216 protein-coding genes, 2 tRNA genes, 1 pseudogene, 2 riboswitches and 3 other annotated features (2 of these 224 only partly in view) are annotated in these 230,686 nt (G+C 36.9%); of the genes and pseudogenes, 48 read left to right on the top strand and 171 right to left on the bottom strand.

Annotation, left to right across the window (positions count from 1 at the left end):
• From BN1243_RS01690 to BN1243_RS01675, 4 genes are all read right to left on the bottom strand, one after another.
• On the bottom strand, window positions 1-339 hold the 5' end (the start) of the coding sequence (locus BN1243_RS01690) for a hypothetical protein (protein ID WP_062104553.1). Its footprint begins 693 nt before the window's first position; only the first 339 of its 1,032 coding nucleotides appear in the window; its start codon is at window positions 337-339; its stop codon lies off the left edge, out of view.
• A gap of 116 nt (window positions 340-455) precedes the next feature.
• Complete coding sequence (locus tag BN1243_RS01685; RefSeq protein WP_062104552.1) at window positions 456-1,199, bottom strand: prepilin peptidase; 744 nt, start codon at window positions 1,197-1,199, stop codon at window positions 456-458.
• A gap of 35 nt (window positions 1,200-1,234) precedes the next feature.
• Window positions 1,235-2,572 carry a bifunctional folylpolyglutamate synthase/dihydrofolate synthase gene (locus BN1243_RS01680; RefSeq protein ID WP_154669785.1) on the bottom strand — a complete coding sequence of 446 codons (1,338 nt, stop codon included), beginning with the start codon at window positions 2,570-2,572 and terminating at the stop codon, window positions 1,235-1,237.
• A 72-nt stretch (window positions 2,573-2,644) separates the two neighbouring features.
• Window positions 2,645-5,290: a valine--tRNA ligase gene (locus BN1243_RS01675; protein ID WP_062104550.1), complete on the bottom strand. Its 2,646-nt coding sequence runs from the start codon at window positions 5,288-5,290 to the stop codon at window positions 2,645-2,647.
• 42 nt (window positions 5,291-5,332) lie between these two features.
• Window positions 5,333-5,573: a binding site (T-box leader), on the bottom strand.
• 139 nt (window positions 5,574-5,712) lie between these two features.
• Between BN1243_RS01675 and BN1243_RS01670 the strand changes: the two genes are divergently transcribed.
• Window positions 5,713-5,904: a hypothetical protein gene (locus BN1243_RS01670; protein WP_062104549.1), complete on the top strand. Its 192-nt coding sequence runs from the start codon at window positions 5,713-5,715 to the stop codon at window positions 5,902-5,904.
• 370 nt (window positions 5,905-6,274) lie between these two features.
• Here the strand turns inward: BN1243_RS01670 and ysxE are convergent, their stop codons facing one another.
• From ysxE to hemA, 8 genes are all read right to left on the bottom strand, one after another.
• A complete protein-coding gene (gene ysxE, locus BN1243_RS01665) occupies window positions 6,275-7,309 on the bottom strand; it encodes a spore coat protein YsxE (RefSeq protein WP_062104548.1) in 1,035 nt (344 codons plus the stop codon).
• Window positions 7,310-7,354: 45 nt separating this feature from the next.
• Window positions 7,355-8,533 carry a stage VI sporulation protein D gene (spoVID, locus tag BN1243_RS01660; RefSeq protein ID WP_062104547.1) on the bottom strand — a complete coding sequence of 393 codons (1,179 nt, stop codon included), beginning with the start codon at window positions 8,531-8,533 and terminating at the stop codon, window positions 7,355-7,357.
• Between the two features lie 130 nt (window positions 8,534-8,663).
• Entirely contained in the window at window positions 8,664-9,953 is a 1,290-nt protein-coding gene (gene hemL, locus BN1243_RS01655) for a glutamate-1-semialdehyde 2,1-aminomutase (protein ID WP_062104546.1), read from the bottom strand.
• A gap of 17 nt (window positions 9,954-9,970) precedes the next feature.
• A complete protein-coding gene (gene hemB / locus BN1243_RS01650) occupies window positions 9,971-10,957 on the bottom strand; it encodes a porphobilinogen synthase (protein ID WP_062104545.1) in 987 nt (328 codons plus the stop codon).
• Window positions 10,954-11,760: a uroporphyrinogen-III synthase gene (locus BN1243_RS01645; RefSeq protein WP_062104544.1), complete on the bottom strand. Its 807-nt coding sequence runs from the start codon at window positions 11,758-11,760 to the stop codon at window positions 10,954-10,956. Before BN1243_RS01645 ends, hemB begins: the two co-directional genes overlap by 4 nt.
• Window positions 11,757-12,689, bottom strand: a complete 933-nt coding sequence (gene hemC, locus BN1243_RS01640; RefSeq protein WP_062104543.1) for a hydroxymethylbilane synthase — start codon at window positions 12,687-12,689, stop codon at window positions 11,757-11,759. Before hemC ends, BN1243_RS01645 begins: the two co-directional genes overlap by 4 nt.
• A 22-nt stretch (window positions 12,690-12,711) precedes the next feature.
• Window positions 12,712-13,539 (bottom strand): cytochrome c biogenesis protein, encoded by an 828-nt coding sequence (gene ccsA / locus BN1243_RS01635; RefSeq protein ID WP_062104542.1) that lies wholly within the window; start codon window positions 13,537-13,539, stop codon window positions 12,712-12,714.
• Window positions 13,540-13,551: 12 nt separating this feature from the next.
• The gene (gene hemA / locus BN1243_RS01630) at window positions 13,552-14,892 is read right to left on the bottom strand and encodes a glutamyl-tRNA reductase (protein WP_062104541.1); all 1,341 of its coding nucleotides are present in this window, start codon (window positions 14,890-14,892) and stop codon (window positions 13,552-13,554) included.
• A gap of 172 nt (window positions 14,893-15,064) precedes the next feature.
• Between hemA and BN1243_RS01625 the strand changes: the two genes are divergently transcribed.
• A complete protein-coding gene (locus tag BN1243_RS01625; protein ID WP_062104540.1) occupies window positions 15,065-15,550 on the top strand; it encodes a LiaI-LiaF-like domain-containing protein in 486 nt (161 codons plus the stop codon).
• Window positions 15,551-15,596: 46 nt separating this feature from the next.
• On the opposite strand, the gene yihA is transcribed toward BN1243_RS01625, so the two are convergent.
• The 3 genes from yihA to lonB form a co-directional block, all read right to left on the bottom strand.
• Window positions 15,597-16,178 carry a ribosome biogenesis GTP-binding protein YihA/YsxC gene (gene yihA, locus BN1243_RS01620; protein ID WP_062104539.1) on the bottom strand — a complete coding sequence of 194 codons (582 nt, stop codon included), beginning with the start codon at window positions 16,176-16,178 and terminating at the stop codon, window positions 15,597-15,599.
• Window positions 16,175-18,499, bottom strand: a complete 2,325-nt coding sequence (gene lon / locus BN1243_RS01615) for an endopeptidase La (RefSeq protein WP_062104538.1) — start codon at window positions 18,497-18,499, stop codon at window positions 16,175-16,177. The genes yihA and lon overlap by 4 nt, the downstream gene beginning before the upstream one ends.
• A 211-nt stretch (window positions 18,500-18,710) precedes the next feature.
• Window positions 18,711-20,372: an ATP-dependent protease LonB gene (lonB, locus tag BN1243_RS01610; protein WP_062104537.1), complete on the bottom strand. Its 1,662-nt coding sequence runs from the start codon at window positions 20,370-20,372 to the stop codon at window positions 18,711-18,713.
• A 186-nt stretch (window positions 20,373-20,558) separates the two neighbouring features.
• Between lonB and BN1243_RS22430 the strand changes: the two genes are divergently transcribed.
• Window positions 20,559-20,864, top strand: a complete 306-nt coding sequence (locus tag BN1243_RS22430) for a hypothetical protein (protein ID WP_230200076.1) — start codon at window positions 20,559-20,561, stop codon at window positions 20,862-20,864.
• Here the strand turns inward: BN1243_RS22430 and clpX are convergent.
• From clpX to BN1243_RS01595, 3 genes are all read right to left on the bottom strand, one after another.
• On the bottom strand, window positions 20,861-22,126 hold the full coding sequence (gene clpX / locus BN1243_RS01605) for an ATP-dependent protease ATP-binding subunit ClpX (RefSeq protein WP_062104536.1): 1,266 nt from the start codon (window positions 22,124-22,126) through the stop codon (window positions 20,861-20,863). The genes BN1243_RS22430 and clpX overlap by 4 nt on opposite strands.
• A gap of 204 nt (window positions 22,127-22,330) precedes the next feature.
• The gene (gene tig, locus BN1243_RS01600) at window positions 22,331-23,620 is read right to left on the bottom strand and encodes a trigger factor (RefSeq protein WP_062104535.1); all 1,290 of its coding nucleotides are present in this window, start codon (window positions 23,618-23,620) and stop codon (window positions 22,331-22,333) included.
• 148 nt (window positions 23,621-23,768) lie between these two features.
• A complete protein-coding gene (locus BN1243_RS01595) occupies window positions 23,769-24,773 on the bottom strand; it encodes a tetratricopeptide repeat protein (protein ID WP_062104534.1) in 1,005 nt (334 codons plus the stop codon).
• Between the two features lie 230 nt (window positions 24,774-25,003).
• Between BN1243_RS01595 and BN1243_RS01590 the strand changes: the two genes are divergently transcribed.
• Together BN1243_RS01590 and BN1243_RS21475 are read left to right on the top strand one after the other, a co-directional pair.
• Window positions 25,004-25,077 (top strand) — tRNA-Arg (locus BN1243_RS01590).
• 774 nt (window positions 25,078-25,851) lie between these two features.
• The gene (locus BN1243_RS21475; RefSeq protein ID WP_084781777.1) at window positions 25,852-25,983 is read left to right on the top strand and encodes a YjcZ family sporulation protein; all 132 of its coding nucleotides are present in this window, start codon (window positions 25,852-25,854) and stop codon (window positions 25,981-25,983) included.
• Between the two features lie 7 nt (window positions 25,984-25,990).
• Here BN1243_RS21475 and BN1243_RS01580 read toward each other — a convergent pair whose 3' ends face one another.
• The 24 genes from BN1243_RS01580 to BN1243_RS01465 all read right to left on the bottom strand — a co-directional run bounded on the left by BN1243_RS01580 (window position 25,991) and on the right by BN1243_RS01465 (window position 51,512).
• On the bottom strand, window positions 25,991-26,143 hold the full coding sequence (locus tag BN1243_RS01580; RefSeq protein ID WP_230200075.1) for a hypothetical protein: 153 nt from the start codon (window positions 26,141-26,143) through the stop codon (window positions 25,991-25,993).
• 77 nt (window positions 26,144-26,220) lie between these two features.
• The gene (locus BN1243_RS01575; protein WP_062104531.1) at window positions 26,221-27,177 is read right to left on the bottom strand and encodes a formylglycine-generating enzyme family protein; all 957 of its coding nucleotides are present in this window, start codon (window positions 27,175-27,177) and stop codon (window positions 26,221-26,223) included.
• Between the two features lie 119 nt (window positions 27,178-27,296).
• Entirely contained in the window at window positions 27,297-27,803 is a 507-nt protein-coding gene (locus BN1243_RS01570) for a metallophosphoesterase (RefSeq protein WP_062104530.1), read from the bottom strand.
• A gap of 123 nt (window positions 27,804-27,926) precedes the next feature.
• Window positions 27,927-29,324: a sulfatase family protein gene (locus BN1243_RS01565; RefSeq protein ID WP_230200074.1), complete on the bottom strand. Its 1,398-nt coding sequence runs from the start codon at window positions 29,322-29,324 to the stop codon at window positions 27,927-27,929.
• A 264-nt stretch (window positions 29,325-29,588) separates the two neighbouring features.
• Window positions 29,589-30,368: a sugar phosphate isomerase/epimerase family protein gene (locus BN1243_RS01560; RefSeq protein ID WP_062104529.1), complete on the bottom strand. Its 780-nt coding sequence runs from the start codon at window positions 30,366-30,368 to the stop codon at window positions 29,589-29,591.
• Between the two features lie 70 nt (window positions 30,369-30,438).
• Entirely contained in the window at window positions 30,439-31,992 is a 1,554-nt protein-coding gene (locus BN1243_RS01555) for an extracellular solute-binding protein (protein ID WP_069201822.1), read from the bottom strand.
• A 45-nt stretch (window positions 31,993-32,037) separates the two neighbouring features.
• Complete coding sequence (locus BN1243_RS01550) at window positions 32,038-32,901, bottom strand: carbohydrate ABC transporter permease (RefSeq protein ID WP_062104527.1); 864 nt, start codon at window positions 32,899-32,901, stop codon at window positions 32,038-32,040.
• A 7-nt stretch (window positions 32,902-32,908) separates the two neighbouring features.
• A complete protein-coding gene (locus tag BN1243_RS01545) occupies window positions 32,909-33,838 on the bottom strand; it encodes an ABC transporter permease (RefSeq protein WP_062110288.1) in 930 nt (309 codons plus the stop codon).
• A gap of 34 nt (window positions 33,839-33,872) precedes the next feature.
• Window positions 33,873-34,922: a mandelate racemase/muconate lactonizing enzyme family protein gene (locus BN1243_RS01540; protein ID WP_195892063.1), complete on the bottom strand. Its 1,050-nt coding sequence runs from the start codon at window positions 34,920-34,922 to the stop codon at window positions 33,873-33,875.
• A 206-nt stretch (window positions 34,923-35,128) separates the two neighbouring features.
• Window positions 35,129-36,295, bottom strand: a complete 1,167-nt coding sequence (locus tag BN1243_RS01535; RefSeq protein ID WP_230200073.1) for a Gfo/Idh/MocA family protein — start codon at window positions 36,293-36,295, stop codon at window positions 35,129-35,131.
• A gap of 531 nt (window positions 36,296-36,826) precedes the next feature.
• Window positions 36,827-38,338, bottom strand: a complete 1,512-nt coding sequence (locus tag BN1243_RS01530) for a sulfatase family protein (protein WP_062104524.1) — start codon at window positions 38,336-38,338, stop codon at window positions 36,827-36,829.
• Between the two features lie 121 nt (window positions 38,339-38,459).
• On the bottom strand, window positions 38,460-40,061 hold the full coding sequence (locus BN1243_RS01525) for an extracellular solute-binding protein (protein ID WP_062104523.1): 1,602 nt from the start codon (window positions 40,059-40,061) through the stop codon (window positions 38,460-38,462).
• Window positions 40,062-40,384: 323 nt separating this feature from the next.
• Entirely contained in the window at window positions 40,385-40,987 is a 603-nt protein-coding gene (locus tag BN1243_RS01520; protein WP_062104522.1) for an XTP/dITP diphosphatase, read from the bottom strand.
• Window positions 40,984-41,745: a ribonuclease PH gene (gene rph, locus BN1243_RS01515; protein WP_062104521.1), complete on the bottom strand. Its 762-nt coding sequence runs from the start codon at window positions 41,743-41,745 to the stop codon at window positions 40,984-40,986. The genes BN1243_RS01520 and rph overlap by 4 nt, the downstream gene beginning before the upstream one ends.
• A gap of 176 nt (window positions 41,746-41,921) precedes the next feature.
• A complete protein-coding gene (locus BN1243_RS01510; protein ID WP_062104520.1) occupies window positions 41,922-42,986 on the bottom strand; it encodes a GerMN domain-containing protein in 1,065 nt (354 codons plus the stop codon).
• Between the two features lie 406 nt (window positions 42,987-43,392).
• A complete protein-coding gene (racE, locus tag BN1243_RS01505; RefSeq protein WP_062104519.1) occupies window positions 43,393-44,211 on the bottom strand; it encodes a glutamate racemase in 819 nt (272 codons plus the stop codon).
• Window positions 44,212-44,294: 83 nt separating this feature from the next.
• Complete coding sequence (locus tag BN1243_RS01500) at window positions 44,295-44,753, bottom strand: MarR family winged helix-turn-helix transcriptional regulator (RefSeq protein ID WP_062104518.1); 459 nt, start codon at window positions 44,751-44,753, stop codon at window positions 44,295-44,297.
• 226 nt (window positions 44,754-44,979) lie between these two features.
• Entirely contained in the window at window positions 44,980-46,062 is a 1,083-nt protein-coding gene (locus BN1243_RS01495) for a sensor histidine kinase (protein WP_230200072.1), read from the bottom strand.
• Window positions 46,049-46,744, bottom strand: a complete 696-nt coding sequence (locus tag BN1243_RS01490; protein ID WP_062104516.1) for a response regulator transcription factor — start codon at window positions 46,742-46,744, stop codon at window positions 46,049-46,051. Before BN1243_RS01490 ends, BN1243_RS01495 begins: the two co-directional genes overlap by 14 nt.
• 13 nt (window positions 46,745-46,757) lie before the next feature.
• A complete protein-coding gene (locus tag BN1243_RS01485) occupies window positions 46,758-47,357 on the bottom strand; it encodes a TlpA family protein disulfide reductase (protein WP_062104515.1) in 600 nt (199 codons plus the stop codon).
• An 18-nt stretch (window positions 47,358-47,375) separates the two neighbouring features.
• Complete coding sequence (locus tag BN1243_RS01480) at window positions 47,376-48,089, bottom strand: cytochrome c biogenesis CcdA family protein (protein ID WP_195892061.1); 714 nt, start codon at window positions 48,087-48,089, stop codon at window positions 47,376-47,378.
• Between the two features lie 114 nt (window positions 48,090-48,203).
• A complete protein-coding gene (locus BN1243_RS01475) occupies window positions 48,204-48,746 on the bottom strand; it encodes a TlpA family protein disulfide reductase (protein WP_062104514.1) in 543 nt (180 codons plus the stop codon).
• On the bottom strand, window positions 48,747-49,382 hold the full coding sequence (locus tag BN1243_RS01470) for a hypothetical protein (protein WP_062104513.1): 636 nt from the start codon (window positions 49,380-49,382) through the stop codon (window positions 48,747-48,749).
• Between the two features lie 249 nt (window positions 49,383-49,631).
• The gene (locus BN1243_RS01465) at window positions 49,632-51,512 is read right to left on the bottom strand and encodes a beta-L-arabinofuranosidase domain-containing protein (RefSeq protein ID WP_062104512.1); all 1,881 of its coding nucleotides are present in this window, start codon (window positions 51,510-51,512) and stop codon (window positions 49,632-49,634) included.
• A gap of 135 nt (window positions 51,513-51,647) precedes the next feature.
• On the opposite strand from BN1243_RS01465, the gene BN1243_RS01460 reads away from it, so the two are divergent.
• Window positions 51,648-52,517 (top strand): helix-turn-helix transcriptional regulator, encoded by an 870-nt coding sequence (locus tag BN1243_RS01460; RefSeq protein ID WP_062104511.1) that lies wholly within the window; start codon window positions 51,648-51,650, stop codon window positions 52,515-52,517.
• Window positions 52,518-52,615: 98 nt separating this feature from the next.
• Here BN1243_RS01460 and BN1243_RS01455 read toward each other — a convergent pair whose 3' ends face one another.
• The 5 genes from BN1243_RS01455 to BN1243_RS01435 all read right to left on the bottom strand — a co-directional run bounded on the left by BN1243_RS01455 (window position 52,616) and on the right by BN1243_RS01435 (window position 57,992).
• A complete protein-coding gene (locus BN1243_RS01455) occupies window positions 52,616-53,764 on the bottom strand; it encodes a DUF2264 domain-containing protein (protein ID WP_062104510.1) in 1,149 nt (382 codons plus the stop codon).
• Between the two features lie 24 nt (window positions 53,765-53,788).
• Window positions 53,789-54,772 carry a hydroxyacid dehydrogenase gene (locus BN1243_RS01450; protein WP_062104509.1) on the bottom strand — a complete coding sequence of 328 codons (984 nt, stop codon included), beginning with the start codon at window positions 54,770-54,772 and terminating at the stop codon, window positions 53,789-53,791.
• Between the two features lie 63 nt (window positions 54,773-54,835).
• On the bottom strand, window positions 54,836-55,660 hold the full coding sequence (locus BN1243_RS01445) for a sugar phosphate isomerase/epimerase family protein (protein ID WP_062104508.1): 825 nt from the start codon (window positions 55,658-55,660) through the stop codon (window positions 54,836-54,838).
• Between the two features lie 9 nt (window positions 55,661-55,669).
• Window positions 55,670-56,830, bottom strand: a complete 1,161-nt coding sequence (locus BN1243_RS01440) for a dihydrodipicolinate synthase family protein (RefSeq protein ID WP_084781772.1) — start codon at window positions 56,828-56,830, stop codon at window positions 55,670-55,672.
• A 13-nt stretch (window positions 56,831-56,843) separates the two neighbouring features.
• Entirely contained in the window at window positions 56,844-57,992 is a 1,149-nt protein-coding gene (locus BN1243_RS01435) for a Gfo/Idh/MocA family protein (RefSeq protein WP_062104507.1), read from the bottom strand.
• 91 nt (window positions 57,993-58,083) lie between these two features.
• On the opposite strand from BN1243_RS01435, the gene BN1243_RS01430 reads away from it, so the two are divergent.
• Window positions 58,084-58,962 carry an AraC family transcriptional regulator gene (locus tag BN1243_RS01430; protein WP_230200071.1) on the top strand — a complete coding sequence of 293 codons (879 nt, stop codon included), beginning with the start codon at window positions 58,084-58,086 and terminating at the stop codon, window positions 58,960-58,962.
• 34 nt (window positions 58,963-58,996) lie between these two features.
• Here the strand turns inward: BN1243_RS01430 and BN1243_RS01425 are convergent, their stop codons facing one another.
• The 13 genes from BN1243_RS01425 to BN1243_RS01365 form a co-directional block, all read right to left on the bottom strand.
• Window positions 58,997-59,827 carry a sugar phosphate isomerase/epimerase family protein gene (locus BN1243_RS01425; RefSeq protein WP_062104505.1) on the bottom strand — a complete coding sequence of 277 codons (831 nt, stop codon included), beginning with the start codon at window positions 59,825-59,827 and terminating at the stop codon, window positions 58,997-58,999.
• A gap of 28 nt (window positions 59,828-59,855) precedes the next feature.
• Complete coding sequence (locus BN1243_RS01420) at window positions 59,856-60,737, bottom strand: carbohydrate ABC transporter permease (RefSeq protein ID WP_062104504.1); 882 nt, start codon at window positions 60,735-60,737, stop codon at window positions 59,856-59,858.
• A gap of 14 nt (window positions 60,738-60,751) precedes the next feature.
• The gene (locus BN1243_RS01415; RefSeq protein WP_062104503.1) at window positions 60,752-61,723 is read right to left on the bottom strand and encodes an ABC transporter permease; all 972 of its coding nucleotides are present in this window, start codon (window positions 61,721-61,723) and stop codon (window positions 60,752-60,754) included.
• A 110-nt stretch (window positions 61,724-61,833) separates the two neighbouring features.
• Window positions 61,834-63,441, bottom strand: coding sequence for an extracellular solute-binding protein (locus tag BN1243_RS01410; RefSeq protein ID WP_062104502.1), 1,608 nt, complete (start codon window positions 63,439-63,441; stop codon window positions 61,834-61,836).
• Window positions 63,442-63,686: 245 nt separating this feature from the next.
• Entirely contained in the window at window positions 63,687-66,005 is a 2,319-nt protein-coding gene (locus BN1243_RS01405) for a helix-turn-helix domain-containing protein (RefSeq protein WP_062104501.1), read from the bottom strand.
• 304 nt (window positions 66,006-66,309) lie between these two features.
• Complete coding sequence (locus BN1243_RS01400) at window positions 66,310-66,990, bottom strand: LrgB family protein (protein WP_195892145.1); 681 nt, start codon at window positions 66,988-66,990, stop codon at window positions 66,310-66,312.
• On the bottom strand, window positions 66,990-67,361 hold the full coding sequence (locus tag BN1243_RS01395; RefSeq protein ID WP_062104499.1) for a CidA/LrgA family protein: 372 nt from the start codon (window positions 67,359-67,361) through the stop codon (window positions 66,990-66,992). The genes BN1243_RS01400 and BN1243_RS01395 overlap by 1 nt, the downstream gene beginning before the upstream one ends.
• A gap of 92 nt (window positions 67,362-67,453) precedes the next feature.
• On the bottom strand, window positions 67,454-68,347 hold the full coding sequence (locus tag BN1243_RS01390; protein WP_062104498.1) for a LysR family transcriptional regulator: 894 nt from the start codon (window positions 68,345-68,347) through the stop codon (window positions 67,454-67,456).
• A 142-nt stretch (window positions 68,348-68,489) separates the two neighbouring features.
• On the bottom strand, window positions 68,490-69,329 hold the full coding sequence (locus BN1243_RS01385) for a sugar phosphate isomerase/epimerase family protein (RefSeq protein WP_062104497.1): 840 nt from the start codon (window positions 69,327-69,329) through the stop codon (window positions 68,490-68,492).
• Between the two features lie 127 nt (window positions 69,330-69,456).
• Window positions 69,457-70,224, bottom strand: a complete 768-nt coding sequence (locus BN1243_RS01380; RefSeq protein WP_062104496.1) for a sugar phosphate isomerase/epimerase family protein — start codon at window positions 70,222-70,224, stop codon at window positions 69,457-69,459.
• A 25-nt stretch (window positions 70,225-70,249) separates the two neighbouring features.
• Window positions 70,250-71,428: an N-acetylglucosamine-6-phosphate deacetylase gene (gene nagA, locus BN1243_RS01375; protein ID WP_062104495.1), complete on the bottom strand. Its 1,179-nt coding sequence runs from the start codon at window positions 71,426-71,428 to the stop codon at window positions 70,250-70,252.
• Window positions 71,429-71,447: 19 nt separating this feature from the next.
• Entirely contained in the window at window positions 71,448-72,404 is a 957-nt protein-coding gene (locus BN1243_RS01370; protein ID WP_062104494.1) for an ROK family protein, read from the bottom strand.
• A 165-nt stretch (window positions 72,405-72,569) separates the two neighbouring features.
• A complete protein-coding gene (locus tag BN1243_RS01365; RefSeq protein ID WP_062104493.1) occupies window positions 72,570-73,820 on the bottom strand; it encodes an MFS transporter in 1,251 nt (416 codons plus the stop codon).
• 359 nt (window positions 73,821-74,179) lie between these two features.
• Here BN1243_RS01365 and BN1243_RS01360 point away from each other — a divergent pair, with 359 nt between their 5' ends.
• The 3 genes from BN1243_RS01360 to BN1243_RS01350 all read left to right on the top strand — a co-directional run bounded on the left by BN1243_RS01360 (window position 74,180) and on the right by BN1243_RS01350 (window position 77,888).
• Window positions 74,180-76,117 carry a TRAP transporter permease gene (locus tag BN1243_RS01360; RefSeq protein WP_230200070.1) on the top strand — a complete coding sequence of 646 codons (1,938 nt, stop codon included), beginning with the start codon at window positions 74,180-74,182 and terminating at the stop codon, window positions 76,115-76,117.
• Between the two features lie 30 nt (window positions 76,118-76,147).
• Window positions 76,148-77,119 carry a TAXI family TRAP transporter solute-binding subunit gene (locus BN1243_RS01355; RefSeq protein WP_062104491.1) on the top strand — a complete coding sequence of 324 codons (972 nt, stop codon included), beginning with the start codon at window positions 76,148-76,150 and terminating at the stop codon, window positions 77,117-77,119.
• Between the two features lie 124 nt (window positions 77,120-77,243).
• Window positions 77,244-77,888: a pentapeptide repeat-containing protein gene (locus BN1243_RS01350; RefSeq protein ID WP_062104490.1), complete on the top strand. Its 645-nt coding sequence runs from the start codon at window positions 77,244-77,246 to the stop codon at window positions 77,886-77,888.
• A 424-nt stretch (window positions 77,889-78,312) separates the two neighbouring features.
• Here the strand turns inward: BN1243_RS01350 and BN1243_RS01340 are convergent, their stop codons facing one another.
• A complete protein-coding gene (locus BN1243_RS01340) occupies window positions 78,313-78,771 on the bottom strand; it encodes an NUDIX domain-containing protein (protein ID WP_062104488.1) in 459 nt (152 codons plus the stop codon).
• 238 nt (window positions 78,772-79,009) lie between these two features.
• Here BN1243_RS01340 and BN1243_RS01335 point away from each other — a divergent pair, with 238 nt between their 5' ends.
• Window positions 79,010-79,282 (top strand): YqhV family protein, encoded by a 273-nt coding sequence (locus BN1243_RS01335; protein ID WP_062104487.1) that lies wholly within the window; start codon window positions 79,010-79,012, stop codon window positions 79,280-79,282.
• Window positions 79,283-79,307: 25 nt separating this feature from the next.
• On the opposite strand, the gene BN1243_RS01330 is transcribed toward BN1243_RS01335, so the two are convergent.
• On the bottom strand, window positions 79,308-80,096 hold the full coding sequence (locus tag BN1243_RS01330) for an ATP-binding cassette domain-containing protein (RefSeq protein WP_062104486.1): 789 nt from the start codon (window positions 80,094-80,096) through the stop codon (window positions 79,308-79,310).
• A 166-nt stretch (window positions 80,097-80,262) separates the two neighbouring features.
• Between BN1243_RS01330 and BN1243_RS01325 the strand changes: the two genes are divergently transcribed.
• Entirely contained in the window at window positions 80,263-81,702 is a 1,440-nt protein-coding gene (locus tag BN1243_RS01325; protein WP_062104485.1) for a DDE-type integrase/transposase/recombinase, read from the top strand.
• 299 nt (window positions 81,703-82,001) lie between these two features.
• Here the strand turns inward: BN1243_RS01325 and BN1243_RS01320 are convergent, their stop codons facing one another.
• Window positions 82,002-82,877 carry a carbohydrate ABC transporter permease gene (locus BN1243_RS01320; RefSeq protein WP_062104484.1) on the bottom strand — a complete coding sequence of 292 codons (876 nt, stop codon included), beginning with the start codon at window positions 82,875-82,877 and terminating at the stop codon, window positions 82,002-82,004.
• 5 nt (window positions 82,878-82,882) lie between these two features.
• On the opposite strand from BN1243_RS01320, the pseudogene BN1243_RS01315 reads away from it, so the two are divergent.
• Window positions 82,883-84,070 (top strand): annotated as a pseudogene (locus BN1243_RS01315) (DDE-type integrase/transposase/recombinase); the annotation flags it as partial.
• A 267-nt stretch (window positions 84,071-84,337) separates the two neighbouring features.
• Here BN1243_RS01315 and ssuC read toward each other — a convergent pair.
• Both ssuC and BN1243_RS01305 read right to left on the bottom strand, forming a co-directional pair.
• The gene (gene ssuC / locus BN1243_RS01310) at window positions 84,338-85,102 is read right to left on the bottom strand and encodes an aliphatic sulfonate ABC transporter permease SsuC (protein ID WP_154669784.1); all 765 of its coding nucleotides are present in this window, start codon (window positions 85,100-85,102) and stop codon (window positions 84,338-84,340) included.
• A gap of 23 nt (window positions 85,103-85,125) precedes the next feature.
• Window positions 85,126-86,097, bottom strand: a complete 972-nt coding sequence (locus BN1243_RS01305; RefSeq protein ID WP_069201748.1) for a sulfonate ABC transporter substrate-binding protein — start codon at window positions 86,095-86,097, stop codon at window positions 85,126-85,128.
• Window positions 86,098-86,254: 157 nt separating this feature from the next.
• On the opposite strand from BN1243_RS01305, the gene BN1243_RS01300 reads away from it, so the two are divergent.
• Together BN1243_RS01300 and BN1243_RS01295 are read left to right on the top strand one after the other, a co-directional pair.
• Entirely contained in the window at window positions 86,255-86,746 is a 492-nt protein-coding gene (locus tag BN1243_RS01300) for a DUF3231 family protein (protein WP_062104482.1), read from the top strand.
• Between the two features lie 26 nt (window positions 86,747-86,772).
• On the top strand, window positions 86,773-88,008 hold the full coding sequence (locus tag BN1243_RS01295; protein WP_062104481.1) for an MFS transporter: 1,236 nt from the start codon (window positions 86,773-86,775) through the stop codon (window positions 88,006-88,008).
• On the opposite strand, the gene BN1243_RS01290 is transcribed toward BN1243_RS01295, so the two are convergent.
• The 6 genes from BN1243_RS01290 to BN1243_RS01265 all read right to left on the bottom strand — a co-directional run bounded on the left by BN1243_RS01290 (window position 88,005) and on the right by BN1243_RS01265 (window position 97,774).
• Window positions 88,005-88,619, bottom strand: coding sequence for a YitT family protein (locus BN1243_RS01290; RefSeq protein ID WP_062104480.1), 615 nt, complete (start codon window positions 88,617-88,619; stop codon window positions 88,005-88,007). The genes BN1243_RS01295 and BN1243_RS01290 overlap by 4 nt on opposite strands.
• A 176-nt stretch (window positions 88,620-88,795) precedes the next feature.
• Window positions 88,796-89,020: a helix-turn-helix domain-containing protein gene (locus BN1243_RS01285; RefSeq protein ID WP_062104479.1), complete on the bottom strand. Its 225-nt coding sequence runs from the start codon at window positions 89,018-89,020 to the stop codon at window positions 88,796-88,798.
• Window positions 89,021-89,247: 227 nt separating this feature from the next.
• Window positions 89,248-93,999 (bottom strand): LPXTG cell wall anchor domain-containing protein, encoded by a 4,752-nt coding sequence (locus BN1243_RS21940; RefSeq protein WP_062104478.1) that lies wholly within the window; start codon window positions 93,997-93,999, stop codon window positions 89,248-89,250.
• 357 nt (window positions 94,000-94,356) lie between these two features.
• Window positions 94,357-95,124 (bottom strand): succinate dehydrogenase iron-sulfur subunit, encoded by a 768-nt coding sequence (sdhB, locus tag BN1243_RS01275; protein WP_062104477.1) that lies wholly within the window; start codon window positions 95,122-95,124, stop codon window positions 94,357-94,359.
• Window positions 95,125-95,126: 2 nt separating this feature from the next.
• Window positions 95,127-96,887 (bottom strand): succinate dehydrogenase flavoprotein subunit, encoded by a 1,761-nt coding sequence (gene sdhA / locus BN1243_RS01270; RefSeq protein ID WP_062104476.1) that lies wholly within the window; start codon window positions 96,885-96,887, stop codon window positions 95,127-95,129.
• Window positions 96,888-97,141: 254 nt separating this feature from the next.
• Window positions 97,142-97,774: a succinate dehydrogenase cytochrome b558 subunit gene (locus BN1243_RS01265; protein WP_062104475.1), complete on the bottom strand. Its 633-nt coding sequence runs from the start codon at window positions 97,772-97,774 to the stop codon at window positions 97,142-97,144.
• Between the two features lie 323 nt (window positions 97,775-98,097).
• On the opposite strand from BN1243_RS01265, the gene BN1243_RS01260 reads away from it, so the two are divergent.
• Complete coding sequence (locus BN1243_RS01260) at window positions 98,098-98,556, top strand: YslB family protein (protein ID WP_062104474.1); 459 nt, start codon at window positions 98,098-98,100, stop codon at window positions 98,554-98,556.
• A gap of 155 nt (window positions 98,557-98,711) precedes the next feature.
• Here BN1243_RS01260 and BN1243_RS01255 read toward each other — a convergent pair whose 3' ends face one another.
• The 8 genes from BN1243_RS01255 to BN1243_RS01220 all read right to left on the bottom strand — a co-directional run bounded on the left by BN1243_RS01255 (window position 98,712) and on the right by BN1243_RS01220 (window position 107,260).
• Entirely contained in the window at window positions 98,712-99,941 is a 1,230-nt protein-coding gene (locus BN1243_RS01255; protein WP_062110280.1) for an aspartate kinase, read from the bottom strand.
• 111 nt (window positions 99,942-100,052) lie between these two features.
• Window positions 100,053-100,238, bottom strand: a riboswitch (Lysine riboswitch).
• Window positions 100,239-100,283: 45 nt separating this feature from the next.
• Complete coding sequence (gene uvrC / locus BN1243_RS01250; RefSeq protein ID WP_062110278.1) at window positions 100,284-102,056, bottom strand: excinuclease ABC subunit UvrC; 1,773 nt, start codon at window positions 102,054-102,056, stop codon at window positions 100,284-100,286.
• Between the two features lie 75 nt (window positions 102,057-102,131).
• Window positions 102,132-102,446, bottom strand: a complete 315-nt coding sequence (gene trxA, locus BN1243_RS01245) for a thioredoxin (protein ID WP_062104473.1) — start codon at window positions 102,444-102,446, stop codon at window positions 102,132-102,134.
• A 99-nt stretch (window positions 102,447-102,545) separates the two neighbouring features.
• Window positions 102,546-103,526 carry an electron transfer flavoprotein subunit alpha/FixB family protein gene (locus BN1243_RS01240; protein WP_062104472.1) on the bottom strand — a complete coding sequence of 327 codons (981 nt, stop codon included), beginning with the start codon at window positions 103,524-103,526 and terminating at the stop codon, window positions 102,546-102,548.
• A 60-nt stretch (window positions 103,527-103,586) separates the two neighbouring features.
• Window positions 103,587-104,351, bottom strand: coding sequence for an electron transfer flavoprotein subunit beta/FixA family protein (locus BN1243_RS01235; RefSeq protein WP_062104471.1), 765 nt, complete (start codon window positions 104,349-104,351; stop codon window positions 103,587-103,589).
• 205 nt (window positions 104,352-104,556) lie between these two features.
• Window positions 104,557-104,751 (bottom strand): Clp protease/crotonase-like domain-containing protein, encoded by a 195-nt coding sequence (locus BN1243_RS01230; protein ID WP_268258077.1) that lies wholly within the window; start codon window positions 104,749-104,751, stop codon window positions 104,557-104,559.
• Between the two features lie 78 nt (window positions 104,752-104,829).
• Window positions 104,830-105,426 carry a TetR/AcrR family transcriptional regulator gene (locus BN1243_RS01225; RefSeq protein ID WP_062104469.1) on the bottom strand — a complete coding sequence of 199 codons (597 nt, stop codon included), beginning with the start codon at window positions 105,424-105,426 and terminating at the stop codon, window positions 104,830-104,832.
• Window positions 105,427-105,562: 136 nt separating this feature from the next.
• The gene (locus tag BN1243_RS01220; RefSeq protein WP_062104468.1) at window positions 105,563-107,260 is read right to left on the bottom strand and encodes a long-chain-fatty-acid--CoA ligase; all 1,698 of its coding nucleotides are present in this window, start codon (window positions 107,258-107,260) and stop codon (window positions 105,563-105,565) included.
• Between the two features lie 276 nt (window positions 107,261-107,536).
• Here BN1243_RS01220 and BN1243_RS01215 point away from each other — a divergent pair, with 276 nt between their 5' ends.
• Window positions 107,537-109,057, top strand: a complete 1,521-nt coding sequence (locus BN1243_RS01215; protein ID WP_062104467.1) for a Na+/H+ antiporter NhaC family protein — start codon at window positions 107,537-107,539, stop codon at window positions 109,055-109,057.
• A gap of 167 nt (window positions 109,058-109,224) precedes the next feature.
• Here the strand turns inward: BN1243_RS01215 and BN1243_RS01210 are convergent, their stop codons facing one another.
• The 6 genes from BN1243_RS01210 to BN1243_RS01185 form a co-directional block, all read right to left on the bottom strand.
• Window positions 109,225-109,632, bottom strand: a complete 408-nt coding sequence (locus tag BN1243_RS01210) for a DUF350 domain-containing protein (protein WP_062104466.1) — start codon at window positions 109,630-109,632, stop codon at window positions 109,225-109,227.
• Window positions 109,633-109,671: 39 nt separating this feature from the next.
• Window positions 109,672-112,029: an endonuclease MutS2 gene (locus BN1243_RS01205; protein ID WP_062104465.1), complete on the bottom strand. Its 2,358-nt coding sequence runs from the start codon at window positions 112,027-112,029 to the stop codon at window positions 109,672-109,674.
• 33 nt (window positions 112,030-112,062) lie between these two features.
• Entirely contained in the window at window positions 112,063-113,781 is a 1,719-nt protein-coding gene (gene polX / locus BN1243_RS01200) for a DNA polymerase/3'-5' exonuclease PolX (protein ID WP_062104464.1), read from the bottom strand.
• A gap of 95 nt (window positions 113,782-113,876) precedes the next feature.
• Window positions 113,877-114,416 carry a CvpA family protein gene (locus BN1243_RS01195; RefSeq protein WP_062104463.1) on the bottom strand — a complete coding sequence of 180 codons (540 nt, stop codon included), beginning with the start codon at window positions 114,414-114,416 and terminating at the stop codon, window positions 113,877-113,879.
• 7 nt (window positions 114,417-114,423) lie between these two features.
• A complete protein-coding gene (gene zapA / locus BN1243_RS01190; RefSeq protein WP_062104462.1) occupies window positions 114,424-114,684 on the bottom strand; it encodes a cell division protein ZapA in 261 nt (86 codons plus the stop codon).
• 123 nt (window positions 114,685-114,807) lie between these two features.
• Window positions 114,808-116,337, bottom strand: coding sequence for a glycoside hydrolase family 31 protein (locus tag BN1243_RS01185; protein ID WP_062104461.1), 1,530 nt, complete (start codon window positions 116,335-116,337; stop codon window positions 114,808-114,810).
• 112 nt (window positions 116,338-116,449) lie between these two features.
• Here BN1243_RS01185 and rnhC point away from each other — a divergent pair, with 112 nt between their 5' ends.
• Window positions 116,450-117,385 (top strand): ribonuclease HIII, encoded by a 936-nt coding sequence (gene rnhC, locus BN1243_RS01180; RefSeq protein WP_084781767.1) that lies wholly within the window; start codon window positions 116,450-116,452, stop codon window positions 117,383-117,385.
• A gap of 3,687 nt (window positions 117,386-121,072) precedes the next feature.
• On the opposite strand, the gene pheT is transcribed toward rnhC, so the two are convergent.
• The 3 genes from pheT to BN1243_RS01165 form a co-directional block, all read right to left on the bottom strand.
• Entirely contained in the window at window positions 121,073-123,487 is a 2,415-nt protein-coding gene (gene pheT, locus BN1243_RS01175) for a phenylalanine--tRNA ligase subunit beta (protein ID WP_062104460.1), read from the bottom strand.
• 17 nt (window positions 123,488-123,504) lie between these two features.
• Window positions 123,505-124,542, bottom strand: a complete 1,038-nt coding sequence (gene pheS / locus BN1243_RS01170) for a phenylalanine--tRNA ligase subunit alpha (RefSeq protein WP_062104459.1) — start codon at window positions 124,540-124,542, stop codon at window positions 123,505-123,507.
• A gap of 49 nt (window positions 124,543-124,591) precedes the next feature.
• Window positions 124,592-124,815 (bottom strand) — a binding site (T-box leader).
• 48 nt (window positions 124,816-124,863) lie between these two features.
• A complete protein-coding gene (locus BN1243_RS01165; RefSeq protein WP_326569823.1) occupies window positions 124,864-125,643 on the bottom strand; it encodes a TrmH family RNA methyltransferase in 780 nt (259 codons plus the stop codon).
• A 66-nt stretch (window positions 125,644-125,709) separates the two neighbouring features.
• On the opposite strand from BN1243_RS01165, the gene sspI reads away from it, so the two are divergent.
• From sspI to BN1243_RS01150, 3 genes are all read left to right on the top strand, one after another.
• Window positions 125,710-125,916 (top strand): small acid-soluble spore protein SspI, encoded by a 207-nt coding sequence (gene sspI / locus BN1243_RS01160; protein WP_062104458.1) that lies wholly within the window; start codon window positions 125,710-125,712, stop codon window positions 125,914-125,916.
• A gap of 200 nt (window positions 125,917-126,116) precedes the next feature.
• Window positions 126,117-127,460, top strand: a complete 1,344-nt coding sequence (locus tag BN1243_RS01155; RefSeq protein ID WP_062104457.1) for a helix-turn-helix domain-containing protein — start codon at window positions 126,117-126,119, stop codon at window positions 127,458-127,460.
• A gap of 18 nt (window positions 127,461-127,478) precedes the next feature.
• The gene (locus BN1243_RS01150) at window positions 127,479-127,874 is read left to right on the top strand and encodes a GyrI-like domain-containing protein (protein ID WP_062104456.1); all 396 of its coding nucleotides are present in this window, start codon (window positions 127,479-127,481) and stop codon (window positions 127,872-127,874) included.
• Window positions 127,875-127,968: 94 nt separating this feature from the next.
• Here BN1243_RS01150 and BN1243_RS01145 read toward each other — a convergent pair whose 3' ends face one another.
• Window positions 127,969-128,961, bottom strand: a complete 993-nt coding sequence (locus BN1243_RS01145) for a hydroxyacid dehydrogenase (protein ID WP_062104455.1) — start codon at window positions 128,959-128,961, stop codon at window positions 127,969-127,971.
• A gap of 303 nt (window positions 128,962-129,264) precedes the next feature.
• Between BN1243_RS01145 and BN1243_RS01140 the strand changes: the two genes are divergently transcribed.
• Entirely contained in the window at window positions 129,265-130,863 is a 1,599-nt protein-coding gene (locus BN1243_RS01140) for a catalase (protein WP_062104454.1), read from the top strand.
• Window positions 130,864-130,990: 127 nt separating this feature from the next.
• Window positions 130,991-131,140: a manganese catalase family protein gene (locus BN1243_RS21930; protein WP_154669782.1), complete on the top strand. Its 150-nt coding sequence runs from the start codon at window positions 130,991-130,993 to the stop codon at window positions 131,138-131,140.
• A gap of 575 nt (window positions 131,141-131,715) precedes the next feature.
• Here the strand turns inward: BN1243_RS21930 and pglX are convergent.
• The 7 genes from pglX to BN1243_RS01105 all read right to left on the bottom strand — a co-directional run bounded on the left by pglX (window position 131,716) and on the right by BN1243_RS01105 (window position 143,630).
• Window positions 131,716-135,237, bottom strand: coding sequence for a BREX-1 system adenine-specific DNA-methyltransferase PglX (pglX, locus tag BN1243_RS01135; RefSeq protein ID WP_062104453.1), 3,522 nt, complete (start codon window positions 135,235-135,237; stop codon window positions 131,716-131,718).
• Window positions 135,238-135,411: 174 nt separating this feature from the next.
• On the bottom strand, window positions 135,412-137,859 hold the full coding sequence (locus tag BN1243_RS01130; RefSeq protein ID WP_062104452.1) for a hypothetical protein: 2,448 nt from the start codon (window positions 137,857-137,859) through the stop codon (window positions 135,412-135,414).
• A gap of 101 nt (window positions 137,860-137,960) precedes the next feature.
• The gene (locus BN1243_RS01125; RefSeq protein WP_062104451.1) at window positions 137,961-138,845 is read right to left on the bottom strand and encodes a carbohydrate ABC transporter permease; all 885 of its coding nucleotides are present in this window, start codon (window positions 138,843-138,845) and stop codon (window positions 137,961-137,963) included.
• Window positions 138,846-138,862: 17 nt separating this feature from the next.
• Window positions 138,863-139,720 carry an ABC transporter permease gene (locus BN1243_RS01120; protein WP_062110272.1) on the bottom strand — a complete coding sequence of 286 codons (858 nt, stop codon included), beginning with the start codon at window positions 139,718-139,720 and terminating at the stop codon, window positions 138,863-138,865.
• 170 nt (window positions 139,721-139,890) lie between these two features.
• Window positions 139,891-141,579: an extracellular solute-binding protein gene (locus BN1243_RS01115; RefSeq protein WP_062104450.1), complete on the bottom strand. Its 1,689-nt coding sequence runs from the start codon at window positions 141,577-141,579 to the stop codon at window positions 139,891-139,893.
• Between the two features lie 418 nt (window positions 141,580-141,997).
• Entirely contained in the window at window positions 141,998-143,083 is a 1,086-nt protein-coding gene (locus BN1243_RS01110; protein WP_062104449.1) for a M42 family metallopeptidase, read from the bottom strand.
• A gap of 61 nt (window positions 143,084-143,144) precedes the next feature.
• The gene (locus BN1243_RS01105; RefSeq protein ID WP_062110270.1) at window positions 143,145-143,630 is read right to left on the bottom strand and encodes a dUTP diphosphatase; all 486 of its coding nucleotides are present in this window, start codon (window positions 143,628-143,630) and stop codon (window positions 143,145-143,147) included.
• A 113-nt stretch (window positions 143,631-143,743) separates the two neighbouring features.
• Here BN1243_RS01105 and BN1243_RS01100 point away from each other — a divergent pair, with 113 nt between their 5' ends.
• Window positions 143,744-144,133, top strand: a complete 390-nt coding sequence (locus tag BN1243_RS01100; RefSeq protein ID WP_062104448.1) for a hypothetical protein — start codon at window positions 143,744-143,746, stop codon at window positions 144,131-144,133.
• A 422-nt stretch (window positions 144,134-144,555) separates the two neighbouring features.
• Here BN1243_RS01100 and BN1243_RS01095 read toward each other — a convergent pair whose 3' ends face one another.
• The 5 genes from BN1243_RS01095 to BN1243_RS01075 form a co-directional block, all read right to left on the bottom strand.
• Window positions 144,556-145,461 carry a chemotaxis protein gene (locus BN1243_RS01095; protein ID WP_062104447.1) on the bottom strand — a complete coding sequence of 302 codons (906 nt, stop codon included), beginning with the start codon at window positions 145,459-145,461 and terminating at the stop codon, window positions 144,556-144,558.
• 28 nt (window positions 145,462-145,489) lie between these two features.
• Window positions 145,490-146,362 (bottom strand): NAD(P)-dependent oxidoreductase, encoded by an 873-nt coding sequence (locus BN1243_RS01090; protein WP_084781766.1) that lies wholly within the window; start codon window positions 146,360-146,362, stop codon window positions 145,490-145,492.
• A gap of 29 nt (window positions 146,363-146,391) precedes the next feature.
• Window positions 146,392-147,177 carry an SDR family oxidoreductase gene (locus tag BN1243_RS01085; protein WP_062104446.1) on the bottom strand — a complete coding sequence of 262 codons (786 nt, stop codon included), beginning with the start codon at window positions 147,175-147,177 and terminating at the stop codon, window positions 146,392-146,394.
• A gap of 234 nt (window positions 147,178-147,411) precedes the next feature.
• Complete coding sequence (gene ptsP, locus BN1243_RS01080) at window positions 147,412-149,130, bottom strand: phosphoenolpyruvate--protein phosphotransferase (RefSeq protein ID WP_062104445.1); 1,719 nt, start codon at window positions 149,128-149,130, stop codon at window positions 147,412-147,414.
• Window positions 149,130-149,396: a phosphocarrier protein HPr gene (locus BN1243_RS01075; protein ID WP_062104444.1), complete on the bottom strand. Its 267-nt coding sequence runs from the start codon at window positions 149,394-149,396 to the stop codon at window positions 149,130-149,132. The genes ptsP and BN1243_RS01075 overlap by 1 nt, the downstream gene beginning before the upstream one ends.
• 420 nt (window positions 149,397-149,816) lie before the next feature.
• Between BN1243_RS01075 and BN1243_RS01070 the strand changes: the two genes are divergently transcribed.
• From BN1243_RS01070 to BN1243_RS01060, 3 genes are all read left to right on the top strand, one after another.
• Window positions 149,817-150,008: a YkvS family protein gene (locus BN1243_RS01070; protein ID WP_062104443.1), complete on the top strand. Its 192-nt coding sequence runs from the start codon at window positions 149,817-149,819 to the stop codon at window positions 150,006-150,008.
• An 84-nt stretch (window positions 150,009-150,092) separates the two neighbouring features.
• Window positions 150,093-150,707, top strand: coding sequence for a CPBP family intramembrane glutamic endopeptidase (locus tag BN1243_RS01065; protein ID WP_062104442.1), 615 nt, complete (start codon window positions 150,093-150,095; stop codon window positions 150,705-150,707).
• 80 nt (window positions 150,708-150,787) lie between these two features.
• The gene (locus BN1243_RS01060) at window positions 150,788-151,513 is read left to right on the top strand and encodes a membrane lipoprotein lipid attachment site-containing protein (protein WP_062104441.1); all 726 of its coding nucleotides are present in this window, start codon (window positions 150,788-150,790) and stop codon (window positions 151,511-151,513) included.
• Window positions 151,514-151,611: 98 nt separating this feature from the next.
• Here BN1243_RS01060 and BN1243_RS01055 read toward each other — a convergent pair whose 3' ends face one another.
• On the bottom strand, window positions 151,612-152,646 hold the full coding sequence (locus tag BN1243_RS01055; protein WP_230200069.1) for a YkvI family membrane protein: 1,035 nt from the start codon (window positions 152,644-152,646) through the stop codon (window positions 151,612-151,614).
• A gap of 264 nt (window positions 152,647-152,910) precedes the next feature.
• On the opposite strand from BN1243_RS01055, the gene BN1243_RS01050 reads away from it, so the two are divergent.
• Complete coding sequence (locus tag BN1243_RS01050) at window positions 152,911-155,049, top strand: ATP-dependent Clp protease ATP-binding subunit (RefSeq protein ID WP_062104440.1); 2,139 nt, start codon at window positions 152,911-152,913, stop codon at window positions 155,047-155,049.
• A 54-nt stretch (window positions 155,050-155,103) separates the two neighbouring features.
• Here the strand turns inward: BN1243_RS01050 and BN1243_RS01045 are convergent, their stop codons facing one another.
• The 3 genes from BN1243_RS01045 to BN1243_RS01035 form a co-directional block, all read right to left on the bottom strand.
• Window positions 155,104-155,883 carry an SDR family oxidoreductase gene (locus tag BN1243_RS01045; protein WP_062110263.1) on the bottom strand — a complete coding sequence of 260 codons (780 nt, stop codon included), beginning with the start codon at window positions 155,881-155,883 and terminating at the stop codon, window positions 155,104-155,106.
• A gap of 388 nt (window positions 155,884-156,271) precedes the next feature.
• Window positions 156,272-156,529, bottom strand: a complete 258-nt coding sequence (locus BN1243_RS01040; RefSeq protein ID WP_062104439.1) for an aspartyl-phosphate phosphatase Spo0E family protein — start codon at window positions 156,527-156,529, stop codon at window positions 156,272-156,274.
• A 142-nt stretch (window positions 156,530-156,671) separates the two neighbouring features.
• Entirely contained in the window at window positions 156,672-157,160 is a 489-nt protein-coding gene (locus tag BN1243_RS01035; RefSeq protein ID WP_062104438.1) for a methylated-DNA--[protein]-cysteine S-methyltransferase, read from the bottom strand.
• A gap of 128 nt (window positions 157,161-157,288) precedes the next feature.
• Between BN1243_RS01035 and BN1243_RS01030 the strand changes: the two genes are divergently transcribed.
• Window positions 157,289-158,320 carry an acyltransferase family protein gene (locus BN1243_RS01030; RefSeq protein WP_062104437.1) on the top strand — a complete coding sequence of 344 codons (1,032 nt, stop codon included), beginning with the start codon at window positions 157,289-157,291 and terminating at the stop codon, window positions 158,318-158,320.
• 143 nt (window positions 158,321-158,463) lie between these two features.
• Here BN1243_RS01030 and BN1243_RS01025 read toward each other — a convergent pair whose 3' ends face one another.
• Window positions 158,464-159,450 carry a diaminopimelate dehydrogenase gene (locus tag BN1243_RS01025; protein WP_062104436.1) on the bottom strand — a complete coding sequence of 329 codons (987 nt, stop codon included), beginning with the start codon at window positions 159,448-159,450 and terminating at the stop codon, window positions 158,464-158,466.
• Between the two features lie 27 nt (window positions 159,451-159,477).
• A complete protein-coding gene (locus BN1243_RS01020; RefSeq protein ID WP_062104435.1) occupies window positions 159,478-160,833 on the bottom strand; it encodes a TrkH family potassium uptake protein in 1,356 nt (451 codons plus the stop codon).
• Between the two features lie 251 nt (window positions 160,834-161,084).
• Between BN1243_RS01020 and BN1243_RS01015 the strand changes: the two genes are divergently transcribed.
• The gene (locus BN1243_RS01015; protein WP_062104434.1) at window positions 161,085-161,282 is read left to right on the top strand and encodes an alpha/beta-type small acid-soluble spore protein; all 198 of its coding nucleotides are present in this window, start codon (window positions 161,085-161,087) and stop codon (window positions 161,280-161,282) included.
• A gap of 114 nt (window positions 161,283-161,396) precedes the next feature.
• Here BN1243_RS01015 and BN1243_RS01010 read toward each other — a convergent pair whose 3' ends face one another.
• The 7 genes from BN1243_RS01010 to BN1243_RS22265 all read right to left on the bottom strand — a co-directional run bounded on the left by BN1243_RS01010 (window position 161,397) and on the right by BN1243_RS22265 (window position 170,287).
• The gene (locus tag BN1243_RS01010) at window positions 161,397-164,486 is read right to left on the bottom strand and encodes an efflux RND transporter permease subunit (RefSeq protein ID WP_062104433.1); all 3,090 of its coding nucleotides are present in this window, start codon (window positions 164,484-164,486) and stop codon (window positions 161,397-161,399) included.
• Between the two features lie 230 nt (window positions 164,487-164,716).
• The gene (locus BN1243_RS01005) at window positions 164,717-166,288 is read right to left on the bottom strand and encodes a peptide chain release factor 3 (protein ID WP_062104432.1); all 1,572 of its coding nucleotides are present in this window, start codon (window positions 166,286-166,288) and stop codon (window positions 164,717-164,719) included.
• Between the two features lie 104 nt (window positions 166,289-166,392).
• Complete coding sequence (locus BN1243_RS01000; protein WP_062104431.1) at window positions 166,393-167,439, bottom strand: M42 family metallopeptidase; 1,047 nt, start codon at window positions 167,437-167,439, stop codon at window positions 166,393-166,395.
• A 112-nt stretch (window positions 167,440-167,551) separates the two neighbouring features.
• Window positions 167,552-168,202 carry a hypothetical protein gene (locus BN1243_RS00995; RefSeq protein ID WP_062104430.1) on the bottom strand — a complete coding sequence of 217 codons (651 nt, stop codon included), beginning with the start codon at window positions 168,200-168,202 and terminating at the stop codon, window positions 167,552-167,554.
• A gap of 34 nt (window positions 168,203-168,236) precedes the next feature.
• Entirely contained in the window at window positions 168,237-169,160 is a 924-nt protein-coding gene (locus BN1243_RS00990) for an AEC family transporter (RefSeq protein WP_062104429.1), read from the bottom strand.
• Window positions 169,161-169,277: 117 nt separating this feature from the next.
• Window positions 169,278-170,030 carry a (S)-benzoin forming benzil reductase gene (locus BN1243_RS00985; protein WP_062104428.1) on the bottom strand — a complete coding sequence of 251 codons (753 nt, stop codon included), beginning with the start codon at window positions 170,028-170,030 and terminating at the stop codon, window positions 169,278-169,280.
• Window positions 170,031-170,137: 107 nt separating this feature from the next.
• Window positions 170,138-170,287: a hypothetical protein gene (locus BN1243_RS22265; protein WP_195892058.1), complete on the bottom strand. Its 150-nt coding sequence runs from the start codon at window positions 170,285-170,287 to the stop codon at window positions 170,138-170,140.
• A gap of 383 nt (window positions 170,288-170,670) precedes the next feature.
• Here BN1243_RS22265 and BN1243_RS00980 point away from each other — a divergent pair.
• Both BN1243_RS00980 and BN1243_RS00975 read left to right on the top strand, forming a co-directional pair.
• A tRNA-Val gene (locus BN1243_RS00980) sits at window positions 170,671-170,743 on the top strand.
• Window positions 170,744-171,000: 257 nt separating this feature from the next.
• Window positions 171,001-171,465 (top strand): alpha-helical endospore appendage domain-containing protein, encoded by a 465-nt coding sequence (locus BN1243_RS00975; RefSeq protein ID WP_062104427.1) that lies wholly within the window; start codon window positions 171,001-171,003, stop codon window positions 171,463-171,465.
• A 510-nt stretch (window positions 171,466-171,975) separates the two neighbouring features.
• Here BN1243_RS00975 and BN1243_RS00965 read toward each other — a convergent pair.
• Genes BN1243_RS00965 through BN1243_RS00955 form a run of 3 tightly spaced genes read right to left on the bottom strand, consistent with a single transcriptional unit; the run spans window position 171,976 to window position 175,559 of the window.
• Window positions 171,976-173,964 (bottom strand): TRAP transporter permease, encoded by a 1,989-nt coding sequence (locus BN1243_RS00965; RefSeq protein ID WP_062104425.1) that lies wholly within the window; start codon window positions 173,962-173,964, stop codon window positions 171,976-171,978.
• Window positions 173,948-174,466 carry a DUF1850 domain-containing protein gene (locus BN1243_RS00960; RefSeq protein WP_069201818.1) on the bottom strand — a complete coding sequence of 173 codons (519 nt, stop codon included), beginning with the start codon at window positions 174,464-174,466 and terminating at the stop codon, window positions 173,948-173,950. Before BN1243_RS00960 ends, BN1243_RS00965 begins: the two co-directional genes overlap by 17 nt.
• Window positions 174,467-174,524: 58 nt before the next feature.
• On the bottom strand, window positions 174,525-175,559 hold the full coding sequence (locus BN1243_RS00955) for a TAXI family TRAP transporter solute-binding subunit (RefSeq protein ID WP_062104423.1): 1,035 nt from the start codon (window positions 175,557-175,559) through the stop codon (window positions 174,525-174,527).
• Between the two features lie 225 nt (window positions 175,560-175,784).
• Between BN1243_RS00955 and BN1243_RS00950 the strand changes: the two genes are divergently transcribed.
• The 3 genes from BN1243_RS00950 (at window position 175,785) to BN1243_RS00940 (ending at window position 177,680) form a co-directional block, all read left to right on the top strand.
• Window positions 175,785-176,501, top strand: coding sequence for an alpha/beta hydrolase (locus tag BN1243_RS00950; RefSeq protein ID WP_062104422.1), 717 nt, complete (start codon window positions 175,785-175,787; stop codon window positions 176,499-176,501).
• A gap of 218 nt (window positions 176,502-176,719) precedes the next feature.
• A complete protein-coding gene (locus tag BN1243_RS00945; RefSeq protein WP_062104421.1) occupies window positions 176,720-177,229 on the top strand; it encodes a YjcG family protein in 510 nt (169 codons plus the stop codon).
• Window positions 177,230-177,236: 7 nt separating this feature from the next.
• The gene (locus BN1243_RS00940; protein WP_062104420.1) at window positions 177,237-177,680 is read left to right on the top strand and encodes a GNAT family N-acetyltransferase; all 444 of its coding nucleotides are present in this window, start codon (window positions 177,237-177,239) and stop codon (window positions 177,678-177,680) included.
• 67 nt (window positions 177,681-177,747) lie between these two features.
• Here the strand turns inward: BN1243_RS00940 and BN1243_RS00935 are convergent, their stop codons facing one another.
• From BN1243_RS00935 to BN1243_RS00905, 8 genes are all read right to left on the bottom strand, one after another.
• Complete coding sequence (locus tag BN1243_RS00935) at window positions 177,748-178,020, bottom strand: hypothetical protein (RefSeq protein ID WP_062104419.1); 273 nt, start codon at window positions 178,018-178,020, stop codon at window positions 177,748-177,750.
• 102 nt (window positions 178,021-178,122) lie between these two features.
• Complete coding sequence (locus tag BN1243_RS00930; protein ID WP_062104418.1) at window positions 178,123-178,377, bottom strand: sporulation-specific transcription regulator SpoVIF; 255 nt, start codon at window positions 178,375-178,377, stop codon at window positions 178,123-178,125.
• Window positions 178,378-178,490: 113 nt separating this feature from the next.
• Entirely contained in the window at window positions 178,491-178,622 is a 132-nt protein-coding gene (locus tag BN1243_RS21450) for a YjcZ family sporulation protein (RefSeq protein WP_154669780.1), read from the bottom strand.
• A gap of 112 nt (window positions 178,623-178,734) precedes the next feature.
• The gene (gene spoVAE / locus BN1243_RS00925) at window positions 178,735-179,091 is read right to left on the bottom strand and encodes a stage V sporulation protein AE (RefSeq protein WP_062104417.1); all 357 of its coding nucleotides are present in this window, start codon (window positions 179,089-179,091) and stop codon (window positions 178,735-178,737) included.
• A gap of 21 nt (window positions 179,092-179,112) precedes the next feature.
• Window positions 179,113-180,129, bottom strand: a complete 1,017-nt coding sequence (gene spoVAD / locus BN1243_RS00920) for a stage V sporulation protein AD (RefSeq protein WP_062104416.1) — start codon at window positions 180,127-180,129, stop codon at window positions 179,113-179,115.
• On the bottom strand, window positions 180,129-180,605 hold the full coding sequence (spoVAC, locus tag BN1243_RS00915; RefSeq protein ID WP_062104415.1) for a stage V sporulation protein AC: 477 nt from the start codon (window positions 180,603-180,605) through the stop codon (window positions 180,129-180,131). The genes spoVAD and spoVAC overlap by 1 nt, the downstream gene beginning before the upstream one ends.
• Before the next feature lies 1 nt (window position 180,606).
• Window positions 180,607-181,083: a YhcN/YlaJ family sporulation lipoprotein gene (locus tag BN1243_RS00910; protein ID WP_062104414.1), complete on the bottom strand. Its 477-nt coding sequence runs from the start codon at window positions 181,081-181,083 to the stop codon at window positions 180,607-180,609.
• A 357-nt stretch (window positions 181,084-181,440) separates the two neighbouring features.
• A complete protein-coding gene (locus tag BN1243_RS00905; RefSeq protein WP_062104413.1) occupies window positions 181,441-181,791 on the bottom strand; it encodes a DUF1360 domain-containing protein in 351 nt (116 codons plus the stop codon).
• A 124-nt stretch (window positions 181,792-181,915) separates the two neighbouring features.
• Here BN1243_RS00905 and BN1243_RS00900 point away from each other — a divergent pair, with 124 nt between their 5' ends.
• Window positions 181,916-182,452: a CotY/CotZ family spore coat protein gene (locus tag BN1243_RS00900; RefSeq protein WP_084781763.1), complete on the top strand. Its 537-nt coding sequence runs from the start codon at window positions 181,916-181,918 to the stop codon at window positions 182,450-182,452.
• 43 nt (window positions 182,453-182,495) lie between these two features.
• Here BN1243_RS00900 and BN1243_RS00895 read toward each other — a convergent pair whose 3' ends face one another.
• The 4 genes from BN1243_RS00895 to mgtE form a co-directional block, all read right to left on the bottom strand.
• Complete coding sequence (locus tag BN1243_RS00895; RefSeq protein ID WP_062104412.1) at window positions 182,496-183,047, bottom strand: CotO family spore coat protein; 552 nt, start codon at window positions 183,045-183,047, stop codon at window positions 182,496-182,498.
• Window positions 183,048-183,164: 117 nt separating this feature from the next.
• On the bottom strand, window positions 183,165-183,947 hold the full coding sequence (fabI, locus tag BN1243_RS00890; protein ID WP_062104411.1) for an enoyl-ACP reductase FabI: 783 nt from the start codon (window positions 183,945-183,947) through the stop codon (window positions 183,165-183,167).
• A gap of 183 nt (window positions 183,948-184,130) precedes the next feature.
• Entirely contained in the window at window positions 184,131-185,978 is a 1,848-nt protein-coding gene (locus BN1243_RS00885; protein ID WP_062104410.1) for a monovalent cation:proton antiporter family protein, read from the bottom strand.
• A gap of 19 nt (window positions 185,979-185,997) precedes the next feature.
• Window positions 185,998-187,314: a magnesium transporter gene (gene mgtE, locus BN1243_RS00880; RefSeq protein ID WP_407638876.1), complete on the bottom strand. Its 1,317-nt coding sequence runs from the start codon at window positions 187,312-187,314 to the stop codon at window positions 185,998-186,000.
• Between the two features lie 193 nt (window positions 187,315-187,507).
• Here mgtE and prpE point away from each other — a divergent pair, with 193 nt between their 5' ends.
• Entirely contained in the window at window positions 187,508-188,239 is a 732-nt protein-coding gene (gene prpE / locus BN1243_RS00875) for a bis(5'-nucleosyl)-tetraphosphatase PrpE (RefSeq protein WP_062104408.1), read from the top strand.
• A gap of 24 nt (window positions 188,240-188,263) precedes the next feature.
• Here the strand turns inward: prpE and BN1243_RS00870 are convergent, their stop codons facing one another.
• Genes BN1243_RS00870 through BN1243_RS00860 form a run of 3 tightly spaced genes read right to left on the bottom strand, consistent with a single transcriptional unit; the run spans window position 188,264 to window position 190,668 of the window.
• The gene (locus tag BN1243_RS00870) at window positions 188,264-189,190 is read right to left on the bottom strand and encodes an RluA family pseudouridine synthase (RefSeq protein WP_230200068.1); all 927 of its coding nucleotides are present in this window, start codon (window positions 189,188-189,190) and stop codon (window positions 188,264-188,266) included.
• Window positions 189,162-189,983, bottom strand: a complete 822-nt coding sequence (locus BN1243_RS00865; RefSeq protein WP_326569859.1) for an NAD kinase — start codon at window positions 189,981-189,983, stop codon at window positions 189,162-189,164. Before BN1243_RS00865 ends, BN1243_RS00870 begins: the two co-directional genes overlap by 29 nt.
• A gap of 40 nt (window positions 189,984-190,023) precedes the next feature.
• Window positions 190,024-190,668: a GTP diphosphokinase gene (locus tag BN1243_RS00860; protein ID WP_062104406.1), complete on the bottom strand. Its 645-nt coding sequence runs from the start codon at window positions 190,666-190,668 to the stop codon at window positions 190,024-190,026.
• 153 nt (window positions 190,669-190,821) lie between these two features.
• On the opposite strand from BN1243_RS00860, the gene BN1243_RS00855 reads away from it, so the two are divergent.
• The 3 genes from BN1243_RS00855 (at window position 190,822) to BN1243_RS00845 (ending at window position 193,248) form a co-directional block, all read left to right on the top strand.
• Complete coding sequence (locus tag BN1243_RS00855) at window positions 190,822-191,418, top strand: CYTH domain-containing protein (RefSeq protein WP_062104405.1); 597 nt, start codon at window positions 190,822-190,824, stop codon at window positions 191,416-191,418.
• A complete protein-coding gene (locus BN1243_RS00850) occupies window positions 191,415-192,065 on the top strand; it encodes a lytic transglycosylase domain-containing protein (protein ID WP_230200067.1) in 651 nt (216 codons plus the stop codon). The genes BN1243_RS00855 and BN1243_RS00850 overlap by 4 nt, the downstream gene beginning before the upstream one ends.
• A gap of 346 nt (window positions 192,066-192,411) precedes the next feature.
• Complete coding sequence (locus BN1243_RS00845; RefSeq protein ID WP_062104404.1) at window positions 192,412-193,248, top strand: ClpXP adapter SpxH family protein; 837 nt, start codon at window positions 192,412-192,414, stop codon at window positions 193,246-193,248.
• A 474-nt stretch (window positions 193,249-193,722) separates the two neighbouring features.
• Here the strand turns inward: BN1243_RS00845 and BN1243_RS00840 are convergent, their stop codons facing one another.
• The 5 genes from BN1243_RS00840 to infC all read right to left on the bottom strand — a co-directional run bounded on the left by BN1243_RS00840 (window position 193,723) and on the right by infC (window position 195,857).
• Window positions 193,723-194,313 (bottom strand): TVP38/TMEM64 family protein, encoded by a 591-nt coding sequence (locus tag BN1243_RS00840; protein ID WP_062110256.1) that lies wholly within the window; start codon window positions 194,311-194,313, stop codon window positions 193,723-193,725.
• Between the two features lie 47 nt (window positions 194,314-194,360).
• Complete coding sequence (locus tag BN1243_RS00835; RefSeq protein WP_062104403.1) at window positions 194,361-194,633, bottom strand: DUF1294 domain-containing protein; 273 nt, start codon at window positions 194,631-194,633, stop codon at window positions 194,361-194,363.
• A gap of 70 nt (window positions 194,634-194,703) precedes the next feature.
• On the bottom strand, window positions 194,704-195,057 hold the full coding sequence (gene rplT, locus BN1243_RS00830) for a 50S ribosomal protein L20 (RefSeq protein WP_062104402.1): 354 nt from the start codon (window positions 195,055-195,057) through the stop codon (window positions 194,704-194,706).
• Window positions 195,058-195,082: 25 nt separating this feature from the next.
• Window positions 195,083-195,283: a 50S ribosomal protein L35 gene (gene rpmI, locus BN1243_RS00825; protein WP_062104401.1), complete on the bottom strand. Its 201-nt coding sequence runs from the start codon at window positions 195,281-195,283 to the stop codon at window positions 195,083-195,085.
• A gap of 22 nt (window positions 195,284-195,305) precedes the next feature.
• Window positions 195,306-195,857 carry a translation initiation factor IF-3 gene (gene infC, locus BN1243_RS00820; RefSeq protein ID WP_084782227.1) on the bottom strand — a complete coding sequence of 184 codons (552 nt, stop codon included), beginning with the start codon at window positions 195,855-195,857 and terminating at the stop codon, window positions 195,306-195,308.
• Between the two features lie 52 nt (window positions 195,858-195,909).
• Window positions 195,910-196,042 (bottom strand) — a sequence feature (ribosomal protein L20 leader region).
• 184 nt (window positions 196,043-196,226) lie between these two features.
• Here infC and BN1243_RS00815 point away from each other — a divergent pair.
• Window positions 196,227-196,775 carry a YusW family protein gene (locus BN1243_RS00815; protein WP_062104399.1) on the top strand — a complete coding sequence of 183 codons (549 nt, stop codon included), beginning with the start codon at window positions 196,227-196,229 and terminating at the stop codon, window positions 196,773-196,775.
• Window positions 196,776-197,130: 355 nt separating this feature from the next.
• Here the strand turns inward: BN1243_RS00815 and BN1243_RS00810 are convergent, their stop codons facing one another.
• Together BN1243_RS00810 and BN1243_RS00805 are read right to left on the bottom strand one after the other, a co-directional pair.
• A complete protein-coding gene (locus tag BN1243_RS00810; protein ID WP_062104398.1) occupies window positions 197,131-198,942 on the bottom strand; it encodes an ABC transporter ATP-binding protein in 1,812 nt (603 codons plus the stop codon).
• Entirely contained in the window at window positions 198,939-200,810 is a 1,872-nt protein-coding gene (locus BN1243_RS00805; RefSeq protein WP_230200066.1) for an ABC transporter ATP-binding protein, read from the bottom strand. Before BN1243_RS00805 ends, BN1243_RS00810 begins: the two co-directional genes overlap by 4 nt.
• Window positions 200,811-200,900: 90 nt before the next feature.
• On the opposite strand from BN1243_RS00805, the gene BN1243_RS00800 reads away from it, so the two are divergent.
• Window positions 200,901-202,160: a helix-turn-helix domain-containing protein gene (locus BN1243_RS00800; RefSeq protein WP_062104397.1), complete on the top strand. Its 1,260-nt coding sequence runs from the start codon at window positions 200,901-200,903 to the stop codon at window positions 202,158-202,160.
• A gap of 224 nt (window positions 202,161-202,384) precedes the next feature.
• Here the strand turns inward: BN1243_RS00800 and BN1243_RS00795 are convergent, their stop codons facing one another.
• From BN1243_RS00795 to BN1243_RS00780, 4 genes are all read right to left on the bottom strand, one after another.
• On the bottom strand, window positions 202,385-202,768 hold the full coding sequence (locus tag BN1243_RS00795; RefSeq protein ID WP_062104396.1) for a VOC family protein: 384 nt from the start codon (window positions 202,766-202,768) through the stop codon (window positions 202,385-202,387).
• A 59-nt stretch (window positions 202,769-202,827) separates the two neighbouring features.
• Complete coding sequence (locus BN1243_RS00790; protein WP_062104395.1) at window positions 202,828-203,286, bottom strand: hypothetical protein; 459 nt, start codon at window positions 203,284-203,286, stop codon at window positions 202,828-202,830.
• Between the two features lie 80 nt (window positions 203,287-203,366).
• Complete coding sequence (locus BN1243_RS00785) at window positions 203,367-203,885, bottom strand: GrpB family protein (protein WP_062104394.1); 519 nt, start codon at window positions 203,883-203,885, stop codon at window positions 203,367-203,369.
• Between the two features lie 125 nt (window positions 203,886-204,010).
• A complete protein-coding gene (locus BN1243_RS00780) occupies window positions 204,011-204,352 on the bottom strand; it encodes a GNAT family N-acetyltransferase (protein WP_062110252.1) in 342 nt (113 codons plus the stop codon).
• Between the two features lie 186 nt (window positions 204,353-204,538).
• Window positions 204,539-204,622, top strand: a riboswitch (ZMP/ZTP riboswitch).
• Window positions 204,623-204,673: 51 nt separating this feature from the next.
• On the opposite strand from BN1243_RS00780, the gene BN1243_RS00775 reads away from it, so the two are divergent.
• Window positions 204,674-205,513: a bifunctional 5,10-methylenetetrahydrofolate dehydrogenase/5,10-methenyltetrahydrofolate cyclohydrolase gene (locus BN1243_RS00775; protein ID WP_062104393.1), complete on the top strand. Its 840-nt coding sequence runs from the start codon at window positions 204,674-204,676 to the stop codon at window positions 205,511-205,513.
• A 285-nt stretch (window positions 205,514-205,798) separates the two neighbouring features.
• Here BN1243_RS00775 and BN1243_RS00770 read toward each other — a convergent pair whose 3' ends face one another.
• The 12 genes from BN1243_RS00770 to BN1243_RS00715 all read right to left on the bottom strand — a co-directional run bounded on the left by BN1243_RS00770 (window position 205,799) and on the right by BN1243_RS00715 (window position 214,285).
• On the bottom strand, window positions 205,799-206,281 hold the full coding sequence (locus tag BN1243_RS00770) for a hypothetical protein (protein WP_062104392.1): 483 nt from the start codon (window positions 206,279-206,281) through the stop codon (window positions 205,799-205,801).
• A 38-nt stretch (window positions 206,282-206,319) separates the two neighbouring features.
• On the bottom strand, window positions 206,320-206,787 hold the full coding sequence (locus tag BN1243_RS00765) for a GNAT family N-acetyltransferase (protein WP_062104391.1): 468 nt from the start codon (window positions 206,785-206,787) through the stop codon (window positions 206,320-206,322).
• 27 nt (window positions 206,788-206,814) lie between these two features.
• A complete protein-coding gene (locus tag BN1243_RS00760) occupies window positions 206,815-207,753 on the bottom strand; it encodes a phosphotransferase enzyme family protein (protein ID WP_084781762.1) in 939 nt (312 codons plus the stop codon).
• 4 nt (window positions 207,754-207,757) lie between these two features.
• Window positions 207,758-208,240 carry an NUDIX domain-containing protein gene (locus tag BN1243_RS00755; protein ID WP_069201747.1) on the bottom strand — a complete coding sequence of 161 codons (483 nt, stop codon included), beginning with the start codon at window positions 208,238-208,240 and terminating at the stop codon, window positions 207,758-207,760.
• Window positions 208,241-208,331: 91 nt separating this feature from the next.
• A complete protein-coding gene (locus BN1243_RS00750) occupies window positions 208,332-208,964 on the bottom strand; it encodes a CPBP family intramembrane glutamic endopeptidase (RefSeq protein ID WP_069201746.1) in 633 nt (210 codons plus the stop codon).
• Between the two features lie 44 nt (window positions 208,965-209,008).
• Complete coding sequence (locus tag BN1243_RS00745) at window positions 209,009-209,629, bottom strand: histidine phosphatase family protein (RefSeq protein ID WP_062104388.1); 621 nt, start codon at window positions 209,627-209,629, stop codon at window positions 209,009-209,011.
• A gap of 29 nt (window positions 209,630-209,658) precedes the next feature.
• Window positions 209,659-210,357 (bottom strand): CPBP family intramembrane glutamic endopeptidase, encoded by a 699-nt coding sequence (locus tag BN1243_RS00740; protein WP_230200065.1) that lies wholly within the window; start codon window positions 210,355-210,357, stop codon window positions 209,659-209,661.
• Window positions 210,358-210,437: 80 nt separating this feature from the next.
• Entirely contained in the window at window positions 210,438-211,061 is a 624-nt protein-coding gene (locus tag BN1243_RS00735) for a zinc dependent phospholipase C family protein (protein ID WP_062104386.1), read from the bottom strand.
• Window positions 211,062-211,204: 143 nt separating this feature from the next.
• Window positions 211,205-212,152: a Gfo/Idh/MocA family protein gene (locus BN1243_RS00730; protein ID WP_069201745.1), complete on the bottom strand. Its 948-nt coding sequence runs from the start codon at window positions 212,150-212,152 to the stop codon at window positions 211,205-211,207.
• A gap of 139 nt (window positions 212,153-212,291) precedes the next feature.
• Window positions 212,292-213,179, bottom strand: a complete 888-nt coding sequence (locus tag BN1243_RS00725; protein WP_062104385.1) for a GNAT family N-acetyltransferase — start codon at window positions 213,177-213,179, stop codon at window positions 212,292-212,294.
• 28 nt (window positions 213,180-213,207) lie between these two features.
• Entirely contained in the window at window positions 213,208-213,696 is a 489-nt protein-coding gene (locus tag BN1243_RS00720) for an NUDIX hydrolase (protein WP_062104384.1), read from the bottom strand.
• Window positions 213,697-213,760: 64 nt separating this feature from the next.
• A complete protein-coding gene (locus BN1243_RS00715; RefSeq protein ID WP_062104383.1) occupies window positions 213,761-214,285 on the bottom strand; it encodes a GNAT family N-acetyltransferase in 525 nt (174 codons plus the stop codon).
• Window positions 214,286-214,446: 161 nt separating this feature from the next.
• Between BN1243_RS00715 and BN1243_RS00710 the strand changes: the two genes are divergently transcribed.
• A complete protein-coding gene (locus BN1243_RS00710; RefSeq protein ID WP_062104382.1) occupies window positions 214,447-214,947 on the top strand; it encodes a GNAT family N-acetyltransferase in 501 nt (166 codons plus the stop codon).
• Between the two features lie 99 nt (window positions 214,948-215,046).
• Here BN1243_RS00710 and BN1243_RS00705 read toward each other — a convergent pair whose 3' ends face one another.
• Both BN1243_RS00705 and BN1243_RS00700 read right to left on the bottom strand, forming a co-directional pair.
• Window positions 215,047-215,535, bottom strand: coding sequence for an NUDIX domain-containing protein (locus BN1243_RS00705; RefSeq protein ID WP_062104381.1), 489 nt, complete (start codon window positions 215,533-215,535; stop codon window positions 215,047-215,049).
• 155 nt (window positions 215,536-215,690) lie between these two features.
• Window positions 215,691-216,278, bottom strand: a complete 588-nt coding sequence (locus BN1243_RS00700; RefSeq protein WP_062104380.1) for an HAD family hydrolase — start codon at window positions 216,276-216,278, stop codon at window positions 215,691-215,693.
• A 287-nt stretch (window positions 216,279-216,565) separates the two neighbouring features.
• Between BN1243_RS00700 and BN1243_RS00695 the strand changes: the two genes are divergently transcribed.
• Complete coding sequence (locus BN1243_RS00695) at window positions 216,566-217,216, top strand: FusB/FusC family EF-G-binding protein (RefSeq protein WP_062104379.1); 651 nt, start codon at window positions 216,566-216,568, stop codon at window positions 217,214-217,216.
• A 54-nt stretch (window positions 217,217-217,270) separates the two neighbouring features.
• Here BN1243_RS00695 and BN1243_RS00690 read toward each other — a convergent pair whose 3' ends face one another.
• On the bottom strand, window positions 217,271-218,095 hold the full coding sequence (locus tag BN1243_RS00690) for an aldo/keto reductase (protein WP_062104378.1): 825 nt from the start codon (window positions 218,093-218,095) through the stop codon (window positions 217,271-217,273).
• Window positions 218,096-218,683: 588 nt separating this feature from the next.
• On the opposite strand from BN1243_RS00690, the gene BN1243_RS00685 reads away from it, so the two are divergent.
• Together BN1243_RS00685 and BN1243_RS00680 are read left to right on the top strand one after the other, a co-directional pair.
• Window positions 218,684-219,505 carry a squalene/phytoene synthase family protein gene (locus BN1243_RS00685; RefSeq protein WP_062104377.1) on the top strand — a complete coding sequence of 274 codons (822 nt, stop codon included), beginning with the start codon at window positions 218,684-218,686 and terminating at the stop codon, window positions 219,503-219,505.
• A gap of 585 nt (window positions 219,506-220,090) precedes the next feature.
• Entirely contained in the window at window positions 220,091-220,459 is a 369-nt protein-coding gene (locus BN1243_RS00680; protein ID WP_230200064.1) for a DoxX family protein, read from the top strand.
• Between the two features lie 36 nt (window positions 220,460-220,495).
• Here BN1243_RS00680 and BN1243_RS00675 read toward each other — a convergent pair whose 3' ends face one another.
• Window positions 220,496-221,401, bottom strand: a complete 906-nt coding sequence (locus BN1243_RS00675; RefSeq protein ID WP_062104376.1) for a hypothetical protein — start codon at window positions 221,399-221,401, stop codon at window positions 220,496-220,498.
• 86 nt (window positions 221,402-221,487) lie between these two features.
• Between BN1243_RS00675 and BN1243_RS00670 the strand changes: the two genes are divergently transcribed.
• Window positions 221,488-222,660, top strand: a complete 1,173-nt coding sequence (locus BN1243_RS00670) for an MFS transporter (protein ID WP_062104375.1) — start codon at window positions 221,488-221,490, stop codon at window positions 222,658-222,660.
• Window positions 222,661-222,694: 34 nt separating this feature from the next.
• Here BN1243_RS00670 and BN1243_RS00665 read toward each other — a convergent pair whose 3' ends face one another.
• From BN1243_RS00665 to BN1243_RS00610, 12 genes are all read right to left on the bottom strand, one after another.
• Complete coding sequence (locus BN1243_RS00665) at window positions 222,695-223,258, bottom strand: GNAT family N-acetyltransferase (protein ID WP_268258060.1); 564 nt, start codon at window positions 223,256-223,258, stop codon at window positions 222,695-222,697.
• Window positions 223,259-223,281: 23 nt separating this feature from the next.
• On the bottom strand, window positions 223,282-223,833 hold the full coding sequence (locus BN1243_RS00660; protein ID WP_062104373.1) for a class I SAM-dependent methyltransferase: 552 nt from the start codon (window positions 223,831-223,833) through the stop codon (window positions 223,282-223,284).
• A gap of 8 nt (window positions 223,834-223,841) precedes the next feature.
• On the bottom strand, window positions 223,842-224,729 hold the full coding sequence (locus BN1243_RS00655) for a phosphotransferase family protein (RefSeq protein ID WP_062104372.1): 888 nt from the start codon (window positions 224,727-224,729) through the stop codon (window positions 223,842-223,844).
• 220 nt (window positions 224,730-224,949) lie between these two features.
• Window positions 224,950-225,660 (bottom strand): class I SAM-dependent methyltransferase, encoded by a 711-nt coding sequence (locus BN1243_RS00650; protein ID WP_062104371.1) that lies wholly within the window; start codon window positions 225,658-225,660, stop codon window positions 224,950-224,952.
• Between the two features lie 78 nt (window positions 225,661-225,738).
• Window positions 225,739-226,185 (bottom strand): GNAT family N-acetyltransferase, encoded by a 447-nt coding sequence (locus tag BN1243_RS00645; RefSeq protein ID WP_062104370.1) that lies wholly within the window; start codon window positions 226,183-226,185, stop codon window positions 225,739-225,741.
• Between the two features lie 34 nt (window positions 226,186-226,219).
• Window positions 226,220-227,311 (bottom strand): hypothetical protein, encoded by a 1,092-nt coding sequence (locus BN1243_RS00640; protein ID WP_062104369.1) that lies wholly within the window; start codon window positions 227,309-227,311, stop codon window positions 226,220-226,222.
• Between the two features lie 36 nt (window positions 227,312-227,347).
• On the bottom strand, window positions 227,348-227,869 hold the full coding sequence (locus BN1243_RS00635) for an NUDIX hydrolase (RefSeq protein WP_230200063.1): 522 nt from the start codon (window positions 227,867-227,869) through the stop codon (window positions 227,348-227,350).
• Window positions 227,866-228,342 carry an NUDIX hydrolase gene (locus BN1243_RS00630; protein WP_062104368.1) on the bottom strand — a complete coding sequence of 159 codons (477 nt, stop codon included), beginning with the start codon at window positions 228,340-228,342 and terminating at the stop codon, window positions 227,866-227,868. The genes BN1243_RS00635 and BN1243_RS00630 overlap by 4 nt, the downstream gene beginning before the upstream one ends.
• Before the next feature lie 37 nt (window positions 228,343-228,379).
• On the bottom strand, window positions 228,380-228,568 hold the full coding sequence (locus BN1243_RS00625) for a hypothetical protein (RefSeq protein ID WP_062104367.1): 189 nt from the start codon (window positions 228,566-228,568) through the stop codon (window positions 228,380-228,382).
• Window positions 228,565-229,287, bottom strand: a complete 723-nt coding sequence (locus BN1243_RS00620; protein WP_062104366.1) for a nucleotidyltransferase domain-containing protein — start codon at window positions 229,285-229,287, stop codon at window positions 228,565-228,567. Before BN1243_RS00620 ends, BN1243_RS00625 begins: the two co-directional genes overlap by 4 nt.
• Window positions 229,288-229,350: 63 nt before the next feature.
• Window positions 229,351-229,794: a GNAT family protein gene (locus tag BN1243_RS00615; protein ID WP_062104365.1), complete on the bottom strand. Its 444-nt coding sequence runs from the start codon at window positions 229,792-229,794 to the stop codon at window positions 229,351-229,353.
• Between the two features lie 326 nt (window positions 229,795-230,120).
• On the bottom strand, window positions 230,121-230,686 hold the 3' portion of the coding sequence (locus BN1243_RS00610; protein ID WP_062104364.1) for a pentapeptide repeat-containing protein. Its footprint extends 154 nt past the window's final position; 566 of the gene's 720 nt are visible here — the last part of the coding sequence; its start codon lies beyond the right edge, outside the window — the gene reads right to left on this strand; the stop codon is at window positions 230,121-230,123.

Here is a 230,686-nt window from a genome sequence, read left to right as displayed (position 1 = left end):
CATTCCGACACCGATTACGACAGCCAAACAAAAGGAGATAATAAACCCTTTCATGTTTGGGTGTAACATACTAGATTTGAACTTCCAATTTCGATTTGGTCGTTTTTTCTTTGGAGCTTCAGTGTGAATTAGCTTAAACTCCGGAACTTCTCTATGTTCTTCTTTTGGTAAGATCCAATCAAAATCATCATCCTCTGTTTGATCCTCAGACGCTGTTGCAGAGGCTTGCTCAGATGCTGCTTTCCAATCTCGAATGACGGTTTCTTCCGTAAAAGGGCGTTCTTTTCCATTTAATGTGATTTTGATTGCTGGATTTTGGCTACTTTTTTGTTCTTCCAATCTAAAAATACCTCCCGCCCACTTGAGTTTGTTCTATGCTACCATACGAGAAAAAAAAAAAGACGAAACTTTTGTCGTCTAGCGCAAAAAGGTTTTCGTCAAATTTTTTATATAAATTATCTCAAGAAAGAGAGGTACCAAGAGAAAATAGATTCATGAAAGAAATAGGCTATAAGAGCTCCAATTGCAATAAAAGGTCCAAAAGGAATCGGTTTTTTTCTAGTAAAGATTCCTACAGCTATCCCAAGCAAACCGATGATTGCTCCAATCAAATTGGCTATAAAGAAAGAGAGCAGGACCAATTTCGTACCAAGGACAAATCCAAGAACTGCGTATAATTTAACATCTCCTCCTCCCATTCCACCTTTCGAAATAACAGCAATGGCCATCAGTAAGATAAACGCCACTAAAGAACCGACTAGCGAATCCCACCAAGGATTAAGTGGTTGGATGATACGTTCAATTAAAAAAAATGCAGTAAAAAAAAGCAGAATTTTGTTTGGTATTAACATATAGACGATATCAGATATTGAAATGATGACAAGAAGAGAAATCAGTGTCCAAGCAATAACTGTTTCAAAACTCCACCCTGAATAAGCATAGGCAAAAACAAATAAACAAGCTGTCAAAAGCTCCATAATCGGATATAACGGCGCTATGCTTTTTTTGCAGTTTTTACATTTACCTAACTGGAATAAATAAGAAAAAACGGGAATTAATTCAATTATGGTAAGAGTGCGACCGCAACTTGGACAGGATGAACGTGGTTTTACGATTGATTTTTTTTCTGGTACCCTAAGACCAACTACATTATAGAATGAACCGAATAAAAGCGCATAAAGGAAAATAATAATTTTCATCTTATAAAGAGTGACCGCCTTTTCCCCATCTTGTTTTAATCTGATCCATTTGTTGAATTCTCCTGTTGTTCGTCAATGAGTTTGATTAAATATGGTTTTACTTCAGATATAAAATAAAGTGACCCTGTTACGGCTAAAATTTCTTCTTTTAATTGAGAAACAATTAAGTGCTCCATTAATTTTTTCCAATTACTCTCGGCTACTACCGTTTTATTCCCACTTTTTTCTTTCAATTCAGTTGCTGTTGCAGCTCTAGGAAAATCAAATTCAGTTAAATATATATTAGCATTCATTTCGTTTAAGACCGTGAACATTTCAGTCAAATCTTTGTCTTTCAATGCAGCGAAGACAATAGTAATTTTCATATTCGGAAAATGTGTTTGCATTGCAGTTTTAAATGCCTGCATACCTTCAACATTATGAGCACCGTCAATAAATATAAATGGATTCTTGTTTAAACATTCAAATCTACCCGGCCAATAAGCAGCTTTTAAACCTGAATAGATTTGATCTTCTTCTAGTTGAATTAAACCCTTTTCTTGTAAATACAACAATACAGCCAGTGCACCAGCGGCATTTTCAGTTTGATGCTTTCCTAATAATGAAATTTGTAAATTCTTTAGAAATCTTGCATCGAATCTAAATGTGAATTGTTCCCCTGCTGTCAACGGTTGGTAGTCTGAAATAAAAAAGTCCTTTCCTAACCGGTATAAAGGGGCATTTTGCAAGTTCGCCTCAGCATGAAGAACAGTTAGAGCATCATCATTTTGCGATGTTGTAAAAATCGGAATTTCCTTTTTTATAATTCCGGCTTTTTGGTAGGCAATCTCTTTAATCGTAGATCCTAAAATTTGGACATGATCCATACCTACATTGGTAATTATGGAAGCGAGCGGTGTGATACAGTTAGTCGAATCAAATCTTCCGCCAAGACCAACTTCAAATATTGTAAAATCAACGTGACGAACAGCACCAAAATAATAAAAAGCCATTGCTGTAATGACTTCAAATTCTGTCGGTGCCCCTAACTCAGTCCCTTCTAATTCATCCGAAAGGGGTTTAATGACATTTACTAGAGAAAGAATCTCCTCGTTATCAATCGGCTTTCCATTAATGCTTATTCTCTCGTTAAACTCCTCAATATACGGAGAAGTAAACGTACCGACCTGATAACCAGCTGCATTAAGAACAGAACGCAGATAAGTAACAGTAGAACCTTTCCCATTCGTTCCACCGACATGAATAGATTTTAATCGTCGCTCAGGATTATCTAATTTCGATAGAAGCCACTCCATCCTTTTTAAACCTGGTTTTACTCCTAACCTGAGACGGGAATGGATCCAATCAATTGCCTCATCATATGTACGCAACAACGTTTGTCCCTCCATCCAATTAAAACATTACCTGCCTAATAAGTAATTGAACTTATTAGGCAGACATATGGATTAATATGATTTTAATTCTTTCATTCGCTCTTCGACAGTTTGTCTTTTTTCTAAATAATCCTGTTCTTTAGACCTTTCCTCATCAACAACAGCCTGAGGCGCTTTTTGAACAAAACGTTCATTAGATAATTTTTTCTGAACACGTTCTACTTCTTTATTCCACTTTTCCCATTCTTTTTCTAACCGAGCTATCTCTTCTTCTATATTGATAAGATCAGCAAGTGGCAGGAACAGTTCCACTCCGGTTACAACAGCTGACATAGCCTTTTCAGGGGTCTCAATCTCTGTTGCCATGTGCAATTCTTCAGGGTTACAGAAGCGTTCAATAAAGTGTTGATTATTATGCAAAATGGTTAGTACATGATCATCTTTTGCTTTTAAGATTAATTTTATCTTTTTACTCATAGGTGTATTTACTTCAGCTCTAATCGTACGTACCGAGCGAATAATTTCGGTCAGGAGCTTCATCTCATTCGCCGCCTCATTATCGGTCCATAGCTCATTTACATTTGGCCAAGATGCAATGGTAATGGATTCTCCTTCGTGAGGAAGATGCTGCCAAATTTCTTCTGTAATGAATGGCATAAATGGATGAAGTAATCGTAATGTCTGATCCAATACGTAAGCCAAAATCGAACGAGTTGTCTTTTTAGCTTTTTCATCATCACCATATAAAGGAAGTTTGGACATTTCGATATACCAGTCACAAAAATCATCCCAAATAAAGTTATATAGTGCCCTGCCCACTTCACCAAATTCATACTTTTCAGCAAGCTTTGTAACAGTCTCGATTGTCTCATTTAAACGAGTTAAAATCCATTTATCCGCAACAGACTTTTCACCGCTTAAATCAATTTCCTCATATGTGAGTCCATCCATATTCATTAAAGCAAAGCGAGATGCGTTCCAAATTTTATTGGCAAAATTCCAAACCGATTCGATTTTTTCCATACTAAAACGAAGGTCCTGCCCTGGAGAACTTCCAGTTGCTAAGAAGTAACGGAGTGTATCTGCACCATATTGGTCAATCACGTCCATTGGATCGATCCCATTTCCAAGCGATTTACTCATTTTCCGTCCATCTTCTGCTCTTATTAATCCGTGAATCAAAACATCTTTAAATGGTCTTTGATCGGTAAACTTTTTCGCTTGAAAAATCATTCTGGATACCCAGAAAGATATAATATCATACCCTGTTACTAAGCAATCAGTTGGGTAATAGCGTTTGAAATCTTCAGCTTCTACATCTGGCCACCCCATTGTCGAAAATGGCCATAAAGCAGAGCTAAACCAAGTATCAAGAACATCTTGATCTTGTTCCCAATTTTCAAGATCAGTTGGGGCATCGTGACCAACATACACCTCGCCTGTTTCTTTATGGTACCACGCTGGAATTCGATGGCCCCACCATAATTGCCGCGATATACACCAATCATGAATATTTTCCATCCAATGCATATACGTTTTTTCAAAACGCTCTGGGACAAAATGAACTTTCTCTTCACCTTTTTGCAGTTCAATTGCTTTTTCAGCAAGTGGTTTCATCTTTACAAACCACTGTGTTGATAAATAAGGTTCAACTACCGCGCCACTCCGCTCAGAATGTCCTACTGAGTGAAGGTGATCTTCGATTTCAAAGAGGATCCCCTCTGCTTGCAAATCTTTCACAATTTGTTTACGACAATCAAACCGATCCATACCTTTATATTTTCCTGCGTTTTCATTCATTGTTCCATCTTCATTCATAACAAGAACTCGTGCAAGATTATGGCGATTTCCAATTTCAAAGTCATTTGGATCATGAGCTGGTGTAATTTTCACAGCACCTGAGCCAAATTCCATATCAACGTAATCATCGGCTACAATTGGGATTTCCCGTCCAACGATAGGTAAAATAACTGTTTTTCCAATCAAATGTTGATAGCGTTCATCTTCAGGATGGACAGCAACAGCTGTATCGCCGAGCATAGTCTCAGGTCTTGTCGTAGCAATTTCTATAGATCCTGATCCATCTGAAAGTGGATAATTCATATGATAAAAGGCACCTTGAACATCTTTATGGATTACTTCGATATCTGATAAGGCTGTTTTAGTAGCAGGATCCCAGTTAATGATATACTCACCACGATAGATTAGCCCCTCATTATACAAAGTTACAAAAACCTCGCGAACCGCTTTCGACAAACCTTCATCTAAAGTAAATCGTTCTTTCGTGTAATCTAAACCAAGTCCCAATTTAGCCCATTGCTTGCGGATAAAAGTGGCATATTCCTCTTTCCATTTCCATGTCTCTTCAAGGAATTTATCACGACCTAGACTATAGCGGGTTTTTCCTTCTTCACGAAGTTTTTCTTCTACCTTCGCCTGTGTAGCAATCCCGGCATGGTCCATTCCAGGTAGCCACAGAACATCAAAGCCTTGCATTCTCTTCATTCTTGTTAAAATATCTTGTAATGTCGTATCCCAAGCATGACCTAAATGAAGCTTACCTGTAACATTTGGGGGCGGAATTACGATCGTATATGGTTCTTTATTAGGGCTACCTTCAGCTTCAAAAAACTTCCCAGAAAGCCACCATTCATATCTACCCTGTTCAATACTTTGAGGATCGTATTTGGTGGACATTGTTGTCTCATTGTGTTCCATTAAAAATCCCTCCGTTTTCTAAAAATAAAAAAATCCCTCCGTCAAAAGGACGAAGGGAGTTGATTCGCGGTACCACCTTTTTACACGAACCTACATTCAAATCAATAGTAGAGTTCGGCACTTAACTTCATAACGGCTTCAAACCGGCTTTTCGCTACTGAATATTTTCACGAAAGCTGCTCAAGGGTGACTTTCCATTAGCTCTGCTTAGGAAACCTCCCACCAATGATTTCCCTCTCTTTAAAGCAATTTTCTAATGTACTTTCCCTGTCAATGCATTTAAACATGTCTTTATTATTATTTATAGTAGCGAATAAACAACCTTAATGTCAATCATTTTAATTAAAGAATCAATATAGGCACAGATTAGCCCAATTTCACATATTTTATACGAGAGGACAATGACAAATGGAGGGTCGAACATGAAAAGAAAATTTAATCAACATACCTTTCAAAATTGGAAACGGAATTTTAAAGGCGTATGTAAACAACTAATCATCCCTTTTTGTATTTTCCAAGCAATTCGAACTTTTATTTTTCCTACTACAATCGATGTATTATTACTTGCCATTTTCATTGCAATTGCCCTTGGATTTCATTATGAGTGGATATAGAAAAGCTGAAGAGCCCGTTTAGCGACGTACAAACTTTCTAAGCTTCTGACGAGATAAAGGAAACACGGCGAGGGACGAGCCAATGTTGACTTATCGTAGGAAGAAGCTGAAAGTTTGATAGTCGCTGGGCGTTGAAGCTAGACAATGAAAAGCTGAAGAGCCCGTTTAGCGACGTACAAACTTTCTGGATTAAGGATGAACGGCTAAAGACGCGCCGTCCTGGCGCAACGCCGTTCTGACCAAAGTCCTGTTGGCCTGAGATAAAGGAAACACGGCGAGGGACGAGCCGATGTTGACTTAACGTAGGAAGAAGCTGAAAGTTCGCTAGTCGCTGCCGACTGTAGTTAGATAAATAATCCCCTTTCAGTAATTATTCTGAAGGGGATGAATTACTTTGCTCCTTCTTCAATCTCTCTCTTTCTTCAAGCTTCATCACGACATATTCTGTATTTTTCATCCTCCAATATTGACGTTGCAATTGACCAACCATTTGGATTTCGCTTTTGTCCGTACCAGCGGAGAAATAATTCTCCGCGATCCGATATATTGGCCCAGGATGAGCAAGATAACTTAAAAACAAGTGCATTTCTTCTTCCTTGAATGGAAAATGGCGAAAATAAGCATCAAGCCATTCAAGGGTTTGATCAAATTGCTTCGGATGTGTGAGAAATGTTCGGTCCAAAAAGGGAAGTAAATCATGGATTGGCGAAGCAAAACCAGTTCCTTCAAAATTTGTAAAATAACCAAAGCCTTTTTCGTCATATAGAAAATGTTCATTGGATAATTTCCCATGAATGATAACACTACGTGCTTTTGTATCCTCTTCCGTTACTTCATGCCAGTCTTTCAATTTATTTAAAGCGTACCGATGACTGCCTGATATTTCACTGTAAATCGTACAAAAAAAGAGTTGGAAAGGAGACATATATACCTGCCTCTCACATCTAGAGACAAATTCCTCTAATGTTTCTTGTTCAGTTTCCCAGCGAGAAGTTGTTTGATCATAATGCTCCTTTCTTTCTTCTTTATCTACAGGTACATCGCGGACAGTCAACGTATGCAGGCGTGCTAATTCGCGAAATAAATCAAGGTGCCTTTGAATATGGTCTTCTCTTTCTCTATTTTCCAGCCAAGGCATTAAATAATAAAGGTATTGCCCTTCTAAAATACCGTAACGGCCATCTATTGTCGGGAAAATAGGCACTATCCGATTATATCCTTGCTGGTATAACTGTTGAACGTACTGAAGAAAGTCTAAACCATTTTTAGCAGGCATTCTTTTTAGTGCATATTCTCCCTTATTTGTATACAGTTTATATACTCTTCCATGTTTTTCCAAATACTCTAAACTTAATCCATACAGTCCCGCCAACTGATCAACTTCTTTATGAAGCGAACCCTCCATTCCTAATCACCCGTTCATAAGAGACTCCTAGTTGAATAAAAACACTTATTCTTTCCTTAGGACTCTCACTGGTTTAGCAGGAATGTACAAAACCTGCCCTTCGTAGACTTCATGACTAGCATCTAATCGATTTGCGCGGAGAATTTGTTGTACGCTTAACTCATACTTATCTGCCAATGATTGAATTGAATCCCCTTGCTGGACTAAGCAAATTCGCATCTTGCTTGTTGTCTCTTCTTCCTTTCGAGCAAAGAAGTCAGCAAAAGAAATCGATTCATATTTGTCTTTCTTTTTCTTCTTTTTTGGTTCTTCCTCCATTTTCACCAGACTACTACTTGATTCATATTGAAGTGAGGAGGATTCATCATTATACATTTCCATATAGGAAGATGATTCAACACTTTTATAATTTGGTTCATCTTGTTCAAGTCTTTCTGGTTCCATCGTGACTTTCGGAAGTTGTGGGATAAATGCAAATGATTGTCCCTGTGTTTCATTCTCTTCTTTTTCCTCTTCTGGGAGAGCTCTTGCCTCCACATGAAACGGTTCAAATAAATCTTCCTCTACTGTTTCATCTTCAGATTCCTGTTCCACAATACTTAGATCCTTTTGTTCAAATAAAGCAATCTTCACTTCTTCTCTATCATCAGGATCTTCTTCCACATTTAGCTCTAACGCATCATCACGTACAATCGTTTCTTCTTCATACGATTCTTCATTATGCACGTTGTCCGTGCGGTCTACTTCTTCTTTACCGAGATCAATATCATTCTCCGGAATCTCCATTTCAGCATCTTCAAACTCTTCATAAATTCCGTGAATACTTACCTCTGCAAGTACTTGTAATCTGTTATTTTCGGTTAAAACATAATCAAATGAATGAATTTCTATTTCTATTTCATCCGTAGTCTCGATTCTCCTTTTCGGAATTGTAATATCAACGGGAAACCGATGAGAAAACTCGCTAATTCCATCAGCTCTCGGTTCCACACCTTGTACAGGCGTTCCGCTTAGAGCATCTTCAACCGTATCGCTCTCTGAAGATTGATAATATTCCCCGCGTAAATCAAGAGTTCCTTTTAAAACAACAAACTCATCTTCATCTAATATGGAAATCTCGGGATCCAAAGAAATAGAAACTAGATCCCCTACTTCCTGTCCGTTTTCAAACCAGATTGTCTCCTCCAAAGGGAATTTAAGCGATGTTTGTCGGCGTTCGGGCAAGATGATTTCCTCCTTTCGTTCCAATGAAAAAATGTCGGTCAATTACAGCGTATGAGCTTATTGTTATATTTATGAAAAAAAAAAGAGAAGTAGTTCTAATTAAACTACTTCTCGCATCGGACATTTTTTATTAACTTTTTATCATCTTAAATGTTTCGGTTGCAGCTTGAATAGTTCTTTCAATATCCTCTTCGGTATGAGCTGTGGACAAAAATAATCCTTCAAACTGAGAAGGAGGCAAAAATACACCGCGATTTGCCATCTCTTTATAATAAGAGCCAAACAATTTCAGATCAGAAGTTCTAGCTTTATCATAATTATAAACATCTTCATTCGTAAAGAAAATTCCAATCATCGAGCCAGCTCGATTAATCGTATGCGGAATATTATATTTTTTAGCAGCTTCCTCAAGTCCAACTTCTAGTAAATCAGCTTTCCTAATAAACTCGTCATAAGTCTCAGGTGTTAATTGACTTAATGTTTCATAACCAGCTGTCATGGCAAGAGGATTTCCAGATAGAGTACCCGCTTGATAAATAGGGCCACTAGGAGCAATTCGCTCCATAATTTCAGCCTTTCCGCCATAAGCGCCTACAGGTAAACCTCCACCAATGACTTTCCCAAGGCATGTTAAGTCGGGAGTAACACCGAAATACCCTTGCGCACAGTTATAGCCTACCCGAAAACCAGTCATTACTTCATCGAAAATAAGCAGAGCACCATACTCAGTTGTAATCTCTCTTAATCCTTCTAAGAATCCATTACGTGGAGGAACGACACCCATGTTTCCCGCAACAGGTTCAACAATCACGCCTGCGATATCCTCTCCAAACCTTTCAAAAGCATAGCGAACACCGTCCAAATCATTATATGGGACTGTAATCGTGTTTTTAGCTATCCCTTCTGGAACTCCAGGACTGTCTGGAAGACCAAGTGTAGCTACACCAGAACCTGCCTTAATTAACAGCGAATCGCCATGTCCATGGTAGCATCCTTCAAATTTTAAAATTTTATTACGCCCTGTATAGCCTCGAGCAAGTCTAAGTGCACTCATTGTCGCCTCTGTACCTGAAGATACCATTCTCACAATCTCAATGGAGGGAACACGGTCAATCACAAGTTCGGCTAGTTTATTTTCCATAAGCGTAGGAGCACCAAAACTTGTACCAGATTCGGTTGCCTCTTTTATAGCTTCCACTACTCGCTCATTAGCATGACCTAGAATTAACGGGCCCCATGACAAAACATAATCAATATATTCATTACCATCAATATCTTGAATTTTGGAGCCTTTCCCTTTAGCCATAAAAATAGGATCCATATCAACAGATTTAAAGGCACGAACTGGACTATTTACACCACCAGGCATTAATTGAACAGCTTTTTCAAATGCTTGCTTCGATTTTTCATAAGTACGCATTCAACTGACCACCCTTATTAAATATTCGACTCTTTTAACCATCGGGATACATCTTTAGCAAAATAGGTAATAATAATATCTGCACCTGCTCGCTTTATACTTGTTAACATTTCCATCGTAATAGCCCGTTCATCTACCCAGCCATTAAGAGCAGCCGCTTTTATTAAGGAATATTCACCACTTACATTGTAAGCCACAATGGGTACATTATATTGATTTTTCACGTCTCTAATAATATCCAAATAGGAGAGCGCGGGTTTAACTATTAGAAAGTCCGCACCTTCTTCCAAATCAGACTCAGCTTCACGGAGAGCCTCTAGACGATTCGCAGGATCCATCTGGTATGTCTTTCTATCCCCAAATTGGGGAGCGCTATTTGCCGCATCACGGAACGGTCCATAAAAAGCAGATGAATATTTAACTGCATACGACATGATTGGAATTTCTTCAAATCCAGCTTCATCAAGGCCTTTGCGAATCGCTGTTACGAATCCATCCATCATATTAGATGGTGCAATAATATCTGCACCTGCCTTAGCCTGACTCACCGCAGTTTTCACTAGCAATTCCAAACTCTCGTCATTTAATACTTTCTCATTTTCAACTAAGCCACAATGACCATGATCCGTATATTCACACAAACAAGTATCTGCAACAACTAGTAATTCAGGATAATGCTTTTTCACTTCACGGGTAGCTTCTTGAACAATTCCGTGATCATGGTATGCACCTGTTCCGCATGCATCCTTTTCATTTGGCACGCCAAAAAGAATGATGGATTTGATTCCAAGAGCTACAATTTCATCTAATTCTGCCTTTAAAAGATCCAATGAAAGATGAAATACCCCAGGCATTGATGCTACTTCATTTTTTTGTTTTTCGCCCTCTACAATGAATAAAGGATAAATAAAATCTTCGGGTCGAAGATGAGTTTCCCGCACCATCGCCCTTAAATTAGCAGAGCTTCGTAGTCGACGGTGGCGCTTAAAATGGATGGAATTCATATTTTTTCTTTCCTTTCCTTTTGCAGCTTTAGAAAATAATGACAGATCTCTTGAAAAAGGTCATCTAAAGTAAAATTCCGCGGGCAAATTTTTACATTGTAGCTTTCCTTTTCAATAGCCCTTTTTGTAACTGTACCGATTGACGCATACATCAGTTTCTGTGAATGCTCAGATAGTTGATACTCGTGTACAATTTGCATAAAGTGATGAAAAGTTGATGGACTAGTAAAAGCGACTACATCAAGTATGTCTTCCCTCAATAATTGGACAAGCCGATTCCTCTCATTTTCCGGATAAAAAGTCTCATACACAATCCACTCATCAGCAATTATACTTCTTTTACGAAAGCTATCAGCGACGGTTGTACTCGCTAAATTTCCTTTTGGGATTAACACTTTCTTTGGAGAGAAGTCATGTTCAAAAAACTCATTAGCAAATTCTTCTGCTGTATAAACATTGGGCATGAATTTAGAAGAAATTTGATATCCATTAAGAGCTTCCCTAGTTTTTTCCCCCACTACAGCATATTGCACATTTAATAAGTCATTTCGATCAATTCGATTGTTTATTTGTTCAAAAAAATAGTGAACACCATTTTTACTCGTAAAAACAATCCAATCATACTGGCTTATGTTGTGGATAAAATAATCAGCATTTGAATCAATATGTGCACGAAAATCAATTAAAGGAACGATATGAGGAATGCCTCCTCTTGATGCGACATCAAGGCAGAATTTGTTCCCCTGATCTCCTCCTCTAGTTATTAAAACATGACGGCCCTCTAATGGCCTTAACGGATTCATTGATTCAATTCTTCCCTTACTTGATCAATTAACGCTTTGGCCCCCATTGCACTTAATTTTTGAGAAGCCTCTTCACCTACTGCGGATGGTTCGCCCCCAGTTATTGTCTCTTTGTAGATTATTTTTCCATCAGGTGAAGCAACAAGTGCCGTTAATTGAATTTGATTACCATCCGTAATTTTAGCTAATCCTGCAATCGGAACTTGGCAACTGCCTTCCATTTTATTTAAAAAGACCCTCTCCGCCTCAACAGCTCGGGCTGATTTTTCTGATGTCAAATTAGCTAAATGCTCTAGTAACTCCAAATCATCTGTTCTACATTCGATCCCTAGCGCACCTTGACCAATCGCTGGCAAGCAGGCATCTGGCTCTAAATACTCTGTAACAATGGATTCTTCCCAGCCCATCCTTTTTATACCTGCTGCCGCTAAAATAATAGCATCGTACTCTTCATTTTTTAATTTGTTTAACCGCGTTTCAATATTGCCGCGTATCCACTTTATTTCAAGATCAGGTCTTTGTGCAAGAATTTGTGCACTTCTTCTTAGACTACTCGTTCCAATAATAGCGCCCGCTGGTAACTCTTTTAATGGAACATTATCTTTTGAAATTAAGACATCCCGGTAATCTTCTCTCTCTGGAATGCTTCCTATCATAAGTCCTTCTGGTAGTTCTGCAGGCATATCTTTCATACTATGAACAGCCATATCTATTTCCTTGTCCAGTAATGCCTGTTCGATTTCTTTTACAAACAACCCTTTTCCGCCTACTTTAGATAGTGTTACATCGAGAATACGATCGCCTTTCGTAACAATTTCTTTAATTTCAAATTCAAAAGGTGTGCCTAGTTTTTCAAGTTGTTCTTTCACCCAATTTGTTTGTGTTAATGCTAACTTACTTCTTCTTGAACCAATGATAATTTTCCTCAATTTCACGCCTCCTGAAAAAGTTTTATTCAAACCAAATGTGAAAAGTAGATAAACGGCTAGTCAAAAAGAAATTAATTAATAATATTAAAAATGCGGCTGAATTCCAGATAGCCAATTGTTTTCCATATAATCCCTTTTTGATTCGCATAAAAAGAATTAAGCTATAAATAATAATCAAAAGAAAAGATCCAATAATTTTGGGATCATTCCAGTGAAAGAATGGGAGTTTGATAAATGCCCATTGTAGACCAAGAATCAAACTTAACAATAACATCGGGACACCAATAGTGTTTAATATAAATGATAGCTTTTCAAGTTTCGCTAAATCACTTAAACGCCAAACATTTTTCTGCCATTTTTTTTCTTTTAATAGTCTATATTGTAATAAATATAGACTTGAAAAAACAAATGACAATGAAAATGCTCCATACGATAGGATTGCCATCGTAATATGAATAAATAGTAATTCCGAAATTAACTGATCGGCCATAGCAGGAACTTGTCCCGGTGCAAAGGCATGAATAGCCATTATGGTAAAACCTATCAAATTGGTAAAAAATATAGTGAAATCAACGTTTAAAATCTTATGGATCGCAAGGGATAGAGAGATTAACACCCAAGAATAAAAATATAAGCCCTCAAATAACGTTAAGATCGGAAACCTTCCTGTTTTATACATATAGAAAAACAAAAAAATTGTTTGAAGTACCCAAACAATTGAAAGTAGTCGGAAGGCAAGCCGATTAACCTTCCGATTTTCACCAATAAAATCAATAAAATAGCATAAGATCGAGATCGCATAAATGACAATAATTAATTCCGGCAATCTCACCATTAGCATATCCAACATATTTTTATCCTCTTAAGATTGAAAAAGCGGTGAGGATTGTTTGGGCATTTCTTTTTCAGCTATTGTAAATCCGCTTTTTTCAAAATCTCCTTCTTCCAAATCAAATATTTTTTTAAAAAGGGCGATCTTTTCTGCAGCATGCGGCTCACTAGCCATATCTTTCACTTGAAGAATGGGTTCTTTTAATAGTTGATTAATAATGCTCTTCGTATGCTTATTTAAAACCTTTTTCTCTCTATCAGACAGATTCGGTAACTTTCGTTCAATACTTTTCATTGTTTCCGCTTGTACCGTAAGAGCTTTTTCTCTTAAAGCTGTAATAACTGGGACAACTCCAAGAGTATTAAGCCACTCTCTAAAGGTTACGAGTTCCTCACCAATCATTTCCATAATCCGATCAGCAGCCAACTTTCGCTCAGCCATGTTAGCTTCAACAATACCTTCTAGATCATCAATATCATATAAAAAGGCATTGTCTAAATTTGCTATAGCAGGATCAAGGTCTCTTGGGACAGCAATATCTAATAGAAACAACGGTTTTCCCCTACGCATTTTCCCCATATCGCTTAACATATCTTTCTCAATCACGTAACCACGTGAACCTGTTGAACTAATCACAATATCTGAATCCATTATGGCACATTGGAGCTCTGCTAGCGATTTAGCAGATCCTTGAAATTGATTTGCAAGAGACTGTGCTTTTTCCAGAGTCCGATTAATAACCGTAACTTTGTTAGCTCCATTTGCATAAAGATTTTTAATGGCAAGCTCACCCATTTTTCCCGCACCGATAACGAGAATACGCTTGTCATTTAACTGCCCAAATATTTTCTTAGCTAATTCCACTGCCGCATAACTAACAGACACCGCATTTGCACCTATATCCGTTTCTGAATGAGCTCGTTTTGCCAATGTTATAGCTTGTTTCATCAAATAATTAAAAACAGTACCTGTTGTACCATTTTCTTGTGCAAGTAAAAAGCTAGTTCTTACTTGTCCCAAAATTTGCGTTTCTCCAAGAACCATGGAATTCAAACCACATGTCACTTGAAAAAGATGTTGAGTCGCAGCCTCTTTTTCGTGAATATACAAGTGGTTTGCAAACTCCGACGGATCCATTTGAAACCATTCAGATAAAAATTCCTTTATATAATAACGACCTGTATGCACTTGATCAACAACTGCATAAACTTCTGTTCGATTACATGTCGATACAATAACATTTTCAAGAATACTCTTTTTATGATTTAAGGTTACCATTGCAGAGGGTAAAGTATCTTCTGCAAAGGCCAAGCGTTCCCTAATCTCTACTGGAGCCGTCTTGTAATTTAATCCGACAACTATGATGTGCATTTTAAAAGGGCACCTCCAGAATTAATTGCTCTTATCCATTATACCACTCTAAATTAGAAGAATTCTAATAAGATGTGAACAGATGTTGAAACCTGTGCTATATTTAGTAAATAAGAATAAATTCCGATGATTTATATGTAGAACTTTAAAAACGTGGTAGGTGTATACTCTCTTGAATAAAACATCTTATTTTTCAGGAACTGTTGCTTTAGGATTTGGTGGCTATTTTCTTTTACAACAATATCAGCTTTCCCCATTTGACAACTTTTACACATGGCCGACCTTGCTAGTCATTATTGGATTGGGCTTTTTAATAAATGGATATTTAGGCAAAGAATATGAAATGATACTGCCAGGAGTTATTTTAACAGGAATAGGATTTCATTTCCACGTTGCTAATCGTTTAGAAGTGTGGCCGAATTATATTGGTATTTTTTTATTATTAATCGCTGTCGGCCTATTACTTAAAAATATCAAAACCGGAAATGGTCTATTTCAAGGAATCCTTTTCCTAGTGTCATCCATCCTATTGTTATTTTTAGATAAAATACAAAGTTGGTCTGCCCATTACATAAATAACCTTTCCATAATAGAAAAGGGATGGCCCTATTTGCTAATTGTCGCGGGGGTATACCTACTTATTGCAAAAAGAAAATAAGAGTCTAATTACGGAAGAGGCTTCCGAAGAATACGGAAGCCTCTTTTTACATCCAACTACTTAATATTTTCCACATTTTATCTTTTCCCTCACCAGTTTCCGATGAAAAGACAATTAAATCATCATTTTGTTCTAAGTCAAGTGTTTGAATCGCTATTTGTCGATGTCTTTCCCATTTTCCTTTAGGAATTTTATCAGCTTTTGTGGCGACGACAAGGCAACGTAATTGATAAGCTTTCAAAAAGTCATACATTAAGACATCGTCTTTAGTTGGGGGGTGGCGAAGATCGACAATTAACAGAACAGCACAGAGCTCTTTTCGAGTCGTAAAATAAGTTTCGATCATATTCCCCCATGCTTCACGTTCCTTTTTGGAAACTTTTGCAAACCCATATCCTGGGACATCAACAAAATATAATGATTCCTCAATTTTATAGAAGTTTAAAGTTTGAGTTTTTCCCGGCTTAGAAGAAGTTCTGGCTAAACTTTTTCTATTAATCATTTTATTAATAAATGATGATTTTCCAACATTGGATCTTCCTGCTAATGCAAACTCCGGGAGATTTTCACTCGGGTATTGCTCTGGTTTTACAGCACTAATAACTAGTTCAGCATTATTTACTTTCATTTTGATTCCTCCACAAGTGCAGTTGCAAGAACTTTGTCCATATGGGAAACCGGTACAAATGTTAGATCTTGACGAACACTTTCAGGGATATCTTCAATATCCTTTTCATTTTCTTTTGGTAAAATAATTGTCGTTAGTCCTGCGCGGTGAGCACTTAATGATTTTTCCTTTAAGCCCCCAATAGCTAAAACTCGACCTCGTAATGTAATTTCTCCAGTCATTCCGACCTCTTTTCGGATGGCACGTCCTGTTAATGCAGATACTAGAGCCGTTGCTATAGTAATCCCTGCTGATGGGCCATCCTTCGGTACAGCTCCTTCAGGAACATGAATATGAATGTCACATGATTCATGGAAGTTTTTATCTAGTTGAAGTTCCTCTGCTTTCGAGCGGACATAACTAAAAGCAGCCTGAGCCGATTCCTTCATCACATCTCCCAATTTACCTGTTAAAATGAGTTTTCCACTTCCAGGTGATAAAGAAACCTCTATTTGCAAAGTATCCCCGCCGACCGTTGTATAAGCTAATCCGGTTGCCACTCCGACTTGATCTTCTAATTCGGCCTGTCCATAGCTATACTTTTTCTTTCCAATTAGGTCTTCTAAGTAGCTTTCGGTTACAACGACCCTTTTTCTTTCACCAGAAACTATAATTTTTGCTGCCTTTCGACAAATTGACGCCAATTGTCTTTCCAACTCGCGCACACCCGCTTCACGAGTATAATAGCGAACAAGCATCTTAATGGCTTCATCTCTCATTTGTAATTGGCTTTTCGTCAAGCCATGTTCAATAATTTGCCTTGGTAGTAAATGATCCTTCGCAATATGAATTTTTTCTATTTCCGTATAGCCTGCAATCGTTATAATCTCCATACGATCCCGTAATGGCCCTGGAATAGATGCTAAATCATTTGCCGTCGCTAAAAACATAACCTTCGAAAGATCGTAAGTCTCTTCAATATAATGATCACTAAACGAACTGTTTTGTGCAGGATCTAATACTTCTAGCATTGCTGATGATGGGTCCCCACGGAAATCATTGGACATCTTATCGATCTCATCAAGTAAAAATACAGGATTAATCGTTCCTGCTTTTTTCATTCCTTGAATAATTCTCCCAGGCATTGCCCCTACGTAGGTCCTGCGGTGTCCTCGGATTTCTGACTCGTCTCTTACACCCCCAAGAGAAATACGAACAAAATTTCTTCCCATTGATGTTGCGATTGACCTAGCAAGGCTGGTCTTTCCAACTCCTGGTGGTCCAACAAGACATAGGATCGGGCTCCGTAATGATTTCGTAAGCTGCTGAACTGCTAAATACTCAAGCACGCGCTCTTTTACTTTATCAAGTGCATAATGATCCCGCTCTAATATTTTCTCTGCTTTATGAATGTTCAAATCATCTTTCGTTGACTTTTTCCAAGGTAGTGATATAAGCCAATCAATATAACTTCGGATAACCGAACTTTCTGCAGATGTAGAAGGTACTTTTTCATAACGATTTAATTCCTTAAATGCAGCTTTTTTAACATGATCTGGCATTTGCGCATCCTCAATTTTTTGCGCTAGGTCAGAAACTTCCCCTGTCTTGCCTTCACTGTCGCCCAATTCCTTTTGAATAGCCTTCATTTGTTCCCGTAAGAAATATTCTTTTTGAGTACGATCCATTGACTGTTTAACTCTTTGACCAATTTTACGCTCTAGATTAAGCACTTCTCTTTCGTTATGAATAATTTTAATGACCTTGCCAAGGCGTGCTTTAACATCTACCAATTCGAGAATGGCCTGTTTATCTTGTATTTTCATCGGCAAATGAGACACTATTAGATCAGCCATTCTGCCTGGCTCTTCAATATCGGCAACTGTAGCAAAAGTCTCAGCAGATATTTTCTTTGAGAGCTTAATATACTGCTCAAAGTATTCTAGCATCGTGCGCATTAACGCCTCAATTTCAACGTCTTGCTCGATATCGTCTTCAAATATTTCAAGGCTTGTGGCGAAATATAACCCCTGGTCAACAAAGCTTTTCATCTTTGCTCGACTTATTCCTTCAACAAGTACTCGAATTGTACCATTAGGAAGTTTCAGCATTTGATTAACCTTAGTTAAAGTCCCCATTTCATAGAGATCATTTTCACTAGGCATTTCAACGGAAACATCTTTTTGTGTTGTTAGAAATACTAAATGATCATTCATCATCGCCTGTTCCAATGCTTGTATGGAGCGCTCCCTACCGACATCTAAATGAAGCACCATTGTTGGGAAAACGAGCATCCCCCTAAGTGGTAATAATGGTACCAATGGCTCTGTTTTTTTCTTCATAAAATTCCTACCTCCATTTGACGTTAACTACGACATAGTTACATAAAGCGAATTTGGCCACTGCTTCTAATTACCGTAGTTAGACAATGAAAAGCGAAAGCGCCTTATTGGGGCGCTAACTAAATAAAACATGTTGCTTATTATTAACTTTTTTCATTTTATCTTACTTAATAGAGGCTGTCGAGAAACAGGACTTATCTTAAAAAATAGTCTAAACACTTTTTTTACTTTGTTCTGGAAATCCAGGGAGTATAATATCATGACTCTGACTTCTCACGAGGGCTACCTCTAGCGCCTCTTCTAAACGCTTAATTGGAATGACCTGTATATCTTCAATCTCTTTTAAATTCGATTGCATGTTCTCACTAGGTATAAGAACCGTTTTTGCTCCTGCATTTCTTGCAGCTTTTACTTTAGTGTATACACCTCCGACAGGCTTAACATCACCATGAATACCAATTTCTCCTGTCATTGCTACAGTATGATAAATAGGTATTTTATAAATAGCAGAATAAATCCCTACGGCCACTGCTACTCCAGCTGAAGGACCATCGGCTGGAATTCCACCTGGAAAATTGACATGAATATCATATTGGCTGGCTGGAACGCCCATTGTTTTTAATACTGTAATGACGTTCTCCGCAGACCCTTTCGCCATACTTTTCCTTTTCACCGATTTCCCTTGACCATTAATGCTTTCTTCCTCAATGATACCTGTGATTTGGATTGAGCCCTTGTCTGCTGGGAGAACTATCACTTCAATATCTAATAGCATCCCACTATTCGGTCCAGTTACTGCTAATCCATTTACAACTCCTGGCTTTGATTTATCATGAATCATTTTTTCGTGCCGTGGAACAAGTTGGCTTGACCTAATAACCCATTCAATATCATTATCTTCAACATAGCTTCTGTTTTCTGTAATAGCTAGACCAGCGGCAGTTTGAATCATATTAACCGCTTCACGGCCATTTCTTGCATAGGAAGATAAAATCGATAGACCGTTATCACTGATAGAAAACTGGATTTTATCAACTGCTTTTTTACCCACTATTTCAATTTCATCTTTCTCTAATTCCTTAAAAAATACTTCTAGACAGCGAGAACGGATCGCAGGCGGAATCTCATTCGGTGTCCTTGTTGTTGCACCAATCATTCGAAAATCCGCAGGTAAACCACGTTTGAAAATATCGTGAATATGAGCCGGAATTTGTGAGTTTTCCGAGCTATAATAAGCACTCTCAAAAAATACTTTACGATCTTCTAAAACTTTTAATAATTTATTCATTTGAATCGGGTGTAATTCCCCAATTTCATCAATGAAAAGTACACCACCGTGTGCATTAGAAACAGCACCTGGTTTTGGTTGAGGAATTCCAGCTTGCCCCATCGCACCAGCACCTTGATAAATAGGGTCATGAACAGATCCTATAAGCGGATCAGCAATTCCCCTTTCATCAAATCTTGCTGTCGTTGCATCTAATTCCACAAAAACAGAATCAGACTGGAATGGGGAGCGTTGATTTCTTTTCGCTTCTTCAAGAACTAACCTTGCTGCAGCTGTTTTTCCAACTCCCGGTGGTCCATATATGATCACATGCTGTGGATTAGGACCACAAAGCGCCGCCTTTAAAGCTTTAATTCCATCTTCCTGACCAACAATGTCGGAAAAGCTCGCAGGTCTTACCCTTTCAGCTAATGGCTCCGTTAAGCGAATCCCTCTCATTTTCCGAAGCTGTTCCATTTCTTTTTTTGATTCTTTGTCAATGGTTACTTTCTGAGAACGTTGATTCATTAATAGATTAAAAAAATAAAGTCCAATGACAATACCAAAAAATAGTTGAATCATTAATGCTATTACTGTCCAATTCATAATTAATTACCCCTCCCGAAGACCTTCGTTCGCTAATCATAGTATCTCCGTCACTGAAAGGTAATAAACCACCATTTTTGTGTCTCTTATATATTATTATTGAAACAAAAAAAGACTAGGATCCCCAAAAGGAAAACCTAGCCTTTTTATGCAAGCCGTGCGACTACTCACAAATTTCCTGTCAGAATGGCGTTGCGCCAGGACGGCGCGTCTTTAGCCATTCATCCTTACCTTAAAGTTTCTACGTCACTGAACGGGCGCTTTCGCTTTTCTTTGTCTAGCTACAGCGCCCAGCGACTAGGAAACTTCTACGCTCCTTCCTACGATAAGTCAACATCGATTCGTCCTGCCGGACTCTTCGTGTTTCCTTTATCTCAGGCCAACAGGACGTTGGTCAGAATGGCGTTGCGCCAGGACGGCGCGTCTTTAGCCATTCATCCTTCCCTTAAAGTTTCTACGTCGCTAAACGGGCGCTTTCGCTTTTCTTATTAAGCAGATGTTCTTTCTGTCCCCTTAATAATAGTACCGTCTTCTAGTACAAGTTTTGGTGGGTTATCGTAAAGAACAGCTTCTTTCGTAATGATACATTTTTTAATATCTTCACGGGACGGCAAATCAAACATAACATCAAGCATAATCGTTTCAATAATCGAACGGAGTCCGCGTGCACCTGTTTTTCTCTCGATCGCTTTCTTAGCAATTTCGTGAAGTGCATCTTCTTCAAATTCTAATTCGACATCATCGATTTCTAACATTTTTGTATATTGTTTGACTAAAGCATTTTTTGGTTTGGTCAAAATTTCAATCAAAGCATCTTCGTCAAGTTGCTCAAGACTTGCAATGACCGGCAATCGACCGATAAATTCTGGAATAAGACCAAAACGAAGCAAATCTTCAGGAAGAACTTTCGTTAGTAATCCCTTATCTTCAATTTCTTCTGGTTTTACATCAGAACCAAATCCGATTACTTTTTGACCCAATCGGCGCTTAATGATTTGCTCTACTCCATCAAAAGCACCGCCACAAATAAACAGGATGTTTGTTGTATCAATCTGAATAAATTCCTGATGTGGATGTTTACGTCCACCTTGAGGAGGGACACTTGCTACAGAGCCTTCTAAAATTTTAAGCAAGGCTTGTTGGACCCCTTCTCCTGATACATCTCTTGTAATGGAAGGGTTTTCCGACTTTCTGGCAATTTTATCTATTTCATCAATATAAATGATGCCACGTTCGGCTTTCTCCACATCATAATCAGCAGATTGAATCAGTTTAAGCAAAATATTTTCTACATCTTCCCCTACATAACCTGCCTCAGTTAAAGATGTTGCGTCAGCAATCGCAAATGGAACATTTAAAATTCTAGCTAACGTCTGTGCAAGTAGGGTTTTTCCACTTCCTGTAGGACCAATTAGACAAATGTTACTTTTTGCTAATTCTACATCGTCAATTTTACTGTTTGTATTAATTCGCTTGTAATGATTGTACACTGCTACAGCAAGTGACTTTTTCGCTTGGTCTTGACCAATAACGTACTCATCAAGAATTTCCCGTATTTCTTTTGGCTTTGGTACATCCTTAAATTCTACTTCTTCTTCAGTACCAAGTTCTTCTTCAACAATTTCTGTACAAAGCTCTATACATTCATCACATATATATACACCAGGACCAGCAACTAACTTACGAACTTGTTCTTGTGTTTTCCCACAAAAAGAACATTTGAGTTGCCCCTTTTCCTCGTTAAATTTAAACATTATGTTCACCCCTTTAATAAGCTAGAAGAGCATCAATAACAATGCGCAATAACTATGTATTGCATTGTAACATACTTGAGAAAGCAATAACCATTTTTTAATCTCGGTGTCACTATTATGTATTCATTTGGATAAAACAAGGCACGAAGTAACCGTGCCTTGTTTTAACTTGAGTCTTATATCTTATGTGAGTGTTGTTACTTATTATGCACCAGTTTTGCTGTTTTCAACAAGAAATTCAACTGCTTTTTGAAGTTTTAAATCAGCTTTTAATCCATCCATATTTGCTGCCATAATGTTTTTCACTTCTTCAACATCCATTTTATACATTTCAGCCATTTTTTTAATTTCTTCATCAACAGCTTCTTCATCTGCTTCTAAATTTTCAGCTTTTGCAATAGCTTCAAGAGTAAGGGATGTTCTAACGCGCTGTTCACCGTCAGTTTTCATTTGTTCACGAAGTGCAGCTTCATCTTGACCAGAGAATTGGAAGTATAGTTCTAAGTTCATTCCTTGCATTTGCAAGCGTTGCTCAAATTCTTGCATCATACGATCTATTTCATTGTCAACCATAATTTCTGGAAGATCGATTTCTGCATTTGCAGCTGCTTTTTCAACAAGGTCATTTCTTAGTTTTTGGTCTGCTTCATTCTTTTTACTCTCTGTTAAACGATCTTTAATAGATGTTTTTAATTCTTCAAGAGTTTCAACTTTATCATCAACATCTTTAGCAAATTCATCATCTAATTCTGGAAGTTCTTTTGCTTTAATTTCATGAATTTTCACTTTGAAAACAGCTGGTTTTCCTGCCAATTCCTCAGCATGATATTCATCTGGGAATGCAACTTCGATGTCTTTCTCTTCACCAGATTTCGCACCGATTAATTGTTCCTCAAATCCTGGAATGAAGGAATTCGATCCAATTTCAAGTGAATAGTTCTCCGATTTTCCACCTTCAAATGCTTCACCATCAACAAATCCTTCGAAATCAATGACAACAGTATCGCCATTTTCAACTTCGCCATCTTCTTTGACAACTAGTTCTGCTTGTCGTTCTTGAAGAGTTTTTATTTCTTCATTAACATCTTCGTCTGTAACAGTATCATCTAGCTTTTCAACTTCAAGACCTTTGTATTCACCAAGTTTCACTTCTGGCTTCACTGTAACAGTTGCTTTAAAGATCAATTCTTTCCCTTTTTCCATTTGCTCAATATCAATTTCAGGACGATCTACAGGAACGATTCCTGCTTCATCAACTGCTTTTGCATAGGCATCTGGCAGAATGAAATCAAGAGCCTCTTGGAATAAGCTTTCTACTCCAAAACGTTTTTCAAACAATGGACGAGGGATTTTCCCTTTACGGAAACCAGGAATATTCACTTGTTTTGAAACCTTTTGAAAGGCTTTATTTAATCCTTCATTAACAGTTTCAACATTTACTTCTACTGTCAGGACACCTTGATTTCCCTCTAGTTTTTCCCATTTTGCTGACATAACTAATACCTCCAACTATATATACTTCAGTTTCCCGCTATAGATTGAGCGGTTTTTTTGCTCAAGTATGTAATATACACTTCGGATACAAAATCCTTGCATAACCATTACATTATAACACAGGTTACTTACCTTTCAACTATTGAAACTATACAATAGTTGATGAAATTTGCTCCAATTGTACAATAAAAGCCAATGCTATTTCCAATTCATCCATAGTAATTCCATAATTTTCCGCAACAGCTTCTTTTTCCCAATCTTCTCCATACATTTCATATCCCATTCCCCGATATGCTGCTGCCCAAACATTGGGAATTTCCGGAGAAGCTTCGAATGGATATAAAATAAATGCATGCCGGTTCGTCATTTCACTAATTTGATTAAATAAAGTTGGATTATGATCTCCTAAATCCTTCTCCAATATATTCATCATATCTTTAAAAAGTGGCATGTCCTGTACTAATAAAAGATTGGCGGGCGTGAATGTTCCTTGTCTGTTTAACTTCTTTACTACTATTTGTTGCTCTATTTGATTTTCACGCATGACATTTAGAATAACAGTTTTTAATATTGGATGGAGATGATCGTCAGAAAGCAAGTCTATTAACGAATGTAAATATGGACGAATGTTTTTATCGGTAAGTGTACCAAGCTGCAACAATTGTTCATGAAGCCCTAGCTTTTTGTCAAACACGTAATCAATTTTTGACTCATCAATCGTCGTTCGATTAGCCGTAGCTTTTTTACTTAACTGCAGGAGAGTTAAAAAATGCTCTGCCTTTTCTGGTGGAACTTCATTTTCTTCAAATAATGGTTCCAACGTATTCACAACTTGATCAAATTCATTTAATTGAATCAAAATCATTAAATAAATATCAAGAATATCATAGTAATGCCCAGTTCCAGAATAAAGTAGTTCTTCAGCAACTTGTTTGGACTCATCATAATCTCCATTCTCATATAAGGCTGCCAAATAAGCAGCTACTATTTGCGGATCTTGTGGATCCAAGTCTCTAGCAGATTTTAATAACATAACTGCCTCTTTAAAATTATGTTCATCCATACAAGCTAAGCCCTTTTCAAAATACCTTTGTTTCAATTTTGGAAAAGGTATGATTTTACCGGTCACCCGCTCTCCATGCTCTCTTCCCATAATTAGAACCGCCCATCGTTCAAGTTTAAAAAATAGTGTACCAAAAGAGATTATAGATGACAAATAGAACTCACTAAAAAATCGATTTACTTGCAAAGTCCTATACACTCATATTAAATAAGAGTATAGATTAAATTTAATTGAATGGAATTTTTTTCAAGTTTTTTTAAAAAAGAGTGTTGACTTTTCTACAAACCGCATCTATAATTAAAAATGTCGTTCGATGACGTGTCCCAGTAGCTCAGCAGGATAGAGCAACAGCCTTCTAAGCTGTGGGTCGGGGGTTCGAATCCCTCCTGGGACGTTAATAAAGTAGCGCCAAACCTAGTGTTATACAAGGGTTTGGCGCTTTTTTTATACAAATTTCAATATATCGTAATAAAGCTTATCAGCATATGGTGTTGGATTCCTAAATCAGTTGATCCAAAACTCCTATTCGGATCAAGCTTTGCTATGCCTGGATTATGGGAAACTTGGAAACCCACTCATGTAAGGATAACCCAATGAGCTTGTAAAGGACATCCACGATCGCATACCTACTGTTTTAAAGCCAAAGTTGATCTGATTGTCTTATTGAACCTGAACACTCACAGATGAATAATATACCTTAGAATTCCTCATAATAAATTCTGAGGTGAATTAATATGGAGATTTTTAACAAAATAAATAACAGAATATCTGAATGGAGCGCTATTCAAACTAAAAAGAAAATAAATATCAACCGCCGCAAGGGTACGTGCCCCGACTGTTCCGGCAGAGGTTTTTTTGCCACGGAAGCATTTATCGATCCGACATGTCTTAGTTGCAACGGCACCGGCTCATTTTCGGACTGGGCTGAGACCACTCTGCAACAGATTGAGTAGTGTGACCACAAACCTCTCATTAAGTACATCACTTCGATGGGATGCACAACCCACTAACCACAACACTTTTTTCTACCATTTTATATCCACTCCTTTCAACGCTATTAATTCGTTCCTGTCGAGTAATCGCCTGTTTTCCATTAATTCCGCTTATCACTAGTTCAATCGAATACAACTGACATAGACTAAATTGAATTAGAAAGGTGGTGAACTAAGTGAGTTGTTTCGGTGGATACGGCGGAGGTTATGCTGGCGAAAGCTATGGTGGTCGTGGCTTTGGTAGTGGCTTCGCTTTAATTGTTGTTCTTTTCATTCTGCTAATTATCATAGGGGCTACGATTCTTTAATTATTTTTTATCCTCCGCCACTTATATAAGCTGTATCCGAAATGTCGATACTTTCATCACTCTTGCTAAGAGCGCTTCCGCTTGGCGCTCTTATTAACTTTATAATCGACTGTGCATTAACTGAATAATAAATCATGAACGAATCCATGTTGTGCACCATTAGGATTAATCCAAAGAACTTCTTCTCTAATTGCAAATAGCAAAGTCACCCTTTGATCATAGGGTGACTTTTTTGATCTAAATATCTGCTACACATCGAAATCCGATATTACCTGAAGAACTATCTAGAGTATTCGAACTCCGTGCTGCTACCCGATAGCGATTGCAATAAGACTCATGACAAAGATAGGATCCGCCTCGCATCACCTTTGCTTTTCCAGAGTCAGGACCTTTCGGATTTTCCCGGCCCCCTCGATTGTGAATACTTCTTGTAAACCAGTCGGAGCACCACTCCCACACATTTCCGGATACATTATATAACCCATATCCATTCGGCGGAAAGGACTTAGCAGGTGCTGTCCCTTCATATCCATCTTCCTTAGTATTATGTTTCGGGAAAACTCCTTGCCAAATATTACAATTATGCTGATCGTTCATCATTAGCTCATCGCCCCATGGATACCTCAATTGCTCCAAACCACCTCGGGCGGCGTATTCCCACTCTGCTTCCGTTGGTAATCTTTTTCCTGCCCATTGGCAATAGGCATTAGCATCATTCCAGGAAACATGAATAACAGGGTGATCCATTCGACTTTCTATATTAGAGTCCGGCCCCTCTGGTTGATACCAATACGCTCCCTCAACTGTGTACCACCACGGAGTTTCACGGACAACTTGTCTAACCTTTCTAATCATGTTTGGAGACAATAAACTGTAAAAAACAAAAGACCAGCCAAATTGTTCAGCTTCTGTTTTATACCCTGTCTCCTTAACAAACTCAGAAAATTGGGCATTCGTAACAGTTGTCGAATCCATTAAAAATGAGTCAACTTTAATTTTTCGTGCAGGCCCTTCTCCGTCTGCGGGAAACCCTTCTTTACTAGAAGTTCCCATAATAAATTCACCACCGGGGATTTCAATCATCCCAGTTTTCAAATCATCTTTGGCAAATATTAGTTGTTCCTTTGCTAAAGCAGATTTATTACCGTTAGGACGACTAGTTGTACAACATGATTTCCTCTGTGTTTCTTCCATTATATAAAACCCCATTATTATAAATAATCAAGAATCCCATTTATATCGAGATTCTTGTTGTTGATTTAAACGTATAGTAAAGAGATAATAAGCTTTCCAATTATATCTCTTTCCCTCTACTAGCTATATACAACTCCTAACTCCGTAAGTTCTTCATGTTTTTCATTATAAAAACGAACGGTGCAGACAAGTTTTTCTTTTTCGACAATAGCATAAGTTTTTTCATTCCCGCCTCTCGGAAGTAAAATACTTCCTGGGTTTAGAAACAAAGTGCCTTCTATCATTTCGGCCTTTAACAAATGGGAGTGACCAAAAAATACAAAGTCAGCCTCAAGCTCTTTAGCACGATATGACATCTTTAATAGAGATGATTTTATTTGGAATAAATGGCCATGCGTAACATATATTTTATTCCCTTTCACACCTAACAAAAGTTCATTTGAGAATTTTTCATCATAATCACAATTACCTTTAACAATGGAATATCCCTTTAGAGCCGGATCCACAGCGCGAAGTTCAGAATCGCCACAATGAATCATCAAATCTACATCGTATTGGTATTTTTCTCGTAGTTCTTTTAATATCACTCTATCTCCATGGCTATCACTGACAATAAGTAATTTCAAATCGTTGCACCCCCATACTAATAATTTGGAGAACTTTTTTTATTTTAACAAATTTGAAGGGATAAAAGAAAATCTATTGCTTAAGTGCAACGATCTTTTTTAATGACATTAAGATTGATCTACTTAATCAAAGTCTTTTACTTTTTCTTTTAAACCATATAATTGCTCTTTTAACTCCTTAACTGCATCTTGATAATTTGGATGATCATAAACATTTTTTAGTTCATGTGGATCTTGTTCAAGGTCAAAAAGTTCCCATACCGGTTCTAATTTCTTATCACTTGTACCGGGCAAGCCAAATCCTTCACCATAGTAGCAAATTAATTTATATCTATGTGTTCTAATTCCATAATGAGCCGCAACATTATGTTCTGGATCTAGATGTTCCCAATAACGATAATACATAGAACTTTGCCAATCATTAGGCGTTGCCCCTTCAAATATTGGTCTTAAGCTAGTCCCTTGCATATCTTCTGGAGACTGAATTCCCGCATAATCGAGGAAAGTTTGAGCAAAATCCACATTTAATGCAAATGCATCCGTTGCACTGCCTGCTTTAATTGAACGAGGATAGCGAATTAAAAATGGCATTCTTAAAGATTCCTCATACATAAAGCGCTTATCATACCACCCATGGTCACCGAGGAAAAAGCCTTGATCTGAAGTGTAAATAATCATTGTATCGTCAGTGAGTCCTTTTTCATCCAAGTAATCTAGCAATCTCCCCACATTATCATCGATAGAAGCTATACACCTTAAATAATCTTTAATATACCTCTGATAATACCAACTTTTCAATTCAGAGGCAGATAGGCCTTCTGGCGGTTCCCCTTTCACATCGCGCTTCCGTAAATCGCGGTCAATCCTCATTTCAGCTTCAAAAGCAGCATATGTACGAGTGTCGTAATCATCATTGAAAGTTTCTGGCTCGGGAATATCAATATCTTCATATAAATGCTGATGTTTTTCATCTGGATCCCACGGACGATGTGGTGCTTTATGGTGACACATTAGGAAGAATGGCTGTTCTTCATCTCTTTTTTCAAGCCAATCCAAGCATAAATCTATTGTTATATCTGTTGCGTACCCCGGGATTTTCTTCTTTTCCCCCATCTCAATCATTTCCGGATCATGATAGGCACCTTGTCCAGGGAAAATATTCCAATAATCAAAGCCAGTTGGATCACTGTTTCCTCCATGACCTAAATGCCATTTTCCAATCATGGCTGTTTGATAGCCATTCACTTGCAATATCTTACCTACATGCTGTTGACGGGCATCAAAATCTTGATAAAGTGTTTTAACACCGTTGATATGGTTATACTTACCAGTCAAAATAGAAGCACGACTTGGCGCACAAATAGAATTGGTACAGAAGCAATTATCCAATCTCATTCCCTCGTTAGCAATCCTATCAAGATTTGGTGTTTCATTAATGCGGCTTCCGTACGCACTAATAGCATGTGCCGCATGGTCATCACTCATAATAAAAATAATGTTCGGTTGTTTAATTTCGCCCAATTATATCACCTATCCTTTTTTATTGTGTCTGTCACCTGTAAACAGGCATAGACATTTCTTTAGTGATGGTAGAATATTTGAGAACGGTATCATTTGTAATTAATCTATTGGAAGTTTTAACCGCTTATATTAAGTAATTATATCAGAACGATTTCATTCGTAAACACACTGTTATTATATCAATCTGTAAAATTGCGACATTCATTTAAATAAAAAAACGCCATCTGATAATAATCAGCATTTGGCGTTTTTTTCGTTATTGATCTAATTAGATTGTGATGATTCCTTAAAATATTTCTTTGTAAATTTCAGAGCCTCATTAACTTGTTCATCAAAATCATCCCATATACATTCAATAGAAACCCTGCCATCATAACGAGTTTTTTGCAGATTATTTACAAATAACTCAAATGGGTAGTTTCCAGTTCCTGGTGGAGAATAATTATCCGAAATATGAATATGACGAATACAGTCGCTAAAATTTACAATATTCTCAAACGAATCGTTTTCTTCCATCATATGAAAAATATCTGCTAAAACTTTTATAGAACTCCTATTAACCTTCCTACAAATTTCTACAGCTTCTGGAATTGTATGAATTATATTTGATGCCTTTTTATATAAAGGCTCAATCACAATAGTTAAACCTTGTTTATCAGCATAATCTGCAACTAGGTTAAGGAAATAAACGATCTGCTCTTGTCCCTTCTTCTTCGAGTATCCATCAGGAATACTTCTAGAACCGCCACTTCCGAATACGATAATTTTACCTCCAACTTGTTTAACTCTATGAAGAGCTTTTTCAATATATCGATGAATTCGATGATAATCAACATTTGCACCTGTCACTTTTAATTCTGCTGGCAAAAATATATTAAAAGCATCTATCGGAATAGGACTTTCTATCATCTGCTTCATGATTTCTTTCACTTCTTTATCACTTTTCTCTGGAGCAAGATGACCTATCTGGCATTCCATAAAATCATATCCTGCTCGGTAAGCAATGTGGGCCTTATCAATTCCTGCACAAACGCCAAACTTCATAGAAGAAACCCCATTTCCCGATATTAATATTTGAGGTGCTTCTTAATAAACTAGAAGCACCTCTATAATGCTAATTTAATTCTACTTCCAGCATTCGCTTATAGGCTTTTGTATGAATCTCAAGCATTTCATCAATACCTAACTTCTTAATCTCTTCAACATAGGCATCCCACTCACTGAAATCTCGCTTGCCAATAATAAATTTAGCAATCTCTTCATCTCTATGTTTTGCAATCGCTTCACCTTTAATCGCAATAATCTCTTGCTCCTCGTCCGTAAAAGCAGGCACTGGGACTACTGGAGCATCATATTGGGGATCATCTTCATACGCCTTCTTTACCTCATCACTAAATAAAGCCATATGAGCATCATAATCAAACCATGAATAAGTACCAAATAAGGATAACCCTGTATCGGTACGAAGTTCGGACGGACTTGGATATTCCTGAATCCATTTTTTCTCGCCGTTTTCTACCTCATATGTTTCCCCTTCAACACCCCAACTTAAAGTGTCTCTTCCTTCCTCAGAGAATGTCCAATCAATAAATCCTAGTACTGCTTCCAAGTTTTTAGTAGTAACAGCAACGGAATAACCAGCATCATTTATATGTGCATAGTAATCTAGTTGTTTCCCATTCGTAAAACCTGCTGGAGGAGGCATATTAATAATAGTATAATCAGGATTTGTCTCACGATTTGGTGCATTGAACATATCGATTCGACCAATATAATCTTGAGTTATAAAAGACGTGTCCGTTGACATAAGCTGCTGCCATTGTTCCGTATCTGTTGATAGAAAGTCTGGCGGAATTAATTTCTCTTCGTAAAATTTATTCATATACTCAATCATTACTCGATAATTATCTTCAATTGGACCATAACGCCATTCATCTTTATCATAGTCATAGTAATAATTCCAACTCGTTTCAAAATTCGGCGCAAAGTTAACTAATTTATCTGTTCCGTTTCGAAACCCAAATGGATATGACTCAGGATACTGCTTTTTAAGTTCAGTTAATACAGTATATAATTCATCCCAATTTTTCGGTGCTTCCAATCCGTGTTTATCAAAAATATCCTTCCGATAAAGCCAGAGCATTCGATTCGTTTCACCTATTCCTACGTTAGGGGATGTATACATTTTCCCATCATGAGAAATGGCCCTTCTAGCATCAAGAGGATATTCTTCCATCCATGCTTTTAAGTTGGGCATTTGATCAATATGATCCAAAAGATTGATTAATGCACCATCTTGCCCATATTTATTTCCAAGTTGATATGTCATGCGCAATAAATCAGGGAGATCTCCGGAAGCTATTGTAAGGTTCAATGATTCTGCCCAAGGATCTGGTGCAATTTTAATGTCAAGGTTAATGTTTCCTCCCTCTTCCATAAGATCCCACACGAGCCATTCTTTGTTCGTAGGCCAACTAGGATGTTCATTTGTATAAAATACTATTGTTGGTCTGTCACCATTCGTTTCAGCTTGTTCTTTCCCCTTAGAATTACTTGATGTTGTATCGTCAGGAGTTGAATTATTTGGTGATGATGTTCCATTGGAGCAACCAACAATTACAGTTAATACGAGCATCGTCATGAATAAGTTAAAAATGAGCTTTTTCATTCCATAACCCCTTTCATATTTTTCTATAATGATTATCTGCTTCAACTATCCCTTCATCGATCCAATCATCACCCCCTTAACAAAGTATTTTTGAAGGAACGGATAAAGCAGTAAAATCGGGATCGTTGAGGCCATGATCGTAGCGTATTTTAATGATTCTGCTACAATAATAGCGTCACCTGATGAAACATCCGCCATCTGTTCCACGAGAACCATATTCCTTAAAACAACCTGCAATGGGTAAAGAGCATCATTCCTTAGGTAGAGCAATGGCGACATAAAGTTATTCCAAATCCCCACTGCGTAAAATAAACCAATAGTAGCTAGAACAGGTTTTGAAAGGGGTAACACAATTCGAGTAAATATCCCAATATCATTAAGACCATCCATTTTCCCGGCTTCCTCTAACTCTGTTGGAATACTAGAAAAAAATGTTCTCATAATAATTAAATTCCATGTACTTACTGCTGTTGGTAGAATCATTGCCCAAATAGTGTCAACTAATCCCAAATTTTTAACAACTAAAAAGGTCGGGATCATACCGCCACTGAAAAGAATCGTGAAGACTATTAATAGCATGAAAGCTTTACGAAATATTAATCTACTTTTTGAGAGAGCATAGGCTCCCATTGCTGTTACGAGCAAAGATACGAATGTTCCAAGAGAAACATAGAGCAAAGTGTTAAGGTATCCTCTTCCAATACGGGAATCACTTAATACATGTTCATAGTTTTTAAGAGTGAATTCTTTTGGCCAGAAATTCACCTGTCCCTTCATAACATAAATATCTGAGCTTAAAGAAACCGCTATCATATATACAAATGGATAAACTGTAACAAAGGCTACAATTAGCAAAATAATAGTATTAACAATAGTAAAAGGGGTTATCTTCCTTCTCCACATCAGCATTTCCTCCTTACCATAGGCTTTCTTGCCCAGACTTTTTAGCAAAATAATTGGCTGCAAATAAGAAAATAAAACTGATTATTCCAAGAAAGATCCCAATTGCTGTAGCATAACTATAGTTCCCCTGTACAAGACCTACCCTATAAACATATGTAGAAATAATATCTGCAGTCTCATAGGTTACTGGATTATAGAGTAAGAAAACCTTTTCAAAGCCAATCTCCAAAATCTTACCAATATTGAGAATTCCAACAATAAAGATTGCTGGTAAAATACCCGGAATCGTAATATGAATCAGTTTCGCGAAACGACCGGCTCCATCAATTTCTGCAGCTTCATAAAGTTGGGGGTCAATTCCTGTTAGAGCAGCTAAGAATATGATCGTTTCCCATCCCATATGCTGCCATATTTCAGAAGAAACGAAGATGGTACGAAACATTTCTGGCATAATCATCCAGTTCAATGGCTCAACACCTAAGAAGCCAATTAGTCGATTCACGATCCCATCGGGCGATAGGAACATGACGATCATGCTAGCGACAATTACGTTGGAAATAAAGTGCGGGAGGTAACTGACTGTTTGGACAAAACGTTTAAAGTACATATTTTTCACTTCATTTAACAATAGAGCGAATATGATTGGAATTGGAAACCCAAAGATAAATTTATATAACCCTAATAAGAATGTGTTTCGCAGTAATATGAAAAAGTCAGGACTTTCTACAAACATTTTGTAATATTTTAGTCCAACCCAATCACTTTCTAATAATCCTTTGAACAAATTATAATCTTTAAAAGAAATAATAATCCCAAACATTGGTGCATAGTGAAAAAGCAGATAATAGATTAAACAAGGAGCAAATAAAATCAATAGATACTTACTGTCATTTAATCTTTTTAAAAAAGGGTTTTTCCTCTTAGTTACAGGAAGCGCTTCCATATTCGTTTCAACTTTTTGAAAACTACTCATATACTTACCTCCCATTATCCCAAAAATCTCTTGATAAAAACCTTACTTTTTCTTCATCTACTTCTACTCCGATACCTGGTCCACTCGGTAACTGAATTCGTCCCGCTTCTATATTTAATGGTTTTGTAAGAATATCGTCACCCAAAAATTGTGGTCCGTTCCAAGCGCACGGTAAATCTATTCCAAATGCACACGCAAGATGAAGATTGGTTGCTAATCCCAAACCAGTTTCTGTAAGTCCGCTTGAGAGAATAAGCAAATTTGCCTGTTGCGCAATAATCGCACATTGAAACGAAGGATATAACCCTCCATTTCTCGTTACTTTTGTAGTAAAAGCAGTAATTAAATCTTGTTTAATCCATTCCATTAAGTCTTTAGGTGAAACGATTGCTTCATCAACTGCAATGGGAATACTCGCAAAATTCTTGAACCTTTTCCAGTTACTCCAATCATTAGAAGAAAAGGGTTGCTCCAATAAATCTAAACCTGCATCTTCTAAAGACGATATATACTTAGTTGCTTCATTAAATGTGTACCCACCATTAGCATCACCCCAGAGAAAACCATTAGGAACCATTTTTTTTATGTAATGACATAGTTGAACATCGAGTATTGGATCAGCTCCCAGTTTGACATTAAAATTTTGATAGCCTTGACTTAAACCTTCCTCAACAATCAATTTTGCTTGCTGAAGATTATCAGCAGAAACTGTCCAGCTTAATGTCACCTCTTTGTTTCGACATAATCCCCACATCTCAGAGATATTTACACCTAACCTATGCGCTTTTAAATCATGAATTGCCGTATCTAATGCACACTTTGCTATAGGATGACTTGTAGAAAAAGCAGGTCCAATAGCTTTTTCCATTCGCGAATGAAACTCATCAATATCGTAGATATCAGCATCAATGATTGATGGAATAAAATAGTTTTCCAGCGTGGCAATTACGGTTTCGATTGTTTCGGATGACCATAAATAACTTGGTGATCCTTCACCCCATCCTACAAATCCATCTTCATCTGTTAGTTTTACCATCATAACTGTTCGTTTCATGTCACCTCCCCCTACTTTTCCACGAGCAATACTAAAATTACTTTTATATGGGATGAGTAGTGGGAATATCTCAACCTTTACAATTTTCATAAAGTATCCCTTTCGTTTAGTATTCTAAAATTCATTAACATAAAGCTGCTACCATTAAAGGCCTTACAGAAAAATCCTCTGAGATAAAAAATAAGTTGATTTTTACAGTTCATTATTTACCCGGACTGTTCTGTGGGGAGACTGTTTTGCTTTCCCTTTTTTACTAGCCTTTGTAACCCAGTTGTTGAATACCAAGGATCATTTTTATCGATTGGTAAATAGACTCGTTTCCCTTGTGTTGCAGATTTATAGATTGCTGTGATTACCTCAATTACTTTACGAGCTTCTATTCCATTCACTATTGGATCCTCATCACTTATAATGGCTTGTAATAAATCCCCAACCGGTCCTCTATGATCGGATGTTCCTACTTCGATTTCATTCGCGACCTTTTCCAGTTCCTCTATTCCTTGTTGATCCTGAATTGGGAATCCACCATCATTTTCAATAAGAGCATGGTATTTGAGCGGGAAACTAACCCCTTTATTTTCACCAGATATACTCATTGAAACATCACCAATCACTGAGCTTACAGTTCCGTTTACCTGTCCAATCGCCCCATTGGAGAATCTTAAGACTGCCATTGAAACATCTTCCACTTCAATGTCATGTAGGACAGTTTCTATTTCGGCTGAAACAGATTCAACTTCACCCATTAACCATAAAAAGATATCTAACATATGTATTTCGTGATTAATAGTGACTCCGCCACACTCGGTATTCCATTTCCCCCGCCAGTCAACTTCATAGTAAGATTTTCCACGCCAATATAGGCCATTTAATTGGCCAAAAGTAACTCGTTCCAAACTTCCTCTATTTAAAATGTGTTTCATCTTGTTAAAATCTTGGCGATAACGATATTGAAAACTAACCGCTAACTTTCTATTATTCTTCGTAGCGACTTCAATCATTTCATCGCAATCTGCTAAAGATGCAGCAAGTGGTTTTTCGCAAAGTACATGTTTACCAGCTGTAAACGCAGCAATTACAGCCTCTTTATGAGCAAAAGGTGGAGTGCATATAGATACAATATCGATATCTTCACGGGAAATAACTTCCTTAAAATCTGTATATACCCTTACATTTCCCCCAATAAAGTTAGCTAGTTTACTAGCCTTTTCTGGTAAAAGATCACATACTGCCTTTATTTCACATTGTTCACTAAACGCTTGATAAGCTTTAACATGTTCTAACGAAATAATGCCACAACCAATAATGGCTACTCCAAAACGCCTTTTAACCAATTCCTCCAACTCCTTTATACTTAATAGATAGTTCTTCACTAGGTAGTAAACGATTACTAAAATAGTAAACAAAAAGAATAATCTAGATCAAACAATAAATGGCTCGCAGATATATCAGAATGTTTAGTTAATTCAGCAGAAGAGTTTATTCATATTGCTTAAATGATTTACATATTTTTGGCATTCGAGCTTCTTTCCCAATATTTCCCTACACCAAACGTATCAAAAATTTACTGATGCTTCGGTATTTCTTATATCCATTGTTATTAAATAGTATGAATAGTAATCGGTCTCTATACTTAAAACAATAATAAATAAACATAATAGATATGTCAATCCTATTTGATTAAATATTAAAACTTAACTAAATAATTAGTATATTGGAAATAGGACTTAATATTGGATCGTATTTAGCTCTGATAGAAAAAAAGAGATATTTTATTAACTATAAAAGCTAATAAAATACCTCAGTGTTTAAAGTGTTTATATTCTGGATTAGGATAGAACATTAATCTCAAACGGTCACAGAAGTGATATTTATTTCAGTAAGAGCATTACGAGATAAAGATATTACGCTCCCGAAATCCTTGGCATTACTAATGGTTCTTTCCCCAATTCTGCCCAAGCATATTTTAGTAGTAATCTTGCTTTTAATTCTAGACAGGAAGGATCATCCCACAGATTATTTAGTTCTTGTGGATCTTCTTGCAAGTCAAATATTTCGCCAAATTCACGATTATAATAAATGGTGAGTTTATAGCGCTCGTCAATAAATGTTTTCATATGAACAGCTGTCGGCTGAGTGCGGTACTCACATATAACATGGTCTCTCGCACTCTCCTTTTTACCACACCACACTTCCCTCTGATCTACTCCGGTCATTGTTGAAGGAATATTTCCACCTGAAAAACTTAGTAATGTCGGAGCTAAATCAACAAGAGATTGCATAGCAGTAGACATCTGTCCTGAGGCTACATGATTAGGATAACGAACTAAAAATGGTAATTTCAACACATCCTCGTAATGAAAGCCACCTTTATCATGTAAGCCATGCTGCCCAAAAAAGTGACCGTGATCTGTCGTAAAGACAACAATTGTTTCATCTGCAATACCGAGTTCATCTAAACGATCGAGGATTTTCCCGATATACTTGTCCATCATACTGATCATGCCATAGTAAACCGCCATATTTTTCCTAGCTTCTTCTTCAGTTACATGTGCGTGCGAATGAAAACCAATATTTCCTATATTCGTCTCCATATATGAAGAAAAGTCAGGATTTTTTTCTTGTGACAATTGAAAATGTGGTGGATTCTTCGCATGTTCACCAGGAACAAGTGTCGGAAGTGTTAGTTTTTCTGGATCATACATTGTATCCCAAGGTTCCGGTACGAGATATGGCGGATGTGGGTCAAAAAAGCTTGCCCAGACGAAAAATGGTTCATCCTTTTCACTGTACTCTGTCATCCTAGCATTTGTGCGCTCTGCTATCCAAGTATTATAATGATATTTTTCTGGAATTTTCCAGTTGTATTTTTCTGAACGATCCATTGTTCCTGTTGGCGGCAAATAATAATCACGCCAATTATCACAGCCATTTTCTTCTAACCAGAGCGCATAATGCTGACCAACATGGGCTTCGTTCGTATGATTGCGCGCTAAATCAACATCTTGAAATCCATAGAATTCTTCATCAAAGTGTTTCCAAAATTCGAGATCCTGTAATAGAGGATAAGCTTCCAAAGACGGATACTCCTCAGTCGAAGCAAGCGGTTGAAAATGTGCTTTTCCAACTAATGCTGTTTTATAATCATTTTTTTGCAGTAGTTCACCAATCGTCGTTTTTTCCTCTGATAACTTCGTTCCAATACTATAAGCACCATGTTGACTTGGGTACATTCCAGTTATAATTGAAGCTCTTGATGGAGTACATGTTGGATTAGGACAATAGGCCCGATTAAAGGTTGTCCCCTCTTTAACAAGACGATCTAGGTTTGGGGTTGAAATTTCCTTATTAAAAGCCCCTATCGTATCCCAGTGCTGTTGATCACTCGTGATTAATAGAATATTTGGTTTCTTCAAGGGAAAAGGTCTCCTTTCAATTTCATCAACGATAACCAGAATTAGAAATAAAGAGGATTAAAAATTGCCTACTCTTAATCCTCTTCAATCTTTAATTAAAGGTTGAAAGCTTACCAAATTACTATTTTTTCCTCTCAATCGCCTTAATTTTTAGATTCATATATTCTTCTAGGCCCATGCGCTCAAGTGTTTTAACATAATCGTCAAAATTCAAGAGTGGTTCAGTTCCAACAATAAATTTATCCCTCATTTCAACAACATACTTTTCGATATCCGTACCGACACCTTGTAATTGATTAGTTTCCTCATTTGTATGTCTTATAGACAGCCATGGTTCTTCTACTAAATTCGGTGCTAATAACTCTGCAGTTGCCATTTCATCTGGCTTACTTTCTGCGCCTTGGAAATAATCTAGTGTTGTCATCGATGGGAAGCCGCCACCAGGGAATGTCAAATATTTTGCCCACTCTTTTTCTATTGTCAATCCATCTTTACTATTTACAATATGATCCATGTATACGGCTTTACCATTTTCATCTATCTCATAGGTTTCGCCTTCTATTCCCATGAAGAATAACTCTAATCCTTCATCGCCATAGAAATGATCAATCCATCTAACAGTAGCTTCAGGATATTTATTTTCGCTCGTAATTAGAAATGCTCCAGGGTTTAATACAGCATCATAAAGTGTTGTCCATATTTTATCCCCATGTGGTCCTGCAAGCTGTGGCAAACCAATATACTGGGTTCCATAATCTTTAATAATCTGCATAGGACTATACCAAATAATACTACCATACTTTCCTTCATCTTGATTTGCTAAGTATTGCGTATGCTCAATTGAGTAAAGATTTTGTTCAATTAATCCTTCACTATACAATTTATGCATATATTCAAGCAGCTCTTTGTATCGTTCTGAAATTGGCCAAAAACGATAATCACCTGTTTCTGGATCCAAGTCCAAATATCCACCACCAGATCCTTTGTTAGCTAAACCAAAAGAGCCCCTCAAATACGCAAATAACGGGTCAATATATGGAGCTCCAAATGGAATTTCCTCTACTTTACCACCACTGGGACTATCCTCTTTAACCGCTTTCAAATATTGATAATACTCATCTGTTGTTTCGGGAATATCCATGTTAAGGACTTCAAGCCAGTCTTTTCGAACAAATGGTTTAGGCCCCATACGATATGAAAGGAATTCTGGATCAGCCATTTGTGGAAAGCCATAAATATTTCCGTCTGGCATCGTTACTCCTGCTTTTATTTCAGGATATTTTTCCATCAAGGCTTTAAAGTTAGGTGCATACTCATCAATTAAATCATTTAGTGGTATGAATACACCTTGCTCTCCATAACGCATAATATCAGATACAGGCATGGACGCACTATGAAATGCGTCTGGTAAATTACCGCTACCAAGAGCAAGATTTCGTTGTTCCGCAAGTCCTGCATGAGGAACCATTTTCCATTTAATATTCATATTAGTCATCTTTTCATACTCATTGAATATCATAACATCATTCCAATCTGGATTCGTTGCTGGAGCTTGTCCGGCAAAAATTTCTAGATTGATTTCCTCATTGACAATTGGAAAACCAGTTTTGTTTAAAAACTCCTTCTCCCCATCATTTGGTCCTTCTACTTCCTTCTTTGCACTGCAGGCTGTCATAAAGATTAGAACTAAAGAAAATAATACTAATAAAATTTTACTCTTCATAAAGTATACCCCCTAGTCTTTTTAAGTATTAAAGCGCATACATTCCCCTAAATTATCGATAGTGTTTGAGTTTTAAATAGCTCCTCCCCTCTTAACTAGTAAAATCTAAAAGATAATTAATTTAACTAACTATCTTAAATTTATATGAACGCTTACATTATTGTCAACCTTTTTCGCAAATTTGAATTATTTTGTCGTTAGTCTTCTCGTTACTGTAAAACTAGCAGCTACTGTGAATACTAGAACACTTCATCACTACTTTTAATAATGCCTAATAGTTATTTAATGTGATAAAAAAAATAGAAGGTAAGACTCGACACATCTTACCTTCTCTTAAATAACTCTTTTAGCACAGGCACTAAGTTCTGCAGGGCTTCTGCACGATGACTAATCCTATTTTTCTCTTCATTAGAAAGTTCAGCCATTGATTTACCTGACACTGTTACAAAAAATACGGGATCATAACCAAATCCATTATGACCTCGTCTCTCTTTTAATATAAATCCTTCACATTTACCCGAAACGACAATCGTTTTTTCTCCCGGAATCGCGACAGCAAGTGAACAATAGAAACGAGCAGTTCTTTTATTTTCTGGAACTTCTCTCATTTCGAATAGAAGCTTATTAATATTATCCTCATCATTTTTTTCTAACCCCGCGTATCTGGCAGAATAAATTCCGGGCATCCCATCTAATTCATCTACAATCAGACCTGAATCATCGGCAATAACGATTGTATCGGTCAAATTAGAAATTCCTTCTGCTTTAAGAGCCGCATTTTCCTCGAAACTATTTCCCGTTTCTTCGATATCTGGAGCATTTTCAATGTCTAACAAAGTCAACACTTCTACTCCATACTCAGAAAATAAGGTTTTAAATTCCGCTGCTTTCCCCTTGTTTTTTGTAGCGATAATAATCTTTTTCATCCTTTTTTTCTCTCCACTTGCTCATCAATTAAATTCGCAACATCCCCGAGTACTTCTCTTTGAATACTCATTAATTGTTTTAATCCTACTTCCGCAGTTGCAAGCATTTCTTGAAGTTGTGAAGCAGAAAAAGTTGCTTCCTCCCCAGTGCCTTGGATTTCAACAAACTCCCCATTTCCTGTCATTACAATATTCATATCAACAGCTGCAGTGCTATCCTCTACATAATTCAAATCTAAAATAACTTCCTGATTTTGGTTAATACCGACACTTGTCGCAGCAAGAAAATCGATAATAGGAAAAGTGTTTATTCTTTTTTCCTCATAAAGTTTGGATAACGCTAGTGCAACCGCTACAAAGGCACCTGTAATGGAAGCTGTTCTCGTTCCTCCATCAGCCTGGATTACATCACAATCTACCCAGACAGTCTTCTCACCTATCGCCTCAAGATTTACAATTGACCGTAGAGATCTTCCGATTAATCTTTGAATTTCCATCGTTCTACCAGAGACTTTACCTTTTGACGATTCGCGGATATTTCTTGTCTCAGTTGCCCTTGGTAACATGGCATATTCTGCAGTAATCCATCCTTTTCCTTCGCCACGCATAAATGGAGGAACACGGTCTTCTATGCTGGCCGCACAAATTACCTTTGTATCACCAACTGTAATTAAAACAGACCCCTCAGGATGTGTAAGGTAATTCTTTTCAATATGTACAGTTCTTAAATTATCTGGATTTCTTCCATCAGGACGCAAATAAATTTCCTCCTTTAAATATGTGCATTTGTGTATAGTTTATCCCAAAAGTGTAGTTGCTATTTTGAAGGTTTTATATAAACCTTGGGAATTTAACTTAACTATAAACAAAATATAAGAGGCTGCGTTATGCCAGCCTCTTTCACTTATTTATATAGTATAACAAACTCTACGTTTTAAAAACTACCTGTATTCACTTTTTCCGGGCGAGTGACTGGAGCTGTTAAAGGTTCACCTTGTTCGTTAACAATTTCTTCAGCACCATCAACAGCAATTGACACACTTTCAATGCCTTCTTGCTCAGTTAAAGAAAGAACAATGGACTCTAGGGTTTCATTGGAGATTATTTTTTCTTCATTACTATTTCCAAGTATAAACTCGTTAAAATTCAGGGTAACATTCCCTTCTCCGATTGAAGGTTCTTCAATCAATTGTACATCATTATGAAGAGCACTCGCTAATTCAGTTTGCAAACCAGGCCCTTCAACTAATTGATTGATGACTGCCGTAATATCATTCTTTTCACTATTGGAAACCCTTCTAGTGACAGGCACATAATAAGGCTTTTCATCTGATTGTCCTAAATAATAAACAGTAACAGGTCTAGTGTTCGTAATATCTCCCACATCTGCGTAGTCTATATTTATTCCATCTGCACGACTAAGTCCTTTATCACTGATCGGGGTTCCTCCTTTTGGCATTTCAGTTAATGGATACCCGTTAACTTTTAATACAACAGAATTAACTGAATCAAACTGTGTTAACGTCCAAGTGATAGACTCAAGAATATTTTGTTCATCCTTCTCTTCATAGGAAGTGAATTCTTCAGAAAAGTCAACTGTTGCAACACCATCTTGAATATCAACATCTACTTCAGTCCCTGCTGGGATCGCAGTTCTAAATCCATTTGGAAGCATATCAGATATCGGTCCATCTGATACTAGGTGCATCAAAGCTTCTTTAGCGATACCTTTAATTTGTGGTAATGGCAAAGATTGCGCAACCACGTAACCATTTTTGTCAATTAGGTAAATATCTCTCATGACTGTGTCCGTATTTTCCTCAGCGGTAGTTTCTGTTTCAGGAGAAGTTTCAAGGTTTTCCCCTTCTTTTAAATGCGTTACTTCTCCTGGCGGATCAAGACTTTCTTTATCTTTGCCGAATAAACCGCAGCCCGTAAGAAACATACTTGCTGTTAGTACTCCAGCTAGTGTCAAGGCTAATTTTGCCTGTTTTGACATGTTCGTACCCCTCCTAAGACAGTTTGTACTACATGTATACGAGCCTCCATTATAGAATAGACCGTCTTTAACAAAAGTTTTTCTGAAAAAAATCAGTGTTGAAATATCCAAACACGACTATGACGCTTTGTGAAAGGGGATTAGTTAAATATATAGCCTTTCAACGTTCAGTCAGAATTAGCACGGCGTCTCATTCTTAATCGGATTCGTATAGTACAGCCAAACTTCAATCAGTTTAGGAAGGAAAACAATTTCATACGAATAAAAAGGCCCGTTCAATTTACCAAAAGACCAGTCTTCGTGGATACACAAATGCTATTTTTTCTTCACATAGTGTCGAAAGATTAAAAAAGGATTTAATTTTAGTTATAAAAAAACAGCTCCATTAGTGAGCTGTTTTTTCATTTCAATATAACCGTTTTTCTTGGTTCGACAAACGGGCAAATTCAATTTCTGGATTTTCGATTTTTAACCAATCAGAAGCAATTCTTTTAAAAATAGCTCTTGAACCTGTTGTAAAGAAACGATGTTGTGGTTTAGTGATGGAAGAATTTAACTTATCCTTATAATCGAGGATGGTGCTAACCTCTTGGGCCGTTTCTTCTCCCGAACTAATCACTGTAACATCAGGTCCCATTTCATCTTGAATAATTGGTCCAAGCAATGGGTAGTGGGTACAACCTAAAACGAGCGTATCAATTTTACTTCCTTTTATTGGTACTAAAGTTTCAGCAACCACTTTTCTTGCAACACTACTTTGGTATTCAAAGCTTTCCACAATAGGAACAAACTTAGGACATGCAAGTTGGATAACATCTACTTGATGGTTGATTAATTTTAACTCACGAATGTAGGCCTCGCTCTTAATCGTCCCGATCGTTCCTAAGATTCCAATTTTCCCACCCTTTGTTACTTTTAAAGCCGCTCTTGAACCAGGAGCAATAACGCCTACAACCGGAATATCAAGCAGCTCCTGAAGTTCCTCCAGGACAACTGCAGTAGCCGTATTACACGCTATTACGAGCATTTTTATATTTTGCTTGATTAAAAATCCAGCCATTTGTAAAGTGAACTTTCTCACTTCATGTTTTGGCCTCGGTCCATATGGGCATCGGGCTGTGTCCCCTACATAGTAAATAATCTCATTAGGCATTTGCCTCATAATTTCTTTTGCGACTGTTAATCCGCCAACTCCCGAATCTATGACTCCTATTGCTTGTTCCAAATTTCCCCGCCTCTTGTCTAACATAGGATCTAGCTGCTTATATCGCTTTAGACTTTATCAACTCGATTGAAGCATACTATTTTCTAATTTTTTTTCATATCTTGATGAAGTTTTGCCAAATGCCCACTGAGTTTTATCACCTCGTCAGGCGAAAAGCCTGTAAGAACATCATTAAGATATGCTCTCCGCTGGCGTATAACTTCACCAATAATTTTCTTTCCTTTTTCCAATAAATGAATCCTTACAACTCGTCGATCATTAGGATCCCTGACACGCATAACCAGTTCTTTTTTCTCCATACGATCAATCAAATCGGTTGTTGTACTGCATGCTAAAAACATTTTATTCGATAACTCCCCAATTGTCATGTCCCCACTTTCTGACAACCATTGTAACGCAATAAATTGAGGAGGAGTAATTGAAAAATCAGTTAATATAACGCGACCCTTCTGTTTTATAATCCCAGAAATATATCGAAGGTGTCTTTCCAACCCCGCAACTACATCTTCATCGTGCTGTTGGAGTCTATCATCTATCGTCATGAATAGCAACTCCCTCTATCCTTTTAATTAATTGTCTCTTTTTTTCAGTGAAATATCAAGCAGTTTCTCAAACAGTCCTTGTCACCAACCCTAAACGCTTTTGAAGCATTTGTACTATTCATGAATCTCCGCGGGCTGAAGTCCAGGGATGTTTTCAGCTTAATCACAGAAAAAGCTTGAATCAATTATGTTCCAAGCAATACGTTCTATATATCCATCTAAAATTTTATTTTGAATTTAAAGGGAGCTCTAATAAAAATCTATGATTTCTGCTATCTGTTTCAAGCCAGACCTTTCCACCTTGTAACTCGACCAACTCTTTAACTATCGCTAGCCCTAACCCACTGCCTCCATATTGTCTATTTCTTGATTGATCAACACGGTAAAAGCGCTCAAATAGCTGATTCCTCGCTTCTTCTGGAATAATTTGCCCTTTACCTGAGACTGCTAGTACATAGTGATCTACTTTTACGTATCCAGATATAGTTATGATCGTGTCCTCTACTGCATATACGATCGCATTATCAATCAGATTTCCAAGAATTTGCTTTATAACATGCTCAGAAATTGGTAGAGTAGCTTTTTCAATTGAAGTATGGAGGGTAAGATCTTGTTCTTTTAGTTTAACTTTATATATAGCAACAAGTTGTTCAACAAGAAAGTGAATAGCCGTGTTCTTATCCGTGTGAACAGTCATCCGCTTCTGCCATTCATGCTCAGAAAGATGATATAATTGCTCAATTAATACTTTTAATCTATCTGCTTCTCCATGCAGAGATGAAATTGTCTTTGGATCTGCATCGATTACCCCATTTTTTAGAGCCTCTAAATACCCAGTTAGATTGGAGAGAGGAGTTCTAACTTCATGAGCTAGGTCAGCTGTCATTTGATTGCGAAGATCCTCACTCCGTTTTAGCTTATCCATAAGTTGATTAAAATTTGTTGTAAGTTCACCAATCTCATTGTTCGCTCCAACGGGAACATATTGCATTTCTTCCCCTTCACTAATTCTTTTTGTCAAATCAGATAAGCGCTGTACAGGAACGATAATCCTTTTTATCCATTGGTAATGCACGATAACCGCGACAAAGAAAGCTATCAAACTTACTCGAATTAAATAGTAATCCATAGTACTATCGAAATTAGCTTGTTTAAAGGATCCTGAATCATCTAGTTCCTCCGCTAAAAAACAGGCGAACTCCTTAACGGAAACACCTGCTATAATAATAACAAGTGCAATTACTACTAAATTAATGATCGTTAACTCCCAAAAAATCTTCGTGCGCGATATATGTTTAAGTTGGCTCATTTTCGATGACAAACTTATACCCCACCCCTCTAATAGTTTGAATCATTATGGGGGAATCAATCTCGTTTCTAATTTTCTCACGTATATTTTTTACATGCACGTCAATCGTTCTTTCAAATATATCCTTTTCATGCAAAGGATATAAGGTTTGTAAAAGCTGATCCCGTGTAAGAACTTGGTTAGGATGGTACATAAATTCTTTTAAAATAGCAAATTCAGAAGGAGTTAAGTGAAGCCTATTTGTACCTTGCCAAATCTCATGTTTTTTTGGTTTAAGAGTCAAGTTTCCCCGCTGGATTTTCTGACAATGATGGCTAGCTCGTCTTAACACTGTATTTATTCGTGTTACAAGTTCCTCCGGACTAAATGGTTTTGTGACATAATCATCCGCACCCATCTTTAATCCTTTAATCCGCTCTTGTTCATTGATTTTTGCAGTAACCATAATGATAGGAACATCACTTTTGCATGTATTTCTAATGTATCCGCACACCTCTTCCCCCGTTATTTCAGGAATCATTAAATCTAATATGATAAAGCACGGAGAGAATTTATGAAAATTATCTATTGCTTGTTTACCGGTAGATGCTGTTACTACGTGGAAACCAGCTTTTTTCAAGTATATCGCCATTAAGTTTTGCAACATTTGATCATCTTCAATGACTAGAATTGTCTTTGACATCTATATTCACCTTTTAGCGGAGTTTATTTACTTCATTTTCCATCCATTCGTATGTCATTGGACCAATTATCTTTTGTTGGATAATGCCGTCTTTATCGATAATATAGCTCGTTGGGATCGCGTACGCTCCGAATGAATTCCCGACCTGGCCGTTTTCATCTAATGGAATGGTGAAATCAATTTTAAATTCATCAATAAATTTTTGAATATTATCTTTATTTTTCTCTGCAGACGTTAGATTAACTGCAACAACTGCTACATCATCTTTGTAACGTTCGTTAAGTTTTTGCATATCTGGCATTTCTGCCCGACATGGAGGACACCACGTCGCCCAAAAATTTAAAATAACTGTTTTCCCCTTATATTCTCTCAGATCGAACAGATCACCACTCAATGTTTGCAGTTGGATATCGGGTGGTATTTGTCCCTTATTAAGTCCGACCTCACCTTGGTTGTCCCCGTTATCATTCAAAACGATATTATCATAATTGATTAAACTATTCAGCTGATCTTCATCAGGCAATGGGTAAGCAGCTTCTTTGTTGTATTCCTTATACAAAAAAACTCCTATAAAAACCGCAATACCAATTAAAAGAGTCACTTTCCATTTCACAGTTTATCCCCCCTCGTACTATATGTCAAAAATGGTAAATCCAGCAAAATAGGCACTAATCCTCGTCAATTGACCTGAAAAAATCAATAATCCCAGTATAATCATGATTGAACCGTTGACTATTGAAAACTTTCCTAAGTAACGATTAATTAAGCGAATAATGCGAAGCGATTTTGTCATCATGAAAGAAATCAATAAAAATGGTATAGCCATTCCTAGTGAATAAACACCTAACAGCAAGATTCCCTGGGTGAATGTCGTACTTGCACTTGCAAGCAGAAGAATCGACGACAAAGTCAAACCAACACACGGAGTCCAACCGCTGCCGAACGCAATCCCAATCAACAGCGAAGAAAACCAGTTTTTCGGTTTATCCAACTTATGCTCCCATTTTTTATCCTTCATTAAAAAAGAAAACTTAAAAACTCCTAACATTTGCAGACCAAACACAACAATAAAAATTCCACTTATATGTTCAATTAATTTTCTATTCGCTTGGAAAAGTTGACCTACTAAAGTGGCTGATGCACCCATTACTATAAATACCAAACTAAAACCTAAGACAAAAGCAACAGATCGTTGAAATAGTAAATGTTGATCTACTTGTAATTTTTGATTCTGAATTCTTCCTCCTGTTAAATGAGATAAATAAGCCGGTAATACAGGAAAAATGCATGGAGAGAAAAATGACAGCAAGCCCGCTCCTAATGCAAGCAAAAATGATATCTCCATTTTCAAGCCTCCTCTTTTTATATTAAAAACAGATATTACATATAGTGTGATCAAGTTTTGTTAAAGTTTTATTAAGAACGGTATTCTCATGAAATCTGTTATTTACTAAGTTGGTTATTCTAAACTTGTAATTATTTGCATTAATCTTTCTTTACTCACTGGACCAACTAGTCGATAACGAATTATTCCATCTTTATCAACGATAATGCTTGTAGGGATTGTCTGTATCTTATAAATCTCATCCACTTCACCCTCAAGGTCATAAATAACTGGGAATGTCATATCGTATTGGTCGATAAATTTTTCAACATGGTCCACACTTCTTTCAAGATTAGTTAAATTAACAGACAAAACTTCGAAATCTTTATCCTGATATTCCTCGTAGAATTCCTGAATATGCGGCATTTCAGCACGACATGGTGGACACCAACTTGCCCAGAAGTTAATAAAAACAATTTTTTTACGATAATCCGATAAAGAGATTTTTGCTCCATTTCGCGTTTCAAGTTGAAAATCTACAGCCTTTTGACCAGATTGAACCCCAACATCCACTTGATTAGTAGTTACATTAGATCTTTCTTTACCAATGACATATTGGTCTAGGAAAAAGACGCCTATCGAGAAAACTAGCAACAAATATAATATTTTTTCTTTCATTTATAGCTGCTCCTTCTTTATAGCAGTCATATTAAAAACAATGGAGAGTAAAGGAAATAATAAAAGAAGTACCAAATCGTTAAAGTTAAAATTGTTAGGGATTTGGAATACGAAAGCATATACAATCAATATGCTACCGGCTTTTGTTTGTAAGTTCTCCGTATTTTTTTCCCACAGCCAGATCAGAAAAAGTATAAGAACAAAAGCATATGCAATCAGCGTAAGAATATTTTCTTCGTTCACATATCCGTTTAGCAATACATATAATCCATTTCCTACAGTCCCCCAAAGTAAAATCACTTCACTCAGCGGGGTCCAAAGATCTTTCTTTTTCGCTTTTATAATTAAGTAAATAACGGATATTATCATTCCTAGAAAAAAACCCTTAGTTCCGCCAGAAAAATAAACAATAGCCAATAACTGACTTTTCACAGTCGGAAAATCAAAAATGATGACACTGAACTTCCAAACCCCTCCCCAAATAAAGAGACTATTGACAGTAATGTCTAGACTCTCCTTCAATTCTGGATGAATTCTTTTGAAAATACGGATAGTCACCCATCCTCCAACAAGTGATATAAGCGCTAATAGCCATTGAAGTGGAAGCGTCAACGCGCCAAATTGGATAAATTGCAAAAAGCATAACCTCCCAAAACTGTCCTCATTTTATTTTGAACATCGTTTGTTAAGGTTTGATGAAGAAATAAAAAAGTGATGGAGTACTAGTTTTAAAATAGAGAAAGCGATTTGTCGACTAATCCTAATCGACAAAGAAGGCACCAGAAACTATATAACTCCCCCTTATAAATTTGCTGATAAGCCTAAAAAAACACTTAGATAAGTTTTTAGCTTATCTAAGTGTTTTTTGTGATTAACAGAACTACTTTACTTCCCCAAAACGGGAATTTCTCCGATTCGTAATCGCGCACAACCGTAAGGAACAAGCTCAATAGTTTCTATTGGTGTATTTGGATATGTCTTCGGATTGAGGGGTGGTGCCGCTGCTGAATTTTGCTTCATTACCCAGTTCGATAAAGCTTTTCCTTTTGTCTTTAACTTTATTGGAGCAGTATTTTGCTGGTATGGTTGCTGAGAGCATTCACCTAATTCAACTTCAAATTCCGGATTATTAACTAAGGCATACCGCCATGCTGTTGTCGGGTAGACTTCCCAATCATGAAATTGCTCACGTTCATGGACACAAATCCAATTTTCACCAATTGGCAATACATACACAAGTGGGCCGCGATTGACACTTACCGCATTATTATTACGTTCTTCCAATTTTACTTCCATCGGAAAAACCAATTCAATCTGATCATCGTTTTCCCATTCTCGCTCAAATCGGGCAAACCCTTTTTCAACATGAAACTTGTGAGACGCCCCATTTACGGTAATTTGCGGATTGCTACACCACTCAGGAATACGCAATAAAATAGGGAAGGTTGCCTTTTCAGAAATATTTATATGAATCATTACTTGTTCACGGAATGGATAATGACTTTCGACTGCCAATTCTACTTCTACATTCTCTGAAACGCTCGTTTTCACATGACAGGGCGCATAGGAAACCGCCGTTAATCCTCCATCACGTGTAGCCATCCATAAGCTTGATGTCAATTTCGGCCACCCTTGATGCATATTCGACGTACAACAACCAAAATGCGGCTCCAAGCCAAACATATTAGCTTCTGGTCCGTTTGACCATGGCCGTTTGGCAAGATTGCAAACGACTTGATTCACCTGTTGATCATACTGATGAGAATCCCATTCTGGTGAAATAGTAGCGGGAAGTGCATTGAAAGCAACTTTTTCAAGAATATCTCCGAACATGCCATCGCCCAGAATTCGAATAAGATTTTCCATACTAAACATATATTCCACGACAGCACATAATTCAACACCTTGGCTTGGATGCGTCCCTGAAAGCCATTCGTCTCCAGAGAACATTCCATGAGCTTGACCATGATAAGTCATTAATTGCTCAATCCCCTTATAAACAGCTTCTTTCTCCCATTCATTCCCCGTTTGACGATAGAAAACAGCCGGTGCTTTAATTCCCATTGCCACATTGACAACATGAATACGATGATTCCATTCTGTTTGTTTTCGCCGATACGGAAATTCGTCAAAAATATTACTCCATTCAATCGTTTGTTTCCGAACAATCTCTGCAAGTTCAAGGAGTTCAATGTTTCCCCTCCTTTCATAAAGCCAATGAATCGATAACAGTAAATCGGCTCCACGGGCTTGATGCCATTCACGCAACGGGAAGTCTGGAAGAAATTTCTTCAAATATATCAAATACTTCTCCATAAAAGGGATCACTCTTTGATCATTTGTCACTTCCTGATATTGTGTAAGTACTTTTAACATAATGAAGTCTTGCCACCATTCCTGCTCATCCACTCCTGGCTTCTTAGCTGATGCTGAATCGGTCGGACCAAATGATCCATCGTCACGTTGACTAGAAAGGGTCCATTCTATCCAAGGTATGACTTTTTCTATCAAATGTTTATCATCCAATAGGTAAGCCAACGGGAGCAATCCATCTAAATAATAAGGCCCTCTCTCCCAGCTTTCCCCCGTTCCTCCTAACCAACCACTATTGGGACCAAGATCTTCCCATTGCTCATCCAAGTGTCCTGTAAAACCATTTGCTTGAATTTGTAATTGATCTCTAAGCCATCCTCTAGGCTTAATACTTCCAAGTGGCAGAGGATAAAATTCAGTTTCTGTCAATTTTAATTTTTTACCATTTGCCATAAACACACATCCTTTCTTCAAAATTATCACTATATTTACTTCTACGAATCTATTATATTGTTATTATAAAAGGGAGATAATACATGAAGTGAACAATAAATTGCATTATCGTAACATCCATCGGAGGTAATGTTTATGCTACAATTAACCGCTCCACCTTTACCTACACTATTAGGAGCAGGTGAAGATACATACAATACCGGTCAATCACATCCAGATCGTAATCAGATTGGCGTTTTTGATTTGCTAATAGTTACCCGAGGTTGTTTAACAATGGGTGAAAATCAACAAGAATATCAGATACAGGAAAAATGCGCTTTCATTCTTTATCCGGATCGCCACCATTTCACTTTGAATCCTTGCACAGCTACAACCCATTTTTATTGGTTCCATTTTACAACGGCAAATTCATGGATAGAATTAAAGGAGCCATTGCAGAAACGGGCGCAAGAATATGAGATGAGCGATAATCAAAATCCGTTCATTGAACATCCATTTTCAATACGGCTTCCGAAACTTTGTGAAATCCAGAATTGGAATACTGCTGAACTCCTCTGTAAACAAATTCTTTCAAGTGAACATGAATCTACCAACTCATGGGAATGGAAAAGGCAGATTCTATTTCATCAATTGTTACAAGAAATTGCTAATACTGCTCAGTTGGAACATCATTTACCTTCGCTTGCAATAGCAGAACGGGCTGCGGCCTACTTGAGGAAACATTATTTTCGAAAGGTAACCTATAAAGAGCTTGGAAAGGTATTACGATATCATCCTAATCATATTGCACGTTGCATGATGAATACATTCGGCTGTTCACCGATTGATTATCTAAATGGCATACGATTGGAACAAGCAAAAATTCAATTAGTTTCAACAAATATGAGCATTGAAAAAGTCGCTGAAAATTGTGGTTTTTTGCAAACTGCATATTTTTGTAGATTTTTCAAGAAGAGAGCTGGGCTTTCACCTAGTGAATTTAGGCAGCAGTATATAGGTAAGTAGAATTGCGAGGTTAAAAGAATTAGTAAAAACACTTGGATTCGTATGAAAATCCAAGTGTTTTTACTTACAAAAAAAAGGTCTTATTAAATAGAGCCATTTTATGATTCGGTATACGAATAGTCAATCGGAATGGTTCCACCTGACCATACTTTTTTTGCCGTCCATTCTGCTTCTCCTTGCCAAAACGCATCTTCGTATGATAGGCCAAGCGGAAGGAATACAGTTGAGCAGAGATAAAGACTGCCCGTGGAAATATAACCTTCCCCCAATTCAGGTTGATGACCGCAAAGCCCGATTTGGAGCCATCCATCTTCATCAAATGTTTCAGGCATTTCGATTACTCTGCGAATGACTGCTGTTAGTGCACACCTTACTTGTGCTGGTTCAAGATTACTCCCAAGCCTTTGTTGCAATGCCATTTGCGCAAGATGTTGAAAAGCTCCAAAACGATAGGCAATCGATCTCCCTATGACTGGGAATGTTCCTTCAGGAGAAATGCTTCTCTCTTGAAGAACCGCAAACCTTTTCGCTCTTTCCATAATCCTTTCTTTCATCGCTTGCCAATCTGGGGATTGCTTACAAACAGTTTCAATGATATCCACTAACATGGGCTGAATGACATAGCTATTATAGTAATCTGCATGGAACTGTGGTCCATCTCCATAAATGCCGTCACCAACATACCATTGTTCATGTTGTTTTAAAGCAAAATCGATTCTCATTGGGTCCCACGTTTCTCCCATTTTATATAAAGCTGTTTCGATCATGGCGGAGAAAAGCAACCAATTATTAAAATATGGCTTTCGAGTCCTTGTAGCCCTCAGTGCCGTTATTACGTTTTGTTGAATTCTAGCATCCAACTTTTCATATAACTCATTCGGAGCTCTCAAAATGGCATGTGCCAGAAAGGCTGTATCAACAATTGGTTGATGGCCTTCGGAAAAATTCATGTAATCTGGCGAATTAGGATCCGTAGCTGCGTCTAATCCTTCTCTCGCAAGTTTCGCATATTGAGTACGTAATTGACCTTCCTCTCCGCCTTCAGGACCCGTCTCCAACCACGGTGCCATTCCACATAACAATCTAGCAAATGCCTCCAAATGACTATACTGGTCTCGGTCTAAAAGCTTTCCTTCTATCAGCATTTTTTGTTTTAATTCTCGGTTAGCAAGGGATCGTAGAACAGGATCGGCAATTTTACACATTGTTTGAAGCCAATACTCACGATCAGTTTTTGCCTTCGTCATCGTTAACCACCCTTTAAAAAAGACTTAAGCCATAATTATTGCTTTTTCTTTTGTAATCTCCCATTTTAACTCTTGCCCAGTAACAAAGCGCTTCAATTCCTCTAACATATACGCCCCCATCCGTTGACATTCACCAGATAAGGATCCCGCAATATGTGGTGTTAAAATCACATTTTCTAATGAGTAGAGAGGCGACCCTTCCAGCGGTGGCTCTGGGTATGTAACATCTAGGACAGCAAAGAGATCAGGCCTAACCTTAAGCACTTCGATCATTTCTGCTTCATTCACAATCGCACCTCTTGATGTGTTAATAAACGTTGCATTTTTCTTCATAGAAGAGAAATGCTGCCCAGTAACAAGACCTTCTGTTTCTTTTAGCCATGGCGTATGTAGCGAAACAACATCTGATCTGCTGAAAACTTCCTCAAGGGAACATAATTCCACATTCAGTTTGTCCGCCTCTTCCTGCGAAACAAAAGGGTCATACGCAATAACTCGAACATCAAATTGCTTCAATAATTCGCAAACTCTTCTCCCAATCATTCCAAGAGAGACGATGCCAACTGTTGAACCATATGCGCCTGGAACATCTACCTTTTGAATGTACTTCTCTTGTGTCTTCGATTGAACAACGTAATACCAGCCACGTTTTAATGAAAATAAAATTTGCGAGAGGGTGAATTCCACCACAGGCTCAGCATTAGCAGCGTAAGCACTTGTAATTTTAATCTGGCGATCCCAAAATTCATCCGTAACGATGTATTTAATGGTTCCCGCCCCATAAAAAACAGCTTTTAAATTGGGAGCAGCATCTAATAGGTCTTTGTCGAATTTTGGTCCTCCCCAACTAGTAAAAATAACATCAGCATTTTCTAACAAATCTAAGTTCTCTCTGATTGTTTGCCTCGTTTGCGGAGGAGCGTATATATTAACTAACTTTCCGATTTCCTCATATGTACTTCCATAAATCAGTTCAAAATCATCTAAAATATATAAGCCTTGCAGCATTCTGAATCCCTCCTTTTTGATGAATGGAAATAAGGGAGAAGGAATGATTCCTCTCCCACCTCATTATACATGTTCAAGATAACGTTCTTTCATTAAACTGAGAACTTCGTCACCGGGAGTATCCCAAATCTTTTGGTTGAAAATTTCAACCTCGATCGGGCCGTTGTAACCAGCTTCTTCTACAGCCAAGCGGATCGGACGTAGATTAATAACCCCATCTCCCATCATTCCGCGTCCCATTAATAGATTAGGAGTTGGCACAATCCAGTCCGATACATGATAGCCGAGGATTCGACCTGTTGCACGCGAAATTTGTCGGAATAAATCTGGGTCCCACCAAACATGGAAAACATCAACGATAACTCCCACTTCATCTGGTGCATATTGTTCAGCAAGATCATTCGCATGAGCCAAAGAAACAATCACAGATCTTTCTGCGGCATACATCGGATGTAGAGGTTCAATTCCCAATTTCACTCCGCGTTCTTTCGCATACGGAACAAGTTGTTCAATGCCATCCGCTACCATTTTTCTGGCAGCTACTAAATCTTTGTCAGGCGCCGGACCGCATACCAAAACTAAAACATCTGCACCAAGTTCTGCTGCCTCATCAACAGCCCTACGGTTATCATCTATACGTTTTTGGCGTTCCAATTCTGTGGCAGCCGGAAACATCCCTCCACGACAGATACTCGAAACCTTAATGCCGGCATCTTGAACAATCCTTTTACTCTCTTTCAAACCAATTTCTTCAATTTTATGGCGCCAAATAGCAATCCCAGGTACTTCAGCCCGAAGACACCCATCAACAGCTTCTTTTAAACTCCATTTATCTGTTGTAATTTGATTCAAACTTAATCGATTAATTGTTTGTAATTGACTCAACATTCTTTCCCCCTAAACGATTCCAGATAGTTCCGTAACAAGCTTCATTCTTTTTGCAGCAAGTTCCGGATCTACTAATAATCCGGCCTCATCAGCCAATACGAATAGTTCGGACAGATGAATCAATGAACGCGAACCTTCTGCCCCCCCAATCATTCGGAAATGGGATTGATGGCCGTTTAAATAAGCCATAAAGACAATCCCTGTTTTATAGGAATAAGTTGGAGCCTGGAAAATATGCCGAGAGAGAGGAACAGTCTTTTCCAAAATAGAATGATATTTTTCGAAATTTCCTTTATCAAGTGCATGAAGAGCAGTTGATGCTGCAGGTGCAATCGCATCAAATATTCCAAGCAGTGCATCACTATAGCCGTATTCATCACCTTGGATCAGTTCTGCATAGTTAAAATCATCACCTGTATACATTCGAACGCCCTCAGGTAATTTCCTGCGCATCGCTATTTCTTTCTGCGCATCTAAGAGAGAGATTTTTATACCATCAATTTTATCCGCATTGTTTTCGATAATGCGAAGACAAACATCCATCGCCTTGTCTAAATCCTGATGACCCCAATATCCTGTTAAAGCAGGATCAAACATACACCCTAGCCAATGTAAAATCACCGGTCGTGATACGCTCTGTAATATATGTCCATAAACTCGTTCATAATCTTCTGGCCCCTGCGCAACAGCTGCAAGTGCCCTACTCGCCATTAAAATAATTTGACCACCCGCAGACTCAACAAATTCACATTGTTCCTCATAAGCAGCTATTACATCTTCAATTGTCACGTCTTTTCCAGGTAATAAATGGTCAGTACCCGCTCCACACGCAATTTTACCACCAACAGCTCTTGCTTCTGCAACTGATCTTAAAATTAGCTCTTTCGCCGTTTCCCAACTTAAGCCCATACCTCTTTGGGCCGTATCCATTGCTTCTGCAACAGACATCCCTAGAGACCAGAGATGTCTTCTGTAAGCCAAAGTGTCTTCCCAGTCGATTTGAGCGGACGAAAGGGGATCCGTGTTAGCCAACGGATCGGCAACTACATGAGCTGCCGAAAACGCTACTCTACTTTTGAAGGGTGCTTTTGACAACTCAAAGGTAGGAGCTGAGCTTAACTCGTAAGCGAAAAGAGAACGGTCCGCTCTCGGTAAATTTATAGAAACCATTTTCTTCTCCTCCTTAAATCGTTAAATCTGGCACTTCAATCCAACGTCGTTCTGCTGCAGATTGAATTCCCAGGTCAGATAACTGAGTTCCTTTGGCTCCTTCTAGTAAATCCCAAGGGAACGGCTCATCTGCTACTAAATGTTTCAGAAAGTACTCCCATTGGATTTTAAAGGCATTTTCAAACACTTGATTATTCGGTACTTCCGACCATTGTTCTGTAAAATTAAATGGGTTCTCAATGTCTGGATTCCAGACTGGCTTTGGCGTATTAACACGATGTTGAACTTTGCAATCACGTAAGCCTGCAACAGCACTTCCTTCCGTACCGTCAACTTGTACAGTCAACAAATCATCACGATTCACTCTAACCGCCCATGATGAGTTGACTTGAGCGATAATTCCTCCTTCTAATTCAAAAGTTGCGTAAGCAGCATCATCTGCTGTACATTCGTATTCATTTCCTTGCTCGTCGACTCGTTTTGGAATATGTGTTGTAGCCAAACACGATACCGCTTTCACTTCACCGAAAAGATTATCCAAAACATAGCGCCAATGAGCAAACATATCAACAATCATACCGCCGCCATCTTCTTTTCGATAGTTCCATGAAGGACGTTGTGCTTCTTGCCAATCGCCTTCAAATACCCAATAGCCAAATTCCATACGAATCGATAAAATCTTTCCAAAAAAGCCGGAATCTATTAATCTTTTTAATTTCAATAGACCAGGTAAAAATAATTTGTCTTGAACAACGCCGTTTTTCACTCCAGCATCTTTTGCTAACTTAGCTAATTCCAATGATTCTTCTAGACCAGTTGCTGTCGGTTTTTCACAATAAATATGCTTTCCAGCCGCAATTGCCTTCTTAATACTTTCGGCACGGCGAACTGTCGTTTGTGCATCAAAGTATACTTCATCATCTGGATTTGCTAAACACTCTTCTAAATTTGTACTCCAGCGCTCAATATTGTGAGCATTTGCTAAAGCTTGTAATTTTTCCGCGTTTCGTCCTACTAAAATGGGATCAGGCCAAATTGTATCGCCATTAGCGAGTTGCACTCCACCTTGTTCTCTAATAGCTACAATTGAACGAATAAGATGTTGATTTGTCCCCATTCTACCTGTTACACCATTCATAATTATGCCAACTCTATGTTTCATTCTAAACCCCTCTTTCTTCATCTGTCGTTACTAGTATTTTATAAGTTAATAAAACTTCAGTCTTACGAATATTAGAATTCTATTCTCAATATTGGAACTCGTTTTTATTTCTGATAAACTCTATGTATATGAAGCGATTGTTACAGGAGAGAAAAAGATGACACTTAAGAATATACAACTACCTTTATATGGTGCTTTTTTATATGAAAGCAGGCATAAAGAAGATGATGTCATTCATATTCACCACCACTCCATTCATCAAATCCTATATGCAATTGAAGGTGTGGGGAAAATATCGATTGATGGGCGTGAATATGACATATCTCAAGACGAGGTTGCCTTTATTGCCCCTCATTCTCAACATTCTATTTACTCTCATTCTAGTCTTACATTGCTCGTCCTTGCGTTTGACATAGAAACATTAGAGTTCTTCGATGGAAATGAGTTGAAGAATCCATTTTTTCAGCAATCACAATTTTTCCAACCAGATGTAATCGCCAGCAGTGAATTGCGACAGCATTTGAGAAAAATGCTTTACGAACAATCTAGTGAAAATCCCTTTTCAAAATGGGCTTTAAAAATCCACTTGCTTCATGTTTTACTTACAATGACCCGGCTGGCAGAAAGAACTCAAGTCCAGGATGCGAACAGTTTGCGGACGGAAAAGATAAAAAACTATATTGATACCCATTATTACGAACCATTAACATCAAAGGATATTGCTGTAAAACTCGGGATTAGTTCCCGTTATATCAATACTATTTTCAAAGACAATTACCATAAGACTCCTATGCAATATTTAACAGAAGTTCGTATTGAAAAAGCAAAAAAACTATTATTAGATACGGATAAAGAAATAATCACAATCTGTTTTGAAGTTGGCTATGAGACGATTTCAACTTTTTATCGAGCGTTCAAAAATACATTGAACATGTCTCCAAATCAATATCGCAATATGAATAATCCGTAGACGAAAGGCTGCCTAATAATGGCAGCCTCTATACTTAAACAGAATTGGACTCAACAAGGGTTCTCATATAGTCTGCATACTGCGGAATGGCAATTTCAGGTTCCTCAATATTTGGCCACCAGACTTTCTCCCATTCTAGTGTATAATATCCATCATATTTCTTTTCTTCTAATAACTGATAGATTTGCTTTAAAGGGATATCTCCTTCACCCGTCAAGCAAAGCTGGTAGCCGCGCGGGGTTCCCTCTTTTAGATAAGAATCCTTCCAATGAGTATATTTAATCCGCTCACCTAGAACATTCCATGTCGTTTCCGGATTCTCCCCCACCATACGATAGGGATGATGAACATCCCACAACACTTGAAGATAGTTTGAATCCGTTAGATGTAATACATCACGAACATATTCACAATTTGTCCAACTATCATGGGTTTCCAACAGTAATGTGACATTATATTCCTCTGCCACTTTAAGTAGCTGATTCAAATTATGCTTTACAATTTGAATTGCTTCCTCACGGGAAGTCTCGCCAATCCCCCCGCCAAAAACACGAACGTAAGGAGTATTAAACTCTCTACACAATCTTCCGTACTCTCTTAATTCAGCCAAGTAATTATCAAGTTCAGCCTCCGAATTTGTAAACAATCGTACAGAACTTGAAAAACACGGAATTTCAAGCGATGCTTCTTCAAATTGCTTTTTCGTTTTTTCGAGTTCAGAAGAAAATTCGGGTAATTTATATATTTCCATTTCCCCTAAATAGCCCCGAAAGTCCACACCGTCATAACCGCACTCAACAGCCTTAGAAATAATGGTTTCCATATTCCAATTGGGACAACCTAATGTAGTAAATGCGAGCTTCACTCTATCCCCCCTCATGTATTTGCAACTACTATTCTTTTATCGAACCGATCATAACACCTTTCACAAAGTACTTTTGCAGGAATGGGTACATAAAGAGAATAGGTAACGTTGCCACAATAATCGTAGCATATTTAACGGTTTCCCCGATTGGATATCGATCTCCACCACCAACCCCGGTAATAAAGCCATCCGTACTGTTCGTAATGAGGATTTCACGCAAAACAAGTTGCAATGGCCATAAACTATTATCGCGTAAATAAATCATTGCACTAAAATAGGAATTCCAATGTCCTACACCATAAAAGAGAATCATAACCGCTATAACTGGTAATGAAAGCGGTAAAATAATTTTAAATAGAATTGTAAAATCATTGGCTCCATCGATTCTAGCCGATTCTTCCAAACTCTCGGGTATTCCTTTAAAGGATGTTCTCATAATGATCAAATTCCATACACTGATTGCATTCGGAATAATCAGCGACCATCTTGTATTCATCATCCCAAGTTCATTTATCAATAGATAAGTAGGGATCAATCCTCCACTGAAAAACATTGTGAAAACGATCATCATCATTATTGGTTTCGCTAACATTACATTTTTACGTGAGAGTGCATAGGCCCCGATACTCGTAAGTAATATATTGACAGCTGTTCCTACAACAACATAAAAGATCGTGTTCATATATCCAATCATAATCATCGGATTTTCAAAGACTAATTTATAAGCTTTAAATGTAAAACCTAAAGGCTTATAAAGAATGCCAGTGTTTTGGGCTAAAAGACCTGGATCACTGATTGAAGAAAATAATACATATAAAAAAGGATATAAAGTAACAAGAATTAAAACAATCATGAATAACACATTACAGAAATCGAATAATCTTTCACCTAGGCTTTGTTTAATTTTCATAAGTATCACACTCCTTACCAGAGACTGGTTTCACTAACCTTTGCACTAATTCGATTCGCCAACACGAGTAATGTCAGGTTGATAATAGCATTAAACAAACCGACTGCTGCACTGAAACTAAAACTTGCTTCCAAAATACCTTTTCGATAAACATAGGTAGAAATAACATCCGCTGTTTCATATGTTAAGGGATTATACATCAAGATAATTTTTTCAAAACCAACACTCATCATGGAACCTATTTGGAGAATCAGCAGGATAATAATGATTGGAGCAATTCCAGGAATCGTTACATATAGAGCTTGTTTGAAACGACTTGCACCATCGATTTTTGCAGCTTCATAAAGTTCAGGATTAATATTGGACATAGCAGCCAGGTAAATAATGGAGCCCCACCCAATTCCTTGCCAAATACCAGACCCAACATAGAGTGTTCGAAACCAGCTTGATTTTTGTAGGAAACCAATAGGTTCTATTCCAAATAAACCAAGAAACTGGTTAACTAGGCCGTTTAGTGAGGTGAAGTCTACTAACATACCTACAACAATAACGACAGATATAAAATGGGGTAAATAACTAACTGTTTGAACAACACGTTTAAACCACATTTTTCTAAGCTCGTTTAATAATAACGCTAAAAGAATTGGTGCCGGAAAGGCAAACAACAATTCATAAAAATTGATTAAAAAGGTGTTACGAATTAAACGCCAAAAATGAAAGCTCTGAAAAAACTCAGCAAAATGGGCAAAGCCAATCCAGTCACTATTCCATATACCTTCTGAAATATTGTAATCTTTAAAGGCAATTTGCACCCCATACATCGGACCATAATGGAAAATTAAATAATAGAGAACTACTGGTAAAACCATAATGTAAATATATTTATTTCGATTGAGGTCTTTACCTAATCTCTTCCAGAACCCTTCCTTTTTCCCGATTATGGGAGGACTATTCAGATTATTCGTCTGCGGTCTAACTGTCTCCATATTTTGATACCTCACTTCAAACAATTTATGTAACCAGTCAGGGAAAATATTAAATATATTGAAATGATAAGCGCCTCGTCAAAAATGACGTAAGCGCTTATCGTTAATATTTAGCGATTATTATAACGCTCCAGAGCTGCTTGTTGAATTTCAATCGCTTCGTCTATTCCCATAGACTTAATTGTTTCTGTAAATTCGTCAAATTTATCAAGAGATACTTCTCCCATGATAAATTTGTTAATCATTTCAGAACGGTATGTGTTGATATCACTCATGATCGATGCATATTTGGAACTCTCATCTTGAGTAGGAGTCACCATTGGCATAATCCGCTCATTAGATCCTTTTTTCCATTGTTCAAGAGCTTCTTGCTGTGCAGGCATGGATGTATACTGTTCAGCATATTCCTTTGCTTGGACAAAAGGTCCACTCCAACCAGCCGGAACAAACATAGCCAATCCTTCTGACATCGATTTACCATCCGGATTATTCGTAATAACCTCTGTATACGTTGGATAGCCATCAATCATTTCATAGCTTTCGCCTTCAATCCCAAAGTTAAACAGCTTAAATCCATCTTCACCATACTTATAATCAAGCCATTTCACTGTTTCCACAATATTTTTATTAGAAGTTGTAATAGCAGCACCAACACCATTATAGTTGTTTTCACCTAGGTTGAAATTGGGAACATCGCCTTTATTGATAACCGGATATGGAGCACCCGTTAGATAGAAATCAGGATCATCATCCTTAAGTTGCATATAACGCAAGATACTACTACCCGAGTAACCCATTAAGGATCCAAGTTGGTCATTTGTTACTTTTGCATCTTTCAATGCATCATCTGTTGCAACATATTCCGGATCAATTAAGCCCTCTTTATACCAGTCCTGGAAGAGTTGCAAAAATTGCTTATACTCCGGTTGGATAGGTCCATAGTTCACCTTACCGTCCACTTGGTAAAAGCCGTTGGTAATACCGAATGCGCCTACGAATGCATTACCAGTTAATCCGTCTGTACCGATTAATAAAGGAATTTCATCTGCTTCCCCATTACCGTTTGGATCCTTTTCCTTAAACGCTTTCAAAACAGTGTGCCACTCATCAAGTGTTTCAGGCACATCCAAATTCAGTTTTTCTAACCAGTCTTTACGCAAGACAGGTCCATAGAAAGTCAGGTTTAATTCATCTTGCCTTAAGAACGGAAAAGAATAAATACTACCATCATCTGTAGAAATCATTTTTCTCCATTCTGGATGCTCGTCTAAAACTCTTTTAAAGTTTGGAGCATGTTCATCAATATAGTCATTCAATTTAACAATCTTATTATCTTTAATATATTTTTCCGGTCCACCAGGAACAGATGTCCAAATACGCTCGATTACATCTGGCAGTTCACCAGATGCCATCATTAAGTTGAATTGTTGGTCAGCTTCACCAGATGCTGGGTGATCAAACTTAACATGAACGTCAGTAATTTCCTCTAACTTTTTATAGGCACCCATCTCGTTATAATCTTTCAGTGTATCAGGCCGGTTATTTGAAACCCAATAGGATAGTTCCTTAAGTGGAGCTGCCTCCTCATTGCCTTCATTCCCCTGCTGCCCTGATTGATTTGTTTCATCAGAACTTTTACACCCTGATAAAGCGGTTACAATTACTAAAATTAGTAATAATAGAAATACTGATGTTTTTCTAAAAGCCTTCTGTCTCAATTTAGTTGACCTCCCTTATTAATTTCATAATAAATGCCAAACATAAATGCTAACGATCTTCCCTCCCTTTTACAATTTACAGGATGACCCTAAGGTCTTAGCATTCATAATGGCATATACTATGAAATCTGAGTATAATCTATCTTTAAAATCCACTATCCATTTTTAAAATAAGTGACTATCTTTAATTAATATTGACTTACATTTTTAAACCTTCAAGATAGTCAGACTATTGATACCAACGTTTATTCGTTAGAAACCTTTCCATCTTTGAAACTAGCTCTGTAACTACCCGGTGTAATCTTTTCATACTTTTTAAATAATCGAATCAAGCCCACATCATTCGAATAACCAATTTGTTTAGCAATTTCTAAAATAGTTAGTTCTTCTTTAATTAGCAATTCTTTTGCACGTTCCAATCTTAATTTAGCTATATAATCAGTAATGTTCTCGCCAGTTTGTTTTTTAAAGACTGAAGAGAGATATTGAGGTGTTATCTTCATTTCTTCTGCTATCAACGTCAAACTTAACATATTATTCGAATAATTGTTTTGTATAAAATTCATAGTTGCACTGATTAATCGATCACTCTGATTATTCCGATTTTCATTAATATAGTCGCAGAGTCTCTTATAGATACTTTTTATTTTATTATGCATTTCTTCGGCCGTCTCGCATTCAAGTAATAACTTAACTGGATTTTCTTCTGATGAAAAAATACTATCATACTTAATGTTTATATCATTGAGTATTTTCAAATGGGTGTTCATAATGTTAAAAAATAGGCATTTCCCAATTTGAAAAGAGATATTACGTGATTTAAAGTTCTCTTCATATATTGCCTCAAGAATTTTTTCTGCATTCTCAAAGTCTGCTATTTTTATAACATTCATTAACTGTGATTCAATGCCCTCTGGATAATAGTAATGGTCTTCCGCTTCTTTTGTATCTCGATAATGAATAATTTTGCCATTCCCCTTGATCATCCGATAATTCAGCGCTTGAAGGGCTTCTCTATAAGTCGTTACAATATTTCTCATTCCAGTATGAACTTGTCCAATTCCAATCGAAATGACGACATCAAAGCGGTCATTCATAATTTCCTTTAGACGATAGGCCAAATGCTCAATAGACTTTGGACGTTTTTCTTCAACATTCAATATAACGCCTACCCGCCTTTGGTCAAGTTCTACAATATATCCATGATGATCTTCATTCATTAATTCCTCGGAAATGTTACCGATAATAAATCTGATAATCGCCCATTGTTTCTCGGAGTCCTCATAGATGAGATGTCCACGTTCTTCCGCATCAATAACTAATACAATATAATGGTCATTCGAAAATGACAAATTCATAAATGATAGAGATTCCATAGTGATAGTCGATTCATCTACAAAACCATTGATCAATCTTGTTAGAAAATTTGCCTTTATCTGGGGGGCATGTTCCGTTAATTTATTTCTTAATTCTAGCCCTTCCTCCCAGCTCTTATTTAGAGTTTCTTTTATAATGTGATATTCATTAAATTGAAATTGACCGTTTCTGTTTACTCTTTTTACTATTGAACCGACTAACTCTTTAACAGGTACATAATGACGATAGGCTAGATAATAAGAAGCTATGAAACCTCCTACTAAGCAAAAAATTAATGATGATAGAGCTAGACCTTTAACTGTTTTTACTTTCGCCATAACAGTCGATTTTGGGACGATAGAAATATACTTCCAATTTGACTGTTTGGAAATAACATAAGAAACGATCATCTTCTCATTATTTACTTTAACTTCAAATACTCCATTTTGATCTTCTAAATTCAAATCAATATTTTTGAAAAGTTGCTCATCGTTTGCAGTCGTCATAATTTTATTATCCTGTTGATCGAGAATGTAAATATCTCCTTGATTCGCCCATTCCAAATTTTGAAGTATAGACTTAATTTTGCGTTCATTTATTAAGATCGCAAGATATGCCTTAGGATTTTTAATTTCCTGATAAGGAAGCGGTTGCAAAAATGTAATCATTCTCAAAGGACTTTTTGAAATCCCCTCATAAACCGTTGTAGAAGGAATATATGTATTCATACTGTTTGTTTGGAGCATCTTATCTTTCCAGTCTTCGTAATTCATATTTTCATAATTATAATAATGTTGATAAAAAAAGTTAGAATTTGTTTTAATCGCTGGGGTAATAATTACATCTTCTTTTGGGAAATAAATGTAATAATCGTAAATAAAGGAATTAGATATATTATAATTTTTTATATCCTTCATAAAGTTATAATAGTTAATAAACTTCTCATTCTCATTTTTTTGGCTCAAAATGAAATGTAATCGGGGATTAAATGAAATTTGGGCAGATAGATGATTGACTCGATATATTTCATTATCAATTGCATCACTTGCTTGTCTAAGCATAGCTACATTGGAGCGATTGGCGTTATCTTTAATGATTGATTCCATTTTATTGTATAGTAAAATTTCTACTGTAATCGGAAATAGTAAAATGATAATAAATGAAATTAATAAAGTTACAAATACGCTTTTTCGGTTATAGTTCTTCATCTTAATCATCGCCCCCACTTTCTAAAAATTCCCACTATCTATTTTACTTTATACTATAATTCGCCTATAAAGGCTACTCCTCCTTTTATTTTTTCAGCATTAGGTCTTATGTCCCGCTATGATTTGATAAAAAATTCATTTCTAAGAGGAAACCTCGGATAATTTTATAATCCTTTTGACACCGAACGATAAATTCTGCAAAAGCGGCTAGTTCTGTAGCCCTTTTAATCATGAGGGATTGAGTATTTTTAATAAGTGAAGTTGGTAGAAGAACACTAAGCGTAGCTAAGCCCTACTCTCAACACTAGATATTCATTAAATACGGAATAAGCAGAACGCTCCAAACAAGCGTTATTAAAGCGGCAAAAATCATCGCCAACGAGGAAAATGCAGCCTCTTGTTTTCCATATTCGATCGCCTTATTTGTGCCAACTCCGTGTGCACCCATTCCTAGAGCAAGGCCTTTGGCAATTGGTGTTTTAATCGACAGCCATTTGAGTACACTCGGTCCGACAACACCGCCGGCAACTCCTGTGATAATGACAAACACAGTCGTTAATGTAGGCAGACCGCCAATTTCTTTAGATACTTCAATAGCAATCGGAGTAGTAATCGATCGCGGCAAAATTGAAATAATAAAATCATAATTTAAATGAATAAGTTTAGATAATGCTAAAGTTGAAAATATCGCTACGAGTGTTCCTGTTGTGATGCTGATCATGATCGTCCCTATATACTTTTTAACAAGGGAAAAGTTCTTATAAATCGGCACTGCAAATGCAACAGTCGCAGGTCCCAACATATGTGAAAGCAACTTGGAATCTTGCATATACTCATTCGCAGATACATGCGACAATGAAATGAGGATAATTAATAAAAGTGGGGCAAGCAATAATGGATGGAAAAATGGAATGTTTACTTTCCCATACACTTTTTTTGAGAAGATGTAGATAAAATAAGTAGCAACTGTAAATACAACCATCATCACTGTGATTCACTCCTTCTCCTAGCGGCTATTTTATCCGCGGTTAGTGCCGTCATCCCCATTACGATTATCGTACTGATCGTAATCAGTAATACAATTTGTAAGCCTTGGATACTAATGATCTGCTCATAATTTACAATTCCGACTGCGGACGGTACAAAAAATAGCAACAGTTCTGCCATTAACCAACCCGAACCTTGCTCTACCCATTCGAGTTTAATGAGGCGTAAACAAAGTGCGAGAAACAGTAAGCCTAGTCCAATCATTGAACTAGGGATTGGCAGCGGAACGATCTGCTTCAATGCCATGCCTAAAAATAGAAACACATGCAAAAATAAGATTTGCAGTAAAATGACTCCTAGTTTTTTCACATTAAAAACTTCCTTTGTATGTTAGTGTCATGCACTAAGAGTCATAATACGTTTTTTATCGTCATTCGTAAAATACATATTTATAATAGTTTTCATAACTTTTGGTTATGATGGGCCTTTAAAATAAAATCAATGAAGGTTCTACCAGCATTTGAGATATAACGGCCTTTTTTTGTAATAACGGCCAATCTCCACATAATAGTTGGTCTAAGTTTGATTATTTCAATATCATTCGTAAAGAGACGGTTACAAATAGACTGAGGTAAAATCGATAATCCTAAATTAGTTGCAACCATCTCAGACATTAAATCCCACTGCGAGCTTTTAAACAAAATCTTCGGCTCAAAACCAGCCGTAATAAAAAAGTGGTTGCGGATGATCTTATTTAATGCAAATTCCTCATGATAAAAAATAAACTCCTCATCCTTCAAATCCTTTATATCTACTTCTTTTCGATCTGCCAGTGGATGACTTTTATGGACAAGAAGCATCATCTCCTCCTCTACAATCGGATAAACGTTCAATACTTCTTCATTGACAGGCAATACCGCCACCCCAAGCTCAAACTCACCCTCCTCCACACTTTTGACAACCCGTGCCCCGCCATACTCCGTTATATCTAGCTTGATATTCGGATAAGCGTGATGAAATTTCGCCATGACGCTCGGGAAAAATAAACTCCCAATAATAGGTGGAAGGCCTATATACAACTGTCCCACCGAAAGATTCGTTAAATCACTCAGCTTCATTCTCATATCATCTACCAAGCCTAGCATTTTTTGTGCGTAATCCTTCACCACGTCGCCGGCATCCGTAATATGGGTTGTCTTATTCGTCCGAATTAGCAATTTTGTCCCTAGCTCCTCCTCCAATGCCATAATGGACTTACTCAAAGCCGGCTGAGATATATGGAGTTGCTCTGCTGCCCTCGTAATACTCTGGTACTTCGCCACTTCCTTGAAATAATATAATTGTCTAAGCTCCAATATGCGACCTCCTCTGCTTTGCACCTATCCCTATAGTACCACGTAAAGGAAAATAGAACCGCTCAATTTTCAATGGGTGGGTAATTTCGCAAATCAAAAAAGCAAGAAGTCTCCCTCCTGCTTTTGTCTTTATTAATATTTTCTAAATTTCACTAAATACCTTTTTAAATGCATCCCCGGATCTTTGGGCCAACTCATCAGTAGATTCAAGGGGCGATTCTATCGTTAATATTTCCTGTGCCACAACGCCCTTGTATCCGATCTGATTTAAAGCCTTTAAAAAACCTACCAAATCAATGACGCCTTCACCTGGGTAAACACGATCATTATCAAGGGCTTCCGCAACTGGAACATCCTTTGCATCATTTAGATGAACATGAGTAATTTGACTTGGCTGTAAAGAAAGTATGTCATCAATTGTTCCCTCGGTAGTATACCAATGATAACAATCTAGTAACAAGCCAACATTTGGTTCACCAATAGCATCAATCCAATCGAGTGTTTCTTCTATTGTCCATATAAATGGATTTTTCCATGCTGTTCTAAGATGGTGAGGACCTACGAATTCTAAACCAAGATTAATACCATATTCCTTTAAAATTTGAGCACACAATCGAAGCCGTTTCGTTGCTAGAGCCATAAAATGGGCCGCATTATAGTCAGTAGAAGGAAGTACATAGGTGCAACAGCTTGTACAATTAAATTCGGCTGCTACTTTTGCATCTACGATAAGGGTTGTTAAGCCGTTTTGAAACTGTTCTTCTGAACTTCTCCATTCTACCGGCAACCCAATCGAACCAACTTTTATATTATGTTCATTTAGAAAATCCTTTGCCCCTTGTACACCCTTAGCTTCAATAAGATCTCGCAAGTCTTTCCCTGAAGTTTCTACTGCCTCAAAACCATTTTTAGACGCAAGTAAAACTAGTTCTTCTAAGTTTTTCACTTTACCAAGGCCTGCTGAACTCAATCCCTTAATCATTCATACCCCTCCAACAAAATAATTTCAGCATCAAAATTCCTAATGTCAAGAAAGAGACTATCATCCACTCTCTATTAACATACCAATTATGGTAATGGATAGTCTTGATGCGGTCCGGCAGTTATATCTAATTTGCTAAGTAAGGCAGTTTTTTCTTCAGATAGTTTATACTGATTTCAATACTTTCCAAAGGTGTTTTACGCGATACATCCTGCTCAACAATCCACCATTTGATATCAGCTTCTTCACCTAAATGAAGTACTTCCTCTATATTTACTCCACCAGTTCCCAGTTCCGCAAAAAATTGTTCTTCATCTGTTGTCATATCTTTCAAATGAACAAGCGGAGTTCTACCTTTATATTGCTTGATCCATTCAACGGGGTTCTCTCCAGCCTTAGTCAGCCAATAAATATCAAGTTCCGTTTCCAAGTTATCCGGATCTACATCAGTAAAAATAGTCTCTAATGCTGTTCTCCCATCTGATAAGCGTTCCAATTCAAAATCATGGTTATGATAGCAAAGCATTATTCCTTCCTCTTTGCACCTTTTGCCAACCTCGTTTAAAAAGGGAATTAATGTTTTAAAACTTTCTTCTGTTCTTTGATCAGGCATAAGATATGGGCAGACGATGAACTTTGAACCAAGTATTTTTTGTTCTTCTATTACCTTTTCTAAATTATTTTGCAGTTCCTCAATTGGCACATGACTTGAAGCTGCCTTTAATCCGAGTCCGTCTAATAATTCCCTTACCTCACTAACAGGCAAGCCGCCATAGCCAGCAAATTCAACTCCATTAAACCCGAGCTCCGCTACTTTTTTCAGAGTCCCAGCAAAATCAAGTGCACTTTCCTCTCTTAGTGTATACATTTGAAGAGCCACTGGTATTTGTTTCATTATAAGTCCTCCTAAAATATAAATTTTAAAGATCTTGTTTAGAAGTTGCTTTATATACCTCTTTACCTCTTACGAAAGTGGAAATAATGGATAGTTCTTTATCCACGATTAAGAAATCGGCGTCTTTCCCTATTTCTAATGAACCTTTCAAGTGATCTATTTTAATTTCTTGAGCAGGAACCAATGTAAAGGCTGGCAATATTTGTTCAATGGTACAACCTGTAAAATTCAACACATTTTTGAACGCCTGAATCATAGTTAATGTGCTGCCTGCAAGATTATGCCCATCTTTTAAAAACACTTGTCCATTTTCAACGAATACTCCATGATACTCACCATCCGGAAGCCCTGCACAGAAAACAGCATCCGTAATGGCACATATCTTCCACACACCCTTCACATCAAAAAGCCATTTCACTAATTCTGGATGAACATGAAAACCATCCGCAATAATCTCCACCGTTAATTCAGGAAAAATTAATCCGGCTCCTGCCACTCCAGGCTCTCGATGGTGGAAAGCACTCATTCCATTAAAATGATGAGTAGTATGATTAGCACCAGCTTTTATCGCTTCTTTTACATCTTGTAATGTCGCATTGGAATGGCCAATGGACACAGTCACGTTTTGCTCTTTAAATTGTCTTACTGCTGCAAGGCCATTCTTAACTTCTGGGGCAAGCGTTACTAATTTAATTTGATTGTTAGCTGCTTTGAGAAACTCATCGATATCCATTGAATTTGGTACGCGAATATGCTCTCTACTTTGCGCCCCCCTTTTTTCCTCATCAATAAAAGGACCTTCAAGGTGAATACCTATTAAATCAGAGCCTGGCACCCCAAGTTCCATCGCTTTTGACGCACTTTTCAATGTACTAACAATCCGCTCTTTCGATTGTGTGTTTGTTGTCGCTAGAAATGAGGTAGTACCATGAGCAACATGAAATTTACTAATTTCAGCTAGCGATTCATATGTAGCATCCATAACACTATAGCCTGCTCCACCATGAATATGTATATCGATGAGACCTGGAAGAAGCATGCAGCCACCGGCATCGTAGACTCTTCCATTCGAACAATCATCTAGAGACCCTTCTCCAATTGATTCTATTTTGCCAGTCTGATCGATTATTAGCCAGCCATTCATAATTATTTTTTCCGGAGTGAAAATTTGCGCGTTTACAACAAACAACTTGTCTGCTTCCACAATTATTCTCCGCCTTCCTCTACTTATTGGCGATGGCCAAAGAAGCAGCTCCTATTAACCCTGCTGAATCCCCTAACTGCCCTATCTTTACCTGTGGAAGCTTGTCATTAAGATAATTTTCTTTAATAATCTCCTCAACTGGATTAGTTATTAATTTACCAGCTTGAGCTCCACCTCCACCAATAATAATCACATCTGGATTGACAAGATAAATTGCCGATAATAACTTATAGCCTAATGTTTTTCCAACATAATCAAAAACTTCAAGTGCAACCTTGTCCCCTTTCAAGGCCGCTTCGTATACATCTTTTGAAGTAATAGGGCGTTCAATCTCTTTTAAAATGGTAGACTGATTTGTTTGAATTGCTTCAGTTGCCAACCTGCTAATCCCTGTTGCAGAAGCAATTGTTTCTAAGCAGCCTTTTTTTCCGCAATTACAAAGGGTTTCAACGCCTTGAACGGGATCGTGGCCAATTTCACCAGCAAAGAAATCCGAACCTACTACCATATTTCCATCTATCATAACGGATGCTGCCATTCCAGTCCCAATAGTTATACTAATCAAATTGTTATATCCTTTACCTGCTCCAGCCTGAGCTTCGCCACGTGTATATGTACGAACATCATTATCTATGAAAACCGGAACTTGTAGCCTGTTCTTCATCTCGTCAGCAAACGGGACATCCCTATAACCGAGGTTAACTGCTCTTATCGCAATTCCTTTCTTAGGATTAATTTTCCCAGGAACACCAATCCCCACGCACTGAATACGATCTTGATAGCCATTTTTATCCGCTAGTTTCGTAATTTCATAAGTCAATAAATCAAAATATTCCTTTGGATTATTAGTTATAGCGGGAAAGTTTGGTTTTAATGTTGGAATACTAACCTTTTCAAGTAATGCTAAATCTCTGTCAAAAATTCCAATAACAGTATTTGTTCCACCTATATCGATACCAATAATAGCTTTTTCCATAGGACGCTCCTTTTTAAGTAAGTTAGTGGATAGTAAACCGCTTCCATTCCTATCCTATTATACTATTATTTTAAGAATAAAAAAATGAGTATGATCCGATATTTTGCGGACATACTCATTTTAGTGATAATATCCAACTTGGCATTCAATAGAAATGTAGAATTTTCACATAATCTCTTGCTTTTTATGTAAATAGCGATACAGAACTATACCTGATAAGGAACAAATAATTGCACAGAGCCCTACAAATATAAACCCGGATTGCAATCCCCTAATCAACCCTATTTCGGAGCCATTTATTTGACTAAACCATTGTTTGAATAGGTCGATAATGATCCCTATTAAAAAATTCCCCATTACGAGTGCAATTCCCATGAGTGTCACAGTGAACGTAATGGCTGTTTCAGTCCCATTGGGATAACGCTTTGCAAGTAGAGCCATGACTGTTGGATAAATTGGAGCTACACCTATTCCCGCAAAAGCAAACAGAAATACACCTGGTGCTCCAAAGAAAACAGCTAATAATGTACTAATCCCTGCTAATCCTGAAAAAATAATTAAAGATTTGATAAAGCCGATTCGGTCAGTAACGGGACCTAACAGTAATCTCGCTAACATAAAACACAAGAAAAAAACGGACAACATTGTTGACGCTGATGCTGTTGACCAATCATAGGCTTTTTCAAGAAAGTTTACAAGCCAACCACCAAATGCCATTTCTGCAATGACTCCAAAGGATAGAATAGAAACAATCATCCATGCAGCCGGATCCTTTATAAATACCTTTATAGATATACGATCCTCAATGGCAACTTCGTTTTTAGGAACTTTAGCAAAGACAGTTGGAATCATCGGAATGATCGATAATAATAACATAATCAAATACATGCCTTGCCAGCCTAACTCCGCTCCAAATACGTACCATTTCATCATACTAGCTGCAATGATTGGGGCTACAGTTGAACTTAATCCATAGAAAAAGTGTGATAAATTCATCATAAATCCCGTGTTGCGGATGAAGATTTTTGCCGCAAAAATGGCTAAAACAATCTCCAACATCCCATTACCTACATACATAAAAAAGTAGGACAATGAAAATGTAAAATAAGTACTAGATATATAGATAAATACCCCTGATAAAGCCATTGCTCCGAAGGCTATTAAAGAGGATATTTTTACTCCTAGTTTCGAAGTGACAATTCCAGTAAACGTACAAGCTAACAAATAACCAATTGAATTATAAGCTAGCAAAGTCCCAACTTGAAGTTCAGTCGCACCAAAATCAGACTGAATTCTTGGAATTGCAGGTCCTTTTATATTTTCAGAAAAACCAAATATTAAAAAACCAACAAAAATTACTAAATACGATGCCGGTAAATATTTTTGGAAAAAACTAAGTTTTTGTGCCTGTTGCATACATGTAACTCCCATTCTATTTTCCAGACTAACAGATTTTTAACTAATGACAATCATACACGACCAACTTTTTTCGTCAAGATATTGTTTTTTCGTGGGAGCAACATTAGAACTATTATTAAAGATTGCTTTTGTATTTTAACGCTTTTATGCTTTTTTGTAGTGAAGTATAATGGTAATATAATAGATTGTGTCGGAAACTAGCAATACAACCCAAATAATCTTAGACTTCAACATAAGAAACTTGCGTAAAGTTTCAAATAAGGAGCAATATTGACAGAAAGAATTTCCTATACTATTATAATTTCTTATAATATTAAAAATCTTTATACCCATCAATGAAAGGGAGTGACTGTTTATTGGAGAATCAAATCGAAAATGCAAAAGATTTAATAGAAAAGGTCGATAGTGAATCTAGGGTTAAAACCTATATTGGCAAATCTGCCAAATTTGTCACAGGTGTAGCTGTAGTTTGGTCAGTATTTCAAATTTTTTCAGCAGGCTCTGGAATTTTTGATGCTATTACTTTAAGGGCTTGGCATTTATTATTTCTATTAATTATGACATTTTTAATGTATCCCATTTCAAAAAAGAGCAAACGACACGTTAAGTTTCCGCATGTGATAGATATCATTTGTATATTACTGTCCATTATTTCCGTAGGATACTTATTACTTAAATATGATACCGTTGTCCTTCGGGGAGGTTTCTTACTTACCCCAGATTACATATTTGGAGCGATTGGTCTACTTCTTATTTTCGAAGCAGCCCGTAGAGTTGTCGGAAATCTAGCAATTTTAGCTCTTATTTTCTTGTTATATAACTTCCTCGGTTCTTATATACCAGGGATATTTGGTCATAATGGGTTCACTGTGAAACGGATTATTGATTATATGTTTTGGGGAAGCGAAGGCATTTTCGGCATCGCTATAGGAGTCTCAGCAACGTTTGTATTTTTATTTATTTTATTTGGTGCTTTTTTAAATCGTAGTGGTTTTAGCCAATTTATCAATGATTTAGCTTTAACAATCGCTGGTCGTTCTCCTGGTGGCCCAGCAAAGGTAGCAGTCATCGCCAGTGCCTTAATGGGAATGATTAATGGAAGTGCCATTGCTAATGTGGCAACAACCGGTACATTAACGATCCCATTAATGAAAAAAAATGGCTATAAAGCACGATTTGCAGCAGCAGTTGAGGCAGTTGCTTCTACAGGTGGTCAATTCGCTCCACCTATCATGGGAGCTGCTGGTTTTGTCATGGCGGAATATTTAGGAGTCTCCTATACCGTTGTAATGATTGCTGCGATTATACCTGCTTTTCTATATTATCTAGCACTTATCATGGTTGTTCATTTTGAAGCAAAGCGTTTAGGTTTAAAAGGACTTTCGAAAGAAAACATTCCGAAAGCTTGGGAAGTATTAAAAAAACAAGGTCATCTTTCTTTGCCTCTAATTGTTTTAATGGGTCTTATGTTTATGGGTTATACACCTTTATATGCTGCTGTTTTTTCTATTCTAGCCTGTGTAATCGCAAGTTGGTTTAGAAAAGAAACACGAATGGGATTAAAAGATATAATCGGTGCCCTTGAAGAAGGTGCAAAAGGAGCAATAGGTGTAGCAGTTGCCTGTGCGGTTATCGGTTTCATTATAGGAACTGTTTCTTTAACAGGCCTTGGTTTGAATTTTGGTTATAGTGTCATGAATTATACAAACGATAGTATATTCATTGCTGCCTTCCTTGTCATGCTAATGAGTATTATTTTAGGGATGGGTGTACCTGGTGTGGCTGCCTATATTATTGTTGCAACAGTAGGTGCTCCTGTGTTGATCGATTTAGGGATTACCCCTCTTGCAGCTCATATGTTTGTATTGATTTATGCATGTTTATCCAATATAACACCACCTGTGGCACTTTCATCGTTTGTCGCCGCAGGAATTGCTAATACAAATCAACATCAAGTGTCAATGACTGCTGTGAAATTAGGAATAACTGGGTTTATTTTACCTTTCTTTTTTATCTACGAACCAGCACTACTGATAGGTGGAGCTGATTTCTCATCCAGTATTCTTCCTACATTGACTGCGTCTGTTGGTGTTGTTTCACTTGCTGCAGGACTTCAAGGATGGTTTTTTGGAAGAGCTTCATGGTTTCATAGATTAATTTTAATCGCAGTCGGTTTATTGATGATTTCTCCTGATCATATAACAGATATTATCGGTATCGGATTATTAGTAGGAATGTTTGTCCTACAAGTAGCCAATAGAAAACAGGTGGATACTTCGGAAGTTATCCGTTAGTATAAAATTAGTTTTAGAAAGGATTACAAAATGAAAAAAATATCAAAAGGTCTAATCTTTACTAGTTTATTATCTTTCATTCTCGTTTTAAGTGCTTGCGGGAATGACCAAGGGAATAACTTGAATTTCCCGACGGCTTCCAATACTGGAACGATTTATCCTTTAGGTTCTGCAATGGCGAACCTTTGGAATAATGAAATTGATGATTTACGTGTGAATGCTCAAGCATCCAAAGGTGGCGTCGAGAACTTAAATCTCATGAAAGAAGGCGAAGCTCATATTTCTTTTGCGACTGCAGGAATTATATGGGAAGCTTATAATGGAGAAAGAGGTTTTAAAGATCGTAAATATGATAATGTTCGCATAGTTGCTGGTCTTTACTTAAATCCAAATCAAGTAGTTGTTAGGCAAGATGCAGGAATTGAATCAATCGCCGATATTAAAGGGAAAAAATTTGCTCCTGGTACTACAGGTAGTACGCCTGAAGTTGAATCCCAGATCATTCTCCCAGCCTACGGAATCAATTACCCAGATGATATAAAAACAAACTATGTCGGTTTTACAGAGGCCATTGATTTAATGAGAAATAAGCAAATTGACGGTGCCTTAATCCAAGCTGGTCTGCCAACAGCAGCTGTTTCAGAAATGACTGCAACAGCAGATGGGCAACTGATTGGCATTGAACCAGAAATACGTAAACAATTAAAAGAAGAATATCCTTGGTATTCTGAAATGGTGATTCCAGCTGGCACATATGATGGGCAAGATGAAGATGTCGAAACACTTGCAATTAAAATGATGTTAATGGCTGATGCTTCAGTGGATGATGAAGTCATTTATGAAATGACGAAAGTGTTTTGGGAAAACTTACCAGAACTTGAAAAATCCCACCCTATCGTAAAACAAATGAAACTTGAAGAAGCTGTAACTGACCTTGCTGGTATTCCATTACATGAAGGTGCCAAAAAGTATTATAAAGAACAAGGTTTGATTAACGAATAAAACAGGGAGATGAATTCCCTGTTTTTTTATTTTTCACTTTATATCCACCTCAAGCCTAAAAGCTATTTATCCAATACGTAATTAGATATAATGAATCCAAGTATATGAGCAGAGGTGTATTATTTTGAAAAAGAAAATGCGAGAAATTCATCGCCCAGATCTTTCTGAAAACATGAAAATACGATTATTAGACGAAGTAACAGACAGAAGCTCCCATGAGTTTGGAAAAATAGAATCAAACATCGGCCCTGTCCATGCGGAACATGTCCATTTTATCGAAATACACTTCAATGGAGTTTCATTTGAACAATGCCAACTCCCCTTTTCCTCGTGGGTAGATGTTATCTTTGAAAATTGTGATCTCTCAAATATTGATTTAAAAAAAGCCCAATTCACACGGGTTGAATTTAGAAAATGCAAACTGGCAGGAACCAATTTCGATCAAGCAATGATGCGCGATGTACAATTTTCTCATTGTGAAGCACCCTATGCTTTATTTAATTTAGCCGAAGTTCAAGATGTTCTTTTTAATGCCTCCCTATTAAAAGGGGCCAACTTTATTGATGCTCACTTCAATAACGTACAGTTTCATAATTCCAATATCCAAGATGTTCAATTTACGGGCACCTCTTTAAGGAATATTGATTTGAGTCTTTGTCAGTTTGATTACATCCATGCTGATGAAAGGGATCTTCGCGGAGCAATCATTGCCCCTGAACAGGCTCTCAGTTTTATTGAATTATTCGGTTTGAAAGTAAAATATGATTAAGAACTAACTCTTTTAACTAATCGAATTTCGACATGATCTTTTCGATAAGAGGATCAGACTTAGATCTTAGCTCCCCAGGATAATGATGAAGAATAAGAACGTTTTTTAGCGAATAAAACTGATAGCTAACAACGTTAAAATTAGCTGTTCTATTCCTGAATTCCGTTCTTGCCTCTTCCACATTCTCTTCGTCATTAAAAAAATAAAAATAATAAATGTCTTCATAAAACTCATACACTTTGGGTTGCTTCTTCTTTAATCTTTGATTGAATACAGAATCGTGACTATCTATTTTCTCTAATATAATCCCTTCAACCTCAAATTCCCTTTTAAGTTGTTTCTCATTTATTTATTCAGCACCACATCCGCTAATAAATAAAACACAGATCAGCAGCAAGTATTGAAGCTTCATGAGTGGCTCACCTTAATAATACTCTATGAGTTTTTCGTCTATTTCATCAATGTAACCAATATTTGTTTTTGTGTCCCATAAAATAATCTGCTCAGCTTCATCATTTTTACTAAATAGTTGTAAATTCGTTAATTCTCCACTATATAATGCACCATATTCCAGTCGGTCATCTGGCTTCAATCGAAATTTCATTAACCCTTTGAATGTGAGAGCTGGAACCGTTTGATTTGTTTCCTCCATTAATTCTCGTTCCGCACATTCTCGAGCCGTTTCTCCTGGATCAATAATTCCTCCTGGTAATTCCCAATGCTGCCTCCAGTTATTAAACATTAAAAGGTATTTCCCTTGATATCTCGCTACTACTAATGCATGAGTTAACGGAGCATCAACTGTATTTTTAAACATATCTTTTTCCGCTATTTTTAAAAAATCCAAGAAAATATGTCCCTTACTATGAGTTAAGATTGACAAAATACTCCCTCCATCACTAATTCATCTATAATCAAATTATAACAAACAATACGCGGAAAATTATATTTAATCTGAAAATAGGATAGATCATACTCAAAATAAAACCAGCCCACATATCGGAAGCTGGTTTCAATCGTAATAACAAATTGCCTATTTTTAAAAACTTAATGTACCTTGTCCTTAACTGTCCACACCGTGCATATAATGGAAAAGTAAAATAACTAATCAGGAGGAAACCATGTTTATTTTCTTAGAAAAGGCAATCATTGCTATGGCTCTATTAAGAATTTTATCGGGAAGTATCGATATAATTGCAGCATTTCTAATGCTTAGATTCAATGATATTGAAAAAGCACTTATCCTTAATAGTTCTCTTGCTCTTGTTGGACCTATCGTATTTATGCTTGCTACAACGGTAGGACTTATTGGAATTGCCGATAAAATTTCACTAGCAAAGTTTATTTGGATCTTTATTGGGTTCGGTTTCATTGTCTATGGTGTCAAAAGTTAATATTAACGTTATCTTTAATGATTCATCAAGGAGTGGAGGTTGTTGCACCTTTTAAAACAAGGCGTAGCGGCGTTTTTTCTTTTCGACCCATAATACGATCTAAGATTTCTTCACTGTAGATCGCAAACGCTGGATGAGATCTTTGTCGTGGCCTAGGCAAATTTATTTCTTGATTTAGAGAAATTTTCCCGTCCTCTATTAAAATAACCCGGTCTGCAATTGCAACTGCTTCCTCCACATCATGAGTCACAAGAATAGATGTAAATTTTCTTTTTTTCCAAAGTGATTCTATTAAGTCTTGCATCTCTATTCGAGTCAAGGCATCCAGCGCACCTAGTGGTTCATCCAATAATAAAAGATCAGGGTCATGAACTAATGCTCGTGCTAATGCTACTCGCTGCCTTTGACCGCCAGAAAGTTTTTGAGGCCAATCATTCTGCCGTTCTTCCAACCCTACATTACGGAGGGCTTCTAATGCCTTTTCCTTTTTTTCGTTTAAAAGACCAACACATACATTATCAATGACTCGTTTCCAAGGCAATAATCTTCCGTCTTGAAACATGATCCGCGCTTGTTTATTTAATTCAGTGAGAGGTTGATTATTCATGTAAATGAACCCTTTGTCATAACTTTCGAGCCCTGCTATTAACCGAAGCAAGGTACTTTTTCCACATCCGCTTTTTCCCACAATAGCAATAAATTCTCCTTTTGGAATGCTTAAATTTATTCCTTGTAGCACTGGTCTTTCCAAATAGGTTTTCTGAACATTTTCAAGCAATACATGGCATTTTTCCTTCGGATAATCTGTTCTCAATTTATATCCCCCCTTCAACTAAGCCGTATTGTCAAAACATCTATAGTAAAAAGTTAATAATTCCTTGATTTAAAAGGGTTTATAGACAAAAAACTTGCCACCCCCTAAAATCTTTGGATAATTGAGGTTACCAGACCACCAACAACCAAGATTAGGAAGTGACAAGTTGTACCCTCAATTATTAACCTATTTACTTCAATTTATCAAGTACCAAGATCAAATGATCCGTACTTTACAAACTCTTCTCATTGGTAAAAACATGTTTGAGAAACCTTTAGAAGAGCCAGTTAATAAGCCTTATCGAAAACTGCAGGTAGATGACCTTCCGATCATCGAAACCGTAAAAAAATTTGATTACAAATTACTTTTAAACGAGTATCTTGAGGAACATGGAAAGGTCCTCAAACCTGTTCAAAGACGTTCTAACGCAAAGGCCACTGTACCAAAAACAATGAACTGTCCACAGTGTGGAGCTCCATCAGATTATCTGTACGCCAATAATGGTGATAAAGGGCAGTTTCAATGCAAGGTTTGTTCTTGCCTTTTCAGTGATAAGAATCGCTTTTCTAAAGAGGCCATTCTTAAGTGCCCTCACTGTGCAAAGACCCTTGATAAGATTAAAGAAAGAAAAGATTTCTCTGTCTACAAATGTAGAAATAATGACTGTTCTTATTATCGAAAGAAACTGAAGACCATGTCTAAAAAAGAGAAAAAGCGGTTTAAGAAAGATCCTCAAGCATTTAAATTGAGGTATATCTTTCGTCAGTTTCACATTGATTTTAGACCTTTATCTAAGAGATCATTCGAGTTACCAAAAGTCGATTTATCTAGGATTTATGCTTCGCCACACGTTTTGGGTCTGATCTTAACCTATCATGTGAATTATGGGCTTTCAGCCCGTAAGACAGCAGCCATTATGCAAGATGTCCATGGTGTTGCAATTTCCCACCAAACCATTTTGAATTACGAAAACAGTGTGGCTCTATTGCTTAAACCGTATGTGGATCATTATCCCTATGAGCTTTCTGATCAATTCTGTGGCGATGAAACCTATATCCGAGTCAATGGAAAGTGGCACTATTTATTTTTCTTTTTTGATGCAGTAAAGAAGATCATTCTCTCTTATCCAGTGTCTCCAAATCGCGACACGGTAACGGCTATTCGTGCCATTGATGAAGTGTTAGTTAAAATGCAAGATATCCCTAAAGATCTTACCTTCGTAGTGGATGGAAATCCCATCTATCTTTTAGCTCAACACTTTTTTGCCCAGAACGACATCAAATTTGATGTGAAACAAGTGATTGGGCTTACCAATGAGGATCCTATTTCAACTGAATACAGACCGCTAAAACAAATCATCGAGAGATTGAATCGTACTTTCAAGGGGAACTATCGTTCCACGCATGGCTTTGGTTCAGAACATGGTTCTGTTTCCTATGTCACTTTGTTTGTCGCTTATTTTAATTTTCTGCGGCCACATGCCTCTTTAGAAGGAAAGGTACCTGTTGTGAACACAGCGTTATCGGGTCTTCCTACCATGCCAGCACGGTGGACGAAATTGATCGATTTAGCTCAGCATTGGATTGTTCAACAGCGGTTAGCCTAACTTTTTGTTTAGCTGAGCCCTTGTGTTTTTGGATCTGTTCAGCAATCGGCGTAGCGAACTCTTGACAAACCGAACTTGCCAATGGTTTAAAATTGGAAAAACCAAGGGCTTATTTGGCCTGCCTTCTTTTGTCCCCTTCGCCCTTGTTACTCTGAATTCAAACCATTGGCGTGTTTGTCAAGAGCGATTGCGACGGGTTTCCACTCCGTTTCGGGATGAATCACTAAAATTAGGCTTTAGTTTTCATAGAACTTTTTACAATACCTTTTCGATTGCCTTTGACTAGAGAACACACCATTTCACCCTTTAACAGACCCGAGCATCACCCCTTTAGCAAAATGTTTTTGTAAGAATGGATAGACTACTAAAATAGGAAGCGTAGCCAGTAAGATGGCGGCCATTTGCACTGTTTCAGGTGGCGGCAAGGCTTCCATCACCATTTCATTGGCACCAAGTGCAGCATTCGGTTCGTTGACAATGACAATTTGGCGCAAGATGACTTGGATCGGCCACTTTTCCGGACTACTTAAATACAAAACTCCCGAAAAATAACTATTCCAATGACCCACAGCATAGAAGAGGCCAAATGCGGCTAGCGCTGGTTTCGACAGTGGCAAAATAATCTTCCAAAAGATTTGCAGCTCCTGCGCTCCATCGATTAATGCCGCCTCCTTTAGATCATCCGGTATCCCTAAGAAAAATTGCCGTAATATAATCAAATTGAAGGGACTAACTGCAACCGGAATAATTAAAGCCCATATACTATTAATGAGTCCTGTTTCTTTCACTACCATATAAGTTGGAATCATTCCCGCAGAAAATAACATTGTGAATAAGACCAACAGTAGAATCGCGCGCTGACCAATCATCGCTCTTGATAGCGAATAAGCCATCGTCGCTGTAAAAAATAAATTCACTAATGTTCCCACTACTGTAATATAAATCGTTACAAGAATAGAGCGAATAAATCGATCCGAACTCAAAATATAAGAATAGGCATCCGTTACCCACTTTTTGGGCCAGAGTAAAAAATCATTATTTAAGAAATCACTTATAGAAGAAAAAGACACGGCGAAAATATAGAAAAAAGGGAAGATCATCGCAAAAGCAATGACAATCAAGATGATAATATTAACCGAGTCAAACAATTTCGATCCGAAGTTTTTTTGATCCACTCTNACGTTCTAACGCAAAGGCCACTGTACCAAAAACAATGAACTGTCCACAGTGTGGAGCTCCATCAGATTATCTGTACGCCAATAATGGTGATAAAGGGCAGTTTCAATGCAAGGTTTGTTCTTGCCTTTTCAGTGATAAGAATCGCTTTTCTAAAGAGGCCATTCTTAAGTGCCCTCACTGTGCAAAGACCCTTGATAAGATTAAAGAAAGAAAAGATTTCTCTGTCTACAAATGTAGAAATAATGACTGTTCTTATTATCGAAAGAAACTGAAGACCATGTCTAAAAAAGAGAAAAAGCGGTTTAAGAAAGATCCTCAAGCATTTAAATTGAGGTATATCTTTCGTCAGTTTCACATTGATTTTAGACCTTTATCTAAGAGATCATTCGAGTTACCAAAAGTCGATTTATCTAGGATTTATGCTTCGCCACACGTTTTGGGTCTGATCTTAACCTATCATGTGAATTATGGGCTTTCAGCCCGTAAGACAGCAGCCATTATGCAAGATGTCCATGGTGTTGCAATTTCCCACCAAACCATTTTGAATTACGAAAACAGTGTGGCTCTATTGCTTAAACCGTATGTGGATCATTATCCCTATGAGCTTTCTGATCAATTCTGTGGCGATGAAACCTATATCCGAGTCAATGGAAAGTGGCACTATTTATTTTTCTTTTTTGATGCAGTAAAGAAGATCATTCTCTCTTATCCAGTGTCTCCAAATCGCGACACGGTAACGGCTATTCGTGCCATTGATGAAGTGTTAGTTAAAATGCAAGATATCCCTAAAGATCTTACCTTCGTAGTGGATGGAAATCCCATCTATCTTTTAGCTCAACACTTTTTTGCCCAGAACGACATCAAATTTGATGTGAAACAAGTGATTGGGCTTACCAATGAGGATCCTATTTCAACTGAATACAGACCGCTAAAACAAATCATCGAGAGATTGAATCGTACTTTCAAGGGGAACTATCGTTCCACGCATGGCTTTGGTTCAGAACATGGTTCTGTTTCCTATGTCACTTTGTTTGTCGCTTATTTTAATTTTCTGCGGCCACATGCCTCTTTAGAAGGAAAGGTACCTGTTGTGAACACAGCGTTATCGGGTCTTCCTACCATGCCAGCACGGTGGACAAAATTGATCGATTTAGCTCAGCATTGGATTGTTCAACAGCGGTTAGCCTAACTTTTTGTTTAGCTGAGCCCTTGTGTTTTTGGATCTGTTCAGCAATCGGCGTAGCGAACTCTTGACAAACCGAACTTGCCAATGGTTTAAAATTGGAAAAACCAAGGGCTTATTTGGCCTGCCTTCTTTTGTCCCCTTCGCCCTTGTTACTCTGAATTCAAACCATTGGCGTGTTTGTCAAGAGCGATTGCGACGGGTTTCCACTCCGTTTCGGGATGAATCACTAAAATTAGGCTTTAGTTTTCATAGAACTTTTTACAATACCAACTAAGCGTTCCACTTCAATAATCGCCCCTCTAAATATTTCGCAATAACATCTGATAATTTCCCAAATAATGCATAGAGAACAATACTTAAAACAATGACATCCATTTGCATAAACTCCCGTGCATTCATTGCCATATAACCTATCCCAGCGTGTGCGGAGATTGTTTCAGCAACGATTAACGTTAACCACATGACTCCTAGAGAAAATCTTACTCCGACGAGGATCGAGGATAATGCCCCTGGTAAAATAACTGTAAAGAATAGCGTTTTCCCCCTCAACCCATATGCCCTCCCCATCTCAATTAATCCCCTATCAACGGACTTTATACCGTGATATGTATTGATATAGACAGGAAATAATACTCCTAAAGCAACTAAAAATATCTTAGATGTTTCATCGATTCCGAACCATAGTATGACAAGAGGAATTAAAGCCAAATGTGGAATATTCCTTAGCATTTGGATGGAGGTATCAAAGAGCAAATCAGAAAATCGAGAGACACCATTAAACAGCCCGAACAAAAAGCCAATTATTCCCCCAATTAAAAATCCTACCAATGCTCTGCCTAAACTAACGGAAATATGGTTAACTAGCTCCCCAGTAGTAAAAAGCGCAATAGCAGCGTGAAAAACAGCTGTAGGTGCTGGCAATATTCTTTCTGGAATGGTGCCCATCCAAGATAGAATTTGCCAGAAAATAAGCACTAATACTGGAAAAGTCCACGGTAACACTTTCATTAACGATCTTTTTATAGTAGGATTCAACAGTCCAATCCTCCTTGAATTGATTAATCCGCAGTGACGTTCATCACATCATTTACATCAATTTCCTTCGGTATAATATCTAAATTATAAAAGGTATCTGCTATTTCTTGCTGTTCTTCGATAATCTCCTTGCTAATCTTATCGATTCCGTAAATACGCCGATTTACCGCCATTTCAATCGAAGCCTCATCTATATTTAAAATTGGAGCTAACATAGCAATTAATTCACTATGATTTTTATTGGCCCAGTCGGAAGACCTTTCAACTTCTTCAATGATTACATTGGCTATTTCCTTATGCTCTTTCGCAAAATCTTTATTTGCTACAAAAAAATCTCGATCAGTTGTAATTCCTTCTCCATTAATGAGTAATTTTCCATTAGAATTAATTTCTGTTGATGCAACAAATGGATCCCATACGACCATTGCATCAATATTTCCTTGTTCGAATGCTACTCTTGCATCTCCAGGTGATAAAAACGCAGGGGTTATATCGGAATATTGTAAGCCTGCTTGTTCTAATGCTTTAACAATTAAATAATGTGAACTTGATCCTTTTGAAAAACTGACTTTTTTTCCCTTTAAATCCGCTACAGATTGGATTGGAGATTCTTCTGGTACGAGAATTCCACTTCCTTCAAACTTTGACTTTCCTGCTGCAACAATTGTAAATGGCGTATTTGCAGCCTGGGCAAAGATGACTGGTGAATTTCCAGTTCTTCCAAAATCAATACTTCCAGCATTCAATGCCTCCATTAATGCAGGGCCTGCTTGAAATTCCTTCCATTCCACTGTATACCCCTCTAGCTCAAGCCGTTCTTCCAATGTTCCTAAGGATTTTAAAATGACAAGTGGGCCATTTTTTTGGTAACCGATTTTTACAACTTGCTCCTTGCTTTTCCCCACAGATGAGGTTACTTCTAATTCACATCCTGTTAAGAAAATGAATCCTAATAATAATAGGCATGTAACACCCATCAATAGCTTTTTTTTCATACCCCTAAACCATCCTTTTTTGTTGAAAATGAACATCTGGTTTAGATTATGTATAAATAAAAACTAGGTTCCTGTCCCGAAAGAATTGATTACGAAAACATATTAATGCCCTTTCCGGCTAAAACTAACTTGACTAAAATTACTAGGGGGTTATCTCATGTGTCCTAAACAACAAGAGGAACCTTTACATTCTGGAGAGGTTTTCCATCTTTGGTCTTACTTATATGGAACAAAAAACTGTTTAGTATTTATGCAAGTTTTAATTAATCATACGGGAGACCAAGATTTAAAATTATATTTAGAAGATCTTTTAGAAAATGTCTTTACAGATGAGGAAAAACAAGTTGAAGCGATCTTAAAAGAAACAGGGATCCGTTTACCACCAGCTCCTCCTGATCGCCCAAATGTAGAACTTCAAGATATCCCTGCCGGAGCCCGGTTTAATGATGCGGAAATTGCTGGTTTAGTTCAAAAAGAATTTCTTACAGGAAAAGTTCTAACCAGCTTCATAATGGGGGTTTCTCATCGGGGAGATATTAGAGAAATGTTCGGGGAATTTCATTCGCTTAAGGCAGATTATGAGGAAAAACTTTTGAAGATAACAAAAGACAAAGGTTGGTTAGTTCCTCCACCAATCAACATCAAATAAATTGGCAAGAAGGAGCTGAGCGTTACATGGCTAAAAACAAGGGATTGTCTGTTATAGCGGTTGGTTCAATTCCGCTTATTATGACGCTCGGAAATTCCATGTTAATTCCTATTTTCCCTGCAATGAAATCCTCCTTAAAAATATCTCAAATGCAGGTAAGTTTAACAATTACGGTATTCTCGATTGCTGCTGCCATATTCATTCCAATTTTTGGCTATCTTTCGGATCGTTTTTCTCGAAAAGTGGTCATTCTTCCATCCCTAATACTCTATGGGATTGGCGGATTGTTGGCTGGCTTTGCCGCTACTTCATTTTCACAGGCATTTACATGGATTATTGTCGGAAGGACACTGCAAGGAATAGGAGCAGCGGGAACAGCGCCGATAGCGATGGCGTTAATTGGTGATTTATTTAAAGGAAGCGAACAGAGCAAGATCTTGGGGATCTTCGAAGCATCGAATGGGTTGGGGAAAGTACTGTCCCCCATTCTCGGTTCACTTTTAGGATTGATAGTATGGTATTCCGTCTTTTTTGCCTTTCCGATTATCTGTTTAATCTCTATTTTATTAACATGGTTTTTTATAAAAGAAAAAGCAAGTCGAGAAGCTCCACCTCCTTTTCGCAAATATGTTCGAGGGTTATTTAGCGTTTTTAAACATGAAGGTAGATGGCTTTTTACGACCTATCTTGCGGGGTTCACCTGTCTATTTACTTTATTTGGGATTCTTTTCTTTTTATCAGATACTTTGGAAGAAAAACACAAGATTGATGGAGTTGTTAAGGGGCTAATCTTAGCGATTCCGCTATTAGTTATGGTGACCACCAATTATTTAACAGGGAGTAGAATAGGGAAGAACTTAGAAAAGATGAAGAAATTCATGTTAATTGGGTTTGCATTGATGACTATTTCTTTTGGTTTACTTGCTCTTTTTGAAAAACTTATCCTTTTTCTCAGTGTACTTGCATTAAGTAGTGTTGGAGCTGGGCTCATTTTGCCGTGCGTTAATAGTTTTATTACGGGTGCGGTCGGAAAAGAAAGACGCGGTTTTGTTTCTTCCTTATATGGATCAGTCCGTTTTATCGGCGTTGCAATTGGGCCCCCTATTTTTGCAAGGTTAATGGATTGGTCAAGGAGTGGAATGTTTCTAACGATTGCAGCCCTTTGTTTAATCGTTGGTTTACTCACCTTAATATTAATACACGTAAAAGGATTAGACGGAAAAAATCCCAAAAAAACGACTATCCGCTATAAATATATTTAAGGTTTTTTACGCCACCCCAACGTATACGATTGATAAAATTCAAAACTGCAAATAAGATCAACCAACTTTGTTGATATCCATTGGCTGACGAGAGCAAGTACAATAATTTTCCAATTGATAATCGCTGCAGTAATTACAAATATACAACAGTTCATAACAAAAAGTGGCTTGCCTGGGAGGATATTTCTGCCATTGGAAATAATAAAGGCTATTACACCTACTCCACCGTTGGACACTCCTTGTCGCATTAGGATCCCAATGCCTGTACCAAGGAAAACAGAGCCAATAATTAGATCATAATATAAATTACGATTTACAATGGCAATAGTTTCTTCAAAAAAATAAATCGATAATGAAGTGATCGTGATCCCGATTATAATCCATATAACTGTTTTTTTTCCTAAATATTTTAGGGCTAGTCCTAGCATGGAAAGATTAACCATCCATAGAGCAAGTCCCATATGAATATTAAAAAAATGATTCAAAAGAACAGCTATACCTCCAGCTCCTCCAGATGGAATTGAATGAGGAAATAAAAATAAACCCATCCCTAACCCTTGGGTAATGCCTCCGGTCATAACTAGTCCATTTTTTATTATGAATGGTTTCATCGCCCTCATCCTTGTCTTATAATAAATTGTCTATGAAGGACAACCTTCATCTATGTTTATTCTGAAACCATCTTAATAATGAATAAATGCAAAAAATAAAGAAGTTAACATCAAAACCGGCTTCCAATAGGTAGCCGGTTTTGTTTTAGATATAAGAAAGTTGCTTTCGCCCTCTCTTATAGCTTTAATTCCCCCATGCGCAAGAGCTCCACGACAGCCTGGGATCGACCTTTAACTCCCAATTTTTGCATGGCGTTGGATATGTGGTTCCGAACTGTCTTTTCACTTATAAAAAGCTCTTGCGCTATTTCTTTCGTTGTTTTATCTTGTACTAACAGTTCGAATACTTCTCTTTCTCTTTTTGTCAGCAGTGGTTTGTGTGTGAACTCATTCTCCTTCAACTATGATAACCCTCCTTGCCTTCGCCAGCTTTAAACCGTGGGGATGGGTATTTTTTTGGTTGTCACGTTATCATATGTGGAAAAATGATACTGAGTGACATACAAAAGGCAAGTAATCACTAAATAGGCGAAATTTAAGCTGTTGCCCGTTCGTCATTTGACTTCATACATTTAGAAAAGCCCATCAAGCATAGATATGCTTAATGAGCTTCACTAAATTAAAGAAATTACATTGTGTCTTGTCTTCGTCTATAAGCGATAAAAGAGAGGAGACCACCAATCATAAGTAATGCTACTCCAATTGCGAGTAAATTAAATGTTTGGGTAGCTGTGTTTGGCAGTTGTTTCCCATCAGTATCGGTTTTTGATGTGTTTTTATTAGAACCATTATTATTGGATTTTCCAGGGTCTTTTGGATCACCTGATTGTTCTGGCTTTCCAGGTTTTCCGGGCTCCCCAGGTTCTCCAGGCTCCCCAGGTTTTCCGGGTTCTCCAGGTTCCCCAGGTTTTCCGGGTTCTCCAGGTTCTCCAGGTTCTCCAGGTTCTCCAGGTTCACCGGGTTCTCCAGGTTCTCCAGGTTCACCGGGTTCTCCAGGTTCACCGGGTTCTCCAGGTTCTCCAGGTTCTCCAGGTTCTCCAGGTTCTCCAGGTTCTCCAGGTTCACCGGGTTCTCCAGGTTCTCCAGGTTCTCCAGGTTCTCCAGGTTCACCGGGTTCTCCAGGTTCTCCAGGTTCTCCAGGTTCTCCAGGTTCTCCAGGTTCTCCAGGTTCTCCAGGTTCTCCAGGTTCTCCAGGTTCTCCAGGTTCTCCAGGTTCTCCAGGTTCTCCAGGTTCTCCAGGTTCTCCAGGTTCTCCAGGTTCTCCAGGTTCTCCAGGTTCTCCAGGTTCTCCAGGTTCTCCAGGTTCTCCAGGTTCTCCAGGTTCTCCAGGTTCTCCAGGTTCTCCAGGTTCTCCAGGTTCTCCAGGTTCTCCAGGTTCTCCAGGTTCTCCAGGTTCTCCAGGTTCTCCAGGTTCTCCAGGTTCTCCAGGTTCTCCAGGTTCTCCAGGTTCTCCAGGTTCTCCAGGTTCTCCAGGTTCTCCAGGTTCTCCAGGTTCTCCAGGTTCTCCAGGTTCTCCAGGTTCTCCAGGTTCTCCAGGTTCTCCAGGTTCTCCAGGTTCTCCAGGTTCTCCAGGTTCTCCAGGTTCTCCAGGTTCTCCAGGTTCTCCAGGTTCTCCAGGTTCTCCAGGTTCTCCAGGTTCTCCAGGTTCTCCAGGTTCTCCAGGTTCTCCAGGTTCTCCAGGTTCTCCAGGTTCTCCAGGTTCTCCAGGTTCTCCAGGTTCTCCAGGTTCTCCAGGTTCTCCAGGTTCTCCAGGTTCTCCAGGTTCTCCAGGTTCTCCAGGTTCTCCAGGTTCTCCAGGTTCTCCAGGTTCTCCAGGTTCTCCAGGTTCTCCAGGTTCTCCAGGTTCTCCAGGTTCTCCAGGTTCTCCAGGTTCTCCAGGTTCTCCAGGTTCTCCAGGTTCTCCAGGTTCTCCAGGTTCTCCAGGTTCTCCAGGTTCTCCAGGTTCTCCAGGTTCTCCAGGTTCTCCAGGTTCTCCAGGTTCTCCAGGTTCTCCAGGTTCTCCAGGTTCTCCAGGTTCTCCAGGTTCTCCAGGTTCTCCAGGTTCTCCAGGTTCTCCAGGTTCTCCAGGTTCTCCAGGTTCTCCAGGTTCTCCAGGTTCTCCAGGTTCTCCAGGTTCTCCAGGTTCTCCAGGTTCTCCAGGTTCTCCAGGTTCTCCAGGTTCTCCAGGTTCTCCAGGTTCTCCAGGTTCTCCAGGTTCTCCAGGTTCTCCAGGTTCTCCAGGTTCTCCAGGTTCTCCAGGTTCTCCAGGTTCTCCAGGTTCTCCAGGTTCTCCAGGTTCTCCAGGTTCTCCAGGTTCTCCAGGTTCTCCAGGTTCTCCAGGTTCTCCAGGTTCTCCAGGTTCTCCAGGTTCTCCAGGTTCTCCAGGTTCTCCAGGTTCTCCAGGTTCTCCAGGTTCTCCAGGTTCTCCAGGTTCTCCAGGTTCTCCAGGTTCTCCAGGTTCTCCAGGTTCTCCAGGTTCTCCAGGTTCTCCAGGTTCTCCAGGTTCTCCAGGTTCTCCAGGTTCTCCAGGTTCTCCAGGTTCTCCAGGTTCTCCAGGTTCTCCAGGTTCTCCAGGTTCTCCAGGTTCTCCAGGTTCTCCAGGTTCTCCAGGTTCTCCAGGTTCTCCAGGTTCTCCAGGTTCTCCAGGTTCTCCAGGTTCTCCAGGTTCTCCAGGTTCTCCAGGTTCTCCAGGTTCTCCAGGTTCTCCAGGTTCTCCAGGTTCTCCAGGTTCTCCAGGTTCTCCAGGTTCTCCAGGTTCTCCAGGTTCTCCAGGTTCTCCAGGTTCTCCAGGTTCTCCAGGTTCTCCAGGTTCTCCAGGTTCTCCAGGTTCTCCAGGTTCTCCAGGTTCTCCAGGTTCTCCAGGTTCTCCAGGTTCTCCAGGTTCTCCAGGTTCTCCAGGTTCTCCAGGTTCTCCAGGTTCTCCAGGTTCTCCAGGTTCTCCGGGTTCTCCAGGTTCTCCAGGTTCTCCAGGTTCTCCAGGTTCTCCGGGTTCTCCAGGTTCTCCGGGTTCTCCAGGTTCTCCAGGTTCTCCAGGTTCACCGGGTTCTCCAGGTTCAACAATATTGTTAATGGAAATAGTACTAACAGCTGTTATTCCGTCAATATTCCGAGCAAAAATTGTATATGTTCCATTTTCTTCAACTTGGAATGTAGGGTTGTTTACATTAATTACGTTTCCTGCTTCCGTAAAATCTTCAACAGTTTTATTACCCTTTAACCATTTTATTGAAGTAATTTCTGTATCACTATTCGTATCAATGGATACAGTGACCACTCCATCTGTTTCTTCAGTTGTTGAAGGAGTCAAATTAATATCGAATTCTTCAGGTTCTTCAGGATCAGTAGGTGTACCGTCATTACCTACTTCAAAAGTAACACTTTTTTCTGTTGGCTCATTATTGCCAGCATCTCCTGTTTTCACTGTAACCGTATATTTCCCAGCAGTTAAACCACCAACAGGCACAGTGAATGTTCCATCTTGATTAAGTCTTAATGGCCCCTCTTTAACGATTTGATTTTGCTTATCCATTACTTTATAAGATGCAAATAAATGTTCATTAACATCATAATTTGGATCATATACTTCCCTAACAGTAGGCGCCCACTCAATAAACTTATCCGAAATATTCCCTGTCAGAGAAGTATGCTCGATTGGACCATTGATCGGATCAAAGTCAATTGTTGCAGAAGACTCCTTAACGAAATACGGTCCAACTTCAATCTCTCCATCTATGAACATATCATCTAATATAGCAGAGAGTTGAATTGTATATACCCCATCAGCTAAGTCCCACGCACATGGCATCCAGCCCCAATCATACGGACAATAACGTGTACTGGTAAACAATTTATCTTCTTCAGGACCATATTTGAATAAATTCCAATGTTGGAAATCTTCATCAAGCATAGCACCTAAAGTACCATCCCCTAAAGGACCACCAGTAGGATTCAACGCATCCCATACGATTCCCATTAATTTTACTTCTTCCGTTAGGTTTACATGTAAATACGTATAACGATTTGAAGAACTTACTACATTGTTAGCCAGATATGCCTCAGTCACAATTTCTGATATATCATCTGGTAAGTCAAATGCAATAGTAATGGGTAAAGTTTCCTCAGTAGCATTTCCTAATGCATCTTGAACTTTTACTTTTAATGTGTAGTTACCCGTCGTCAATTCCTTTAAATTAATTTCAAACTCAGTATCCTCAACATCAAAAATCCAAAGATTTCCCTTATCAACTACTTCGTTATTTTCATTTACTAATTCCCAGTTTGCCTCTAACGCTTGATCAAGGCGAAAATCAATTACGGATAAATAGTCAATAAATTTATCATTAATTTTACCTTTGATATCTATTTTTGAAGCATTAATCACATCGTCAATTGAATCAAAGACAACTTCTGGTGCAGATGATTTAACGATAAGCGGACCAATTTCTCCATATGATCCTTCGTCTCCAACCGCTACAGCTAGGTAAACACTGTCGTCTAATGTTTTCTTACTACCAGAAAACGGTGTAAATGTACCATCTATAGGTACAGAATGTTCTATTCCTCCTGTATAGGAAGCGACTCCTTTTATTTCCCCAATAATACCATTACCATATGGACCAGACCTTGGATTCATTGCATCATGCACATAAAGTCCAAACTCTGCATCTTGATTTAACTTAAATTTTAAGGATGAATTATCATGTTTTCCATCCCCATTTGGTGAGATCATATTTCCAACGAACTCGCCATATTCGAAAATAGAAGAAGGATTCTCTTCACTAGTATTAAATGTAGAATTATCATTTAGATCTTCATCATCCGATGATACTTCTTCTTCAACTTCAGATGATACATCTGCTTCAGATTCTTCTACTTCAGGGGAATCTTCTTTTTTAGTTTCTTCGGTTCTAGATGACGTATCTTTTTCTGGTTCTTCTACTTCATTTGCACCATCACTATTAGTTTCTTCAGTCTCAGTTTCTGGATCTTCTGCTGGTACTTCACTATCATTTAGAGATTCTTCATTTGAAGATTCTTCCTCTGAACTTTCAGCTCCCTCTGTTCCTTCACCCTCTGAAGATTCTTTACCTTTTGGGCCTTCATCTTCATTTACGGATTCTAAGTTTTCATTATTTTTAGTATCCTCGATAGTAGTATTCTCTTTCTCAGATTCTTGATCAGGAATTTTGGCTTCAGAGTTTTTTGTATTTTCAGTCTCCCCTTCGCCTAAAACATCATCTTCTACATTTTCAACATTATTTGAAGTATCGACTTTTGAATTCTCTAGTGTAACATTTCCATCTGAATTTTCAGCTGCTGCTACAACTGGATTGAATAATCCAGCAATAAGAACGATTGCAGCGAAAGTTCTAAAAAAACAAATTTTTGTCTTTTTGCGCAAATAATATACCTCCCCTTTTGTCAATAATCATTAAAAACTAACACATTTCCCCCCTCATATGTATTAGAACTGGGACAAATTATTCTATAATAACTGCCTTAAAGTTCACTAAAAGCTTAACAAATGGGTAAATAAAAACAACCAATTTTGTGAATTTTTAAAAATATAAGAAATAGGTAATAGCCTCTCTTTTCTCAATTAGACCTTTGGATGTTAATCGCATGGTAAATTTCAATAGATCGCAATACTAAAGACCTATTTGTGAATTGCTCTTTTTACTAGAAGGAATTAACCTTGAAAAATAAAAAACAAGCGGCTACTATAAGCCGCTTGTTTCGTAATATGTGATTAATTTGATTAATCTACCATACGGTCGCTTCCAAAGAAATTTTTAAACATTTGGACGTTAGTCGCACGGTTCATAGCCGCAATCGATGTTGTAAGAGGAATTCCTTTCGGGCAGACTTGCACACAGTTTTGTGAATTACCACAATCTTGAATTCCACCTTCATCCATTAAGGCTTCCAAACGCTCATCCTTGTTCATTGCACCTGTTGGATGGGCATTGTAAAGACGAACAAGCGATAAAAACGCCGGACCAATAAAATTAGATTTACTATTTACATTTGGACATGCTTCAAGACAGACACCACAGGTCATACATTTAGAAAGCTCATACGCCCATTGACGTCTTCTTTCAGGCATACGTGGACCTGGACCCAAATCATAAGTTCCATCAATTGGAATCCAAGCTTTAATTCTTTTCAATGAATCAAACATTCTACTTCTATCAACAACTAAGTCCCGAACTACTGGGAAGGTTGCCATAGGAGCTAGTCGTATCGGCTGTTCAAGCTTGTCTATAAGAGCTGTACAAGATTGCTGTGGCTTGCCATTAATGACCATAGAGCACGCACCGCATACTTCCTCAAGACAGTTCATATCCCAAGCAACTGGTGTAGTTTTTTTACCTTCTGCCGTTACAGGATTTCTTCGAATTTCCATCAAGGCGGAAATCACATTCATATTTGGACGGTAATCCAACTCGAATCTTTCTTCATATGGCTTTGAGTCTGCTTTATCCTGACGAGTAATAATAAAGGTTACCTTTTTATTTGTACTCATCTTTATTTCACCTCTTTCTTCTTAGCATAGTTGCGTTCTCGAGGTTTAATAAGTGAAACATCCACATCTTCATAACTGAATTCAGGTGTATTTTTACTAGCATTATAATCTGCTTTTGTCGTTTTCAGCCATTCTGCATCATTTCGCTCAGGGAAATCTGGTTTGTAATGGGCGCCTCTACTTTCATTTCGATTTAACGCGCCAATTGTAATCACTCGAGCTAGTTGTAGCATATGCCACAGCTGTCTTGTAAACATTGCACCTTGATTACTCCAGCTAGATGTATCATTAATATTGATGTTTTTCCAGCGGTCCATCAATTCAAGGATCTTATCATCTGTTGCTTTTAATTTGTCATTATAGCGGACAACTGTTACGTTATCTGTCATCCATTCCCCAAGTTCTTTATGCAGAACATAGGCGTTTTCTTCCCCACTCATTGACATGATATTTGCCCACTTTTCTTCTTCCTTTTTAACAGCAGAATCATATAAAGAAGAAGGAAGGGAGTCGTGACTCTTTTCTAGGCCATTAATGTATTTGACAGCTTCTGGACCTGCAACCATCCCGCCGTATATAGCAGATAGTAAGGAGTTAGCACCAAGACGATTCGCACCATGCTGAGAATAATCGCACTCCCCAGCAGCAAACAAGCCCTCAATATTCGTATGTTGTTGATAATCGACCCAGAGACCGCCCATTGAATAGTGGACAGCTGGGAAGATTTTCATAGGAACTTTACGTGGATCCTCACCAGTAAATTTCTCATAGATTTCTATAATTCCACCAAGTTTAACATCTAATTCATGCGGATCTTTATGAGAAAGATCAAGATAAACCATGTTTTCTCCGTTAATGCCGAGCTTCTCATCCACACATACATGGAATATTTCACGTGTAGCTATATCACGAGGAACAAGGTTTCCATAGGCTGGGTATTTTTCTTCAAGGAAATACCATGGTTTCCCATCTTTATACGTCCAGATACGACCGCCTTCTCCACGAGCTGATTCACTCATAAGTCTTAATTTATCATCACCAGGTATAGCTGTTGGATGTATTTGAATAAATTCACCATTTGCATAGGTTGCTCCCTGTTGGTAAACAATAGAAGCAGCAGAACCTGTATTAATAACAGAGTTAGTTGATTTTCCGAAGATAATTCCCGGTCCACCTGTTGCTAAAATGACCGCATCAGCTGGAAATGATTGAATTTCCATCGTTGTCATATTTTGAGCAACAACTCCACGGCAAACCCCAGCATCATCTTGAATAATCCCTAGGAAATCCCAGCCTTCAAATTTGGAGACTAAGCCCGCTACCTCATGACGGCGCACCTGTTCGTCCAAAGCATATAACAACTGTTGTCCAGTTGTTGCGCCGGCAAAAGCCGTCCGATGATGTTGTGTTCCACCAAATCGGCGGAAATCAAGTAAACCTTCAGGGGTCCTATTGAACATAACCCCCATCCGATCTAATAGATTGATAATTCCTGGTGCTGCTTCACACATTGCTTTAACTGGTGGCTGGTTCGCTAAAAAATCGCCACCATAAACGGTATCATCAAAGTGGATCCAAGGAGAATCCCCTTCACCTTTTGTATTAACTGCTCCATTAATTCCGCCTTGCGCACAGACGGAATGAGAACGTTTAACTGGAACAAGTGAAAAAAGATCCACTTGCTTCCCTTCTTCTGCAATTTTGATTGTTGCCATCAAGCCGGCTAATCCGCCACCGACCACGATGATTTTCCCATTACTCATCGTGTGACTCACTCCTTTTTTAACCGTAATTCAAATTGTCTAGTTGCTCTAAGCAACATAACCATCGTGTTTCCTTACCTTAAAAGTTCATGCGTCCCTAAGCGGGCGCTTACAAGTTTCTATTGACTAGCTCCTGCGAGCAGCGACTTTTTTCTACAATAAGTCACCATCGTCTCACCGTGTTCCCTTTATATCAGGCCAACTTGAGAGCGTATCTTTAGCTGTTGTTACACCAGGTGGTTACACTTTTCAATTTATCCAACGAATAGATCCGGATAGACAAACGCTAATGCTGCACGCACCCCAATGATAGTAAGCACGACAAACACAATGCCCATTACCCAAGATGAAATTCGCTGGGATTTAGGTGATTGCGTAATCCCCCACCTAACAAGAAATGACCATAGACCATTTGATAGATGAAAGGTAGCTGAGAGAATTCCGATAATGTATAGAATTAAAACGACTGGATTCGACAAAATCTCTTCCATCATTTTAAAATTCACTTCTACACCAAAAAACGCTTTCTGAATACGTGTTTCCCAAACATGCCATGCGATAAATGCCAACAATATAATTCCGGAAATTCGTTGAATGGTAAACATCCAGTTTCGGAACCATCCTAATCTAATTGGATTGTTGTTTGCAGTAAAAGCAATATAAATCCCTAAAATAGCATGAAACAATAGCGGTATGTAAATAACTCCGAATTCTAGGAAGATGACAAATGGTAGATTTCCCATGAAACCTGAAGCCTTATTAAATGCCTCTTCTCCTTGTGTAGCAAAGTGATTGATCACAAGATGCTGCACTAAAAAAAGACCAACAGGTATTACCCCTAATAAAGAATGCAGCCTGCGCCAATAAAATTCATTTTTCCCCGCCACAATTTACCCCCCTTAGTCGTTAACGTCTGTGTTGTGGAAAAAACCGCAGCAATTTTATAACACGATCCAACAACACTAATATTTTTTTCAATTTTGTGGACACATTTCATTTTACTCTTACCTTTACAAAGCGTCAAGGTAACGGTTTCACATTGATTATTTCTTGATTATACATGTTTTAAATAAGAATATATTTTTTCATTTCTATTATATTCGTATATAATAGTTATATTATATAATAGTCTTATTCCCAAGGTAACGATAGCAATGCTAATAAGCTGAGCTGCTTCCCTTGTTGTTTTATTCCAAAAAGGGGGATCATAGTGAAAGATACATTAAACCAAAATCTTGACCAAGAATCCAAAAATCAACTCACAATTTCAACTTTTGCTTATGAATTATTACGGGATATTTTAATTCCTGACCTGTTAGGTAAAGATACAGAGGAAATTTCATATTGGGCCGGAAAAAATCTTGCTCGCAAATTCCCGCTTCTTTCTACTGATGAAATCGTTTCTTTCTTTCTCGAAGCCGCTTGGGGCAATCTTGAGCTTATTGAAGAAAGCAAACAAGAAATGAAGTTTGAATTAACCGGCGGCATCATCGAAAGACGAATCGAAATGCAGCAGGATCCAAGTTTCCGACTTGAGGCCGGTTTTATTGCAGAGCAAATTCAGTCCAAAAAGAATTTTACCTCTGAAGCATATGATGAAATATTGAAAAAGAAAAATAAAGTTTTAATTACAGTTCGTTGGGACAAAAAAGACCCAATACATGGCTAAACCGTTATTCAGGGCTTTCCTCACTGATTATTCAAGTGAGAATGCCCTTTTTTAACGAACGTACAGACTATCTAACGCATGGATTAAAAATACTTGTTTGTCCCCCACTTACCATTCTTAAACGCTGTCTTACACCATTAAATGTAAAATAAATATTAATTGATCGTTTGAGTAACCTCATTTAATTTAAATTCCCCATGAAGAATTTGTGCAGCTTTCTGCATTTTTTCTTCGCCAACAACTACGGAGATTTTAATTTCAGATGTGCTGACCATCTTCACTTGGATTTCATCATTTGCTAAAGCTGTAAACATTTGTGCAGCAACACCTGGATTTGAAACCATTCCTGATCCTACAATCGATACTTTAGCCAAATTGGCTTCATATTCAATACTTTCAAAACCAATCACTTCTTTTTGATGTTCCAAAACTTGCACAGCATCTTCTAAGTCCTTACTCTTAATTGAAAATGATAAATTCATTTTTGCATCTGTTTGGCTTTGAATAATAATATCGACGTCAATTTGATTTTGAGCTAAGGCAGAAAAGATAGCAGATAATCCATTCCATTCATTTTTCAATCCAAACACTGTTAATCTTGTAATACCTTTTTCAAATGCTACCCCTCTTACTACTAAGTTAGATTCCATAGATGCTTCCTCCTCAATGACTGTTCCTTCTTCATTTTCGGTACTAGATCTTACCTCAAGATCAACTTGATAATTTTTTGCAAATTCAACTGCTCTCGGGTGTAGAACTCCGGCTCCAAGATTGGCCAATTCTAACATTTCTCCATAAGAGATAGACGGTAGTTTCCGAGCATCAGAAACATATCTTGGATCTGATGTAAATACTCCTGTAACGTCGGTACAAATTAAGCAGCGTTTTGCTTCAAGAGCTGCTGCTATTGCAACTGCTGTCGTGTCAGATCCACCTCTTCCAAGTGTTGTAATCTCTCCATCCTCTGTAACCCCTTGGAAACCTGCTACAACAATAATTTTTCCAGTACTTAAATGCTTTTTCATTTTTTCGACTTTAATATCTACTATACGTGCTTTAGAATGAACACTTTCGGTGATAATTCCTGCTTGCCAACCAGTAAATGAAATCGCCTCTTCTCCCATTTCAGTAAGTGCCATTGTTAGCAGTGAGATGGATACTTGTTCTCCAGTGGAAAGGAGCATATCCATCTCTCTTTTAGCTGGATGTTCTGTTAATTGTCCTGCCAAATTTAGAAGTTGGTCTGTTGTTTTTCCCATGGCAGAAACAACAACTACTACTTGATTACCTTGTTTTTTTACATCCAATATCCGTTTTGCTACAGTCTTAATTTTATCAGTGGTGCTTAATGATGAGCCACCGAATTTAATCACGATCGTTTCCATTATCATGCCTACCCTTCCGAAGTAAATTCGTGATCCATCACAACATAAAAAAGCAATGAGAGTTTCTTCTCATTGCTTGTGAAATGTACTAGTTATTGTTTATAGATCACAACATGAGATAGCTCTCCAAAGTGATATTTTCCACTTTGACAATTCTACATTTCTTAAACGCAGAACCAGCAGAACAATGTTATGGGCATTCTTCCACTTCGGCAAACCTTCCCTTTCAAAACCTATCAAGGAAGCCCGTACTTCTCCTGGTTTCTACTCTTAAAGATTTGCGCCTCTATCATTTTTATGAAATTGAATTCATTATAGCACTTGCTTTATTACTTTACAACCCTATTCTTTTAAATGTTCTTTCAACTTTGTAGCAATCTTGCTCGGAATCCCAATGTTTATAAAATCATCTACACTTGCTTCTTTCATTTTTTTTAACGATCCGAAATGACGGAGTAATGCTTTTTTCCGAGCCGGTCCAATCCCTTCTATATCATCAAGAGTGGATTGGAAGGCTGTTTTCCCACGCAATTGGCGATGGAACGTTATAGCAAACCGATGAACTTCATCTTGAATTCTTTGCAGCAAGTAAAATTCTTGAGCTTTTCGACTAAGGGGAACTATCTCAAGAGGACTCCCAAACAGGAGTTGTGATGTACGATGCTTTTCATCTTTAGCTAATCCTGCGATTGGAATATCAAGATTCAATTCATCTTCTAAGATTTCTCTTGCTGCTTCAATCTGTCCCTTGCCGCCATCGATTAAAATCAAATCGGGTAGCGGCAACTTTGAACGAAGAACTCTAGTATATCTCCTTCTAATAACTTCTCGCATAGATTCATAATCATCTGGGCCCTTTACGGTTTTAATTTTATATTTACGATATTCTTTTTTATCTGGCTTTCCATTCGTGAAAACAACTAATGCTGATACAGGATCAGTACCTTGAAGATTAGAGTTATCAAAGGCCTCAATCCTATATGGAGGATAGATGCCCATTGCTTCCCCTAATTTCTCAACTGCGAGAACAGTTCGTTTTTCATCTTTTTCAATCAATGAAAATTTTTCCTTTAAAGCAATTTGAGCATTCTTTTCAGCAAGTATTACTAAATCTCGCTTTTGTCCTTTTTTCGGTTGGAACACTTTTATATCTAAGAGCTGTTCAGCTAATAGTTGGTCTACCGTTTCTGGAATTAAAATTTCCTTCGGTTTAAAATGGTTAGGCTGTGAATAAAATTGCCCAAGAAAAGTTAGGAATTCTTCTTCCTGCTCACCATAGACAGGAAAAATTGAAACGTCACGTTCTATTAATTTTCCTTGCCTTACGAAAAACACTTGGACACACATCCACCCCTTATCAATCGCATAACCAAATACATCACGATCAACAAAATCAGCGGTCATCATCTTTTGTTTTTCCATTGTTATTTCAATGTGGGCAATTTTATCTCGATATTCTTTCGCTCTTTCAAACTCAAGTTTTTCAGCAGCTTCCTCCATTTTACTTTGAAGCTCTTTTTTTATATCTAAATAGCCACCATGTAAAAACCGGCTAATCTCATCAGTTATTTTTTTATACGTCTCTAGTGATACATCATTCACACTTGGAGCAAGGCATTGACCCAGCTGATAATAGAGACAAATACGGTCACACATTGTTTTACATTTTCTCAGAGGATAGAGACGGTCGAGGAGTTTTTTTGTTTCCGTGGCTGCATACACATTTGGATACGGACCAAAATATTTCCCCTTATCCTTTTTCACTTTCCGCGTAATAATAAGTCGGGGATGACGTTCGTTCGTAATTTTAATATATGGGTAGCTTTTATCATCTTTTAACATGATATTGTATTTAGGATCATGTTTTTTAATTAAGTTCATTTCTAAGATAAGTGCTTCGATATTCGAAGAAGTGACAATATACTCAAAATCTTCAATTTCACTAACAAGTCTTTGAGTTTTCGTATCATGCGTACCTGAAAAATACGATCGCACGCGGTTTTTTAAAATTTTCGCTTTTCCAACATAAATAATAGTTCCTTGCCGATCCTTCATTAAATAACACCCTGGTTGGTCTGGAAGGATTTCTAGTTTGTTTTTTATTTGAATATTCATGTCCATTCACCCACCTGGTGAAAATTTCTTTATTAAAAAATCCGGGACTCAGCCCGGATCATTTGTCTTTTCATATTACAAATGTTTATTTACTAGTTCTGCCAAAGATTCTTTTGGCTGAAAACCAACTGTTTTATCAACTTGTTCCCCGTCTTTAAAAAGAATTAACGTTGGAATACTCATAACACCATATTTTGCAGCTGTATCTGGGTTTTCATCAACGTCTAGTTTAACGATTTTTGCCTTTCCATTCAAATCGGAATCAAGTTCTTCCAAGACTGGAGCAATCATTTTACATGGGCCGCACCAAGTAGCCCAAAAGTCAACCAACACTACCCCTTCGCTAATTTCAGAGGCAAAGCTTTGGTCAGTAGCATGTGAAATTGCCATGTTTGTAACCCTCCTAATATACATTGAGAAACTAAAGACAGTATATCATCTACGTTATATACATGCTAATAATCTGCTTTCCTCTATTCTCCCCTAAAATCAAGATGATATTGCTTTCAATTTGCGAAATTCTTCCGTCAAAAGAGGAACTACTTCAAATAAATCTCCGACAATCCCGTAATCTGCAATATTAAAGATATTTGCTTCTGGGTCCTTATTAATCGCTACAATAATTTTGGAGTTAGACATTCCGGCTAAATGTTGAATCGCTCCTGAGATGCCACAAGCAATATAGATATCGGGTGTGACAACTTTTCCAGTTTGACCAATCTGTAACGAATAATCACAGTAGTCTGCATCACAAGCTCCTCTAGAAGCACCAACGGCTCCACCAAGAACATTCGCAAGTTCATGAAGTGGTTTAAAGCCTTCCGCACTTTTTACTCCCCTGCCTCCAGCTACAATGACATTTGCTTCGGAAAGATCTACTCCATCACTTGCTTTTCGAACAATTTCTTTAATAGTCGTACGAAGATTATTAATTTCTACTGTAATTGGTGTAATTTCTCCCGTTCGTGATTCATCTTTTGATAATGCTTCAATATTGTTAGGACGAATCGTAATAAAAGGAATTCCTTCTTTAACCACTTTTTTCTCAAAAGCCTTTCCTGAATAAATAGGCCTAGTGTAGACAAACTCTCTGTTTTCCTCTTCAATTGCAATAACATCCGAGATTAAGCCTAACTTCAATTTATTCGCAACCTTCGGGGAAAAATCCTTCCCAAGTGCAGTGTGACCAAATACAATAGCATGTGGTTTTTCTTTATCATAAACAGCTAGAAAAGCTTGTGAGTATCCATCAGGAGTATAATTTTCCAATTTTTCATCTTCAATAATCACAACTCGATCAGCACCATACTGAAACATTTTTTCACATTGGCTTTTAACAGAATCACCCATTAAGAGAGCTACAACCTCTCCACCAGCAGCCAGTTTCTTTCCAGCAGCAATAGCCTCAAATGAAACATTTCGAACTTGTTGGTCTCGCAATTCAGCAAGTATTAATACTTTATTTGCCAATTTTAGAACCTCCCCGTCCTACTTTAAATCCTATTTTCATAGATTTTATCAATGGATTGGTTAAAGCTGTTTACTTAACAGGTTAGCTAATTCCTTCACTTGTTCTTGTAATTCTCCTTCCAATATTCGTCCCGCTGATTTTTCCAATGGAAGAAAAACCTCTATTGTCTTTGTTTTCGGTTCAACATCATCTTCATCAAGATCCAGATCATCTAATTCCAGTTCTTCTAACGGTTTTTTCTTCGCCTTCATAATCCCGGGGAGTGATGGATACCTCGGGTCATTTAAACCTTGTTGAGTGGTAACAAGTAGTGGTAAAGTCGATTCAATAACTTCTGAATCCCCTTCCACATCTCTTGTTACTGTAACTTGCTCTCCCGAAATTTCTATTTTTGTTATTGTAGTAACATGGGGAATTCCTAAAATGTCGGCGATACGTGGACCTATTTGTCCAGATCCTCCATCAACGGCCACATTTCCAGCTAATATTAAATCTGCTTCTTTATCCTTTAAAAATTCTCCGATAATCATTGCGATTGAGAATTCGTCCGTCTCCTCAACATCGTCTTCAATGTTAATTAAAGCTGCTTTATCAGCTCCCATTGCAAGGGCCGTTCTCAGTTGCTTCTCAGTATCCTCTTCACCAACAGAAAGAACTGTCACTTCTCCACCATGTTTATCCCTAATACGAATGGCTTCCTCAACAGCATACTCATCATAAGGATTGATAATGAATTCCGCACCATCTTGATCGATCTGACCCCCTGAGATGGTAATTCGCTCTTCAGTGTCAAATGTTCTTTTTAACAGCACATAGATATTCATTCGAACGATAACCTCCTATAATCACATTTTTGTAAGAATAGCGACGTACTTTCTACCGAGCTGAATTTAACATGATGACAGTGGCGAATAAGCATCTTCTTAAAAAAATAAAATTTAGTTTCACGTTTTTCAACAAACGCTTGAATCCCCTCTTTAGCTGCTTCGGAAACAAACAGCTTGCCAAAGTGTCGGGCTTCTTCTCAATTCATCTATTAAATTTATCCGTTCTGCTGTATTGCAATTGAGCAATCGCTGCATTCAGAACAACCGGGCTTTTCTTAGCAATTTTATGGGCTAAATCTTTTCCTCTATCAAGCAGCTCTTCTTCAGGATAAGAAGAGTCGGCTAGACCCCATTTTACAGCGTCTTTCCCAGTCAAAGTATCACTTATCATCAACAGTTCTGCTGCGAATAGCGACTTTATCTAGTGTTGAAATAGTACACTGATTAAATTATATTGCCTCCATTTTAAAGTTTGTTAAGATAAGTGATCTTTAGAAATACAACCATTTAAGATCAAATCATGCACTGCTGGAGCAAGCGCAATCAAGTCATACTTCTGATCATTCATAACCCATGAGGTCACTGTTTCATCCATAGTTCCAAAGATCATTTGTCTTGCGAGCCGCAGATCCAAGTGTGCAGCAAATTCTCCTTGTTCTTGCCCATATCGTAAAATATGATCAATCAGTATAAGATAGTCTTTCAAAATTTCATTTATTTTTTTACGTAATTCATGATTCGATTGTCTAAGTTCTAATTGCGTTACAATGGCTAAATGGCGATCCTCCGATAAAATGTTAAAATGATTTTCAATCATGACTAACAATTTTTCTGAAGCCGTTTGTTTCGAGTTGATCACTTCTTTTATCTGGTCTACGAATAATCCCATTTTCTCTCGAAATACTGATATTAAAATATCCTCTTTATTTTCAAAGTAAAGATAAATTGTCCCGTCAGCTACACCGGCTTGTTTCGCTATTTTTGAAACTTGCGATTGGTGATAGCCATTTTCAGCAATTACAACCACAGCTGCATCGACAATTTGTTTATATTTAGGTTTGTTTCTTTTCAATGATATAACTCCTTTAAGCAACTCAATAGGTGAATGACTATTCATTCATAATATTATGATAATAATCGCATGTACTTATGTCAAGCAAGAACTAAAAAAAGCGAGCCATAGTTGGCTCGGAAATGTCAATAATTCACTAAGTAGTTTTTTCCTCACTTTCCATCTTCTTTCTTTCTTCATCAACCAAGGTTCTCCGTAAAATTTTCCCAACAGCTGTTTTCGGAAGCTCTTTACGAAATTCATAAATTCGGGGAATTTTATATGCTGCCAAATTCTCCCTTGCAAATTGGTCTAATTCTTCTTCCGTTACATTAGCCCCTTCTTTAAGGACAAGATAGGCTTTTACCGTTTCTCCGCGATAAGCATCAGGAACACCGACAACTACTAACTCTTGAATTGCAGGGTGCTCATAAAATACTTCCTCGACTTCACGCGGATAAATATTATATCCACCCGCAATAATTACATCTTTTTTTCGATCAACAACATAGAAAAAACCTTCCTCGTCCATATACCCCATATCCCCAGTCATTAGCCAACCATCCTTCAGCGTTTCTGCAGTATCTTCTGGACGATTCCAATAGCCTTTCATAACTTGCGGCCCTTTGACAGCTATTTCTCCGATTTGACCAGGCGGAGCTTCTTTTCCAGTTTCTGCCGAGACAATCATCGCCTCCGTATCTGGCCATGGGACACCAATACTTCCCTTAACACGCTTTTGCCCCCAAATAAAATTTGCATGAGTAACAGGAGAAGATTCTGTTAATCCATACCCCTCAACAAGCTTTCCACCAGTAATATCCTCAAATTTTTGCTGGACATCTACTGGCAATGGAGCAGAACCACTTATACAGGCCTCTATAGAGGAAAGATCATATTTATGCAATTCAGGATGGTTTAGCAGACCGATATAAATAGTTGGAGCTCCTGGAAAAAGAGTTGGGCGCTCCTTATGAATTGTTTTTAGGGTTGTTTTAACATCAAATTTTGGGAGAAGAATCATTTTATACCCTTGCATGATTGATAAAATCATGACTGTTGTCATGCCATAAACATGGAAAAATGGTAAGACTCCTAGTATTTTTTCCTCACCCGGAGTTGCTTCGTACATCCACGCTGCACAAGCTGTTGCATTTGCAATTAAATTTTTATGAGTAAGCATGACTCCTTTCGGATAGCCTGTTGTTCCACCTGTATACTGTAAAAGTGCTAAATCATTTTCAAAATCAAAATCAATTTCCTTAGGTGACGGTTTGGCGAGTGCAAGTGCTTTTGTGAAGAGATGAATATTTCCTTCATGCTTTAAGTTAATGACAAGACCAGTTTGTTTTTTTTGTATAAACGGATAAATAATGTTTTTTGGGAATGGTAAATAGTCTTTGATAGCGGTTACAATGACATGTTCTATATTTGTATTCTCTATAACTTTAGAAATTCGAGGGTATAAAATATCTAGTCCGATGATGACTTTAGCATTGGAATCTTTCATTTGGTACTCTAATTCACGTTCTGTATAAAGCGGGTTTGTTTGAACAACAATCGCACCGGTATGGAGTATGGCAAAATAGCTTATAACACCTTGGGAAGAGTTGGGCAACATGATCGCAACACAATCACCTTTTTTAACACCTAGACCTTGTAAATAGTTAGCCATCCTCATAACCTGATCGGATAATTCACGATATGTTATTTCGTTTCCCATAAAGTGAATTGCTGCTTTATTTGGTTGTTTTTTGGCAGCTTCTGTTAAATATGACTGAACTGTTCTTGTTTCATACTTTAAAGTCGTAGGTATGGAATCGGGATACATTTTCAACCAAGGCTTATTTTCCATACAATTCCCCCTCATTATTATCATAGAAAACAGTTAGAAAATTAAAATTACTCCTTCTATTATATTATATTGTCACAACCGGTACAAATATATTTAGGAAAATTAAATTATAAACAAAAATTATCGTAGTTAATATGCGTAGTATCTTATGATGTTATAAATATTCACTCATACTTTCAGAGTATTAAGTATTGACGGAATGTTATTGTTTAAATATAATACATTTATGGATAAATATACATAATCCTTATTAGAGAAATTTAGGGGGAAAACTTGATGGAACATATGGGATTTTTGTCATTAATACCACCCATTTTAGCGGTGGTATTAGCCATAGCAACTAGAAATGTTATTATTTCTTTATTTTCCGGTGTTTATATTGGAGTATTAATGCTTGTTGGAGGAAAACCACTTGAAGCAACAATGACAACCATCGGAGATTTTTTATTTCCACAATTGACAGATAGTTATAATGCAGCCGTCCTTGTCCTACTCTTTTTCATCGGCGGCTTCGTTGCACTCATGGAAAAATCCGGTGGTGGCATGGCACTTGCTGAAAAATCTACCAAACTTATCAATAGCCGTGCAAAGGCACAACTTTCAGCATGGATTGGGGGAATTATTATCTTTTTCTCCGACTTAGGAACTCCCTTAATTGTTGGTCCTGTGTTTGAGAAAGTTTTTGATAAATTAAAGGTTTCTCGCGAAAAATTAGCATGGATTATTGACTCAACTTCATCACCAGTCGCCGTTTTAATTCCATTTATCGGTTGGGGAGTTTATATTATGGGATTAATGAAAACTGAATTTGATGCATTGAATATTACTACTTCTGAATTCAGTGCGTTTGTTCAAGTCATTCCGTTTCAATTCTATGCTATCTTAGCTGTTTTAATGGTGCCGTTAGTTGCATTCACAAAACTAGACTTCGGACCAATGGCAAAAGCGGAACAAAGGGTGCAAACGACAGGAGAACTTTACTGGTCAACATCCAGCCCATTGAGAAGAGCGGAGCAGTCAACTGAAACAAAAAATAGTCGTGCCATCATGGTTTGGTTACCGCTTTTGGTGTTATTCGTAACGTTATTCGGTTTATTGATTTCTTTTGGATTTCCTGTGGAGCCGGTAGCTGGTGGAGATTTCAGAATTGCATTAAGCACCGCTTACTTATTTGCGGCTTTAACATTAGGTTTGCTTATGATTGGTTTTAAAGTGAAGAAATTCGGGGAAGTAATGGATATTTATACATCCGGTATGCAAAAAATGGTCTATGTTTCTACTACACTTGTTTTGGCTTGGGCGCTAGGCAAAGTTATCGGAGAAATGGGAACTGCTGCTTATATTGTGGAATTACTGAAGGGGAATGTACCTGGATTCATTATTCCTGCAATTTTATTTTTAGTTGGTTGTGGCATGTCGATTGCATCAGGTACATCTTGGGGTACTTTTGCGATTATGCTTCCAATTGCTATACCAATGGCAGTTGGACTTGATGCGCCTTTATTGGTCTGTATTGGAGCCGTATTATCAGGGGGGATTTTTGGTGACCATTGTTCGCCAATTTCAGATACGACTATTCTATCGTCGACAGGTGCAGGAGCCGATCACATCGACCATGTAAAAACTCAGGTCCCTTACGCTTTATTGAACGCATTCATTGCTTTAATCGGATTTGTTGTTGCAGGAATAACTGGAAGTGCTTTTACAGTGATTTTGACGGTAGTGCTATTAGTGGGGGCTGTTTTCTTGTTATCAAAGTTTCAGAATAAAAAGGTTAATTCTTCTTTGAATGTTTAATGACAAGGATAACTTTCCCGCGAACGGGTTTAAATAAGGGTTGCCACTCAAAAGTGGCAACCCTTATTCATGTACTGATTAAATAAATAACTCCTGCTAAGAAAAATAGAGCACAAACAACAAGCAGGATTTTTGCTAGTTTTTCCACCTAATCTTCCCCATCCTTCTTATTGTATGTTGGCACCAATCACATAAGATAAACCAACTGAAATGATCATGGAAATAAAGCCTACGGCACGATTGTCGTTTGCAATTTCTTTATCAACTTGAAATTTCGGTGTTAAAAATTCAAAAATAAAGTATCCTGTCAGTAGCAAGAAAAATCCGAACATTCCCCAGCCAATCATTACAAATAACGAGTCATGATGGAGAATGGAGTGCCTAAAGACATTAGCTATGCCGAATATCTTTCCTCCAGTAGCCATCGCAACAGCCATATTTCCTTTTTGTATTTCTTCCCAATTATTATACTTCGTTACAAGTTCAAAAATAAACAAAAAGACAAGCATACATAGGATCGTTACCGTGTAATATCCCGCCGTTTCAACATAAGGGTTCGCCCAAAAAGATCCCATAACTGCCATCCTCCCCTTTGCTAGCTTAGAAGTAGTTAGTTATTTAAATTCGACAACTGTTACACCACTTCCTCCTTCTCCTGCTTCCCCAAGTCTTATACGTTTCACAGCTCGATGTTGTTTCAAATATTCCGTAACTCCTGACCGCAATGCACCTGTGCCCTTACCATGAATAATCGAAACACGCGGATAGTTGGCTAGAAGAGCATCATCAATATATTTTTCGACTTTCAGTAACGCATCTTCTAATCGTTCACCACGAAGATCGAGCTCCAAACTAACATGAAAGTCTCTTCCCTTCACTGTTGCCATCGGTTTTGTTTCTTTATTCTGCTCCGATTTAATATATTCTAAATCGCGTTCATGAACCTTCATTTTCATAATACCGATTTGAACATTCCATTCGTAATCGGTCACTTTATCTATTAAATGTCCTTTTTGACCAAAGCTAGTAACCTTAACTTCATCACCTGGATTAAATTCTTGCTTTTGCTTTTTATTTGGCGATTTTGCGGATCCTTTATCAAATTCAGGAACTGCCGCCTCAAGTCTCCTTCTCGCTTCAATAAGTTCATGTTCTTTCACATTAGTACTACTTTCAAGTCGCATTTGCCGCAGTTCACGCATGACTTCTTCAGCTTCTGCTTTAGCTTTTTCAATAACTTCAGCTGCTTTTCGCTCAGCTCGATCATACAACTCTTGCTTTCGGTCATAATACTCGATCATTTGTTTCTGAAGCTCTTTATGAAGTTGTTCGGCATTTTTTAAATAATTATGCGCCTCCTGATAGTCTTCTTCTGCAGCATGACGGCTTTTTTCGAGAGAAGCAATCATATTTTCTACTTCATTACTTTCTGTATCAATCATTCCCTTTGCACTTTCAATGATGCTATTGGAAAGACCTAAACGTCTCGATATTTCAAAAGCATTACTTCGCCCTGGAACTCCAATTAATAGTCGATACGTCGGGCGCAATGTTTCAACATCGAATTCAACACTAGCGTTAATGACACTCGGTCGGTTAAAACCATAAGCCTTCAACTCTGGATAATGTGTTGTTGCAATCACATGTGCACCTCGCTGATACACCTCATCAAGAATCGAAATTGCTAGTGCTGCTCCCTCTTGCGGATCTGTCCCAGCTCCTAATTCATCAAATAGCACTAAACTTTCATGATCAACCTTTTTCAAAATTTCAACGATGTTGACCATATGGGAAGAAAAAGTACTAAGACTTTGCTCAATCGACTGCTCATCCCCAATATCTGCAAATACCTCTTTAAAAATAGCCATTTCAGAGCCTTCGGAAGCTGGTATAAAAAGTCCCGCCTGCGCCATAAGTGTTAATAACCCTACTGTTTTTAAAGTAATCGTCTTCCCGCCAGTGTTTGGCCCGGTAATAACCATTGTTGTGTAATCTTGGCCTAGTAAAATATCATTTTGAACCGCCTCTTCCATTGGTAAAAGAGGATGCCAAGCTTTTCGAATATCGATAAATCCTTTTTCGTTCATGGCAGGTTTCGTTGCTTTCATTTCTTTTCCGAAGCGTGCTTTTGCAAAAATAAAATCAAGTTCGCCCATAACATCTACTAAATGATATAATTCTTCCTCGACCTCAGCTACTGCGGCAGATAACCCAGCAAGAATGCGCTCAATTTCTTGGGATTCTTTCATTTGCAGTTCCCTTAAGGAATTATTTAAATCAACAACCGCCTGCGGTTCAATAAATAGCGTTTGACCAGACGATGATTGATCATGAACAATGCCGCCATAATGAGAACGATATTCCTGTTTTACAGGGATTACATAACGATCATTACGAATCGTTACTATCGCATCTGAAAGCATTTTTTGAGCATTTCGGTTTCTAGTTAAACTCTCAAGCCGCTCGCGAATCATACTTTCCGCTCTTCTTGTTTGTTGGCGAATTGACCTTAATGTCACACTTGCTGAATCAAGTATTTCTCCGCTTTCATCAACAGCATTTCTGATTTCCTTTTCCAATTCTGGCAAAGGAATAATCTCATTAGCCTTTTCAGCTAAAAGAGAAATATCGACTTCGTTTTCCACTAAATCATCAATAAATCGTTTCATTGAGCGACTTGCATGTATAGTGCTTGCTATCTGGGTCAATTCAATCGGATTGAGCATCCCACCGATCACTGACCGTTTTACATGCTGTTTAATATTATGAATGCCGTCCAATGGAGCATGCCCCTTTAACCTTAGGACGTGGGAAGCTTCATCTGTTTCTTCCTGTCCTCTTACAACATCTTCTATAGAACTCATAGGTCGCAAATTTCTTACCTTTTCCACACCTAACGCAGATGAAGCATGATTTTCCATCCGGATCAATATTTTATGGAACTCTAATGTTCTTAAAGTTTTTTCATTCATGGAGTTTACTTGCCCCCTCTTAATATCCCGTACTCAGTCATTTCTTTTCAAAAATTGATTTAACTCTTCCAAACTCATCGCATTGATCACAGATTGAGACTCAATCCAGCCTTTCTTGGCGGTAGATACTCCAAGAGACATAAAATCAAGATTTCTAATATTATGAGCATCTGTGTTAATCACGATTTTCACACCAGCTTCCTGAGCTTTACGTAAATAAACAGCTGATAAATCCAACCTCTCTGGATTGGCATTTAGCTCGAGAGCCGTATTCGTTTGCATTGCCCACTCTATTAACTGATCAACATCTACATCATAACCATCGCGTCTGCCAATCAATCGTCCCGTTGGATGTGCGATAATATCGATATGTGGATTTTCTAATGCATTTTTTAATCGCTCCATTATTTTGGATCTCGGCTGCGAAAAACTAGAATGAATCGAGGCAATGACAAGATCGAGTTCGGCGAGAAGATCATCTTCAAAATTCAAGCTGCCATCTGGTAAAATGTCCATCTCGATACCAGTTAAAATTGTAATATCATTATATTTTTCATTTAGATGATGAATTTCCTCAATTTGCATTCTAAGTCGATCTCGTGTAAGCCCATTTGCCACTTTTAAAAATTCGGAGTGATCAGTAATTGCCATATAGCGATAGCCTTTTTTTCTGCAAGCATTAACCATTTCTTCTAAAGAATAAGCTCCATCCGACCATGTAGTATGCATATGAAGGTCGCCTTTTATCTCTTCCAGTGTAATCAGCTGTGTACTAACATTAAAATCATCTACTTCTTTCCCATCTTCCCTAATTTCAGGAGGAATGTAAGGCAGATTAAAATGGTGATACAATTCAGACTCATGTTCAAACGTTAAGACTTCACCAGTTTCTATCACTTCTACACCATATTCACTAATTTTCTCGCCACGCTCTTTTGCAAATTGGCGCATTCGGATGTTATGGTCCTTTGAACCAGTAAAATGGTGAAGTGCAGATGCAAATTCTTCAGGTGCGACGATTCGAAAATCTACTGATACGTCATATTTCCCTGTAAAAATAACGGTTACCTTTGTATCTCCACTAGCACTTACTTGTGACATCCCAGTTAATTGTAGCAGTTTCTCCTTTACTAAAGCTTGGGAATCTGTTGCAACTATAAAATCGAGATCTTTACTTGTCTCTCTCACTCTCCGTAAACTGCCTGCCCTCGAAAATTGACTAATCTCTTTAATTTCCTTTAATTGTTCCTCGATTTGCTCGGCAATTTTCAACATATAAGCTATTGGCAAACGATCCGGTTGTGAACCTAACTGTGCGATCGATGCTAATATATTTTCCTGCGTCTTCTTGCCAAACCCTTTTAAGTGAGCAACATGATCCGCTTCACACGCTTCTTTTAAAGTATCTATGTCGATGACATCTAACTCCTGATAGAGTTTGGATATCTTTTTTCCGCCAAGCCCTGGAAGTTGCAGTAGAGGAATCAATCCTTTTGGCACCTCATTACGCAAGTTTTCCAAAACATTCGATTTACCTTCTTGTAAATACTCCTCGATTACTGCTTCTGTCCCTTTTCCAATTCCAGATATTTCAGTAAAATGCTCTATTTCTGAAAGACTACGATCATCTACCTCTAGTGCATTCGCCGCCTTCCGAAATGCCCCGACTTTAAAAGGATTTTCTCCTTTTAACTCCATATAAATAGCAATCTGCTCCAGCAAGCGTACAATATCTTTTTTATTGACTTTCATATAATTCACCAGCCGTTCCTCATTCTCCTGTTAACATTCTACCAAAACCATCCCTTAAAAGAAAAACTTCTCTTTTAAAAAGAGAAGTTTCCTAGTTATTTTACAAAATCGATCCATAATTTTTGTAATTCGGCCGAAAAATAAGGCGTTTTCTTCAAGATCGTATCAGCAAGTGCAGAATCTTGTAGAGCATTTTGAACTATTTCAACTGGTAAAAGTGCGCTAATATATAAAAGTATAAATAGGAATAAATACATTTCAACTAAGCCTAATATACCTCCAGCCCAAATATTTAATATTTTAATTACTGGTAAACTGGCTACAATATCTAATGCAGAGCCAATAATACCTAGTACAATCCGAGCTGCAATAAAGATGATTACAAAGGCAATTGCTCTATAAAAAGCCTCATCGAAATTCGCACCATCCAATATCATTTTAAAGGTCTCCCCCGAACCAACATCAGGATAAGGGATCCAAAGCTTTAGCTTCGGTGCCAGTTCATCATAATAAAGATATGCTACGATAAATGATCCAATAAAACCAATCATATGGAGCAGTTGTAAAATGAAACCCCTTTTAAGTCCTACAATAAAACCGATAATTAGAATAATAACTATCGCCAAGTCCACCATAACTATTTCAGTCCTTTAAACGATTAAATTCTTTCAGAAGAAGGTGATATTCTTCTTGTAGTTTCATATAATCATGGATAGAGTTAACAGCCGTTAATACAGCTAATGACTCCGTATTAAGATTTGGATTCACCGAGTAAATTTCACGCATCTTCTTGTCGACGGTTCCCGCCACTTTCATTACATGCTCGGCAGGCTCGGTACCTGAAATTGTATATTGTTTTCCATAGATCATGACCGATACTCGAACTTTCTCTTTATCTGCCAAACAATTTCCCTCATTTCGATAAAATCCTACAATTTATCATATCATGAATGACTAAAGATGGAAATATAAAGTCTAAATGAAAAAAAGAAACCAGGAGCTAAAACTGGTTCCTTAATAACGAACTTACGATTGTTTTCTATACCATGGTAATCTTGATAACGGCGCATGAACATTAAGCTTACACGGTCCTTCTATAATGCTTCCATCGTCCCCTTGCCATGTACCTACTGGAAAATGAATGATTCTTTCTATTGCCCCTTTTTCTACAACAGGAGCAACTAAAATATGATCCCCAAGCATAAATTGATCATTCACTCTAGCAAACTCTTCATCCGGAAAACTAAATGCCATATGTCGAATAATCGGTTCTCCAGAATCCGCCGCATGATGAGCTAACGCCAAAATCTCTTCTCCAAATTGCTGATGAAGATTAGCCGCAGCAAGACAATACTGGAAATGTTCTTGATCGAGAATTCTCCATGGTGCGGCTGAAAACTGCATCATTGGGAAAAGAGCCGAACATTGCGCATAACGTACAAATAACTCTTGATCTAACCGCTCCGAATTAGCAATGAAATTTTGATACTCGCCTCCACCAATCATGTCTGGACATGTAAATGCATAACCCATTAACCCTTGAGCAAGCCCATTAGGAATTAACGACCCGAGTCCATTTGTATCCCAACTATGTAATTTATCACACAATCTTTGCCCAATCGGTTCGCCTGCCATTTTCCAACAAGCCCGGAATTCATTTAAAGTAAACTGCATACCAAATTTCGCAAAATACTCAGCATGCTCATTCGCATGTATTGATATTTCACACTGATCGTCATTACGATAGTACATCGGATCCCCAGCATCAAATTTAAAACCATCAACCCCATACTCATTAACTAAATAATCAAGTTTGGATTTATACCAAGCTACGGCATGAGGATTTGTCAAATCGAGAACAGCACTATACCCATTCCACCACTCTCTTATGGCAATGCTTCCATTTTTATTTTTAATTAAATAATCTTTATCTGCTAACAATCGATAAGTTGCACTATCGGGGCTAACGAAAGGACACGTCCATAGCATCACTTTAAAACCAAGTTCATGCAATCTTTCAATCATCTTTTTCGGCTTTTGAAACCGGCCCGGATGAAATTCCCACACTCCATAATCTTCCTGCCAATTATCGTCAATCATCAAAATTCCAGGCGGCATACCATTATTAATAATAGCTTCTGCATACTCGAGGATTTTGTCTTCCTTTTGATCATACATTAATTCAATCCATGTATTATATTGTGGTGCAGTGAACATTAATGGCTCCAACATCTGTCCTTTTGCAGGGAAATATCTTTCTTGAACAGCGCTATAAACGGCCCGCAAATTTTCAAAGCCTTCTCCTTTGTTAATTTCTCCATCACAATCGAAGATGTTTAAAAAACCATCTCTGAATTCAAAATTATAAGGCTTATCAGACCATATGTATCTACCCTTATTCGATATTAATAGCGGATTTGCCTGGTTTGGTGTATATGCGGGATTTAATTGCCTAGCAAACTCCGAATTTCCATATGGCATGGAAACTCCATCTGATACCGCTCCTCCCCACCAGTATTCATGATTTAACAATTCTAACTTAAGTTGATTGTTCATAATATCTCTCCCTATAGTCCTTCCTTTGTCATCATTCAACTAATGTAATTAATAAACATCATTATATATGATAAACTCTAAAATATACTAGTAATCAAAAGGACGTGACGACTTGGCGAATACCGTCATTAAAGTAACTCAAATAGATATTGAAAAAATGAAAGCCTATTATAAACCATTTTTGAAGGAGAACAACGCTCCCGGAAGTGTATTTGCAGCAAAAAAAAATGGATGCAGTATTACCGCTTATCGTTCAGGAAAAGTACTATTTCAAGGACCCGGCAATGAAGCTGAGTCTAAAATTTGGGGAGTTGCACCACTTGATTCACCAATAAAGCCGTCTAAAGTAAAGTCATCAGGTGCTCCTTTACCTGCAGATATTTCTTTACTATCTTGTATGGGCTCTGACGAGGTCGGTAAAGGAGATTATTTTGGCCCATTGGTCGTAGTTGCAACTTACGTTCGTAACGATCAAATACAACTTGTGAAGGAATTAGGCGTTCAGGACTCAAAAAATCTTTCCGACAAACAAATTATTAAAATCGCCAAGGATTTACTGACCTTTTTACCCTACAGTCGTTTAACATTAGCAAACGAAAAATATAATCAACTTCAGGCACGGGGTATGACTCAAGGCAAAATGACAGCCATACTGCATAATCAAGCTCTCGGACATTTGTTGAACAAATTATCCCCCGAAAAACCAGAAGCTATCCTAGTAGATCAATTTGCAGAAGCACCCGTTTATTATCGTCATCTCCAAGGACAGAAAAATATTATTCGCGATAATATTTACTTTAGTACAAAGGCAGAAAGTATCCATCTTTCGGTTGCAGCAGCATCAATTATTGCGAGATACGGATTTCTAAAAGCTTTTGATCAGCTAAGTGATAAAGCTGGATTCAAACTAACTAAAGGGGCTGGATTTAAGGTTGATCAAGATGCTGCAAGACTGATTAAAGCAAAAGGGATAGATGCATTGAATGAATTTACAAAATTACATTTTGCAAATACTGGGAAAGCGCAGAAACTAGCCGGAATTCAATAAATGTGTGTGACCAGAGAGAAAAATACTCTCGGATAGAGAAAAATACTCTCGGATAGAGAAAAATACTCTCGGATAGAGAAAAATACTCTTGGATAGAGAAAAATACTCTTGGATAGAGAAAAATACTCTTGGATAGAGAAAAATACTCTTGGATAGAGAAAAATACTCTTGGATAGAGAAAAATACTCTTGGATAGAGAAAAATACTCTTGGATAGAGAAAAATACTCTTGGATAGAGAAAAATACTCTTGGATAGAGAAAAATACTCTTGGATAGAGAAAAATACTCTTGGATAGAGAAAAATACTCTTGGATAGAGAAAAATACTCTTGGATAGAGAAAAATACTCTTGGATAGAGAAAAATACTCTTGGATAGAGAAAAATACTCTTGGATAGAGAAAAATACTCTTGGATAGAGAAAAATACTCTTGGATAGAGAAAAATACTCTTGGATAGAGAAAAATACTCTTGGATAGAGAAAAATACTCTTGGATAGAGAAAAATACTCTTGGATAGAGAAAAATACTCTTGGATAGAGAAAAATACTCTTGGATAGAGAAAAATACTCTTGGATAGAGAAAAATACTCTTGGATAGAGAAAAATACTCTTGGATAGAGAAAAATACTCTTGGATAGAGAAAAATACTCTTGGATAGAGAAAAATACTCTTGGATAGAGAAAAATACTCTTGGATAGAGAAAAATACTCTTGGATAGAGAAAAATACTCTTGGATAGAGAAAAATACTCTTGGATAGAGAAAAATACTCTTGGATAGAGAAAAATACTCTTGGATAGAGAAAAATACTCTTGGATAGAGAAAAATACTCTTGGATAGAGAAAAATACTCTTGGATAGAGAAAAATACTCTTGGATAGAGAAAAATACTCTTGGATAGAGAAAAATACTCTTGGATAGAGAAAAATACTCTTGGATAGAGAAAAATACTCTTGGATAGAGAAAAATACTCTTGGATAGAGAAAAATACTCTTGGATAGAGAAAAATACTCTTGGATAGAGAAAAATACTCTTGGATAGAGAAAAATACTCTTGGATAGAGAAAAATACTCTTGGATAGAGAAAAATACTCTTGGATAGAGAAAAATACTCTTGGATAGAGAAAAATACTCTTGGATAGAGAAAAATACTCTTGGATAGAGAAAAATACTCTTGGATAGAGAAAAATACTCTTGGATAGAGAAAAATACTCTTGGATAGAGAAAAATACTCTTGGATAGAGAAAAATACTCTTGGATAGAGAAAAATACTCTTGGATAGAGAAAAATACTCTTGGATAGAGAAAAATACTCTTGGATAGAGAAAAATACTCTTGGATAGAGAAAAATACTCTTGGATAGAGAAAAATACTCTTGGATAGAGAAAAATACTCTTGGATAGAGAAAAATACTCTTGGATAGAGAAAAATACTCTTGGATAGAGAAAAATACTCTTGGATAGAGAAAAATACTCTTGGATAGAGAAAAATACTCTTGGATAGAGAAAAATACTCTTGGATAGAGAAAAATACTCTTGGATAGAGAAAAATACTCTTGGATAGAGAAAAATACTCTTGGATAGAGAAAAATACTCTTGGATAGAGAAAAATACTCTTGGATAGAGAAAAATACTCTTGGATAGAGAAAAATACTCTTGGATAGAGAAAAATACTCTTGGATAGAGAAAAATACTCTTGGATAGAGAAAAATACTCTTGGATAGAGAAAAATACTCTTGGATAGAGAAAAATACTCTTGGATAGAGAAAAATACTCTTGGATAGAGAAAAATACTCTTGGATAGAGAAAAATACTCTTGGATAGAGAAAAATACTCTTGGATAGAGAAAAATACTCTTGGATAGAGAAAAATACTCTTGGATAGAGAAAAATACTCTTGGATAGAGAAAAATACTCTTGGATAGAGAAAAATACTCTTGGATAGAGAAAAATACTCTTGGATAGAGAAAAATACTCTTGGATAGAGAAAAATACTCTTGGATAGAGAAAAATACTCTTGGATAGAGAAAAATACTCTTGGATAGAGAAAAATACTCTTGGATAGAGAAAAATACTCTTGGATAGAGAAAAATACTCTTGGATAGAGAAAAATACTCTTGGATAGAGAAAAATACTCTTGGATAGAGAAAAATACTCTTGGATAGAGAAAAATACTCTTGGATAGAGAAAAATACTCTTGGATAGAGAAAAATACTCTTGGATAGAGAAAAATACTCTTGGATAGAGAAAAATACTCTTGGATAGAGAAAAATACTCTTGGATAGAGAAAAATACTCTTGGATAGAGAAAAATACTCTTGGATAGAGAAAAATACTCTTGGATAGAGAAAAATACTCTTGGATAGAGAAAAATACTCTTGGATAGAGAAAAATACTCTTGGATAGAGAAAAATACTCTTGGATAGAGAAAAATACTCTTGGATAGAGAAAAATACTCTTGGATAGAGAAAAATACTCTTGGATAGAGAAAAATACTCTTGGATAGAGAAAAATACTCTTGGATAGAGAAAAATACTCTTGGATAGAGAAAAATACTCTTGGATAGAGAAAAATACTCTTGGATAGAGAAAAATACTCTTGGATAGAGAAAAATACTCTTGGATAGAGAAAAATACTCTTGGATAGAGAAAAATACTCTTGGATAGAGAAAAATACTCTTGGATAGAGAAAAATACTCTTGGATAGAGAAAAATACTCTTGGATAGAGAAAAATACTCTTGGATAGAGAAAAATACTCTTGGATAGAGAAAAATACTCTTGGATAGAGAAAAATACTCTTGGATAGAGAAAAATACTCTTGGATAGAGAAAAATACTCTTGGATAGAGAAAAATACTCTTGGATAGAGAAAAATACTCTTGGATAGAGAAAAATACTCTTGGATAGAGAAAAATACTCTTGGATAGAGAAAAATACTCTTGGATAGAGAAAAATACTCTTGGATAGAGAAAAATACTCTTGGATAGAGAAAAATACTCTTGGATAGAGAAAAATACTCTTGGATAGAGAAAAATACTCTTGGATAGAGAAAAATACTCTTGGATAGAGAAAAATACTCTTGGATAGAGAAAAATACTCTTGGATAGAGAAAAATACTCTTGGATAGAGAAAAATACTCTTGGATAGAGAAAAATACTCTTGGATAGAGAAAAATACTCTTGGATAGAGAAAAATACTCTTGGATAGAGAAAAATACTCTTGGATAGAGAAAAATACTCTTGGATAGAGAAAAATACTCTTGGATAGAGAAAAATACTCTTGGATAGAGAAAAATACTCTTGGATAGAGAAAAATACTCTTGGATAGAGAAAAATACTCTTGGATAGAGAAAAATACTCTTGGATAGAGAAAAATACTCTTGGATAGAGAAAAATACTCTTGGATAGAGAAAAATACTCTTGGATAGAGAAAAATACTCTTGGATAGAGAAAAATACTCTTGGATAGAGAAANAGAGAAAAATACTCTCGGATAGAGAAAAATACTCTTGGATAGAGAAAAATACTCTTGGATAGAGAAAAATACTCTTGGATAGAGAAAAATACTCTTGGATAGAGAAAAATACTCTTGGATAGAGAAAAATACTCTTGGATAGAGAAAAATACTCTTGGATAGAGAAAAATACTCTTGGATAGAGAAAAAACGCGGGGGATTCCCCCGCGTTTTTTCATTAATCCATTATCCTCTTAATTCTGCTCCAGCTTTTTCTTTTACAGCTGACAATACTCGGTCATGTGCTTTCAACACTTCTTCATCTGTTAAGGTTTTTTCTGGGTCCGCATAGGTTAAGGAAAAAGCAATTGATTTTTTCCCTTTTTTCATATGTTCACCATCATATAAATCAAATACTCGAGTTGCTTTCAGGAGTTTTCCACCAGCTTCATGTATGATCGCTTCTAACTTTCCAGCGGTCACTTCAGTATCAACTACAAGTGCAATATCTCTTGAAATCGATGGAAACTTTGGAATCGGAACATATTTCAGCTCTGGAAGTTCAGCATTGAATATAGGTTCTGCTTTCAGTTCAAACACATAAGTCGGCTTGAGATCCCATGCTTTTTCTACAGTTGGGTGAAGCTCACCAACAAATCCAAGACTTTCACCATTCAAATGTATTTCGGCCGTTCTGCCCGGATGCATTCCTTCACGCTGCGCCGCGCACCACTCTACATTACCAGCAACACCTAGCTTTTCGAGGAGGCCTTCCAAAATCCCTTTGACCACATAAAAATCGACAGGTTTCTTTTCGCCTTGCCAATCATTTTCCACCCACAAACCTGTTACCGCGCCAGCAATGTGTTCACGTTCATCAGGCTGGCTATTAGCTCCTTCATTTAAAAAGATCGAACCAATTTCATAAACAGCGATAAATTCCTGTTGGCGAGCTAAATTATACGATAAAGAGTTCAATAATTGCGGAATGATGCTCATTCGTAAACAACTATGTTCTTCACTCATAGGCATAGCCAACTTCACAGGCTCCCGTTTTTCAAGTGCAAATTGGGATGCTCTTTCTTCGGAAGTTAGAGAATAGGTAATGGCTTGATAGAGGCCAGCCCCTTCAAGATAATTTCTTGCTGCTCGACGTTTTGCCTGTACTTTAGTTAAGCCACCTGAAGTCGCAGCTCCTGTAGGCAATGTTTTCGGCAGATTGTCATAACCATATAATCGCGCCACTTCCTCAATTAAATCTTCTTCAATCGTAATATCACCACGTCGTGTTGGAACGATCACTGTGAAAATATCTTTTTCGACTGAAACATTAAATTGGAGTCGATTAAAAATGTCGACAACCTCGTTTGCAGTAATGTCTGTTCCTAGTACACGATTAATTTTTTCAAGTGTAATCGATAAAACAGCTGGTTCGATCGCCAGTAAATCTGCCTCGACCCGACCTTCTAATACTTCTCCGCCTGCAAGTTCTGCCATCAATTTTGCAGCACGTTCAGCTGCTGGTCGAACACGAGCCGGATCAACACCTTTTTCATATCTGCTACTCGCTTCACTACGCAACCCATGGTATTTAGATGTTGAGCGAATAGAAGCGCCTGCAAAATAAGCAGATTCCAATAAAATCGTTGTCGTTTCAGCACTTACTTCAGAGTCGGCACCACCCATAACTCCAGCTAAAGCAACAGGAACTGTACCATTTGTAATAACGAGTTGATCCGAAGTCAATGTTCGTTCTGTATCGTCAAGAGTAACAACTTTTTCTCCCTCGTGGGCATGACGGACAACAACTTCCTTTGAACCAAATTTATCGTAGTCAAAAGCATGTAGTGGTTGCCCATATTCAAGTAAAATATAGTTCGTAATATCAACAACATTATTGTGTGGGCGAATCCCTGCTGACATGAGGCGTGTTTGCAACCAAAGCGGAGATGGGCCAACTTTAACGTTTTTAATGATTTTTGCTGTGTAAAGTGGGCTATCCTCTTTGGCATCGACTTTAACTGAGATATAGTCAGATGCTTTTTCTTGTGAAGCTTGGATAGCTGTTTCTGGCAATTTCACTTCTTGATCAAGAATTGCAGCCGTCTCATAAGCGACCCCTAGCATACTTAAAGCATCGGCACGGTTTGGAGTTAGATCAAGTTCCAATACTTCATCATTAAAATTTAAAAGCTCAAGCGCATCGGCACCTACTTCTGTATCTTCAGGAAAAACAAAAATGCCTTCAGAAAATTCCTTTGCTACAAGTTTACCTTCGATACCCAATTCTTGAAGTGAGCAGATCATTCCTTGAGATACTTCGCCACGCAACTTCGCTTTCTTAATTTTAAAGTTGCCAGGAAGAACTGCTCCAACTTTAGCGACAGCTACCTTTTGACCTTTAGCCACGTTCGGAGCACCACAAATAATTTGTACAGGTTCTTCCTCGCCAACATTGACGAGACATTTATTTAATTTATCTGCCTCTGGATGTTTTTCGCATTGGAGCACATGTCCTACTACAACATTTTTGACTCCTGCACTTTTTTGTTCTACATCATCAACTTCAATTCCACTTCTCGTAATTCTTTCCGCAAGTTCAGTCGCGGATACCCCTGCAAGATCAACATAGTCTTGCAGCCATTTATAAGAAACTAGCATTGATTACCCTCCTATCCTTACTCTTGCACCGAAAATTGTTGTAAGAAACGAATATCATTCGTATAAAAATGACGAATATCATCAATTCCATATTTCAACATAGCAATTCGCTCTGGACCCATCCCAAAAGCAAAACCAGTATATTTCTTCGGATCGAAACCAGACATTTGGAGAACATTCGGATGAACCATTCCTGCCCCTAATATTTCAATCCAACCTGTTTGCTTACAAATACGACACCCTGAACCAGCACAAATTTTACAAGAAATATCCATTTCTACTGATGGTTCTGTGAAAGGAAAGAAACTAGGGCGAAGACGTATTTCACGATCCTCTCCAAACATCTTCTTGGCAAAAACATCCAAAGTTCCCTTCAAGTCTGCCATCGTAATATTCTCATCCACAACAAGCCCTTCAATTTGGGTAAACTGATGGGAATGAGTCGCGTCATCATTATCTCGACGATACACTTTACCAGGACAAATAATTTTGATTGGACCTTTCCCTTCGTGTTTTTCCATAGTTCGCGCTTGAACAGGTGATGTCTGTGTTCTCATTAACAACTCTTCCGTAATATAAAACGAATCTTGCATATCACGAGCCGGATGACCTTTTGGCAAATTCAGCGCTTCAAAGTTATAATAATCCTTTTCCACTTCTGGACCTTCTGCTACTTGATAACCCATTCCGATAAACAAATCTTCAATTTCCTCAACGATTTTCGTTAATGGATGACGGCTACCTGTTTTCACTGGTCTGCCCGGAAGTGTGACATCAATTTTTTCGGCTTCTAATTTTTGATTCACTTCAGCCGCTTCTAATTCTTCGCGTTTTTCAGTAATTAAGTCAGCAATATGCTCTCGAATCGTATTGGCTAAAGCACCAATTTTCGGTCTTTCCTCAGCAGTTAACTTCCCCATACCACGCAAAACCTCAGTAATCGGGCCTTTTTTGCCTAAATAAGATACACGAAGATCATTTAAATCTTTCAAATTAGAAGAGTCTTTAATTTTCTTTAGAGCTTCTTCTTTTAACTCCTGTAATCGTTCTTTCACTACAAATCCTCCTTAACCCATTTTTCGAAAAATAAAAAGCCCCATCCCTAAAAGGGACGAGGCTTATCGTCGCGGTACCACCCTTATAAACATGGATTCCATGTTCACTTCATTTAGATAACGGCACATGTCCGGTGCATCTTTACGTAAAAATACGGTCCTGATGCCGACTCGGGAGGTGAACTTCATTCGGTTTTCGTAGAAATGCTTCCAGTCAAGGCATTTCTCCCTAGATACTTCCGCCAAATTACTCTTCTCCGTCGACGTCTTTCGATTATTTAGATATTCACATTATAGACTTTTTCTTAACCGATTTCAAACCTATTTTCGTAAGTGGTACAGTAATATCCCTGTTGCAATTGAAACATTCAACGATTCACTCTGTCCATAGATAGGGATATACAAGTTTTGATCGGTTTTTTCAAGAATTTCAGGAGAAACTCCTGCACCTTCATTCCCAACAATCAGCGCGAATGAATCCGTTGGTCGTACTTCCTTATAATCAACTGCTCCCTCAAGGGCTGTTCCAAATATAGAGATATTTGCCTCTTTTAATTTTCCCATCCAGGTGTAAAGATCTCCAGACTCTATTACCAAATGAAAATGACTTCCTTGCGCAGATCGAATCACTTTCGGGTTGTACAGATCTCCAGTTCCTTCACCAAGGATGACACCATCAATCCCTGCCGCATCCGCTGTCCGGATAATTGTTCCGATATTTCCAGGATCTTGCACACCGTCCAGAAGAAGAAATCGCGAATGTTCGTTAAAATCAATAGAACTCTCTCTCTTTCTACATACGGCAAAAATTCCTTGGGGTGTTTTTGTATCCGAAATTTGTTTACTAATTTCCTGGGTGATGGTTGTAATAGGGTGCTGAGACCAGTCTTCATGTATTGATCGTTCTTCCTCTATCACCAATTCCAGTACGTCATTCGTTTTCAATGCTTCAGAAACTAAATGTTCGCCTTCAATAAGATATTTATCTGTTAGATCACGATATTTCTTCGTTAATAATTTTTTCCATAATTTGACTCTTTCATTTTTTGTTGACTGTATGTGCTCCATCATTTCCATTCCTTCCAAACATTCTTCTTTCATTATACATATTCCCATCGATTTGCGAAAAACTATCTTTAAATATATTTACATAAAGGAGTTATGATAATGGATTTAAATTTGCGAAAAGCGGTTATTCATAACGTCGCTGATAATGATCAAGCTCAATTGAGAGACACAATAGTTGAAGCCATCCAAATGGGAGAAGAGAAATATTTACCTGGATTAGGTGTGCTATTTGAACTCATTTGGACGAATGCTGATGATCAAGAAAAAATTATGATGCTAGAAAACCTCGAACAAGGACTAAAGTAAGGGAAAGCGGCTAAAAATTGCCGCTTTTTCTTTTTTACTACAAGGATTATCTCATTTAGAGTATCACTTGCACGTCCAGCAATTCGCAATCATTTAACCGCTCCCGACTATAAGTCATTTTGACAGAATCCCCTTTCATCTGTATCATTAGAATAAAAAATATAAATAATTCAAATAACTTTTTTCATGAGGGGAAGCATATGTCCAAAATAAATAACTCCGGGATTCAAATTGGAATTATTGGTCCGAAAGCTCTTGTAGACCAGACTAGTGACACACTAAAGTCATTTCCTAACTTTAATCCTATCTTCCGCATCATTGAATCTTCCGATCATTTGCCTGAAATTGTCACAGAGATTATGAACATTGTCGAAGTGTTATTGTTCACAGAATTTCAGATGTACAAAATAGCGAAACAAAAACTTTCTTTTTCAATTCCTGTCCATTACGTTCCTTTAATGGGAACAGGTCTGTACAGAACTCTGTTTCTCATAAAAGCACGCTCTGAACTAAAGCGACTATCCATTGATACAATAGAAAAAAAATACGTAGAACAAATTCTCGTTGAACTAGGTGAATCCAAATGTGAACTCATTCCATATAATAGTAGTTTCAATGAGGTGGATGAGATTGTTTCATTTCATTTAGAAAACTATCAAAGACATGAAAGCGTTGCCTTATCTGGGATTCAAGAGGTTTCTGATCGACTGACAATGTTAAAGGTCCCCCATCAATTAGTCACACCAACTCAACAAGATATGATTGTCACATTAGAGCGCGCTTTACTTTCAACTCGAACCCGCCAAAATAAGGAGTCACAAATCGTTTTTGGGTTAATAAATATCGATCAATTCAGAAGAAAAGCAGAGAAATACTCCTCCGAACACGATGTTCAACTATTAAAATTAAAAATTCAACAAATGTTATTAGATTACACAAAGCAGCTTGATGGACATTTTATCAATTTAGGTGGAGAAGAATACTCATTTATTACAACACGTGGAATTTTCGAACGTGAAACTCGCGGTTATAAGTACATTCCCCTACTTCAAGATATGAAAAACCAATTAGATATTACAATAAGTTTAGGTGTTGGTTTTGGACAAACAGCTGCTGAAGCTGGGAGCCATGCCCGATTAGCATTAAGACAGTCTAAAGAATTAGGTGGAAACGTATGCTATATAGTTCGCGAAGACCGTAGTGTTCTAGGCCCTGTAGATGTAACCACTTATACGCAATATGAAAGATATGAATTGGCCATTACAGATCCCCATTTATTAGACAAGGCCGAAAAAGCAGGGATGTCTGCTACTTATATGACGATGTTGATGGCAAGGGTTGCTCGCCACAAAAAGATTGAATATACAGCGCAAGAACTCGCAGATACTTTGAAAATTACAACAAGAAGTGCCCACCGTATTTTATTAAAGTGGATGGATGCCGATCTAGTTAATATTGTCGGAGAAGAAAAGGTATCCCATAAAGGCCGACCAAGGCGGATCTATCAGTTGAGTTTTATTGCTGATGAGCTATTAAATTTATAATTTTTAAGGGTGAATAAAATGAAATTAAGTTTAATCAAGACAATTCGAACAAATAATTTTCATGATGAGCAAATGATGGATAAAATTAAATCTATGTGGGAAAAGGCTTCTCACACGTTGACAAACTATCGTGGAACAACGTATGGAGTGTATTTTGACTATGAAAATGACTTTAAAGGGGATTATTCATTGGCGGTTGCTATTGATGACGAAGGAACTTCTATGATCGAAATTCCCGAGTCGACATCCTATAAAGTTTTCGATGTCGATATTAGTGATGAACAAGGAATAATAAAAACATGGAAAAAGATATGGGAATTAGAGGAACATGGAGAATTAAATCGGGCATATACTTTCGACTACGAAAAATACAATCCTAATGGAGAAATTGAAATATATATCGCTATTATGTAAGCAGGAAAATGAGCCGCACCCTTAACTGTTTTTGTGTACTATTGGGGCGTAGCTCAATTTTCACTGCTTTTTATTTTGCCTTATAGGTTTATTTTCACGCCAACTGATTCAATTCAGCATACTCAACTTCACCTGCCATTTTGTTACCTGCAAGAAATCGTTCAATATCTTCAACAACATATTGCCCAAGCCTTTGGAGTCCATTATTAACAGCACCAGCTATATGTGGTGTCAAAACAACATTCGGCAATGATCGAAACGGATGATCAACAGCAGGAGGTTCAGGATTGGTTACATCAAGACAAACCAAAAGTCTTCCCTTCTCTAGTTCTGAAATAAGTGCAGCTTCATCAATAATAGAACCTCTAGCTGTATTTATTAAAATTGCGTCATCTTTTATCAATTGTAAACGCCTTTTATTGAACATGTTTTCGGTTTCTGGTATGGATGGAGCATGGATGGAAACGACATCTGATTGTGTAAGCAGATCCTCCAATTCAAGCTTTGTCACCCCGATTGTTTTCGCTTCATCCTCGGAGACTGTTGGGTCAAAAACTACAATATTGACATCAAAAGCTTGTAAAAGTCGGATAAAATGGCGGCCTGCTCGCCCTGCTCCCACTACCCCAACCGTGATTCCAAAAACTTCTTTGATTTTGTCTTTATCTTTATTCCATTCCCCTTCTCGAGTATTTTTCGTTAATTTCCAAACGTTCTTTAACGACATGATCATAAGACCAAGTGCGGTTTCCGCAACTCCTTTACCTAATGCATCTGCCGCGCTACTTACCCGAATCCCTCTTTCCCATAATTCGGGAGAAACAATACCTTTCACTGTCCCTGCAGCATGTAAAACCGCTTTCAATTTAGGGGCCGACTCCAAAATATTCTGATCTAACATAGGACATCCCCAAGATGTAACCGCAATATCCGCATCTTTCAATAAATTTTTAACCGTTGTTGCTTGTACACCTTCTTCGTCCTGGTTAATTATTACTTCTCCAAATTTTTCAAGATAGAGCAATTGTTCTTTCGTAAAGATTTGGGCTGTCGTTTTAGAACTTTGCAATAATACAATTTTTCTCATCCCTAAAACTCCTATTCTATTTACTTATTTAAAAAGCGCCGACCTTTTGCAGTGCAATTTTAGTCAGTGATGTTCTCCCATCTCCTATTACTGGATTTTGAAGTGGAGTCTACAGCAAATTATTGTCAGTCAAATGAACCTTCTTCTAATGTTAATTAATTTCTGTAAAGTTCGTCAATTAATTATTATTTTAAGACATTTTAAAGACTTAATTGGCAAGTGAAATAAGTATTTTATTTGTAGATTATTTTTCATGACAAAAGCTCATCCTATACTTTGACTTTACATAAAGGAGATATATCAATGGAGAACGATAATCAAGAACGTGCAAGTTCCGAAATGAACGAAGACATGTTAACAACAAGACAAGGCCATCCTATTACAAATAATCAAAATATAAGAACTGTCGGAAATAGAGGACCAGCTACTCTCGAAAATTATGATTTCATTGAAAAGATTTCTCATTTTGATCGTGAACGTGTTCCAGAAAGAGTCGTCCATGCTCGAGGGGCTGGAGCACATGGTTATTTTGAGACATACGGTAAGGCCGGAGATGAAGATATTGCCAAATACACACGTGCAAAAGTTTTCCAAAGTGCTGGAAAAAAGACACCTGTTTTTGTCCGTTTTTCTACTGTTATTGGTGGAATAGAATCACCCGAGACAGCTCGCGACCCAAGGGGTTTTGCCGTCAAATTTTATACGGAAGATGGAAACTGGGATTTGGTCGGAAACAATATAAAGATCTTCTTTATTCGTGACGCCATTAAGTTCCCTGATATGATTCATTCATTTAAACCCGACCCTGTTACAAATTTACCGGATCCTGAGCGGATGTTTGATTTTATTTCTGAATCACCTGAGGCAATCCACATGATCACTTTTATTTTTTCCCCCTGGGGGATACCTGCCAATTATCGTCAAATGCAAGGGTCTGGTGTAAATACGTATAAATGGGTAAATCAGCAAGGTGAGGCCGTTTTAGTAAAATATCACTGGGAACCTTTAAATAATGAAATTAAAAACCTTACTCAAAAAGAAGCAGAAGAAATACAAGCTAAAAATGTTAGCCATGCAACTCAAGACTTATATGAATCCATTGAAAGTGGAAATTATCCTGAGTGGGAATTGAACGTCCAAATTATGAGCGATGGTGAACATCCAGAACTTGATTTTGATCCTCTTGATGACACAAAACTGTGGCCTAAAGATAAATTTCCATTTCTTCCAGTCGGAAAAATGGTACTAAACAGAAATCCTGAAAACTATTTCGATGAAGTTGAACAAGCTGCATTTGGAACTGGGGTTCTCGTTGACGGTCTTGATTTTTCCGATGATAAAATGTTGCAAGGAAGGACTTTCTCTTATTCTGATACACAAAGACATCGGGTTGGGACAAACTATTTACAATTACCAATTAACTCGCCAAATAAACACGTAGGTTCGAATCAGCATGGCGGTCAAATGAGCTTTAATACCAATTATTCTAAAAGTAATAATCCTCATGTTAATTACGAACCTTCCACGCTAGGAGGTTTTAAAGAAGCAACCCAATCTGGCGTTGAACATGAGCCACACTATAATGCAAAACTAACAAGAGAAAGTATTGACCGAGAAAATAATTATGGTCAAGCTGGTGAAACTTATCGCAGTTTCGAAGATTGGGAAAAAGATGAGTTGATTTCCAACTTAACTGATGCATTAAGCGTTTGTAAACCGCATATCCAAGAGAAAATGATTGAGCATTTTACAAAAGCTGACGAAGAATATGGCCGCAGAGTTCGAGATGGGCTGCAAAACGTAAAGAATAAAAAAACTAATAAGGATCATACGAGTACAGTTTCCGCGGATAAAGCTGTTCAAGAGGCACAGAATAAGGGAAAGGAAGCAGATCCTTATTAATCTAAGCTCTCTTCAAGTAAAAAATTCGAAAACTTTGATGCTTCCCTTTTCATCCTGTGAAGCTTTTGATTATTCTACCTTTTAAAGGGCAAACTTTAATGAATTACCTTCTAGGAGATGATGGGATATGTCTGAACAAACAGATGATTTAACTACCCGTGAGGCAGAACAACCTGATTCTGAAAACGTGAATAAATTCGAACAGTTTATCGGAGGGCAATCCGGAGAAATGACATTTATGATGCAATATCATTTTCATGGTTTTATTCCACAATAAGAAAGTTGAACACTTCATATCGGGGCAATTTATTAAAATTATGAGGTTGGGATAAAGTGAAACTTCAATCAGTGGGGGTTTTTTTCATCCCCCACTGATTGTTAGAGGAACAAAGGCTAAATTCGCAACATCCCGTTGCAACGCCTTTGTGACCCGCGTCCTGCGGGCCCGAACCAATCGGGCTTTTACTCTTTAAGGCGCAAGCGCATTGCTCACCGACGTACAAGCTTCCTAATAAGGATGAACGGCTAAGGACGCGCCGTCCTGGCGCAACGCCGTTCTGACCAACGTCCTGTTGGTCCGAGATAAAGGAAACACGGCGAAGAATGAGCCGATGCTGACTTATCGTAGGAAGAAGCGTAGAAGTTTGCTAGTCGATATGCGCTTAAGCTAGATATGGCTGTTGATCCCCCACTTACAATTCTTGGATTATCCTCGAATTCTTGAAGTGGGGTCTTACAGCCAGTTAATGCGGGACAAAAGTTTTTTACCCCAAGATGAATCCGAACAATATTGTATATTGTGGATTTACTCGTTTAGAGGGAGTAATTTTAGTTATGTCCCAGCCTCTTCTTCTAAATTTTTTGAACCAATCCTTTAAATTTCTCGTAATTCACCTTAACGCCATCGTCCAAATCAATTTCTATTTGCTTATCGGCCATGTAATGCAGAAGTTCATCATAGTCTTTTAACTCGGCTATCTTCTTATTTACAAGTTTTAATTCCTTATTAGCATTGCTAATTTCCTTTGGCCTTGACCCACTTTCAATAAAATGGAGCAAATCCTTCTTTTCTGCATCTAAACGAATTTGACACTCATGCAAATAATCTGTACGAATTCGTGAAAGAGTCGATTTGTCATAACGATGCATATAAATTAAGCAATTGAATGCTTTTTCTTTACCTGATGTAAATAACCAATAAATTGGATGTTTCTTATATACCCTTACATGGTCTTTGTAAAAATCATTTAAAAAATAGCGACGAAGTGTTTCTCTAGCTGTTTCATCTTTTTTCCGATCAAGCGCATTTGCTATAAATTTCAAATTTTCATTAAGTTGTTCTCTCCCGAATGTGATCCCAATGAAATCAATAAATTTAATAACAATATCATCATCGAAGTAAGGTGAAATCGGAAGAATATTATCTTCATCTACCGGGAAAGTTTTGTATCGCGAAAAATTAATTTTCCCTCCTGCAAAAATCAGTCCGTCATCATCAAGCGAATAACGTCCAAAGGAACATCCAATTGCATAGGAAATAAAACTTTTAATATCTTGTTCCAAATCGGCCTTTCGAATTGTAATATCCTTGTCTTGAACCTCTCTGCTTATTGCATTCTGCAAGCTAAAAAGCTCAATAAAAATATCATTTAATTTAACCTCATTCGATTTAAGCTGATTAAATTGATTTTCTGTAAACTGTTCCCATTCCCTAAAAGTAGAATCAATCGTTTTAAATTGATTATATAATAATGGATGTTTCTTAAAATCCCATGATACTTCATAAGCATCCCATTCATTTTTGGAAATTATAATATTTTCTTTCACTATTTGTATTATTTCATTACGCTTCTCCTCTTCTATTGATAGAAAAGGAAGTGATCCAACTGTTCCTGGTTGATAATTTAATGTAGGATTAATTAATGGAAATATATATCGAACAATATTTGTAGAGAGATAACCGAGAATAATATATAACTCATCTAACTCATTTGTAAATAAGGAAGAGCCCGAATTATCAAACAGAAAGCCTTTTGGAGAAAATCTTGAACCAAATGAACCTGAACTTAGAGCTGACCAGGTAATACTAGGTTTAAAAATATAATCTAAATTATAGTTATGTGACCGTACCTTCCCTTTATCATCAACAAAACTTCTAATTTTCTCACCATCATTTTCCCAATCGACTATATAGTCGATATTGCCATACCATTTCCTGTACTCCCCTCCTTTATTGTATGGAAACCATCTACATTTACTAGCTTGTGCCGATTCTCTATTCGCCGCTCGGATGTTCGTATTATTCCAATTTACTTCATGCCAGAGTCTTAAAAATCTATTATTATTAGCTGTTGCCATACCTAGCCGAGGATTAGCAATGCCGGAAATTGTTTTATGCTCATCAAACAATGAAATTATCTGGTGCGAAGCCCAATATGCTAATGAGCATCCAGGAATTTTAGTAAAATCTGTTTGATTGGAAGAATAACGATAAGGGATAGTTGGATTTTGTACTGCTTCAATAGCTCTTTTCCGTTTTTCTTCAGCCGTATTTTCTTCCACCATACGTAAATAAGTACCATTACATTCTGTTATTTGAAGATTTCTCATGACAAACGCTGTTGTCTGAACAACCTCTCCGCCAATTTCTTCAAATGCTCTTGGTCCTAAATGTAGCATTGTATCAATAAATTTATTCTTAATGATTTTTCCTCTTAACTTCTCATAACTTGATAAGAACATCCACGAATGTTGGTTTACTGCAGCATAAAAGCCATACAATTTCAAGTATTGATCAATCTCCATAAAAGCAGCGAAAAGATCAGATTTTGAGTCAGGGTAGTATTGTTTTAAAAAGCTCGCTAACTCTTTGTTCATACTTCCAGAACCCATATATGGAGGATTTAAAATGACAACATCATAAGTTTGTCCCATTATTTTTGTCTGTGAGATTAAATTAGGAAGCAGTGATAATACTCTTTCTCGCTTTTCTATATTAAATAGATCTTCAATCGGTCGAGACTTAATCTCATTAAACCGCTCTTTCAAAAAATCAATATTTTCTTCCGTAACTTTTATAAGTGAGCCAAATGTTTTAGCATCGACATATTGTCTAACAAATCTTTCGATTATATCGTAGTTCTCACCGCTATTTTCACCAACTAAATACAAAATATCGTCATCCGTCCATCCATTCGTTTCTTGAATAGAAGCTAAATTAAGAGTTAATCCATCTCGTTCAATACTTCTCAAAAACCTGCGATTATACTTTAATGCCTTCATAACAACAGAGAAGCAAGCTAATTGATAAGCGCGATCATCAATATCAAGGCCATATAAATTTTTTTCGATAATCAATCGTGGAATTTCTCTTTCCATATAACCACATTTCTTATAAATCTCATAAAGAACATCAAACATATATACAAGGATATGTCCGCTGCCCATCGCAGGGTCAAAACATTTAATATCCTCAACATTTAGGTCTTTACAAACAAAAGGTATAATTTTTTCTTCAAAATCCTCCTGTTCGTGCTCCAAGTAATAGTCCCAACCACTTTGCAGATCGCGATGTTCAGGATGAGCTTCAACCCAATAACGGCCAAGTGAATTTTGCACCATATAATGTACAATCCATTCAGGCGTAAATAGCTGAGTTGCAAAAGGGATTTCTTCTGCCTTGTACTTCTTTTTTTCTCGGAAAACACGATCTTTTTCATCCGTAATATAAAATTGATAAAGCCAGCCGATGACTTCGATTTTCTCCCAATTCTCTTCTGGAATTAATTCGGTATTCGTCATATCACGAATGAATGAGTCAGTCGCGAGTAATCCCTCTGGAAAGAGAATTTCCGAGTAATCATTAATCTTTTCAAACATAAATGGCATATAGCGATTAAGGTCATTGCAATGCTTAATAATCAAATATTTGAACAGCTCTTCCGAGTCGTTTTTCATTTTTAATTCATAGACATACTCTTTATCCAGCTCCAAGTTCAGTGACAATACCTCTTTCATCATATCCGGTTCAGTGCTATCTGAATATGAAGAGGAGAGTACTCTCACTTTCGTTGGTAAATAGTCATTAATCTCCATAAACCGCAAAGCAGTAAAACGATTAAACCAAGTATAAGCAACCTCATCGATTACTTGATAAAAACCAATTTGCTTAACCCGCTCTATTAATTTATCTCTTTGAATTTTTTCTTCGTTTGATAGTTGCTTTCCATTAATAAAAAGAGCGTCAGAGCTTTCTATTTCTGCTGTATTAAGGGCTTCTGCTGTAATTCCCATTTTCAAAGCCCGCGCTTCAACTCTTTGTAATAATTCTCTTCTTGCTCTTGTTGCCAAATTTTTTAATGCTAATTTATTCATCGGATGTCACCTGCTTGATTATATAGGTAATCTTTAATACGAACATTATATCGAACAGATCTCCCCGAGTCGAGGAGATCATCTATTCCATCATTTCATGACTTACGTAAAAAGAAATGGCTCGTATATTAAAAAAACTAGGAATCAACTACATATCCTAGTTTTTTTATATTCTCATTTGTTAATCTTATATAACTCTGCTCCCTTTGCAAAATAAAAGTCATCATAACGATCTTTTGCAAATAGAAATGCCCCTTGAGTAATAATTTGCAACTCGAACGTATCTGGATCTAATTTAAAGACATTCCCTAACGTAGTTCCATAGATATCTCCATTTTCATCAAACATGAGATTACGCCCGCGATAATACATGCCACCACCGCTATATGGGAATAATTCTTTCGATGCAATCACTTCTCTTGTCTTAGGATCGAATTTAAATATGTAACCAGCTGTTAACCCCCATAAATAACCTTCATCATCGAAAGTAAGGGCTGATACCGCCTCCTCGCCTGGGATCGGAATTCCTTCCCATATTTTCTTATTCGTAGATGGGTCTAAAATGAACATTTTGGCTTCTTCCTCAGTTGGGTCGATTCCGTATCCACCCCAAATGCTAGTGCCACCATATATCAGACCATCCTTAAATTCTAATTCGATAATACTTTGATTCTCTACTACATTGCGATGAACGTCATAGTTTCTAGTATTAGGTTCATACATTGTTAAGGCTCCGCCTAATTCTCCATAATCTGGAACTGTCCCTATTGCTAACTTATCACCAGTAGAAACAAAAGCAAATGGGCGATCTTGTTTATGCTCTCCACTTAAGGAAAATATTTTTACTGGGTTGTTGCCAAAATCCCACGGTTTCGAAAGATCGTATTCAAATATATGCGCACCCGGATAAGTTCCCATATACAATTTCGATTGATGAACACCCATCCCTTCTATTTGACCAATCCCATCCAACCTTTCTAATTTTCCTGCGTCTGGATCATACATACCCATTCCTTGGGGGGATAAATAACCGCCAATATAAATGTTCCCATCTGGCCCTGTTGCAAGAGACTGAATATCGTTCGGTTGACCTTCTACATCTCCCTTTACTGTTTTGTGATTACCAGATAAAGGATTATAAATAAAGATATTACCTCTTGAATCAATACTTACAAGGCTACGTCCGGGAAATTCTTTTCCTCCTAGGGTAATCCAGCCAAAACCTCGGGAGGCAGCATTTCCGCTTAAAAATTGAACACCTGTAGTAGTGAGTTCATGAGTTCGTAGATCGTACTCAAATAAATCTGTATCCCTTCTAAGGTAAACTTTATTTTTAGGCCCACGTTGAGACACATCAAACCCAATTGTATTATGAATCGTATCTACCCATTTGTTTTTTACTACATCATAGACTAATGTGGCATTTCCTGGTGACATTCGTGCAAATAGATGATTCCCTACATAGGTTAGATCATAAACGTATGATTGATCTTTAAACTCTTCGGGTAGGTCAATCATTTCCTTTTCCCCGGTTTCGGGATCCAGTTCGACTAAATAAGCAGGGGTTCCAATACCTGCATATACTTTACCTTTTCCATATGCTATGCTTCGTGCATATTGAACTCCATCTACCATTTGACCATAGTCACGAACATTATTCGTTTTAGGATCATATTGGAATATCTTACCTTCAGGGTAAGTTCCACCGTATACCCGTCCTTCATCATCTGTAATTACACGCCAAATATAACTCTGACCTTTTACTGGTGTCTGAATAATTTCAACACCGTCGCTTCCTGGAACCCATCGATACAAGTTGCCGTTTCGCCCAGAAGCCAAATATAACGTCCCATCAGGTGAAACCGTTGAGCCCCATGAATTATGAGCTCCAGGTAAATTAAAACTATATACTCTTTCACCTGTATGAGCATCAATAACATTCAAAACAGCCGGATTCCCGTTAGCTACTGCATAAATCCAATCTTCTCCATTTGGACCTTTTCCATAGGAAGCTCCAGGAATAGTTATGGATTGAATAGGAATGCCAATTTTTGAAATGAGCTCGTTTTCTGGCGCTTTCCTCTGCAATACAACATCATCAAAGTAGGCTTCCACTATTCCAGTTGTTGTAGAATAGAGTATGATTGTTGCATATGCAGTACCTGTTGGAGCTGTAGCAGAAATAGTAAGCTTCGACCATTCCCCAACACTACCACCACTCGCAACCTTCTGATCAAGCCTGACATGGTCCTTATTATAGAAACGTAGATAAATAGATGGTTTACCTGACTCAACATAAGTCATTGCCTCTGCTGTGTAACTAGCTCCTTCATCAATTTCGATATAATCGGTTTCTAAACCATAACTTTTTTCATCATTATCTGCTATATAAAGGCTATAATCACCAGTAAAACTCCTCGTATCAACAACTTCCAACTTTCCTACACCAAATGATTGTTTCCAACCAGGTATATTTTCATCTCCTATCGGTTCTTCAAACCCCGGATTATCAATAGGAATATTATACTCTCCCAATGCTCTTGCTTCCCTTGGCAGAAATAAGCCAATCACTAGAGTTAACGAAAAGACTGTGATAAACAGCTTTTTGAAATGATTCTGCACTTTATCAGCTCCTAATAAAATAGTATTGGAAGTCCTTCTCTCCATATTCAATTAACAATAAGCCGCTATACAATTGGATTAATCTAATAATTTCAGTCCAATTACTCTTTCACACTACCTAAAACGATCCCTTTCATAAAATATCTTTGTAGGAGAGGATAAACTAAGAGGACAGGTAAGGCCCCTAAAAACACTTGAGCTGAACGAAATGTCCGGTTAGATAATTCCTTCAATAATTCTGCATCCTCTTCCGATACTACGTCCATTTCAAAGCCGGTTACGATTGTTTGTAAATAAGTTTGCAAAGGATAACGAGAAATATCATTCATATAAATAAGCCCATCAAACCACGAATTCCAATGAAATACGATCGAAAATAGGAAAAGCGTAGCAAGAGCTGGGGTAGATAAAGGAATGTAAATTTTCCACAACAATTTAAAATGACCTGCTCCGTCCATAAATGCAGCTTCTTCCAATTCTTTTGGAATAGCACGGAAAAAATTTAATAATAAGACAATACTAAATACTGGAACTGCACTTGGAATAACCAATGCCCAAATAGTATCAATCAACCCTGTATTACGAATGACCATATAAGTTGGTATCAATCCACCACTGACTAGCATTGTTATGAAAAAAAACCATACGTAAAAAGTTCGCATTTTAAATTGAGTTGCTTCTTTAGAAAGCGGATAGGCAATATGAACGATCATCAACATTTGGACTAATGTTCCAAATAATATTCTCCTTAAAGATACCCCTATTGAACTAGTAAATGCATCCTTGCTTAATGCATATTTATAAGATGCAGTCGTAAATTCGACTGGCCACAATGTAACAAGTCCCTTGACAACAGCTTGATTAGAACTAAAAGAAATAGCTAATATATGAATGATCGGAAACAAGCAAAGAAAGGCCATTAACGCTAGAAAAGTATAGTTAAATCCTACAAATAGTTTTCTACTTAAAGACGTATCTTGAACCATCTATGTACCTTCTTTCTTTAAAAAATGCGATAGTTTGCAAATCGATAGGCAACCCAATAAGAAACTGAGATTAATACTAGTGATACAACAGATTTTAAGAGACCTACTGCAGTTGAAATACTATATTGTGCATCCAGTAAACCCATTCGGTATACGACTGTATCAATTATGTCTCCACTCTGGTAAACTTGCGGGCTATACAATATCAAGATTTGCTCGAAACCAGCATTTAATATATTTCCAATACTCAAAGTCGCCAATAGAACAATAATCATTCTCATCCCAGGTAATGTTATATGCCATGTCATTTTCCAATGTCCCGCCCCATCAATTGCAGCGGCTTCATACAAGTTAGGATTAATACTCGTCAAGGCAGCTAAATAGACGATTGTACTGTAACCGAATTCTTTCCATGTATCAGAAATAACCATAGTATAGGGGAACCAATTATTACTACCTAAAAAATAGATAGGCTCGACACCAATTGCAGTTAGTATGCGATTTACAATTCCTTCACCTGGAGATAGAATATCTATCAAAATCCCCCCGAGGATGACCCAAGAAAGAAAATGAGGTAGATAAATGAATGTCTGAACCGTTCTTTTGAAAAATTGCTTACCTACTTCGTTTAACAAAAGAGCAGTTACAATAGGCGCAACTAAGCCAGCTATAATCTTCATAATCGCGATAAAAAATGTATTCCATACAACCTGCCATATATCCGGCAAATTGAAAATGTATTCAAAATTTTCAAGTCCGATCCATTCAGATCCAAGTAATCCTTTTGTAGGAATATAATCTTGAAATGCCATTAAAAGACCAGCCATTGGCCCATATTGGTATATAACGACAACTATGATTCCGGGCAATAACATTAAATGCAAAGGCCAATTTTTTAAAAATTTCCGTTGTTTAATGGACAGACTTTTCTTATTGTTAATACCCAAAGATTTATTCTTCGCTAATATGAATCTACTCAAAAGAATTCGCCCCCTTACGGTTTGAGAGATAAAGGGGGTGGTTGATCCCCCCTTTTGAAAACAACTTAATTTCCTTGTTGTGAATACCACTCATTTACTTCTTTTGTAATATCGTCTCCTCCAAGTTTCTTCCAATTCTCTACGTATTCATCAAACAGATCCAATGATCCACCTTTAATAATTTCTGTCATCATTTCAAGTTCTATCTTCTGTAAATTGGCACCTCTTCTTGCCATCGTTTTTGTTGGTGATGAATAGAATTCATTCATGATAAATTGATCGTTTTCAATATAGCTTTCTAATACAGGGCCTGATCCTTCAGGACCAAATCCTTGATATTGATCCCACCATTCCATATCTCCATTGAGATAAAGCTTTATCCTTGCATAAAAATTCCTTTGATGCGGTGTCAATGCATCCAAATTCTCGTCTCCACTTTCTATAACCTCGGAGATCGCTTTATAAATATTTACATTATTAAAAGTTGTATAGAGTTTCGCAGGTGCAAATTGCCAAATGCTTTGATTCTCGCCATCATCTACAAATTCTTTAAATATGTCGTCATCTGTATTGAAATAAAATGTTTGAAGGAAATGATCCATCATTTTTAGGACTGCTTCTGGATGCTCAACACCTTTTCGAACAACCCAATATCGATTACCTTCAATGTTGACGTTATGCTGGAGTTTGGTTGGAGTACTGTCAACTGATGGAACTGCATAGGCTTGCCATTCCGCATTCGGTGTTTGTAACTTGAAAGCCACTGCACTTCTACCTGCAAATGCCATGCCAATTTTCCCTTTACCATAATCCTCTGCAACCTTAGTTGAATCTTTAACACCAAATTCGGGATCAATTTGTCCTTTTTTATACATTCCTTGCAGCGCTGCAAGAGCTTCCTTAAATTCAGGTTGTATGTTGCTATAAACGAGGTTTCCAGATTCATCTTTAATCCAAATATCATGATAAGCATGGAAGCCATTGAATAAGCCACGAGTCATCATAATTTCTTTATTTATAGCTAGTCCGTACGTATCATCCTTACCATTGCCATCTGGATCTTGAGTTGTGAACGCCTCTGCAATTTTCAAAACATCATCCATACTCTTCGGATCCGGTAAATTAAGCTTTTCCATCCAATCTTTTCGAATCCATAAAATAGAAGCATTTTCTTGTTCTTTCCCAGCAAATGGAATTGCCATAAGTTTTCCATCAATTGTTGCTGCCTTTAAAACAGCTTCCCCAGCTTCATCCATTACAGTTTTAACATTTTCTGGAGCAAAGTTTTCATAAACTTTAGTTAGGTCTTCTATTAAATCAGCTTCTGCCAATTGGGAAAACTGTTGAGGATTAACAATGAAAAAGTCAGGGATATCTCCTGAAGTGATAGCTAAATTCACTTTCTGGTCATATTGTTCACCAGGAGCATTCCAAAGTGTCTTAACTTTAATTCCAAATTCGCCTTCCAAATGGCGTGTCCAAGCATTGTCATCAACTGTATCACCTTCTGGCAGCTGTACTGAGGGGCCATTTGCACTAACAGTCGATAGTTCTACAACAGGATCAAATTTATCTGGCATACCCTTAGGGGTCTCCGGATTATCCTCCGGTGTATTTGCAGAAGTCTTTGTTTCATTACTTTTTTCGTTTTCTTTTTCACCTGAAGTTTGATCACCAGAGCAGGCAGACAAAATGGCAAACAATAGCAAAAACATAACAACAAATATTGCAAAAGTACCTTTTTTTACTCTCAATGAAATTCCCCCCTAATATTGATACAAATTAAAATCATACACAAAATATCAAATCCCCCCTACTGAAAATTTCAAATTTTTACATTAATACTACTAATCATATTAATCAGTTTCTGTAAGCGCTGTCAACGGAGTAACTACTTTAAGACACTATTAAGACACAAATACAGAAACCGATTACCGATCTGCTTGAAAATTAAACTACTAAAATAGGAATCTCCTTCATCACAGGTTAAACTCAATTCCTCAATTGAATTTCGATTCCCATTCCTCAAAATCTCCCACTGATTACATTTGTTTTACACAAAAAAAACCAGAAATCTTGTAATGATCGATTTCTGGTTTTTTTAAATCACTTAAAATATATTGTGAAATTAGTTTCCTCTACCCGGCAATTCAGGTGGTTAAGATTTACTGCTTATTCATAAGTAATTTTATCCACCGTTTCACGATCTAGCCGCTTACAAACCTCAGTAATCAGTTTAACTGCATTTTCATAATCATCACGATGAAGGATACCCGCATGGGAGTGAATATACCGAGTTGCAATAGTCATAGCAATAGAAGGAGCTCCTTCAGCAGCTAAATGAATAGAACCAGCATCTGTTCCTCCACCAGGTATAGCATCAAACTGATAAGGTATATTCAATTCATCAGCTACAGTCGTTATGAGGTCACGCAATCCTTTATGGGAAACCATCGAGGCATCATATAAAATAATTTGTGGACCATTTCCCATTTTACTTTGAGCTTCTTTTTCAGTAATTCCTGGAGTGTCACCAGCAATACCAACGTCAACAGCAATCGCAATATCTGGTTGAATCTTATTGGCAGCTGTTTTGGCACCACGAAGCCCGACCTCTTCTTGTACTGTACCGACACCATAAACGACGTTTGGATGATTTTCATCTTTTAAATTTTTCAAAACATCAATAGCAATTGCACAACCGATTCGATTATCCCATGCCTTCGCTAAAAGCATTTTCTCATTATTCATGACTGTAAATTCAAAGTAAGGTACTACCATATCTCCAGGTCGTACACCCCACTCCATAGCCTGTTCACGGCTGGATGCACCTATATCAATAAACATATCCTTAATATCTACAGGTTTCTTACGTGCTTCTGGAGATAATATGTGAGGAGGCTTAGAACCAATTACTCCAGTCAGATCACCTTTAAAAGTAACGATTGTAACACGTTGTGCAAGCATTACTTGCGACCACCAACCACCAACTGTTTGAAAACGTAAAAAACCTTTGTCATCGATCTGAGTGATCATGAAGCCGACTTCATCTAAGTGCCCGGCAATCATAATTTTCGGACCATTCTCTTCTCCGACTTTTTTTGCGATTAAACTCCCAAGTCCATCTGATTCAACGTCTGTTGCAAATGGTGATATGTACTTTTTCATTACATCCCTTGGCTCTTTTTCATTACCAGGAATTCCTTTAGCATCTGTTAAATCTTTTAACATGACTAGCGTTTCATCAAGCTTTGTCAATTAGATCCCCTCCTTTGAAATGTCTATCCATATTATAATAAATCTGAAAAGAGAAATGCTACTAATAGCCCTCTTGTTGTCTTTTATAATTAACTTCATTTTTAGCTTTATAAGCTTCTTGAACATCGGCAATCGTAAAACCAAGTGATTGTCCTAAAATAAAGTATTGTCGAAGTAACTGTTCATACTCTTCAATAGATCTTGATTGGCGCAGTTCATCAACAAGGTGGTATACAGTTAAAAAGCATCTGACTAAATCATCGTTACCTTCATAGGAGACAATCGTAAAGGATTGCTCGGAAAAGCCAAGTTCCAACCCAAGCGATAAAATAAAATGAATACCATCGACATACTCTTCAAGAATAATATCACTATTGGAGGCAGGTTTTTTACTCCAAAATTTAAAACATCTTGTTTCATTGGCAAGCTCACCAATTTCAACAAGCAGAGCCATAATTTTTTCTTCAAATAATGACCGACTTTGTAAACCGTGTTCTTCCTCAATATATTGGTCCAATTTTCGTTGCATTTCAAACCATTCTTGCATTGTCAATCTCAATCCCTCCTTAATTCCATACTTATTATATCAAAAAATAAATGAAACCTTTTGAATTCTGATTCGTATAGCCAAGTAGATTAACCGAATTGGAGGCCCCTGCCATGATTCACATATTGAGAATCGTCATTATTGCCTTTATTATTTATCTCATTTATAGGATGATTAAGTTTATCCTCGACCCAAAGCGAAAACTTGAAGCAGCTCATGAACAAAAAAAGTATTTTTTCTATGATGTGCCGGATAATATTAGAAAAAATTTTCTAATTACCTATAATGGTGTCATGTTTGAAGGCGAAAAATACCTGGGTACAACTGAACGTTCCTTTGAAGTTGTTTCCATTTTTGTTTGGCCTCATAATCCCGATCTGTTAAAAGGACTATCCTATGAAGATTTTAAGTTTATTGAAAATGAGATCCAACTTCGATATCCAGACAGTGAAATTGATTGGAAAAGTCCCATTAAAGAATTAATGGCAAAAAATCAATCATAACACCTTCATTTACAAATAATGTCGCTGATGCACATGATCAGAGACAAATCTGGCTTAGAATTGGATAATTTGTCTCCGATAGACGTACTCAGAGACAAAACTTCGCTTTTTTGATAAATAATGTCGCTGATGCACATGATCAGAGACAAATCTGGCTTAGAATTGGAATAATTTGTCTCCGATAGGCGTTCTCAGAGACAAAACTTCGCTTTTTTGATAAATAATGTCGCTGATACACATGATCAGAGACAAATCTAGCTTAGAATCGGAGTATTTGTCTCCGATAGGCGTTCTCAGAGACAAAACTTCGCTTTTTTGATAAATAAAGGAACATATGAGCTTTTTAAAGAGGCTGAAAGTTTTCTAATTATTGGAATTTAAAATGGAACAGGTGGAGAAGGCTATTCTCCACCTGTTTTCCGTTACAATATATTGTGATCAATTTTTAATACTAGTTCACCAATTTGTGGTTTCGTAATTTGTGCATTGGCACCGACAATCTCACCTTTATGGAAAATATCATCTGTTATTAAAGATGAAAAAATAATAACCGGAAGCTTGGACATTAGAGGATTATCTTTAATTCTTCTTGTAAAGTGATGACCGTCCATCTGCGGCATTTCGATATCGGTAATCACTAGCTGAATTTCCCTATAAACATCCTTGCCCTCTTGAATAATTGACTCCATATAGCTTAGTGCCTCTCGACCGTTTTCAAAAAATGCGACACGATCATAACCAGCAGCTGATAATGTCTCCTTCAACAACTTTCTTAAAAGTGGAGAGTCTTCGGCCACTAAAATTTGTTTCTCCGATCTTTCTCTTCGTCCTAATTCTTTAATTTTTGAAGTATTAATCCCTGCATCAGGGTTAATATCAACAACTATCTTTTCAAAATCCAACAATAAAATCATATTATCTTTATCTTTTATAACTCCGATAATATTGGAAGAATCTAAGGTATAAATTTCTGATGGCTTTTCTATTTGATCCCATGAAATACGCATAATCTTACTTACACTGTGAATATGAAATACAACCTTCTGTTGATTAAATTCAGTAACAACAAACTTATCGTTCATGCTATCACGTTCAGTAGATGTATCTATGTCTAACGCTCTTTCCAAACTAATGACAGGTAGCACCTCACCACGTAGCTGAATAATCCCCAATATGTAATGATGTGCATGGGGGATTTTAGTGATCGGCATTGGGTGAATAATTTCTCTTACTTTTAAGACATTAATACCAAATCGATGATCCTGTATTTTAAACTCAATAATTTCTAACTCGTTTGTTCCACTCTCTAATAAAATTCCCTTTTCCATACCTTTCCTGCCTTTCAAGTGCTTACATTTACGAAGGATTATTCCAATATTTTATCAAAGCCTGGGTGCCGTTATTTTCCTCTCCTTTTATAGCTAGAGAATCATACATTGTTTTTGCAAGTTCAAGGCCAGGTAAATGCAAGTTCATTTTTTCAGCTTCCTCTAATGCAATCCCCATATCTTTAATGAAATGTTTAATGAAAAAACCTGGTGAATAGTCTTTTTTAATAACCCGAGGGATTAAATTGGACATAGACCAACTACCAGCAGCTCCTGCACTTATAGATTGTAAAACTTTGTCGGGATCTAGCCCTGCCTTGTTCGCATAAATGAATGCTTCCATTACTCCAATCATATTGGAAGCAATCGCAATTTGATTGCACATTTTCGTATGCTGACCAGCTCCGGCTTCACCTTGATAAACAATATTTTCTCCTAAAGTCGAAAACACTGACTGACAATCTTCAAATGTTTGACGATCCCCACCAACCATAATGGACAAAGTTCCTTTTTGAGCACCAATATCCCCACCTGAGACTGGGGCATCCAGTGCGAAAATTTGTTTCTTTTTACCCTCTTCATAAATTTTCTTTGCAAGCGTTGGAGTTGATGTTGTCATATCAATTACAATCGTTCCTTCTTTTGCTACCGAGAAAATTCCGTCTTGACCAAAATAAACACCTTCAACATCCTTTGGATAACCAACCATCGTAATAATTATTTCGGCATTTTCTGCAATTTCTTTAGGTGTATTTTGCCAACGTGCCCCTTTTTCCAGTAACTCCCTTGCCTTTTCTTTCGTACGTGTGTATACATCTAGACGATAACCTTTTTCCATTAAGTTTAGCGCCATACTTTTCCCCATTACACCTAAACCGATAAAACCAATTGTTTTTTCCACTTTTCCATCCCCTTAGCTCTTTTACATTCTTAAACGGATCTTAATTTACCGCCATCAACGAAGAAACTGCTCCCCGTCATATATGTATTTGCATCTGAAACCAAAAAAGCAACCACTTTTGCAAACTCTTCTGGAGTTCCTGATCTCTTAAGGGGGATCGCATCCTCAGCCGTTCTTGCAACCTCATCAAGCGTTTTGCCACTTTTCACGGCATTGACCTCATCTAATTGGCTAATACGCTCTGTTAAAATTCTACCGGGAGCTACCGTATTGACCAAAATATTATATGGAGCAAATTCATCCGCTAATGTTTTAGCAAGCCCAACGATCCCCATTCTGAATGTATTCGAAAGAATTAAACCTGGGATTGGTTCACGTATGGAAGAAGACGCAATATTAATAATACGACCGCCATTTTCTTTCAAATGAGGTAAGGCAGCTCGAATAACACGAATATAAGAAAGTAAATTTAACTCGAAAGCTGCATTCCACTTCTCATCATCCATATCTTCAAACCCGCCTGCTGGTGGCCCACCTGCATTATTGACTAAAATATCTAGACCGCCAAATCGATTTACTGTCTTTTCAACCATTGCTTTGATTTCTTCCGGCTTCGTTAGATCACATTGGACCCAATCTACTTTACCGCTCTCATAAAGTTCAAGTTCCTCTTTAACTAGATTAAGTTTTATCTCATTACGGCTCGCTAGCATTACGTTTGATCCTTCTTGAACTAATGTTTGAGCAATTGCCTTTCCAATCCCTTGGCTCGATGCCACAACGAGTACATTCTTACCTTTTAGACCTAAGTCCATCATCTCGCCTCCCAAATCATATCTTTTTTTCATTATACACTGAATCCTTTATTAAGCTAAACTCTAGGATAAAGTCAGATTTTCATTCCCCATAAAAAAAACACCGGATCGTCATCCGATCCGGCGAAAAAGGGGGAAAAATGAGAATGAAATGACAAAAGTCAAATCAATCATGTTCCCTATTCTTTACCACTTTTTATCATTCTATACACATTAAAACTGTTTACAATTATGTTACAGTTCTGTTTCTTTTTTGACTAGTTCTACAACCTGTCCAGCAGTTTGCATGGAAAGAGCTTTTTCAGCTAATACCTTCATTTCCTTCTGGTCAAGATGCTTAATTTGATTCCTTGCTTTAAGTATAGAAGATGCACTCATAGAAAATTCATCTAGTCCTAAACCGACTAAGAGTGGAATAGCTAGCTCATCTCCTGCCATTTCTCCACACATTCCTGCCCATTTACCTTGAGCGTGGGCACCATCAATAACCATTTTAACTAACCGTAAAATAGCTGGATTATAAGGTTGATACAAATAAGAAACTCGCTCATTCATTCGATCAGCTGCCATTGTATACTGAATTAAATCATTCGTTCCAATGCTGAAAAAATCAACTTCTTTTGCAAGTTGGTCAGCTAATACTGCTGTCGAAGGAATTTCAACCATAATCCCTATTTCAATGTCATCTGATACTTTGATGCCAGAATTGAGAAGGTTTTGTTTTTCTTCTAATAAAATTTTCTTAGCGGATTGAAATTCATCGAGAGTGGCAATCATCGGGAACATAATTCTCAATTTCCCATAGATGCTAGCTCGTAACAAAGCTCGAAGTTGCGTTCGAAAAAGATCTTGTTCTTCTAAACAGAGCCTAATAGCACGAATTCCTAAAAATGGATTGAGCTCATCTGGCAACTGAAGATACGGGAGTTTTTTATCTCCTCCGATATCAAGTGTTCGAACAACTACAGATCTCCCCTCCATTTTTTCTAATACAGTTTTATACGCTTCGAACTGTTCGTCTTCGGAAGGCAACTGATCCCTTTCCATAAAAAGAAATTCAGTTCTATATAATCCTACTGCCTCTCCACCATTTTTGAGAACAGCCTCTATATCGTTTGGAGAACCAATATTAGCTGCTAGTTCTAAATGAACACCATCACTTGTTACAGTAGCCTCATTTTTCAATAGTGCCCATTCTGCCTTTTGCTGTTCATAATTCTTCTGCATTTCCTCAAATTTTTGAACAGCCTCCGAGGTAGGATTAACATGGACCTCTCCATTCATTCCATCAACAACAAGCAAGTCCCCATCTTGAATAGAGCTTGTAATCGTTTTAGTCCCTACCACAGCTGGAATTTCTAATGATCTTGCCATGATAGCAGAATGCGAGGTGCGTCCTCCGATATTGGTCGTAAACCCACGGACAAATTGTTTGTTTAGTTGTGCTGTATCTGATGGCGTCAAATCTTCAGCGACGATAATCACTTCTTCAGCAACCATACTTGGACTTTGAATTTGAACTCCTAATAAATGAGCAAGTATCCGTTTTGAAACATCTTTAATATCAGCGGCTCTTTCCTTCATATACTCATTATCCATCTGTTCAAAAATACTAACATATTGGTCCGTTGTTTCTTTTAAAGCGCTTTCTGAATTTACTTTATTAGTTCTGACTTTCCCTTCTATCTCTCCGATTAGCTCAGGATCACTTAATACTAAAAGGTGAGCATCAAAGATGGCCGCCTTATCTTCCCCAAGGTTTGCCATAGCATGATCCCTTATCGTTTTAAGGTCAGATTTGGCGGCATCTAATGCTGAATGAAGACGATTAATCTCTTCATCAGCATCTGAGATAGCGATTTTCTCAAAAGACAAGTCCGGTTCAACAAGCCGAAATGCTTTTCCGATGGCAATTCCACTAGACGCTGCTATCCCTTTCAATATGGTGGACATTATTTTGCAAGTCCTTCTTTTTCAAACAATTCTTCAATTCCAGCGATAGCTTCTGCTTCATCATTTCCATCAGCGCTAATGCTAATAGTAGCGTTTTTACCAATACCGAGTGACATAACACCCATAATTGATTTCAAGTTCACCTTTTTCTCTTTATATTCTAATTGAATATCTGATGAATACCTGCTCGCTGTTTGAACAAGCATCGTTGCTGGTCTTGCATGAATTCCAGTATCAGTAACAACAGTAAATTGTTTTTCGATCATTAATCCCGACTCCTTTTCGTTAAAATAAATTAAAAGACCTCACAATACAAAATTAGCTAATTTTATTGATTTCGTCAATCATTGCGCTGTAAAATACGAATAATTTTTTACTTTATCCTTTAACTTACCCCTAGACGATAATATTCTTGCACTTTCTAATAAAATAGTGCAAAATATTATGAAAAGCGATTACAGACTAAATACATCAAGTCATCCTTTTGATGACAATAGAGATTCTTGTCCGTCTGAGCTGGATTTACGAATAATTACCTACTGGCCATTTGGTTAACGAGACCCAAACCATTGGGGTGAAAATTGCTACTCATCGTTGACCATACTTCTTTTTCAAACTTTTGTGCAATAACAAAGGTTCAAACTCGAAAATCACTGACCGGATATAGAGCAAGGGAGAGAATGTAAATGAAAATTGCTGAAGTTGGGAATATCATAGAGTTCAGAGATGGACTTCAAGGAATTGTTGAAAAGGTTAATGAGAATTCCGTCATTGTAGATCTAACCTATATGGAGAATTATCGAGATTATGATTTGGAAGAAAAAACCGTTGTTAACCACAAAAATTATAAAATTATTAAAGAAACATCGAAAATTTAAAAGCAAGCGGAATCGCTTGCCTTTTTTTAATTTTAATATTTAACTAGTAAGAATAAAAGCGATTTTTATAGAAAGGGTTTTGTAATGATTAGGAGCTTAAAAGACTGGAAAGTTTTAGTGGGGCTATTATTAGCCTATTTACTAATTTCTATTTCCTTTGATTACAAGCAACAAGTATTTTGGTATCTATACACAGCAACTATGTTAGTGCTAATCAGTATAACGATTATGAATGAAAAAATTGAAGATAAAACAGCTAATACTAAGCATATGTTAATTGGGGTTATATCCGGGATAGGCTTATATCTTATTGTCGCCGCTGGTAACTTGATTTTTGGGATTTTACCAGGTAACTTTGATAAAATTGTAGCAACATTGTATGACCGGTTTTCTCCAGAATGGTTTTGGCAGTACTTAGCTTTAATATTTATCATCGCGCCAGGAGAAGAATTGTTCTGGCGAGGATTCATTCAAAAAAGGTTTATGAATAATATGGGTACATTTTCTAGTATTTTCGCCTCAGCTGCTTTATATGCAGGTGCATTTATTTTCACTGACTATCCAATACTTATTATTATGGCTTTTGTGAGTGGGATTTTTTGGGGATTACTGTATGTATGGAAACGTAGTATACCTCTGTTAATCGTTTCCCATTTATTATTTGATTTGCTCCTACTCATATTTTTCCCTCTCTCTTAATAAAATCTGGGTGTAACGAAATTTATCTTATTCCGTCTAATTGAATAAGAAGACATTTTATTCAAGGAGGGATAAATAATTTGAAGTTACTTAAAAAGATCCTTTTTATTATAGGTGCTGTACTTCTTTTATCAGCTTGTGGACAGTCTCTTAACGAAAATGAAGAAACAACTGGGAGTGGTGGTACTCCCGAACAAAATCAAGTAGAGAATTCGAAAGGGAGCTCCGGGGAAAAGTCAACTAAAGAATCAGAAGAAAATCAAAAACAAAACGAACAGGAAGACAAAACAGGTAGTCATAATGATTCTCAGAATGCCGAGGAAAATAATACAGAGACTGAGAAAATCCGACTTATGGAAAAAAATTTAACATTTGCGATAAATGGAAAAACAGCTGAGGAAACCGCCTTTTTAAAGCGAAGCGATAATCAAGATTATTCAGTTTATGTTTTACCTGGCTATATTTTGACAGGGGAAGAACCAAATAGTGATATCCTTTATCTTGAAGAGGATTCTTTCCACAATATGAGGATTCAACTATTGCCAAAAGACATCTCTATTGAAGATGCCGTCGCAACTATGAAAGAGCAATTAACCGCTGTGAGCGATAATGTAGTTGAAATTGAGAATAATGATGGCTGGCTTAAAGATAGTCATATGTATCAATCCAAAAACGAGGAAGATCTGGTCACTGGAATTATAAAAGAAAATACGGATTTTATTTTAAAGTTGACGATTTTTACAAAGCTAAACACTGATTATAGTGATCCCCTATTAAAAATGGGAGAAACTATTGACAGCAAATAAATAAAAAGGGAGCCCAAAATTGAATGGGTTCCCTTTCCCTTTGATCCTACATCGCCACTTTCTGAAAGTCAAACAACATCTACCTATTGAGCTTCACTTTATTTCTGTATAGATTTTCTCCAAAGGAGCACAAGAAAAGCTAAACTAATATAACCAAATAAAGGGTATAAAATCCCTAACAACTGTCCATAATCAACCCTGCCGACTAAATAGACGAACACCATAATTACAATAAAAATCCAAATGCTTTTTACTTCCACATATTTCCTCAACTGTCGTTCAATCCCGTATAAGTTTCCAATTAAGGAAGTGAAGATTTCTCCGAAAATAATAAACAGATAAATAAAGTAAATATTTTCGAATGTGTTTCTCACAACAACAGCCATTGGTATATCGTAGTCTAAGAGACTAGGCAAAGCTCCTAAAGTAATATGACTAGAAATTAAAATAACTGTTAAAAGAAACCCTCCTAAAATTCCTCCTAATTTAACGATTGCCTTATTATTTATTTCAGTCGCTATTGGTACAAGTACAGCTTGAGCAAGCGTCAAGTTAAAGGCCGCATAGGAAAAAGCTGATCCCGCCGCCTTCCACCCAGACTTTATTTCAGGCGTAATCAGCAAATATTCCGGAAAAAAATCATAATAAAAAGCTGAATACATAACCATTAAATTAAAAACGATTAAAATTGGCACGACAAAAGTATTTACTGCGAATAAACCTTTAACACCTAAAATCATAACTAAAATACTTAAAGTAATTGTCACTACTGATCCTACAATTTTCGGTATACCCAATTGTTCCAAAAATAAAGCTTCTGCCCCAGAGAGCATAACTGCACAAACTCCAATAAGCATAATAGTCATAAAGATATTCATAATCTTTGAAAAGAACTTCCCAAACAGATGTTCATTAAACTCTTTAAATGAGCTTGCCTGAATATCAATAGACATTAACATCATCTTTGTTCCCATCATAATAAACAGAAATCCAGCAAGTAGTATACCGAAAAATCCGTATAACGAATATTGAGTAAAAAATTCTACTATTTCTTTTCCAGTTGCGAAACCAGCTCCAATTACTGTACCAACATATACTGCTGCTACTTGAAATGCCCCTGTCCACTTTTTCACTCTCACGCCCCACTTCATTAACTTTTCGTCTACTATATCCTTATGTGTAAGATTGAAAAAAAGTCTAAAAAACATATCGAAACACTTGAAAGTCAAAAAAGGTCAATGTATAATACTGCTATAAGGTCAGAATTAGTCAAAAATTATAGACATAAGCATAGCGTTAATTAGAGTAGATCAAGTTTAATCAATTTTATTTTTTCGCCCTATGGTCAAGGTTAGTCAAAATCAATATTCTATTATCTGTATGGAGGATTGATATTTATGTTATGTTCAAAATGCCAAGCGAAAAATGCTAATATTCATCTTCACTTAAATGTAAATGGTCAAAAACAAATATTAGCTTTTTGCAGTGAGTGTTATAGTAAAGAAAAAAATAAATTTGGATCTACTGTTTCTAATCCAAGTTTAAATTCAGGAATTAATGGTTTCGAAGATCTGTTTATGAGTTTTCCTCAAGGACAAAATTCATTTGATCAAGCAACAAAAAATAGATCAACTAAAGCTAGACATAATGGTTTTCTTGACCAATTTGGTCGTAATTTAAATAATGGGGCAAAAGCAGGACTCATCGACCCTGTAATTGGCCGTGATGATGAAATAAAAAGAACAATTGAAATTTTAAATAGAAGAAATAAAAATAATCCCGTTTTAATTGGGGAACCTGGTGTTGGGAAAACCGCTATAGCAGAAGGCCTCGCCTTAAAAATTGTTCAACAAGATGTTCCTTCCAAATTAAAGAATAAAGAGGTTTATTTACTTGATGTCGCCTCTCTAGTAGCGAATACAGGAGTTCGAGGACAATTTGAAGAGCGTATGAAACAGCTTATTTCCGAATTGCAAGAACGGAAAAATGTTCTATTATTTATTGATGAGATTCATTTACTTGTTGGAGCAGGTTCAGCAGAAGGATCGATGGATGCTGGCAATATATTAAAACCCGCACTTGCCCGCGGTGAACTCCAAGTTATTGGGGCAACAACACTGAAAGAATATAGGCAAATTGAAAAAGATGCAGCGCTAGAAAGACGTTTTCAACCTGTTCAAGTCAATGAACCTTCCATAGAAAAATCTATAGAAATCTTATATGGATTAAAGGAAAAATATGAGAGTTTTCACCAAGTTCACTATAGCGAAGATGCGTTAAAAGCATGTGTTGAGCTATCCGCTCGCTATATCCAAGATCGTTATCTTCCAGATAAAGCAATTGATCTCATGGATGAAGCAGGTTCAAAATTAAATTTGACCTTAAAAAACACTGATAAAGACGACGTGCATAAAAGGATTATGGACCTTCAAAAGGAAAAACAAGTAGCGCTTTCCGGAGAAGATTACGAACTTGCTGCAAAGCTTCGGGATGAGGAAGCAGATTTAGAAAAGGTATTAAATAACGAATCATCTAGTCCGAAACTTGTTGTAAGTGTTGATGATATCCAAGAAATAATCGAAACTAAAACAGGAATCCCTGTAGGAAAACTACAAGGTGATGAACAGTTTAAATTGAAAAATCTTGAAAAGAATTTATCAACAAAAGTGATCGGTCAAGATGACGCTGTACAAAAAATAGCAAAAGCAATTCGTCGTAGCCGAGCTGGCTTAAAAGCGAAGAATCGACCAATTGGTTCCTTCCTCTTCGTAGGACCAACAGGTGTTGGTAAAACAGAAATAACGAAAACACTTGCTGAAGAATTATTCGGAACGAAGGATGCCTTTATTCGTTTAGACATGAGTGAGTATATGGAGAAACATAGTGTATCAAAATTAATCGGCTCTCCTCCAGGTTATATAGGCCATGATGAAGCAGGCCAATTAACTGAAAGGGTGCGTCGAAACCCATACAGTATTATTCTGTTAGACGAAATTGAGAAAGCCCATCCTGATGTTCAGCATATGTTTTTACAAATTTTAGAAGATAGCCGCTTAACTGACAGTCAAGGAAGAACGGTTAGCTTCAAAGATACTGTCATCATTATGACAAGTAATGCGGGAGTGACCACAAAAGCTATTCATGTCGGCTTCGGTAATAGCGATGCCATTAAAGAAACAAGTATTTTGGATTCTCTCGGATCATTCTTTAAGCCAGAATTCTTAAATCGTTTCGACAGCATTATCGAATTTAATAAACTAGATAAAAAACATTTACTGGAAATTGTTGAACTACTTTTGAACGAATTACAACAAACTATTTCTGAACAAGGGATGAAGCTTGAAATTTCTAACGAAGTGAAAGAGAAAATAGTAGAATTGGGCTATCATCCTGAATTCGGTGCTCGTCCCCTTCGTAGGGTAATCCAAGAACAGCTTGAAAATAAAATTGCTGACTATATACTTGATTATCCAGAAAAGAAAATATTAAAAGCTCATTTAAATAATAATGTCATCACAATTGTTTCAGAAACTTAATATTAAAAAAGAGATTGTCGCAAATGACAATCTCTTTTAGTATTCCATTCTCTTTTACAGTAACGTTTCAGCCCCATCAATATAGATTTCTGATCCAGTAATATGGCTGGATGCATCTGAAGCTAAGAAGTGAATTAAATTGGCTACTTGCTCAGGCTGTCCAGGTGCATTTTCAAGAGGATGACTGCCTTCTGGATATTCTACCGGAATTTTTACTTTTGCGAGCTTTTCCTGCTCAGGATGCGTATTCTCGCCAATATTTGTTTCAATGGCTCCAGGACAGATTATATTAACTCTAATCTTATAGGATGAAAGTTCAAGTGCTGCCATTTTTCCAAAAGCCATTTGACCAGCCTTCGAGCTACTATAGGCAGACATGCCAAATCCTGAAAACTTCCTATTACCATTGATGGAACTTGTAATTATAATACTTCCTCCAGCTTGTTTTAAGTGTGGAATTGAATATTTGACAGTTAAAAAAGTACTTTTCAAATTGGTTGAAATCGTATGATCCCATTCTTCAGGTGGAAAATCTTCAATAGGAGTGACAACACCATTGATTCCCGCATTCGCAAAAACGATATCAAGTCGACCAAATTCCTTCACAACTTGATCAATTCCTTTATTTACTCTAGCTGGATCAGATAAATCTACATCTTCGATTATCGCTTTGCCACCTTGTTCTTCGATTTCCTTTTTTACCTTCTCCGCCTTTTCTTCTTTTAAGTCTAAAAGTCCGATTATAGCACCAGCTTTCGCTAATTGAATAGCTGCTGCTGCACCAATCCCCGAAGCAGCCCCCGTCACGATTGCGACTTTATTTTCCAAAGACATATTATTTACCATGAAACCCCTCCTTTTGGAAAGTTTACCCCAAATGGGATTTTCTACTCCTAAAAGAAGAGGTCTCAAATATGTTCTCTATTTTTTTGTTGTTTATGAACTGACACCTGCAATTAAGAGCTGTTAGACCCCCATTGTTTGAATTTTCTTTAATAAGTCAAATTGATTGAGTTAGAAATAATCACAATTAGACCTTGATGAGAAGCAGGATGTAATGATGTGGATTCTGTATTTGCTTTTGTTTCAGTTTGACTATTATATTTGTGTGAGCATATCAACATAAAATAGACATATGTATAAGGGTGCTTAGCTCTTTATATTATTATGGAATTCTAAATGGATTCCTTTTTAGCTTCTAGTCTCCCTAGTCAAAATTTGTCTATTTTGCAAATTGTAGTAGTCTTTGTTGTCTTACGAAACTATTTGCAACATTCTTTCTAGGAATGATAATGGATTTAGAACTTTTTGTTGCTTGAAACGTTTGATAGTATTCATTCAACAAAGAATCAAGTTCTTGACTGCAAATAATTGTTTTTTCTGCATTTAATCCATACATCTCCCCAAATAAGTACATTTCTTTACGCTTTTCTTGAATTTTTGCTAAAAAATTATTCTGATCATTGACGCTAAAACACATATCCTGTTCTCCTCCAATTAGTTTCCTAAAAACTCAACTATGCCATTATCTCAACAAAGATTTTAATTGTAAATAGATTCGCAAAAGTAGACATTTTTTTTACAAGTTGTCATCATTTCTTAACAATTGACGAACATATTACTTATAAAACTCCTTCAATTTTTAACAATATTTCTTTCTTTTCAATCTGATTGCCAGCATAACCCGTTAACTGTCGATTCTTCCCGATTACACGATGACAAGGAATAATAATTGGGATTCGATTAACTCTATTTGCTTGTCCTACCGCCCTCACTGCCTTTTCATTATGTATGGCTTTGGCAATATCCGCATAGCTTCTTGTTTCTCCATATGGTATATTGTTTAATTCCTCCCAGACCGCATTCTGAAACGGAGTTCCTTCGACTAAGAGTGGCAATTGGAACTTCTTTCGTTTCTTATGAAAATATTCATTGAGCTGATTAGCAGCCTCCATCAATAATGGATCATCACTTGCTTCTATAACTCCCCATTTTTCATTATCATTCTGGAACTCATCGTATTGTAGAAACAAACCGGTAATGGCAGCTTTATTTCCGATTATGACAAGATCGCCTATCAAACTATCTGTTACTTTAAAGTACTTTTGCATTTGGCCTCTTCCTTTACATATATTTCGCAGTAATAATTTTTTGTCACTCAAACTTTATAAAACGGTAATATTATCAGCAGGTGAAAAGGGGTAATATATCAGCAACAACTATAAAGTTGGTGATATAGATGAAAAAAAGAGATTATTATTTTGATAACGCAAAGTTTATTTTGATTTTTCTAGTTGTATTTGGGCACCTTATTCAATCCTATGTAGAAACTAATACAATAATTGAAAACGTCTATAAACTCATTTATTCTTTTCATATGCCTGCATTTATCCTCGTTTCTGGATATTTTGCCAAAGGGATCTATCAAAATGGATACGTTGGAAAGCTAATGAAAAAGTTAATCTTACCATACCTTATTTTCCAAATAATCTACACTATTTTCTATTACTTCTTATTGGATAAAAACACTTTGCAATTCGATTTTCTTAATCCACAATGGTCTCTGTGGTTTTTACTGAGTTTATTCTACTGGAACCTAATGTTGCTGGCATTTACTAAGTTAAAACCATCCTACGCTATAGCAATCGCTGTAACAACTGGCCTAGTAATCGGGTATGTAGATTGGATTTCCAATTACCTAAGTCTGTCAAGAACCTTTGTATTTTTTCCTTTTTTTCTAGTTGGATTTTATTTAAAAAGGGAGCATTTTCAACGCGTTGCTTCTCATAAATCAAAATTATTTGCCATGACGATCGTAATCGTAATTGGACTAATCTTCGTTCTCTATCCTGGATTAGATGAAAAGTGGCTTTTAGGATCTAAACCTTATAGTGATCTGGAGACCGTTACAGCTATCGGCATATTAAAAAGGATGGGAGTTTACTTTATTAATTTTATCATGGTAGGATGCTTCTTTGCATTTGTACCTAATAGAAAACTATTTTTTACAAAATGGGGCAGAAACACACTTTACGTTTACTTATTACATGGATTTGTTATACGAACGTTTAGAGGTAGTGATTTTGAGGGGCTCATCGACCATTCGCAAACAGTCATCATCCTTCTCATAATCGCATTAGGACTCACATCCATTTTATCAAGCAAATTTGTCACAGTTGCAGCACAGCCTTTTATTGAACTGAAGTGGTCAAGATGGAAACAATTTTTAGGAGATATGAAGGATAATTTGACTAGCGCGAAAAGAGCATAAACATGACTTTAACATTCCCCAACTTAAATTCTCGGATTCTTCTCTAATTCCTGAAGTGTGGGTCTTACAATCAGTTAAAGCGGGATAAAATTCCAATTTGAATGTAAAAAAACCGGCATTTAAAGCCGGTTTTTTACTATTTTCTATAGTAATTCTTTCCGTAAATCCTCAGCTGATTTCGGCGAAAGTAAGCCCATTGGTACATCAAATACTGTTTTTGCTCCAGTTTGATCAAGTTGATTCATTTTAAAAGCCGCTCGAGCGTATGCAACCAATACACTTGCCGTATACTCAGGATTGCTTTCAAGTTTCAAAGAAAATTCCATTATATGTGAATTTGAATCACCTGTTTTTCCACTTCTGATTACAAAACCACCGTGAGGCATTTTAGAGTGATTAGCCTGAAACTCTTCTTCGCTAATAAAATTAACTTTTGTATGATAGTCAGCAAAGTAGTGAGGCATTGTAACAATCGCTTCTTCAATCTTTTTAAGCTCTGCTCCCTCTTCGGGAACTACATAACACTCACGTAGATGCTTTTCGTTTGTTGCTAGCGTTGGGTTTTCCCCATTCCTAACACGATTAACGGCATTTTCAATAGGGATTGTATATTGGACTCCAGCTTTAACACCATCCACTCTCCGAACTGCATCAGAGTGTCCTTGGCTCAAACCTTTCCCCCAGAATGTATACGTTTCTCCTTCAGGAAGTATCGCTTCCCCAAGCAAGCGATTCATCGAAAATACACCGGGATCCCAACCAACCGAAATAATACTTGTTTTTCCTGACCTTTTTGCTACCTCATCCATTTTAGCAAAATACTCGGGAATTTTAGCATGTGTATCAAAGCTATCAATCGTATTAAACATAGCGGCCAATTCTGGACCTTGTTCAGGTAAATCTGTTGCAGACCCACCACATAAAATAAGTACATCAATTTGATCTTTATATTCTTCTACATTCGTAATTGATAAAACTTTTACATTTGGGTCTAGAACTTTAACGCTAGCAGGATCTCTTCTAGAAAATACACCTACGAGCTCCATATCTGCATTTAACTTGATAGCGGCTTCTACACCTCTACCTAAATTCCCATAACCCGCAATACCAATTCTAATTTTGTTTGCCATGATTATTACCTCCAATGTACTAATATTTTACCCTATGATGACTCTTTCCTTCGGGTAATGGAAATCTGGCTCCTTTTCATTGTTAGCCATGATGAACAAAAAGGATAGTATTCCAATTCTACCAATAAACATTAATAAAATAAGCAAGGATTTTCCAAAAATCGTTAAATCCGGAGTGATTCCCATCGAGGCTCCACATGTTCCAAATGCCGATGCTACTTCAAAAATAATAGCGATAAGACTTGCATCTTCGGTCAGCGACAATAGAAAGATTGATGTACCTGTTAAAATAACTGCTAACATAAGTACAACTAAAGATTTTAGCACGTCTTGTGGGTGAATTTCACGCTGGAATATCTTAATAGCTGATCGACCACGAGCAAAATGGAATAAGAAAAGAAGATTTAAAGCAAATGTCGTTGTCCTAATACCTCCACCAACTGAACTAGGAGATGCCCCGATAAACATTAATGCCGACATAAAAAGGATCGTTGAAACGGATAGCTGGTTTACGTCCATAGTTAACAATCCAGCACTTCTCATAGAGGTCGACTGAAATAAAGCATAAAATAAAGATTCATGCCATGATTTCCCTGAAAATGATTGACCAGCTTCAATAACTAATATGACAATTGCACCTACTACTAATAAAAGAACATACGTTAAAGTTGTTATTTTTGTAAATAAACTAAAACGAAAACGAATATTTTCATCTTTATGTAGTAAAAATTTCTTTACCTCGATCCACACAGGAAATCCTATCGCACCTAAAATAATCAGTATCATTGTGACAAATTGGACAAAATAATCTTTAGCAAACGGTAGCAAAGATTGGCCAGTAATATCAAAACCAGCGTTTGTAGTTGCACTAATCGAAGCAAACAACCCTTGTAAGTAGGCCTCTTGCCATGTCGAATAATACGTTAAATAGTATGTACCAAGTACAATTGCTCCTATTAACTCAATGAACAATATTATATAGACAATTTCCTTCAACAGGGCTACTAATCCTGATAGATTAAGTTGATTTTGATCTGTTCTAATCAATTGTCTATGCTTTAGTCCAACTCTTTTTCCTAACATAAGCCAGAAAAAAGTACTGATCGTCATAATACCAATTCCACCTATTTGCAGAACGATCATGAGTAAAAAGATACCAGATGTTGTAAAAGTATCAGCAATTTTAATCGTTGTCAATCCAGTTACACTAACAGCACTTGCTGCAGTAAAGATCGCATCCATAAAAGACCACTCAGCATCCGGTTTTCGGGCAAATGGTAAACTTAGTAGTACTGCTGAAATGGCTACTGTGAAGAAATAATAAGTCACAAGGATACGAAAAGGTGTCAACCTTGTTACGGTTAATTTTTTAATTCGCTTCATTTTAATGTATCCCCCAAATTGAAGTCCATTCTTTTATATTAATGAAAAACATCTTCATTGGAAAGAAAAAAATATCCATAACCTTTTAATCCGATAATACCTAGCTGAAAGCTTGATTATTGATGAATTTTCACGATATTACTCTTCTTACAAATTTCATCCAATCAACTCTCATTTTACCATTCATGAATGATCAATTATTAAACCATACTACGAATACGAAATAAATTTAATGAAGAGGAGTTATTTAAATGCCTAGACAAAGTAATAAACTACTTGTTCCCGGAATCGAACAATATTTAGATCAAGTCAAATACGAAATTGCCCAAGAGTTTGGGGTAACCTTAGGAGCTGACACTGTTTCGAGAGGCAATGGTTCAGTTGGAGGAGAAATTACAAAAAGGTTAGTTAAACAAGCACAAGCCCAATTGAATGGAAATCAGCAATAGGAAAAATTAACACAATTCTAAATTCTAATACATTCGGTATTAGACGAGTGGTGAGATTAGACAAACCTCTATAGTATAATCGCATGTGAACCCCAGAGATTCACATGCGATTTTTTATTTTTTTAAATGCAACCTTTTCTTTTTACTATTCATTCTGCGTGTTTCCGGATCAAATAGACTATAGACTATAGGGATGATAAACAGAGTTAACAAAGTGCTACTAATTAACCCTCCTATTACTGTCACACCCATTGGTTGATTGATTTCCGTTCCCTCCCCTATTCCAAGAGCAATCGGGACAAGTCCGAGAATAGTTGTTAACGACGTCATAAGAATCGGGCGAACACGATCTTTTACAGATTCCACCAAAGCTTCATAACTTGATAAACCTGCATCCTTCCGTTGATTAACATAATCTACAAGAACTATGGCATTATTCACAACTATTCCAGCTAGTATAACTAGTCCGATAAATGCTGGAATACTGATCGGAAGTCTAGTTATAACTAATGCTATCGCAACGCCAATGACCATTAAAGGCACTGTAAACATAATAACAAATGGATATTTAAACGATTCAAATTGAGCAGCCATTACAATATATATTAAAAGAATAGCTAAAATAAAAGCCATAATCATATCATTCATGGAATCTTCAAGTAGTTCTGTCTCCCCACTATACGTAAGTTCCGTTTGATCAGAGAGCTTTAAATCAGCAATTTTTTTATCTACTTGCTTAGAAATTGCTCCTAGATTAGTTTCCGAGTCATACTTTAACTTAAATTGGACAGCATCCCGTTGATTAAGTCTTTGAATAGAAACAGGTCCCTTACCCGTTGTAATATCCGCAACATCACTTAATTTAACGTAAGAACCATCTGATTTTCTAATTAACAATGATTTTAACTTCTCGAGATTTCTGCTTACATCTTCATCGAATCCTACAAAAACTCCGTATACTTCCGAATTTTCGCCCAGAATCTGTGAAGCCTGCACGCCTTTTGTTATATTGTTAACAACCGTAGCAATTTGCACAGGAGCCAATCCTACGTCAAAAGCTTTTTCTCGATTCACGCTAATTTGTACTTCTTCCACTGTTTTAGCTGTGTTTGTAGATAATTCTGTAACAGCAGCAATATCTTTGAGTGCTAGATAAATCAATTCTACATTTTGTTCCAAACGCTCTTTATTAGTATCACTAACATTAAATGTTAGGGTTTGTGGCGCCATTCCTGAAGCTGCTTGAACATCAAATTTCACTTTGGCTTGATCATTTATTTTGTTAACCTGTTCGATAATGGTTGGTTTAAGTTGATCAACAATTTTAAATAAGGACTCTCTCCTAACTTCCTTTGAATTAAGTCGCACATATATTTCAGCGGCATTCACCTTGCCCTTGCCTTGGAATGCTTCCTCCTGGGTTGAACCGACTAAACTAACATACACATCTACATCTTTATTCTTTTTAAGCTGCTTTTCGATTACATTTACTACTTTATCGGTTTCTGTTAAAGCAGCTCCATTTTCTAACTGGACGCCAATACTAAAAAAACCTTCGTCTGTCGGTGGCAAAAACTGTGTTCCAACAGAACCAAACCCAAACAGGCCAGCAACAAATAACACTACGGCCGTTGTTAAAATAAGGAGACGATGGCGTAATGACCAACGAATTGAGCGATCCAACATATTCATTGACTTCGATCGACGTCTTTTTGCTTCAAAATTGTTTTTGGATGCTTTCAGCCACTTACTTGCAAGCATTGGAATAACGGTTAAAGCGACAAATAGTGAGGCGAATAAACTGAAGGAAATCGTAAAAGCAAATTCTTTAAATAATTGTCCAAGTAAACCACTTATAAAAACTACTGGAAGAAATACTGCAACAGTTGTAAACGTCGATGCTGTAATAGCTCCCGCCACTTCTTTTGCTCCATCACGAGCCGCTTGTTCAGGGGCTTTTCCCATTGAAAGATGACGATAAATATTTTCAATCACTACAATGGCGTTATCAACAAGCATTCCAATTCCTAGAGCAAGTGCCCCTAGCGTCATTATATTCATTGCAAAATCCGCAAAATACATGAGAACAAATGTAACAATGACCGAATACGGGATTGCTACTCCTATAATGATCGGGCTTTTGAAACTCCGTAAAAACAAAAACAGCACTAGCATCGCAAGGGCTCCTCCAATTAATAACGATGAAGCGATATTTCCGATTGCAATCCGAATATAATCCCCCTGATCAAATAGTACGGCCGATTCGACTCCTTTATATTGTTCTTTTCTTAAAAGCTTGTCCAATGCATTTTGAAAGTTTTTTGAAACATCAGCTGTGTTCGCATTGGATTCCTGAAGAACGCTTAATAACACTGAAGGCTGCTCATTAGTCCGTGTTATACTTTTCGATGGCTGTTCCTGCAATCTCACTTCTGCAACGTCTTTAATGCGAATCTTTTTTCCATTAATTGGGTTAGCTGTTATTGGCAGATTAGCAATATCCTCAGTTGTGTGAAGCATGCTGATTACTCTAGTCGTAAGTTCCTTCCCTTCCATTAAAATTGTTTCACCTGGCATAGAAATATTATTAGCTTGAATAACTTGAATAAGATCAGATTGAGCAAGATGATTATTCTTAAGTTTTTCTTCATCTATGATCACCCTAACCTCTTCAATCAATGTACCTGACACATTGACATTCGCTACTCCTTCCACTTTTTTCAGTTCGTTTGTTAAATCAGCAGCAAGAACCCTTAAGTTCTTTTCATCCCTATTCGTTTTCAAGGAAAGTTGAATGACTGGAAATTGTGAAGGATCAAATTTTAAAAATCTCGGTTTATTTGCATCCGATGTAATCGGCGTTTGATCTATCCTCTGTAAAACATCATTTTGAACGTCATCAATCGACGTTGTCCACGTAAATTCAAGCAAAATTAAACTAGATCCTTCTTGTGAGATAGACTGAACATTTTTGATCCCTGGTAAAGTAGCTAAGCTTGCTTCCAATGGCTTTGATATTTTTTCAACTACTTCTGCTGGACTTGCACTAGGGTACGAGGTTACAACTACTGCAATAGGGGCATTAATATCAGGAATTAATTTTAATGGAATTTTCAACAATGAAACGAAACCTAAAATTATGACTAGTAACATGGTGACTATAGTAAATACAGGTCTTTTAATAGAAAAATTACTGATGTTCACGAAATTGCTCCTTTCGGATAGAACAGTAGACATCTTTATTATTCCATTAACAGATGGATTATTATGTAACCATTGCCACTTTTTACAGATAAAATAAAAATCCCTTTTTGAATAAATGTTTTCAAAAAGGGATTTTGCCAAATTAACTTATATTAACTGCGATCTTACCTTGACTAAGCTATAAAATTTATTCGTCGATGGAAACCCCAACTAAATGTTGTTTCAATTCTCTATTCCATCGGATTGCTAAGAATAATATCCGGATTCTTATCTTGAAACCAGCGAAGAGCAAATTCATTTTCAAATAAAAATAAAGGGCGGTCAAAGCGATCTTTCGCAAGTAAGCTTCTTTGACTTGAAAGAGATTCATCAAATTTTTCATTTTCAATCCACCGGGCAATTTTGGATCCCATTGGTTCCATAATAACGTCTGAATTGTATTCATTTTTCATCCGATGTTCAAAAACTTCAAATTGTAATTGTCCAACTGCCCCAAGTATATAATCGTCGGTTCGATATGTTTTATATAACTGAATAGCGCCTTCCTGGACAAGTTGCTCGATTCCTTTATGATAACTTTTTTGCTTCATAACATTTTTCGGAGTGACTCTTACGAAAAGTTCAGGAGTAAATTGTGGCAGTTTCTCATAATGGATTGATTGCTTTCCTTCAAAGAGAGTATCCCCAATTTGGTATGTGCCCGTATCATACAAACCGATAATATCGCCACTTACAGCTTCATTAACGGTACTACGGTCATCGGCTAAAAACTGTGTCGATTGTGATAACTTGATTGGCTTTCCTGTTCTGGCAAGAGTTACATTCATCCCTCGTTCGAATTGTCCAGAACAAATTCTAACAAAAGCAATTCGATCCCGATGAGCCGGATTCATGTTTGCTTGAATTTTAAATATAAATCCTGAAAACTGAGTAGATAGAGGATCAATCTCACCTTCATTACTCATTCGCGGTTGCGGAGAAGGAGCAAATTCTAAGTATGTTTCAAGAAAGGTTTGTATTCCAAAATTTGTTAAAGCACTCCCAAAGAAAACAGGCGTAAGTGTACCATTCTTAATTTTTTCCTGAGAAAATTCATTACCAGCCTCATCAAGAAGCATAATTTCTTCCAATGTCTGTTCGTAATAACCGGATTGTTTAATGGGATGATCTCCAATTACTTCTCCTTCTTCATTTAAAGGCAAGTATCTATTATCGTCTTCAACTCGAAATTGTTCAATTCTATTGTTGTGTCGATCATAAATACCTTGAAATTCTTTCCCCATTCCGATCGGCCAATTCATTGGGTAAGATTCAATACCAAGGACCTCTTCTAGCTCCGCAAGCAACTCAAGAGGTGGACGACCTTGACGATCTAATTTATTTATAAATGTAAAAATAGGGATGCCACGCATTCTACAAACTTTAAATAGTTTAAGCGTTTGTTCCTCAATCCCTTTAGCAGAATCGATAATCATGACGGCACTATCAACAGCCATTAACGTTCGGTATGTGTCTTCACTAAAGTCTTGGTGTCCAGGAGTATCAAGAATATTAATGCGAAATCCGTGGTAATCAAATTGCATAACAGAGGAGGTAACAGAAATTCCCCGTTGTTTTTCAATTTCCATCCAATCGGAAGTTGCATATTTCCCTGTCTTTTTCCCCTTTACCGTACCAGCAGCTCGTATAGCTCCACCAAAATACAATAATTTTTCAGTCATCGTTGTTTTACCAGCATCAGGGTGAGAGATAATGGCAAACGTCTTTCTTGATTCAATTTCTTGTTTTAAAGTTTTTGACATGATAATGTTCCTTCCAAATACAGTCTTGTTTTATAATATTCCCTTCATAGAAATATTTCAATGAGAAAAAAGAAATCCTCAAGCCAAGTTGAGGATTTCACAGCTTAGTAAGTCGTAATCGTCGACATCACATAAGCTCGCAGTAATTTCTCTGTATTTATCAAAGAAGTCTCATGAGTTCTTTCAAAGGCATGGGAAGCTTCAATGCCTGGTCCAACCAATCCATGAACGATATCATAGCCAGATTTGATGGCTGCAGATGCATCTGATCCATAATAAGGATAAATATCAACTTTATAGTCAATATTATGATCTTTTGCTAATTGAACTAAATGCTTTCTCAAACCATAATGATAAGGTCCGCTTGAATCCTTAGCGCAAATCGAAACTGTATACTCGTCAGAAGATTGCCCTTCACCAAGCGCCCCCATATCAACCGCTAAATATTCAACCGTTTCCGGAGAAATACTCGCATTCCCTCCATAACCAATTTCCTCATTATTTGATATTAGGAAATGAGTAGTATAAGGAAGCTCCAATCCTTCATCCTTAATGGCTTTTATTAGCAGCATCAAAAGAGCTGTACTGGCTTTATCATCCAGATGACGGGATTTGATATAACCGCTATTCGTTATTTGAACACGTGGATCAAATGATACAAAATCACCGACATTGATTCCAAGTGCCTTCGTCTCTTCAGCGGAAGTCGTCCTTTCATCAATCCTGACTTCGATATTATCCTCATTTCGCTTGGCTTCCCCAGCATCTTTATAGACGTGTACGGAAGTTTGTTTCATTAAAATAGTACCAGTAAAAATCTCACCAGAATCCGTTTCAATTTCACAATATTCACCTTCAACTGAATTCCAGCGAAAACCACCAATCATGGAAAGCTTCAATCGACCATTCGGTTTAATCTCTTTAACCATCGCTCCTAAAGTATCTACATGAGCTGTAAGCATTCGATGCTGATTCGCGTTTTTCCCGGGTATCGTGACCAAAAGTCCCCCTTTTTTATTGCGCTGCATCTCAAATCCAAGACCACCTAGTTGTTTTTCACAAAAATCAATTACTCTTGCGGTATTCCCAGAAGGACTAGGAATGGACACTAATTCCTTAATTAACGTAAAGATTTCCTTACTATTTGTCATAATTCCATTTCCTTTCCAACAAACATCAACATTCTCTAAAAATATAATATCATAGCTAAGCTTTCCACACTAAAAAACAGGCTTTATTATAGCCTGTCTCATAGTTTATGCTTTATTTATTTTCCTTTTCCCCTAAAAATTGAATAAGTCGAGAAATGTAGGCTGTATTTTTCGCATTGCTTGGGGTACAAATAATTTTTTGCCCTTCTTCAATAAAAAGATTTTGAAACAATGGTTCTGTCGTTACATCAATCCCAGTAATAGCTTCTTCTTCCCCGTATAAGAGTCGATCATCAGGAAATGGAATTGTCGAGATCCCTTCCAAATTCTGATAAGCCATTAACTGTTGATCCTTATTCATTTGTTCAAAAAAGTCATGATCCGCAATGAAAAAGTCAATATACCCAGCAGACAATTCTGCCACCATCTTTTGCATTTCCATGCCACCTTGAATGTCTTTACCATCTTTATTAGGCCTAATAGTTTGGATAATGATATTGGAAGAATCTCTTTCCTCATCCGTTAGTAATTCCTGATAAAGCGTGTCTTTAATTAGTTCTACTTGTTCTGGATCCGCGTATTGAGTCATTAAAACAATATTTAAAATATCATCTTTTTTATTCACTACACTGTAAACAGTATAAATAATCAATATGAGTACGATAATGGATCCCAAAATAAAATACTTATAATACTCCCAAATATAATTAACTTTTTCCTGCATGGTCATTTCAGACAATATTTCTCTAAGTGGCCTTTTCAACGATTTCCCCTCTTTCAATACATCCAAAATAAAGTTAAAAGACGTTTAGCGCAACAAATATAATGAATGTTAAAGTTAAAGAACTAAATAAAGTTGAAGCAATAACAGTTTGGGCTGCAAATTCAGGTTCATTTTGATATTCCTGAGCGATAATTGAGCTATTGACAGCAGTCGGCATTGCGGTCGAAATGAGTATCGCTTGAGCTAAAATTCCATCAATACCCATTATTAACAATCCAGCGAGAGCAATACCAGGACCTACCAATAATCTTAAGATAATGCTTAAATAAAGTGAAATATTAGTAAATGAAATTTTAATATGGGCAATTTGTGCACCTAATGTTAACAAAACAACAGCAATTAATGAATTAGAAATATATGTAATGGGCGTTAATAAAAAGTCTGGTAATGAAACATTAAATACATTAAGTAGTATTCCAGAAATCATAGCGTAAAATAAAGGCATTTTAAAATAGTCTAATATAGCTTTCAGTTTGCTTCCTTTTATCGATTTCATGGCAATGACGCCGTATGAAAAAACTAACGTATTTTGTAGTGCCATTACAACAATCTGAATCGACATTGCGAAAGGATCATGTTTAAAAACTAGATCATTGACTGGAATACCGAAGTTCGCTGAATTATAAAAAATCACACTATTCGTATAAGAGAGCTTTTTAGCCTTGTTTAATTTTAACAATTTTGCTGTTAAAGAGCTGACTAAATACATAATAACAATAAAGGACAATGAAAAGAAAATCACACCAAAAAATATGGATGGAGAAAAAGTACTTTCATACAATTTAATAAAAATTAGGGCAGGACTTAAATAATAAATACTTATTTTGGATAGTGTATATAAATCTAATCTGAATTTCCTTTGCAATATGACACCGATTGCAATTAAAATAAAGACTGGTAGAATAATATCTTTAAAAATATGTAACAGATGTAACATCAAAAATATCTCTTCCCCTATTTTACATTTTATCCTTTGATATTTCGACAAAAAAGTAAAAAATCCTTTAATCGTTCAAAAAGCCTTAACTATTCATATTTACTGGCTGTCTTATCGCTATAGATTCCTCAAATCAAGAATTGGATTGTTCTCCCATATATCTTCCTTATAAAGCAATTGGATAAGCTTTTGAGCTGTTTCATCCGGCGAACTTAATAATCCATTCTCTTTATAGTTTATGAAGCGCTGAACCAATTTAAAATCTTCCTCATTTGTTGAACGGATTGTTTGCTGCATGCCCGTATCAATAATACCAGGCGCAATAGAAATGACTTTAACTCCGTTGCTTATATTCTTTTGCTCTTCAAATATCGTTCTAGAATAATGATCAAGTCCTGCTTTTCCCGCACAATAAGCACTCCACCCTGGGTAAGCATTGCGTCCAGCACCAGACGAAATATTCATTACTCTTTTTGCAATTTTGTATGTCATCAATTTACGGATAAAAACAGACGTCAAGATCATGGGAGCTGTTAAGTTTATTGCAACACTTATTGCAATATCTTGAGGAGTATTGTTTTCAGAGTTTCCTATTGGTTCAACAACACCAGCATTATTAATAAGCGTTACGGAATTAACATCAGTTGGGAAAGATGTTATTATACCGTCCAAAAGGCTTTCTAATGAATCAGTCTTTGATAAATCATGCTCTAAAAATGTACATGGAGCATTTTTGGTTCTCGCAAGCTCCAGTAATTCCTCATTTCTTGTCCTGGCAATACAGAAAACAATATGACCTGGATCGAGTACTTTCCGACTTAACGCTTCCCCAATTCCTTTTGAAGCTCCAGTAATAATATAAATATCCATTTTGACATAACTCCCTGACTAAATTGTATACTTCTCTTTATTTTAAAAAAAGGAACCTTTTTATAGGTTCCTCCAAAATGTATTGATAAACAAATTCCTGCTCATGTTTAATTATTTGTTAATTTTGAAATTGGTAAAGTGATAATTTTACCGCCGATTTGAACGTGAACGGTATCTTTGAAAATAGCTTTCACAATTCCTTTAAGCGAAATTGTCGAATTTACTGAGAGTTTCCCAGGGTCTGCACTTGTCGTCATAACCATAAACCTCCGCGATATAATTTTTAATGTTTAAATAACCATTTTTAAATTATATGAAAAAAGTATATAAAATTATTATGACATGCGAAAGATTACAGTGTCAATATTTTTCGCGCAATTTCATCTTGTTCAATCAGATTTATCTGAGGCTTAATATTTTAAACTTATATACCTCGGATAAAATCAGATTACACGTTTCTTCAAACACGATCATTGAAAACTTTAACGGAGGACTTCTGCTGTCCTACTATCAATAGATGGATTTCTCACTTAGTAAAAAACTTAACTGCAGCACTAATTTTCCATATATTTTTTTAAAAGTGATTGACGAAGAGCTTGTTACCATGTATATTAGTAAATGTCTGGTAACTTAATAGCTTGATTCCGTAGCTCAGCTGGGAGAGCGCCACCTTGACAGGGTGGAGGTCGCTGGTTCGAGACCAGTCGGAATCACTAATTAAAACGCGCTTGTCCCTCATGGGATTGAGCGTTTTTTCATTTTCAGCAAGATTGACGGAGAAACCAAATAGATATTAATTTTCACTGTTTTTTAATAGTTTTTATTGATTCGTTTGAAAAGAGCATTTACAAGTTTTTGTCGCTAACTGAGCAGTAGGAGAAGTGAAAGAAACGGGCTTGTTTAACTTACACGTAATGCTTTCCATTCAATAAAATAATGTAGATGACGCGTGTTAAGGAGGTAAGAAAAGATGAACATGCCTAATGAGCCTATAAATCCGGAGCATTCCCCCCGACATTTAGTCATTGATCATTTATTAGAATCAATCGCCCAGGAGGATTTGGCTCTGGCCAATATACTCAATGCCCAAGCAGCAAAAATCCATGCTTTTGTAGGTAAAGATTTTGATTTTCCTACGCACCCTTCTAACGAAGAAATTATATCATTAAATAATTCGTCGATGCGATTATTAAGAATGGCTGTAATGAAGGAATGGTTAGCGTTAAGCCGGCTCGAAGAAGTAGTGGATTTCGACTCGAAGCAAACATCCCTTTCACCCCCCACACCATTTAATGAAGATCTGGAAGAATCCAATAACGTTGAAGATGACCTTTCTTTAAATGGAGAAATGAGCGAAGAGGAAAATAATGTGATTGAATCTAGTCGCCAAGGTGATAATGATGAATTCGCTGAAATTTTCGATGACGAGGATTGATACAGGGGACTCCCTTTATTGCTTATGGGATTCTCTCTCGACATACCAAAAATCTTTATTTGTACTTTGGAAATCCATGCACATTAAAGGAATCCAAGATAAAATTACATTAAAAGCAATTATTGAATCACTTGAATCCATTCAATGCTTTTTAAACTTAATAATAAATAGATATGAATTAACGGAATTCACACGAATTCGACTACCTTCCCAAGGCTTAATCACAAATATGACTAACACTCTCCATGAACTATATCATTTTTCATATGAATGTAATCCATCTTTATACCATATTCGAAAACTCACTTCTATACAAAACATTATATTATCTGACTTAGAATTACTTAATTTCCTCTCTCGAAATAGAGAATGCACTAATAATCCGAAATCAAAATGGATTGCATCGCATGTATTTAATCCAGAGACTCCATAATAAAGGAAGTGTAGACACAAAAATCACTAATCTACACTTCCCTTATTATTAAAAAAAAGCATCGTAAATCATTCCTATTATGCCGTTCTATATGTTTCCTTCCCTTTTCCTTTTGTCCAAATTTGACTGATCACCATACCTACGAATATAACTAGACCGAGGACATCTGATAAGCTTTCTGGATAGATTAGCATCAGGCCAGCAACAATCGCAATGATTCTTTCAAACCAGTATAATTTCCTATACCAGTAACCAATTACTCCTGCACCAATTCCGATCATTCCCGAAATGGCTGTTACTACGATCCAAATTAATTGCAGAATAGTTGCATCTATCATCAGCATTTCTGGAGAGAGGACAAACATATACGGAATAATAAATGCTGCAATAGCTAATTTTGCAGAATTAATCCCTGTTCTTATCGGCTCCCCACCTGATACCCCAGAAGCGGCAAATGCTGCAAGTGCCACGGGTGGTGTTATATCTGCTACTATTCCAAAATAAAAAACAAAAAGATGAGCCGATAGTGCAATGACGATCGGAATAGGCTCCCCTACTGGCATATCTATCATGAGAATCGTAATAATTGCTGGAGCTGCAATGGTGGATGTTATAACATAATTAGCAGTTGTTGGTGATCCCATCCCTAAGACTATAGCGGTCAACATTGTGAAAAAAAGCGTTAATAGTAGATGACCATTGGCTAGATCAACAAGTCCGTTTGCCAATTTTAGACCAAGCCCAGTTTTAGTCACAACCCCTACAATAATACCGGCTGCTGCTGTCGCTGCGGCTACTGATAAAGCAGAGCGTGCTCCATCAACAAGCGCAAGAATGATTTTCTTCATCCCAATCCTTGTATCTTTACGAAGAGCACTGACAATAATCGTACTTAAAATAGACCAAAGAGCAGCTCGCATAACACTCATCCCAGTCATTAATAAAACTATCACAACCAGTATAGGGATCAGTAAGTATATTTTTTTTAGTACTTCCTTTTTATTAGGAAGTTGTTCTTTTGGCAGACCTTTTAGACCTACCCGTTTCGCCTCAAAGTGCGTCATAATCCAAATTCCCGAAAAATACAGTACAGCAGGAATGGCTGCTGCTTTGGCGATTTCCCAATAACTAATTCCACCTATAAATTCAAGCATAAGGAAAGCGGCCGCGCCCATAACAGGTGGCATAAGCTGACCCCCGGTAGATGCTGCCGCCTCTACCGCTCCAGCAAATTCCTTTCGGTAACCTAGTTTTTTCATCATCGGTATCGTAAATGAACCTGATGTCACAACGTTGGCAACGGAACTGCCACTAATAGTCCCTTGAAGAGCACTTGAAAATATTGCAACTTTAGCAGGACCACCAATCCTTTTTCCTGCAATGGATAATGCTAAATCATTAAAATATTGCCCCACGCCCGTTTTAACTAAAAAGGCTCCGAATAATAGGAATAAAAAGATATATGTTGCTGAAACATATAAAGGAGTACCAAGAATTCCTTCACCAGTAAAGAAGAGCGTATTAATAAGACTTTCATACTCTACCCCACGGTGCGCAAAAAAACCTGGCATAGATTGACCAAAATAAGCGTAGGCAATAAAGATTAAAGCAATGATTGTAATAGGCAGTCCTACAGCCCGCCTTGTTGCCTCCAACGTCAATAGAATGGCTATCGTTCCGACTATTAAATCAAGAGTAGTTAAAGATCCAACTCTATTTGCGATCGTCTCTAGCATAAGTGGCCAGTACGCACCAACACCAATAGATAAAAAGGATAAGATATAATCATACCATGCCACCTTCCCCTTTTTTGGGGATTTTTTTCTTGCAGGAAATAAAATGAAAATGAGTGATAAAGCAAACCCCAGGTGAATAGATAACAGCATTTGTCTAGGAAGACTTTGCATAATTGATGCATAAAGTTGGAATATAGAAAAGGCTAACAAGCCAAAAAACACAATGGCTCCCAATACCCCTTTTACACTCCGTGTAGCAGATTCAGGATCGTACTTTTCTAATAATTCCTGTTGCTTCTCATTTGAAAGTGTTTCATGTTGATGCTCCATCAATCTCCACTCCCTTCCACATTTGCCATAAACTTAAGCGCCTTATTTTCACTTGTACCAACGATCCTGGTACTACAAAGGCGGTAAAATCAACATCATTCTTTCCAATCATTAATTTATGACTACCTACAACTTGTGCTGTCCTTATATAAATGGATTGAAAGTCCCTTCTCATATTCTTGATAAAAAACTTGCCATCTTCCATAACAAATGTTTCCCCATCCTCTGCATTAGATGGCATTCCAACTGATGTATCTTCGTACATTAACTCAAATTGCCTAATTGTCCCATCTGCTAATATGCAATAAGTCTCCTCCACATCAGATAAATGAATCGAATGGGTATAGCGAATTCCAAATGTATAATCATCTTTGTACATCGGTATAAAAGCAATAAGTTTCTTCGTTTTACCATCTTCCACTACTAGTGATTTTTGAAAAGGGGTATAAATAAAGGCTAGGCCAATGCTAAACAATAATAATAGTAAAAAACCCTTCTTCATATGTGATAAAGTCAAAAGAATAGACCGTTTTAAATTGCGGTCTATTCTCCTTGTTTTCCTATTCCTTCGAAATTCCCTTTTCATCATAGTATTTTTTAGCCCCTGGATGAATTTCAATTCCCATACCATTTAGTGCTTTTTCAGCATCAATTAATTCACTTTTCGCGTGACCAATTTTGTCTGTATTTTCGAAAATTGCCTTCGTTATATCATAAACAAGATCTTCTGACAGGTCTTCACGAACGACTAACATCGCTTGCACAGCAACGGTCTCTATATCGTTTTCAGCTTTATACGTACCAGCTGGAATCGTTTCCTTTGCATAATAGGGATATTTCTCAATTAACGCCTCAATCTTATCATTATCTAGCGGGAGAATTTTCACATCTTTAGTTGCAGCCAATCCTTCTACTGCCCCTGTTGGAGTTCCCGCAGTGATGAAGGCGGCATCGATCGTACCATCTTGAATCCCTGTAGATGAATCATCAAAAGACAAGTTACGGGCTTTAATATCGTCCACTGTCATGCCATACATTTCTAAGATTTGTTCAGCATTTGCGCGAGTACCAGATCCTGCTTCCCCAATAGACACAGCCTTCCCCTTTAAATCCTCCACAGAATTAATTCCTGTATCGGCAATAGTTACGATTTGTATCGTCTCTGGATAAAGCGTACCTAACCCTCTCACATTCTCAATTTTTTCACCTTCAAACATCATTGTCCCTTCATTTGCATAGGTAGCAATGTCTGTTTGGGTAAAAGCTACTTCTACTTCTTTCTTTTTAAGTAGGGTCATATTTTCTGCAGATGCATTGGATGTTGTAGCATTTGCATCAATGCCCGTTGCATCTTGAATAATACTAGCCATGCTGCCACCTAGCGGATAATAAGTACCTCCAGTTCCCCCTGTTGCTAAACTTAGAAACTCAATACCATAATTTTTTTCCTCGTTTCCATCATTACCGCTTGAAACATTATCTCCATTGCCTTCTTCCTTTTCTGGCTCAGTATTTTTGCCTCCGCCACAAGCAGCTAATATCATAGTTATCAAAACAATAAAAACAACACTTAGAAAAAGATGCTTCTTATTCACCTTGATTCCTCCTTTTTTCCCTATTAGTGAGCAAAAGACATGATTCAAACAAAGGATATGATTTATATTTCCTGTCCCATAAGCGATTATAGTATGGTTATCAGTGAATTATTCCAAAATATCAATTTCTCAATTTCCTCGGAAAGACTTTTCTTTTCTATTTCCTAAATTATTGTGATAAAATGAACATCTATTATAAGAATTCCCTAAATTCAGGTGATGAATATGAGTTTACCTCGAGGAACCATTCAGGATATTCGATTTCAAAGCGATGAATTAAAAGAAATAATGGACATACTTGTCTATTTACCTGCCCAATATTCTCCAGCTAATAAGTATTCACTTATCATCGTTCAAGATGCAAAAGATTACTTTCAGTTAGGTCGATTGGCGCGTTTTGCAGATGAATTGATGACAGAGGAGAAGATGGAAGAAGTAATAATCGTAGGGTCGCATTACAAAAACGTCGAAGACCGACGAACAAAATATCATCCTAAAGGTGAAAAAAATGAGGCCTTTATTCGATTTTTAACAAATGAATTAGTGCCGTGGATTGATCAGGAATATCCGATAAATCAAAATCGTGCCATAATGGGAGATAGCCTTGCGGGGACAGTTTCCTTGCTAACTGCTATACAACATCCAGATATTTTTAACATGGTGATTTTACATTCTCCTTATGTAGATGATGATGTAATAACTAAAGTTATGGATTTTGAATCCCCCTATCCTTTAAACATTTATCAAGTTATCGGGAAAGAAGAATCTGTTGTTAAGATCTCCAACAATCGGGATTTCTTAACACCAAATAGAAAACTTCGGCGAATATTCAAGGAAAAAGAATTTCAACTTTTTTATGATGAATTTGATGGTGGCCATTCTTGGAAATATTGGCAACCAGATTTAAAACGGGCTTTGAAAAAAATGTTTTCTTATGAATAAACAGATATTAAGCCATTCGAAAATTTGTTATAGTTATAGTGAATGTTATAATGGGCATTAAGAAAAGCGTACTAATGTTATTTATCGCAGGGAAGTTAAAGAGTTACTAACACTGGGCACTAAAGCAACATATGAACATCCTTGTCAGTGCCTATAAGTCGGACTCGTACTGACCATTGTTTTAAAAAAATAAAATGGATTTGAAGGAGGTAAAAGTTATGAAATACGGAGTTGTTATTTTTCCATCCAAGAAGCTACAAGATTTAGCCAATTCATACAGAAAACGGTATGATCCACACTATGCTTTAATTCCTCCACATATAACGTTGAAGGAAGCCTTTGAATTTGAAAAAGACCCCAAACAAATAACTGATATTTTAACAACAGTTGCTAAAAAATATCAACCATTTTATTTGAAGTTCCTAAAGGTCAGTTCGTTTCAACCAATTACTAATACAATTTACTTTAAAATCGAAAAAACAGATGAGTTGCAAGAGATCCATGATGACCTTTATACGACACTCCCTGGCGGCGAACCAGAACACCCTTTTGTTCCTCATGTAACACTTGGACAAAAATTATCAAATGATGAACACTCTGATGTGTTTGGATCACTCAGAATGCTTGGTGTTAATCACGAGGAGGTAGTAGATCGCTTCCACCTTGTTTATCAACTGGAAAACGGTTCTTGGTCCACCTACGAAACATTTCGGTTAGGAAAGGAATAATTACTGGATGAATGTAATATGCACAACAACAGAAGACCAGCTTCAAGATGCTTTTTCAATAAGAAAAGCAGTATTTGTAGAAGAACAAAAAGTACCCATTGAGTTAGAAATTGATGAATTTGAAGATCAGTCTACTCACTTTGTCCTTTACGATGGACTAACTCCAGTTGGAGCAGGACGTTTTAGAATATTGGATCAGGTCGGAAAAGTGGAGCGGATTTGCATCTTATCCTCTCATCGGGGAAATGGTTCTGGAAAATTGATTATGCAAAGCATTGAAAAGTTTGCCATGAAACAAAATCTCCAGACATTAAAACTTAATGCCCAAACATATGCAATTCCCTTTTACGAAAAATTAGGTTATAAAGTGGTATCTGATGAATTTTTGGATGCTGGGATTCCTCATAAAGCAATGGTTAAAACCATCGTGAAATCAAAAGCGGTCATATGAAAAACCCTCGAATTTTGTGGATAGGAAACACAAAATTCGGGGGTTTTTTACCTTTAAGTATTAATTTTCATACACTTTCGTTAAAAAGTCTCCCCTTACCATATATTTGCGCCAATACGTTGGATGAGGGATCTTCTCTTTTAGGTGAGGAAGGCTTTACTTCCCTATGCTTTTCATAAGAACTTTCAACCTGTTCTTTGAAAATACTATGAAACGGTGATGTTAATTGTACGTTTTGTACTGTTGTAATTGTAAAAGGATCACGCTTTTTCCCCTTCTCAGCGACTCTTTCATGATATTGCCGGTTTGGTTCATAGTTGAGTTTGCCAATGTACCCCATTCCACCACCCCCAGGAAACAAGTTACCTCTATATACCCCACTTTCTCTATATCCAAACATAAAATATGAAAGCCGTCCCACTTTTTTCGGACGGCACCTATGCTATCTCTTATTCATCATTTTTGAGATAGCTTCCATATCAAGGTTATTGCCATCTTGTATAATCGATTTCACCATTTTATCTTCCATCTCTTTGGACACTGGTTTATTCGCTATTTGAGAAACTCTTTTAATAATACTTCGTACCGTTTTTTCATCCTTAAAATTCGCGCTTTGTAGTGAGTTTGCCAAAGCCAATATTTCATTCATGTTGACACCTGTTTTCTTTTCAACATTTTTAAAAAAATGATTCTCCATTTATACCGCTCCCTTCTTCTCCTTTATACTATGAAGGAAATCGCGATAAGTGAAATAATTATATGAAAAAGATGGAATGACCCATCGTCATTCCATCCTTAGCAACATTTTTCTTATAAACAAAGAGTAGCTCCAACAATAATCAGAAGAATAAACAAAACAACGATTAACGCAAAGCTTCCTCCGAAACCTGCACCACCAGCATATCCGCCATAAGGAGCTCCACAAGATCCATAACCATACATATACATTCACCTCACTTTTGATCGCCTATTATAATTTATGTGAGTAACGTATATAACGTATGGGCGCTCTAAACAACTTTGCCTATAGACCAAAAAAATTTTAGTCTACAACCTAGCCTTTTGGTTTAAACACTAAGGATCCAATGAATCCAAATATGATAGCAGCGGAAATTCCTGACGATGTCACTTCAAACATACCTGTCATAACCCCTACAAGTCCGTGTTTTTCAGCTTCCGACATTGCTCCATGAACAAGAGAATTGCCAAAACTAGTAATTGGGATTGTAGCGCCAGCACCTGCAAAATCAATTAGCGGCTCATATAAACCTACTCCCGCTAAAATGGCTCCGATGACGACAAGAATACTTAAAGTGTGACCTGGAGTTAGCTTCAAGCCATCCATCATTAACTGACCAATTACACAAATTAAACCTCCTATGACAAAAGACCAAAAAAACATAGCTAGCATATCCCCATCTCCTTCCTCAATTTATTCGTATTCAATTGCAACTGCATGAGCTATACACGGTATAGTTTCTTTTTGCTGGAAAGAAAGCGGAGAAAGTAAGGCACCAGTTGCGACTACAAGAATTCTTTTATAGACACCTTCTTTCATTTGATTAAGTAAATGTCCATACATGACAGCTGCGGAACAGCCCGGACCACTGGCACCAGCAAAAACTTCCTGCTTGTCGGTATATAACCATAAGCCACAGTCATGAAAAAGATCTTTACTCATCTTGACTCCCTTTTGTTCAAACATCTCCATTGCAGTATTTCTTCCAATTTCAGCAAGATCACCCGTAATAATGAGATCATAATGTGACGGTTCTACTTGCAAGTCAAATAGATGCCGCTGAATCGTATCAACAGCAGCTGGTGCCATTGCTCCTCCCATATTTAACGGATCAGAAAGTCCGAGATCAACGACCTTTCCAATTGTTGCCGAAACAATTCGCGGATATGGGCTATCAATATCTTCATCTGTCCCAACTAATCCAACTCCCGCCGCAGTTGCTGTCCATTGCGCTGTAGGAGGCTTTTGACCTCCATACTCTGTCGGATAACGGAATTGTTTTTCAGCAGCAGCATTATGACTAGCTGCCCCAGTTAAAATCCGAGTAGCACCACCATTGTTTATTATCATGGCTGCAAGAGCCAATCCTTCTGTTGATGTTGCGCAAGCACTAAATAGCCCTAAATGAGGAATTTGATTTGTTCTAGCCGCAAAGCTGGTTGGAGTAATTTGGTTGATCAAATCTCCTGAGAGGAAAAATTGAACATGATCCTCTGTTAGTCCCTTTTTTCTCATAGCAATGGCTACTGCATCTTCTAAAAGAACATTTTGCGCCTTCTCATACGAATCCTTCCCCATCCAAAGATCATCATGGAATTTGTCGAAGTCATTAGATAGCCGACACTCTTTTTCAAAAGGTCCGCCAACAACTCCAGTGGATAAGATGACTGGTTTCTGATCAAAGACCCAAGTTTGGGCTCCCTTTAACATTAAAAGCCCCCCCATTGAACTAATAAAGTTTTAATCAGAACAATAACGAAAGCTGAAAAAACGCCAAATACAATAACAGAACCTGCCAGTTTAAACATATTGCCTCCTACCCCTAGCACATATCCTTCCGTCCTATGTTCAATTGCAGAAGAAATGACAGCATTTCCAAACCCAGTAACTGGAACTGCGCTACCAGCACCACTAAATTGTCCTAAGCGATCATAAACCCCAAAACCTGTTAAAAGCATGGCAAAGAAAACCATTGTCGCGACAGTTGGATTACTAGCCGTCTGCTCCGTAAAATCAAAGAAATATATATAACCATAGGTTACAGCTTGGCCAATTAAACAAATCGTTCCTCCAATAAAAAACGCACGGATACAATTCTTTATTATGGGACGTTTTAACTCATGTTTCTTTTGCAAAGAATCATATTGGATTTGTTCAGGTGTTTTAGTTTTATTTTTACTTGCCATATTAAGTCATTTCCTTTTTTAGTTTTATAATTTTCTCAAATTTCTTTTCTGCTTCTTCATCCGATATCTTATTTGTTTCAATCTTTTCTTTTAAGCGAATGGACTCTAAGAAAATTTTATAATCACTCGACACTGTAAATTGATGGTTTTGAAATTCATCTTTTAACCGTTTTGTCAGGTTCTTTTCAATTTTTTTCATTCGAAATCTCTGTAAATGTTTTACCTTGTAGGCAACAAGTACTTTTTTTCCGCGTTCAATAACTGCTACATCATAAATTTCATCAATTTCTTCTATTTCTTCCTGAACCCGTTGGGCTACAGACTCCTCATTTTTATCGTAGTTAATAAGGATTGGCTCTGGTTGCGTTGCCTTCATTAAGGATAATTGACTGTCTTTACCATCACCCTTGCTAGAGCAGCTTGCAAGAAATAACAATTGACTGGAAATAATGATGATCAAAAAAAGTTTCGTTCTCATTGAAACCTCCTATGTATGACATCAAGCTTACTTTTCAATAAATTCAATTAAGACTCGTATTCGCAAAACCGACATCATCTGATTTTTATTCTCTACATATTTTTCACCACAATTCTTAAATTATGATAGTGAATCACATAAAAAAAGGAGGAACCAATGTCCCCCTCCTTTATAATCCATTTCTTTTTGGTTTTCTTAAAGGTTTTCCACACCCACAACCACTCTTTTTCTTCCTTTTGTCCTGAATCGGTCTTAGTTTCTCTGGCCTTCTCCGCATATATATTCACATCCCGATTTTAAATTATGCGCTCAATATAGTTTATGTACCCTAGAAAAAAGTGTTTGGCAAATAGCCCATTAATCTAATTTGATGGCCTGTATAATGGTTTCAAATATAGCTGCAAGACCTGCAACAGCAAATAACAAAATTAGCGGATCACCAACATTAGGAACTGTCCATTTCAGAGCTAAAAGAAAAATCGACGCCCATATCCCTGTACACCAATAACAACTAATTAATTGACCGATCCAACCACGAAAGCCATGCGCTCTTGGAATTAAGAAAACTTCCGATAAACCTTCTTCGTTTGTTTCCTCGACTTCCTCCATGAAAGGACTTCTTAAAAAGCTCGTAATTTGATCATACACAATCAGCCTTGTTAATCGAAAAACAGCTAAACTCAATAAAATAAATGAAAACCAATTCATTAATATTCCGCTCCCAACCCGCCTATTTTCTAAAATCAAGGCGTTTGTCCGTTACCCATTGTACATATATCTAATATGTTATTAGTGGATATGGATCAATAGATGATAAGGAGGAATTAAATCCATGAGCTATGAAGAAATGGAATCAATGGAATTACCAGTAGAAAGTTCTAACCATTTTGGTGGATGCACAGGTGGATGTACAGGTGGATGTGTTTGTCAAGTTATCCGTGCAATTAAGGATATTCAAGATGAAGCTGTTGAAGAAGATTGCCCAAATTGCCCAACAAACTGTTTTATTGAACCACTTGGTGATCTTGCACTCCCTACAAGAACAAATGTAGATACTAGGGTATTTACTTTAACAAACAAAAACGGTGAATTGTTCAAAGGTCTATTTAAAGGCTACGCAGGAAATTGCGCTTCCGTCTACTTCAGGGTAGAAGAAGTGTTTGATAATTGCTGTGCAACATTACGCGTACTTGTTCCTTTAAATAAGAATAGGGAACCAGTAAACATTATGCACCATGGGAAACTAAATTTTGACACTCTTTGCTCTGTACGTAACTGGGCCAAAACAAACAGCTGTATTACTGTAGACTTACATTGCTTCTGTGCTGTTCAATGTATTGCAGACTATGATTTGCAACTTTGCGACTAATTAGTTGCTATTAAAGGAAATGGGGATCCCCCATTTCCTTTAATTAAAAAATGATACGAATTGATTTCAGATCACCTTTTACAATTTCCTTAATTTCTCCTTTAAAGTTCATTACAGTAAATTTTTCTTCGCCTTCGATGCATTTGTCTAGAACCCCTTTTACACGTTGATTTTGAGTAATAAATTCACATGGAAAAGGCGGCTGACTTGATGGAAGCTGTGCTAAATATTGGAGTTTTTCTGGAATGGACATGTCTTTAAAAGATTTCACTGGTGTTAAATTCCAACTCTTTTTTGCTTTAGACCCTTTCCGAAAGTAATCTGCTGCTGAAACTTGTTGGGGCGTTCCCACTGCTGCATCCTTTCCATCATTTGCATTTTTTTCACTTTCATTTAATTCTTTTTCTATGGATGGGTTTAACTGAGGGATTCTCCCTTTTTCTTGTTCGTGATGTTGTAAATTTTGTTCACTTTTTTCATCATCATCAACCAAAGAATAAGACTCTTGCATTGAAGTTTCCGGATTAGTGAACTCTGGCTGGTGGATATATAATAAAGGGGGATTCCCTTTCCTTTGTTTCTCGTTTTCTTCCATTAAGGAGCACCTCCGTTTTTCATACTTCGTATTACTGTATGCATAGATGGGCTCAAGGTTTCCTATTGGCGAACTAAAAGAAAATAGCTGCCACGTTTGTGACAGCTATCAAAATAATTAGATTGCCATAATATGAAAACCGGAATCTACATGGATATTTTCTCCAGTAATTCCTCGAGAAAGGTGACTAAACAAGAATAAAGCCGTATCGCCCACTTCTTCTGGTGTTGTTGTGCGTTTTAGTGGTGCTCTTTCCTCAATATCCTTCAAAACACTGTTAAAATCGCTTATTCCTTTTGCTGAAAGCGTACGAATTGGACCAGCTGAAATGGAATTAACTCTTATTCCGTATTTTCCAAGATCGCTTGCCAAATATTTTACACTAGCATCTAGAGCAGCTTTAGCAACACCCATGACATTATAATTAGAAACAACTCGCTCGCCACCGAGATAAGTTAAGGTTATAATACTACCACCTTCAGGCATACTATTTAGCTCTTGAACTGTTTTCGCTACAGCTGTTAAAGAATAAGCGCTAATATTATGGGCTAATAGAAACCCATCGCGGGTCACATTCATATACTCTCCATCTAACTCTTCCTTGTTAGCGAATGCGATACAGTGGGCAATCCCATGAATATTTCCTACTTCTTCTTTAATATTTGTAAAGCACTGTTTAATTTCCTCATCATTCGTAATATCACATGGTAGAACAAGCGATTTATTTCCTTCTAATGAGTCTGCAAGCTCCCGAACATTTTTTTCCAGACGTTCGCCTGCATATGTAAAAATCAATCTCGCACCAGCCTGATGAAGTGAGCGAGCAATTCCCCATGCTATACTTCGTTTATTTGCTACTCCCATTACTACAAAAGATTTTCCTTCTAATGAAAGGTTCATATTGATCCGTCCCTCCAAATTTCAATTTAACTACATATTTTTCAAACACTCATAAAGTCTGTGACCAGTAGATATTACATGTTACTAGTACCTAGTAATAAGCATACACGACTAGTTTCTATATTGTAAAGAGAAAGCACAAAAGAATTAAATCTTTTGTGCTTTACAGTAACGGAATATCTCTTATGAATTAAATTGCAACTCACGCATTAAATCATCAACAAATTCTTTTGTCCCGGTCACGATTAAGCGATCGTCTACCTTCAGCTCTGTATCACCGTGGGGTACTATTGAATCATTCCCTCGGAAAATCCTGACAATAATAATGTCGCCAACAAATGGGAATTCTCGTAGTTTCATATTGTTATAGTGAGCATTCCGCATTTCAATTTCAAATAAAGCCGTTTCTTGATTTGTTAATATATCCGCAATATTCGGTGACTCTATTAATGCTTTTATTAATGCTTTTGTTGAAAGTAACGTTGAAAACGGCTCAACACCTTGTTCTTGTAGTGCCTTACCAAGATCAGGACTTTCAATCCTAGCGATTACCCTTTCTACTCCCTTTTCTCGAGCATCAATGGCTAAGGTGGTATTTAATTCCTCATCTCCTGTTGAGATAAAAAGAATATCGCAATCATAAACCCCTGCCTTAATTAATTCCTCTTCCCCATAATTATGAACTTCCATTATTTGAAAGGCCGAATCCATCATAGATGAATCAAGTTTATCCATTTTTTTATGGAAAACTAGTGGTTCATAAAGTTCACTATCCAGTTCTTTTGAAACAGGAAGTGTAAACTGAGTTGCTCCGATAAAAGCAACTTTCTGCTTTCTTTCTTGTTCGTTTTCTTTCGGAAACCACTTTTTAAAGAAAATCGGTGTAATAATACATGAAATAACAGCGACTAAGATCAACGTACCACTCATCTCAGTAGTAATAACATTAATCCGCTCAGCAATTTTAGCTGCTGCAATAACTAAAGACAATGTCGATGTCAAAAGAAATGCAGAGGCTAATACAGTCTTTGTATCATACCATTTCCGTAAAATAAATACGGGAAAAATCTTAGAAATCAGTAATCCAATCAATAATAGAGGAATTAAGATCAACATATCCTTGTTACTCAGCAAGGACCATAGATCAATATCAACACCAACCATTACAAAGAAGATTGGAATAAGGAAACCATAACCAAACGAATCTAGTTGTCTCACCATCTCAGGTTTAGGGTTTAATAGAGACACTAGCGTCCCTGCTAAAAATGCACCTAAAATATTCTCGGCCCCTAAGGATTCTGACAAGGCAACAAGTACAATAATGAGGGTAAAGATAGCGCGTGTTCCTATTTGAGCAGTTCCAGCAGAAAGCCGTTCTATAAAAGTCTTATTTTTAAAACGCCTTCCTAGGAAATATAAAAGAATCCCTGCTGCAAATAGAATCAACAACAGCCACATATTTCCCTGTTCATCACCTTGCAGTGATACAAAGACTGCTAATAAAATCATCGTTACTAGATCGGCAATTACGGCAATTAACAAAATAATTTGCCCAATTCCTGTCTTCATTATATTAGCTTCTTTTAACGTAGGAACAACTACCCCTAAGGATATAGTAGAGATGATTAAAGTCATTAGGAAAACATTATCAATTAGACCAATAATGACAAATAAATAAGATAACCCAACGGAGAGTACGAATATCCCTGCAAAGATAACTATAGAGACCCAAAGTCGGTTAGGCTCTTGTTTTCCGTTAGGTAATACTTTTTTCTTGCCAGAACTCTTAAAAGCCGAGAAATCAATTTCAAGACCACTTAGAAACATTAGGAAGATGAATCCAAGTGTAGAAAGGGTCTCTAGCCAAGACCCTCCTTGAATAATATCGAAACCACTTTTACCTATTATAAGCCCCATAATGATTTCGGCTATAACAATCGGCATAAATGAGATACGGAAACGATCAAGAACGAGCGGGGTTATAAACGCAATGATTAAAACAATTACAAGTGATAGTAAAGATTCTTCCATGTTGGTACTCCAATCTATTCTAATGGATTAAATAACTCATAAACATCGTAGCTAAACCAAAATAAATTAAAATAGATGTAATATCATTCATCGTCGTAATAAAAGGTCCAGAAGCAACAGCAGGATCAATTTTTAGTTTATGCATAATTAAAGGGACAAGAGACCCTCCAATTGTAGCTACAAATAAGGAAGCAACAATTGCGATCCCAACAAGCACACCTAAAAACAAGTCATGTTTCCAAATAAAGATAACAAGTGAAACTAATACACCACATGTTGAGCCTGTAATTAATCCGGTACCTGCTTCTTTCATGATTAATTTTAATTTATTCATTTCTTCTAATTCACCAGTGGCGATTCCTCGGACGGCTACTGCCAAAGCTTGAGTTCCTGTATTTCCAGCCATTCCTGCAATAAGTGGTATAAATGCGGCTACCATAGGAACCTCTGCAAGGGTGTTCTCAAAACGTCCAATTAAACTGGCTGTAAACATCCCTAAAAATAAAAGAATAACTAGCCATGGCAACCTCTTTTTCGCTGCAGATAATGGGTTTTTATCAATTTTATCAACATCAGATATACCCGCTAATTTCGAATAGTCGTCAGAGGCTTCCTCATCAATTACGTCAATAATGTCATCAACGGTAATAATCCCCAGTAAATGATTTTGAAAATCAACAACTGGCAAGGCTAATAAGTCGTAATCACGCATTTGTCTTGCAGCTTCTTCCTGATCGGCTCCAACAGAAATGGCGACGACCCGATCGGACATTATATTCGAAATCATCGTATCATCATCGCTAATAATTAAATCCCGAAGCGAAATAACTCCAACAAGTCTTTGATCCTCGTCAATAACGTATACGTAATAAATCGTTTCAGCTGTTGGGGCTTGTTTCTTCAAAATACGCATAGCAGACATAACTGTTTGATTTTCTGAAATGGCGACATACTCCGTCGTCATGATACTTCCGGCTGTATACTCTTCATAATGAAGAAGACCTTTAATTTCCTGGGCTGCTTCCCGGTCCATAATGGTCAAATAACTTGCAGCTTGATCTTTATCTAACTTATTTAATAAATCAACCGCGTTATCCGCAAACATGCTAGCTAACATATCAGCCGCATATTTCGGTTCCATTTCCGCCAAAATACCTTTAATGTCGTCATCTTCGAATTCAAGCATTTCAAAGAAATCAGCGACTTCTTTCGGGGAAAGATAATAATACATACTTGTTCTTGTCTGCCCATCAACTCGGAAAAAAAACTGTGCCTGATCATATGGATGAAGATTTAAAAATTCTTTTCGAAAGGATTCAAGGTCACCTTCAGCCATAGTTTGGATCAGTAAGGCACTGTCAATTTTTTCTTGACCTTCGTTTATTTCCATGATGACCCCTCCTTTCAAATTAGTCTTAACTATCCTAACAAATCTTTATCATTTTGTCGCTACATTTTATCTTTTTACTTTTATTTACTGAATTTAGTCGTTTACCCTTGTACAAATCAATCTTAAAGGAGTTATGAAAATGAAAATCGATGTTATTGGTGATATCCATGGATGTTTCACTGAATTTAAAGAGCTTACTGAAAAAATGGGCTACTCCTGGGGAACTGGGTTACCTATTCATAAAGAGGAGCGGATTCTTGGTTTTATTGGAGATATTACGGATCGTGGACCTCATTCGCTGAAAATGGTTGAACTTGTCTGGCAACTTTGGAAACATAATGGAGCATATTATGTTCCTGGGAATCATTGTAACAAATTGTATCGATATTTTCTCGGACGTAATGTGCAAATTAAGCACGGACTCGAAACGACTGTTGCGGAATTACAAGCGATTTCCCATAAAGAGCAAAAAAATGTTAAAAAGATGTTTATGGAACTTTACGAGAAATCATCTCTTTATGAGATCCTCGATGGTCAGCAACTAATTTTAACTCATGCTGGCATTAAAGCAGAATTCATCGGAAGATACGATAAAAAGGTGGAGACATTTGTCTTATATGGAGATATCACTGGGAAAACTTATCCCGATGGGCGTCCTATCCGAAGAGACTGGGCAGAGCATTATAATGGAGAATCTTTTATTATTTACGGGCACACACCGGTTACGCACCCGCGAAAAATAAGAAATACAATCAATATTGATACTGGTTGTGTATTTGGAGGTCAATTAACAGCTTTACGATACCCAGAAATGGAAACCGTATCTGTACCTTCCAAAATGCCTTTTATCCAAGAAAAATTCGGGCATTGACAATATAGTCGTGCCCGAATCATATTATAGGCTATTAAAAAGGTTTGTCATGTCTGTAGGGAGAGCAATTTGAAAGTTTAAATCTTGGCCAGATAGCGGATGCTTAAACATAATTTGTTGACAATGCAATGCTTGACGCTTGATTTTATCTCTTCTTCCACCATAGAGGTCGTCACCGAGAAGTGGATGTTCCAAACTCGACATATGAACTCTGATCTGGTGCGTCCTTCCAGTTTCCAACTTCCATTTTAAATGCGCGAACGTTGGGTACTGATGCAAGACTTGGTATTTAGTCAGAGCAAATTGTCCATCCTCTCTCACTTCACGTTCAATAATACTTCCAGGCTTTCGGCCAATAGGGGCATCTATAACCCCTTGTTCTTGGTCAAAATCCCCCTCTGCGAATCCCTCGTAAAACCGATGAATTTCATGTCTCCTTTGCATTAAACTGAGCAAATGATGAGAATGACGATGTTTCGCAACAAGAACAAGTCCAGAAGTATCACGGTCTAACCTAGTAACAATATGGATGGATGATTTAAGCCCAATTTGCTCGTAATAGTATTTAAGTGCATTCGCCACACTACCCGAAGGATGGTCTCGCGAAGGAATTGTGCTCATATATGGAGGTTTGTCTATGATTAGTAGATCATCATCCTCATATAGGATAGAGAGCGGGATGTCCTCCCCAATTAATCGATCATTAATTTCCTCACTTGGAAATATAACCTTTACGCTATCCGACTTTTGCAGGATATAACGAACCGTCTCTTCCTTACCATTAACATTTATTGTGCCACCAGAAAATTTAATAGCAGATAAGGCTTTTCTAGAAACTCCCTGTTCGCGTAAAAAAAGCTTCATCTCTTTTCCAGCATCACACTGATCTATTCTCCATTCTAACTCATAACGACCCATTTTCTTACCGACCATCTGATATAAAAGAATCATGAACTCGTCTCCAAAATGGAAACGGTCTAAATCTTGCAAAACGAACCTTCTCTTTTGCTACTTTAAATTGAATAGATTTTACATCCCGGTGCATAATCGTTAAATGATCAATCGTCACATGAAAATCAAATGTGTTTACTGGTTTGAGCACTAAAGTATGGTGATTTGGTAAAATAAGCGGCGATCCTACAGTTCGAAATACCCGATTATTAATCGATGCCATTTCAGCAAGTTGAATAGATGATAGAGATGGATGGATAATAGCGCCACCTAATGCTTTATTATATGCCGTGCTTCCGGAAGGTGTTGATATACAAAGTCCATCTCCTCTAAAACGTTCAAAATGGTCACCACGAATTTCTACATCCATAACAAGCGTCCCCATTAACCCTTTAACAGTTGATTCATTTAATGCGAGGTAGCGCATTTCTTTTCCGCCATTTCGATAACGCATAACTACTTCAAGTAAGGGATATTCCACAACTTGATAAGGTGTTTTCGCAATCGCAATCACTAATTTCTCAATTTCGTCGGGGACCCAATCTGCATAAAAACCTAAATGTCCTGTATGTACTCCAACAAAGGCAGTTTGATCCAACCTTGAACTATATCGATGAAAGGCATAAAGCAATGTTCCGTCACCACCGACAGAAACTACAATATCTGGACGTCCTTCATCATATACTAATTCAAAATCTTGTAAATAGGTTCGTATTTTTTGTGATAAAGCGTTAGAAGCGGGATCACCTTTAGAAGTAACCGCAAATTTCAACCCTCTCATCCTCTCATCTATAATGACATGAAACAAACCTCAAAATACCCAAAAGGGTTTCCTACTCTTTTTTCTTCATCTTTTTAGAAGTCTCTTTATTTTTTGTAAAATAAACTTGTGCTTCTTGAATTTCATCTTTAATTTTAGACATTTCTTCATCTAATCGAAATGCTGCTTCGGCTGCTCCTTGCAATCTTTTATTAATCTCTTCCGGAAATTGACCTTTATATTTATAATTTAAGGAATGCTCGATTGTCGCCCAAAAATTCATCGCTAAAGTTCGAATTTGAATTTCAGCTAAAATTCTCTGTTCACCATGTATAGTTTGTACTGGATACTCTATTACAACGTGGTAAGAACGATACCCACTTGGTTTCTTATGTGATATGTAGTTTCTCTCTTCTACAATGCGAAGATCATTCCGTAATCGAAGCAGTTCCACAACCGTTTCAATATCATCGACAAATTGACACATCATTCTTAATCCAGCTATATCTTGCATTTCTGTCGCTAATCTATCGAGTGGAATCTTTTTTTGTTGAGCCTTATCCAAAATACTTGCAACCGGTTTAACCCTCCCTGTCACAAATTCAATTGGTGAATGATCATGCTCTAATTCAAACTGGCTCCTCATCCCTTTTAATTTTATTTTCAATTCATCTACAGCTTGTTTATATGGTGCTAAAAAATGCTCCCATTGTATCATTGTCCAATCACCTCTTAATCAAAAAGAGTGGAAATTTGTTAAGATGCCCTTCTTATTTTAGCATAAACAACTAGTACATAATAATTTTATATTTGATCTTGATTCAAACATGTAAATAGCGAATAATAGGAGTGACTAGAAAGGAAGAGTCCAATGGCTAAAACAACTGAGATCGAATTTAAAAACCTTTTAACGAAAAAGGAATTCAACCTTCTTCTTAGAACCTTCAATGTCTCGTCTCATCATTTTTTTACTCAAGTGAATCATTATTTTGATACAAAAGATTTTAAGTTTAAAAAAATGAATAGTGCCCTTCGAATAAGAGAACTTCCAAATAGTTTTGAAATGACCTTGAAACGTGCTGGTCATCGAGGTTCTCTGGAAATTAATCAACAACTTGAAAAAAGTGAAGTAGATGCAATTTTGATAAACCCTTATATTCCTGACGGAGAAATCAAGAATGCCATTCATGAACTTGGGCTGAAGGATATTGAACTTGGTTACTTTGGTTCTCTAACAACCCACCGTGCTGAAGTGGAATATAAAAATGGCCAATTAGTATTTGATCATAGCCTATATTTAGATCAAGAGGATTACGAAGTTGAGTATGAAGCTGCTAATTGGAATGAAGGGAGTACCATATTTAGGCAATTCCTTGAAATATATAAAATTGAAGTGAAAATGACCGATACTAAAATTGGTAGAATGTATAAAGCAAAGATGAAAAAACAGAAGGATGAAGAAATGTGAATTCATTGGGGCAAATTAAAACCTTGCTAGATATACAGATGTTAAGAGGGTTTTCAGCAAACAAAACAAGTTTAAGTAATCAAGAATCAATGGTGGATTTCGGTGATCTTCTCCAACAGGCGCTTAATACAGCTGTTTCTTCACCGAGTCAGCCACTATCGCTAAATAGTTTAGGGACAGTTCATAATTTAAATTTACAGCAATTGAATTTTCAAGGGGTCAAATCAACTACAAACGTTGAATCAGCCATTACCGTAGATAATTCCAAAATAGACAATTTAGAAGCTATTATTCAATCAGCAGCAGAGAAATTTCAATTGCCTGCCAAATTAATTAAATCAATTATTAAGCATGAATCAAATTTCAATTCTTCTGCTGTCAGTCAGGCAGGAGCATCTGGCCTTATGCAACTTATGCCAGGAACTGCCCGCGGCCTTGGCGTTCAAGATATTTTCGACCCAATGCAAAATGTTATGGGTGGAAGTAAATATTTACGACAAATGCTTGATAAATATGATGGGAATGTATCTCTCGCCCTCGCCGCCTATAATGCGGGGCCAGGTAATGTTGATAAATACGGTGGGATTCCACCCTTTAAAGAAACACAAAACTATGTAAATAAAGTGACAAGTACTTTTTATAGTTAGGAATTGGAGGAGTTCAAAATAACTTTTTGAGCTTCTCTTTTTTCTATGGTCATCTTTATCAAAAGCATAATTCCAAATTTTAGGTCGTTACCAATCCTCTTTTCGTTTGTATCCTATTTCACACAGTGCGATTTATTTGAGTTCTGTATAGGTGATTGCTACAATAAATGTACCATTTAGACAAAGGAGCGAATCATATGGTTGAGAAAAATATGACACCGTATGACGCCGTTGGAGAAAAGAAACGATTAGTGCTCAAGTTTAACTCTTATTTTCACCCTGAACTAAGCCTCAATCTATTCACGTCTAAAAATTCACATGCAGTTTTGCAGGGTGAGCAGCCTTGATGTCATACAAAGAGATGCTACTTAAAAACAAAAAGCCCATGGAGATTTACTTTTTCATTGATCCATTTTGTTCAGAATGTTGGTCAGTCAGTCCTATTCTCAAGAGATTGCAAATGGAGTATGGTGATTATTTCTCTTTAAAGTATATTCTTTCAGGTAAACTTTCTTCATTAAACAAAAGAAACAGTCCCTGTAAAAAGAGATGGAAACATCACAATGGAAAGTTAATCTCTAAGAATAGGAAGTCTACTGAAGAATTTGAGGATCCGCCTCACTTAGCGGCAATCAGTATTAAAGCAGCTGAATTACAAGGAAGACGGGCAGGGATTAAATTTATCCAACGACTACAGGAAATGTTATTTATTGAAAATCAGGATATCTCGGATATCAACATACTACAAAAGTGCGCCAAACATATTGGACTAGATTTAGAAGAATTTATTCGTGATGTCTATTCAGAAAGTGCTTCTAGAGCATTCCAATGCGACTTGAAAATTTCATCTGAAATGGAAGTAGATGAAATGCCATCGATGGTTTTCTTTAATGAAAATATCGAGGATGAAGGTATAAAAATTACTGGTTTATATAATTATGAAGTTTATGTGCAAATATTGACCGAGATGTTTCATGATTATCCTAAACCGGCTGAAAAACTGCCATTAGAACTTTTTCTTGCTCAGAGTCCCATTAATACAGCTCATGACTTAGCGATTATATATGATTTACCTGTTCAACAGATCGAAAAGTTTATGAAAAAGTTACAGCTCCAACAAAAGGCTGAAAAAGTCCACACTTGCCACGGAACTTTTTGGAAATATAATTTTACAGGTATATAAACATCGGATTCATAGTTAATCTAAAAAATATAGCAAGTTGAGAAAAATATTTTTTCAACTTGCTATATTTTTAATTATATTAGTAAAACCTGCTCTATTTTGACTTTTTAAAACCGCATAATAACCGAACCATAGTACTAAGAGACTTTAATTGATTTAGCCCCCATTTGATTCATAATATTTTAAAAGACAACATATAAGTAAATCAAATGTGGAAAAGGAGACTCGACAGTGCGAACAATCACCAAATCTCTGCTTATTGCTCTCATTATTTTCTGTTTTCTCTTTAATATACTCGGGCTTATGAAACTGGTCCCAATATTCGTAACATCTCCCCTGCTTTTCTTAGCCTTCTTTATTTTCCTTTCTCTCATTAATGGAAGAAATAAGTTCCGTGGTTTCCATTAGCTAAATGCATTTAGGGATGTTACAGAAAATCAGCTATACTGAATTTCTGTAACATCCCTATTTCAATTAGCAAGCATTTTTTGACTCTTCTTTATGAGAAAAAAATTCATTCCAAGCGATGGTAGCCACTTTTTCGCGAAAGATATAAAACAATATGAGAAGTGCAAGAATGATCATCGCACTCATCGCAGGTGTAAAACGCGTAATGAATTCTCCAAAAACAGTGTAAAAGAATGCCAATGGCAAGTTAGTGGCAAAAGCACCTTTCATGAAGCCTTTAAAATCTGGTCTTCTTTCAAGTAAGCAAAGATTAAGCAAATGATAATGAAAAAACGGGATTAGTCTAAGTATCGCAATTTGCCCAATTGTCATTTTAGAATAGCGGCCAAACCATTTATATTTGATCTTTATTAATCTTTCATAAGTATTGGGCATTCTTCGGATACAAATATAAAAAAGGCCAGACAATAAAAGCAAACCAACCATCGAATATAATGTACCCAATACACTTCCAAATAAAATCCCACCAGCCATACAAACAAGAGCAACAGGAATAAACATAAACTGGCGTAAGACATGGAAAAAGATAAACATAAATGGAGCAAGTGCACCCGTTCCCTGTACAAAGGCAAGCATGATCAATAATTGCTCATCCATAGGATCACCCGCTTTCTTACTTTTATTGTATGGAGTCAAGAAAGTCGTTATGACATAGGACCAAGCAGTATATAACAAAAAACTATTTCCAAAATAGCTAATAATGGAAAACCAATTTTAAAAGATAAGTGCTGGGTTTTATGTCGAAAAAATAGCATTCCTATTGTTGAACCAGGCGCACCTCCTACTAAAGCTACGAGCCACAAGTTCTTTTCTCGGATCCGCCACTCCCTTTTTTGCGCTTTTCTTTTATCAACACCCATAATAATTATTCCGTAAAGGTTAATAATTAATAAATAACCAATTATAAACGGCTTCATAGGCTCCAACCTTTCTTTCTAACAGAAATAGCCATCCCCAATTAAGAGAATGGCTATGTTTCAATTAAAATTATAGTGCTGCTTTTGCTTTGCTAGCTAATTCAGCAAATGCTTGTGCATCAGATACAGCTAAATCAGCAAGCATTTTACGGTTCACTTCAATACCAGCTAATTTCAAACCGTGCATTAAACGGCTATAAGAAAGACCATTCATGCGAGCTGCTGCATTAATACGTGTGATCCAAAGCTTACGGAAGTCGCGCTTTTTATTGCGGCGATCACGGTAAGCATACATATATGATTTCATAACCTGTTGATTGGCAACTTTAAATAATCTATGTTTTGAACCATAATAACCTTTAGCTAATTTTAAAACTTTCTTGCGACGTCTGCGAGTAACTGTACCGCCTTTTACACGTGGCATATTGATTCCCTCCTATTGTTCCGGATTATTTCAGATTGTCTAGCATGTGGCGAATACGACGGAAATCTCCTTTAGATACAATCGCCGACTTGCGTAGTTTACGTTTTTGTTTTTGAGATTTATGAGCGAACATGTGGCTTGTGTAAGCATGGGAACGTTTCAATTTGCCAGAACCTGTTTTTTTGAAGCGTTTTGCCGAACCACGGTGTGTTTTCATTTTAGGCATAGGGTTTTCCTCCTTAAAAACTTTACTTTTCTGTTTTTGGTGCTAATACCAAGAACATACTACGACCATCCATTTTTGGATGCGATTCAATTATTGCTAGATCATTACACTCTTGAGCAAAGCGTGTTAAGACACGTTGTCCAATTTCCTTATGGGTAATGGCACGACCTCTGAATCGAATGGAAGCCTTCACTTTGTCGCCTTTTTCTAAAAACTTACGACCATTGCGAAGTTTCGTATTGAAATCATGCTCATCAATGGTAGGACTCAATCGAACTTCCTTCATATTAATCACTTTTTGGTTCTTCCGTGCTTCTTTATCTCTCTTCTGTTGTTCAAAACGGTATTTTCCGTAGTCCATAATACGGGCTACAGGAGGTTTTGCGTTAGGTGCAACTAGAACAAGGTCAAGGTTTACACGTGTTGCAATTTCCAGTGCTTCATTTCGAGATTTCACACCAAGCTGATTACCCTCGTGATCAATTAGACGAAGTTCACGGGCACGAATGCCGTCATTTACCAACATATCTTTGCTAATAGTTAGCCACCTCCAAGGTATTTTCAAGGAATACATGTTTGGAAAAAGTAAAGCATAGACGTTCAATATACGTTTCAATCTTAAAATTAAGCAATAAAAAATACGGGTACAAAGCAACCCGCATTAGCAATCATCATGAGATGATAATTGAACGTTTCAAAACCTGCCAACTGCAAAAATGCGTCGATCAGGCGAGAAGCGGGTAGCTCCTTCTTCCATAAACGAGTATTCGATTCACCTTAAGAATATATCACAGTATGTTCGTGATGTCAATCATGAGTCCTTTAACAAAAATTAATTATAGCAGACGGATGACGATGAATCAATATTTATTTATGAATGTTTAATTTAGAGTAGTTAAGTGAAAACTTTCCATATGAGAACACGAAATGGAGGTAATGGAACGTGAAAAAGTATCTGAGTTCCGTGTTGGGAATTTCATTGATTTTAGGACTTGCTGCTTGCTCAGACGATCCCTCAGTAGATAGCAACCCTAAGGAGCAAGTAGTTCCCCCTGAAGATAGCCAAGGGAAAACACCCAATAATATCGAAAAAGGTGATGGCGGCAATAAATCGCTTGGTGGACAAGTAGCGGATGATGAACAAGCAATTGAAAAAATGAATCAACTTGGATTTTTAGAGTTTGATTTAGAAGTTCAATATGCGAACACAGAAGAGTATGACTTAGACTTTGAACAAAAGAGTAATGATGGAGATTATGAAGCTGAGTTACGCGATACTGTTAATGATCAGAATAAAACGGTAAAGGGAATGGATGCTTTTCTCATTTTATACAATCAATTAAAAGACGCTGATATTGACGCTAACACGCCTCAGGAAACTGTTATTCAAACGGTGTTGGAGCGTCTAAATCTACCAGATAATTATACTGAATTTGATTTGGAGATCACCTTTAAAGATGGAGCCGTGTTGGACGTTGAGGATCGAAAATAGGAGGGTATCTGACAGGTATGCCCTCCCTTTCCTTTTTAATCAGACTAAATTTGCGAAAAATCATTTCTTTTATCCGTTTGTTCGCTTCCATCTACCTAAATTATCAAAAGACGTTTACTATAGTCAGGTTGAACACTTCTCAAAGACATTATTCGGGAAGTGTTCGACTTTTTGTCCCTGATACCCCTTCTCAAAGACATTTTCCACCGAAAGACGCTGACTTTTGTCCCTGATCCCCAATCTCAGACTGAATTAGGGAAAAATCATTTCTTTTGTCCGCTAGAACGTTATGATTAAAACAAAAAATTCCCACAAATATACAATGAGCAATAAGACTAAATCCTAACCAATAAACTCAACTATTTATCACATACCATTTGGACTGAGCATAAAACATCTCCGCGTACTTTCCTTCTTTTTGTATAAGTTCGTCATGAGAACCTACTTCTATAATTTTCCCATGATCCATTACGACAATCCGGTCCGCTATTTTAGCAGAACCCAATCGATGGGTGATAATAATGGATGTTTTGTCTTTGGATATCTCTATGAATTTTTTATAGATTTTCGTTTCTTCAATGGGATCAATAGATGCAGTTGGTTCATCAAGGACAATCATGTCATGAGCCCGATAAAATCCGCGTGCAATCGCAACCCGTTGCCACTGTCCAATTGATAAGTCAACACCATCGAATTCACGAGATAACATAGTATTATAGCCCTTTGGAAAAGTATCTTGATCCATATGCAAATCTGCTTTTTCAATGGCATTTTCCATCACGGGTTTGTGTTGATCCCGATCATTCTCTATATTACTTATTCTGACATTATCCTCCAGCGTCATTTTATATCGCTGAAATTTTTGAAATACCGCGGAAATACCACTGTAAATTGATTTTCCCGCCACTTCCTTCGAATCCATTCCTCCAATTTGTATACTTCCTTCAGTGGGGAGATATAATCCTGTCATTAGTTTTACGAGCGTCGTTTTTCCTGCTCCATTCTCGCCGACAATTGCAATGGTTTCCCCTTTTTTTAACTCAAATGATATTCCTGATATTGCATTGTGTTCAGCACCCGGATACCGAAAAGATACATTATGTAATACAACTCCATCGCTAGCATCAATAAGTAAATCTTTTCCTCTCCTTTCAGGTAAATCTAGGAAGCGTATATAATTTCGAACAGTACCAAGATTTTTAGTAACACTACCAATCTGACTTGAAATGACTTCTTCCATTATTCCAAACATTAATCCAATTGAAGCAAATACAGCTGCAAAGGAGCCAATACTAATTTCTCCTATCATTAATGTATGAAACAATAAATAGAGGACGCCAAAATATCCTGCTAAAGTGATCATCTTCATTCCAATTTCTAATAGCCTTGTTCTTAATTCTACACTCCATATCCTTTTCCCAAGTAGATCTAAGGAAGCTTGATATAAGCTTTTAAAATAGTTGAATGCTCCTAGTATGCGGGTTTCTTTAAAATATTCTTTATCACCAACACAGCGTTCAAGGTATTCATATTCACGACGAATGGGAGCTACTTGATCTTCCAGTTTAGAGAAAAAACCTACCCTTATAAGTTGGGTAATGACTACGGGAACAAATATAAGTAGTAATGAAATAGCAAGAATCGGCTTTAGTGTATAAAGATAAACTCCCATAAATAAAAAGTAAGGTAGATAAAAAGTTCCAATACCTACTACAGTGAACAATAGACCGAGGCTATTTTGCATACCTTCATGGGCTTTGTTAATGTCATTTAGAAGTTCGGGAGTTTCATAGGAAATAGGATCAATTCGCGATGCTTTTTGATTAATTCGATTCGTTAATAGCCCAGTCATTTTTAAAATGTAGGTTTTACCAACAAAATTATGTAAACCATTAAGTATTTGTGAGCCGATAACGACTCCGCCTAAAGCGAGAGCCATCCAAATTACTTTTTTTAGACCCGTCTGTTCAGTAACTGCACTAGTGACAGAATCGAAAAAGTGTTGCGTTACAAATGTATTAAAACCAAAAGATACCCCATGAAGAATACCTATTAGGTTCGTGAAAAGAAATAATAAAGGTGTTGAAGCAAGAACAATCGGAAATAATTTTAATAAAATTGTGATCAATGACATTGGTTCAGTTGCTACCTTATTTTCTATTTTCATTGATACCAACTCCTTTGGCTCTCGTACATTTCAGCATACAAACCACCGAGACTCATTAATTCATCATGGCTACCATGTTCAATGATTTGACCGTCTCCAAGAACAAATATTTCATCTGCTAATGTTGTTGAGCCTAGTCGATGACTTATAAAAATGGTAGTTTTGTCTTTGCTTATTTGCTCGAACTCTTCATACAATTTACTTTCACTTAGTGGGTCGAGTGCTGCAGTCGGTTCATCTAGTACTCTTAATGGTGCCGGATTCAAAACAGCTCTGGCCATCGCAATCCTTTGCCATTCACCTCCAGAAATATCCTGTCCTCCATCTTTGATTTTTCCTAATGGGGTATCAATTCCTTTTGGCATTTTATTCTCTAAGTTATTTAGACCCAGTTGGTCAATCGCGTAATAAACACGATGATCTATATCTTTATCATTCATACTGTTGATATCTCCTATGGAGACATTATCTTTCATTGAAATGTAATACTTTGCAAAATCTTGATATACGACAGCGAAAAATGATTTTAATTCGCTTTGACTGTAGTCGGAAATACTTCTGTCATTTAGGTAGATCTCACCTTCATAATTATTGTATAACCCCGTTATTAGCTTTGTTATCGTTGTTTTTCCCGTACCGTTAGCACCGACAAAGGCATAGTTTTTCCCTTTTGTAATTCGAAAAGACATTCCATCTAATATCACCTTATCCGTTCCGGGGTATTTAAAGCGGACATCTTTAAATTCTAGAGATTTAAAAACATTGGATGAATTCGCTTTTGGCGCAATGGCATCTATTGTTTCATCTAATGTTGCATATTCTGTTAAGTCTTTTAAGTATTCCCTATGTTTAGCTAATCGGTCTACATTAGTCGTAAGATTCCATGACATCATCTCAACAATCCCGAATACCGCACTAACTAACGATATGAACATTCCAACTGTGAGTGCACCAGAAAGTACAGATCCAATTAGTATTAGAATGATTAGGATCGAAATAAGTGCCGACACTACACTCCCTGATTTCATTTTTATAAACCACTTTAATTCTGTCCTAAACTCTATTTTCCTTGCTGTTTCATATTGTTGATGCCATTTATCACCAATTAAATCTCCATAACCGAATAAGGATCTTTCATCCACAGTATCCCTACCGGTTAGTACTTCGGAAAGATACCCATATTTTCTTTTATATTTTGAGACTTCCCGATTCGCTTGATAATTTGCTTTTCCACTCTTAACTGCTAGAGCAAATAAGGGGACGGATATGACCATGATAAGTAGAGCTGCCCACCATACTTGTGCAACGAGTAATCCAAGGATCCCTACAACTCGGAGTACTAAGGATATAATGGATAATGTATCTGTAAAGCCTGACTTAATTTGATTTTCGGGATTATTGGAAACGCGTGAAATCAAATCCCAAGTATGATGATTTTCAATATGCTTGAAAGCAAGCTTTGCCTTTTTCTCTGTAATAGCCGAACGAAATTTTTCTCTGATACCATTTTCCATTTTTACATGGGTAAGATACGTGAATTGCCAAGAGATCCATTGGTAGGCAATTAAAGCGACTACAGTAAATAGAGAAGGATAGATCTGGTTTATATCTGTCTTATATTTTACGATGGATATAGCTGTGTCGATAAATCGTGCAGTAACTATTATTTGTACCGTCGGAATGATCCCAGATAATAGCGTTTGCAATACTAAAATTATCGTCATGATTGGTGTACATTGAAACGGGATCTTGATCGTATCAGCTATGGAAAAACCTTTTTGTGCATGTAATATGTTAATTCCTCCTTCACCTCTCCATTTATTTAACTTAATTAATTTTAATTTTAATATATTTAAAATAAATTTCAATAGTATTTTTAAATATTACTATTTATTTTTTAAATAAATTTAAATTATGGTAAAATGAATATAAGATAAAAATTAGAAAGAGGAATTGTGATGAGTATGATTGGAGTAAAAATCAAGAAACTTCGAAAAGAGAAGAAACTTACATTGGCAGAAGTTGCGAAAGATCAAATGTCACCAGCCATGCTCAGCTTAATTGAAAATGGAAAATCGAAGCCATCCGCGGAAAATTTACAGCATATCGCACAACAATTACAAGTAGACGTTAATGAATTAATGGTCGGTAAGACAAGAAGTGAATTGAAAAGGGAATTATCGGAATTAAGACAGATAATAAAAAAGTCAGGAGCCGCATCATTTAAAAAAGCCATCAAACATATCCAAACATTATTTCCATATTTAGGTAATAATGTGGAATCAGCCGATATCTATGATCTGTATTTCACAACCTTATTCGGACTTTACCAACATTACAAAGCAGATTACGACCAACTTGAAGATGGTGATTGGAATAAATATGCCCTCTTAGCCTCAGAAATTTATGAAGATCTACAAATGGAAAATCGCGTCTTGGATATCCACAGAATGTTAGCCAATATTGATTATCTTCATGGCAATTATTCAAAAACAGTGGAGATTGTTAAGAATTCACTTGAAAAGATCGACCTGATCGATAGTAAATCCGCTCAAGTTGCAATGAAGTTTAAGCAACTTCAATTTTATTCGCTGTTTGCGATAGGAGAATTCGAAGAGAGCAAGCAATTACTTGAAGAAAACATCCAATTAATGAATACATACCAGCTATTTAACTGGGCTTTTGAGTTGTTCAGAATGGGAGAAGGACTCTATTATCAATGTGGAGAATTTGACAAGGCGAGAGAATTCACACAAAAAACGACTACATTGGTTGAACTGTTCGATAGCGATTATTTGAAAAACGAAAAAGAATTCAGCATTATTCATAATATGGAGTTTTATGAGGATCAGCCAGAAGAGTCGTTGCGCTTGATTGAGATAGTTGAAAAAAATAAGGCTAAATCCGATGATACTCTTTCCGAGCTAAAAGCTAGATGCTACACAAAATTAAAACAACCGAAAAAAGCTTTACCACTCTTCCGCCAACTGTTAAGAGATGATCAAAAGCATATTGAGTATCACCCAATAGACGTAGGGATTCGTGAAATCAGTAAATCATATCAAGCCCTTTGCTATATGCAGCTTAATGACTTGGATAAAGCCCTTGAATTAGCCGAAGAAGTAGAAAGATTGCTACGAAAACACCCTCACACAGCCTATTATCAATTTGCTCGAGGGGTTTTGCGGGATATACAAGTGGAAAAAAACCGAGGATAAGTAGAGTTTTTATCATTCAACTAGTAGCTAGGTAAGATATTTCTATATCTTGCCTAGCTACCGATGTTGATGAGATGCTTAAAATTCTAAGTATAAAACGTTGGTCATCTTTTGGAAATGAATAGCGAACTATATATGGTTTATTGCGGGAAACTAGTCCTGAGTTTTGTCTTCACTTCCATTGAATAATTTTTTTAATCTATTGTCTCAGATATTGTAAAATATTACTGCTGTATTATCTGAATAAGGTTGCCGCATGTATCGTCAAAGACAGCCAGTGTCATTTCTCCCATTTTTGTCGGCTCCATAGTAAACTTCACGCCTTGTTTCAATAATCTCTCATACTCTTTGCGAACATCTGCAACGGCAAACATTGTTGCTGGGATGCCATCAGCAAATATATTCTTTTGATACTCTTTGGCAGCTGGATGGTTATTAGGTTCAAGCAAAAGTTCGGTACCTTCTTGATCCTCAGGAGAAACAAGCGTTATCCACCTAAATTCTCCTGCTGGGACATCATGCTTTTTTACAAAACCCAGTGTTTCTGAATAAAACTTTAGTGCCTTATCTTGATCTTGTACGAATATACTGGTAACAGTGATTTTCATTCTGTTTTTCTCCTTTCATTTTTGTATGGTGTTCTAGGAATATCCTGGCTACAAGGCTCCTAATTATTACCTTTACTCAACGCAAGCAACTCTTTCTCAGAAAGTTTTTTCGTTAATTCATCTAATTCTTTGGAAAAAAACCAGTCAGTTTCAGCACCACCAGCATATTTAATCGTATGGATTACTGAATTAGATGATAAAAAAATATTATGATGAACAAATGGCCTTACTGATACACTTTCCCCTTCGCGAAGAAAACGCATATCCATTTCTCCACCTTTTTCCATTTTCGCATAAACAATCCATCCAGATTGAACAACATAAAACTCTGAATTATATTTGTGGTAATGACTATTCTGCCATGCACCTTTTTCCGAACCAACAGTACGGCAATATGAGCTACCATCAGAACTTACTAGTCTATATCGTTTTTCACCATTATCCATACGTTCAAAATTCACATCCACCCCAGATGAACGCGCTTCTTCCAGACTGATCTTTCTTGGATTATAAGACAATGATTGTCCCCCTATTTTTTGTGAGTCCCCATCTGTTTTCACTCTATCAACATATTACCCTTATATAAATTATTCTAATACTATTTCCGTAGTTTTTCTGCATACCAATGAAGTGCCTTCTGCTCCAATTCCTTCACAAATGATTTTTTTGCTAAACTATATTCTCTTGTTTGATCGAATTGCTGAGCTAGCTTTTCTTTATAGCGACTATACCTTTCTGCCTCTTTGGGATGAGACTGCAAATAATCACGAAATACTAAATGCCGTTCAATTTGGGGATGATCTATTTGATAGAAATGAATATGATGAGTTCTGTTTTCTCCACCTTTGCGAAACAACCGTCTCCCTTGAATACCCCACTCCCCTGCAACAACATAACCAAGAGAATTCATTTTGTCGTTAAACATATCAACTTTCTCTATGTCTTTCACGATACACATCATGTCGATTACAGGTTTTGCCTTCATACCTTGAACTGACGTACTCCCAAAGTGTTCAAATCTAATGATCTCGTCACCAAATATTGTTTCCAAAAATTGAGCCTCGATTTGAAACATTTTAAACCAATCCTCACTAAAGTTCGTAAGTCGAACTTTCATATGTATGCCCCCTTTGGGATTATTTTAATACTCATCAACCTTGAATCGGTTTACTTGAATTAGTTGAGAAGGCTAGATCTTTCAATTGTTGTGCAATTAATGTCAAACAAGCACTTGCTAAACTATTATTTTTTATGCATAACAAATTGTGATTTGCTTAATTTAAAATCATTGTTTTCATAGAAGGAGATTAATTCCTCCTCGCAAAACAAACTGATCACATCGATATGCGAAAGCTCATCCATCAATTTTGAGATCAGTTTTGTTCCTATTCCCTCATGCCGATATGAACTGTGTATAACTACGTCTTCTATATAAGCTCTAAATTTCCCATCTGAAACAGCTCTTGCAAAACCAATCAAAGTATCGGCTTTCCAAGCACCAACTGACTGATCCTTTTTTAGCATCTCTTCAATATCCTCTTCTAATCTTTCCTCCCACCAATCTGCATCCTTATATAGTTTCATAACATCGTTAGATTTAATTACTTTTTCGGTAAAATTTAAAATTTTTATAGTCAAATTGTGTCCTCCTATGACTTTTAGCCTTCAATTGATCTTGCAAAGAGATCTAGTTTATCTTCCTTTTATTAAAGCATACATTAACAGAAAAAATTGACATTTAATTAAGATATGATAATCTTTATTTAAAGTTAAAGACACAGTAACTGACGACATTTGTGGAAATAACCACAAGGGAGCTGTGTTTTATATGGTCGGGTCGTCTGGGCAGAGATAAGGACTTAATGTTCTTATCTCTTTTTTGTTACATTTTAAGGAGGGATTTTTTTGGAAAAGATTATTTTGGATGGTAAAGTTGTGGCCCAGAAAATAAAAGAAAACTTGGCAGAAAAAATTGTGTCATTAAAAGAAAATGGGATAGTTCCTTGCCTCGCAACGGTCTTGGTAGGCAATAACTCTTCGTCAAAAACGTATGTAAGAATGAAAGGGAACGCCTGTGAAAAAATCGGTATGAAGTCTATACGTATTCACTTACCTGAAGAAACAAAAACAACGGATTTAATCCAAACAATTAATGAGCTAAATAACGACCCTGCTGTTCATGGAATTCTTCTGCAACACCCAGTACCATCCCACATTGATGAGCGTTTGGCGTTTGAAGCGATTGATGTAAAAAAAGATGTGGATGGTGTCACGAGTGCTGGATACGGTCAAACTGCATTAGGATTTGGCAAATACCCTTCTTGTACCCCAGCTGCCATAATAAAAATTTTAAAATTTTATCAAATACCGATTGAAGGAAAACATGCTGTTGTAATTGGTCGTAGTCCAATTTTAGGAAAACCCGTATCAGCTTTACTGCTAAATGAAAATGCTACAATCACTACATGTCACTCAAAAACTTTGAATTTACCAAGTATTTTAAAACAAGCGGATATTGTTGTAGCTGCAGTAGGCAAGCCTAAGTTTATTCTAGGTGATTGGTTAAAAAAAGGGGCAATTATTTTAGATGCTGGTTACAACGAAGGTAATATTGGCGATATAGATTATGACTCTTGTTACGAGGTTGCGAGTGCAATCACTCCTGTTCCTGGAGGTGTAGGACCTGTTACGATCGCGACATTACTTCAACACACAGTAGAATCAGCGGAAAAGCATAATAGATAATCAAAAATCTAACGAAACTACTAAGAGAGGCTTATAATCAACTAAGCGCTTCGCATTCAATAAGTTGTGTAGAAAGCGAAGCGCAAATTTGTACGTGCTCTATGCATAATTCCGTTACCGATTCTTCTTAGACCATTAGGAGACTAGGCACATCCTGATTCTATACTTCCCTCCTATGCGTCTTGTTTAATTTCATATTCCCCAAACTCTTCTATTAATTTTTTAGATTTATAGATTGAAAATGATATCTTACTGCAGCTTTTTATTGAACGGAAACATCGTCCGTTAATGAAAATCCTCAACAAAATATTTACTATAACTCCGGTATTGCATTAGAAATTCTTGCAATCTTTTTATTACTTCTTGTAAATTCCCATAAATATTTTGTTCTGCTAAGTATAACTCGTCAGTTAAGGATAGTATTTCCACTTTTATACTGTCACACGTTTCAGGCAAGTGTTCACATAGACGATACAACATAGAAGTGACAGTAGAGATATCCCCTGTTTTTATGCTATAATTAGCCAATAATCCCAGTATGATCATACATGGAAGTTCACTACTGCTAATTTCTTTTGAAAACTCTTTTAATATTGAAGCTATATCAACAGGTTTTGCATTTCCTGATAATGATAGGTCAATAATGTCATACGGTGGTTCATCAAGCTCCTCAATCACAGAATCAGCCCACGTAACGACGTCTCGAACTGTGTAATATCCTGTTGAAAGACCTAATCTGTATACTTCAGCTAAAATTCGTATGTCCATATTTATTCTCCAAGCTCCAATTGCTTTAAATACCTTCCTTAAGAGGGGAAATATTCCATAGGTTCCTTACAATGACTATAGCCATTTTTCTTGTAATAATGAATGCTATCATCACTAGGCCAAACAATTAAAAATTCATACTTATTTTCTTTAGCCCACCTATTTATATTCGATAGAAGTTTACTTCCAATCCCCTTATTTCTATACTCTGGAATTGTATAGACATTCGTCATATAAGCGAATGGATATGTTATCCTGCCCGGTCGTGGCACTTTTTGGATTAATTCTATGTATATATGTGATAGAATTTTTTCATTATCCTCTGCAACCCAAATAAACCATTGGCTGCCATTTATTACATTTTCTAGAAAAGCTTGACATTCATTTTCAAAATCATGAAATGATGTCTTTTCTATTTTTTTCGTCTCGTCATGCTCAATTGTGAAATCCCATCTCATTTTAATTAACTGCTTAATATCTTTTTCTTCAGCAAGTCGGATGTTCATCAAAACTCTCTCCTTTAGGCTAGACAGTTATAGTTTAAAAATAGGATAATCACACTCTATTCGGATTCTGAAATGGTTCATTATCCGTATTTGCTCTTCTGTTAACTTTTCCTTATCCCAGTACATATGCATTAAGCTATACTCGAACATTTCCTTTAATTTAATGAAGAGTGGTAGTTTCTCTAGCATTTCCAGAGAGATGTCATTTTCTTCTTCATATCCTGTGATTATCGCTTCATAGATAGCTCGTCCATAGTCAACGATATTACCATTTCCTACAAACGAATATTCCAGTGCACTATAAATCGGAACAGCTAAATCGAATATATAGAAATGCTTCTCACAGTCTTGAAAATCGATCATGGTCAATTTTAAATCTTTATCTACTAATATGTTTTCTAGCCATAAATCCCCATGAATCAAACCATAATTCTCCTGACTTTTTGAAAGGCTTTTTATAGTTGATACTACCTTTTGGGCTTTTTCTCTAATAATGTTTTCTTCTTCTGGGATATATTTTAGAAAATTATATTCCTCATTATCATACCAATCGTTAATATGTCTAATTGGATTTATATCTTCAAACCTTTTTGAAATACGATGTAATCTACCAATCTGCCGTCCCAATTCTTTAAGTACACTAGCATTCCATTGACTTTTTGGTAAATGTACTCCAGGGGCTACTTTATATAAAACAGTTAGCATTTCTTCATCTAGTGCTAACTTTTCTACTAATTGACCTTTCAAAGAGGGTATTGTCGGCGATACACCCAAACCCTCATTATATAAAAAATTGGTATACCCTATTTCTTCTGACTGTTCATTATATGTTTTATTGTTCGTTATTCTAGCAAAAAAAATACCTTGCTTTGCAGTACAGCGATACATTTCGTTTGTTACGGATTCAACTTTAAAAAAATCAAATGGGTATTGTTCGTTCAGTAATTCTAATACCTTATTTTCCATATCATTATTCTCCATTACTTCGAAATCTAGGACTTCGATTTATATAATCTAGTAACTTATAATCAACTTCATCAATGTTATCAATCTTTTCCTCTAAATCCCATAACATGATTCCAGTTGTTTCTTCATTTGCTATAAACGGATTTAGTTTCTTAATCGATGAAAAATAAACAGGATTAAATTTCAACTTTCCATCCGAGATGTTTTCCATCTTCAACAAGCCTATGAACTCCAAATCTGTTACGTTCTGGCCCGTTTCCTCGAAAAGCTCCCTTTTGGCGCATTCTTTAGCAGGTTCTCCCTCTTCTCTTTTTCCCGCAGGCAGCTCCCATTGCTTACGCCATACGTTGTAACATATTAGATATTTTTGCTCACTTGTAATGATGGCAAAAGATCCCGCAAGTGGTTGATACTGATCCATTTCTTCTTCCTTCACAAATAAAAAATTCAGAAATTTAAAGCCGTTATTTTGAGTTAATAGAGTCAAAACGAATACCTCCATTTTTAATGCGGTTTCATTATGTAAAAACCATATAACTCTTTTCTTCTAATGCTGGTGATTCCGCTAGCATTTACACTTAGACTTTTTGCTGTCTAATAGAGTAACATGCTGATAATAAATTGAATCCAATATGAAGCAGCACTGGAATAACGATCGATTGTGTATAATCAGCTATCGCGCCAAACAAAATTCCTCCAACGAATGCGAAGCACATATATCGAACACTCAATTTATCCAATTCATAGTATTGTAAATGGGCGATTGAAAACAGAAATGCAGAAATAATTACCGCGATCGTGACCGGTAAATAAGCTATCTCAATAACAACATGCTGAAATGAATTATTTAATATGGGCAATACAAGTCCTCTAAAAATGATTTCCTCAAAAAGAGGGAAAAAAATAACGAAATTAATAAGGTTATATCTTCCAATCGGCTTGTATCCCGAATATTTCGCAATAAATATATTGAATAATAAAATCGCAAAACAGACAAATATGACTCTCCTATCCATTAAGGGGAGTTTATATACAAAGTTATCTTGCACTAAAAAAGCAGCTGCGAGGGCAAAGACTCCCCATATGTAAATGCTGTATTTTCCTACATATATATTTCCTACAGCATTTGTAATCTTAGAAAGAATCCCATTAATTATTGCATATGAAAACGTTAGTACCATTACCAGAACAATTATCGTAATTTGACTCATAATTTTTGGACAATCCCCCCTGTATTCACTCATTTTTAGAAAAATTATTTAGTGTCTGTTTTTCTATGAGTGGTATCCCCTTCTAAAATAATTTGATATCCCTTTTCAGACTTGCGGACGATCGTCAGACTTGTATCGTGAATAAAAGGTGGTTCCCATAATTTTTCGATTGGCCCATTTCTAAAGATTAAAAGTAAACATTTGATCATAACGGAATGAGTTACGATTAAAACATTCCCGTTAGGATACTCTTCTCTTATTCTTTTAATAACGAGAGCGGCTCTCTTCTTTATATCTTCAAATGTTTCTCCTCCAATCGGTGTATAGTCTTGGGGAGAATTCCAAAACGCATCAAACTCTTTTCGATACCTTTCTTTTATTGCTGGAAGTGTTTCTCCTTCCCATTCACCTAAGTTAATTTCTCTTAAGTTTTCATCTTGCAAGATCGGTATATCTCTTTTTCCTCTAATCAGCCTCGATGTTGCCTTTGTTCTTTCGCTTGGGCTTGATAAGATGACTTTGAAATCTATATTTTTCAGTCTTTCTCCTAATTCTATAGCATTTTTAATGCCACTCTCTGTTAAGGCTGAATCTGACCATCCTTGCATTCTTTTTTCCGTATTCCAAATGGTTTCTCCGTGTCTAGTTATAAATAAAGTTGTCATGTAAAAAACCCCTTTTGATATTATTCATTTCACGTAATATCCAAAATTAGAAACATAATCGGAAATACACTAAATGCAATGTTCACAATAAAATGGCTGACGATTAGCGGAAACAACCTTTTTTGTTTATAGTAAATGATCCCACTTCCAACTCCCCATACAAAAAAGGCTACAGCATAGACGATCGCTCCTTGCATGCTTGCCGCTAGCATTACGTGTTGTAAGGCGAAACCAATGGCAGGGATGAAAATACCCACCCAAATTTTTTTATACTTTTTGATAAATAATGGCTGAGCATAACCCCGGTACATTAATTCCTCAACTGGTGCATTGAGAAAAGGAAAAAGTAAAGAGGTGATTGCCGCAAACCACATAAGCCATAATGGACGAGAAAAATATTTTTCCGAATTTCCGGCAAAAACCAATTCGAAGTAATTGATAAATTCTGATCCGAACATGATAAACATCGTACCCATAACAGCAATAACAAAGGGAACATATAAAACAAACACCCACAAAAATCCGTATAAAATATCCTTTTTCCAAAATTCCCGCTGGAAATCTATCAAACCTTTAATCGAACGACCTTCATTTTTTAAAAAGCGGTACAATAGAAATAAGCAAATGATATTTACGACGGTAAAGAAAACAGTAGATAGGTCGGGAAGAAACGGAAACGAAAATTCTATTTTAAATAATTTGAATAATAAAAGTGAGGTTACCAGCATCACAAAAAGTAAAGGAATTCGTATAAAAGATAAGATCCACGCTTTTTTCAAGTGGTGTCACCTACTTTGTTAGAATGAAGTTAATCTAGTAAAGGCTTTATTTTCAATAAACCTACTTCAATTGATGTCTCAATATAGCCAACTATCATATCAAATGTAAAAACTTGAAGGTTTGCATTTAATATATCCCTATTGAAATTCATATCCCCTAATACATACGAAACGAATTTTTCAACATCATTAGACTTAACCTCTTGTAAATCTATAATGTTAGGAAAATGACTAAACGCTTTTTTCAATTCATTTGTCAAACCATAGTATTCTAATAATTTGCCATTTAACAATCGAAAATCATTATGATATAACTGATACAATCCTTCATCAGCATCCATTCTGTTTTTTAACCAAGATAAATTAAATCCTCTTAGCCAAATATCATCTGCAACCAAATGTGTACAATAGCCCATTATATAAGGATTTTCCCTTTCCACTTGCTCTTTATATTTATGTAAAAACCCTTCAAAATCAACTCTTCTTGAATAATCTCGTACATTTCCAATAAAGAAATGGGATAAGTTTTTTTCTTCAAATGAAAAAACAGCATCTGGAGCAACACTTCCAAGTAAAAATGATGTTTGATCTACTATTGCTAAAGACTCTGCAATCTTATAACCAATAATAGCATGCATAATTCGTGAGCCCATATTCATCCCTGCCTTTCAGTAAATAAGTCCTGTTACTTTACTTCAACAAAAAGGTGCAATCTCCCCTCGGAAGAAATGCACCTGATTGTAGTTAGCTTCACTTACAAGTGTAGGTTTCTCCAGGGATAAAGCTATCGTCCACCTTATATTTTCCTCAGTTTTTCTAGCACTTCCTGAGCCTTGTACCCAACGGAGAAATCATAAATTTCTGCTTTTTGTCCATTAGTTGCTTTTACTAATTCCGCTAATAAACTGTTTGTTTCCTCTAAATCCACTCGAATACGTTTCAGTTCTTCCCCATTTTTAGCACTTTTTAGTTGGCCCCAATTTTCAAGAGATAGTATGCCATCCGAACCATACGCCGTAAAGCCAATATATTCTTCACCGGCCATTTGACTTAGTCCCTCAATTAGTATCGGAGTACCATTTTTCAACTCTGCTGTTGCAATAATCCCTGTCTCACACATGCTTGGATCATCAGGAAGCTCCAATTGTGTATGAATATTTGAAATCTCACCAAATATCTTAATTATTTGCTGAATGAAATGTACTCCTACTTCTAAAACAAATCCTCCCTGTTCCCTTTTGCCAACCCATTCATTTTTTTGCCAATTACGTGGCCATTCGGGAAAATGCATTGTTAGTTGGATGCGGCGAAGTTTACCTATGTAGTTTTGGTTAATCAAATTCGCAAATTTTGTTGCTGCTTGTTCATAATTTAGTGGGAAATTGATGGCATGAATTACACCTGCCTTTTTCGCAGCCTGCATCATCTCATAAGCCTCATCAAGGGAATTAGCTAAAGGTTTTTCACAAAGAACATGTTTTTTTGCTTTTAAAACATCCATAACAATAGGATGATGATATTTTGGCGGCACAGCAACATAAACAAGATCTACCCGTTGATCGGCAAGTAAATCTTTATAGTCAGTATACGCCTGAATTCCACCAAGGCTATCAGCTGTTTCCTTTAAAAGTGATTCTACCTGATCACACACTGCAATAATTTCAACTCCAGAATGATCTTTAAATTGTTTTATTAAGCGTTGACCAATAGCTCCTAAACCAATAATCCCAATATGCACTATCATCATTACTCCTTCATTTTCTACATTTTTTCCACTATAAGTATACTACTTGAACTCAATCTCAATTAATTTAACATCTCCAAAACGTCTATCCTAAAAAACTAATCTGGGATCAGTAAAAAAGCCAATAAAATGTTGTTATTTATCCTCGCTCTTCTCCTAATTCACTATTCGGAATCACTATCGCACCACAAGCTTTTTCGTAAAATTCAATGGGCCCCGCTTCACTAATAATCGCATAAGCATAGTTTTTTTCCTGCATTTCTTTTAAGCAACAATGCAATAACGTATAGCCAACTCCCCGTATTCGATTAGACATTGCCACGCCCATCGGACCAAATAATCCCTTTTTCCGTTGATAAACATCATAGCAAGCAAAGCCGATAAGCTTTTCATTTTCTGTTGCTACATAAATAGGGATATTTTCCGCTTGTAAGCCATTTTCAATCGATTCGATCCAACCACTTCCAAACTCCTTTTCTACAAAGCTTTTAAGAGAAATTGCATCATCTTTTTCCGCTTTTCTATACTTCACTGTCGTTTCCGAAATCCTTGGATATGAATAATTTGCTAGTGAGACGATCATATCACGTGTAGCTGACATAATTTTAATAATGAGGGAATGATCCAAACCTTTTACATGTAATGTGGTGAGCGGATCTTTTTGAGCAAATATTGCTTTGATCAGATGGCCTTCATTAATAAAATTTTGTTTATACCGTTCTCTGAGAAGAATAGCATCTGCTAAAACATTCTTTACTGACAAAGAAACAGGCATGCTGAATGGAGGACAATGAATGTTTTGTTCTTCGGAAGCAGATTGTATTTTATAAACCCTATCAAATAAAATGTCTATAAGTTTCGGATAAGTGATAAATAACTCTGCACATACTCCAGTTCTTTCTTGAAGGGCACCTAGTAATAAATGAATCGGATAAACAAGTTTAGTTGTCTTTTTTGCTTCTTGTTCTGCATATTTTAGAATTCTTATAGAACGGTCGGTAAACATTGCATCATTAAGGTTGATCATAGTTTCTCCTCCAATTGTTATTAACTATTCATTTTAGCACTTTCCATTCTTCAAAACTTTCAGCTTCAAACCCTAATGTTTCCGTTTTCAACCATTCAAACGCCTTTAAAACCAATGGTGAGGCATTTTCTAGTGAGATATCCTTCTCCGACACCCATAATGCCCCAAGGGAATCCTGTCCTTCAAATTGTTCTGGTACACATATTTCACCACCAATGATTTCGACTAAATAATAGACTGCTATATGGTGGACATCAGTGAATCCCTTCCATTGCCATGGAAGCTGAAAATCAACCACGCCAATGTTTTCCTTAATCTCAATTTCAAAGCCGGTTTCCTCCATGAATTCCCTTTTCATCGCATCGGATAAACTCTCTCCTTCTTCCAAGCTTCCACCAGGAAGATCAAAGCGGTTGATGTAAGGGCCTCCATTTTTGCGGATGACGAGCAGTTGACCATTTTCTACACAGATTCCATATACTCCAAAAGCACGATGGTATTTCCTCAAATCTGGCATACGATACACCCTTCCTTCATAGTTCAAAATTAGAGACAGGATTTTTCATACATGATGAAAAAGTCTAAACAAATCTGTACATAAGAATATCGTCTATGTATTCTTCGTCGCCCAGTTTAAATTCCTTAATTTTCCTTCCTTCTTCCTTAAAACCCATGCTCTTATATAAAGAAAGAGCCCGAGCATTATTTGAAAAAACTCCTAAACATACCTTTTCAATCAATGGATGCTCCTCTGCCCATTCAATCAGTGCCTTTAAAAGCTGCTTCCCAATTCCGATACCTCTAAATTCTTGACTAACCATCATTCCAATAGATCCCTTATGAGCTAATCTTTTTCTACCCTCTGATTGAAATACGATCCATCCAACGATAACGCCTTTTATCTCAGCCACAATAAACGTTTCTCGTTCATTTTCTAACACCTTCCGAACCCAAGCTTGTTGTTGCTCTATCGTCCTATGAGATAATTCTTCGATTACTGTAGTTAAAAATTCCCCCTCAGCAACTACTTGCTTTTGCATCTCTAATATCTGTTCGGAATCGTTAACATGAGCAGTACGAATTTTAACCTTTTGGTCAGTATCCATATTCACCCTCCAATTACTATGATCGATTAACGCAATCAAAGTAACGCAGTTTCATGAAATTACTTGTCATCGTTAAAATATTACTCTAATATTACCATTAACTTGTAAAATAAATGAGGGAATTATGAATTTATAAAATGTTTTTATAAGGAGATCATTTTATGACTAGGATTCAAATAAGACCTGTTTTGGAACATGAAAAGTCGGTTCTTAGACAGTTAGTAGAACTTTATGAGTATGATTTTAGTGAATTCAATCATAACGATGTTAATCAGAATGGACTCTATGGTTATAAATACTTCGATCATTATTGGACTGATTCCGGCAGATTTCCGTTTTTTGTTATTGTTGATGAAAAGCTAGCAGGTTTTGTGCTGGTAAATGATCATTGTTATTTATTAAAGGAAGAAAATGCACGTTCTATAAGTGAATTTTTCATAATGCGAAAGTATCGAAGAGCAGGAATTGGTTCTCAAGTTGCTTTTTTAACTTTCGATCAATTCATCGGGCATTGGGAAGTTCGGGTACATCCAGAAAATCACGTATCCCACATTTTTTGGAAGGAGGTCATCAAAAACTATACAGGTGATAATTACATTTCAAAAGAGATAGAAACCGAAGAGCGGACCGCAACCGCCTTTATCCTATCTTCAGGAGATTAAAAAAACAAAGAATCCTCTTAACATCTCTAGTTGAGAGGATTCATATATGAATCTTTAGCATGTTTGATTTTTTTATAATCAAACATGCTAAAACCTTTCTTAACCAATCTTTCGGATACTCTCTTTTGTAGGTTCACTTGAAAAGTCTTTTAATTGAATCGAAATTTCAAAGGTCCCTTCTTCAAAAAAATAAGGTAATCGTCTTTGAAACCATGGTTGCATAGGGATTTCTAATACCTCATCTAAAGATACCCATTGTATTTCACCTTCCGGAGGATTTTCTAATAATTCTCCCTCATATTTAGTTGCTACATAATTGAATACAACATAACGGTAGTTTTCATCTTGTAATATATATTCATCGACACCTTTATAAATTAGATCTTCCGGCTTAACATGTAGCCCAGTTTCCTCTCTAAGTTCTCGGACCGCTCCTTCTGTAAAGCTTTCCGTCAGTTCGATCTTCCCTCCAGGACCTAGATATCCAGGAAATCCCAATTTACTTGGCCGGTTTATTAGTAGTATTCGCTTCTGTTCTTCATCGTGAACGATCACCATCGTTAAAAGTGTAGCTTCAATTTTTTGCATGAATATACCCCGCTTACAAATCTAGTTTATGGGGTCCATTATACCAATGTTTCACAGTAGTTTCATAGGGATAGTATTATTTTCTTAAAAGACTTTTGATTAAATCAATTGCCTAAAGAAAGCAAAAAAATGTCATTGTTAAACTTTTAGTTAGATCATAATGATTTTAAAATTGTTGTGATCATATCCATCCAATCGCCTCTTTCATCAGCAAGCACCGTATGCCATCCCAATTTTTTAGCAACTACTAAATTTTTGTCTTGATCATCGATGAATAACACTCTTCCAGTATCCTGCAGCTGAGATTGGACTTTTAAATATATCTCTGCCTCTGGCTTGCAATATCCTACTACTGCAGAAATGGTAGCACTTTTTATATATTTTCGATACGGATTTATAATAGGATTGACCCATTCCAAACAGTGATTGCTCAATAAATGAATATTGGCAAATTCACTCCAAAAAGCGATCTTTTCAATAGCTGGCAGTGGCTTAATATTGCTCTGTAATTCCTGCTTCGCACACTCAATATCTACTAGAGGAAATCGTCTTTTTAATCTTAACCAAAACTCCTCTTCTCGCATCATTCCTGTCCATAAATTTTTGCGTATTTCACTTTTAAATTTTTTAAGACTTTCATAGTTAATATCATATTTTAGAGATAAACTCTCCCAAAATAATGGTGAAAAATTAGTTGCTAACACACCTGCAATATCTAAAACTAACTCAGGTTTTTTCTGCATTTTATTCCTCCACTTACAGTTCTGATTATTGGGCTAATTATATCCATCAAGTCTTGCCGGAAACAACTAGAGGCTACCATACAAACTCAATTTATTGTAAAATAAAAACAGTTTACTGGAGGTGATAACTAATGGCGAACACCTTTCGGCCAGAATCGGTAACATCTCATGCAAAGCCTACAATTAAGAAGGCGATTCTTTGCATGGGGTTGATCATCGAGTAATCGCCTAATCTTTCAAGGCTTTGCACCTTATTTCAATCATTTAATAATAAGGAGCTAATAATAATGACAAGCCTTTTAAATAAAGAACCATTTATCCGTTGTGATCAATATAATTTTATAAATTTCCAAGTAAAAAACATGGTGCACGCTCATTCTACTGTTAAGGATCCTAATGTCTTGAAGGCAGTAAAGTTTGGAGCTGTCGATAAGATAGCTGCTCTATTCCCCGAATTAGATGATAGTCAAAAAGCGATTTTCGACACCATCACTAGCATCGAAGAAGAAGTTCAGGGTAAGAACTTTCTGGCCCGTTTAAAACCATATGTCATTCCCTTCAAGACAATTACAGAAAAAAATGTAGCAAAGTTATTTCCTAAAGCTAAGAAATTGAAGGTTCCGTCCCTAGCGGACATCGACTTCCAAGAGATTGTTTACCTGGGCTGGTATGATATTCGCTCAGAGAAAAAGTATCTTATTTTTAATTTTGATGGAAGATTGTTGGGAATACACGGTACGTTTAGGCATACAACAAAAGGAGTATGTGCTATATGTAATTGTCATGAGGAAGTAGGTTTGTTCATGGCCAATGTAAAAAGCGGCAAAGAAACGTACACTAATAGAGGTAACTATATTTGTAATGATAGTCAAAAGTGCAACCAAAATATCCGTTCGTTAGAAAAGCTTAATCATTTCGTGGAATTACTAAAAAACTGAATACGTATTATTAAGTCTCTCGCTTATTTTCAGCGAGAGACTTGTTATTCTTACCTAGCGGACATTCATTTCATTCGGGTCTGCATTATGACGCTCACCGCGGTCAAGTGCAGCAATTTTATCCATATCAACGTCACTCAGTTCAAAATCAAAAACAGCCAAATTTTCTTCCATTCGTGACGCGGTAACGGTTTTGGGAATCACTATAACATCTGTTTGAAGATGCCAACGAAGGATGACCTGAGCTGGAGTTTTTCCGTGTTGCTCCGCTATTTCCTTAATAACAGGATCCTCAAGCACTTTCGTTCCGTTCATTAATGGGCTATAGGCCTCTAAATAAATCCCATGTTCTTTACAGAATTTCTTCAATTCTTTTTGCTGCAAATACGGATGGCATTCTACCTGATTTACAGAGGGCTTAATTTCACACTCCTTCATAATTCGCTCAAGATGCTCGATCTCAAAGTTACATACACCAATCGCTTTCGTACGTCCATCTTTATAAAGTTTTTCCAAAGCTTTATATGTTTCTACATACGAGTCATATTGGGGAGTTGGCCAATGAATTAAATATAGATCAACATAATCAAGTCCCAATTTTTCAAGACTTTCATCAAATGCTTTTAAGGTACTCTCATAGCCTTGATCGCTGTTCCAAACTTTTGTTGTGATAAATAATTCCTCACGGGAAACGTCACATTTGGCCAGTGCTTCCCCTACACCAACTTCATTTCCGTAAATTTTTGCTGTATCAATCAAGCGATAACCCGTTTCAAGTGCTTGTACGACAGCCTTCTCTGCCTCTTCATTTGGCACCTTCCAAACACCTAGTCCGAGTTGTGGCACACGAATTCCGTTATTTAACGTTATGTAATTCATGAAATCGCTCCTTTTCTCTAAATTTCATATTTAGTCTATCACAGGCTTGAGGAATTTTGAATTTTTCAATATACACAATCCCGCTTTATAAAAGGAAATTTGTGTACAAATATCCTGTTCATTGATATACTGAGAGTAGAAAATTCATACATTATGATCATAAATGGAATGGTTACAATAAGATAAGACCCCAGTCAGAGGGGCTAAGCACAGTTGGGTTAAAATGATCCCTCAGGGCCTGCTAAAGTCAATGAGGGATCGTTTTTTAATTCGTTCGAACATAATGAACGCGATATCATGCAATAGAATCATCTTGCCTAAAAGTGTTTTCTATCTCTACAGGCAACCTCCCCCTCCATAGGAAATTCCTTCACTTGGAAGGTAAATAACGCTGCCCCTTCTCATGCGAAGTGGGTCAAATACATCATACGCTTACATATATTTTCGACTGACAAGCGTAAATTTATAAAAATGAACCAAAATAATATAAGGTTTGCTATTTTGAAATACTTTATAGAACATTTAAGTGCCATATAGTAGTAGAATAGAGTCAAGATATAATATTAGGATTGAAAAGGAGATATTTCGTTGAGTACTGGAGCCGTATTACAAAAAGAAGCGATGCATATACTAAAATTGACAAGTAGAACTTTCTATATCCCCATTAAATTGTTGAACCCATTGTTAAGAAAGACTGTTGGATCTGCTTATTTATGCATGCGTGCCATTGATGAAATTGAGGATCATGAAAATTTATCCTCTCATACGAAACAACATCTGCTTCGATCAACGAGTAAGCTTTTAGAATCTGATTTCGATAACACGGCTTATCTACAGCTTCTAAAGCCATATCAAGAGCTTTTACCAGAAGTGACGTTAAGATTGAACGATTGGCTTGCTGTATGCCCTGCTGAAATTATCGGAAAAGTTAAAGAGTCGACAAGTATTATGGCAGAGGGTATGGCAAGATGGGTAGAAAAGGATTGGAAGGTTAAAACTAAAGAGGATCTGGATGAGTATACTTACTATGTAGCTGGTTTAGTCGGAGTCATGCTTTCGGATATTTGGGAATGGTATGACGGGACAAAAACAGATCGCGAATTGGCCATTGGATATGGACGAGGCTTGCAAGCTGTCAACATGCTTCGTAACCAAGATGAAGATGCTGACCGTGGTGTTCACTTTATTCCTGATGGGTGGAAGCGTCAAGATATGTTCGAATATGCAACCAAGAATTTAAAAATGGCGGATGAATATATCAAATCCATCGATACAAAAAACATTATATTATTTTGTAAAATTCCTTTAGCACTAGCTAACAAGACACTAAAAGCATTAAGCAGTGGAAAAGAAAAAATGGGACGTTCAGAAGTTGAATCCACTGTAAAAGAGATATTGGAAGAAGAATAAATGGAATTCTGATAAGAATCTTATTGTAAACTTTGGTCCAATTTCCTCTCAATAAGAAAAATAACATTGTTCACAAATTGATTCTTTATGGTATACTATAGGTATAAATTCATATATTATAGAAAACCGTCCCATGCGCCAACATGGAACGGTTCACAATAAGACCAAACCCCATCAAGAGGGGTTAGGCACAAGTGAGACGGTGATCCCTCAAGTACCTGCTAAAGTCAATGAGGGGTCATTTTTTATTTTTATCGGACATGATATGAGCGATTAACATTCCAAATGAAATCATCAATGTTAATACAACTTCCACATCCATGGGCGACACCTCCCTTCATAGGTGTAATCCTTGAAGGTACAAACGATGTGCCTAACCCCCTCATCAGAAGCCGGTCTATTGTATTTTTATTATAACACACAGGATCATATGTTCCTATACAAAATTATAGAAACTTTTAAATTCTTCTTTCCCTCTACTTCAATTGTAAAATCTTCATGATAGATTTCCCATAATAGTAATGGTTTGTCCATCCATAAGCATATGATTCATTAATAATGATTTCCGTCAAGGGAGTGACTTTATTGATTGATCATATGTTCTCTTTTAAAATCATGAGGTACGTAGTCGCATATGTCTTTATTGTTTCCGGATTAATGAAATTATTAGATACAGGGCTAGGTAACTTTTTTGTCAGCTTAGGACTCCCGTTTCCCACCTTTCTGTTATATGCCGTTGCATTAACAGAAATTATTTGTGGCATATTCATAATCTTAAATATTAAAGTAAAATTAGCCTCTATCCCGTTATTAGCAATCATGATTGGTGCTATAGTCATTACCAAACTTCCCACTCTTTCGGTAAATGTCATGAAGTTTCTTTTTGATGCACGACTGGATATTGTTATGTTGGCTATACTCATTATGCTTTATAGGCAAGCTCCAAATAAATAAGTAATATCCCACTCTACTTAGCAGGAGTGGGATATTCTATCTCTCGAAGTAAGCGGTGCCGTTTGGATAATCAACTGTTATTTTAAAATATTGAAATAATGATCCGCCTAATGCTCCCTCGACTTCTTTGTCCATCATCTGTGCCATATACCAGTGAAAGCTGGAATTATTTCTGTACGTAAACCAAACAGGGCCAACTGCGTAACCAGCAATTGTTACTTCTGGAACTTCTATAATTGGAAAATCCGTATCTTCTTCCGCGTTCTCTATGATTCGCCAGTCTGGATGATGTTCCTTCCACTGATTAAACTTATTTTCTGTAATAAAACAAGTTCCTATATGTCTGCCACCATTCTCGTTTAGGTGTATAAATCCATTTTCAGAAAGTCTTATAGTAGCACCTGTATCAAAGAGAAAATCAAGAATTTCACCATCAACAGAAGCTTGAATACGCGGAAAATGATTTGTCTGATTACCTTTATCATCTTTTTGAAACCAAAGTTTTACGCTATGAGTTTGATCCATATGTGTATAATCCAAAAGTTCATGGTAAAGCATTTCTTTCTTTAAATAGTCAAAAGTCCAAATTCGATTTCCAAACCAGGCTTGTCCTAGTAACCCGTCTACCTCTTGTAAAAAACCTGCTTCCCCAACAAAATCCCCAGAAAATACTCTCATTTTTTTATATTGACCAGATAGAGGTGGAATCCATCTACTTTCTATAAATTCCGGTAAATCTACTGCTTGGATTTCCTTACTATCAATGATCTCGATACTTATAGGCAGGTTAGCTCTTTGGGTGGCATCTAAGCTTAAAATAAGCCCACCGCCAGTGTCTGTTAAAATATTTAATGTCTCGCCATTTTTTGTCACAGGTTGAACAATAATTCGATTATCAACAAAATCAACCGGCAAAGTCTTAGACTCTTTTAATAATTTCATTTTTTCACTCCCTTTCTACTATAATACTAAATAGGAATCTAATTGTTAAGTTGTTACCAAAATAATCAGATAACGAGGGTGTTGCAGTGAAATCTTCCAGAAAGCTATTATTCTATATTGTTACGATGATGTATTGGTTTTCCATGTATACATATGTCCCGATTCTTTCCCCTTATGTTGAACATCTTGGTGGATCTGTTTTTATGATTGGCTTAGTTGTGGCAAGCTATGGCTTTACGCAAATGCTTGTCCGAATCCCCTTAGGAATTTGGTCAGATCGAATTGGAAGACGGAAATTGTTTATTATTGCAGGAATTGCTTGTGCAGTGTTAAGTAGTGTTGGGCTAGCATTGACGACAAATGTATGGGTAATTTTCGGCTTCCGCTCGCTTGCAGGAGTCGCGGCAGCGAGTTGGGTCGCTTTTACAGTTTTATTTGCCAGTTATTTTGAACCTGACGAGGCTCCAAAAGCAATGGGCATTATTAGTTTTTATACAAGTCTTGGTCAAATGACGGCGACAACGGTTGGTGGATTTTTAGCTGAGTATATAAGTTGGAGTGCTCCTTTTTACTTAGGTGCCTTCGTAGGTTTACTAGGATTAATCTTGGCATTACAACTCGTTGAAAAACCAGCTGATGTAAAAAAGAAGCCTGTTGAAGTAAAAGAGCTTATAAAAATGGGTGGAGAAAAACTACTTTTATCTGTCTCCTTACTTGCTATTGTTGTCCAATGTATTACATTTACAACGATGTTTGGATTTACACCATTACATGCTACGAGTATAGGAGCCTCGAATGCTGATTTAAGTGTGCTAACTTTGTTATCCACTCTTCCAAACGCAATTGCAGGATATTTGAGTGGAAGTGTCTTTGTCAAAAGGTTTGGTGAAAGATATACCGTTTTAATTGGTTTCGTTGTAGCTGCTATTTGTACCGTCCTTTTGCCCTTTACGACAAGCCTTACTGTACTAATCATCACCCAGGCTTTTAATGGTTTTGCTCAAGGTTTAATGATGCCGGTTTTAATGGGGCTTGCGATTCAATCGGTTAATGAAGAAAGAAGAGCTTCTGCTATGGGTTTTTTCCAAGCGCTTTATTCACTCGGCATGTTTGGAGGACCCTTTATTGCGGGCTGGATCGGGGAATATGTAGGCCTTTCGGGTGGATTTATGGTGATTGGTGCGCTTAGCTTTGTTGGAGCCTTATTAGCTTACCTTTGGATGCCAAAACGAAAAGTAAAGAATGCGTTAGATACCTAGGGAAGGTTGGAGACTACCTTCCCTTTTGAATACTCTATTCATTTGATTTTTTCCATTCATGTTCCAAAATACTATAAAGGAAGGAATCTCGCCAACCATCTCGAATTAATTTATGTTCACGAAGCCGACCTTCCTTCGTCATCCCTACTTTCTCTAAAACTTTGGCTGAGCCAATATTACGTGGATCACATGTCGCAAAAATCCGATGCAATTCCAGCTCTTGAAAACCGAATTTAATTAACAATTGGGCTGCCTCTGTTGCGATTCCCTGACCCCAATAATCGGGATTCACAACATACCCCATTTCTCCAACTCTATTAGAGATATCATCAATTGCCAATTCGCCCGCCCCAACTAATTTCCCACTAAACTCAATAGCAAGAGTATGTCTAGTTCTTGGATATTGTTCAGCATTCGCTAGTACTTCCTGGATAAAGCCCTTTGAATCTTCTTCACTATTCGGGCCCCACGGTTGGTATTGGCAAACTTGGTCTTGTGAGGCATATTGATGGACAGCCATCCAGTCTTCTTTGTTGAATTCTCTTAAGGATACTTTCTCGTTGAAAAGGAATACTTTTTTGACAGCTATATCGTTCACTCCCTTATCTAGTTCAAACTAAGCTACTCTTTGATTGCATCTAGTATTAAAGAAGGACAAAGCAATTGATCCCCTTGATTTCTTGGATCATACTGTTTTGATCGAAAAATCACCCCATCCTTTCCATACCACTTGCTAAAATGAAAGAGTCCTTCCTCATCACAAAATTCAAGTAACTTTACTTGATATCCAGCAGATTCAAATAAATTAGTCAAAGTTTTATAATTGTAAACTATTTTATGACTAGCTGCTGGATGATCTTTCGGACCTGGTCCTCCAACTTTTACAGTATTTTGATAGTTTTCATCCGGAAAAAAGCCATCTGGTACCGCACAGCGAATATATCCGGATGGTTTCAAGTATTTATAGCATAGCCTCGCAGCTGCTAACCCCTCTTCCCATGTTAGATGTTCCCAAACATGCTCCACTAAAATGGCTGTCACTGAGTTTGGCGCAAATCGATTCGACCATGTATTTTCATCAAGCAAATTTAATTCATCTTCCTGAGTATGGATCCAACCAGGATTATTATTATATTCTCCCGCTCCTATAACAACCTTTATATCTGTTTGCATTGATCTTCTCACCTCAATTGAACTGTATCTCGTAATATTTGTATATTTTCCACTAGAAATTCTTTATTTTTTTCAATACCACGTTTTTTGCACCAAGCAACTCCGCTAAATGCATGATAAAAAGAATAAAAGGGGAGAAAGGTTTCCAAATTTGGTACAGGCCGAATACTTTTATAGCCATTTAGAAACTCTTTCCTCATCTCTGGCATTATATCCCATACATATTGTTTGATCTTAGTGAAATCCATTTCAGAGGATCCCCCATTCGCGCTTTCAAAATCAATAAGTCCTAATAAGGACAATTCATTATCTACAAGAATATTACCAGGACGAAAATCCATGTGAACAACACATGGACCATCTACTTCCCGACAGTTAGATAAAACATCATGGGAGTAATTCATGCATTGTCGGAATAAATCTTTTTCCAATATTGCCTCGCATATCGGTTTGATGTTGTCTATTTTTTGGCGAATATCTCCCCACCAATTATTATCCTCCACACATTGAAAGCCTTCCTTCGTGTCATGCCCAAAGCCAGGCATTTTTACAGAATGTAACTTCGCTAATAGATCTCCCATTTCATAGGCTAGTTTTTTATTAATCTCATTTTGAATAGGTAGGCCAGGGATATAGGATAGAAGAAGAGCTCCAGTAATACGCTCATCTCCTTCCCAAAAATCAAGTAATTTTGGTACTGGAAGAACCGCTTGCAATCGTTCTAACATCGCCCGTTCTCGATATAATTTGTTTTTGTTATATGGTATTTTCAAAATAACTGTTTCTTCATTTTTGAGAAGAATTTTGTAGACTTCAGAGCTAAAGGAATCTGGAACATTATCAATTTGTTTTACTTGTAGGTTCAATTTTTCAATTACGGTGTAAGCATTTTTCATAAAACACGCTCCTTTTGAAAACTGAAGGATCATCTTCTGGAAAAACTTTTCCTTTAGTATAAAAGGGATTCAAATATCCGGGATGGATTTTTTTCCTGTCGAATGGATTTATTTCTCCGCGAATGGGGTTAATTTTCCCCGAACGGGTTTATTTCTCTGCGAACGAGTTTAAATCCTCCCGAACGGGTTTATTTCTCTGCGAACTGGGTCAAATCATGTATCATTTGTTGTTTACAGCTTTCACTATTAAAAAATGCGGGTTGCTCATTAACTTTTCATATTTCTCGGGGGATTTCCTTTTAAATACCGTTGTCGGTTGAGGTTCCGTTATTTTTTCAATCGTAAAATAAGCAAGCGTATCGTTTATAACAGATTGAAGAGGTCTCCTATAAAAAGGAACTTCAACTTTTTGGCCATTTTTATTCCATTGGTCAATGATAAGTTCAGTCAAGTAGTATTCTCCATTTTGAGATAACTGGATGTCCATGAATGGGTGGTGAACAGAAAACAATAGAAATCCTGAAGGCTTAAGTATCCTTTGAAATTCAGCAAAGGTTTTTCGCCAATCTTCAAGATAATGAAGTGCTAATGAACTTAAAATAATATCAAACGAATTGTCTGTAAACGGCAAGTCCACACTTAGATCGAGACACCTCACCTCTACCTTTGATCCTACACGTCTCTTTGCAGCTTCGACCATTTTAGGACTTAGATCGGTTGCAACTACTTTTGCCCCACGACCAACCAATTCATTCGTATACCACCCGGCTGCACATCCAGCATCCAACACCTGCATGTTATTTAGATTGTTTGGTAGACACTTTAGCATAGCAGGCCTTTCCAGCTCCGTATTAAACAAGCTTGCTGTATCAACACTATGTTCATATATTTCTGCAAGTTGATTAAATGCAGCTTCTATCCTATTTTTCATTCGGGCACCTCACCTTTATTGTACATCTTGAAGTCTTTGTCCTATTAAACTATTTACTTTATTACATTTTATGTAACTCTAACCCTTACTATCCAAAGTATTTTTAAAGACGTAGCTCACTTTCTCATATTCCATTTTCTCTTCATAAAATCGGTGGGCATCCATTCTTTGCAATCCTGATGACAAGGCCACACTTTCATAACCGTTTTCTTGCGCCCATTGATGAACAAAATTTAACAATTTCTCACCGAACCCTCTCGACCGTTGAACTTGATCCGTTACTAAATCACAGACCCAAACGAAACGCCCATAATACAATGTAATCATTGGTTTAAAGCCGGTAACAGCAACTATTTTTCCCTCTTCGTATAATCCAAACATTTTGTAGTGATCATTTTTTTGAGCATCTAAAACCAGATCCAAATACGCAGTATCATCAAGATGTGTTCTTAATTGCTTCATGACTGGAAATGCATTCAAAATTTCGCTTTTTGAATAAAGCTCTTTAATTATGTAGTCTTTCATCTTACGGCCCCTTAATTTAGATTCAAAAAATCGTCTACTTATGAAACACAGTTAAAAACTCCTGATCGTCGTAAACATCGGCAAACTCTGGTTGATTTAAAAACATTTGCTTATATCTTCCGCGTAACCCTCCATTCCAAGTTACGTCGTGTTCAGCCATTCTCAAATGATGCAATGTTTTTTCTTTATCTTTTTCTTGAGCCCAAAGGCAAACCGCATAAAAAAAGTGATTAACACCGCTTCCAGTATTTTCAACAGCAAACCGATATAGTTTAAGCGCATCTTGATATCGATTGGCCCACATGAAGCATGTTCCCAGTTCATGAGCTTTGCTAGATAGCTCTAATACATTCCCTTCCTTATCTGCTGTTTGATAAAGTTTAATCTGCTGTTCCAGTTCGGCCAGGGATTTTAATGCAATTGCATCGTATTTTTCCCAATCCTTAAGAACGCGATAAACCTCCAGCTGATAAGATCGAATTCGCGTTGAAAATTCATTATAACGTGACCAACTTGGATCTTCTTGGAGGATCTCATCATATCTTGCAATTTCTTTAAGTGCATTCTCTGCCTCTAATAGATTAAAAATATAAAGACCTGCTGCTGTTTCTACTAGTAAGATTCGTTCTAAACGATTCTCTTCGGTTCGCTTTACTTTATTCATAACTTCTTCATACATGGAAAACCACTCATCTTGTAATCCTTCTTCAACCCACCCAACACCTTGAGTACTATCATAGATTACCTTTAGCCAATAATCATGAGACATATTTTCCATTGTCCAATCCAAAAAACTTCGTTGTTCTTTAATCATTTCTTTATATCTTTTCAATAAAGCCAGATTGTCAACTAACTCCCATCTGGCCCAAAATTGATTTTCTAGAGGATCATCCTTACGGGAAACTAAATAGCATTTCATTACTTCGACTATTCTATTTAAGCCTTGATCTCCTAATAAACCATATATTTTATGCGCCATTCGAACACTTTCGATTGAAAAAGAAGATTCCCTCATTTCTATATCAACATGTTCAGCTGCCTGCTCTAACATTACATTATCATTAGAAGTTGGGTCTTCCTGATGTTTTTGCAAAAAGTTTTCCAGTAATTCAAGCGCACCCTGCATGACATCACTCCTCATTTAATTTTAATAGAAGAATCCTTATTTGAAACCCCTCTCTTTTAGATAAAACAAAACGCCTGCCCGATCAACATCTGAAAATTGCAGAGGATCACTCGTATATAATCGATTGAGGTCATCCACTTTAATCCATTGAATATCCTTTGTCCCATCTCCTTCAGTAACTAATTCACCTTCTGCTCTACATCTAAAATAAAAGCCAGTTGAATCTATCGGTCCTTTTACTGTCTGATAAACTGCGAATGGTTTTATGCATTCTACAACAAAACTAGGATTAATTCCCTCTGTATGAACTCGTGTTTGTTCTCCTTCAATTTCTACTATATCTAACCCTGTTTCTTCTTTAACCTCTCTTCTCAATGCATCAATAATAGACTCATATTTTTCTATCTGTCCACCTGGCAATTCTAAACTTAAAGGTTCATTAGGTTTATTTCTAGTCTGGAGTAAAACAAATAAGACGTCATCCTCAACCTTCTCTATAATTGCCCGTGCATTAACAAAAAACATCGTATTCCGCTCCATTCCCTTAACTTTCTTCATGATTTAAACGAACTTTCCAACCTCCACAATTCATCACCAAGGCTTTCGTTGATGGTCTTCGCCCTCTTTTCTATTGTTTGCGGGAGTGTCGATTCACTAAAAAATTCTAATTTAAGGCTTTCACCATCTTCCATCTCTATTTTACCGCTTACATTTTTAGCATGATACAATGCAATTACACAAAACGTCTCATCACCATTTGGATAGCGAAAATAATACTCAGTGCCAGAGAAGATATCGATTAATTCGAAGGAAGCCGCTTCAAGTCCAGTTTCTTCCTTTAATTCGCGGGATGCGACCTGTTCCATTGATTCACCAAGTTCCATTGATCCTCCTGGAAACCCCCAGTCTAACGTGTCAGAACGATATTGAAAAAGTACTTCTCGTAGATCATTTACAACGAGAACAGTCGCTCCTGGTGTTATAACAGGCCTACTTCCAATTTCTATTCGCAAGTCGGATAGATATCCCATATAAACACACCCTTATTATCATTTAGCTTCCTTTTTATCATTTCACTATCCAGCGATCCGCATCTCCAGGTTTTATATGAAATAATGTATTCCTAACAGTAACTATATACTGACTGCCTTTCTCAGCTGAAAATTGTTTGTTTTTTTCATAAAGCCAAAAATTCAAATAAAGAGATGCCCCAAGAATTACAGTTAGAATGATAATGCTAATTTTATACTTTTTCATTTATGTTTCCCCATAGAAAAACCAGCAAATAGCGAGCCTCCAAAAGGCTCTAGAACCTCTTCAACGATTCGAATAATTAATTCTTTATTATTTTCTTTATAATAGGTATCGAATGCATTGATGAAAGACATAGCAAAATCCTCATCATAATTTTTTAATGCTCGCAATACCCATTTAGATGATCCGGTCCATTTTCGATTCGTCCGTAAAACAAATTCGCTCGTAGCTTCAGCAAGTGTATTAGCAATTAATATCCCTTCTTCTCTATTTATGCATCCCTTAAAATCATCCAATGCATCTGTCAAAAAATATCGTTTCACTTTAATCGATTCTGCTGACCATTCTTCTGGGCCTTTTTCTAGAAGGTCCTTCGCTTCCTTCTTTATCTCCTTTAATCTATCATCGTGCTTTAATATAATTCCTTCAGATACCATTTTCGGCATTGCTGGTTTGGCTCGTTTGCAATCGCTCTCAAAATATTCTTTATAAGAAGAAAAATTGTGGACAAAGCATTCAATATACCAGCCAAACTGAATGAAAGACTCGCGATAGGATGAACGAAGATTTTGATCAAAAATAACAATATCAAGATCTGACGTATCAGTTGCCTCTCCCCTAACAACACTTCCCGCTAGTAATGCAGCCTGACAATTAGGAAAATATTGGTTGATAAATAGATTTGCAGCATCCAATGGACTCGGTCTTTTACCATCTACCATCCCTTTCACCCCTTACTTTCTTTAATAAAGCAATAACGATCCAGTTTAGATATTTCCATATCGTTAGATCAAGTTCTTTTCAAGGATAATTTTAGGCTCACCATAATCATCAGTATATGTACCAATAATATCAAACCCATTTTTAATATTTAAAATCAACATTCTCCGCCACTTGTTTTTTGTTTTTGTCTGTACAACCTTATATCCGTTTTGTACCAAACATTGATGCTGTATTTCCATTAACTTCGTTGCGACTCCATAATTTCGATAGTTTTCGTCTACACCGCCAAGCCAGCTGTAAAATTTCTTTGAGTTCAATTCATACCCAATCTTATACCCGATTACTTGCTTTCCTTGCATGGCGAGAACAAATAACAAGCCATACCTTTTTCCAATGTCTTCAAGAAGACCTTTAGATTGATTAAAAATCCTTTCATGCAGAAGTAATATCTCTGAAAGAATAATAGAATCTGGCACAGTGTCGATAGTCTCATATGTAATTTGCAATCTTAATCACCTTTCTATTTCATTCTTGCTTACTTCAACAAATTCGAGCTATTCCCCTTCAAGTTTACCGAAAAAACTATCTAATAATGTGTAATCACAGTCTTTTCCGTAACTTCTCTTAAGGCTGATTTTCAAATTCCTACTAGTCAGCTCAAAGTCAAATAACCTGAGACAATGAAAGACAACTAGCGCCTTTCATTGTCTCAGGTTAATGACCTTTTGGGTCTCACTTATATGCCATTCCTCGCAGGGTCTACGTATACTTCCTCCACTTAAGTATTTCAATGTTCGCACTAGGAGGGAGTTTTTATTAACGAAGTCCAATCTCAAACAAAATGGACATCATTCAAAATTGCCTTTCCGCCTTTTAAAACGTTATAAGTTAATTTATCCATCTTTGCGCCTGTAAAATCGGCGTTTGTTACATCTGAAAAACGGAATTGAACGTGCAGGATTGTCGCATTGCGAAAAGATGTCTTTTTCAAGGAAGTATATGAAAAAATTGTTTCTTTCAATGTTTCACCATCAAATTTAAAATTGGATAGATCACAACTTTTAAAATGCGTTTGATAATAATTGTTATTTTTAAAAACAACGTTTTTCAAATGCGCACTACCAAAGGAAACACCTGTTAAGTTCACGTCTTCAAAAATGCAGTTTTGCAAATTACTGCTGTGGAAAGTACTGTTACTTAAGTCAGAGTGACTAAAATCGCTGTCCCTCAGATCACTATGGTTAAATTTTCCATTGTGAACAGAAACTGAACGAAAATCAGAGCCTCGTAATATTTTCATAGATAAATCAGCAAATTTCATTCCACTATGATCATTATCATCCAAACGGATGGAATCAATTAATTCATCAACATCTCCAATCGAATCTACTGTAAGTT

The sequence above is a fragment of the Bacillus niameyensis genome, from assembly GCF_001375535.1.
Taxonomy (GTDB): Bacteria; Bacillota; Bacilli; order Bacillales; family Bacillaceae_C; genus Lederbergia; species Lederbergia niameyensis.
The sequence above is the reverse complement of the archived record's forward strand: the minus strand, read 5'-3'. Positions and strand labels throughout refer to the sequence as shown.

What these genes read in the sequence shown, in the direction of transcription:
- BN1243_RS00710 (WP_062104382.1), top strand. Translation starts at nt 214,447, where the DNA reads ATGACTAGGATTCAAATAAGACCTGTTTTGGAACATGAAAAGTCGGTT.
- BN1243_RS01540 (WP_195892063.1), bottom strand. Translation starts at nt 34,922, where the DNA reads ATGAAACGAACAGTTATGATGGTAAAACTAACAGATGAAGATGGATTT.
- BN1243_RS01025 (WP_062104436.1), bottom strand. Translation starts at nt 159,450, where the DNA reads ATGGCAAACAAAATTAGAATTGGTATTGCGGGTTATGGGAATTTAGGT.
- sspI (WP_062104458.1), top strand. Translation starts at nt 125,710, where the DNA reads ATGGATTTAAATTTGCGAAAAGCGGTTATTCATAACGTCGCTGATAAT.
- BN1243_RS01205 (WP_062104465.1), bottom strand. Translation starts at nt 112,029, where the DNA reads ATGAATGAAAAAACTTTAAGAACATTAGAGTTCCATAAAATATTGATC.
- pheT (WP_062104460.1), bottom strand. Translation starts at nt 123,487, where the DNA reads ATGCTAGTTTCTTATAAATGGCTGCAAGACTATGTTGATCTTGCAGGG.
- BN1243_RS00855 (WP_062104405.1), top strand. Translation starts at nt 190,822, where the DNA reads ATGGCTAAAACAACTGAGATCGAATTTAAAAACCTTTTAACGAAAAAG.
- BN1243_RS00625 (WP_062104367.1), bottom strand. Translation starts at nt 228,568, where the DNA reads ATGAAAAAGTATAAAATTAGCATTATCATTCTAACTGTAATTCTTGGG.
- BN1243_RS01385 (WP_062104497.1), bottom strand. Translation starts at nt 69,329, where the DNA reads ATGATTAAGGGATTGAGTTCAGCAGGCCTTGGTAAAGTGAAAAACTTA.
- BN1243_RS00725 (WP_062104385.1), bottom strand. Translation starts at nt 213,179, where the DNA reads ATGATCAACCTTAATGATGCAATGTTTACCGACCGTTCTATAAGAATT.
- BN1243_RS00660 (WP_062104373.1), bottom strand. Translation starts at nt 223,833, where the DNA reads ATGCAAACAGATATAAAGGTTGTTATAGGAGCGGGAGAATATAATAAT.
- BN1243_RS01040 (WP_062104439.1), bottom strand. Translation starts at nt 156,529, where the DNA reads ATGTGTTTTAGCGTCAATGATCAGAATAATTTTTTAGCAAAAATTCAA.
- BN1243_RS22430 (WP_230200076.1), top strand. Translation starts at nt 20,559, where the DNA reads ATGGCGTTGCGCCAGGACGGCGCGTCTTTAGCCATTCATCCTTACCTT.
- BN1243_RS01065 (WP_062104442.1), top strand. Translation starts at nt 150,093, where the DNA reads ATGATTAGGAGCTTAAAAGACTGGAAAGTTTTAGTGGGGCTATTATTA.
- clpX (WP_062104536.1), bottom strand. Translation starts at nt 22,126, where the DNA reads ATGTTTAAATTTAACGAGGAAAAGGGGCAACTCAAATGTTCTTTTTGT.
- BN1243_RS00965 (WP_062104425.1), bottom strand. Translation starts at nt 173,964, where the DNA reads ATGGAGCATCAACATGAAACACTTTCAAATGAGAAGCAACAGGAATTA.
- BN1243_RS01495 (WP_230200072.1), bottom strand. Translation starts at nt 46,062, where the DNA reads ATGAGCCAACTTAAACATATATCGCGCACGAAGATTTTTTGGGAGTTA.
- BN1243_RS00810 (WP_062104398.1), bottom strand. Translation starts at nt 198,942, where the DNA reads ATGAAAATAGAAAATAAGGTAGCAACTGAACCAATGTCATTGATCACA.
- BN1243_RS01520 (WP_062104522.1), bottom strand. Translation starts at nt 40,987, where the DNA reads ATGAAAAAGATTATTATCGCTACAAAAAACAAGGGGAAAGCAGCGGAA.
- BN1243_RS00985 (WP_062104428.1), bottom strand. Translation starts at nt 170,030, where the DNA reads ATGGATATTTATATTATTACTGGAGCTTCAAAAGGAATTGGGGAAGCG.
- BN1243_RS00975 (WP_062104427.1), top strand. Translation starts at nt 171,001, where the DNA reads ATGAACATGCCTAATGAGCCTATAAATCCGGAGCATTCCCCCCGACAT.
- BN1243_RS01255 (WP_062110280.1), bottom strand. Translation starts at nt 99,941, where the DNA reads ATGGAAACGATCGTGATTAAATTCGGTGGCTCATCATTAAGCACCACT.
- BN1243_RS00895 (WP_062104412.1), bottom strand. Translation starts at nt 183,047, where the DNA reads ATGGAAGAAAACGAGAAACAAAGGAAAGGGAATCCCCCTTTATTATAT.
- lonB (WP_062104537.1), bottom strand. Translation starts at nt 20,372, where the DNA reads ATGAATTGGACAGTAATAGCATTAATGATTCAACTATTTTTTGGTATT.
- BN1243_RS00745 (WP_062104388.1), bottom strand. Translation starts at nt 209,629, where the DNA reads ATGACAACTTTATTTATAACTAGACACGGAGAAACCATTTGGAATACG.
- BN1243_RS00960 (WP_069201818.1), bottom strand. Translation starts at nt 174,466, where the DNA reads ATGAAGAAGGGTTTTTTACTATTATTATTGTTTAGCATTGGCCTAGCC.
- BN1243_RS21450 (WP_154669780.1), bottom strand. Translation starts at nt 178,622, where the DNA reads ATGTATGGTTATGGATCTTGTGGAGCTCCTTATGGCGGATATGCTGGT.
- BN1243_RS00650 (WP_062104371.1), bottom strand. Translation starts at nt 225,660, where the DNA reads ATGAAAAATAGGATAGAAGCTGCATTTAATCAACTTGCAGAAATATAT.
- BN1243_RS01510 (WP_062104520.1), bottom strand. Translation starts at nt 42,986, where the DNA reads ATGTCAAAACAGGCAAAATTAGCCTTGACACTAGCTGGAGTACTAACA.
- BN1243_RS01415 (WP_062104503.1), bottom strand. Translation starts at nt 61,723, where the DNA reads ATGGAGACAGTTAGACCGCAGACGAATAATCTGAATAGTCCTCCCATA.
- BN1243_RS00750 (WP_069201746.1), bottom strand. Translation starts at nt 208,964, where the DNA reads ATGAGTCAAATTACGATAATTGTTCTGGTAATGGTACTAACGTTTTCA.
- BN1243_RS00720 (WP_062104384.1), bottom strand. Translation starts at nt 213,696, where the DNA reads ATGCCAGATTTGAGGAAATACCATCGTGCTTTTGGAGTATATGGAATC.
- BN1243_RS01545 (WP_062110288.1), bottom strand. Translation starts at nt 33,838, where the DNA reads ATGGAAGCGCTTCCTGTAACTAAGAGGAAAAACCCTTTTTTAAAAAGA.
- BN1243_RS00630 (WP_062104368.1), bottom strand. Translation starts at nt 228,342, where the DNA reads ATGGGATATCTATCCGACTTGCGAATAGAAATTGGAAGTAGGCCTGTT.
- BN1243_RS01405 (WP_062104501.1), bottom strand. Translation starts at nt 66,005, where the DNA reads ATGAAGAACTATAACCGAAAAAGCGTATTTGTAACTTTATTAATTTCA.
- BN1243_RS21930 (WP_154669782.1), top strand. Translation starts at nt 130,991, where the DNA reads ATGTCTGAACAAACAGATGATTTAACTACCCGTGAGGCAGAACAACCT.
- BN1243_RS01595 (WP_062104534.1), bottom strand. Translation starts at nt 24,773, where the DNA reads ATGGGAAGAGAGCATGGAGAGCGGGTGACCGGTAAAATCATACCTTTT.
- rplT (WP_062104402.1), bottom strand. Translation starts at nt 195,057, where the DNA reads ATGCCACGTGTAAAAGGCGGTACAGTTACTCGCAGACGTCGCAAGAAA.
- BN1243_RS00765 (WP_062104391.1), bottom strand. Translation starts at nt 206,787, where the DNA reads ATGAACATCCGACTTGCTGAAGAAAAAGATATTAAGCAGTTAATTAAA.
- BN1243_RS01235 (WP_062104471.1), bottom strand. Translation starts at nt 104,351, where the DNA reads ATGAATATCTATGTGCTGTTAAAAAGAACATTTGACACTGAAGAGCGA.
- BN1243_RS01525 (WP_062104523.1), bottom strand. Translation starts at nt 40,061, where the DNA reads ATGAAGAGTAAAATTTTATTAGTATTATTTTCTTTAGTTCTAATCTTT.
- BN1243_RS01555 (WP_069201822.1), bottom strand. Translation starts at nt 31,992, where the DNA reads ATGAAAAAGCTCATTTTTAACTTATTCATGACGATGCTCGTATTAACT.
- BN1243_RS01500 (WP_062104518.1), bottom strand. Translation starts at nt 44,753, where the DNA reads ATGACGATAGATGATAGACTCCAACAGCACGATGAAGATGTAGTTGCG.
- BN1243_RS00835 (WP_062104403.1), bottom strand. Translation starts at nt 194,633, where the DNA reads ATGAAGCCGTTTATAATTGGTTATTTATTAATTATTAACCTTTACGGA.
- BN1243_RS01195 (WP_062104463.1), bottom strand. Translation starts at nt 114,416, where the DNA reads ATGGTGGACTTGGCGATAGTTATTATTCTAATTATCGGTTTTATTGTA.
- BN1243_RS00675 (WP_062104376.1), bottom strand. Translation starts at nt 221,401, where the DNA reads ATGAAATTATTAAAAGAGTCTAAGACTTTGCCGGTTGATTTTGTTGAT.
- BN1243_RS00635 (WP_230200063.1), bottom strand. Translation starts at nt 227,869, where the DNA reads ATGAAGAAAGTTAAGGGAATGGAGCGGAATACGATGTTTTTTGTTAAT.
- BN1243_RS00860 (WP_062104406.1), bottom strand. Translation starts at nt 190,668, where the DNA reads ATGATACAATGGGAGCATTTTTTAGCACCATATAAACAAGCTGTAGAT.
- BN1243_RS00950 (WP_062104422.1), top strand. Translation starts at nt 175,785, where the DNA reads ATGAGTTTACCTCGAGGAACCATTCAGGATATTCGATTTCAAAGCGAT.
- BN1243_RS00690 (WP_062104378.1), bottom strand. Translation starts at nt 218,095, where the DNA reads ATGAATTACATAACGTTAAATAACGGAATTCGTGTGCCACAACTCGGA.
- BN1243_RS00885 (WP_062104410.1), bottom strand. Translation starts at nt 185,978, where the DNA reads ATGGAAGAATCTTTACTATCACTTGTAATTGTTTTAATCATTGCGTTT.
- BN1243_RS01490 (WP_062104516.1), bottom strand. Translation starts at nt 46,744, where the DNA reads ATGTCAAAGACAATTCTAGTCATTGAAGATGATCAAATGTTGCAAAAC.
- BN1243_RS00800 (WP_062104397.1), top strand. Translation starts at nt 200,901, where the DNA reads ATGAGTATGATTGGAGTAAAAATCAAGAAACTTCGAAAAGAGAAGAAA.
- BN1243_RS00930 (WP_062104418.1), bottom strand. Translation starts at nt 178,377, where the DNA reads ATGGAGAATCATTTTTTTAAAAATGTTGAAAAGAAAACAGGTGTCAAC.
- pglX (WP_062104453.1), bottom strand. Translation starts at nt 135,237, where the DNA reads ATGAATAAATTAGCATTAAAAAATTTGGCAACAAGAGCAAGAAGAGAA.
- BN1243_RS01560 (WP_062104529.1), bottom strand. Translation starts at nt 30,368, where the DNA reads ATGAAGTTTGGCGTTTGTGCAGGAATTGATAAGGCCCACATTGCTTAC.
- BN1243_RS01305 (WP_069201748.1), bottom strand. Translation starts at nt 86,097, where the DNA reads ATGAAAAAAAAGCTATTGATGGGTGTTACATGCCTATTATTATTAGGA.
- BN1243_RS00780 (WP_062110252.1), bottom strand. Translation starts at nt 204,352, where the DNA reads ATGAAACTATATAAGGATGCAGATTGGTGGGAGGAAAGATTAGAAGAG.
- BN1243_RS01215 (WP_062104467.1), top strand. Translation starts at nt 107,537, where the DNA reads ATGGAACATATGGGATTTTTGTCATTAATACCACCCATTTTAGCGGTG.
- BN1243_RS01420 (WP_062104504.1), bottom strand. Translation starts at nt 60,737, where the DNA reads ATGAAAATTAAACAAAGCCTAGGTGAAAGATTATTCGATTTCTGTAAT.
- BN1243_RS01450 (WP_062104509.1), bottom strand. Translation starts at nt 54,772, where the DNA reads ATGCTGCAAGGCTTATATATTTTAGATGATTTTGAACTGATTTATGGA.
- BN1243_RS01155 (WP_062104457.1), top strand. Translation starts at nt 126,117, where the DNA reads ATGTCCAAAATAAATAACTCCGGGATTCAAATTGGAATTATTGGTCCG.
- BN1243_RS01210 (WP_062104466.1), bottom strand. Translation starts at nt 109,632, where the DNA reads ATGGGATCTTTTTGGGCGAACCCTTATGTTGAAACGGCGGGATATTAC.
- BN1243_RS01685 (WP_062104552.1), bottom strand. Translation starts at nt 1,199, where the DNA reads ATGAAAATTATTATTTTCCTTTATGCGCTTTTATTCGGTTCATTCTAT.
- BN1243_RS01125 (WP_062104451.1), bottom strand. Translation starts at nt 138,845, where the DNA reads ATGGTTCAAGATACGTCTTTAAGTAGAAAACTATTTGTAGGATTTAAC.
- BN1243_RS01475 (WP_062104514.1), bottom strand. Translation starts at nt 48,746, where the DNA reads ATGAAAGAAAAAATATTATATTTGTTGCTAGTTTTCTCGATAGGCGTC.
- BN1243_RS00760 (WP_084781762.1), bottom strand. Translation starts at nt 207,753, where the DNA reads ATGGAAAATAAGGTATTAGAATTACTGAACGAACAATACCCATTTGAT.
- lon (WP_062104538.1), bottom strand. Translation starts at nt 18,499, where the DNA reads ATGAAGAAAAAAACAGAGCCATTGGTACCATTATTACCACTTAGGGGG.
- BN1243_RS00700 (WP_062104380.1), bottom strand. Translation starts at nt 216,278, where the DNA reads ATGCAGAAAAAACCTGAGTTAGTTTTAGATATTGCAGGTGTGTTAGCA.
- hemL (WP_062104546.1), bottom strand. Translation starts at nt 9,953, where the DNA reads ATGCGTACTTATGAAAAATCGAAGCAAGCATTTGAAAAAGCTGTTCAA.
- trxA (WP_062104473.1), bottom strand. Translation starts at nt 102,446, where the DNA reads ATGGCAATTTCACATGCTACTGACCAAAGCTTTGCCTCTGAAATTAGC.
- BN1243_RS01185 (WP_062104461.1), bottom strand. Translation starts at nt 116,337, where the DNA reads ATGAACAATCAACTTAAGTTAGAATTGTTAAATCATGAATACTGGTGG.
- tig (WP_062104535.1), bottom strand. Translation starts at nt 23,620, where the DNA reads ATGTCAGCAAAATGGGAAAAACTAGAGGGAAATCAAGGTGTCCTGACA.
- BN1243_RS01030 (WP_062104437.1), top strand. Translation starts at nt 157,289, where the DNA reads ATGAAAAAAAGAGATTATTATTTTGATAACGCAAAGTTTATTTTGATT.
- ptsP (WP_062104445.1), bottom strand. Translation starts at nt 149,130, where the DNA reads ATGTCCACCATATTGAAAGGGATAGCAGCGTCTAGTGGAATTGCCATC.
- BN1243_RS00935 (WP_062104419.1), bottom strand. Translation starts at nt 178,020, where the DNA reads ATGGGGTACATTGGCAAACTCAACTATGAACCAAACCGGCAATATCAT.
- BN1243_RS01455 (WP_062104510.1), bottom strand. Translation starts at nt 53,764, where the DNA reads ATGACGAAGGCAAAAACTGATCGTGAGTATTGGCTTCAAACAATGTGT.
- BN1243_RS01035 (WP_062104438.1), bottom strand. Translation starts at nt 157,160, where the DNA reads ATGCAAAAGTACTTTAAAGTAACAGATAGTTTGATAGGCGATCTTGTC.
- BN1243_RS01675 (WP_062104550.1), bottom strand. Translation starts at nt 5,290, where the DNA reads ATGGAACACAATGAGACAACAATGTCCACCAAATACGATCCTCAAAGT.
- ysxE (WP_062104548.1), bottom strand. Translation starts at nt 7,309, where the DNA reads ATGGAGGGTTCGCTTCATAAAGAAGTTGATCAGTTGGCGGGACTGTAT.
- BN1243_RS01100 (WP_062104448.1), top strand. Translation starts at nt 143,744, where the DNA reads ATGATTCACATATTGAGAATCGTCATTATTGCCTTTATTATTTATCTC.
- BN1243_RS01435 (WP_062104507.1), bottom strand. Translation starts at nt 57,992, where the DNA reads ATGAAACATAGAGTTGGCATAATTATGAATGGTGTAACAGGTAGAATG.
- BN1243_RS00905 (WP_062104413.1), bottom strand. Translation starts at nt 181,791, where the DNA reads ATGAATTGGTTTTCATTTATTTTATTGAGTTTAGCTGTTTTTCGATTA.
- BN1243_RS01465 (WP_062104512.1), bottom strand. Translation starts at nt 51,512, where the DNA reads ATGGCAAATGGTAAAAAATTAAAATTGACAGAAACTGAATTTTATCCT.
- BN1243_RS01105 (WP_062110270.1), bottom strand. Translation starts at nt 143,630, where the DNA reads ATGCAAGAATGGTTTGAAATGCAACGAAAATTGGACCAATATATTGAG.
- BN1243_RS01575 (WP_062104531.1), bottom strand. Translation starts at nt 27,177, where the DNA reads ATGGAAGAAACACAGAGGAAATCATGTTGTACAACTAGTCGTCCTAAC.
- BN1243_RS00620 (WP_062104366.1), bottom strand. Translation starts at nt 229,287, where the DNA reads ATGGTAGATGGTAAAAGACCGAGTCCATTGGATGCTGCAAATCTATTT.
- BN1243_RS01140 (WP_062104454.1), top strand. Translation starts at nt 129,265, where the DNA reads ATGGAGAACGATAATCAAGAACGTGCAAGTTCCGAAATGAACGAAGAC.
- hemB (WP_062104545.1), bottom strand. Translation starts at nt 10,957, where the DNA reads ATGAATTCCATCCATTTTAAGCGCCACCGTCGACTACGAAGCTCTGCT.
- yihA (WP_062104539.1), bottom strand. Translation starts at nt 16,178, where the DNA reads ATGAAAGTAAATAATGCTGAACTAGTTATTAGTGCTGTAAAACCAGAG.
- BN1243_RS01295 (WP_062104481.1), top strand. Translation starts at nt 86,773, where the DNA reads ATGGCTAAAAACAAGGGATTGTCTGTTATAGCGGTTGGTTCAATTCCG.
- sdhB (WP_062104477.1), bottom strand. Translation starts at nt 95,124, where the DNA reads ATGAGTACAAATAAAAAGGTAACCTTTATTATTACTCGTCAGGATAAA.
- sdhA (WP_062104476.1), bottom strand. Translation starts at nt 96,887, where the DNA reads ATGAGTAATGGGAAAATCATCGTGGTCGGTGGCGGATTAGCCGGCTTG.
- BN1243_RS00795 (WP_062104396.1), bottom strand. Translation starts at nt 202,768, where the DNA reads ATGAAAATCACTGTTACCAGTATATTCGTACAAGATCAAGATAAGGCA.
- BN1243_RS00840 (WP_062110256.1), bottom strand. Translation starts at nt 194,313, where the DNA reads ATGGATGAGCAATTATTGATCATGCTTGCCTTTGTACAGGGAACGGGT.
- BN1243_RS00645 (WP_062104370.1), bottom strand. Translation starts at nt 226,185, where the DNA reads ATGAAAGACTACATAATTAAAGAGCTTTATTCAAAAAGCGAAATTTTG.
- BN1243_RS00715 (WP_062104383.1), bottom strand. Translation starts at nt 214,285, where the DNA reads ATGGATACTGACCAAAAGGTTAAAATTCGTACTGCTCATGTTAACGAT.
- ccsA (WP_062104542.1), bottom strand. Translation starts at nt 13,539, where the DNA reads ATGTTGGATATGCTAATGGTGAGATTGCCGGAATTAATTATTGTCATT.
- hemA (WP_062104541.1), bottom strand. Translation starts at nt 14,892, where the DNA reads ATGCACATCATAGTTGTCGGATTAAATTACAAGACGGCTCCAGTAGAG.
- BN1243_RS01000 (WP_062104431.1), bottom strand. Translation starts at nt 167,439, where the DNA reads ATGACAAATAGTAAGGAAATCTTTACGTTAATTAAGGAATTAGTGTCC.
- BN1243_RS00945 (WP_062104421.1), top strand. Translation starts at nt 176,720, where the DNA reads ATGAAATACGGAGTTGTTATTTTTCCATCCAAGAAGCTACAAGATTTA.
- BN1243_RS00640 (WP_062104369.1), bottom strand. Translation starts at nt 227,311, where the DNA reads ATGCAGGGTGCGCTTGAATTACTGGAAAACTTTTTGCAAAAACATCAG.
- BN1243_RS00705 (WP_062104381.1), bottom strand. Translation starts at nt 215,535, where the DNA reads ATGCAAAAAATTGAAGCTACACTTTTAACGATGGTGATCGTTCACGAT.
- BN1243_RS01045 (WP_062110263.1), bottom strand. Translation starts at nt 155,883, where the DNA reads ATGTCTTTGGAAAATAAAGTCGCAATCGTGACGGGGGCTGCTTCGGGG.
- BN1243_RS22265 (WP_195892058.1), bottom strand. Translation starts at nt 170,287, where the DNA reads ATGACGACAAGTGCAGACCCTGGGAAACTCTCAGTAAATTCGACAATT.
- BN1243_RS01550 (WP_062104527.1), bottom strand. Translation starts at nt 32,901, where the DNA reads ATGCTGATGTGGAGAAGGAAGATAACCCCTTTTACTATTGTTAATACT.
- BN1243_RS01580 (WP_230200075.1), bottom strand. Translation starts at nt 26,143, where the DNA reads ATGGTGCACAACATGGATTCGTTCATGATTTATTATTCAGTTAATGCA.
- BN1243_RS01290 (WP_062104480.1), bottom strand. Translation starts at nt 88,619, where the DNA reads ATGAAACCATTCATAATAAAAAATGGACTAGTTATGACCGGAGGCATT.
- BN1243_RS01400 (WP_195892145.1), bottom strand. Translation starts at nt 66,990, where the DNA reads ATGATGGTTGTATTTACAGTTGCTACTTATTTTATCTACATCTTCTCA.
- BN1243_RS01085 (WP_062104446.1), bottom strand. Translation starts at nt 147,177, where the DNA reads ATGGACTTAGGTCTAAAAGGTAAGAATGTACTCGTTGTGGCATCGAGC.
- spoVAD (WP_062104416.1), bottom strand. Translation starts at nt 180,129, where the DNA reads ATGTTAAAGGGAGCCCAAACTTGGGTCTTTGATCAGAAACCAGTCATC.
- spoVAE (WP_062104417.1), bottom strand. Translation starts at nt 179,091, where the DNA reads ATGCTAGCTATGTTTTTTTGGTCTTTTGTCATAGGAGGTTTAATTTGT.
- BN1243_RS00770 (WP_062104392.1), bottom strand. Translation starts at nt 206,281, where the DNA reads ATGGACATACGAATTTTAGCTGAAGTATACAGATTAGGTCTTTCAACA.
- BN1243_RS00730 (WP_069201745.1), bottom strand. Translation starts at nt 212,152, where the DNA reads ATGATAGTGCATATTGGGATTATTGGTTTAGGAGCTATTGGTCAACGC.
- BN1243_RS01145 (WP_062104455.1), bottom strand. Translation starts at nt 128,961, where the DNA reads ATGAGAAAAATTGTATTATTGCAAAGTTCTAAAACGACAGCCCAAATC.
- BN1243_RS01335 (WP_062104487.1), top strand. Translation starts at nt 79,010, where the DNA reads ATGTTTATTTTCTTAGAAAAGGCAATCATTGCTATGGCTCTATTAAGA.
- BN1243_RS00735 (WP_062104386.1), bottom strand. Translation starts at nt 211,061, where the DNA reads ATGGGCTCACGAATTATGCATGCTATTATTGGTTATAAGATTGCAGAG.
- BN1243_RS01220 (WP_062104468.1), bottom strand. Translation starts at nt 107,260, where the DNA reads ATGGAAAATAAGCCTTGGTTGAAAATGTATCCCGATTCCATACCTACG.
- BN1243_RS00940 (WP_062104420.1), top strand. Translation starts at nt 177,237, where the DNA reads ATGAATGTAATATGCACAACAACAGAAGACCAGCTTCAAGATGCTTTT.
- BN1243_RS01075 (WP_062104444.1), bottom strand. Translation starts at nt 149,396, where the DNA reads ATGATCGAAAAACAATTTACTGTTGTTACTGATACTGGAATTCATGCA.
- BN1243_RS01005 (WP_062104432.1), bottom strand. Translation starts at nt 166,288, where the DNA reads ATGTCAAAAACTTTAAAACAAGAAATTGAATCAAGAAAGACGTTTGCC.
- BN1243_RS01095 (WP_062104447.1), bottom strand. Translation starts at nt 145,461, where the DNA reads ATGGAAAAGGGAATTTTATTAGAGAGTGGAACAAACGAGTTAGAAATT.
- mgtE (WP_407638876.1), bottom strand. Translation starts at nt 187,314, where the DNA reads ATGGCTGAAGGTGACCTTGAATCCTTTCGAAAAGAATTTTTAAATCTT.
- BN1243_RS01120 (WP_062110272.1), bottom strand. Translation starts at nt 139,720, where the DNA reads ATGTTATTGCCCGGAATCATAGTTGTCGTTATATACCAATATGGGCCA.
- BN1243_RS01020 (WP_062104435.1), bottom strand. Translation starts at nt 160,833, where the DNA reads ATGAAGCGAATTAAAAAATTAACCGTAACAAGGTTGACACCTTTTCGT.
- BN1243_RS00740 (WP_230200065.1), bottom strand. Translation starts at nt 210,357, where the DNA reads ATGCTGGTAACCTCACTTTTATTATTCAAATTATTTAAAATAGAATTT.
- BN1243_RS00990 (WP_062104429.1), bottom strand. Translation starts at nt 169,160, where the DNA reads ATGTTACATCTGTTACATATTTTTAAAGATATTATTCTACCAGTCTTT.
- BN1243_RS00785 (WP_062104394.1), bottom strand. Translation starts at nt 203,885, where the DNA reads ATGAAAGTTCGACTTACGAACTTTAGTGAGGATTGGTTTAAAATGTTT.
- BN1243_RS01050 (WP_062104440.1), top strand. Translation starts at nt 152,911, where the DNA reads ATGTTATGTTCAAAATGCCAAGCGAAAAATGCTAATATTCATCTTCAC.
- spoVAC (WP_062104415.1), bottom strand. Translation starts at nt 180,605, where the DNA reads ATGGCAAGTAAAAATAAAACTAAAACACCTGAACAAATCCAATATGAT.
- BN1243_RS00845 (WP_062104404.1), top strand. Translation starts at nt 192,412, where the DNA reads ATGTCATACAAAGAGATGCTACTTAAAAACAAAAAGCCCATGGAGATT.
- BN1243_RS00870 (WP_230200068.1), bottom strand. Translation starts at nt 189,190, where the DNA reads ATGATTCTTTTATATCAGATGGTCGGTAAGAAAATGGGTCGTTATGAG.
- BN1243_RS01165 (WP_326569823.1), bottom strand. Translation starts at nt 125,643, where the DNA reads ATGAAAGAAGAATGTTTGGAAGGAATGGAAATGATGGAGCACATACAG.
- BN1243_RS01150 (WP_062104456.1), top strand. Translation starts at nt 127,479, where the DNA reads ATGAAATTAAGTTTAATCAAGACAATTCGAACAAATAATTTTCATGAT.
- prpE (WP_062104408.1), top strand. Translation starts at nt 187,508, where the DNA reads ATGAAAATCGATGTTATTGGTGATATCCATGGATGTTTCACTGAATTT.
- BN1243_RS01015 (WP_062104434.1), top strand. Translation starts at nt 161,085, where the DNA reads ATGCCTAGACAAAGTAATAAACTACTTGTTCCCGGAATCGAACAATAT.
- fabI (WP_062104411.1), bottom strand. Translation starts at nt 183,947, where the DNA reads ATGAACCTTTCATTAGAAGGAAAATCTTTTGTAGTAATGGGAGTAGCA.
- BN1243_RS01380 (WP_062104496.1), bottom strand. Translation starts at nt 70,224, where the DNA reads ATGAAACAAATACCAGTGGCTCTTCAAATGTATACACTAAGAGAGGAA.
- BN1243_RS01355 (WP_062104491.1), top strand. Translation starts at nt 76,148, where the DNA reads ATGAAAAAAATATCAAAAGGTCTAATCTTTACTAGTTTATTATCTTTC.
- BN1243_RS01670 (WP_062104549.1), top strand. Translation starts at nt 5,713, where the DNA reads ATGAAAAGAAAATTTAATCAACATACCTTTCAAAATTGGAAACGGAAT.
- BN1243_RS00910 (WP_062104414.1), bottom strand. Translation starts at nt 181,083, where the DNA reads ATGAGAACGAAACTTTTTTTGATCATCATTATTTCCAGTCAATTGTTA.
- BN1243_RS00695 (WP_062104379.1), top strand. Translation starts at nt 216,566, where the DNA reads ATGACAAGCCTTTTAAATAAAGAACCATTTATCCGTTGTGATCAATAT.
- uvrC (WP_062110278.1), bottom strand. Translation starts at nt 102,056, where the DNA reads ATGAATATTCAAATAAAAAACAAACTAGAAATCCTTCCAGACCAACCA.
- BN1243_RS00655 (WP_062104372.1), bottom strand. Translation starts at nt 224,729, where the DNA reads ATGAAAAATGCTTACACCGTAATTGAAAAATTGAACCTACAAGTAAAA.
- rpmI (WP_062104401.1), bottom strand. Translation starts at nt 195,283, where the DNA reads ATGCCTAAAATGAAAACACACCGTGGTTCGGCAAAACGCTTCAAAAAA.
- BN1243_RS01440 (WP_084781772.1), bottom strand. Translation starts at nt 56,830, where the DNA reads ATGGTTTCTATAAATTTACCGAGAGCGGACCGTTCTCTTTTCGCTTAC.
- polX (WP_062104464.1), bottom strand. Translation starts at nt 113,781, where the DNA reads ATGAAAGTCAATAAAAAAGATATTGTACGCTTGCTGGAGCAGATTGCT.
- infC (WP_084782227.1), bottom strand. Translation starts at nt 195,857, where the DNA reads ATGTATTCCTTGAAAATACCTTGGAGGTGGCTAACTATTAGCAAAGAT.
- BN1243_RS01445 (WP_062104508.1), bottom strand. Translation starts at nt 55,660, where the DNA reads ATGTTGAGTCAATTACAAACAATTAATCGATTAAGTTTGAATCAAATT.
- BN1243_RS00900 (WP_084781763.1), top strand. Translation starts at nt 181,916, where the DNA reads ATGAGCTATGAAGAAATGGAATCAATGGAATTACCAGTAGAAAGTTCT.
- BN1243_RS01460 (WP_062104511.1), top strand. Translation starts at nt 51,648, where the DNA reads ATGCTACAATTAACCGCTCCACCTTTACCTACACTATTAGGAGCAGGT.
- BN1243_RS01480 (WP_195892061.1), bottom strand. Translation starts at nt 48,089, where the DNA reads ATGGAGATATCATTTTTGCTTGCATTAGGAGCGGGCTTGCTGTCATTT.
- BN1243_RS01370 (WP_062104494.1), bottom strand. Translation starts at nt 72,404, where the DNA reads ATGGAAAAAGCTATTATTGGTATCGATATAGGTGGAACAAATACTGTT.
- BN1243_RS01300 (WP_062104482.1), top strand. Translation starts at nt 86,255, where the DNA reads ATGTGTCCTAAACAACAAGAGGAACCTTTACATTCTGGAGAGGTTTTC.
- BN1243_RS01070 (WP_062104443.1), top strand. Translation starts at nt 149,817, where the DNA reads ATGAAAATTGCTGAAGTTGGGAATATCATAGAGTTCAGAGATGGACTT.
- BN1243_RS01365 (WP_062104493.1), bottom strand. Translation starts at nt 73,820, where the DNA reads ATGCAACAGGCACAAAAACTTAGTTTTTTCCAAAAATATTTACCGGCA.
- BN1243_RS01645 (WP_062104544.1), bottom strand. Translation starts at nt 11,760, where the DNA reads ATGAATCCGTTAAGGCCATTAGAGGGCCGTCATGTTTTAATAACTAGA.